Source organism: Pseudaeromonas paramecii (genome assembly GCF_039540575.1).
GTDB classification, from domain to species: domain Bacteria; phylum Pseudomonadota; class Gammaproteobacteria; order Enterobacterales; family Aeromonadaceae; genus Pseudaeromonas; species Pseudaeromonas paramecii.
Window position 1 is genome coordinate 1 of the sequence record NZ_BAABFC010000010.1, and the last position, 228,728, is coordinate 228,728.

Annotated in this window: 213 protein-coding genes and 2 riboswitches (1 of these 215 running past the window's edge); of the genes, 132 read left to right on the forward strand and 81 right to left on the reverse strand. The window is 61.5% G+C overall.

Translation table 11 applies throughout. The features are described from left to right. The 4 genes from ABD847_RS07230 to ABD847_RS07245 all read left to right on the forward strand — a co-directional run. On the forward strand, positions 1–1,561 hold a 1,561-nt coding region (locus ABD847_RS07230), incomplete at its 5' end, for a calcium-binding protein (RefSeq protein ID WP_345011483.1). Positions 1,562–1,609: 48 nt separating this feature from the next. Then, the gene (locus tag ABD847_RS07235; RefSeq protein WP_345011485.1) at positions 1,610–2,179 is read left to right on the forward strand and encodes a hypothetical protein; all 570 of its coding nucleotides are present in this window, start codon (positions 1,610–1,612) and stop codon (positions 2,177–2,179) included. A gap of 103 nt (positions 2,180–2,282) precedes the next feature. Continuing rightward, positions 2,283–2,789, forward strand: a complete 507-nt coding sequence (locus ABD847_RS07240) for a hypothetical protein (protein ID WP_345011487.1) — start codon at positions 2,283–2,285, stop codon at positions 2,787–2,789. Positions 2,790–2,858: 69 nt separating this feature from the next. Further along, positions 2,859–3,518 (forward strand): SIMPL domain-containing protein, encoded by a 660-nt coding sequence (locus ABD847_RS07245; RefSeq protein ID WP_345011895.1) that lies wholly within the window; start codon positions 2,859–2,861, stop codon positions 3,516–3,518. A gap of 59 nt (positions 3,519–3,577) precedes the next feature. On the opposite strand, the gene ABD847_RS07250 is transcribed toward ABD847_RS07245, so the two are convergent. Beyond that, positions 3,578–5,092 (reverse strand): DUF3369 domain-containing protein, encoded by a 1,515-nt coding sequence (locus ABD847_RS07250; RefSeq protein ID WP_345011489.1) that lies wholly within the window; start codon positions 5,090–5,092, stop codon positions 3,578–3,580. 237 nt (positions 5,093–5,329) lie between these two features. Here ABD847_RS07250 and lpcA point away from each other — a divergent pair, with 237 nt between their 5' ends. Together lpcA and ABD847_RS07260 are read left to right on the forward strand one after the other, a co-directional pair. Further along, a complete protein-coding gene (gene lpcA / locus ABD847_RS07255; RefSeq protein ID WP_345011491.1) occupies positions 5,330–5,911 on the forward strand; it encodes a D-sedoheptulose 7-phosphate isomerase in 582 nt (193 codons plus the stop codon). A gap of 10 nt (positions 5,912–5,921) precedes the next feature. Next, positions 5,922–6,725 carry a class II glutamine amidotransferase gene (locus ABD847_RS07260; protein ID WP_345011493.1) on the forward strand — a complete coding sequence of 268 codons (804 nt, stop codon included), beginning with the start codon at positions 5,922–5,924 and terminating at the stop codon, positions 6,723–6,725. A gap of 125 nt (positions 6,726–6,850) precedes the next feature. Here the strand turns inward: ABD847_RS07260 and purN are convergent, their stop codons facing one another. Together purN and purM are read right to left on the reverse strand one after the other, a co-directional pair. Continuing rightward, positions 6,851–7,528: a phosphoribosylglycinamide formyltransferase gene (gene purN, locus ABD847_RS07265; protein WP_345011494.1), complete on the reverse strand. Its 678-nt coding sequence runs from the start codon at positions 7,526–7,528 to the stop codon at positions 6,851–6,853. Beyond that, positions 7,525–8,562, reverse strand: coding sequence for a phosphoribosylformylglycinamidine cyclo-ligase (purM, locus tag ABD847_RS07270; RefSeq protein WP_345011495.1), 1,038 nt, complete (start codon positions 8,560–8,562; stop codon positions 7,525–7,527). Before purM ends, purN begins: the two co-directional genes overlap by 4 nt. A gap of 167 nt (positions 8,563–8,729) precedes the next feature. Between purM and upp the strand changes: the two genes are divergently transcribed. From upp to hda, 3 genes are all read left to right on the forward strand, one after another. Further along, positions 8,730–9,356 carry a uracil phosphoribosyltransferase gene (gene upp, locus ABD847_RS07275; RefSeq protein ID WP_345011496.1) on the forward strand — a complete coding sequence of 209 codons (627 nt, stop codon included), beginning with the start codon at positions 8,730–8,732 and terminating at the stop codon, positions 9,354–9,356. Between the two features lie 121 nt (positions 9,357–9,477). Further along, complete coding sequence (locus ABD847_RS07280; RefSeq protein WP_345011497.1) at positions 9,478–10,515, forward strand: DUF2066 domain-containing protein; 1,038 nt, start codon at positions 9,478–9,480, stop codon at positions 10,513–10,515. 9 nt (positions 10,516–10,524) lie between these two features. Beyond that, a complete protein-coding gene (gene hda, locus ABD847_RS07285; RefSeq protein ID WP_345011498.1) occupies positions 10,525–11,232 on the forward strand; it encodes a DnaA inactivator Hda in 708 nt (235 codons plus the stop codon). Positions 11,233–11,270: 38 nt separating this feature from the next. On the opposite strand, the gene arsC is transcribed toward hda, so the two are convergent. Beyond that, positions 11,271–11,618 carry an arsenate reductase (glutaredoxin) gene (gene arsC, locus ABD847_RS07290; protein WP_345011499.1) on the reverse strand — a complete coding sequence of 116 codons (348 nt, stop codon included), beginning with the start codon at positions 11,616–11,618 and terminating at the stop codon, positions 11,271–11,273. Positions 11,619–11,637: 19 nt separating this feature from the next. After that, positions 11,638–13,089, reverse strand: coding sequence for a beta-barrel assembly-enhancing protease (gene bepA / locus ABD847_RS07295; protein ID WP_425568426.1), 1,452 nt, complete (start codon positions 13,087–13,089; stop codon positions 11,638–11,640). A 253-nt stretch (positions 13,090–13,342) separates the two neighbouring features. Here bepA and ABD847_RS07300 point away from each other — a divergent pair, with 253 nt between their 5' ends. Further along, complete coding sequence (locus tag ABD847_RS07300) at positions 13,343–14,413, forward strand: AI-2E family transporter (protein ID WP_345011500.1); 1,071 nt, start codon at positions 13,343–13,345, stop codon at positions 14,411–14,413. Between the two features lie 19 nt (positions 14,414–14,432). Here the strand turns inward: ABD847_RS07300 and ABD847_RS07305 are convergent, their stop codons facing one another. From ABD847_RS07305 to ABD847_RS07320, 4 genes are read right to left on the reverse strand one after another with little or no spacing between them, the layout of a single operon-like run. After that, positions 14,433–15,275 carry a tetratricopeptide repeat protein gene (locus tag ABD847_RS07305; RefSeq protein WP_345011501.1) on the reverse strand — a complete coding sequence of 281 codons (843 nt, stop codon included), beginning with the start codon at positions 15,273–15,275 and terminating at the stop codon, positions 14,433–14,435. A 57-nt stretch (positions 15,276–15,332) separates the two neighbouring features. Further along, positions 15,333–16,010, reverse strand: a complete 678-nt coding sequence (locus tag ABD847_RS07310; RefSeq protein ID WP_345011899.1) for a 4'-phosphopantetheinyl transferase family protein — start codon at positions 16,008–16,010, stop codon at positions 15,333–15,335. Positions 16,011–16,018: 8 nt separating this feature from the next. After that, the gene (locus tag ABD847_RS07315; RefSeq protein WP_345011502.1) at positions 16,019–17,884 is read right to left on the reverse strand and encodes a DUF3413 domain-containing protein; all 1,866 of its coding nucleotides are present in this window, start codon (positions 17,882–17,884) and stop codon (positions 16,019–16,021) included. A 30-nt stretch (positions 17,885–17,914) separates the two neighbouring features. Further along, positions 17,915–18,139 carry a YejL family protein gene (locus tag ABD847_RS07320; RefSeq protein WP_345011503.1) on the reverse strand — a complete coding sequence of 75 codons (225 nt, stop codon included), beginning with the start codon at positions 18,137–18,139 and terminating at the stop codon, positions 17,915–17,917. 70 nt (positions 18,140–18,209) lie between these two features. Here ABD847_RS07320 and yejK point away from each other — a divergent pair, with 70 nt between their 5' ends. From yejK to ABD847_RS07350, 6 genes are all read left to right on the forward strand, one after another. Further along, the gene (gene yejK, locus ABD847_RS07325) at positions 18,210–19,223 is read left to right on the forward strand and encodes a nucleoid-associated protein YejK (RefSeq protein WP_345011504.1); all 1,014 of its coding nucleotides are present in this window, start codon (positions 18,210–18,212) and stop codon (positions 19,221–19,223) included. 312 nt (positions 19,224–19,535) lie between these two features. Further along, a complete protein-coding gene (gene malE, locus ABD847_RS07330) occupies positions 19,536–20,717 on the forward strand; it encodes a maltose/maltodextrin ABC transporter substrate-binding protein MalE (protein ID WP_345011505.1) in 1,182 nt (393 codons plus the stop codon). A gap of 64 nt (positions 20,718–20,781) precedes the next feature. Further along, complete coding sequence (malF, locus tag ABD847_RS07335) at positions 20,782–22,416, forward strand: maltose ABC transporter permease MalF (protein ID WP_345011507.1); 1,635 nt, start codon at positions 20,782–20,784, stop codon at positions 22,414–22,416. Positions 22,417–22,431: 15 nt separating this feature from the next. After that, positions 22,432–23,322, forward strand: coding sequence for a maltose ABC transporter permease MalG (gene malG / locus ABD847_RS07340; protein ID WP_345011509.1), 891 nt, complete (start codon positions 22,432–22,434; stop codon positions 23,320–23,322). Between the two features lie 64 nt (positions 23,323–23,386). Next, positions 23,387–24,523 (forward strand): ABC transporter ATP-binding protein, encoded by a 1,137-nt coding sequence (locus ABD847_RS07345; RefSeq protein ID WP_345011511.1) that lies wholly within the window; start codon positions 23,387–23,389, stop codon positions 24,521–24,523. 119 nt (positions 24,524–24,642) lie between these two features. After that, positions 24,643–25,545, forward strand: coding sequence for a hydrogen peroxide-inducible genes activator (locus tag ABD847_RS07350; RefSeq protein WP_345011513.1), 903 nt, complete (start codon positions 24,643–24,645; stop codon positions 25,543–25,545). Positions 25,546–25,770: 225 nt separating this feature from the next. Here the strand turns inward: ABD847_RS07350 and ABD847_RS07355 are convergent, their stop codons facing one another. Continuing rightward, positions 25,771–26,664 carry a S1 family peptidase gene (locus ABD847_RS07355; RefSeq protein ID WP_345011515.1) on the reverse strand — a complete coding sequence of 298 codons (894 nt, stop codon included), beginning with the start codon at positions 26,662–26,664 and terminating at the stop codon, positions 25,771–25,773. 114 nt (positions 26,665–26,778) lie between these two features. Here ABD847_RS07355 and queA point away from each other — a divergent pair, with 114 nt between their 5' ends. The 6 genes from queA (at position 26,779) to nlpI (ending at position 33,281) form a co-directional block, all read left to right on the forward strand. Further along, positions 26,779–27,834, forward strand: a complete 1,056-nt coding sequence (gene queA / locus ABD847_RS07360) for a tRNA preQ1(34) S-adenosylmethionine ribosyltransferase-isomerase QueA (protein WP_345011517.1) — start codon at positions 26,779–26,781, stop codon at positions 27,832–27,834. Between the two features lie 44 nt (positions 27,835–27,878). Next, entirely contained in the window at positions 27,879–29,003 is a 1,125-nt protein-coding gene (gene tgt, locus ABD847_RS07365) for a tRNA guanosine(34) transglycosylase Tgt (RefSeq protein ID WP_345011519.1), read from the forward strand. Positions 29,004–29,043: 40 nt separating this feature from the next. Then, positions 29,044–29,379 carry a preprotein translocase subunit YajC gene (yajC, locus tag ABD847_RS07370; RefSeq protein WP_345011521.1) on the forward strand — a complete coding sequence of 112 codons (336 nt, stop codon included), beginning with the start codon at positions 29,044–29,046 and terminating at the stop codon, positions 29,377–29,379. A 19-nt stretch (positions 29,380–29,398) separates the two neighbouring features. Further along, a complete protein-coding gene (secD, locus tag ABD847_RS07375) occupies positions 29,399–31,252 on the forward strand; it encodes a protein translocase subunit SecD (RefSeq protein WP_345011523.1) in 1,854 nt (617 codons plus the stop codon). Positions 31,253–31,261: 9 nt separating this feature from the next. Then, on the forward strand, positions 31,262–32,200 hold the full coding sequence (secF, locus tag ABD847_RS07380) for a protein translocase subunit SecF (RefSeq protein WP_345011525.1): 939 nt from the start codon (positions 31,262–31,264) through the stop codon (positions 32,198–32,200). A 157-nt stretch (positions 32,201–32,357) separates the two neighbouring features. Beyond that, positions 32,358–33,281 carry a lipoprotein NlpI gene (gene nlpI / locus ABD847_RS07385; protein ID WP_345011527.1) on the forward strand — a complete coding sequence of 308 codons (924 nt, stop codon included), beginning with the start codon at positions 32,358–32,360 and terminating at the stop codon, positions 33,279–33,281. A gap of 57 nt (positions 33,282–33,338) precedes the next feature. Here the strand turns inward: nlpI and ABD847_RS07390 are convergent, their stop codons facing one another. Further along, a complete protein-coding gene (locus ABD847_RS07390; RefSeq protein WP_345011529.1) occupies positions 33,339–34,214 on the reverse strand; it encodes a U32 family peptidase in 876 nt (291 codons plus the stop codon). 10 nt (positions 34,215–34,224) lie between these two features. Then, complete coding sequence (gene ubiU / locus ABD847_RS07395) at positions 34,225–35,220, reverse strand: ubiquinone anaerobic biosynthesis protein UbiU (protein WP_345011531.1); 996 nt, start codon at positions 35,218–35,220, stop codon at positions 34,225–34,227. Positions 35,221–35,394: 174 nt separating this feature from the next. Between ubiU and ubiT the strand changes: the two genes are divergently transcribed. Then, entirely contained in the window at positions 35,395–35,916 is a 522-nt protein-coding gene (gene ubiT, locus ABD847_RS07400) for a ubiquinone anaerobic biosynthesis accessory factor UbiT (RefSeq protein WP_425568431.1), read from the forward strand. A gap of 3 nt (positions 35,917–35,919) precedes the next feature. Here the strand turns inward: ubiT and ABD847_RS07405 are convergent, their stop codons facing one another. Continuing rightward, on the reverse strand, positions 35,920–36,291 hold the full coding sequence (locus ABD847_RS07405; RefSeq protein WP_345011533.1) for a hypothetical protein: 372 nt from the start codon (positions 36,289–36,291) through the stop codon (positions 35,920–35,922). A gap of 158 nt (positions 36,292–36,449) precedes the next feature. Here ABD847_RS07405 and trmJ point away from each other — a divergent pair, with 158 nt between their 5' ends. The 20 genes from trmJ to ABD847_RS07505 all read left to right on the forward strand — a co-directional run bounded on the left by trmJ (position 36,450) and on the right by ABD847_RS07505 (position 54,005). Then, positions 36,450–37,193: a tRNA (cytosine(32)/uridine(32)-2'-O)-methyltransferase TrmJ gene (trmJ, locus tag ABD847_RS07410; protein WP_345011534.1), complete on the forward strand. Its 744-nt coding sequence runs from the start codon at positions 36,450–36,452 to the stop codon at positions 37,191–37,193. 83 nt (positions 37,194–37,276) lie between these two features. Then, positions 37,277–37,762 (forward strand): Fe-S cluster assembly transcriptional regulator IscR, encoded by a 486-nt coding sequence (iscR, locus tag ABD847_RS07415; protein ID WP_345011535.1) that lies wholly within the window; start codon positions 37,277–37,279, stop codon positions 37,760–37,762. Positions 37,763–37,811: 49 nt separating this feature from the next. Continuing rightward, on the forward strand, positions 37,812–39,026 hold the full coding sequence (locus ABD847_RS07420) for an IscS subfamily cysteine desulfurase (protein WP_345011536.1): 1,215 nt from the start codon (positions 37,812–37,814) through the stop codon (positions 39,024–39,026). Positions 39,027–39,076: 50 nt separating this feature from the next. Continuing rightward, on the forward strand, positions 39,077–39,463 hold the full coding sequence (gene iscU / locus ABD847_RS07425; protein ID WP_345011538.1) for a Fe-S cluster assembly scaffold IscU: 387 nt from the start codon (positions 39,077–39,079) through the stop codon (positions 39,461–39,463). Positions 39,464–39,477: 14 nt separating this feature from the next. After that, the gene (gene iscA / locus ABD847_RS07430) at positions 39,478–39,801 is read left to right on the forward strand and encodes an iron-sulfur cluster assembly protein IscA (protein ID WP_345011540.1); all 324 of its coding nucleotides are present in this window, start codon (positions 39,478–39,480) and stop codon (positions 39,799–39,801) included. A 53-nt stretch (positions 39,802–39,854) separates the two neighbouring features. Further along, positions 39,855–40,373 (forward strand): co-chaperone HscB, encoded by a 519-nt coding sequence (gene hscB / locus ABD847_RS07435; RefSeq protein ID WP_345011542.1) that lies wholly within the window; start codon positions 39,855–39,857, stop codon positions 40,371–40,373. Between the two features lie 4 nt (positions 40,374–40,377). Next, positions 40,378–42,225: a Fe-S protein assembly chaperone HscA gene (gene hscA, locus ABD847_RS07440; protein WP_345011544.1), complete on the forward strand. Its 1,848-nt coding sequence runs from the start codon at positions 40,378–40,380 to the stop codon at positions 42,223–42,225. 1 nt (position 42,226) lies between these two features. After that, entirely contained in the window at positions 42,227–42,565 is a 339-nt protein-coding gene (fdx, locus tag ABD847_RS07445) for an ISC system 2Fe-2S type ferredoxin (protein WP_345011546.1), read from the forward strand. 30 nt (positions 42,566–42,595) lie between these two features. Further along, complete coding sequence (gene iscX / locus ABD847_RS07450) at positions 42,596–42,802, forward strand: Fe-S cluster assembly protein IscX (RefSeq protein ID WP_345011548.1); 207 nt, start codon at positions 42,596–42,598, stop codon at positions 42,800–42,802. A gap of 67 nt (positions 42,803–42,869) precedes the next feature. Then, positions 42,870–44,171, forward strand: coding sequence for an aminopeptidase PepB (pepB, locus tag ABD847_RS07455; RefSeq protein WP_345011550.1), 1,302 nt, complete (start codon positions 42,870–42,872; stop codon positions 44,169–44,171). A gap of 134 nt (positions 44,172–44,305) precedes the next feature. Beyond that, the gene (ndk, locus tag ABD847_RS07460; protein WP_345011552.1) at positions 44,306–44,737 is read left to right on the forward strand and encodes a nucleoside-diphosphate kinase; all 432 of its coding nucleotides are present in this window, start codon (positions 44,306–44,308) and stop codon (positions 44,735–44,737) included. 159 nt (positions 44,738–44,896) lie between these two features. Next, positions 44,897–46,015 carry a dual-specificity RNA methyltransferase RlmN gene (rlmN, locus tag ABD847_RS07465; RefSeq protein ID WP_345011554.1) on the forward strand — a complete coding sequence of 373 codons (1,119 nt, stop codon included), beginning with the start codon at positions 44,897–44,899 and terminating at the stop codon, positions 46,013–46,015. Between the two features lie 26 nt (positions 46,016–46,041). Further along, positions 46,042–46,821: a type IV pilus biogenesis/stability protein PilW gene (gene pilW / locus ABD847_RS07470; RefSeq protein WP_345011556.1), complete on the forward strand. Its 780-nt coding sequence runs from the start codon at positions 46,042–46,044 to the stop codon at positions 46,819–46,821. Continuing rightward, positions 46,811–47,752, forward strand: coding sequence for a RodZ domain-containing protein (locus ABD847_RS07475; protein WP_345011558.1), 942 nt, complete (start codon positions 46,811–46,813; stop codon positions 47,750–47,752). The genes pilW and ABD847_RS07475 overlap by 11 nt, the downstream gene beginning before the upstream one ends. Positions 47,753–47,756: 4 nt before the next feature. Beyond that, a complete protein-coding gene (ispG, locus tag ABD847_RS07480) occupies positions 47,757–48,875 on the forward strand; it encodes a flavodoxin-dependent (E)-4-hydroxy-3-methylbut-2-enyl-diphosphate synthase (protein ID WP_345011560.1) in 1,119 nt (372 codons plus the stop codon). Positions 48,876–48,975: 100 nt separating this feature from the next. After that, complete coding sequence (gene hisS, locus ABD847_RS07485) at positions 48,976–50,250, forward strand: histidine--tRNA ligase (protein WP_345011562.1); 1,275 nt, start codon at positions 48,976–48,978, stop codon at positions 50,248–50,250. A gap of 2 nt (positions 50,251–50,252) precedes the next feature. After that, positions 50,253–50,903: a YfgM family protein gene (locus ABD847_RS07490; RefSeq protein ID WP_345011564.1), complete on the forward strand. Its 651-nt coding sequence runs from the start codon at positions 50,253–50,255 to the stop codon at positions 50,901–50,903. Next, positions 50,884–52,080, forward strand: coding sequence for an outer membrane protein assembly factor BamB (gene bamB, locus ABD847_RS07495; RefSeq protein WP_345011566.1), 1,197 nt, complete (start codon positions 50,884–50,886; stop codon positions 52,078–52,080). The genes ABD847_RS07490 and bamB overlap by 20 nt, the downstream gene beginning before the upstream one ends. A 75-nt stretch (positions 52,081–52,155) precedes the next feature. Next, positions 52,156–53,658: a ribosome biogenesis GTPase Der gene (der, locus tag ABD847_RS07500; RefSeq protein WP_345011568.1), complete on the forward strand. Its 1,503-nt coding sequence runs from the start codon at positions 52,156–52,158 to the stop codon at positions 53,656–53,658. 116 nt (positions 53,659–53,774) lie between these two features. Then, positions 53,775–54,005, forward strand: coding sequence for a zinc ribbon domain-containing protein (locus ABD847_RS07505; protein ID WP_345011570.1), 231 nt, complete (start codon positions 53,775–53,777; stop codon positions 54,003–54,005). A 75-nt stretch (positions 54,006–54,080) separates the two neighbouring features. On the opposite strand, the gene ABD847_RS07510 is transcribed toward ABD847_RS07505, so the two are convergent. After that, the gene (locus ABD847_RS07510) at positions 54,081–54,218 is read right to left on the reverse strand and encodes a hypothetical protein (protein ID WP_345011572.1); all 138 of its coding nucleotides are present in this window, start codon (positions 54,216–54,218) and stop codon (positions 54,081–54,083) included. Between the two features lie 87 nt (positions 54,219–54,305). After that, positions 54,306–55,850 (reverse strand): membrane-bound lytic murein transglycosylase MltF, encoded by a 1,545-nt coding sequence (gene mltF / locus ABD847_RS07515; RefSeq protein WP_345011574.1) that lies wholly within the window; start codon positions 55,848–55,850, stop codon positions 54,306–54,308. A gap of 168 nt (positions 55,851–56,018) precedes the next feature. Here mltF and purL point away from each other — a divergent pair, with 168 nt between their 5' ends. Continuing rightward, entirely contained in the window at positions 56,019–59,909 is a 3,891-nt protein-coding gene (gene purL / locus ABD847_RS07520; protein WP_345011577.1) for a phosphoribosylformylglycinamidine synthase, read from the forward strand. Between the two features lie 59 nt (positions 59,910–59,968). Here the strand turns inward: purL and ABD847_RS07525 are convergent, their stop codons facing one another. Continuing rightward, on the reverse strand, positions 59,969–60,454 hold the full coding sequence (locus ABD847_RS07525) for an NlpC/P60 family protein (RefSeq protein ID WP_425568436.1): 486 nt from the start codon (positions 60,452–60,454) through the stop codon (positions 59,969–59,971). Positions 60,455–60,615: 161 nt separating this feature from the next. Between ABD847_RS07525 and cls the strand changes: the two genes are divergently transcribed. Both cls and ABD847_RS07535 read left to right on the forward strand, forming a co-directional pair. Continuing rightward, positions 60,616–62,091, forward strand: a complete 1,476-nt coding sequence (gene cls, locus ABD847_RS07530; RefSeq protein ID WP_345011580.1) for a cardiolipin synthase — start codon at positions 60,616–60,618, stop codon at positions 62,089–62,091. Between the two features lie 119 nt (positions 62,092–62,210). Beyond that, a complete protein-coding gene (locus tag ABD847_RS07535) occupies positions 62,211–63,503 on the forward strand; it encodes a DUF945 family protein (protein ID WP_345011582.1) in 1,293 nt (430 codons plus the stop codon). Positions 63,504–63,571: 68 nt separating this feature from the next. Here ABD847_RS07535 and ABD847_RS07540 read toward each other — a convergent pair whose 3' ends face one another. Beyond that, positions 63,572–64,294 (reverse strand): SIMPL domain-containing protein, encoded by a 723-nt coding sequence (locus ABD847_RS07540; RefSeq protein WP_345011584.1) that lies wholly within the window; start codon positions 64,292–64,294, stop codon positions 63,572–63,574. A gap of 123 nt (positions 64,295–64,417) precedes the next feature. Beyond that, on the reverse strand, positions 64,418–65,254 hold the full coding sequence (gene purU / locus ABD847_RS07545) for a formyltetrahydrofolate deformylase (protein WP_345011586.1): 837 nt from the start codon (positions 65,252–65,254) through the stop codon (positions 64,418–64,420). Positions 65,255–65,453: 199 nt separating this feature from the next. On the opposite strand from purU, the gene ABD847_RS07550 reads away from it, so the two are divergent. The 3 genes from ABD847_RS07550 (at position 65,454) to ABD847_RS07560 (ending at position 68,648) form a co-directional block, all read left to right on the forward strand. Next, the gene (locus ABD847_RS07550) at positions 65,454–66,389 is read left to right on the forward strand and encodes an ADP-ribosylglycohydrolase family protein (RefSeq protein WP_345011588.1); all 936 of its coding nucleotides are present in this window, start codon (positions 65,454–65,456) and stop codon (positions 66,387–66,389) included. Next, positions 66,370–67,188, forward strand: a complete 819-nt coding sequence (locus ABD847_RS07555; RefSeq protein WP_345011590.1) for an NAD(+)--dinitrogen-reductase ADP-D-ribosyltransferase — start codon at positions 66,370–66,372, stop codon at positions 67,186–67,188. The genes ABD847_RS07550 and ABD847_RS07555 overlap by 20 nt, the downstream gene beginning before the upstream one ends. Before the next feature lie 74 nt (positions 67,189–67,262). Next, on the forward strand, positions 67,263–68,648 hold the full coding sequence (locus tag ABD847_RS07560) for an esterase-like activity of phytase family protein (protein WP_345011592.1): 1,386 nt from the start codon (positions 67,263–67,265) through the stop codon (positions 68,646–68,648). A 69-nt stretch (positions 68,649–68,717) separates the two neighbouring features. Here ABD847_RS07560 and ABD847_RS07565 read toward each other — a convergent pair whose 3' ends face one another. Further along, complete coding sequence (locus tag ABD847_RS07565; RefSeq protein ID WP_345011594.1) at positions 68,718–69,875, reverse strand: iron-containing alcohol dehydrogenase; 1,158 nt, start codon at positions 69,873–69,875, stop codon at positions 68,718–68,720. Positions 69,876–70,045: 170 nt separating this feature from the next. Between ABD847_RS07565 and ABD847_RS07570 the strand changes: the two genes are divergently transcribed. Continuing rightward, a complete protein-coding gene (locus tag ABD847_RS07570) occupies positions 70,046–70,930 on the forward strand; it encodes an AraC family transcriptional regulator (RefSeq protein ID WP_345011595.1) in 885 nt (294 codons plus the stop codon). A gap of 27 nt (positions 70,931–70,957) precedes the next feature. Here the strand turns inward: ABD847_RS07570 and eutC are convergent, their stop codons facing one another. From eutC to eat, 3 genes are all read right to left on the reverse strand, one after another. After that, entirely contained in the window at positions 70,958–71,794 is an 837-nt protein-coding gene (eutC, locus tag ABD847_RS07575) for an ethanolamine ammonia-lyase subunit EutC (protein ID WP_345011597.1), read from the reverse strand. Between the two features lie 2 nt (positions 71,795–71,796). After that, entirely contained in the window at positions 71,797–73,209 is a 1,413-nt protein-coding gene (locus tag ABD847_RS07580) for an ethanolamine ammonia-lyase subunit EutB (RefSeq protein ID WP_345011599.1), read from the reverse strand. Between the two features lie 71 nt (positions 73,210–73,280). Beyond that, positions 73,281–74,672 (reverse strand): ethanolamine permease, encoded by a 1,392-nt coding sequence (gene eat, locus ABD847_RS07585; RefSeq protein ID WP_345011601.1) that lies wholly within the window; start codon positions 74,670–74,672, stop codon positions 73,281–73,283. A gap of 296 nt (positions 74,673–74,968) precedes the next feature. Here eat and ABD847_RS07590 point away from each other — a divergent pair, with 296 nt between their 5' ends. From ABD847_RS07590 to ABD847_RS07600, 3 genes are all read left to right on the forward strand, one after another. Continuing rightward, complete coding sequence (locus ABD847_RS07590) at positions 74,969–75,901, forward strand: helix-turn-helix domain-containing protein (RefSeq protein WP_345011603.1); 933 nt, start codon at positions 74,969–74,971, stop codon at positions 75,899–75,901. A 288-nt stretch (positions 75,902–76,189) separates the two neighbouring features. After that, positions 76,190–77,479 carry an alpha-amylase C-terminal beta-sheet domain-containing protein gene (locus ABD847_RS07595; protein ID WP_345011605.1) on the forward strand — a complete coding sequence of 430 codons (1,290 nt, stop codon included), beginning with the start codon at positions 76,190–76,192 and terminating at the stop codon, positions 77,477–77,479. Between the two features lie 383 nt (positions 77,480–77,862). Further along, positions 77,863–79,749, forward strand: a complete 1,887-nt coding sequence (locus ABD847_RS07600; protein WP_345011607.1) for an alpha-amylase C-terminal beta-sheet domain-containing protein — start codon at positions 77,863–77,865, stop codon at positions 79,747–79,749. 88 nt (positions 79,750–79,837) lie between these two features. Here ABD847_RS07600 and ABD847_RS07605 read toward each other — a convergent pair whose 3' ends face one another. Then, positions 79,838–81,838, reverse strand: a complete 2,001-nt coding sequence (locus ABD847_RS07605; protein ID WP_345011609.1) for a methyl-accepting chemotaxis protein — start codon at positions 81,836–81,838, stop codon at positions 79,838–79,840. Between the two features lie 95 nt (positions 81,839–81,933). After that, positions 81,934–82,143: a hypothetical protein gene (locus tag ABD847_RS07610; RefSeq protein ID WP_345011611.1), complete on the reverse strand. Its 210-nt coding sequence runs from the start codon at positions 82,141–82,143 to the stop codon at positions 81,934–81,936. A gap of 299 nt (positions 82,144–82,442) precedes the next feature. Between ABD847_RS07610 and nifH the strand changes: the two genes are divergently transcribed. The 9 genes from nifH to fdxB all read left to right on the forward strand — a co-directional run bounded on the left by nifH (position 82,443) and on the right by fdxB (position 91,297). Further along, positions 82,443–83,327 (forward strand): nitrogenase iron protein, encoded by an 885-nt coding sequence (gene nifH, locus ABD847_RS07615; RefSeq protein ID WP_345011613.1) that lies wholly within the window; start codon positions 82,443–82,445, stop codon positions 83,325–83,327. A gap of 75 nt (positions 83,328–83,402) precedes the next feature. Continuing rightward, positions 83,403–84,851 (forward strand): nitrogenase molybdenum-iron protein alpha chain, encoded by a 1,449-nt coding sequence (gene nifD, locus ABD847_RS07620; protein WP_345011615.1) that lies wholly within the window; start codon positions 83,403–83,405, stop codon positions 84,849–84,851. 66 nt (positions 84,852–84,917) lie between these two features. After that, the gene (gene nifK, locus ABD847_RS07625; protein ID WP_345011617.1) at positions 84,918–86,486 is read left to right on the forward strand and encodes a nitrogenase molybdenum-iron protein subunit beta; all 1,569 of its coding nucleotides are present in this window, start codon (positions 84,918–84,920) and stop codon (positions 86,484–86,486) included. Positions 86,487–86,558: 72 nt separating this feature from the next. After that, positions 86,559–86,774 (forward strand): putative nitrogen fixation protein NifT, encoded by a 216-nt coding sequence (nifT, locus tag ABD847_RS07630; protein ID WP_345011618.1) that lies wholly within the window; start codon positions 86,559–86,561, stop codon positions 86,772–86,774. Between the two features lie 74 nt (positions 86,775–86,848). Further along, entirely contained in the window at positions 86,849–87,529 is a 681-nt protein-coding gene (locus tag ABD847_RS07635) for a NifB/NifX family molybdenum-iron cluster-binding protein (protein ID WP_345011620.1), read from the forward strand. A gap of 222 nt (positions 87,530–87,751) precedes the next feature. Continuing rightward, positions 87,752–89,125 (forward strand): nitrogenase iron-molybdenum cofactor biosynthesis protein NifE, encoded by a 1,374-nt coding sequence (gene nifE, locus ABD847_RS07640; RefSeq protein ID WP_345011623.1) that lies wholly within the window; start codon positions 87,752–87,754, stop codon positions 89,123–89,125. Positions 89,126–89,139: 14 nt separating this feature from the next. Continuing rightward, positions 89,140–90,528: a nitrogenase iron-molybdenum cofactor biosynthesis protein NifN gene (nifN, locus tag ABD847_RS07645; RefSeq protein ID WP_345011625.1), complete on the forward strand. Its 1,389-nt coding sequence runs from the start codon at positions 89,140–89,142 to the stop codon at positions 90,526–90,528. Then, positions 90,525–90,971 (forward strand): NifB/NifX family molybdenum-iron cluster-binding protein, encoded by a 447-nt coding sequence (locus ABD847_RS07650; RefSeq protein WP_345011627.1) that lies wholly within the window; start codon positions 90,525–90,527, stop codon positions 90,969–90,971. The genes nifN and ABD847_RS07650 overlap by 4 nt, the downstream gene beginning before the upstream one ends. A 32-nt stretch (positions 90,972–91,003) precedes the next feature. Next, positions 91,004–91,297 carry a ferredoxin III, nif-specific gene (gene fdxB, locus ABD847_RS07655; RefSeq protein WP_345011629.1) on the forward strand — a complete coding sequence of 98 codons (294 nt, stop codon included), beginning with the start codon at positions 91,004–91,006 and terminating at the stop codon, positions 91,295–91,297. Between the two features lie 46 nt (positions 91,298–91,343). On the opposite strand, the gene ABD847_RS07660 is transcribed toward fdxB, so the two are convergent. Together ABD847_RS07660 and ABD847_RS07665 are read right to left on the reverse strand one after the other, a co-directional pair. Then, positions 91,344–92,006 (reverse strand): potassium channel family protein, encoded by a 663-nt coding sequence (locus ABD847_RS07660; RefSeq protein WP_345011631.1) that lies wholly within the window; start codon positions 92,004–92,006, stop codon positions 91,344–91,346. Next, entirely contained in the window at positions 92,003–93,454 is a 1,452-nt protein-coding gene (locus tag ABD847_RS07665; RefSeq protein WP_345011633.1) for a TrkH family potassium uptake protein, read from the reverse strand. The genes ABD847_RS07660 and ABD847_RS07665 overlap by 4 nt, the downstream gene beginning before the upstream one ends. A 376-nt stretch (positions 93,455–93,830) precedes the next feature. Between ABD847_RS07665 and ABD847_RS07670 the strand changes: the two genes are divergently transcribed. The 5 genes from ABD847_RS07670 (at position 93,831) to nifS (ending at position 98,788) form a co-directional block, all read left to right on the forward strand. Continuing rightward, complete coding sequence (locus ABD847_RS07670; RefSeq protein ID WP_345011635.1) at positions 93,831–94,610, forward strand: substrate-binding periplasmic protein; 780 nt, start codon at positions 93,831–93,833, stop codon at positions 94,608–94,610. Between the two features lie 117 nt (positions 94,611–94,727). After that, positions 94,728–96,170: an HDOD domain-containing protein gene (locus tag ABD847_RS07675; RefSeq protein WP_345011637.1), complete on the forward strand. Its 1,443-nt coding sequence runs from the start codon at positions 94,728–94,730 to the stop codon at positions 96,168–96,170. Between the two features lie 149 nt (positions 96,171–96,319). Beyond that, complete coding sequence (locus ABD847_RS07680) at positions 96,320–96,655, forward strand: HesB/IscA family protein (RefSeq protein WP_345011639.1); 336 nt, start codon at positions 96,320–96,322, stop codon at positions 96,653–96,655. 24 nt (positions 96,656–96,679) lie between these two features. Then, complete coding sequence (gene nifU, locus ABD847_RS07685; protein ID WP_345011641.1) at positions 96,680–97,567, forward strand: Fe-S cluster assembly protein NifU; 888 nt, start codon at positions 96,680–96,682, stop codon at positions 97,565–97,567. Positions 97,568–97,588: 21 nt separating this feature from the next. Next, on the forward strand, positions 97,589–98,788 hold the full coding sequence (nifS, locus tag ABD847_RS07690; protein ID WP_345011643.1) for a cysteine desulfurase NifS: 1,200 nt from the start codon (positions 97,589–97,591) through the stop codon (positions 98,786–98,788). Between the two features lie 65 nt (positions 98,789–98,853). On the opposite strand, the gene ABD847_RS07695 is transcribed toward nifS, so the two are convergent. Then, complete coding sequence (locus ABD847_RS07695) at positions 98,854–99,240, reverse strand: VOC family protein (RefSeq protein ID WP_345011645.1); 387 nt, start codon at positions 99,238–99,240, stop codon at positions 98,854–98,856. A gap of 9 nt (positions 99,241–99,249) precedes the next feature. Then, positions 99,250–99,408: a hypothetical protein gene (locus ABD847_RS07700; RefSeq protein ID WP_345011648.1), complete on the reverse strand. Its 159-nt coding sequence runs from the start codon at positions 99,406–99,408 to the stop codon at positions 99,250–99,252. 112 nt (positions 99,409–99,520) lie between these two features. On the opposite strand from ABD847_RS07700, the gene sgrR reads away from it, so the two are divergent. Continuing rightward, the gene (sgrR, locus tag ABD847_RS07705) at positions 99,521–101,206 is read left to right on the forward strand and encodes an HTH-type transcriptional regulator SgrR (protein WP_345011650.1); all 1,686 of its coding nucleotides are present in this window, start codon (positions 99,521–99,523) and stop codon (positions 101,204–101,206) included. Between the two features lie 11 nt (positions 101,207–101,217). Here the strand turns inward: sgrR and ABD847_RS07710 are convergent, their stop codons facing one another. Further along, entirely contained in the window at positions 101,218–102,075 is an 858-nt protein-coding gene (locus ABD847_RS07710) for a GGDEF domain-containing protein (RefSeq protein ID WP_345011652.1), read from the reverse strand. Between the two features lie 77 nt (positions 102,076–102,152). Then, positions 102,153–103,115, reverse strand: coding sequence for an AEC family transporter (locus ABD847_RS07715; protein ID WP_345011654.1), 963 nt, complete (start codon positions 103,113–103,115; stop codon positions 102,153–102,155). Between the two features lie 282 nt (positions 103,116–103,397). Between ABD847_RS07715 and nifV the strand changes: the two genes are divergently transcribed. The 4 genes from nifV to nifM are packed head-to-tail and all read left to right on the forward strand — an operon-like array spanning position 103,398 to position 106,187. Continuing rightward, positions 103,398–104,546 carry a homocitrate synthase gene (nifV, locus tag ABD847_RS07720; RefSeq protein ID WP_345011656.1) on the forward strand — a complete coding sequence of 383 codons (1,149 nt, stop codon included), beginning with the start codon at positions 103,398–103,400 and terminating at the stop codon, positions 104,544–104,546. Positions 104,547–104,563: 17 nt separating this feature from the next. Next, the gene (gene nifW, locus ABD847_RS07725; RefSeq protein ID WP_345011659.1) at positions 104,564–104,890 is read left to right on the forward strand and encodes a nitrogenase-stabilizing/protective protein NifW; all 327 of its coding nucleotides are present in this window, start codon (positions 104,564–104,566) and stop codon (positions 104,888–104,890) included. Next, complete coding sequence (locus ABD847_RS07730) at positions 104,887–105,333, forward strand: nitrogen fixation protein NifZ (RefSeq protein WP_345011661.1); 447 nt, start codon at positions 104,887–104,889, stop codon at positions 105,331–105,333. Before nifW ends, ABD847_RS07730 begins: the two co-directional genes overlap by 4 nt. After that, positions 105,330–106,187, forward strand: coding sequence for a nitrogen fixation protein NifM (gene nifM / locus ABD847_RS07735; protein ID WP_345011663.1), 858 nt, complete (start codon positions 105,330–105,332; stop codon positions 106,185–106,187). Before ABD847_RS07730 ends, nifM begins: the two co-directional genes overlap by 4 nt. A gap of 61 nt (positions 106,188–106,248) precedes the next feature. On the opposite strand, the gene ABD847_RS07740 is transcribed toward nifM, so the two are convergent. Both ABD847_RS07740 and ABD847_RS07745 read right to left on the reverse strand, forming a co-directional pair. Continuing rightward, positions 106,249–106,761 carry a YbjN domain-containing protein gene (locus tag ABD847_RS07740; protein ID WP_345011665.1) on the reverse strand — a complete coding sequence of 171 codons (513 nt, stop codon included), beginning with the start codon at positions 106,759–106,761 and terminating at the stop codon, positions 106,249–106,251. A 140-nt stretch (positions 106,762–106,901) separates the two neighbouring features. Then, positions 106,902–107,435: a flavodoxin gene (locus ABD847_RS07745; RefSeq protein ID WP_345011667.1), complete on the reverse strand. Its 534-nt coding sequence runs from the start codon at positions 107,433–107,435 to the stop codon at positions 106,902–106,904. Positions 107,436–107,795: 360 nt separating this feature from the next. Here ABD847_RS07745 and ABD847_RS07750 point away from each other — a divergent pair, with 360 nt between their 5' ends. The 5 genes from ABD847_RS07750 to ABD847_RS07770 all read left to right on the forward strand — a co-directional run bounded on the left by ABD847_RS07750 (position 107,796) and on the right by ABD847_RS07770 (position 113,801). Then, positions 107,796–108,779, forward strand: a complete 984-nt coding sequence (locus ABD847_RS07750; protein ID WP_425568437.1) for a BMP family lipoprotein — start codon at positions 107,796–107,798, stop codon at positions 108,777–108,779. 135 nt (positions 108,780–108,914) lie between these two features. After that, on the forward strand, positions 108,915–110,480 hold the full coding sequence (locus tag ABD847_RS07755) for an ABC transporter ATP-binding protein (RefSeq protein WP_345011669.1): 1,566 nt from the start codon (positions 108,915–108,917) through the stop codon (positions 110,478–110,480). Next, a complete protein-coding gene (locus ABD847_RS07760; RefSeq protein WP_345011670.1) occupies positions 110,477–111,580 on the forward strand; it encodes an ABC transporter permease in 1,104 nt (367 codons plus the stop codon). Before ABD847_RS07755 ends, ABD847_RS07760 begins: the two co-directional genes overlap by 4 nt. Beyond that, on the forward strand, positions 111,580–112,545 hold the full coding sequence (locus tag ABD847_RS07765) for an ABC transporter permease (protein ID WP_345011672.1): 966 nt from the start codon (positions 111,580–111,582) through the stop codon (positions 112,543–112,545). Before ABD847_RS07760 ends, ABD847_RS07765 begins: the two co-directional genes overlap by 1 nt. Before the next feature lie 212 nt (positions 112,546–112,757). Next, positions 112,758–113,801, forward strand: a complete 1,044-nt coding sequence (locus tag ABD847_RS07770) for a hypothetical protein (protein ID WP_345011674.1) — start codon at positions 112,758–112,760, stop codon at positions 113,799–113,801. A gap of 11 nt (positions 113,802–113,812) precedes the next feature. Here the strand turns inward: ABD847_RS07770 and ABD847_RS07775 are convergent, their stop codons facing one another. After that, positions 113,813–114,001: a YgaP family membrane protein gene (locus ABD847_RS07775; RefSeq protein ID WP_345011676.1), complete on the reverse strand. Its 189-nt coding sequence runs from the start codon at positions 113,999–114,001 to the stop codon at positions 113,813–113,815. 84 nt (positions 114,002–114,085) lie between these two features. Between ABD847_RS07775 and ABD847_RS07780 the strand changes: the two genes are divergently transcribed. Both ABD847_RS07780 and ABD847_RS07785 read left to right on the forward strand, forming a co-directional pair. Beyond that, positions 114,086–114,559 carry a YeeE/YedE family protein gene (locus ABD847_RS07780; RefSeq protein WP_345011678.1) on the forward strand — a complete coding sequence of 158 codons (474 nt, stop codon included), beginning with the start codon at positions 114,086–114,088 and terminating at the stop codon, positions 114,557–114,559. Between the two features lie 11 nt (positions 114,560–114,570). Further along, the gene (locus tag ABD847_RS07785; RefSeq protein ID WP_425568434.1) at positions 114,571–115,011 is read left to right on the forward strand and encodes a DUF6691 family protein; all 441 of its coding nucleotides are present in this window, start codon (positions 114,571–114,573) and stop codon (positions 115,009–115,011) included. A 182-nt stretch (positions 115,012–115,193) separates the two neighbouring features. Here the strand turns inward: ABD847_RS07785 and gltA are convergent, their stop codons facing one another. Then, complete coding sequence (gene gltA / locus ABD847_RS07790; protein ID WP_345011680.1) at positions 115,194–116,483, reverse strand: citrate synthase; 1,290 nt, start codon at positions 116,481–116,483, stop codon at positions 115,194–115,196. A 559-nt stretch (positions 116,484–117,042) separates the two neighbouring features. Here gltA and ABD847_RS07795 point away from each other — a divergent pair. The 4 genes from ABD847_RS07795 to sucD are packed head-to-tail and all read left to right on the forward strand — an operon-like array spanning position 117,043 to position 123,157. Next, on the forward strand, positions 117,043–119,847 hold the full coding sequence (locus ABD847_RS07795) for a 2-oxoglutarate dehydrogenase E1 component (RefSeq protein WP_345011682.1): 2,805 nt from the start codon (positions 117,043–117,045) through the stop codon (positions 119,845–119,847). Positions 119,848–119,866: 19 nt separating this feature from the next. After that, a complete protein-coding gene (gene odhB, locus ABD847_RS07800; RefSeq protein ID WP_345011684.1) occupies positions 119,867–121,066 on the forward strand; it encodes a 2-oxoglutarate dehydrogenase complex dihydrolipoyllysine-residue succinyltransferase in 1,200 nt (399 codons plus the stop codon). Positions 121,067–121,118: 52 nt separating this feature from the next. Beyond that, a complete protein-coding gene (sucC, locus tag ABD847_RS07805) occupies positions 121,119–122,288 on the forward strand; it encodes an ADP-forming succinate--CoA ligase subunit beta (RefSeq protein WP_345011687.1) in 1,170 nt (389 codons plus the stop codon). Beyond that, positions 122,285–123,157 (forward strand): succinate--CoA ligase subunit alpha, encoded by an 873-nt coding sequence (gene sucD, locus ABD847_RS07810; RefSeq protein ID WP_345011689.1) that lies wholly within the window; start codon positions 122,285–122,287, stop codon positions 123,155–123,157. Before sucC ends, sucD begins: the two co-directional genes overlap by 4 nt. Positions 123,158–123,210: 53 nt before the next feature. On the opposite strand, the gene bcp is transcribed toward sucD, so the two are convergent. After that, positions 123,211–123,684 carry a thioredoxin-dependent thiol peroxidase gene (gene bcp, locus ABD847_RS07815; RefSeq protein WP_345011691.1) on the reverse strand — a complete coding sequence of 158 codons (474 nt, stop codon included), beginning with the start codon at positions 123,682–123,684 and terminating at the stop codon, positions 123,211–123,213. Beyond that, positions 123,672–124,217, reverse strand: coding sequence for a glycine cleavage system transcriptional repressor (locus ABD847_RS07820; RefSeq protein WP_345011693.1), 546 nt, complete (start codon positions 124,215–124,217; stop codon positions 123,672–123,674). The genes bcp and ABD847_RS07820 overlap by 13 nt, the downstream gene beginning before the upstream one ends. Positions 124,218–124,357: 140 nt before the next feature. On the opposite strand from ABD847_RS07820, the gene dapA reads away from it, so the two are divergent. Genes dapA through purC form a run of 3 tightly spaced genes read left to right on the forward strand, consistent with a single transcriptional unit; the run spans position 124,358 to position 127,131 of the window. Continuing rightward, a complete protein-coding gene (dapA, locus tag ABD847_RS07825) occupies positions 124,358–125,245 on the forward strand; it encodes a 4-hydroxy-tetrahydrodipicolinate synthase (RefSeq protein WP_345011695.1) in 888 nt (295 codons plus the stop codon). Next, the gene (bamC, locus tag ABD847_RS07830) at positions 125,238–126,359 is read left to right on the forward strand and encodes an NlpB/DapX family lipoprotein (RefSeq protein ID WP_345011697.1); all 1,122 of its coding nucleotides are present in this window, start codon (positions 125,238–125,240) and stop codon (positions 126,357–126,359) included. The genes dapA and bamC overlap by 8 nt, the downstream gene beginning before the upstream one ends. 58 nt (positions 126,360–126,417) lie before the next feature. Next, on the forward strand, positions 126,418–127,131 hold the full coding sequence (gene purC, locus ABD847_RS07835; RefSeq protein WP_345011699.1) for a phosphoribosylaminoimidazolesuccinocarboxamide synthase: 714 nt from the start codon (positions 126,418–126,420) through the stop codon (positions 127,129–127,131). A gap of 81 nt (positions 127,132–127,212) precedes the next feature. Here the strand turns inward: purC and ABD847_RS07840 are convergent, their stop codons facing one another. The 8 genes from ABD847_RS07840 to ABD847_RS07875 all read right to left on the reverse strand — a co-directional run bounded on the left by ABD847_RS07840 (position 127,213) and on the right by ABD847_RS07875 (position 135,241). Further along, a complete protein-coding gene (locus tag ABD847_RS07840) occupies positions 127,213–130,344 on the reverse strand; it encodes an efflux RND transporter permease subunit (RefSeq protein WP_345011702.1) in 3,132 nt (1,043 codons plus the stop codon). Next, on the reverse strand, positions 130,345–131,817 hold the full coding sequence (locus tag ABD847_RS07845) for an efflux RND transporter periplasmic adaptor subunit (RefSeq protein WP_345011704.1): 1,473 nt from the start codon (positions 131,815–131,817) through the stop codon (positions 130,345–130,347). It lies immediately after the preceding gene. A gap of 9 nt (positions 131,818–131,826) precedes the next feature. Beyond that, positions 131,827–132,183, reverse strand: coding sequence for a copper-binding protein (locus ABD847_RS07850; protein ID WP_345011706.1), 357 nt, complete (start codon positions 132,181–132,183; stop codon positions 131,827–131,829). Between the two features lie 96 nt (positions 132,184–132,279). Beyond that, the gene (locus ABD847_RS07855) at positions 132,280–132,714 is read right to left on the reverse strand and encodes a hypothetical protein (RefSeq protein WP_345011708.1); all 435 of its coding nucleotides are present in this window, start codon (positions 132,712–132,714) and stop codon (positions 132,280–132,282) included. A 108-nt stretch (positions 132,715–132,822) separates the two neighbouring features. Then, the gene (locus ABD847_RS07860) at positions 132,823–133,053 is read right to left on the reverse strand and encodes a hypothetical protein (RefSeq protein ID WP_345011907.1); all 231 of its coding nucleotides are present in this window, start codon (positions 133,051–133,053) and stop codon (positions 132,823–132,825) included. Further along, positions 133,050–133,736 (reverse strand): M15 family metallopeptidase, encoded by a 687-nt coding sequence (locus tag ABD847_RS07865; RefSeq protein WP_345011710.1) that lies wholly within the window; start codon positions 133,734–133,736, stop codon positions 133,050–133,052. Before ABD847_RS07865 ends, ABD847_RS07860 begins: the two co-directional genes overlap by 4 nt. Then, the gene (gene dapE, locus ABD847_RS07870) at positions 133,736–134,872 is read right to left on the reverse strand and encodes a succinyl-diaminopimelate desuccinylase (RefSeq protein WP_345011712.1); all 1,137 of its coding nucleotides are present in this window, start codon (positions 134,870–134,872) and stop codon (positions 133,736–133,738) included. The genes ABD847_RS07865 and dapE overlap by 1 nt, the downstream gene beginning before the upstream one ends. A gap of 24 nt (positions 134,873–134,896) precedes the next feature. Beyond that, the gene (locus ABD847_RS07875; RefSeq protein WP_345011714.1) at positions 134,897–135,241 is read right to left on the reverse strand and encodes an ArsC family reductase; all 345 of its coding nucleotides are present in this window, start codon (positions 135,239–135,241) and stop codon (positions 134,897–134,899) included. 292 nt (positions 135,242–135,533) lie between these two features. Continuing rightward, positions 135,534–135,626, forward strand: a riboswitch (glycine riboswitch). Positions 135,627–135,724: 98 nt separating this feature from the next. Between ABD847_RS07875 and ABD847_RS07880 the strand changes: the two genes are divergently transcribed. Then, complete coding sequence (locus ABD847_RS07880; RefSeq protein WP_345011716.1) at positions 135,725–137,104, forward strand: alanine/glycine:cation symporter family protein; 1,380 nt, start codon at positions 135,725–135,727, stop codon at positions 137,102–137,104. A gap of 117 nt (positions 137,105–137,221) precedes the next feature. Here ABD847_RS07880 and ABD847_RS07885 read toward each other — a convergent pair whose 3' ends face one another. After that, positions 137,222–138,112 carry a D-hexose-6-phosphate mutarotase gene (locus ABD847_RS07885; protein WP_345011718.1) on the reverse strand — a complete coding sequence of 297 codons (891 nt, stop codon included), beginning with the start codon at positions 138,110–138,112 and terminating at the stop codon, positions 137,222–137,224. 67 nt (positions 138,113–138,179) lie between these two features. Further along, positions 138,180–139,181, reverse strand: a complete 1,002-nt coding sequence (gene gap, locus ABD847_RS07890; protein ID WP_345011720.1) for a type I glyceraldehyde-3-phosphate dehydrogenase — start codon at positions 139,179–139,181, stop codon at positions 138,180–138,182. Between the two features lie 419 nt (positions 139,182–139,600). Between gap and malQ the strand changes: the two genes are divergently transcribed. From malQ to msrB, 4 genes are all read left to right on the forward strand, one after another. Then, positions 139,601–141,796 (forward strand): 4-alpha-glucanotransferase, encoded by a 2,196-nt coding sequence (malQ, locus tag ABD847_RS07895; protein WP_345011722.1) that lies wholly within the window; start codon positions 139,601–139,603, stop codon positions 141,794–141,796. Between the two features lie 84 nt (positions 141,797–141,880). Beyond that, positions 141,881–144,061, forward strand: a complete 2,181-nt coding sequence (gene glgB / locus ABD847_RS07900; protein ID WP_345011724.1) for a 1,4-alpha-glucan branching protein GlgB — start codon at positions 141,881–141,883, stop codon at positions 144,059–144,061. A gap of 3 nt (positions 144,062–144,064) precedes the next feature. After that, positions 144,065–146,167 carry a glycogen debranching protein GlgX gene (glgX, locus tag ABD847_RS07905; RefSeq protein ID WP_345011726.1) on the forward strand — a complete coding sequence of 701 codons (2,103 nt, stop codon included), beginning with the start codon at positions 144,065–144,067 and terminating at the stop codon, positions 146,165–146,167. 64 nt (positions 146,168–146,231) lie between these two features. Beyond that, a complete protein-coding gene (gene msrB / locus ABD847_RS07910) occupies positions 146,232–146,636 on the forward strand; it encodes a peptide-methionine (R)-S-oxide reductase MsrB (RefSeq protein ID WP_345011728.1) in 405 nt (134 codons plus the stop codon). A gap of 95 nt (positions 146,637–146,731) precedes the next feature. On the opposite strand, the gene ABD847_RS07915 is transcribed toward msrB, so the two are convergent. From ABD847_RS07915 to ABD847_RS07930, 4 genes are all read right to left on the reverse strand, one after another. Next, the gene (locus ABD847_RS07915; protein ID WP_345011730.1) at positions 146,732–147,517 is read right to left on the reverse strand and encodes a DUF2989 domain-containing protein; all 786 of its coding nucleotides are present in this window, start codon (positions 147,515–147,517) and stop codon (positions 146,732–146,734) included. Positions 147,518–147,602: 85 nt separating this feature from the next. Continuing rightward, positions 147,603–148,616 carry an asparaginase gene (gene ansA / locus ABD847_RS07920; protein ID WP_345011732.1) on the reverse strand — a complete coding sequence of 338 codons (1,014 nt, stop codon included), beginning with the start codon at positions 148,614–148,616 and terminating at the stop codon, positions 147,603–147,605. A gap of 17 nt (positions 148,617–148,633) precedes the next feature. Further along, entirely contained in the window at positions 148,634–150,466 is a 1,833-nt protein-coding gene (sppA, locus tag ABD847_RS07925) for a signal peptide peptidase SppA (protein WP_345011734.1), read from the reverse strand. 79 nt (positions 150,467–150,545) lie between these two features. Continuing rightward, positions 150,546–150,695, reverse strand: coding sequence for a hypothetical protein (locus ABD847_RS07930; protein WP_345011736.1), 150 nt, complete (start codon positions 150,693–150,695; stop codon positions 150,546–150,548). Between the two features lie 83 nt (positions 150,696–150,778). Here ABD847_RS07930 and ABD847_RS07935 point away from each other — a divergent pair, with 83 nt between their 5' ends. Further along, positions 150,779–151,330, forward strand: coding sequence for an NAD(P)H nitroreductase (locus ABD847_RS07935; RefSeq protein WP_345011738.1), 552 nt, complete (start codon positions 150,779–150,781; stop codon positions 151,328–151,330). Positions 151,331–151,398: 68 nt separating this feature from the next. On the opposite strand, the gene asnS is transcribed toward ABD847_RS07935, so the two are convergent. After that, positions 151,399–152,799 carry an asparagine--tRNA ligase gene (asnS, locus tag ABD847_RS07940; protein WP_345011740.1) on the reverse strand — a complete coding sequence of 467 codons (1,401 nt, stop codon included), beginning with the start codon at positions 152,797–152,799 and terminating at the stop codon, positions 151,399–151,401. 173 nt (positions 152,800–152,972) lie between these two features. Between asnS and ABD847_RS07945 the strand changes: the two genes are divergently transcribed. Continuing rightward, complete coding sequence (locus tag ABD847_RS07945; RefSeq protein WP_345011742.1) at positions 152,973–153,344, forward strand: hypothetical protein; 372 nt, start codon at positions 152,973–152,975, stop codon at positions 153,342–153,344. Here the strand turns inward: ABD847_RS07945 and ABD847_RS07950 are convergent. Both ABD847_RS07950 and bioA read right to left on the reverse strand, forming a co-directional pair. Beyond that, positions 153,317–154,081 carry a HAMP domain-containing protein gene (locus ABD847_RS07950; protein ID WP_345011744.1) on the reverse strand — a complete coding sequence of 255 codons (765 nt, stop codon included), beginning with the start codon at positions 154,079–154,081 and terminating at the stop codon, positions 153,317–153,319. The two genes, ABD847_RS07945 and ABD847_RS07950, sit on opposite strands and share 28 nt — an antisense overlap. A 117-nt stretch (positions 154,082–154,198) precedes the next feature. Continuing rightward, a complete protein-coding gene (bioA, locus tag ABD847_RS07955; protein ID WP_345011746.1) occupies positions 154,199–155,467 on the reverse strand; it encodes an adenosylmethionine--8-amino-7-oxononanoate transaminase in 1,269 nt (422 codons plus the stop codon). Positions 155,468–155,564: 97 nt separating this feature from the next. On the opposite strand from bioA, the gene bioB reads away from it, so the two are divergent. From bioB to ABD847_RS07985, 6 genes are all read left to right on the forward strand, one after another. Continuing rightward, complete coding sequence (gene bioB / locus ABD847_RS07960; protein ID WP_345011748.1) at positions 155,565–156,641, forward strand: biotin synthase BioB; 1,077 nt, start codon at positions 155,565–155,567, stop codon at positions 156,639–156,641. Beyond that, positions 156,631–157,776 (forward strand): 8-amino-7-oxononanoate synthase, encoded by a 1,146-nt coding sequence (gene bioF / locus ABD847_RS07965; protein ID WP_345011750.1) that lies wholly within the window; start codon positions 156,631–156,633, stop codon positions 157,774–157,776. The genes bioB and bioF overlap by 11 nt, the downstream gene beginning before the upstream one ends. Then, positions 157,773–158,549, forward strand: a complete 777-nt coding sequence (gene bioC, locus ABD847_RS07970) for a malonyl-ACP O-methyltransferase BioC (RefSeq protein WP_345011752.1) — start codon at positions 157,773–157,775, stop codon at positions 158,547–158,549. Before bioF ends, bioC begins: the two co-directional genes overlap by 4 nt. Next, positions 158,546–159,229, forward strand: a complete 684-nt coding sequence (gene bioD / locus ABD847_RS07975; protein ID WP_345011754.1) for a dethiobiotin synthase — start codon at positions 158,546–158,548, stop codon at positions 159,227–159,229. Before bioC ends, bioD begins: the two co-directional genes overlap by 4 nt. A 132-nt stretch (positions 159,230–159,361) precedes the next feature. Beyond that, the gene (gene htpX / locus ABD847_RS07980) at positions 159,362–160,234 is read left to right on the forward strand and encodes a protease HtpX (RefSeq protein ID WP_345011756.1); all 873 of its coding nucleotides are present in this window, start codon (positions 159,362–159,364) and stop codon (positions 160,232–160,234) included. 99 nt (positions 160,235–160,333) lie between these two features. Continuing rightward, on the forward strand, positions 160,334–160,768 hold the full coding sequence (locus ABD847_RS07985) for a CBS domain-containing protein (RefSeq protein ID WP_345011758.1): 435 nt from the start codon (positions 160,334–160,336) through the stop codon (positions 160,766–160,768). Here ABD847_RS07985 and ABD847_RS07990 read toward each other — a convergent pair. Beyond that, positions 160,756–161,031: a peptidylprolyl isomerase gene (locus ABD847_RS07990; protein WP_345011760.1), complete on the reverse strand. Its 276-nt coding sequence runs from the start codon at positions 161,029–161,031 to the stop codon at positions 160,756–160,758. The two genes, ABD847_RS07985 and ABD847_RS07990, sit on opposite strands and share 13 nt — an antisense overlap. A 195-nt stretch (positions 161,032–161,226) precedes the next feature. Here ABD847_RS07990 and tamA point away from each other — a divergent pair, with 195 nt between their 5' ends. Then, positions 161,227–162,936 carry an autotransporter assembly complex protein TamA gene (gene tamA / locus ABD847_RS07995; protein WP_345011762.1) on the forward strand — a complete coding sequence of 570 codons (1,710 nt, stop codon included), beginning with the start codon at positions 161,227–161,229 and terminating at the stop codon, positions 162,934–162,936. Continuing rightward, positions 162,933–166,805 (forward strand): autotransporter assembly complex protein TamB, encoded by a 3,873-nt coding sequence (gene tamB, locus ABD847_RS08000; RefSeq protein ID WP_345011764.1) that lies wholly within the window; start codon positions 162,933–162,935, stop codon positions 166,803–166,805. The genes tamA and tamB overlap by 4 nt, the downstream gene beginning before the upstream one ends. On the opposite strand, the gene ABD847_RS08005 is transcribed toward tamB, so the two are convergent. Beyond that, entirely contained in the window at positions 166,787–169,753 is a 2,967-nt protein-coding gene (locus ABD847_RS08005; protein WP_345011766.1) for a putative bifunctional diguanylate cyclase/phosphodiesterase, read from the reverse strand. The genes tamB and ABD847_RS08005 overlap by 19 nt on opposite strands. Before the next feature lie 213 nt (positions 169,754–169,966). Between ABD847_RS08005 and ABD847_RS08010 the strand changes: the two genes are divergently transcribed. The 7 genes from ABD847_RS08010 (at position 169,967) to carB (ending at position 179,595) form a co-directional block, all read left to right on the forward strand. Further along, a complete protein-coding gene (locus tag ABD847_RS08010; protein ID WP_345011768.1) occupies positions 169,967–171,676 on the forward strand; it encodes an FAD-dependent oxidoreductase in 1,710 nt (569 codons plus the stop codon). 108 nt (positions 171,677–171,784) lie between these two features. Further along, positions 171,785–172,591 carry a M48 family metallopeptidase gene (locus ABD847_RS08015; RefSeq protein WP_345011770.1) on the forward strand — a complete coding sequence of 269 codons (807 nt, stop codon included), beginning with the start codon at positions 171,785–171,787 and terminating at the stop codon, positions 172,589–172,591. After that, positions 172,582–173,118 (forward strand): GNAT family N-acetyltransferase, encoded by a 537-nt coding sequence (locus ABD847_RS08020; RefSeq protein ID WP_345011772.1) that lies wholly within the window; start codon positions 172,582–172,584, stop codon positions 173,116–173,118. The genes ABD847_RS08015 and ABD847_RS08020 overlap by 10 nt, the downstream gene beginning before the upstream one ends. A 25-nt stretch (positions 173,119–173,143) precedes the next feature. Further along, complete coding sequence (bamJ, locus tag ABD847_RS08025; protein WP_345011774.1) at positions 173,144–173,758, forward strand: BamJ family beta-barrel-assembly machinery protein; 615 nt, start codon at positions 173,144–173,146, stop codon at positions 173,756–173,758. A 105-nt stretch (positions 173,759–173,863) separates the two neighbouring features. After that, positions 173,864–174,676: a 4-hydroxy-tetrahydrodipicolinate reductase gene (gene dapB, locus ABD847_RS08030; RefSeq protein ID WP_345011776.1), complete on the forward strand. Its 813-nt coding sequence runs from the start codon at positions 173,864–173,866 to the stop codon at positions 174,674–174,676. Positions 174,677–175,218: 542 nt separating this feature from the next. Then, on the forward strand, positions 175,219–176,349 hold the full coding sequence (gene carA, locus ABD847_RS08035) for a glutamine-hydrolyzing carbamoyl-phosphate synthase small subunit (protein WP_345011778.1): 1,131 nt from the start codon (positions 175,219–175,221) through the stop codon (positions 176,347–176,349). A gap of 18 nt (positions 176,350–176,367) precedes the next feature. Further along, on the forward strand, positions 176,368–179,595 hold the full coding sequence (gene carB / locus ABD847_RS08040; RefSeq protein WP_345011780.1) for a carbamoyl-phosphate synthase large subunit: 3,228 nt from the start codon (positions 176,368–176,370) through the stop codon (positions 179,593–179,595). A gap of 69 nt (positions 179,596–179,664) precedes the next feature. Here carB and ABD847_RS08045 read toward each other — a convergent pair whose 3' ends face one another. Further along, a complete protein-coding gene (locus ABD847_RS08045) occupies positions 179,665–180,117 on the reverse strand; it encodes an LEA/WHy family protein (RefSeq protein ID WP_345011783.1) in 453 nt (150 codons plus the stop codon). Between the two features lie 167 nt (positions 180,118–180,284). Between ABD847_RS08045 and putP the strand changes: the two genes are divergently transcribed. Beyond that, positions 180,285–181,802: a sodium/proline symporter PutP gene (putP, locus tag ABD847_RS08050; RefSeq protein ID WP_345011785.1), complete on the forward strand. Its 1,518-nt coding sequence runs from the start codon at positions 180,285–180,287 to the stop codon at positions 181,800–181,802. A gap of 75 nt (positions 181,803–181,877) precedes the next feature. Here the strand turns inward: putP and ABD847_RS08055 are convergent, their stop codons facing one another. From ABD847_RS08055 to argA, 3 genes are all read right to left on the reverse strand, one after another. Then, positions 181,878–182,198, reverse strand: coding sequence for a heavy metal-binding domain-containing protein (locus ABD847_RS08055; RefSeq protein ID WP_345011787.1), 321 nt, complete (start codon positions 182,196–182,198; stop codon positions 181,878–181,880). A gap of 114 nt (positions 182,199–182,312) precedes the next feature. After that, a complete protein-coding gene (gene lysC / locus ABD847_RS08060; protein WP_345011789.1) occupies positions 182,313–183,665 on the reverse strand; it encodes a lysine-sensitive aspartokinase 3 in 1,353 nt (450 codons plus the stop codon). Positions 183,666–183,752: 87 nt separating this feature from the next. Next, a riboswitch (Lysine riboswitch) is annotated at positions 183,753–183,927 on the reverse strand. A 296-nt stretch (positions 183,928–184,223) separates the two neighbouring features. After that, a complete protein-coding gene (gene argA, locus ABD847_RS08065; protein ID WP_345011791.1) occupies positions 184,224–185,552 on the reverse strand; it encodes an amino-acid N-acetyltransferase in 1,329 nt (442 codons plus the stop codon). 234 nt (positions 185,553–185,786) lie between these two features. On the opposite strand from argA, the gene ABD847_RS08070 reads away from it, so the two are divergent. The 3 genes from ABD847_RS08070 to ABD847_RS08080 are packed head-to-tail and all read left to right on the forward strand — an operon-like array spanning position 185,787 to position 189,367. Continuing rightward, complete coding sequence (locus tag ABD847_RS08070; RefSeq protein ID WP_345011793.1) at positions 185,787–186,452, forward strand: HAD family hydrolase; 666 nt, start codon at positions 185,787–185,789, stop codon at positions 186,450–186,452. Positions 186,453–186,499: 47 nt separating this feature from the next. Further along, positions 186,500–186,967 (forward strand): DUF4357 domain-containing protein, encoded by a 468-nt coding sequence (locus tag ABD847_RS08075; RefSeq protein WP_345011905.1) that lies wholly within the window; start codon positions 186,500–186,502, stop codon positions 186,965–186,967. A 24-nt stretch (positions 186,968–186,991) separates the two neighbouring features. Further along, complete coding sequence (locus ABD847_RS08080) at positions 186,992–189,367, forward strand: DNA polymerase II (protein ID WP_345011795.1); 2,376 nt, start codon at positions 186,992–186,994, stop codon at positions 189,365–189,367. 18 nt (positions 189,368–189,385) lie between these two features. On the opposite strand, the gene ABD847_RS08085 is transcribed toward ABD847_RS08080, so the two are convergent. Continuing rightward, entirely contained in the window at positions 189,386–189,709 is a 324-nt protein-coding gene (locus ABD847_RS08085) for a translation initiation factor (protein WP_345011797.1), read from the reverse strand. Positions 189,710–189,852: 143 nt separating this feature from the next. Between ABD847_RS08085 and ABD847_RS08090 the strand changes: the two genes are divergently transcribed. Genes ABD847_RS08090 through yfcE form a run of 4 tightly spaced genes read left to right on the forward strand, consistent with a single transcriptional unit; the run spans position 189,853 to position 193,192 of the window. Next, positions 189,853–190,080 (forward strand): FeoA family protein, encoded by a 228-nt coding sequence (locus tag ABD847_RS08090; protein WP_345011799.1) that lies wholly within the window; start codon positions 189,853–189,855, stop codon positions 190,078–190,080. Further along, the gene (feoB, locus tag ABD847_RS08095; RefSeq protein ID WP_345011801.1) at positions 190,077–192,347 is read left to right on the forward strand and encodes a Fe(2+) transporter permease subunit FeoB; all 2,271 of its coding nucleotides are present in this window, start codon (positions 190,077–190,079) and stop codon (positions 192,345–192,347) included. Before ABD847_RS08090 ends, feoB begins: the two co-directional genes overlap by 4 nt. Continuing rightward, positions 192,344–192,586 (forward strand): FeoC-like transcriptional regulator, encoded by a 243-nt coding sequence (locus ABD847_RS08100; protein WP_345011804.1) that lies wholly within the window; start codon positions 192,344–192,346, stop codon positions 192,584–192,586. Before feoB ends, ABD847_RS08100 begins: the two co-directional genes overlap by 4 nt. Before the next feature lie 54 nt (positions 192,587–192,640). After that, positions 192,641–193,192, forward strand: a complete 552-nt coding sequence (gene yfcE / locus ABD847_RS08105; protein ID WP_345011807.1) for a phosphodiesterase — start codon at positions 192,641–192,643, stop codon at positions 193,190–193,192. Here yfcE and hdfR read toward each other — a convergent pair. The 5 genes from hdfR to nagB form a co-directional block, all read right to left on the reverse strand. Then, positions 193,189–194,043 (reverse strand): HTH-type transcriptional regulator HdfR, encoded by an 855-nt coding sequence (hdfR, locus tag ABD847_RS08110; RefSeq protein WP_345011809.1) that lies wholly within the window; start codon positions 194,041–194,043, stop codon positions 193,189–193,191. The two genes, yfcE and hdfR, sit on opposite strands and share 4 nt — an antisense overlap. Then, a complete protein-coding gene (locus tag ABD847_RS08115) occupies positions 194,043–194,384 on the reverse strand; it encodes a MaoP family protein (RefSeq protein WP_345011811.1) in 342 nt (113 codons plus the stop codon). The genes hdfR and ABD847_RS08115 overlap by 1 nt, the downstream gene beginning before the upstream one ends. Positions 194,385–194,622: 238 nt before the next feature. Then, positions 194,623–195,846, reverse strand: a complete 1,224-nt coding sequence (locus ABD847_RS08120) for an ROK family protein (RefSeq protein WP_345011813.1) — start codon at positions 195,844–195,846, stop codon at positions 194,623–194,625. Next, the gene (gene nagA, locus ABD847_RS08125) at positions 195,843–196,994 is read right to left on the reverse strand and encodes an N-acetylglucosamine-6-phosphate deacetylase (protein WP_345011815.1); all 1,152 of its coding nucleotides are present in this window, start codon (positions 196,992–196,994) and stop codon (positions 195,843–195,845) included. The genes ABD847_RS08120 and nagA overlap by 4 nt, the downstream gene beginning before the upstream one ends. A gap of 26 nt (positions 196,995–197,020) precedes the next feature. Then, positions 197,021–197,821, reverse strand: a complete 801-nt coding sequence (gene nagB, locus ABD847_RS08130) for a glucosamine-6-phosphate deaminase (RefSeq protein ID WP_345011817.1) — start codon at positions 197,819–197,821, stop codon at positions 197,021–197,023. Between the two features lie 268 nt (positions 197,822–198,089). Between nagB and nagE the strand changes: the two genes are divergently transcribed. After that, positions 198,090–199,550, forward strand: a complete 1,461-nt coding sequence (gene nagE, locus ABD847_RS08135; protein ID WP_345011819.1) for an N-acetylglucosamine-specific PTS transporter subunit IIBC — start codon at positions 198,090–198,092, stop codon at positions 199,548–199,550. A 201-nt stretch (positions 199,551–199,751) separates the two neighbouring features. Beyond that, positions 199,752–201,413 (forward strand): glutamine--tRNA ligase, encoded by a 1,662-nt coding sequence (gene glnS / locus ABD847_RS08140; protein WP_345011821.1) that lies wholly within the window; start codon positions 199,752–199,754, stop codon positions 201,411–201,413. A gap of 86 nt (positions 201,414–201,499) precedes the next feature. Here the strand turns inward: glnS and fur are convergent, their stop codons facing one another. The 4 genes from fur to ABD847_RS08160 all read right to left on the reverse strand — a co-directional run bounded on the left by fur (position 201,500) and on the right by ABD847_RS08160 (position 204,040). Next, positions 201,500–201,940 carry a ferric iron uptake transcriptional regulator gene (gene fur / locus ABD847_RS08145; RefSeq protein WP_345011823.1) on the reverse strand — a complete coding sequence of 147 codons (441 nt, stop codon included), beginning with the start codon at positions 201,938–201,940 and terminating at the stop codon, positions 201,500–201,502. A gap of 285 nt (positions 201,941–202,225) precedes the next feature. Next, on the reverse strand, positions 202,226–202,750 hold the full coding sequence (fldA, locus tag ABD847_RS08150) for a flavodoxin FldA (protein ID WP_345011825.1): 525 nt from the start codon (positions 202,748–202,750) through the stop codon (positions 202,226–202,228). A gap of 44 nt (positions 202,751–202,794) precedes the next feature. After that, positions 202,795–203,091: a LexA regulated protein gene (ybfE, locus tag ABD847_RS08155; RefSeq protein ID WP_345011827.1), complete on the reverse strand. Its 297-nt coding sequence runs from the start codon at positions 203,089–203,091 to the stop codon at positions 202,795–202,797. Positions 203,092–203,263: 172 nt separating this feature from the next. Next, positions 203,264–204,040, reverse strand: a complete 777-nt coding sequence (locus ABD847_RS08160; RefSeq protein ID WP_345011829.1) for an alpha/beta fold hydrolase — start codon at positions 204,038–204,040, stop codon at positions 203,264–203,266. Positions 204,041–204,220: 180 nt separating this feature from the next. Between ABD847_RS08160 and seqA the strand changes: the two genes are divergently transcribed. From seqA to glgC, 4 genes are all read left to right on the forward strand, one after another. Continuing rightward, on the forward strand, positions 204,221–204,724 hold the full coding sequence (gene seqA, locus ABD847_RS08165; RefSeq protein WP_345011832.1) for a replication initiation negative regulator SeqA: 504 nt from the start codon (positions 204,221–204,223) through the stop codon (positions 204,722–204,724). Positions 204,725–204,756: 32 nt separating this feature from the next. Continuing rightward, entirely contained in the window at positions 204,757–206,406 is a 1,650-nt protein-coding gene (pgm, locus tag ABD847_RS08170) for a phosphoglucomutase (alpha-D-glucose-1,6-bisphosphate-dependent) (protein WP_345011834.1), read from the forward strand. Between the two features lie 425 nt (positions 206,407–206,831). After that, on the forward strand, positions 206,832–209,303 hold the full coding sequence (locus ABD847_RS08175; RefSeq protein WP_345011836.1) for a glycogen/starch/alpha-glucan phosphorylase: 2,472 nt from the start codon (positions 206,832–206,834) through the stop codon (positions 209,301–209,303). 268 nt (positions 209,304–209,571) lie between these two features. Then, the gene (gene glgC, locus ABD847_RS08180; protein WP_345011838.1) at positions 209,572–210,804 is read left to right on the forward strand and encodes a glucose-1-phosphate adenylyltransferase; all 1,233 of its coding nucleotides are present in this window, start codon (positions 209,572–209,574) and stop codon (positions 210,802–210,804) included. 16 nt (positions 210,805–210,820) lie between these two features. Here the strand turns inward: glgC and ABD847_RS08185 are convergent, their stop codons facing one another. Continuing rightward, the gene (locus tag ABD847_RS08185) at positions 210,821–211,015 is read right to left on the reverse strand and encodes a hypothetical protein (protein ID WP_345011840.1); all 195 of its coding nucleotides are present in this window, start codon (positions 211,013–211,015) and stop codon (positions 210,821–210,823) included. 140 nt (positions 211,016–211,155) lie between these two features. Between ABD847_RS08185 and ABD847_RS08190 the strand changes: the two genes are divergently transcribed. Continuing rightward, complete coding sequence (locus ABD847_RS08190; protein WP_345011844.1) at positions 211,156–211,464, forward strand: DUF2845 domain-containing protein; 309 nt, start codon at positions 211,156–211,158, stop codon at positions 211,462–211,464. A gap of 12 nt (positions 211,465–211,476) precedes the next feature. Here ABD847_RS08190 and ABD847_RS08195 read toward each other — a convergent pair whose 3' ends face one another. Further along, positions 211,477–211,686 (reverse strand): DUF1107 family protein, encoded by a 210-nt coding sequence (locus tag ABD847_RS08195; protein ID WP_345011846.1) that lies wholly within the window; start codon positions 211,684–211,686, stop codon positions 211,477–211,479. A 157-nt stretch (positions 211,687–211,843) separates the two neighbouring features. On the opposite strand from ABD847_RS08195, the gene ABD847_RS08200 reads away from it, so the two are divergent. Next, complete coding sequence (locus tag ABD847_RS08200; RefSeq protein ID WP_345011848.1) at positions 211,844–213,697, forward strand: Na/Pi cotransporter family protein; 1,854 nt, start codon at positions 211,844–211,846, stop codon at positions 213,695–213,697. Here ABD847_RS08200 and ABD847_RS08205 read toward each other — a convergent pair. Continuing rightward, positions 213,667–214,176, reverse strand: coding sequence for a GNAT family N-acetyltransferase (locus tag ABD847_RS08205; RefSeq protein ID WP_345011850.1), 510 nt, complete (start codon positions 214,174–214,176; stop codon positions 213,667–213,669). The genes ABD847_RS08200 and ABD847_RS08205 overlap by 31 nt on opposite strands. A 129-nt stretch (positions 214,177–214,305) precedes the next feature. Here ABD847_RS08205 and yfcD point away from each other — a divergent pair, with 129 nt between their 5' ends. From yfcD to ABD847_RS08220, 3 genes are all read left to right on the forward strand, one after another. Continuing rightward, positions 214,306–214,815, forward strand: coding sequence for an NUDIX hydrolase YfcD (gene yfcD, locus ABD847_RS08210; RefSeq protein ID WP_345011852.1), 510 nt, complete (start codon positions 214,306–214,308; stop codon positions 214,813–214,815). Then, complete coding sequence (locus ABD847_RS08215) at positions 214,812–215,588, forward strand: hypothetical protein (RefSeq protein ID WP_345011854.1); 777 nt, start codon at positions 214,812–214,814, stop codon at positions 215,586–215,588. Before yfcD ends, ABD847_RS08215 begins: the two co-directional genes overlap by 4 nt. A 101-nt stretch (positions 215,589–215,689) precedes the next feature. Continuing rightward, a complete protein-coding gene (locus tag ABD847_RS08220) occupies positions 215,690–216,523 on the forward strand; it encodes a pirin family protein (RefSeq protein ID WP_345011856.1) in 834 nt (277 codons plus the stop codon). A 7-nt stretch (positions 216,524–216,530) separates the two neighbouring features. Here the strand turns inward: ABD847_RS08220 and ABD847_RS08225 are convergent, their stop codons facing one another. Beyond that, on the reverse strand, positions 216,531–217,421 hold the full coding sequence (locus ABD847_RS08225) for a DMT family transporter (RefSeq protein WP_345011858.1): 891 nt from the start codon (positions 217,419–217,421) through the stop codon (positions 216,531–216,533). 101 nt (positions 217,422–217,522) lie between these two features. Here ABD847_RS08225 and ABD847_RS08230 point away from each other — a divergent pair, with 101 nt between their 5' ends. After that, entirely contained in the window at positions 217,523–218,368 is an 846-nt protein-coding gene (locus ABD847_RS08230; RefSeq protein WP_345011860.1) for an AraC family transcriptional regulator, read from the forward strand. Here the strand turns inward: ABD847_RS08230 and ABD847_RS08235 are convergent. Genes ABD847_RS08235 through ABD847_RS08245 form a run of 3 tightly spaced genes read right to left on the reverse strand, consistent with a single transcriptional unit; the run spans position 218,365 to position 219,846 of the window. Then, positions 218,365–218,859 (reverse strand): MarR family winged helix-turn-helix transcriptional regulator, encoded by a 495-nt coding sequence (locus ABD847_RS08235; RefSeq protein WP_345011862.1) that lies wholly within the window; start codon positions 218,857–218,859, stop codon positions 218,365–218,367. The two genes, ABD847_RS08230 and ABD847_RS08235, sit on opposite strands and share 4 nt — an antisense overlap. Positions 218,860–218,905: 46 nt before the next feature. Continuing rightward, complete coding sequence (locus tag ABD847_RS08240) at positions 218,906–219,391, reverse strand: glutathione peroxidase (RefSeq protein WP_345011864.1); 486 nt, start codon at positions 219,389–219,391, stop codon at positions 218,906–218,908. A gap of 38 nt (positions 219,392–219,429) precedes the next feature. Further along, the gene (locus tag ABD847_RS08245; RefSeq protein WP_345011865.1) at positions 219,430–219,846 is read right to left on the reverse strand and encodes an organic hydroperoxide resistance protein; all 417 of its coding nucleotides are present in this window, start codon (positions 219,844–219,846) and stop codon (positions 219,430–219,432) included. A 130-nt stretch (positions 219,847–219,976) separates the two neighbouring features. Between ABD847_RS08245 and ABD847_RS08250 the strand changes: the two genes are divergently transcribed. Continuing rightward, positions 219,977–220,492 (forward strand): DUF1543 domain-containing protein, encoded by a 516-nt coding sequence (locus tag ABD847_RS08250; RefSeq protein WP_345011867.1) that lies wholly within the window; start codon positions 219,977–219,979, stop codon positions 220,490–220,492. A 59-nt stretch (positions 220,493–220,551) separates the two neighbouring features. Here ABD847_RS08250 and ABD847_RS08255 read toward each other — a convergent pair whose 3' ends face one another. Together ABD847_RS08255 and ABD847_RS08260 are read right to left on the reverse strand one after the other, a co-directional pair. Next, the gene (locus ABD847_RS08255; RefSeq protein ID WP_345011869.1) at positions 220,552–221,952 is read right to left on the reverse strand and encodes an NAD(P)/FAD-dependent oxidoreductase; all 1,401 of its coding nucleotides are present in this window, start codon (positions 221,950–221,952) and stop codon (positions 220,552–220,554) included. Positions 221,953–221,967: 15 nt separating this feature from the next. Then, positions 221,968–223,068, reverse strand: coding sequence for an extracellular solute-binding protein (locus ABD847_RS08260; RefSeq protein ID WP_345011871.1), 1,101 nt, complete (start codon positions 223,066–223,068; stop codon positions 221,968–221,970). A gap of 676 nt (positions 223,069–223,744) precedes the next feature. On the opposite strand from ABD847_RS08260, the gene ABD847_RS08265 reads away from it, so the two are divergent. Together ABD847_RS08265 and ABD847_RS08270 are read left to right on the forward strand one after the other, a co-directional pair. After that, on the forward strand, positions 223,745–223,999 hold the full coding sequence (locus ABD847_RS08265; protein WP_345011873.1) for a hypothetical protein: 255 nt from the start codon (positions 223,745–223,747) through the stop codon (positions 223,997–223,999). A 110-nt stretch (positions 224,000–224,109) separates the two neighbouring features. Next, a complete protein-coding gene (locus tag ABD847_RS08270) occupies positions 224,110–225,279 on the forward strand; it encodes an amidohydrolase (protein ID WP_345011875.1) in 1,170 nt (389 codons plus the stop codon). 151 nt (positions 225,280–225,430) lie between these two features. Here ABD847_RS08270 and ABD847_RS08275 read toward each other — a convergent pair whose 3' ends face one another. Next, positions 225,431–226,534: a 5-(carboxyamino)imidazole ribonucleotide synthase gene (locus ABD847_RS08275; protein WP_345011877.1), complete on the reverse strand. Its 1,104-nt coding sequence runs from the start codon at positions 226,532–226,534 to the stop codon at positions 225,431–225,433. After that, complete coding sequence (purE, locus tag ABD847_RS08280; protein WP_345011879.1) at positions 226,531–227,025, reverse strand: 5-(carboxyamino)imidazole ribonucleotide mutase; 495 nt, start codon at positions 227,023–227,025, stop codon at positions 226,531–226,533. Before purE ends, ABD847_RS08275 begins: the two co-directional genes overlap by 4 nt. 218 nt (positions 227,026–227,243) lie before the next feature. On the opposite strand from purE, the gene ABD847_RS08285 reads away from it, so the two are divergent. Further along, complete coding sequence (locus tag ABD847_RS08285) at positions 227,244–228,158, forward strand: LysR family transcriptional regulator (protein ID WP_345011881.1); 915 nt, start codon at positions 227,244–227,246, stop codon at positions 228,156–228,158. Positions 228,159–228,637: 479 nt separating this feature from the next. On the opposite strand, the gene ABD847_RS08290 is transcribed toward ABD847_RS08285, so the two are convergent. Then, positions 228,638–228,728 carry the 3' portion of a dimethylarginine dimethylaminohydrolase family protein gene (locus tag ABD847_RS08290; RefSeq protein WP_345011883.1) on the reverse strand. It continues 818 nt past the right edge of the window, so only the last 91 of its 909 coding nucleotides appear in the window; its start codon lies off the right edge, out of view; its stop codon occupies positions 228,638–228,640.

The window sequence follows — 228,728 nt, forward strand, 5'->3', positions numbered from 1 at the left end:
CGCCCTGGGTGTGACGGTGGAAGACGCCGACGGCGACCAGGTCACCGACACGGTCACCCTGAACGTCGATGTGCAGGATGACATTCCGGTGTTTGATTCCGTCATGGATGCCGTACTGTCTAGTGCAACCACCATTGATTTTGATGGTCGGTATCAGGCTGCATTTGGCGCTGATGGTCTGGACTTCATTACGACCGCACTGGGCAGCTCAGGGATCTATGCCGGGGACACGGTCAGCTTTATTCACTCAACGACGGAGGTCGAAGGTGTAAGTCGGGTAGATGTGACAGATGTACAGAGTGAGGTGCTGTTTAGCTTCTATTACACCTCTGAGGTGAGCAAGGTCTCAGAAGGCGGTGATGGTAGCACAGTGATACATGCGTTCAGCGACCTGGACGATCCCAGTCACAGTCAATTTTTCAACCTGACGGTGAATGGGGATGGCACCTACAACTTTGACATGGTCTCCAATACGGTCATCTCCACGACCACGGCGTCCGGGGAGGACTTCAAGGCCTTCGGCCCGACCGGTGAAGTGTCCACCTTGGATGGTTCCATTACCATCTATGGTGGCGATGCGGACTCTAGTGAACAGGTGAATGCCTCCAACAATGGTATCGGTGTGAATACTCCGACCATTGAGTCTGGTGAATGGCTGCGCATGGACTTCACCAAGAGCCAGACCTATGTACGCTTCAGCTTGCAACAGTTTGGTGGTGGCGGAACGGCCTTGCTGATGTTGTCACTGGATGGGGTTGCCTTCGACTTCAATACCACGACGCAAATCGTGGATGGCTTAACCATCAGTAAGCCTGCTGGAGGAGAGTTGTTTGTTGAGGTGGAAGTGAATGCTCAGTTGGCTAATACCTGGAGCTTTGATGCTGTTTCACATACTTATACCGTCTATGTCGCTGACAGCTTCGATGATCTGCAGGTCGACCATGATGGGGGCTCGCTCAAGTTTAATGTCAATGATATCACCTATGACCAGAACATCAGTGTGGATGATCTCGCGTTGAACTTCGATATGGCCATCACTGATATGGATGGCGACACCTCTCGACTTGATGATCAACTGACGGTAGTCATGCTGGATCCCAGCGAAACATTGAGCGCTCAAACCGATGGTGTGGACGAGGATGCCGGTGTGGTGTTGGTCGGGAATGGTGAGGATGACATTCTGGTAGGGGGAACCGGCGATGACATCCTGATCGGTGGCCAGGGTAATGACAGCCTTACCGGCGGAGATGGCGCGGATATCTTCAAGTGGTTGGCCGAAGATGCCGATGGCTCAACGGACACGGTGACGGATTTCCATCTTGGCGAAGACAAGCTGGATCTGGCTGAGGTGCTGGATAGCAATGCTAATAGTGACAACCTCAATCAATATCTGGATGTCAGCACCGATGGGGTTGATACCGTCATCAAGGTGTATGGCCACGGCATACCGGATCCGACCCCCGATCCCTTGCCGGCACCTGATCTGGTGGTGGTGCTTGAGGGGGTTGCACCTGATGATCCGCTCAACGATCTGATCAGTCAGAATAGCATCATTGTCTAGTGGTCAAGGGAGGGGGATCCCCCCTCCCTAACCTGGGGGGAGCAACAGATGGCCTCGTTTAGCTGGATCCAGATTGATGCCGTACGCTATGACTGGGATGGTCAGCAGATCCGCTGCAATACGGAGGTAGGCTACGTCAGCCAGCTTCCTGGTGCGCGCCTGGAGGGCCTCGATATTGAGGCGGAGGGCCAAGTTCTCGGGCGGCTTGACGTCGATTTCGCCCAGGGCGAATGGCAGTTTGAGCCCACAGTACCAATGGATGAGGTGGCGGTGACCATCCTCTATGGTCAAGCAGGCGAGCCAGGTCAGCCTCTGCTGCTGCAAGAGGGGGCCCAACAGACCGCTGAAACCCTACAGGATTTGCTGATTGAGGAGAGTGGTCCCTTACTGCTGTGGCAGAGCTTGACTGCCGAAGATCAATCGTGCGTTTTGACTAATTCGTCCGAGGTCTTATTTGCCGAAGAGATGCTCAGTGATGAATCCCCCTACTTGCCTGAGTCTGATTTGTTTACCCATCAACAGCATATGGCACAAGACTTGGCCCTGTTGCTGGACACTCAGCCTGCGGTATCGGCGCCCTTGGGATTGGATGAGATCCCGCCCGGACTGGATTTTTAGCCAGGCAAGCTGACGGAAACCTGTCCCTGGTTATGGTTGTATTCATGCCTCCTGTATTAGACTGGTAGCGTTTATCCGTTCCTTTTCTTGGAGTGTCGGTTCCATGTTTCAGTGGCTCGAGATTGAAGGCATTCGCTACGAATGGGATGGCCAACAGCTGCAATGCCATGGGCCTGACGGGCTCTTGGCATTGTCATCTCCGGTGCTTAGCAATCTGGAGCTGGAAGATGATGAGGGGGGCTTGTTGGGGTATCTGTCCGTTGAGCCTGCGCTGGGGCAGGTATCCTTTGTCGCCGCGGCAACACCTGAGGTGCTGCTAGGACAGCAAATCTTGGTGGGAAGAGGGGATGTGGTGGAGTCCTTGTCTCTGGCGACCTTGTCTGTCCCTGCCTTGTCATCAGGCCATAACCCTAGTGTGGCTGCACCCTTCTCTCATGAGATCTTGAGCCTGGCCACTGTCCTGAATGACGTGGAAACCCTGGATGTGTTCTTCGGGGCCCCTAGCCAAGCCGCTCCATTACCCCATATTTCCCATGTGGCGAATTTGACTACTTGCTCCCTTCAGTCAGAATGCCTGCCGTTGTTTGGCGATGAACTTCAATATTTGTAACCTTTAGATAGTGAGGCAGTGATGAACAACTGGAGTCGATTATGTGCCGGTCTGAGCCTGTGCATTTGTATGGGGGCGGGGGCGGCCGAATTACAAGCTCCGGCAGGACCTCATTTGATCACCAATGGGGTGGCAGAGATCCGGGTTGAGCCGGATATGGCGACCTTGTCGTTTGCGGTGTCGTTGCGCGAGGCCTCCACCGTCAAGGTACGGGAGTCGGTGGATAGCCGGGTAGCCAGCCTGGTGAGTCAGTTGGAAAAGATTGGACTGCAAAAGGCTGATATTGACGCCAGTAATCTGCATATCGCGCCAGAATATGACTACCGGAATCAGGATGGTGGCAAGCTGTTGGGCTACCGAGGCATGCGCGAGGTCAATGTGCGCCTGTATCAGCTTGAGCGGATCAGCCTGGTAGTGGATGCGGCGCTGGCTGCGGGTATCAATACTGTCAGTCAGATCCAGTATGGTGTGAAGGATGACAGCCGGTATCGGCTGCAGGTGCGTGAACTGGCCATCGCCGATTCTCAGCAGAAGGCGTCGGATCTGGCCAAGGCCTATGCGGCCAAGTTAGGTAGCCTCTATGCGTTGTCATATCGTAATGATCAGCGTTCGGCACCGATTTATTTGCAAAAAATGGCTACCAATGCAGCGGCCGATGCCCAGGCCAGTTACCTGCCTGAGCCCGTGGTTTTTCGCGATGATATTGAGGTCATCTACAACCTAGATTAATAGGTGTGAGGTGACAAAAGGCCGCTTTTGCGGCCTTTTTATCTGGGTTAGAGGCGGACTCAGCTGCCTTGGAACTCGTCCTTGTACTGGTCGCGAATGGCGAGGAAATCATCGAGATTTTCAAGCATCAGGGTAACCAGGCTGGGATCAAAATGCCGCCCTCTTTCCTCTTCGATAAGCTGGAGAATTTTCTCCAACGGCCAAGCCTTCTTGTAGCAACGATCCGAACCCAAGGCGTCAAACACATCCACCAGTGCCGTGATGCGGCCCTCCAAGGGAATGTCTTCCCCCTTGAGGCCCTGGGGATAGCCGCTGCCATCCCATTTCTCATGGTGATTAAGGGCGATAAGCGCGCCAACCTGGAACATGGGGATGTCTGAGCCGCGCAGCATGTCATAACCTATTTGGGCATGTTGCTTCATGACACTCCACTCCTCGGGTTCTAGCTTGCCTGGCTTGTGCAAGATGGCGTCAGGAATGCCGATCTTACCAATGTCGTGCAGCGGGGAGGCGCGCTTGAGCATCTCGCTCTGCTCTTCAGACAGGCCCAGCAGACGGCCAAACAGCTCACAATAGAGGGCTACCCGCTTGACGTGCAGGCCAGACTCTCGGGAGCGGGTTTCGACAATTTCACCGATGCGATAGATGATCTCCCTTTGGTTATCCGCCAACAGCTCGTTCAGGCGAATATTTTCCAGGGCGATGATGATATTTTCGGTGAACAGGTTAAGCAGGTTGGTTTCCACCTCACTCAAGGGGCGAGTGCCCTCGATATGGAACAGGATGCAGTGGCGCGGATTCTTGCAGTAAATCACCAGCTCGTTGTCGTGATAGACGTTTTTGCGTAGCTCCAGCGCCTGCTGGATGATGCTGGAAGGGCTGCTTTCCTGAGCACCGTCCAGATCTGAGAGGATGGGGGCCAAGGCCTCGCTATCGCGGATTTCGTAAGCGGTTCGCTTGAGGCTGTATAGGCTGGTTTCTTCCAGTGCCAGCAGTGCATTGAGTTGTTGTAGGGCACCCTCTACGAAAGCGCGCAACGCCTGCTTTTCAAAGATGCCTTTAGAGGCTTCGATGACCTTCTCCAGCCCCTTGCGGTTGCGATCCAGGGCACAGATATCCCGATAGGAGCGAAGGCTGGCTCGGATCAGGGTGCGCAGCTTTTGGGAGGTCAGTTCTGTCTTGTCTTTGTAGTCATTGATGTCGTAGTTGGCGACCACATCATCTTCCGGTGCCTGACCTGGCTGCCCGGTTCGCAATACAATACGGACACGACGGTTTTCCAGGGTATCGCGCACATAGCGCACCACATCTAGACCCGACGAGTCGGTTTCCATCACCACGTCCAGTAGAATGAGCGCCACATCTGGCTCATTGCGCATGATGGCCTGCGCCTCTTCCCCTGAATAGGCATGAAGAAATTCGATGGGTTTATTGTCAAACTGAAATTGCGCCAGGGTGATCTTGGTAATGCGGTGCACCTCGGGTTCATCGTCCACCACCAGTACTTTCCAGCCGTCTTTGTGCTCGAGTTGCTGCTCGGTGTCGTCGTCGATGATCAGAATATCGTCATCCATACCCGTCATTCTCACATGCTTTTAACTAAAGAAGCCTTGAAACTAATAGTATCCAATCTGGCGTCGGCTGCAGGGACACAATCGTATTTATGTGCACTGAAACCAGTATCTGTCGCCCTTGTTTCTGCGGGGGCTGCCAAGGTAGATTGTGGCAGGCTCCGCTGGTTATTGCCTCGCAGGGCGCTGATTACACACAGCATAATCAAGCTAGCACATTGAATCGCTTAAGGACATCTCATGTATCAATCCCTGATCCACAACGAACTGGCCGAGGCCGCCCAGGTGCTGAACGCGTTTATGGCGCAGGCGGATAATTTGCAAAACATTGAGCAGGCGGCGCGGCTGATTGCCGAGTCGTTCAAGCAAGATGGCAAAATCCTCTCCTGCGGCAATGGCGGATCACACTGTGATGCCATGCATTTTGCCGAGGAGCTGACCGGCCGTTATCGGGAGAATCGCCCTGGCTACGCGGGTATCGCAATCTCGGATCCCAGTCATCTCTCCTGCGTGTCCAATGACTTTGGCTATGAGTTCGTGTTCTCCCGCTACGTCGAGGCCGTGGGCCGGGCCGGAGATGTGCTGCTGGGCATCTCCACCAGTGGTAACTCAGGCAATATCCTTCGGGCGATGGAGGCGGCCAAGGCCAAGGGCATGAAGACCATAGCCCTGACCGGGAAAGACGGTGGCAAGATGGCCGGGGTGGCGGACATAGAGATACGGGTGCCACATTTTGGTTATGCTGACCGGATCCAGGAGGTGCATATCAAGATCATTCATATCCTGATCCAATTGATTGAAAAAGAGATGGCCGCCAGCTGAGGACGACGTCATGTGTGAACTGCTGGGCATGAGCGCCAATGTGCCCACCGACATCTGTTTTAGTTTTACCGGCTTGATGCAACGGGGCGGCCGCACCGGCCCACACAGTGATGGCTGGGGTATTACCTTCTATGAGGGATTGGGTTGCCGTACCTTCAAGGATCCCATGCCCAGCGCCCAATCCCGCATTGCCCGCTTGGTGCAGGAATACCCTATCAAGAGTCAGGCGGTGGTCAGTCATATCCGTCAGGCCAATCGCGGAGGGGTATGTCTGGAAAATACCCATCCGTTTACCCGCGAGCTGTGGGGGCGCTACTGGACCTTTGCCCACAACGGTCAACTGACCGGTTTCGAGGCTCTGGATACCGGGCGCTTCGAGCCGGTGGGCAGCACCGACAGCGAGCGGGCATTTTGCTGGTTATTGGCTAAGATGGAGGCCAAGTATCCCAAGCGTCCGGCAGATCCCCTGGCGGCCTTTGCCGATATCGCCCAGTGGGCCGGCGAGCTGGCCGGCATGGGGGTATTCAACATGCTGCTGAGCGATGGTGAGTATGTCTGTTGTTTCTGTAGCACCTTATTGCACTGGATCACGCGGCGGGCGCCGTTTGGTCAGGCACAGTTGCTGGACGAGGATGTGGCCATCGATTTTCAGCAGGAGACCACTCCCAACGACGTGGTGACAGTGGTGGCGACTCAGCCCCTGACCCGGGATGAGGCCTGGCAGAAGATGGCGCGAGGCGAGTGTAACCTGTTCTTGTGGGGAGAGCGGGTGGAGCAGCGCATAATCGACTTGCCATCCGTGCCATTGTCATAGCGATAGACCTTGGGACGCAGGCGGATGGAGTGTGACTGAGTGTAAGGTTGCCGTGCTGCATTAAAAAAGGAGCCTTACGGCTCCTTTTGTTTTGCCTCCGCCTGGCTGCATCGGACATGCTCGGGTCATTCGGCCTGGAGGTAGTTCTGAATGACGACATCATCGTCATCACTGGCATAACCGGCGGCCGGCAGTGGTTGGTCATCCAACCAGGCGCGGCCGTCTTGCATCCGGAGACGCCCTCGGCAGAACCAGCTGACCACCAGGGGGTAGATGCAGTGCTCTTGTGTCTGCACCCGCAGGGCCAGGCTGGCGGCATCATCTTCGGCAAACACCGGCACCTTGGCCTGCAGTATCACTGGGCCGCCATCCAACTCTTCGGTGACAAAATGCACACTGGCACCATGTTGGGTGTCACCTGCCTCCAGCGCCCGCTGATGGGTATGCATGCCCTGATACTTGGGCAGCAAGGAGGGGTGAATGTTCAGCATGCGGCCGGCAAAGCGTTGCACGAACTCGGGAGTCAGTATGCGCATGAAGCCGGCCATCACGATGAGCTCAGCCCCCAACGCCGCTATGGCATCGCCCAGGGCGGTGTCATAAGCGGCGCGGTCAGCATAGTCCTTACCACTGATCACCCGGGTGGCGATGCCCGCCTCACTGGCGCGTTGCAGGCCATAGGCATCGTCCCGATTGCTGATCACGGCGGCAATCTCCCCCTGCAGACGCCCGGCTTGTTGGGCATGGATCAGCGCCTGCAGGTTGGAGCCGTTGCCTGAGATCAGGACAACCAGCTTCATCACAGGATGTCGACCTGGGCTTCGCCTTCGGCGGCGGTGGCGATCTCACCCAGCAGCCAGGCATCCAGTCCCTCTTGCTGCAGCAGGGCCAGGGCCTGTTCCACCTGGGCCTTGGGCAGGGCGATGACCATGCCGACGCCGCAGTTGAAGGTACGGTACATCTCGTAGGTGTCCACGTTGCCATGTTCCTGCAGCCAGGTGAAGACGGCGGGCCATTGCCAGCTGCTGCTTTGCACCACGGCCTTGGTGTTGGCTGGCAGCACGCGGGGGATGTTCTCCCAGAAACCGCCGCCGGTGATGTGGGACAGGGCGTGGATCTCACATTCCTTGATCAGCTTGAGCACCGGCTTGACGTAGATGCGGGTCGGTTCCAGCAGGGCATTGGCCAGGGTAGTGTCGCCCAGCGGTTGCTGCACATCGGCCTTGGACACTTCCAGGATCTTGCGGATCAGGGAGAAACCGTTGGAGTGCGGGCCGGAAGAGGCCAGGGCGATCAGGGCATCGCCAGCCTGCACCTTGCTGCCATCGATAATGTCGTCAGCTTCGACGACACCGACACAAAAACCTGCCATGTCATAATCGTCACCCTCGTACATGCCAGGCATTTCCGCAGTCTCACCGCCAATCAGGGCACAGCCGGACTGTTCGCAGCCCACACCGATGCCGGTGACCACTTCGGCGGCCGTGTCCACGTCCAGCTTGCCGGTGGCGTAGTAGTCGAGGAAGAACAGGGGCTCGGCGCCTTGCACGATCAGATCGTTCACACACATGGCCACCAGATCGATGCCGACGGTATCGTGCTTCTTCAGATCGATGGCCAGCCGCAGCTTGGTACCAACCCCATCGGTGCCGGAGACCAGCACGGGTTCACGATAGCCGGCGGGGATACGGCACAGCGCACCGAAACCGCCCAGGCCGCCAATGACTTCAGGACGACGGGTGCGCTTGGACACACCCTTGATACGTTCTACCAGTGCATTACCTGCATCAATATCAACGCCAGCATCCTTGTAGCTCAATGAAGTCTTGTCAGTCACAGGAGATCCTTGTCTAGAGAGGGGGGATAAAAAACGGGCATATTCTAGCAGCCCTTGCCGCTGGGATGAAAAGAAATCGTTTGCCCATTTTTCGGCAAAAGCCCTCTACAGAACGGCGATGAAGATGATAAAATTCTGCAGTTTTGCATGTTGCGGAGAAGAGAATCATGAAGGTCGTCGAAGTCAAACATCCCCTGGTCAAGCACAAATTGGGCCTGATGCGGGAGGCCGATGTCAGCACCAAACGCTTTCGCGAATTGGCAAAGGAAGTGGGGAGTTTGTTGACCTACGAGGCCACCGCTGACTTCGAGACCGAGAAGGTGACCATCGACGGTTGGAATGGCCCGGTGGAAGTGGATCAGATCAAGGGCAAGAAGGTCACGGTGGTGCCTATCCTGCGGGCTGGCCTTGGCATGATGGATGGCGTGCTGGAGCATATGCCCAGCGCCCGGGTCAGCGTGGTGGGGATCTACCGGGATGAGGAGACCCTCAAGCCGGTGCCCTATTTCGAGAAGATCGTCAGCAACATCGAGGAGCGTCTGGCTCTGGTGGTGGATCCCATGCTGGCCACCGGCGGTTCCATGATCGCCACCATCGACCTGCTGAAGAAGAAAGGTTGCCGCTCCATCAAGGTCATTGTCCTGGTGGCCGCTCCCGAGGGGATCGCCGCCCTGCAGGCCGCACATGATGACGTGGAACTCTATTGTGCCGCCATCGACTCGCACCTCAACAGCAAGGGCTACATAGTGCCGGGCTTGGGGGATGCGGGGGACAAGATCTTTGGCACCAAATAAGCCACGCTCTGATAAAAAGCCGGTTCGCCGGCTTTTTTTGAGCCTGGGATCCTGGCTGCCTTGCCGGGCTAGTCGCGAAAACGCTATGATTCGACAACAATTTTAAGCTGGAATGCCCGCCATGAACCGGATCTTAGTGCTGCTCCTGAGCCTGCTTTCCTTCACCGCCTTGGCCACTGATAGCCTCTATCGCGTAGCGGTTCCTGCCCAGGGCGTCCCGTTGCTGGATGCCCAGCACCAGGCCCTGGCTCAGGTGATCACCCGCATGAGTGGCTTACAGGATCCCTTGTCCAACCCCACCTTGTCGGCCGCCGTACAGGCGGGCCAGGCTGACGTGATCCAGGAGTACAGCTATCAGGAGGGGGCGGCGGGACGCGAGATGGCGGTGCTGTTCAAGCCCGAGGCGGTGAAGCAACTGCTGGCTCAGGCCAAGTTGCCGATATGGGAGTCGCCGCGCCCCAAGGTGCTGTTCTGGTTGGTGAGTGAGGATCGTCTGGTTCCCGACGAAGACAAGGCCGGCTGGTCTGACCGTTTTGCCCTGCAGGGCCAGCGCTGGGCGATCCCTGTCCGCTTTCCCCTAATGGATCTGGATGACATTGAGCTCGCCAAGCCCGAGCTGGTGACCCAAGGCCTGTTGGCGCCCCTGCTCAAGGCCAGTCAGCGCTATGAGGCCGATGCCCTGGTATTGGGGCGGCTGTATCAAAAAGACGATGCCTGGTGGCTGGATTGGACCCTGCATACCTCGGCCAATAAGGGCACGGCCCTGGGCAGTGGGCGGGCCAAAGGGGAGCCGGACGCCGTGGTGGCTCAGGTGATGCAGGGGCTGCTGGCCTACTTTGTGGATACCTATGGGCAGGGGGGCAGCGCCCCAGCGAGTGACGAACAGACCGCCCTGACACCAGGCAGTGGTAGTCAAATTCAGCTGGTGGTGGATGGGCTTAAGCAACTGTCTGACCTGCTGGCAGCACGCAGTGCCCTGGACGCCACTCAGGCGCTGCAGGGGCTCAATGTTGTCAGCATGGCCGGGGATAGCGTCATCTTCAGTGCCACCCTGGCCACGGATGACGGCAAACTGCGGAACGCCCTGCGCCTGGATCATCGCTTCACGCCGGTAACCGATGCCAATCAGCCGTTCCATTTCCAGTGGCAAGGGCAGTGAGGTGATTGGATGAGTGAACATCACCCCGCCCAGCTCTCCTTGGCGGTGCAGCTGCCGGACGATGAAACCTTCGCCAGCTTTTATCCTGGCGAGAATGCCCAGCTCATCACCACCCTGAAAAACGCCGCCATCGGCCAGGGGGCGCCCTTGCTGTTCTTCTGGGGGACGGGAGGCTCGGGACGCAGTCATCTGCTGCACGCCACCTGTGCCGAGGTCAATGCCACCGGCGAGGCGGCGCTGTACATTCCGCTGGAGCAGCATGAGCGTTTCGACCCCAGGATACTGGAAGAGATGGAGCAGCTGCCCCTGGTGTGTCTGGATAACCTGGATGCCATCGCCGGCCACCGGCTATGGGAGGAGTCACTGTTCGACTTCTTCAATCGCTGGAAGGAGAACAACCGCGGCTCGCTGATCGTCACTGCCGATACGGCACCGCGCAAGCTCGGGCTCTGTCTGCCGGATCTGGCCTCGCGGCTGGACTGGGGGCTGGCGTTTCAACTGCATGAACTGGATGACGAGGGCAAACTGGGGGCCTTGCAATTACGGGCCGCGTTGCGGGGATTCAAGTTGCCGGTGGATGCCGGTCGCTTCCTGCTCAATCGCCTCTCCCGTGACATGCGCACCCTGCTGCAAAGCCTGGATGAGCTGGACAAGGCCTCGTTGCACGCCAAGCGCAAACTGACCATTCCCTTCATCAAGGAAATCCTCGGCCTGTAACCCATGATGGCCCGGACGGGCCATCATGGGTGCTGACGTCAGAGGATCTCCAGCACCTGCTCCGGCGGCCGGCCGAGGCGAGCCTGTTCCCCCTTGACCACCAGGGGGCGCTCCAGCAGCGCCGGATGCGCCACCAGCTGGGCCAAGAGTTGCTCTTCGCTCACGCTCGGCTCCTGCAGCCCCAACTCCTTGAACAGCTCATCTTTGCTGCGCATCATCTGCCGGAATGAAGCAAAGCCCAGCTTCTGCTTGAGTACCCGTAGCTCGTCGGCGCTCGGCGGGGTGGTCAGGTAGGTGATTATCGTCGGCGTCAGTCCGCGGGCCTCCAGCAGGGCGAGGGTCTCTCGGCTCTTGGAGCAGCGGGGGTTGTGGTAGATGGTCAGCATGGGGCCTCCTGGATTGCTGTTAACGCTTTAGGGTGTCATCCAGTTGCTTGGCCGATTGCAACTGGGCGATGCGGGCATCAATGCGCGCCTGCATCATCTTGTCGGTGGTGGAGGCCCGCGCCGTGTTGAGATCATCTGTGGCCTTCTGATAGTCACTGCGCAGGGCAAAATACTCGGCCCGGGCGGTGAACAATTGGGCGCGGTTGCCGGTCTGCTGGGCGGCGTCCGCCAGCATGCGCCAGGCGAGATCATTTTCCGTATGGCTACGGGTGAAACGCTCCAGCAGCTGCTCTGCCTCCTTGGCCCGGCCTGCTTCCATGAAGGCGCTGGCCAGGTTGAACACCACTACTTCGTTGTCGGGCATATCGGCCAGCCGTTTCTGCAGCCGCTTGATGGCGCTGTCATACTGCTTGTTGGCCACATCCAGATCGGTCAGGGAGTCCAGAATGAAGAGATCATCTGGATAGTGCCGGCCAAGATCAGCCAACAAGCTAGCGGCGTCGCTGGGTTTCCCCTGGGTCAGGCGGATCAGGGCCTGACCATAACGGGCGGCCATCTGCTGCTGACTGCCTGGCTGGCTTAGCCGCTTGCCGTACTCATCATACAGGCCATTGAGATCCAGCTTGCTGTAGCGCACCTGGATCCGCGCCTTGGCAAAATAGAAGTCGATGTTATCCGCGGCGGTGCGTCTGGGATAGTTGCTGGCGCGATTGCGCGCTTCGGCGATACGGGTTTCCGGCAGGGGATGGGTCAACAGCATCTCGGGCACCTTGCTGTCGTAACGACTCTGGGCGGCCAATTTTTCAAAGAAGCTGCCCATGCCCTTGGGGTCAAATCCCGCGTTGTAGAGCAGTCCCATGCCGATGCGGTCGGCCTCGAATTCGTTGTCCCGGGTGTAGTTGATGGCACTTTGCATCTGGATCCCCAGGGTGGCCTGCATGGCAGCAATCCCGGCGGTGGGATTGATGATGGCCAGGGCGATGGAGCCGGCCAACCCGGCCAGGGTCAGGGGCGTTGAGCGGGTCTGAGCTTCCATGTAGCGGGCAATGTGGCGTTGCGTCACATGGGAGATTTCGTGGGCCAACACCCCGGCCAGCTCGCTCTCGTTGTCGGCATACAGAAATAGGCCTGTGTGCACCTTGACGCGCCCGCCAAGGAAGGCGGCGGCATTGATGCTGTTGTCTCGCACCAGAAAGAAGGTGAACGGGAAGCGGACATCGTTGGCCTGGCCGACCAGCCGCTGCCCGAGTCCGCTGAGGTACTCGTTGAGCACAGGATCATCCACCATGGGCAGACTGGCGCGGGCAAAGCGCATGAAGGCTTCGCCATAGAGCCGCTCCTGATCGATGGACAGGGCGCTAACCCCGGCCGTGCCTATGTCAGGCAACTGATCATCTGCCAGGATCTGACTCTGGGTCATGAGCAAACCGGCCAGCAGGACGGTTTGCAGTAGGCGACGGGAAATAGACAAGATGACTCCTGATAATCCGTGATGAGCGTGGGCAGCATACTCCGGCGCTTTACCTGACCTCAAGCCTTGTTTGGTGTGAGGCATGGCAAGAAAAACCTTATCTCTCTTGTAGATGCGCAGACGCCACCTGGCGGTGGGCTGTCCAGCAGCCGGCGACAAGGGTACACTCGTCGAGGTCGTCGGCTACCCTTGGGGGGTAGCCTTGAGTGAATCGTCGTTTGAGTCACCCGCCGAGGCGGACGTAGGGCCTTTTATGTTGAATATGCTGGTTGAGTGGTACAAGCGCAGCTTTGCCGATCCGGATGCCGTGACCCTGTTCTTGCTGCTGTTGGGCGGCTTTTTGCTCATTTATTTCTACGGGGACCTGCTGGCGCCGGGTCTGGCAGCCCTGGTGATCGCCTATCTGCTGGAGTGGCCGGTGGTGCGTCTGATGCGCTTGGGCTGCTCCCGCAGCCTGGCGGCCTCATTGATCTCTATCCTCTTCATTGGGCTCATGTTGTTGCTCTTGGTGGGGATACTGCCCACCATGTTTCGCCAAGGGATCAACCTGGCCAAGGAGGCACCCATCATGTTGGCCAATGCCACCGAGTACCTTAAGCGGTTGCCGGAGTCTTACCCGGATCTGGTGGATGTCACCCTGGTGGAGAGTCTGATCAGCACGCTGCAGGCCCGCCTGCTCAAGACCGGCGAGTTGTTAGTGTCCGCTTCCTTGAGCTCGCTGGTCAACGTGGCCATGGTGTTGGTCTATGCCATTCTGGTGCCCTTGCTGGTGTTCTTCATGCTGAAGGACAAACAACTGCTGTTAGCGACCGTGAGTCGTTTTCTCCCGCTCAATCGGGCGTTGATCACCCTGGTCTGGGGGGAGATGAATGAGCAGATCGTCAACTATATCCGGGGCAAGGTGATCCACATCTTGGTGGTGAGCCTAGTCAATTATGTGGTGTTTGCCCTGATGGGCATCAATTACGCCCTGCTGCTGGGGGTGGGGGTCGGGCTGTCGGTCTTGATCCCCTATGTGGGGGCCGTGGTCATTACCGTACCCGTGGTGGTGGTGGGCTTGTTCCAGTGGGGCTGGTCGGCCGACTTCGCCTACCTGATGCTGGCGTATCTGGTGGTGCAGGGACTGGATGCCAACTTACTGGTACCCCTGTTGTTTTCTGAAGCCATGAACCTGCACCCCATCGCCATCATACTGGCGGTGCTCATCTTCGGTGGCCTGTGGGGCTTCTGGGGGGTGTTTTTTGCCATTCCCTTGGCCACCTTGGTCAAGGCGGTCGTCAATGCCTGGCCGCGGCATGGCAATCTGCCGGCCCAGCAAGACTAGGCCGGCCAAGTGGAAACCTTTAGTACAACAGGGAGTAGAGCTTGCGCCGGTAGGCCGAGGCTTCCGGCGCGCCGTTCATGCTGGCCAGGATATCGAGAAATATCTTCTTGGCATCACCACCGTTGAGGTCCCGCTGCAGCAGCGGGAACAACATCTCCAGGGCGTCGACAGGGCGCCCGGCCTGGCTGTATTGCACGGCCAGTTCTTCCTTCAGGGTGCGGTTGTCCGGCTCCTGGGTCAGGCGTTGCTCCAGCGCCTGGATCTCCGGGCTGTCGGCTGCTTGCTCTGCCAACTCCAGGGCCGACACCAGTCGTTGATAATCCGAGTCCTGATCCACCATGGGGATCTGACTCAGCCAGTTGCGACACGGCTCCAGTTGCTTGGCGCCCAGGGTGGATTCTGCCAATGCCAACTTGATATCGCTGCGTTCCGGGGCCTGTTCGTTGGCCAGCAGCAGCAGCTTGAGTGCGGCAGAATACTGTTGCTGCGCCATCTGGCTGCGGGCTTCCTCAAGCCAGAGGTCGGCCTGACTGGGCAGAAAGGCCTGCAGCATCTGACGAATGGCCTCTTCGGGCTGTGGCCCCTGCAGCGCATCCACGGGACGGCCCTGTTGGAAGATCACCAGTGCTGGCAGCGCCTGCAAGCCAATTTGCATGGCCAGGCCCTGCAATTGCGGATTGGCCACGTCGACACGAGCCAGGGTGAGGTGCGGATTGGCCGGACCAATCAACTGCTCCAGCAATTGCCCCATAGGGCGGCAGTCGGGTAACTCATCGGCATAAAAGAAAACGGCGACAGGTTGATTGACCGAGGCCTCAACAAGGGCGGAACGAAAATTCTCTGGGGTGATATCAACGATCATGGATTTGCCAGTTAGTGTTGGTCAGTAGAGCCAATATGGCGGCAGCGGCGGCGGCTTTCAAGGGCTCAGCCATTGCGGGGTAAGGGGCGGTAGGGGGATGGCACCCTGGATTGCTAAGGCCAGATGCATATCACTCATCTGCCAGTTGGCCAGCTGATAGTCATGCTCATCCAGTTGGTTGAGTACCAGCTGCGGTGGATGGCGTTGGACGCTAAAGCGCGCCAGTCCGGCCTGCAGGCCGCCGCCATGAGCCTTTAAGACGGCTTCCTTGAGGCACCAGAGTTGGAGAAAGGCCGTGGTTTGTTCTTCCGGTGCCAGACTGGCCAGGTCGTCATATTCGCTTTGCGCAAAGAAGCGTTTGGCCAACAACCGCGCACGGGGTTGCTGGCGTGTCACCTCTATGTCCACGCCCAAGGGGCGGGCCGCGAATCCCAAAGCGAGCCAGTCACCGCTGTGGCTTAGATTGAAGTACTGTTCGCCATTGACCAACTCCGGACGACCGTGGGGACCAATGCATAATGTCAGTTTTGAGGGTGAACAATCTAGCCGAACAGCGAGACGTTGCCGGAGCAGGTAGCGACCCAAGGCATAGCTGCGTTGTCGGTCTGGATGGCTGAAGTCTGCACATTTCTTCCGTTCATCTGGTGACAGTGCCTCGAGCAGTTGCGCCAGGGGCACCGTCTGCCACTGGCTGATACGGCATAGGTAGAGGCTGACATCCGAACAGGTCGCCATGGCCAATGTTATGGCGCTGTGGTGAAACGCTTGAGCTGATTCATGACCCGCACCAACATGGCCATGTTGGGTTTGGCATCCGCTTGAGGGCGGTAGTTTGTCCGGTCGCGAATGCTGAAGTCGCCCTGGCGATTGAATTCGGTGATGGTGTGACTGTCATAGACCACATAGCGATGCGTATTCCCAAGCAAGGCCCAATCTGGCCGTTCCGCGCTTAAGAGGTCGGTGCCGATACTGTAATCCTGTGGGTCGGACACGACACCCAGTAATCGGCCCAGCAGGGTGGCGGCCAGATCCTGGTGCCGGGTGGGGTAGTCGAGGCGGTTGGCTGCCATACCCGGCCAAGCCAACACCAAGGGTACTTGCAGTTGCGCCGGCGCATAGCGTTGTCCTGCCCCCCAGAATGGGCCTTGGTTGTCACCCAGCTCGACGCCGTGATCCGAGGTGATGACCACAACGGTATTGTTGCTGAGTCCTTGGCTGGCTAGCCGATCAAATAACTCGCCTAATAACTGATCAACATAAAAGACAGCATTTTTGTAGCGATTGCGAAGACTAGCGGCCGCCTGTTCATTCTGAGGCCGCGACCAATTGGCCTGGGCCGATTCCGGTTGGTATGGGCCTTTAAATTCGGCAGGCAAGGCAAGGGTTTGTGGCGTCCCCATCTCAACATAGGAAAACCAGGGGCGAGGGCCTGTTTGTTGCGCCAGCCAGGTTTGCCATTGGTGTAGCGTTTGTGCATCGGTTTGGCTATGTGAAGGACTGCGCTCATCTGCATCAAGTCGCAATCCTGCAAACAGCGTGTGCTGGTAACCCGAGTGTGCCATGTCATGGCCGGCAAAGGCAGAAATCAGGTAATCCTGCCGTTGTAATTCGTCGAGCAGCGCGGGTGGAACCCGCTCATGAGCAAACAGAGGCTGATATTGACCAGGCAGGCCGTAAAACAGACTGAACAGGCTGCTGGCCGTGTCGTTATCACCGGCGAGGTGATTGGTGAATAACTGGTGCTGGCTGGCGTAACGGGCCAAGTTTGGCATATCAATGTTATTCAACAGGTCGGCACGAAGGTCCCGCACAACTACCAGCAACAGATTGTAATGGCTTTGTGGCATTGCCACTTCCAGGGGGGCCAGCGGATAACGAACCGACTGGTGATGATCTACGTCAGGTCTGTTCTTCTGAGCTTGCCGATAGGCGTCAAGATCAAGCCAACCATGCTTGGCCAGGAAAGATCGGGCCGTCATGGGGTAGGAGAGCGGGAAATTGGCTTTCTGCTCCGTGATCGGCGCATAGAGGTTAGCATCGGCCCAAATATGGGTTAAATGATTGAGCAGAAAGCAGATCACGAAGATACCAGCGAGGGACTTACCCAGGTTTTTGGGCCGCCGACGGAACTGCATCTTCCAGCCGTAATAAGACAGCAGTAATTCCACGCTGAAAAACAAGGGCACGCAGACAAACAGCAGACTCCAATTTAGCTCTGCTTTGGACTGAGCCTGCTGGAATAGTATCTCCCAGATCACTGGGTTGATATGGAACTTAAACTCTTTGTAAATTTGTGTATCAATCAGTAGCAGTGTCATTACACAGGTGGCAATGAATACGGCAGACAAGCGTAACCAGCGCTGATTCTGAATCAAAAAACTCAGCGGAAAGAGTGTCAGCAGAAAAATAAGAAAGCCAATGAAACCGAAGTGACCAACCCAGCTCACCAGCAAATAGGCAACACCAAGCGTCGTTTCGGGCCAGGGGTTGGCGAAGACATACCGTGATGCTAGCACCAGCGCCAGCAGTATATTGAAAAAGGTAAACCAATGACCCCAGCTAATCAGACGGGAGAGGCTATCACGGTTGATGTTACCTAGGCTAAGCATATGTATTCGTCGTTCTGCTGGCGGATAAACTTAGTGAGAGGTCGATTTCATTGAGGCGGTGAGTGCCGCAGCAAAACTAGCGGCCAGTGCGGGTGCCTGACTCGGTGGGACCTGTGTCTGAAGCAGATGGGTCGTCAGGTTGCCCAATGCCAGCAGGCTTAGATCGACAGGGCACTGGTGCTTGAGCAGAACCATTTGCAGCTCTTGCATGATGGTTTCGACTTGTTGGTTCTTGTATTTGGATACCATTGGCATGTTGTGACGCTCTCCTGTCTGCAAAGGGGTATATACTACGCCATCCCAAACACTAACACTATCTGTGACTATGAGCTTACGCATTGAACACGTCATATTGCATCATCTGCGTCTCGGTGCCGATGGCGCGCTGACCGCTGAGACCCGTGGTGAAGAGCTGCTACTGCGCGAGCAGGTGGTGCATCTGGTTGAGCAGCTGCATCAAACCTATCAACAAAAAAGTAATAAGTCCTATGCCGTGTTTGCGTCTATCCAGCAAGAGGGATCTAGTGACTTCAAGACCTTGTTGACTTCCTTTATTGAAAAGGATGCAGGTTTTATTTCTTTTTCTGTCGCCGCAACCAATATATTGCTTGATAAACTTGCAAAATACGACATTCCAGAAGAGGGGGTTGTTATATTTTGCAAATACAATGTGGTTGGCGTTGATTATATTCTTCTTGGTCTCTTGGGTCGGGAGTTAAGTATTACTCTTACTCCAACCCTGGATATTGAAGAAGTTAATCATTTTGATGTTAGCAAGATGCAGCTGATGGCACGAATCGATTTGACGGAGTACCAACTTTCTCCTGATTCAAATCGCTATTTATCCTTTATCAAAGGGCGGGCCGGTAGAAAGGTCGCAGACTTTTTTTTGGAGTTTTTGGGGGCAGAGGAAGGCCTTGATCAGGCCATGCAGAATCGTCTGCTAGTTAAGGCGCTTCATACCTTTTGCCAAGAGGAGGCGCTCGAACCCGAGGCTAGTCTGGAGTCAAAGGCGCGCGTGCAGGCTTACTGCAAGGAGCAGCTGCAGGCCGGTGATGATATCGAAATGAAGGCCGTGGCCGCTTGTCTGCCGGACGAGAAGGCAGACGACTTCTACGCCTTCGTTGAGACAGAGTTTGGCTTGGCAGACAGCTTTCCCCCGTCCCGTTCGGCCCTGCGAAGCTTAACCAAGTATGTAGGTTCTGGTGGTGGGGTTAACCTCAGCTTTGATGCCAAGCTTCTGGGGGAGCGGATCCACTATGATCCAACTACGGATACACTGACCTTGCAAGGGATCCCTCCCAACCTGCGAGACCAGCTGCAACAAGCCATGAAGTAAGACCAAAAGGTCGTCATCTAGACGACCTTTTTTTCAGACTTTATGTCGGTGAAAGTGTTTTCACGTCTGCCTTAATTTGCATTTTACCTTATCAACCTAAGCTTGCGTTACGAGAGCGTTATCAAATGATAACTAGGGGTTTCTTGAAAATGATTTCATGTCTATTTGCTCATTTCTTCACTGCTTGTCTTTGCAAAAATGCGAGATCCGTCATAGGAGCTCCAAGGGCCTTGCTCTAATATGCACTCCGCACACAGGCTTATTACGGCGTGTTCAGCGTGGGACTAACAACTAATCTGTAAGGAATGGCTAATGAAAAAGAAGATTCTTGCTTCATTTATCGGTCTGGCTACCCTGGGTATGGCTTTCTCCGCCACTGCAGCAATCGAAGAAGGTCAGCTGACCATCTGGATCAACGGTGACAAGGGCTACAACGGTCTGGCTGAAGTAGGTAAAAAATTCGAAGCTGCAACGGGGGTTAAGGTCACTGTTGCTCACCCTGATCAAGTAGAAGTTAAATTCCAGCAAACCGCGGCAACCGGCAACGGCCCAGACATCTTCATGTGGGCACATGACCGTTACGGTGAATGGGCCAAGGCCGGTCTGATCGTGCCGGTGACCCCGTCTGGTGCCGAAAAGGCCAAGTTTGAAGATCTGGCATGGGATGCCATGGCTGTGGATGGTAAGTATTATGGTTACCCCATTGCTGTTGAAGCCGTCAGCCTGATCTACAACAAGAAGCTGGTTGCTGAGCCGCCCAAGACTTTCGAAGAAGTGGCAGCTCTGGATGACAAGCTGAAGGGCGAAGGCAAGCGTGCCATCATGTGGGCCTATACCACTCCTTATTTCAGCTACCCCCTGGTGGCTGCCAACGGTGGTTATGCCTTCAAGAAGACCTCAACTGGTTATGACGTTAAGGATACTGGTGTGAACAACGCTGGTGCCAAGATGGGCGTACAGTTCATTGCTGACCTGATCAAGAACGGTCACATGGAGAAGGGCGTTGATTACGGTGTTATGGATGCCGCCTTCAATAAGGGCACCGTGGCCATGATCATCAACGGTCCCTGGTCTTGGGACAACATGCAAAAGAGTGGCATCGACTACGGCGTAGCCCCGCTGCCCACCCTGAACGGCAAGCCGGCTAAGGCTTTCGTAGGGGTTCTGGGTGCTACCATCAACGCCGCCAGCCCGAACAAGGATCTGGCCATCGAGTTCCTGGAAAACTACCTGCTGACCGATGAAGGCTTGAAGGCTGTTAACGATGATAAGGCAATTGGTGCTTCTGCGCTGAAGTCCTTCCAAGCCTCTTTGGAAAAGGATCCGCGTATCCAAGCTACCATGGCTAACGCTCGCAATGGTGAGCCCATGCCGAGCGTGCCTGAAATGGTTCGCTTCTGGTCCTCTTTTGAAACTGCTCTGAAGAACGTGACCACCAATCGTCAAACTGTCGACGAGGCTTTGGATACCGCTGCTCGCCGTATCGTTCAATAAATGATAGGGAGGCCCTTACGGGGGCCTCCCACCTTTTTTTTTGGCGTTTTGTAAGGTTTTTGGCATGGAACAAATCCAGTCTACAAGTTCAAGCTCTGACCGGAAATCCAGCGCTGCCTGGGTTAAATGGTTAGTCGCGACACTCATCGCGCTGCTAAACGGTTATGCCATCATCATGATGTATGCCGGTGGGGAGATAGCATTTGCCCTGCTGGACTTGGTCGTGGTGTCGGTCGGTCTTTACGTTTTCATGAGCAAGCGAACCTACGCTCATCGATACATATTCCCTGGTGTGGCAGGCATGGTGGTATTTATCATCTTCCCGCTGGCCTACACCATCAGCATTGCCTTTACCAACTACTCTGGTGCGAATCTGCTCTCCTTGGAGAATGCCCGAGCCTACCACCTGAAGAAAACCTACAAGGTTCAAGGTGGGGAGTACGACTTCACTCTGCTGGAGCGTGATGACAAGCGCTTTCAGTTGATGCTGGTTCAGGACGATCTGCGTTTCATCAGTGCCCCTGTACAACTGTGGACCAACAATGAGCTCAAAGCCGGTGGTCGTCAGGTTGCTACCAGTAATCAGATTAGCATGGTGCCCATGGACGCCGAGCCGGTGGCCAAGCCTGCTTCTATTCGTGGCATTGTGGATCGCAAGGTTTACCTGAGCAGTTTGTCATTGATGCTGCCGGATGGTAGCCAGCTGACCATGACAGGTCTGCGCAAGTTTGCAGCTCAGAAGCCGATGTTCAAACCGGTAGCCGGTTTCACGCTCAAGTCTGGCGAGTTCATGGACAAGCCGGACATGCTGCTGAACAACCAGACTGGTCAGATCATGATGCCCAATCCTGAAACGGGCTATTACCAGTACATCAATGATCAAGGCGACTTCGTCGGTGAAGGTTTGGCGCCTGGTTTTGTGGTCAACGTGGGCTGGAAGAACTTCATGCGCATTTTGACTGACCCGGGTATTCAAGGACCCTTTATCCAGATCTTCGTCTGGACAGTCATCTTTGCCGCCTGCTCCGTGGCGTTCACCCTGGCCATCGGCATGGTGCTGGCCTGTCTGGCACAATGGGAGTCGCTGGCTGGTCGTGGTTTCTATCGGGTGATGTTGATCCTGCCTTACGCGGTACCGGCGTTTATCTCCATTCTGGTGTTCAAGGGTTTGTTTAACCAGAACTTTGGTGAAATCAACATGTTCCTGTCCATGTTGGGCTTCGATAAGCCGGAGTGGACTGGGTCGCCTTTCTTGGCCAAGACCATGATCCTCATCGTCAACACCTGGCTAGGTTATCCGTACATGATGATCCTGTGCCTGGGGCTGCTCAAGGCCATTCCGGAAGATCTGTATGAAGCCTCCGCTATGGACGGCGCCGGTCCGGTGCAAAACTTCTTCAAGATCACCGTGCCTTTGCTGATGAAGCCCCTGACGCCGCTGCTCATTGCCTCGTTCGCGTTTAACTTCAACAACTTCGTGCTTATCCAACTGTTGACCAATGGTGAACCTGACATCATTGGTGCCACTACGCCGGCCGGTACCACCGACTTGTTGGTGAGTTACACCTACCGTATTGCCTTCCAGGGCTCTGGTGGTCAGGACTACGGTTTGGCTGGGGCAATTGCCACCGCCATCTTCTTGATTGTTGGTGCATTGGCACTGCTCAACATGAAGCTGTCCAAGGCTGAGAAAGATTAAGGAAGGAATGACGTAATGGCTATCGTTCAACCCAAATCAATCAAGTATCGCCTGCTGGCGACCCATCTGGTGATGTGGGCATTCATCGCCGTGATCGCCTTCCCGCTGGTGATGGTTATCGCCATCTCCTTCCGGACAGGTAACTTTGCGGTGGGTGACATCATTCCCACCAACCCAACCTTGGATCACTGGAAGCTTGCGCTGGGGATGTCCATTCAGAATGCGGATGGTTCTATTACCCCGCCACCCTTCCCGGTATTGCGCTGGTTGTGGAACTCCATCAAGGTCGCGGGTATCTCTGCTGGCCTGATCGTGGTGCTTTCTACTACCTGTGCTTATGCCTTTGCTCGTCTGCGTTTCCAGGGCAAAGATCTGATCCTCAAGGGCATGTTGATTTTCCAGATGTTCCCGGCTGTGCTGGCTCTGGTGGCCATCTATGCTCTGTTTGACAAAATCGGTGATTACATCCCTTGGCTTGGACTCAATACCCATGGTGGTTTGATTCTGGCGTACATGGGGGGGATCGCCCTACACGTTTGGACCATCAAGGGTTACTTTGAAACCATAGATCCTTCGCTGGAAGAAGCTGCCTCCATCGACGGCGCCACCCCGTGGCAGGCCTTCCGCCTGATACTGTTGCCTCTGTCAGTGCCCATTCTGGCTGTGGTCTTCATTCTGGCGTTCATTGCTGCCATCACTGAGGTGCCCATGGCCTCTATTCTGCTGTCAGATGTCAATAACCTGACGTTGGCAGTAGGGGCCCAGCAATATCTCTATCCGCAGAACTATCTCTGGGGTGACTTTGCTGCCGCCGCCGTCATGTCCGGTTTGCCCATCACCATAGTGTTCTTGCTGGCCCAGCGCTGGTTGGTTGGTGGCCTGACCGCTGGTGGTGTGAAAGGTTAATGGTTGGGGGCTTCGACCCCCCATATAAGTATTTTTGAATTCTTGATTTCCTGCGGAGTAACACATGGCTGATGTAATTCTGAAAAACGTTCGTAAAAATTACGACCCTGCGGTTCTGAAAGACACCCTGCGTAACATCGAACTGAACATTAAAGAAGGCGAGTTCATCGTTTTCGTTGGTCCGTCTGGTTGTGGTAAGTCTACCCTGCTGCGAATGATTGCCGGTCTGGAAGATATCACCAGCGGCGAGCTGAGCATCGGTGGCAAGTACATGAATGATGTACCGCCGGTGGAGCGCAACGTGGGTATGGTGTTCCAGTCCTACGCTCTGTATCCGCACATGAATGTCTACGAGAACATGGCGTTTGGCCTGAAGCTCAAGAAGATGGACAAGGAAACCATTCACAAGCGCGTGTCCCGCGCTGCTGAAATCCTGGGTCTGGTGCCTTTGCTGGAGCGTAAGCCCAAGGCGCTGTCCGGTGGTCAACGTCAGCGTGTGGCTATCGGTCGCTCCATCGTTCAGCAACCGTCCGTATTCTTGTTTGACGAGCCCTTGTCCAACCTGGATGCTGCGCTGCGGGTTAAGATGCGCATCGAGATCGCCAAGCTGCACAAGGAGCTCAACTCTACCATCATCTACGTTACCCACGACCAGGTAGAGGCCATGACCCTGGCTGACAAGATTGTGGTGCTGAGTCCGCTTAAGGAATCTGCTGAGTCCAACCTCGAGCAATATGGTTCCCCGCTGGATCTGTATCACAACCCGTCCAACAAGTTTGTTGCCGGTTTCATCGGTTCTCCGAAGATGAACTTCCTGGATGGCATCCTGGTCGAGATCGGCCTGGATAAGTGCAAGATCAAGCTTAACAGTGGCGATATTGTCACTGCCTGTGTAGACGCGCGTCGTGGCAAGGTGGGTGACAAGGTCGAGCTGGGTATCCGTCCTGAGCATTTGGTTCCGGTGGATCATCCGGATGCCGTGGGTCGTCTGTCTGGCCAGGTACAAGTGGCTGAACACCTGGGTGCCGAGTCTTTCGTTTATATGGAAGTCGATGGTAAGGACTTTACCGTCAAGGCAGCCAGTGAGATTCCGGTGGATACCGGCGATACGCTGGAAGTGGGTGTACCTGCTCAGGCTTGCTATCTGTTCGATAGCACTGAGCAAGCGTTCCCCCGCACTGCCAAGTACAACCGTACCTAATCGAGAGTATCCCCTTAAAAAACGCCGCAGTTTGCGGCGTTTTTTTTCGCCATTGAGCCGACTAAGCCTGCTAGAATCGCCACACTACCTATTTAATCTAGCTACTATCGGTTTTTTCAATGAGTCGTTGGCCCAATCTCAAGCAGTTGCATTATCTGGTGGCATTAGCCGAGTGCGAGAATTTCAACCGTGCCGCCAAGGCATGTTTTGTCAGCCAGTCCACCTTAAGCACCGGAATACAGAATCTGGAGGAGTTGCTAGGGGTACAGCTGATTGAACGGGACAACAAGTCATTCATCATGACGCCCATTGGGCTCGAGGTGGTGCAGCGGGCCAGGCAGTTGCTCTCCGAAACCAAGGATCTGTTGGAGATGACCGCCAGTCGTGGCGGCAGCCTGAGCGGCCCGCTGCGTCTAGGCTGTATCCCCACCATAGCGCCATTTTTATTGTCACCCCTGGTGACTCTATGTGGCGAAACCTATCCAGATCTGGATTTGCTGCTGCGTGAGGATACCTCGGATAATTTGCTCAAACTGTTGGAGGCCGGTGAGCTGGATCTACTGCTGCTGGCGTTGCCTTACGATTTAGGCAGTTTTCACAGTCGCGTGGTGGGGCAGGATCCCTTCCGTTTGGTGCTGCATGAGAAGTTGATTGATTCTTATGAGGCCAACCCTGCTCGCTATGCGGGGTTGCCAGATCATAGTTTGTTCTTGCTGGAGCGTGAGCATTGTCTTACCGACCACGCCTTGAGTGCTTGCCAGCTGGCGGATCAAGCCAAGATCAATCCGTTTGCTGCCACCAGCTTATATACCCTGGTGCAGATGGTGTCCCATCAACAAGGGGCAACCTTTTTGCCGGAGATGGCGTTGCGTGCCGGGATCTTGGAGCGAACAGAGCTGGTGGCGGTTGCGCCACAGGGTCAGATGCCACATCGGGATATCGGGCTGGTCTGGCGACCTAGCTCTTGCCGGGTTGAGGCGTTCGCCGGTCTAGGGCGATTGGTAACTAGTTGTTTGAGATAAAAAAATCCCGACGCTAGGTCGGGACTACAAGAAATGGCTATATAACTAACAGCTTGTTACAGCTAAGACTAACTAAGGGCTTGCGGTAAAGGCCAGCAGGGCGACACGGCGCTTCTGATGCCTAACAAGACTGTCGGCAATTTAAGATAAAAACGTGACGCACGCAACGTTTTTATGAAAGTAAATTACCCTGTCGGCCAAGCCTAGCGGACTGGCTCCCCCATATCATGAAAGTTTACCACTGCCCTTACCTCGCCTGCCGCGCATGGCTCCCAGGCACAGCAGCCCAATGGCAAGGAGGGGAAGTGATCCGCCACCTGAACTGTCATCCTGGTCGTCTGCTGGGTTCCCTGTCAGATAACCATCGATCCACGGCAGGTAACTGCCTACTGAGGTATAGGCTGCTGGAACGCCGTCAAGGGCGCAGATGTCGGTGCCATAGCTGGTAATGCCATACAGCTGCTCGTCATAAGTAAGCGGGCCACCGCTGTCGCCGTAACAGGTATCTTCCCCTGCATTACCGCCAGCGAGAAAGTGGTCTGCCTCGGTCAGACTGTTAAATCCGACAAATGGCAGTGCCACCTGCTGCAAGATATCGGATGTCGTGGTGCCTGTCGCCGAAGTCACGCCCCAGCCATAGGCGTTCAGCAGACTGCCGACGCTGAGACTTTCTGCCGCATTGGCAGAGGCCAGGGATATTGGAGCTTCCTCGACGGCGCTGGTGAGATGCAGCAGCGCAATATCGCCCGTGAAGTCGCCACTGTCTTCACCTTGCCAGGCAGGATGGAGAATGACCCTGTCCACTGAATGGTACTGGCTGGCACTGGAAAGGGTAGCTTCGCCGATGACGAGCCTCAGTAGACTGGTGTTGTTGGTGCTGGCATCCAAGCAGTGCGCCGCCGTGACAACCCATTGGGGTGCAATCAGGCTGCCGCCACAGAATTGATAATACAGATTGCCTGACTTGAGGGTCAGGGCGGTTATCCAACTGGGGGCGGTGCTGACAGGTGAGCCACCCACTATGGTCGGCAGCAGGGATTGCGATGAGGCTTGAACACTGCCACACAGCAGGGGTAACAGCAGCAGTGGTAACTGCAGGGAGACTATCTTGCCTTTCATTGTTTCGTTTCCTTGGCTGACTATGGCGAGATTATAGGTGTAAGTACTGCGATAAACTTGATCCCCCCCCACCGGCTCAATAGACTAGTGCCCGTTTTGCTATGAGTATCACCCATGCAAGTATCTGATTTTCATTTTGAGCTGCCGGATGAGCTGATTGCCCGCTATCCGATGGCTGAGCGTACCGGCAGTCGCCTGCTGGTGCTGGACGGCCCCACCGGCCAGCTGACCCATACCCGTTTTCCTGCCATTCTGGACTTAGTCAAACCGGGGGACCTGCTGGTGTTCAATAACACCCGGGTGATCCCTGCGCGCCTGCATGGCCAAAAAATCAGTGGTGGCAAAGTGGAGGTGCTGGTGGAACGGGTGTTGGACCAACACCGTATCCTGGCCCATGTGCGCGCCTCCAAGGCACCGAAGCCAGGCACAGCACTGCAATTTGATGATGGCGTGATGGCTGTCATGGTGGCCCGACATGATGCCTTGTTCGAGCTGGCCTTTGACGGTGAAGACGAGGTGTTGACGATTCTGGACCGGATTGGTCATATGCCGCTGCCACCCTATATCGATAGGCCCGATGAGCAGGCGGACAAGGAGCGTTACCAGACCGTTTATAACGCCAAACCGGGGGCTGTCGCGGCGCCCACCGCCGGGCTGCACTTTGATGAGCCACTGTTGGCAGCGCTCAAGGACAAGGGCGTGGATCTGGCCTTCGTCACCCTGCATGTGGGGGCGGGCACCTTCCAGCCGGTGCGGGTGGACAATGTGCTGGAGCATAAGATGCACAGCGAGTATGCCGAGGTCTCCCAGCAGGTGGTGGATCAGATCGCCAGCACCCGGGCCCGTGGTGGACGGGTGATCGCCGTGGGCACCACCTCGGTCCGCTCGTTGGAGAGTGCCGCCCAGGCCAGCCTAGCACAGGGCAAGTCGCTGCAACCCTTCTTTGGCGACACGGATATATTCATCTACCCCGGCTATCGCTTTGCCCTGGTGGATGCCATGGTCACCAATTTCCACCTGCCCGAATCCACCCTCATCATGCTGGTATCGGCCTTCGCCGGTTATGAGCAGGTGATGGCGGCCTATCAGGCGGCGGTGGCCGAGCGCTACCGTTTCTTTAGTTATGGCGATGCCATGTTTGTCACCCGTCGCGATGCCGCGAAGGGGTGAGGTTGTCTGAGCGTCAGACTGTTTCTCTGACCCAAGAGGTAAGCATGAAATTTGAATTGAAAAAGACCCAGGGCCGCGCTCGCCGTGGTGAGCTGGTGTTTGAACGCGGCACGGTGCAAACGCCGGCCTTCATGCCGGTGGGCACCTATGGCACCGTGAAGGGCATGACGCCTGAAGAGGTGAAGGCCACCGGCGCCGAGATACTGCTGGGCAATACCTTCCACCTCTGGCTGCGCCCGGGGCAGGAGGTGATGAAGAAGCACGGCGATCTCCATGACTTCATGAACTGGCATGGTCCCATCCTCACCGACTCCGGTGGTTTTCAGGTGTTTAGCCTGGGGGATATCCGCAAGATCACCGAAGAAGGGGTGCATTTTCGCAACCCGGTGAATGGTGAGCGCATCTTCTTGTCCCCCGAAGCCTCCATGGAGATCCAGTACGACCTGGGCTCGGATGTGGTGATGATCTTCGACGAGTGCACCCCCTATCCGGCCACCTGGGAGGTGGCGAAAAAGTCCATGGAGATGTCCCTGCGTTGGGCCAAGCGCTCCCGCGAGCGTTTCGACGGCCTGGGCAATGCCAATGCGCTGTTTGGTATCATTCAGGGCGGCGTGTATGAGGATCTGCGGGATATTTCCATGACCGGTCTCCTGGATATCGGTTTCGACGGCTACGCCGTCGGCGGTCTGGCGGTGGGAGAGCCGAAGGAGGACATGCATCGCATCCTGGAGCACGTCTGTCCACAGATCCCGGCGGATAAGCCTCGCTATCTGATGGGGGTGGGCAAGCCCGAGGATCTGGTGGAGGGGGTGCGTCGTGGCGTCGACATGTTCGATTGCGTGATGCCGACCCGCAATGCGCGCAACGGCCACTTGTTTACCACAGACGGTGTGGTCAAAATCCGCAACGCCAAGCACAGGGATGACACTGGGCCGCTCGATCCCCATTGTGACTGCTACACCTGTCAGCACTACAGTCGGGCCTATCTGCACCACCTGGATCGCTGCAACGAGATCCTGGGTGCGCGCCTCAACACCATCCACAACTTGCGTTATTACCAGCGCCTGATGCAGGGTTTGCGGGACGCAATTGATGCGGGTACATTAGACCACTTTGTGGCTGATTTTTATCAGCGTCAGGGCAAGCCAGTTCCCGAACTGGCCGACTGAAATCAGAACAATCACTACTTGCCATTAACGAGGAAACAGTATGGGTATTATCTCTAACGCTTATGCCAACGCCGGTGCCGCCCCTGCCGCCGGTGGTGGTCTGGAAATGATCATCATGCTGGCCGTGTTCGGCCTGATCTTCTACTTCATGATCTACCGTCCCCAGGCTAAGCGCGTCAAAGACCACAAGAACCTGATGTCCTCCCTGAACAAGGGCGATGAAGTGCTCACCAACGGCGGCCTGGTTGGCAAGATCGTCAAGGTCACTGCCGACAGCGACTACCTGGTGCTGGCTCTGAACGGTGATACCAACATCACCATCAAGAAAGACTTCGTCAGCGCCATCCTGCCCAAGGGCACCATCGAGTCCATGTAAATAGCCCAAGGAGGCTGCCGTGTTAAATCGGTATCCGCTGTGGAAGTACCTGATGGTGTGCCTGGTGCTCGCCGTCGCCTTCCTGTATGCAGCGCCCAATCTATACGGGGAAGACCCGGCTCTGCAGGTGTCTGGCTCCCGTGGTCATGAGGTAGAGCTGGCTACCCTGGATCAGGTGAAGAGTTCCCTTGAACAGGCGGGAATCCAGGTGAAATCTGCCGCTCTGGACAAGGGGCAGGTGCTGGTGCGCTTCAACAAAGCCGACGATCAGCTGCGGGCCAAGGATCTGGTGGCTGAGGCGCTGGGTGAGCAGTACATCGTCGCCCTGAACCTGGCCCCGGCCACACCCGAGTGGCTGACCCGTCTGGGTGCCGGTCCCATGAAGTTGGGCCTGGACTTGCGGGGTGGTGTGCACTTTCTGATGGAAGTGGACATGACCGAGGCCATCAACAAGTCCATGGATCAGACGGTGCAGGACTTCCGTACCCAGCTGCGCGAGGACAAGGTGCGCTACGCCGGTGTGCGCCGGGATGGCGACAAGGTGCTGGTGGCCTTCCGGGACGCCGATGCCCAGCAAAAAGGGCTGGCGATGTTGCGCAAGCAGCACTCAGATCTGCAGTTCGAGCAATATGATGCTCAAGAGCAATTCTGGCTCAAGGCCAGCATGAGCGAGGCCAAGCTCAAGGAGATCCGCGAGTACGCCCTGGAGCAGAACATCACCATCATCCGTAACCGGGTGAACGAGTTGGGGGTGGCCGAGCCCTTGGTTCAACGTCAGGGCACAGACCGCATCGTGGTGGAACTGCCGGGTATCCAGGATACCGCCCGGGCCAAGGAGATCCTTGGCGCCACGGCCACCCTGGAATTCCGTCTGGTGGATGATACGGCCGATCTGGCCAGCGCCATGCAAGGCCGGGTACCGGCCAACTCTCAGCTGTATCAGGATCGTAACGGTCGTCCCGTGGTCTTGCAGAAGCGGGTCATCTTGACCGGGAATCACATCATCGGCGCCCAGTCCGGCGTGGATGAGTACAGCCGGCCGCAGGTCAACATCAAGCTGGATGGTCAGGGGGGCAACAAGATGTCCACCTTCACCAAGGACAGCGTGGGCAAGGCCATGGCCACCGTCTTCATTGAGTACAAGCCGGTGGGTGAACCGGGTGCCGATGGCAAGCGCAAGTTCCGCAAGCAAGAAGAAGTGATCAACGTGGCGACCATACAGTCGCGTCTGGGCAGCAACTTCCGCATCACCGGCATCGATAACCCGCAGGAAGCCCATAACCTGGCGCTGCTGCTGCGGGCCGGTGCCCTGATCGCGCCCATCCAGATCGTTGAAGAGCGCACCATAGGCCCCAGCCTGGGTCAACAAAACATCGACAACGGCATGCAGGCCATGATGTTTGGTCTGGCGGTGGTGATGATCTTCATGGTCGTCTACTACCGCATGTTCGGCCTGGTGGCCAACCTGGCCTTGGCGCTCAACGTGGTGCTGATGGTGGGGGTCATGTCCATGATCCCGGGGGCGACCATGACGCTGCCGGGCATCGCCGGTATCGTGCTGACGGTGGGGATGGCGGTGGATGCCAACGTGCTGATCTACGAGCGGATCCGCGAGGAGCTGCGCAATGGCAGACCGGTACAGCAGGCGATTCATCTGGGATATGAGCGCGCCTTTGCCACCATAGCCGACTCCAACATCACCACCCTGATCACCGCCTTCATCCTGTTTGCGGTGGGAACCGGGCCTGTGCGTGGGTTTGCGCTGGTGCTGATGATCGGCATCCTCTGCTCCATGTTTACCGCCATCACAGGCACCCGTGCCGTGGTGAATCTGGCGTGGGGCGGCAAGCGTCTCACCAAGCTGTCCATCTAGGGGTAGGCCATGTTTGTATTGTTGAAACCGGGAATAACTATCCCCTTCATGCGCTTTGCCAAGCCGGCGACCTTGCTGTCGCTGTTGCTGGTGGGTCTGTCCGTCTTTGCTCTGGCCACCAAGGGGCTGAACTGGGGCTTGGACTTTACCGGCGGTACCGTGGTGGAGGTCAAGTTCAGCCAGGAGGCACAACTGCCTGCCATGCGCGAGGCCTTGAACCAGGCGCAACTGGAAGGTGCCGTGGTGCAACATTTCGGCTCCAACCGGGATGTGTTGATCCGCATGGCCCCCAAGGGGGAGGTCAGCCAGCAATCCATCGCCGATGGGGTACTCAAGGCGGCCAAGCAGCTGGATAACCAGGCTCAGCTGACCCGGGTTGAGTTTGTTGGCCCGGCGGTGGGGCAGGAATTGGCGGAGCAGGGGATGCTGGCCATCTTTGCTGCCTTGGCCTGTATCCTGATCTATGTGGCGGTTCGCTTCGAGTGGCGGATGGCTACCGGTGCCGTGCTCTCGTTGGCGCATGACGTCATCGTCACCCTGGGGATCTTCTCCTGGTGGCAGCTGGAGTTCGATCTGACGGTGCTGGCCGCCGTGCTGACTGTGGTGGGTTACTCTCTAAACGACACCATAGTGGTGTTCGACCGGGTGCGGGAAGATGCGCGCAAGTTGCGCAACATGACCATTCCCCAGATCCTGGACGTGGCCATGACCGAGACATTGGGCCGAACCCTGATCACTTCGGGTACCACTCTGTTCGTGGTTATCGCCCTGTTTGCTCAAGGGGGTCCCCTGATCCATGGTTTTGCCACCGCCTTGCTGATCGGTATTGGCTTTGGTACCTACTCCTCCATCTATGTGGCCAGTGCCTGGGCCATGTTCCTCAAGATGGACAGGGAGAATCTGATGCCTGTCGAGGTGGAAAAAGAAGGGGCGGATCTGGAGCCCTGAGCAAGAGCGCCGCGAGGCGCTCTTTTTTTCTGTCATGCAATTGTCAAGTAGAAAACTTTACCGAGTGTCAGCTTTTATCTGAGGGGCTGAGCATGACAAAGGGCACGACGGCACTTAACATAGCAGACTCAGACCAGCGGGTTTTTCGGAGCCATCTTTGCACTTTAGGGATCTGTCCTGGGCCGCTTTAAACGCCCTGTTTCTCATTACACTGGCCGGTTGCAGTAGCCAAGGCAAGCCTACCATCTCCCCCTCGCCAGCAACGGATACCGAGGTGGTGTTGGCAACCCCATTGCAGGTCTCTTATCAGAGTGAGCTGGCGTTGGCTCGACTTGGTCAATTGCTTTCCAGCAGTGAGCTGAACAATGAACAACGTGCCGAGTTGTTTTATGAGCGCGGCGTGGTGTTTGATCGGGTGGGGCTGCGCACCATGGCGCGCATCGACTTCACTCGCGCCCTGCGGGAGCGACCGGATTTTGCCGAGGCCTATAACTTTATCGGTGTCTACCTGACCGAACAACAGAGCTTCGATGAGGCCTATGATGCCTTCGACTCCGCCCTCGAGTTGATGCCCGATTATGACTATGCCTATCTCAACCGCGGCATTGCCCTCTATTACGGTGGTCGCACCAAGCTGGCGGTGAAGGATCTGGCGGAGTTTTACCGTCACAAGCCGGAAGACCCTTACCGGGTGCTCTGGCTGTACTTGGCCGAGAGTAAGCTGGATCCCAAGATGGCCTTCCAGGAGTTGCAGCGGCGCTACAATCAGCGTCACAGCGACGAATGGGGCTGGCGCATCGTTGCCGTGTTTGCCGGCAAGCAAGGTATCGATCAGTTCCTGCAGGGGGTGGAGCAAGAGTCGCGGGATAACCGCGAGTTGGCCGAACGCCTGTGCGAGGCCTACTTCTACTTTGCCAAGTTGAGTCAATTGCAGGGCAACGATGACAAGGCGGTCAACTACTTCAAACTCTCGTTAGCCAACAATGTCTATGACTTTATCGAGCATCGTTATGCCCGGCTGGAGCTGCAGTTGCTGGCCCCCCAAGGGGATGGCCGCGATGACGAGGATGATGCCGGCTGAGCAGGCCGAGATCGCGACATTGAGACTAAAAAGGCCCCTTTCGGGGCCTTTTCGCTGCTAGTCCACCAGGCTCATGCCGGCGATACGGCGCCAGTAACCGTTGCAGTCCTGTTGCTGTTGCAACGGCTGGGGGGCCTGTCCGCGCTCATTGGCACGAAAGCGCGTAAGCCAGTCCAGGGTGTCTGCCTGCGGGCTGAGCCGTACCACATCCACCAGGCCGGCCATCTCCGGCAGTTGATTGACTAGGTTATAGCAGTGACCTGACTGGGTCTGGATGCCGTTGAGCACAAACACCTGTTCACCCTCCTGGCTGCGGGTCGGCATCCCCAAGGGATAATCCAGACAGGCCTTGAGGCACTTGTCCTTGGGGCGGTTTACCGCTCGGGCGGTGAAGCAGCGGGCCGAATAGGCCAGCGGCAGGTGACCGTAAGCAAACACCTCCACCTCAAAGCGCTCCCGCAGCCCATGGGCCTGACACTCCGCCAGCACCTCGCCCAGCCACTGGCCGGAGAGCTCCACCGGCATGACCCAGCGCTGCATTCCGCGAGCCAGCAGCAGGCGAATGACCTCGGCGTTGTAGCAGTTGATGGCCGGCCCGCAGGTGAAGGGCAGCCTGCGCTCGGCCAACAGCTGCACCGTACCCAGATCGTTGGCCTCGATGCTGAAGTCACCGTTGTCCAGCCAGCTGGCCAGCTCATTGAGCTCGGAAGGGGCCTGGATCAGCGCCAGGGTGGACAGCACCACCTCCTTGCCGGCTTGCCGCAGGCCATGGGCGAGCTCGAGCCAGTCGCCCAGCTTGAGCTCTCGCCGCTTGCTGCAGACGGTTTCGCCCAGATAGATGATGTCCGCCGCACTGTGGCGGGCCGCGTCGTAAAAGGCTTGCGTGTCAGCCTTGTTCCAAAAATAGAGCAGTGGCCCCAGGGCATACTTCATCTGCGACTCCTTACTGCCATTGTCTGTGATAGGCGCCGAGGGTGGTCTGGCTGCCTTCGGAGACCGCCGCCAACTGGGCATCCCACTGGGGGGCCACCTGGTAGCTGGCGGGATCCCGACGGTAGCTGTCGATGGCGGCGCGCCACACCCGGGTGACCTGCTCCACATAGGCCGGGCTGCGCTGGCGGCCCTCGATCTTCACCGAGCAGACTCCCATGTCGAACAGCTCCGGCAACAGGGCCAGGGTATTAAGGCTGGTGGGTTCTTCCAGGGTGTGGAAGGTGTGATCGCCCACCTGGTAACGTCCCTTGCACAGGGTGGGATAGCCGGCGTTTTCCCCAGGCGCATAGCGATCGATCAGCACCTCGTTGAGGCGGGACTCCAGCCCTGCCGGGGTTTCCGCCCAGCGCACGAAGCGGGCCGGTGAACAGGCCCCCACCGTGTTGGGGCTCTCCCCGGTCAGGTAGGAGGAGAGGTAGCAGCGTCCCTCGGCCATGATGCACAGGCTGCCAAAGGCAAACACCTCCAGGGGGACTGTGCTCTCCTTGGCCAATTGACGCACCTGATGGATAGACAGCACCCGTGGCAGCACCACCCGCCGGATGTTGAAGGCCTGCTGGTAGAAGCGGATTGCCGCGGCATTGGTGGCGGAGGCCTGTACCGACAGGTGCAGCTCCATCTCGGGATAGCGCTCGCTGGCATATTCCAGCACTGCCAGGTCGGCGATGATGAGGGCATCGGCCCCCAGATCCGCGCCCTTGTCCACGGCGGCCTGCCAACGGCGGCTGGCACCCGGATGGGCGAAGGTGTTAATGGCGATGTGCAGCTTGCGGCCATGTTGGTGGACATACTCCACCCCGCGGGCCAGCTTCTTGTCGTCAAAGTTAAGACCGGCGAAGTGCCGGGCATTGGTATCGTCCTTCAATCCGATATAGACGGCATCGGCACCCTGGTCGATGGCCGTCTTCAAGGCAGGCAGATTGCCCGCCGGACAGAGTAGTTCCATATCTGGCTCGTTACTGAGGCTAACAACGGCAGGATTCTAGCCAGAGTGACGAGCCAGGGTTTTGACCTGGTGCAGTATCGGGGTGCGGCAACATAAAAAATTGATTTTCAACAGCATGACGAATGCCGGCCTGTGGTTAGATAGGCCGTTTTGACCCCTCAAAGGAGCCCAGTTGTGTTGTTAGCCGCCAAACGCATGTTGGTGAAACATGCACCGGATCTGTTGCGTCCGCCCCTGTCCTTGCTGCCCTTTGCCCTGCAGCAGCGTCTGTTGAATCTGGCCTTGCGCAAGGTGTGTGCCGAGGCCCTGGCCGATGGGGATTTCGACTTTTTGGCCGGCAAATACCTCAAGGTGGCGGTGACCGATCTGGGTTTGCACTGCTTCATCACCCTGGTCGATGGTCAGCTTCAGGTACTGGAGCAGGCGCCTGTGCAGGACGTCAGCTTCAGCGGCGGGCTCAACGATCTCATCCTGATCGCCGGGCGCAAGGAGGACCCCGATAGCCTGTTCTTTCAGCGACGCCTCAAAATCGAAGGGGACACCGAGCTGGGGCTGGAGGTGAAGAACCTGCTGGACAGCCTGGATTTGAGTCAGCTGCCCAGCCTGCTGCGGCGTGGCCTGGGAGAGCTGGCCGGCTTCATTCAGTCAGCCGATGAGCGTCTTGCCGGTGGTTCGGTCAGCTTGGCGCCGCAATAAGCCTCATCGGTAAGGCAGGCGGCAGCGGCGATGTCGGGCGCGCAGATACAGGCTCAACAAGGCCCAGGCGCCCAGCGTCAGGGAAAGCAGCTGCCACCATTGCTGTTGCGGAACGCGCCACAACAATAGCGCCAGCGCACCATAGGCAAAGGGCTTGAGTTCATACAGGCTGTCAGGCAGGAAGAGGTGCTTGTCGGGATAGATGGTGATATCGGTGCGCCGGTTGCCGGAGCGCATGCTCCAGACCAGGGCGGCCGCCAGATAGACCAGGCTGCCCGCCAGCAGTACCAGGGGCGAGTTGGCTTGTAGCAGCAACAGCAGGCCACATACCAGATAGATCTTGGGCAAGGACTCATACACAAAGGCAGGCAGCATGGCGGCACTCCTGTTTAGAGGTCTTCAACCCCATCATAGCGCCAGTCAATAAAGATGTGCAAAAAATACACATACGGCTTGCCCGTTGACGAAAAGGGGGCAAAGACAGACGGCTGTGGTAGGATTTGCCCCCGGATTTTTAGACAGGGTTTTGCAAGATGCTCGACAATCTGCGCGTCGTTCTGGTGAACACCTCCCATCCCGGCAACATAGGCTCCGCCGCCCGGGCCATGAAGACCATGGGCATCAGTCAGCTGGTGCTGGTGGATCCCCAGGAGCCGGTGGATGGCCGCGCGACCGCCATGGCGGCCGGTGCCGTGGATATTCTGGCCAATGTGAAGACGGTGCCGACCCTGGCAGAAGCCATTGCCGATTGTCAGCTGGTGATCGGCACCAGTGCCCGCTCCCGGACCCTGCAATGGCCCATGCTGGCGCCCAAAGAGGCGGCGGCCAAGCTGTTTGCCGAAGGGCAGGGGGCCCAGGTGGCCCTGGTGTTTGGCCGGGAGCGTACCGGCCTGACCAACGAGGAGCTGCAACAGTGCCAGTTTCATGTCTGCATTCCGGCCAATCCGGAATACAGCTCCCTGAACCTGGCCATGGCAGTGCAGACCCTCTGTTATGAGGTGCGGCAGGCCTGGCTGGCCGACCTGACCACCGAACCGCTGGTGGTGGAAGCTGAGCCGCTGGCTTATCCCTCGCAAGCCGAGCTGGAGGGCTTTTATCACCATCTGGAGCGGACCCTGACTCAGGTGGGGTTCTTGCGCGAGGATCACCCCGGCCAGGTGATGAATAAGTTGCGTCGTCTGTATAACCGGGCGCGCCCCGACAGCGTTGAGCTGAACATCTTGCGTGGCATCCTCACCGCGGCCCAGCGGGCCAGTGGGCATGAGAAAAATAGTTGAGTAAACACAGGGGTTAAATACTTGACTGAAATAGTCAGTCATGGAATAGTCATCCCAGGTTTAACAAACGGGTGACCATCGCCATGAGACTGACTTCCAAAGGACGTTACGCCGTCACTGCCATGCTGGATGTGGCCTTGCACACCGACCTGGGGCCCGTGCCGCTGGCCGATATTTCCGAACGGCAGGGCATCTCCCTGTCCTATCTGGAGCAGCTGTTCTCCCGCCTGCGCAAGCAGGGGCTGGTGTCCAGCGTGCGTGGTCCTGGCGGCGGTTACCGCCTGGGGATGCCCGCCGGTGAGATCTCCGTCGGCCAGGTGATAGCCGCGGTCAATGAATCTGTGGATGCCACCCGCTGTCATGGTCAACATGGCTGCCAGGGGGGAGTACAATGCCTGACGCACTCCCTGTGGCGGGATCTGAGCGATCGGATCAGCAACTTTCTTGACGACATCACCCTGGCCGAACTGGTGGCCCAGGCGGAGGTCAAGCAGGTGGCGCAACAGCAGGATAAACACAGTCACAAGGCCAGCATTCTCACCATGCCGCTGGATCGTGTGGCCCGCTAAGCCAGCTTGGCTTGCAAGCAGACAAGATACGCAGAATTTGGAGTAGACCATGAAGCTGCCGATTTATCTGGATTATTCAGCCACCTGCCCGGTGGATCCCCGGGTGGCAGAGAAGATGATGCAGTGCCTGACCCTGGACGGCACCTTTGGCAATCCGGCATCCCGCTCTCACCGTTTTGGCTGGCAAGCCGAAGAGCTGGTGGACGAGGCGCGTAACCACGTGGCCGATCTGATCGGTGCCGATCCGCGCGAGATCGTCTTCACCTCCGGTGCCACCGAGTCCGACAACCTGGCCATCAAGGGTATTGCTCACTTCTATGAGAAACAGGGCAAGCACATCATCACCAGCAAGACCGAACACAAGGCCGTGCTGGATCCGTGCCGTTATCTGGAGGGGCAGGGCTTCGAGGTGACCTATCTGGAGCCGCAGGCCGATGGCATCATCAGCCTGCAACAGGTGGAGGCGGCCCTGCGCCCCGACACCATCCTGGTGAGCCTGATGCATGTGAACAACGAGATCGGCGTGATCCAGGACATAGCCGCCATCGGTGAGTTGTGCCGGGCCAAGAAGGTATTCTTCCACGTGGATGCGGCCCAGAGCGCCGGCAAGCTGCCCATCGACGTCGAGGCCATGAAGGTGGATCTCCTGTCCCTGTCGGCCCACAAGATTTACGGCCCCAAGGGCATAGGTGCCCTGTACGTGCGTCGCAAGCCGCGGGTACGTCTGGAGGCTCAGATGCATGGTGGCGGTCATGAGCGTGGCATGCGCTCTGGCACCCTGCCGACCCATCAGATCGTGGGCATGGGGGAGGCCTTCCGCCTGGCCAAGCTAGAGATGGCCCAGGAGGCCGAACACGTGTTGGCCCTGCGGGATCGCCTGTGGAATGGCATCAAGGACATCGAAGAGGTGTATATCAACGGTTCCCTGGAGAAGCGGGTGCCGGGCAACCTCAACGTCAGCTTCAACTACGTGGAAGGGGAGTCCCTGATGATGGCCCTCAAGGATCTGGCGGTGTCGTCCGGTTCTGCCTGTACCTCGGCCAGTCTGGAACCTTCCTACGTGCTGCGTGCCCTGGGGCTCAACGATGAGCTGGCCCATAGCTCCATCCGCTTCAGCATCGGCCGCTTCACCACCGAAGAAGAGATAGATTACGCCGTCACCCTGATCAACGAGTCCATCGACCGGTTGCGGGAGATGTCGCCCCTGTGGGACATGTATAAAGACGGCATCGACCTGAGCAAGGTCGAGTGGGTACATCATTAAGCGCTGCACGGCATTATTCAGCACTGCACGGAATAGGTAGGAGGTGTGACATGTCATACAGTCAAAAAGTAATCGATCATTACGAGCATCCGCGCAACGTCGGTTCCTTCAGCAAGGATGATCCGGATGTGGCCACCGGCATGGTGGGGGCGCCGGCCTGCGGCGACGTGATGAAGCTGCAGATCAAGGTCAACGAAGCCGGTGTCATCGAGGATGCCAAGTTCAAGACGTATGGTTGTGGTTCTGCCATCGCCTCCAGCTCCCTGGTGACCGAGTGGGTCAAGGGCAAGACACTGGATGAGGCGGCGGCCATCAAGAACACCGCCATCGCCGAAGAGCTGGCGCTGCCGCCCGTCAAGATCCACTGCTCCATCCTGGCGGAGGATGCCATCAAGGCCGCCATCGCCGACTACAAGCAGAAGAAAGGTCTGGAATAAGAAGGAAGCAAGCCATGGCCATCACCCTGACCGAAGCGGCGGCAAACCGCGTGCAAACTTTTCTGGCCAACCGGGGCAAGGGCCTAGGTGTCCGGCTGGGCATCAAGACCTCCGGCTGCTCTGGCATGGCCTATGTGCTGGAGTTTGTTGACGAGAGCGACGCTGACGATCAAATTTTCGAGCAGCATGGCGTCAAGGTGGTGGTGGATAGCAAGAGCCTGCTTTATCTTGACGGCACCGAGTTGGACTTCGTCAAAGAAGGACTCAACGAGGGCTTTAAATTCCATAATCCCAACGTCAAGGACGAGTGCGGATGCGGTGAGAGCTTCACCGTCTAGGCCCGTCAGGCCGGCTCCCCAGCCGGCCGCTTGTTTTTGTGCTGGAGCGCCGGGTGAACTATTTCGAGATCTTCCATCTTCCCATCGCCTTTGAACTGGACTCGGTTGAACTGGCCAGTCGCTACCGTCAGCTGCAGCAGCAGTACCATCCGGACAAGTTTGCCGCCGCCAGTGAGGCGGATCGCAGTCGGGCCTTGCAGTGGGCCGCCGAGATCAATGCCGCCTTCAATACCCTCAAGGAACCCGTGGCGCGAGCCGAGTACCTGCTGAGCCTGCAGGGACTGGAGATCCGTGGCGAACAGCAAACCCTGCAGGATCTGGACTTTCTCGAACAGCAGTGGGCCTGGCGCGAGGCCCTGGAGGCCTTGCCTGCGGCAACGGCTCCCCTGCTGGCCTCCGCTAATCTGGCAGAGGAACTCTCCTTGACCCAGCGCCAGATGCAGACCGCCTTGAGCCAGACCCTGGCGGCGGGTGAGTGGCCTGCGGCGGCAGACTGGGTGCGCAAACTCAAATTCATGGCCAAGCTGCAGCTGGAGCTGGAGCGGCTGGAAGACTCTTTGTTGGACGATTAAACAGATGGCGTTATTACACATTGCAGAGCCCGGCCAGAGTGCCGCCCCCCATCAGCACAAGTGGGCCGTAGGCATCGATCTGGGCACCACCAATTCCCTGGTGGCCGTGGTGCGCAGCGGTCAGGCCGAGGCACTGGCGGATGCCGACGGCGAGGTGATCCTGCCCTCGGTGGTGCGATACGGCCAGGACGGTACCCTGGTGGGCTGGCAGGCCAAGCAGCAGGCCGCCCAGGATCCCCTCAACACTCTCTCCTCCATCAAGCGGCTGATGGGCAAGTCTCTGGCCGATGTGGATGGCAGCCGGCTGCCCTATCAGCTGGTCGAAGGGGAGGGGGGCCTGGTGCAGGTGCAGACAGCCGCGGGTGCCGTCAACCCGGTGCAGGTTTCCGCACAGATCCTGAAAAACCTGGCCCAGCGCGCCGAGCAGAGCCTGGGCGCCAGCCTGGATGGGGTGGTGGTGACGGTACCGGCCTACTTCAACGATGGTCAGCGCCAGGCCACCAAGGATGCCGCCCGATTGGCGGGCCTGCATGTGCTGCGCCTGCTGAACGAACCCACCGCCGCTGCCGTGGCCTACGGGCTGGACTCGGGGCAGGAGGGGCTCATCGCCGTCTACGATCTGGGCGGCGGCACCTTCGATATCTCCATCCTGCGGTTGCACCGGGGTGTGTTTGAGGTGCTGGCCACCGGTGGCGACTCTGCCCTGGGCGGCGATGACTTCGACCATGCCCTGGGCGACTGGCTGCTGGCCCAGCTGAACCTGGATCGGGCCCTGACGCCCCAGGAGCAGCGCCAGCTGCTGGACTTGGCCTGCGAGGCCAAGGAGCGGCTCACCGCCCAGGACAGCCTCACCCTCTCCTTCCTCGGTTGGCAGGGGGAGCTGAGCCGCAACCAGTTTGATGCCCTCATTCAGCCGCTCGTCAAGAAGACCCTGCTGGCCTGCCGCCGCGCCCTCAAGGATGCCGGTGTCAGTGCCGACGAGGTGCTGGAGGTGGTGATGGTGGGGGGCTCCACCCGGGTGCCATTGGTGCGGGAGCAGGTGGCGGCCTACTTTGGCCAGCCGCCGCTCACCAGCATAGACCCGGACAAGGTGGTGGCTCTGGGGGCCGCCATCCAGGCAGATGTGCTGGTGGGCAACAAGCCCGACAACCAGATGCTGCTGCTGGATGTGATCCCCCTGTCCCTGGGGCTGGAGACCATGGGGGGGCTTACCGAGAAGATCATCCCCCGCAACACCACCCTGCCGGTGGCCCGCGCCCAGGAGTTCACCACCTTCAAGGACGGCCAGACTGCCATGGCCATCCACGTGGTGCAGGGCGAGCGGGAGCTGGTGGCCGATTGCCGTTCCCTGGCTCGTTTCGAGTTGCGGGGTATTCCCCCCATGGCAGCCGGGGCGGCCCACATTCGGGTGACCTTCCAGGTGGATGCCGACGGCCTGCTGTCGGTGACCGCCATGGAAACTAGCACCCAGGTGCAGGCCCATATCGAGGTCAAACCCTCCTATGGTCTGCAGGAGAGTCAGATCGCCGACATGCTGCGGGCCTCCATCGCCCATGCCGAGGCGGATGTGCAGGCCCGCATGCTGGTGGAACAGCAGGTGGAGGCCGATCGGGTGATCGAGAGCGTCAGCCAGGCCCTGCTTGCCGATGGCGAGCGGCTGCTGGAGCGGGCCGATCGCGCCGTCATCGAGACGGCGCTGGGCCATCTGCGCCAAGCGCGCCAGGGAACGGAGCTGGATGCCATCGTCTCCGCCATCGCCGCGGTGGAGCACGCCACCGCTGAATTTGCCGCCCGCCGCATGGATGACTCCATTCGCCGCGCGCTGCAGGGACAACAAATCGACAAGGTGTAACATGCCGAAAATCATTGTATTGCCCCATGAAACCCTCTGCCCGGAGGGCGCCGTGCTGGAGGCCCAGAGCGGAGAGACCATACTGGATGTGGCGCTGCGCAATCATATCGAGATTGAGCATGCCTGTGAGAAGTCCTGCGCCTGTACCACCTGCCACTGCATCGTCCGGGAGGGGTTCGATTCCCTTGAGCCCAGTGATGAGCTGGAGGATGATATGCTGGACAAGGCCTGGGGGCTGGAGCCGCAATCCCGGCTGAGCTGTCAGGCCAAGGTGGCGGATGAGGATCTGGTGGTTGAGATCCCCAAATACACCATCAACCTGGCCTCGGAGCGTCACTGACGTCCCTGGCTGGACAGGAAAGGAGGTCACATGTCCCTCAAGTGGATAGACAGCCTGGAGATAGCCCTGGCCCTGGCCGAGCGGTTTCCCCAGCAGGATCCCCGTCAGGTACGTTTCACCGATCTGCACCAGTGGGTCTGTGAGCTACCGGAGTTTGACGATGATCCGGCCCATTCCAACGAAGCCATTCTGGAAGCCATCATCCTGGCCTGGCTCGGCGAGCTGGACGAGGAATAGTATCAACAGGCCACCTGCGGGTGGCCTGGTCTGTTTTTGTCTTGTTGCATCATAAGGATCCCTTCGCATGTCTGCTGTCATGAAGATTCTGTTGTCCCAACAGCCTGCCGACCCCCAATGGGGCGAGCAGGCCCTGCTGAGTTTTGTCTCCACCGGCGCCCTGATCCATCTGGGGGCCGACGCCGGGGAGTGGCTGCGTCAGATCCAGCGCGCCGGCCGTCGTCTGGATGGTCAGGGGATCAAGCAGGTTTGTCTGTCCGGCGAGGGCTGGGATCTGGAGCGGCGCTATGCCTTCTATCAGGGCTTCTACAATCCCCGCGGCAAGCAGAGCCTCTACCTGGGGGAGATGCCGGTGGCCGAGCAGGCGCAACTGGACGCCTTGCTGGAATGCACCCGCTGGGTGCGGGAGATCACCAACGGCACGCCGGAAGACATCTATCCCCAGAGCCTGAGCGAGCAGGCCGCCGAATTTATCCGCCGCCAGGCGCCCGAGGCGGTATCGACCCGCTTCATCGTCGGCGAGGAGCTGCGGGAGCTGGGCATGGTGGGGATCTACGGCGTGGGCCGTGGCAGCGATCGTCCGCCTGTGCTGCTGGAGCTGGACTACAACCCCAGTGGCGATGACAGCACGCCTGTGCTGGCTTGTCTGGTGGGCAAGGGCATCACCTTCGACTCCGGTGGTTACAGCCTCAAACCCTCTGATGTGATGCTGCCCATGAAGTCCGACATGGGCGGCGCCGCCATGGTCAGTGGCGCCCTGGCGTTGGCCATCCGTCAGGGGCTCAAGGCGCGCATCAAGCTGTTCCTGTGCTGTGCCGAGAACCTGGTGAGCGGTAACGCCTTCAAGCTGGGGGACATACTCACCTATCGCAACGGCGTGACGGTGGAGGTGCAGAACACCGACGCCGAGGGGCGCCTGGTGCTGGCCGATGGCTTGATCAATGCCAGCGAGACCGGCTGCCGCTATCTGCTGGATGCCGCGACCCTGACCGGTGCCGCCAAGGTGGCCCTGGGACGGGATTATCACGGCGTTTTCAGCCTCAAGGAGCAAGACGCCTTTGCCCTGTGCCAGCTGGCCCGCAGCCAGCAGGAGCAGTGCTGGCCGCTGCCGCTGGCCGCCTGGCACCTGCCCATGCTCAGCTCCTCCTTTGCCGAGCTGGGCAACATCGCCGGCGCCGAAGGCACACCGGGTGCCACCACGGCGGCGGCCTTCCTGTCTCGTTTTGTGGGCAAGGGGGTGGACCAGTGGCTGCATCTGGACTTGTCGGCCTCTTATCAGAAGAACGCCAACGACCTGTGGGCCCCCGGTGGCAAGGGCCACGGCGTGCGCACCATCGCCGCCTGGCTGCAGCAGGTGGCGCAATCTTGAGCCGCGCGGGTCAGGGCAGTGAGAGTTAGTTAAAAGATTTAACAAAAACGCCTGTTTGCCCGTGTCAGATGGGCGTGCATCCGTATAATCGGAAGCACGCCCTTGTTTTGACGGCGCTTAAGGAGTCCATGTCCATGACCATTGAACGTACCTTTTCCATCATCAAACCCGACGCTGTGGGGCGCAATCTCGTCGGCGACATCTATCATCGTTTCGAAAATGCCGGCCTGCAGATCATCGCCGCCAAGATGCTGCATCTGAGCCGTGAGCAGGCCGAAGGCTTCTATGCCGAACACCAGGGCAAGCCGTTTTATGATCCCTTGATCAAGTTCATGACCTCAGGGCCCATCATGGTTCAGGTGCTGGAAGGCGAGGATGCCATTCGCCGTCACCGGGAGGTGATCGGCGCCACGGATCCCGCCAAGGCACAGGCCGGTACCATTCGGGCCGACTATGCCAGCTCGGTGCAGCAAAACGCCGTGCACGGCTCCGATAGCACCACCTCGGCGGAGCGTGAAATTGCCTATTTTTTCACCACGGAAGAGATTTGCCCGCGCACCCGCTAACTCAATGACACGGCAGCAAAAAGTTGCATGCTATCCAACAGGGGAGCCCAGGCTCCCCTGTTGTTTTAGCCGTCACCCGCGGCCGGGCTCCCTAGCATAGCTGAAACAATATTTGTACAATGCCGCCCCCAAAGCTGGTAGTTCATCACAGAGGCCCCCATGAGCGAGTCAAAAATCAATCTGCTGGATCTGGATCGCAAGGCGATGCGCGCCTTCTTCACCGACATCGGTGAGAAGCCGTTTCGTGCCGATCAGGTCATGAAGTGGCTCTATCACTTCGGCTGTGATGATTTTGCCGCCATGACCGACATCAACAAGACGCTGCGGGAGAAGCTGCAGCAGCGCTGCGAGATCCGCGCGCCCGAGATCAGCCGGGAACAGCGCTCCGCGGACGGCACCATCAAGTGGGCCATGCTGGTGGGGGATCAGGAGGTGGAGACCGTCTACATCCCCGAGGAGGACAGGGCCACCCTGTGCGTCTCCTCCCAGGTGGGCTGCGCCCTGGAGTGTAAGTTCTGCTCCACCGCCCAACAGGGCTTCAACCGCAACCTCAAGGTGTCCGAGATCATCGGTCAGGTGTGGCGGGCGGCCAAGGTGCTGGGCTTCTCCAAGGAGACCGGCAAACGCCCCATCACCAACGTGGTGATGATGGGTATGGGCGAGCCCCTGCTCAATCTGGCCAACGTGGTGCCGGCCATGGAGCTGATGATGGATGACTTCGGCTTCGGACTGTCCAAGCGGCGGGTAACCCTCTCCACCTCCGGGGTGGTGCCGGCGCTGGACAAGCTGGGCGACATGATTGACGTGGCACTGGCCATCTCCTTGCACGCGCCCAACGACGCCTTGCGCTCCGAGATCATGCCCATCAACGACAAGTACAACATCGACGACTTCCTGTCGGCGGTGCGTCGCTACCTTGAGAAGTCCAATGCCAACCAGGGGCGGGTGACGGTGGAGTATGTGCTGCTGGATCACATCAACGACGACATGCAGCATGCCCACGAGCTGGCCAAGACTCTGAAGGACACGCCGAGCAAGATCAACCTGATCCCCTTTAATCCCTTCCCGGGCAACCCCTACGGCAAGCCCAGCAACAGCCGGATCGATCGTTTCGCCAAGGTGCTGATGGAGTATGGCTTTACCGTCATAGTGCGCAAAACCCGCGGCGACGACATAGATGCGGCCTGTGGTCAACTGGTAGGTGACGTGATCGACAGAACCAAGCGAACCATGAAAAAACGGATGCAAGACGAGGGTATTTCGGTCAAAATGCTTTGAAATCCAGTCCGTTATTGCTCAAAAGCATGAAAACTAACACCTTGTTGGCTTGGGCAGTGTTGGCGCTGCTGCCCGGCTGTGTAACCGAAACCACCTATATCGGCAACAACACATCCCGTGCCGCCCAATCCGTTGATGCGGTGGCCGCGGCCAAGACCCGGGTCGAGCTGGCGGTGGGCTACATGAAAAAAGGGGATCTGAGCCAGGCCAGATTTAATCTGGACAAGGCGCTTTCCCTGGATCCCCACAATGCCGATGCCTATCTGACCCTGGCGTATTACTACCAGAAGGTCGGCGATATCAAGTCCGCCGACGCGACCTACCGCAAACTGCTCTCCCTGCACAGTTCAGATGCCAACGCCATGAACAACTATGGCGTCTTCCTGTGTAAGCAAAAACGCTACGATGATGCCGAGCGCCAATTCCTCAAGGCGGTGACTCAGCCTGATTATGTGGACATGGACGATACCTATGAAAATGCCGGCTACTGCGCTAGCGTGGCGGGCAACAAGGATAAGGCCTTGCAGTATTACGATCAGGCGGTACGCTACAATCCCCGCAAGGGCCGGGCCTGGTTGGCCAAGACGAGCCTAGAGCTGGATGCCAATCGGCGTGAAGCTGCCGGAGTGTCGCTTAGCCGCTACGCCCAGTTGGGTTTGCCGGAAACGGCAGAAAGTTTGTGGCTACGCTTGCGTCTGGCGCAGGAGCTGGGAGAATTGGCCCAATTGCATAAGTTCGGCGGCGAGCTGGTACGTCGCTTTCCGGACTCCGCTCAAGCAAAAAGATACATAAACAATGACTACTGAATCCCACACCGTTCCGGCATCCGACGATCAGGATGCCCGTCCCAGCCCTGGTTTGATGTTGCGTTCCGCCCGTGAGCAGCGTCAGCTGTCTCAGGCTGAGGTAGCCGCCCGTCTCAACCTGCGGGTTTCGCTTATCCGGGATCTGGAGCTGGACCGCTTCGATCAGAAGACCGCCAGCACCTTTACCCGGGGCTACATCAAGTCCTATGCCAAGCTGCTGGGGATCCCTGATGAACCCATAGTGGCGGCTTATGAGGCCATGGCCGAGCGGACGCCCGAATATGGCCATCAGATGCACAGCTTCTCCCGCCGCACCAGCCGCGAGGCCAGCGAGAACCGTCTGCGCTATGCCTCCTGGCTGGCGTTTATTGTCCTGGCGGTGGGCATGTTCGCCTGGTGGTGGCATCAGCCGGCGGAAACCCCCAAGACCAGCAATCTGGATGACACCATGCGGATGCTGGACAGCTCCACCGAATCCCTGGCCCCGGCCGTCTCGGCGAGCCAGCCGGTGGTGAGCGCCGCTGTGGCCGCTGCTGCTGAGTCCATCAGCGGGGCGCAGGCGACCGTGAGCGCGGCCGTTTCCGCCGCACCGGCCGTATCGGCCGCTGCCGCCCTGACACCCGCCGCGAACGCCGTGTCAGCGGCTGCCGTGACGGCGGCGCAGAGTGCCCCTGCTACCCCTGAGGCCGGGCAACTGGCACTGACCTTCAAGGCCGATTGCTGGCTGCGCATCACGGATGCCAGCGGCAAGGTGCTGCTGGAAGGTCTGAAGAAGGCCGGAGTGCAGCAGACGCTCTCCGGCCAGGCCCCGTACCGTCTGGTGGTGGGGGCGCCGCAGGCCCTGAGTCTGAATTTCGCCGGCGAGCCGGTGGACATGACCCGCTTCAAGGCCGGCCAGGTGGCCCGTTTTACCCTGCCAAGCAAGAGTTGATTGTATGAGTGACGTGGTATCCCCAATCAAGCGCCGGATCAGCAAACAGATCATGGTGGGCAAGGTGGCCGTTGGGGGTGATGCCCCCATCTCGGTACAGAGCATGACCAACACCCGGACCACGGATGTGGCCGCCACCGTGGCCCAGATCCAGGCCATTGCCCGGGCCGGCGCCGACATAGTGCGGGTGTCCGTCCCCACCATGGATGCGGCCGAGGCGTTTGCTCAGATCCGTCAGCAGGTGAGCCTGCCCCTGGTGGCGGACATTCACTTTGACTATCGCATCGCCCTCAAGGTGGCCGAATACGGCGCCGATTGCCTGCGGATCAACCCCGGCAACATAGGCACCGAAGATCGCATCCGCGCCGTGGTGGATTGCGCCCGGGACAGGAACATCCCCATTCGCATCGGTGTGAACGGCGGCTCCCTGGAGCGGGAGCTGATGGACAAGTACGGTGAACCGACCCCCGAGGCACTGGTGGAGTCGGCCCTGCGTCATGTGGACATTTTGGATCGGCTCAACTTTGACCAGTTCAAGGTCAGCGTCAAGGCCTCCGATGTCTTCCTGGCGGTGGAGGCCTATCGTCAGCTGGCCCGCCAGATCGAGCAGCCCCTGCACCTGGGCATCACCGAAGCCGGAGGTTTTCGCGCCGGAGCGGTCAAGTCCGCCATCGGGCTGGGGATGCTGCTGGCCGATGGCATCGGCGACACCCTGCGCATCTCCCTGGCCGCCGATCCGGTGGAGGAGGTGAAGGTGGGCTTCGATATCCTCAAGTCCCTGCGTATCCGCTCCCGCGGCATCAACTTCATCGCCTGTCCCTCCTGCTCCCGGCAGGAGTTTGATGTCATCGGCACCGTCAATGCCCTGGAGCAGCGGCTCGAAGATATCGTCACCCCCATGGATGTTTCCATCATCGGCTGTGTGGTCAATGGTCCTGGTGAGGCCCTGGTGTCCAACCTGGGACTGGCCGGCGCCAGCAAGAAGAGCGCCCTGTACGAGGATGGACAGCGGGTGGATCGGCTGGACAACCTGGATCTGGTGGATGCCCTTGAGGCCCGGATCCGTGCCAAGGTGGCCCGACTGGATCAAGGCAATCGCATCGATGTGACGCCCACCGAATGACGGTGTCCCTTTCCCGCCCGGGCGTTTTACCTCGGGTGGGAAACTCCCTATAATGCGGGCACTTTTTCTCCCTGGTTTCTAACTGCATTCGAGTACCAACGTGGCCAAACAGATCCAAGCTATTCGCGGCATGAACGATTGCCTGCCGGAGCAGACTCCGGTCTGGCAACTGGTTGAATCTTCCCTGCGCAACCTGATGGCCTCTTATGGCTACAGCGAGATGCGCATGCCCATCGTCGAGATGACCCACCTGTTCAAGCGGGCCATCGGTGAGGTGACCGACGTGGTCGAGAAGGAGATGTACACCTTCGACGATCGCAATGGCGACAGCCTGACCCTGCGTCCCGAGGGCACCGCCGGTTGTGTGCGGGCCTGTATCGAACATGGTCTGGTCTACAACCAGGAACGTCGCGTCTGGTATATCGGCCCCATGTTCCGCCACGAGCGTCCCCAGAAGGGGCGTTATCGCCAGTTTCATCAGTTCGGGGTGGAGGTGTTTGGCCTCAACGGCCCGGATATCGACGCCGAGCTGATCCTGTTGACCGCCCGGCTGTGGCGTCAACTGGGCATCAGTGAGCACCTGACCCTGCAGCTCAACACCCTGGGTTCCAGCGACGAGCGGGCCGCCCACCGTACCGCCCTGGTGGCCTTCTTGGAGCAGCACAAGGAGCGGCTGGACGAGGATTGCCAGCGTCGCATGTACAGCAACCCACTGCGGGTGCTGGACAGCAAGAACGCCGATATCCAGGCGCTGCTGGCGGATGCACCGCGGCTGGCCGATTTCTTCGGCGAGCAGAGCCGTGCCCACTTTGACGGCCTGCGTCAGCTGCTGGATGCCGCCGGCATCGCCTACGAGGTGAACGAGCGTCTGGTGCGCGGCCTGGATTACTACAACTACACCGTCTTTGAGTGGGTCACCCAGAGCCTGGGTGCCCAGGGCACCGTCTGTGGCGGCGGTCGCTACGATGGTCTGGTGGAGCAGTTGGGTGGTCAGGCCACCCCGGCCGTCGGCTTTGCCATGGGGCTGGAGCGCCTGGTGCTGCTGCTGGAAACCCTGGAGAAGACCGACAATGCCAAGGCGCCGGTTGACGTCTACCTCTGTACCATGGGGGACGGACTGACGGCGGCGGGCTTTGCCCTGGCGGAGCAGCTGCGGGAAGCCGTGCCGGCCCTGCGGTTGATGACCCATTGCGGCGGTGGCAATTTCAAGAAGCAATTGAAACGGGCCGACAAGGTGGGTGCCGAGTTGGCGCTCATCCTCGGCGAAGAGGAGGTGGCCCAGGGCGTGGTCACCGTCAAGGATCTCAAGCAGGGTGAGCAACAGACCCTCAAGGTAGCCGAGCTGATCCAGCTGCTGGCAGGCAAAGGAGCATAATCTTGGAAATCTACAACTCAGAAGAACAACAGGTCGAGGCCATCAAGCAGTGGTGGACGGAGAACGGCAAGTCCATCATCGCTGGCACAGTGCTGGGTCTGTTGGGCCTGTTTAGCTGGCGCTACTACAACGATTATCGTCAAGGTCAGCAGGAAGCGGCTTCTGCCGAGTATGCCCAGCTGATGGAGCAGATGCAGGCCGGTGGCGAGTCTGCCATCAAGGCCGGCGAAGCCTTCGTTGCCGCCCATAAGGACACCTATGGCGATCTGGCGGCGCTGCAGCTGGCGTCTGCCGCCATTGCGCAAAACCAGCTGCCGCTGGCGGTCGAACAGCTTAAGCGGGTGGCCACCACCAGCGAGAACGCTGAACTCAAGCCCCTGGCTACCCTGCGTCTGGCGCGGGTGCTGGGTGCCCAGGGTGATTATGCGGCGGCGCTTAACCTGTTGGATGAGCTCAAAGAAACTGCTTACGCCGGCCTGGTGGCCGAGGTGCGTGGCGATCTCTTCTTGATGCAGGGCGAAAAGGACAAGGCCCGTACTGCCTATCAGGCCGCCCTGGCGGCAGCCGGCATCAACGGCAATGCTGCCGTGTCTGCCAAGCTGGATGACCTGGCGAACGCTGAGGACAGTGCCGATGCCAAGCCGCAAGCCTAAGTCCCTGTCCCGCTGGAGCCTGCCCCTGCTGGTCACCCTGACCCTGTCGGGCTGTTCCCTGTTTGGTGGCGAGGAAGATGTGGTAGTGATGGATCCTGTGCCCCAAGCGCAGACCCAATTTGCCGCCAAGACCCTGTGGAAGCGCTCCGTCGGTGATGGGGTGGGCAACTATTACTCCCAACTGGCGCCGGTGATTGCCGACGAGCGCCTGTTTGCCGCCGCCCGGGATGGCCAGGTGGTGGCGCTGGACAAGCAGGATGGCCAGGTACTGTGGAAACAGGACCTGTCGGATCTGCCGGTGAACGACAACCGTCGCAGCCCGCGTCTGTCCGGTGGCCTGACTGCGTCCTATGAACACCTGTTTGTCGGTTCCGAGAACGGCGTGCTCTATTGCCTGTCCCAGGAGACCGGGGAGCTGGTGTGGCAGACCGAGGTGGCCGGGGAAATTCTGGCGGCGCCGGCGGTAGACGATGGCAAGGTGGTGGTGAATACCTCGGCCGGTCGACTGTTTGCCCTGGATGCCGAGGACGGTCATCTGCTCTGGACGGCCAGTGACGATCTGCCCAAGCTGACGTTGCGTGGCGTCTCCCGCCCGGTGATCACCTCTGGCGGTGTGCTGTATGGCCGCGCCGATGGTCGCCTGAACGTCTTGCTGCTGGAGAACGGTCAATTGGCGCACCTGGCCAAGGTGGCCAATCCCAGCGGTTCCACCGAGCTGGACCGCATGGTGGATGTGGATGCGGCCCCGCTGGTGCTGGGTAACGAGCTGTTTGCCATTGCCTATAATGGTGAGCTGGTGGCGCAGAAGCTGATCAGCGGCGATGAGCTGTGGAAGCGGCGCTACGCCTCATACCAGGATCTGGCCTTCGGTCTCATCGATCTGGTGCTGACCGACAGCAAGGGCCATGTCTACTCGGTGGATCGCTCCAACGGTCGTGAACGCTGGGCAAATAATCAGCTCTCCTATCGCAATGTGACTGCCCCCGTGGTGTTTGGTGACTATGTGCTGGTGGGCGATGGCGAAGGCTATCTGTATTGGCTGAGCGATACGGACGGTCAGATAGTGGCGATGCAGCAATACGACAGCGATGGCCTCTATGTGCCGCCGCTGGTGGATGGGGACACCCTGTACCTGCAGACTCGCAGCGGCGATCTGGTTGCGCTGCAGCGACCCTAACTGCCGGTTACTGTTATGTTTTTTGGCTCCTGATCCTGTGATCAGGGGCCTTTGTATTTGATAAATGAGGTCATTATGACACCTGTTGTTGCCCTGGTGGGCCGTCCCAATGTGGGCAAGTCCACCCTGTTTAACCGCCTGACCCGCACCCGGGATGCCCTGGTGGCGGACTTCCCCGGCCTGACCCGGGACCGTAAATACGGCCAGGCCAAGCTGGGCAGAATGGAATTTATCGTGGTGGACACTGGCGGTATCGATGGCTCCGAGGAGGGCATAGAGCTGCACATGGCGGAGCAGTCCCTGCTGGCCATCGAGGAGGCCGACGTGGTGCTGTTCCTGGTGGATGCCCGTGCCGGTCTCACCAGTGCCGACATCGGCATCGCCAACCATTTGCGTCGTCAGAAGAAGAAGGTCTTCCTGGTGGCCAACAAGGTCGATGGTCTGGATGGCGATTCCGTGGTGGGCGAGTTCTACGCCCTGGCATTGGGTGAGGTGTACCAAATGGCCGCGGCCCATGGTCGTGGTGTGCATGGTCTGCTGGAACAGGCCCTGACCCCGTATCTGGAGGATCTGCAGGACGACGGTGACGACGCTGACGGCGAGTCTGACGAAGATGCCGAGTGGGACAGTGGCTGGGAGCCGGAGCCCACCGAGGCGGAACTGGCGGCCGCCGAGCAGGAGTCCATCGAGGATGCGGTGCCCTTTGCTGATCTGCCCATCAAGTTTGCCATCGTCGGCCGGCCCAACGTGGGTAAGTCCACCCTGACTAACCGCATGTTGGGCGAGGAGCGGGTCATCGTCTTCGACATGCCGGGCACCACCCGGGACTCCATCTATATCCCGCTGGAGCGTGATGGTCAGCAGTACATCGTCATCGACACCGCCGGGGTGCGTAAGCGCAAGAAGGTCTACGAGACGGTGGAGAAGTTCTCCGTCATCAAGACGCTGCAGGCCATCGAAGATGCCAACGTGGTGATCCTGGTAATCGATGCCCGTGATGGTCTGTCCGACCAGGATCTGAGTCTGCTGGGCTTCACCATCCAGACCGGTCGCTCCATCGTCATCGCGGTGAACAAGTGGGATGGCCTGGATCAGGATGTGAAGGACGACATCAAGGAGACGCTGGAGCGCCGTCTGGGCTTTGTCGACTTCGCCCGCATCCACTTCATCTCCGCCCTGCACGGCACGGGGGTTGGCCACCTGTTTGAGTCGATTCAGGAAGCCTACCAGTCCGCCACCCGACGGGTGAGCACCGCCATGGTGACCCGCATCATGCGCATGGCTACCGACGATCACCAGCCGCCGCTGGTGCGCGGTCGTCGGGTCAAGCTCAAGTATGCTCATGCCGGGGGCTACAACCCGCCGCGTATCATAGTGCACGGCAACCAGGTCAAGGATCTGCCTGACTCCTACAAGCGCTATCTCATCAACTACTTCCGTCGCGCCTTGAAGATCATGGGAACCCCGATTCATGTGGAGTTCCAGGAGGGGGATAACCCCTTCGAAGGCAAGAAGAACAAGTTGACCCAGAGTCAGATCCGCAAACGCCGTCGTCTGATGAAGTTCGTCAAGAAGTAAGCGCCGGACTGGCAGTTAAGGTCGAGGGGCCCGCAGGCCAAGAGCACATTGCGTGCATTGGGGGCCCATCACAAGCATGAGCGGGAGCCCTGGCTCCTGAGGATGGAGACAAGGACATGGCATATCTATTGAGTTGTCCGGCCTGCCAGGCCGAGGGGCTGGATCCCCGTCGCAGCGAGACCAGCTGCACCCAGTGCGGCAAGGCGTTTCGCCTGACCCCCCACTGCCCGGACTGTGATAGCGAGCTGGAACGGGTCCAGGCCTGTGGCGCGGTGGACTTCTTCTGTAACCGCTGCAATAACCTGGTATCCAAACGGGCGGCACGCTACGACATCCAGCCGCAATGAGGCGGGACACGCCATCAACCAAAAAGGAGCCTTAAGGCTCCTTTTTTGTGGTGGTGTGCAGAGAAACTCTGCGGTTTAGTAGCTCTGTGTCAGGAAGAAGGACAACCTGCGGGTGGCCAGCTTGCGTACGCGACGAATGGTGACCCGTCTGCGTTGCCCATACCAGGGCTCGGTACGTTTCCGACGCTGCAATACCCCTCTTTTTCTTCTCATAATGGTACCTCCTGAGGGTGGGCAGTCTGATCGACTGTCAGTTTCGATACTAACAGAAAATTCCGCTGAAAAAAGCCTGTTCAGCTGTCAGGAGGAGGAGGGGATAGGGTCCCGGCTCTGACCGGTAGCCGGGGGCGCTACCGGCTGGGGCTCTGGCGTCACTGGCGCTGTGCCATCGGTCGCCGTATCGGTCATCTCAGGCTGGCTGCGGGTCGCTATGTTTAGCCAGCTTTGGCGGAACTGACGCCGCTCCTCCTGCTGGCGCTCGGTGGCATCGTACATGCGCAGGCTCTGGTAGTAGCGGCGGATGTTGTTGACATAGAGCCGGGCTTCCCGGCCACGGGCATAGCCATAGCGGGTCTTGCTGTACCATTTGGCCTCGTGCAGCAACGGCAGGCTGTCTTTGACATCCCGCCAGGCGTCCGGGTTGCCGCCCCTGAGCTTGGTGAGGCGCCGGGCATCCAGCATGTGGCCATAACCCATGTTGTAGGCCACCAGGGCAAACCAGATCTTCTCATCCTTGGGGACCGAGTCCGGCACCTTGTCGATGAGCTGGCGCAGGTAGGCTGCGCCCCCCTTGATGCTCTGCTCCGGATCCTTGCGATCGGCGATGCCCAGCTCCTTGGCGGTATCCAGGGTCAGCATCATCAGACCCCGCACGCCTGTGTAGGAGCGGGCCTCCTCGTTCCAGTGGGACTCCTGATAGCTGATGGCCGCCAGCAGCCGCCAGTCGAGATCCTGGGCATAGGACTCAAAAAGTTGGCGGTACTTGGGCAGTATCTCCCGGACCCGCTGCAAGAAGGTATGGGTATCCACATAGTCAAAGGCCTGCACATGGCCGAAGTACTTCTCATCCAGCTTGGCCAGGGTGCCGTCCTGCTGCCGCTGGCCGAAGAAGTCGATGAGAGCGGCATACAGGGTATCGTCTTCCTGTCTTGAGAGGGCCCAGCCTACCGGGGTGGGGGGGGAGAGGGTCATGGCCTCGGCCAACTCGGGATAGAAGCGCTGGTTCTGGGCCAGCAGGGTGTCATCCACTATGGTGTAGGCAATCTTGCCCTCGGCCACCTCCCGCAGCAGGGCCTCACCGTCCCCCTCGTCCTCAACCCGCCAGGGCAGGCCATCAAACTGCTGACTCAGGCTCTGCAGCAGATCCGCATGGCTGGAGCCCTTGACCACGACGATGGGCTCCTTGATGTCGGCCAGGGAGCCGGGACGGGGCTTGCCATTGCGATAGACCAGCTTCTGCTGCACCAGGTAATAGGAGGGGGTAAAGCGCAGCCACTGCAGGCGCTTGGGGGTGACGGCCAGGGCGGCGGCAATGAAGTCCACCTTGCCGTGACTGAGCAGATCGAACAGTTGCTGGGTCTGGAAGGCGGGTACGATCTTGAGCCGTACTCCCAGGGAGTCGGCAAAGCGTTTGGCCAGTTCGTAGTCCAGGCCGGTGGGGGCACTGTCCAGCAGCCGGTAGGTGGTGCTGCTGTACAGGGTGCCGACCCGCAGTTCACCGCGTCGTTTTATTTCGTTGAGCTGGTTTTGCCCCGCTTGTGGGCTACAAGCGCTAAGAAGCAAAACACCAATCAACAAAATCAACAGGTTAACTCTTGTATGGAATAGGCTAACTCTACTGTGCAAGGGTTTTCCCGGTTATCGGTTGCTCGGAATTTATACCAAAGCCCCTGTTGGTTGTCACACCCTTATGCTGGCCAAACGTTTGTCTCTTGCGGTCGACATCACAAAGCCCCCTCCCTATAATACGCGCACTGCGTTTTCCCCCCTCCCAACCAAACGAGAATTGGCACCATGGAAATCTTACGAGGAGCGCCCGCGCTGTCTGAATTTCGCATCAGCAAGCTGCTGGCCAACTTTGCCGAACTGGGCTTGGACATCACCGACCTCTACGCGGAATATGTCCACTTTGCCGAGCTGAGCGCCCCCCTGGATGCGGCCCAACAAGACACCTTGGCGAAGTTGCTGACCTACGGTCCTACCATCGCCGAGCACGCGCCCAACGGTCATCTGTTCCTCGTTACTCCTCGCCCCGGCACCATCTCCCCCTGGTCTTCCAAAGCCACCGACATCGCCCATAACTGTGGTCTGAGCCAGGTGGTGCGACTGGAGCGGGGCATCGCCTATTACGTGGCGGCGGCGAGCCTGGATGCCGAGCAGCGCCGGCAGGTATCTGTCCTGCTGCATGACCGCATGATGGAGGTGGTGTTTGACAGCCTGCAGGCCGCCGAGGCCCTGTTTGCCCACCACGTGCCCAAGCCCCACACCAGTGTGGATGTGCTGGGTGGCGGCCGTGCCGCCCTGGCCGAGGCCAACGTGCAGCTGGGTCTGGCGCTGGCCGAGGACGAAATCGACTACCTGGTGGCCAGTTTCCAGAAGCTGGGTCGCAACCCCAACGACATCGAACTGTACATGTTCGCTCAGGCCAACTCCGAGCACTGCCGGCACAAGATCTTCAACGCCGACTGGACCATCGACGGGGTCAAGCAGGACAAGTCTCTGTTCAAGATGATCAAGAATACCTACGAGCAGCACAGTGACTATGTGCTGTCGGCCTACAAGGACAACGCCGCCGTCATGGTGGGTTCCGAAGCCGGTCGCTTCTTCCCCAGCCCGGAAACCGGCGAGTATCAGTACCATCAGGAGCCGATCCAGATCCTGATGAAGGTGGAAACCCACAACCACCCCACCGCCATCTCCCCCTTCCCGGGGGCGGCCACCGGCTCCGGCGGCGAGATCCGTGACGAAGGCGCCACCGGCCGCGGCTCCAAGCCCAAGGCCGGCCTGTGCGGCTTCTCCGTCTCCAACCTGCGGATCCCCGGTCATCAACAGCCGTGGGAAACCGACTTCGGCAAGCCCGGCCGCATCGTCACCGCCCTGGATATCATGATCGACGGCCCCTTGGGCGCCGCCGCCTTCAACAACGAGTTCGGTCGTCCCAACATCCTGGGCTACTTCCGTACCTATGAAGAGAAGGTCCCCAGCCACAACGGGGTGGAGATCCGCGGCTATCACAAGCCCATCATGCTGGCCGGTGGTCTGGGCAACATCCGTGACGAGCACGTGCAAAAGGGCGAGATCCCGGTGGGAGCCAAGCTCATTGTGCTGGGTGGCCCGGCCATGAACATAGGTCTGGGGGGCGGCGCGGCCTCCTCCATGACCTCAGGCCAGTCCGCCGAGGATCTGGACTTTGCCTCGGTGCAGCGGGACAACCCCGAGATGGAGCGCCGCTGCCAGGAGGTCATCGACCGCTGCTGGCAGATGGGGGAAGACAACCCCATCGTCTTCATCCACGACGTGGGGGCTGGTGGCCTGTCCAACGCCATGCCGGAGCTGGTGAACGACGGCGAGCGCGGTGGTCGCTTCGAGCTGCGCAAGGTGCCCAACGACGAGCCGGGCATGAGCCCGCTGGAGATCTGGTGTAACGAATCCCAGGAGCGCTACGTGCTGGCGGTGGCCGCCGATCAACTGGCCAAGTTTGAAGAGCTGTGCCGCCGTGAGCGCGCCCCCTATGCGGTGGTGGGCGAGGCCACCGAAGAGCGTCACCTGACTCTGTCTGACAGCCACTTCGGCAACCAGCCCATCGATCTGCCCCTGGAGGTGCTGCTGGGCAAGCCGCCCAAGATGCACCGTCAGGTCAGTCGCCTGCCGGCCCAGGGCCAGGCCCTGCAGCTGGACGGCGCCACCGTCAAGGAAGCGGCCGAGCGCATTCTGCGTCTGCCCACCGTGGCTGAGAAGACCTTCCTCATCACCATTGGCGACCGGACCGTGACCGGTCTCGTTGCCCGGGATCAGATGGTGGGTCCCTGGCAGGTGCCGGTGGCCGACTGCGCCGTCACCGCCGCCAGCTACGACACCTATGCCGGTGAAGCCATGTCCATGGGGGAACGCACCCCGGTGGCCCTGCTGGATCACGGCGCCTCCGCCCGCTTGGCGGTGGCCGAGGCCCTCACCAACCTGGCGCCGGCCCAGATCGGCGATCTGACCCGGGTCAAGCTCTCCGCCAACTGGATGGCCGCCGCCGGTCACCCTGGCGAAGATGCCGGCCTCTACGAGGCGGTGAAGGCGGTGGGCGAGGAGCTGTGCCCCGAGCTGGCCATCACGGTACCGGTGGGCAAGGACTCCATGTCCATGAAGACCCGCTGGGAGCAGGATGGACAGCAGCGGGAGGTGATCGCGCCCCTGTCCCTCATCATCACCGCCTTTGCCCGAGTAGAAGACGTGCGCAACACGGTCACGCCGCAGCTGCGCAGCGATCTGGGGGAGAGCGATCTCATCCTCATCGACCTGGGTAACGGCAAGAATCGTCTGGGCGGCTCCTGTCTGGCTCAGGTCTACAAGCAGCTGGGCGACGTGGCACCGGATGTGGACAGCCCCACCCAGCTCAAGGCCTTCTTCAATGCCGTGCAGGCCCTGGTGGCGGAGCGCAAGCTGCTGGCCTACCATGACCGCTCCGACGGCGGCCTGTTCACCACCTTGGCGGAGATGGCCTTCGCCGGCAAGACGGGCCTGACGGTGGCGCTGGATCAGCTGGGCCACGACGATCTGGCGGTGCTGTTTGCCGAAGAGCTGGGTGCCGTCATCCAGGTGCGCCGTGATGACAAGGAAGCCGTGCTGACCACCCTGGCCGGCCACGGCCTGGCCAGCTGCACCTATGTCATCGGCAGCCTGAACGATGACGATCAGCTGCGCTTTACCCGCAACGGGCAGAACGTGCTGTGCGAAAGCCGCGTGCACCTGCGTACCATCTGGGCCGAGACTACCCATCAGATGCAGGGGCTGCGGGACAACCCGGCCTGTGCCGACGCCGAGTTCAAGGCCAAGTTTGATGCCCAGGATCCCGGTCTGCATGCCAACCTCAGCTTCGACGTGCATCAGGATGTGGCTGCGCCCTATATCGCCAAGGGACTGCGTCCTCGGGTGGCCATCCTGCGCGAGCAGGGGGTCAACTCCCACAGCGAGATGGCGGCGGCGTTCGATCGAGCCGGCTTTGCCTGTCAGGACGTGCACATGAGCGACGTGCTGGGTGGTCGTATCCAGCTGGCGGACTTCCAGGGGCTGGCGGCCTGTGGCGGCTTCTCCTACGGGGACGTGCTGGGGGCCGGCGAAGGCTGGGCCAAGTCCATCCTGTTCAACCCGCGGGCCCGCGAGCAGTTCCAGGGCTTCTTCCATCGGCAGGACACCTTCGCCCTGGGGGTCTGTAACGGTTGCCAGATGATGTCGAACCTCAAGGATCTGATCCCCGGTGCCGAGCTGTGGCCGCGCTTCGTGCGCAACGAGTCCGAGCGCTTCGAGGCCCGCTTCAGCCTGGTAGAAGTGCAGGCGTCACCGTCGCTGTTCTTCGCCGGCATGGCCGGTTCCCGCATGCCCATCGCCGTGTCCCACGGTGAAGGCCGGGTGGAGGTGCGGGATGCCCAGCACCTGGCGGCCATCAATGCCAGCGGGACCGTGGCGGTGCGCTTCAGCGACCACTACGGTCAGGCCACCGAAGCCTACCCCTTCAACCCCAACGGCTCGCCCACCGGGGTAACGGGGCTGACCACCACAGACGGCCGAGTCACCATCATGATGCCGCACCCTGAGCGGGTGATGCGCACCGTGGCCAACTCCTGGCACCCGGACGAGTGGGGCGAGAGCAGCCCCTGGATGCGGATGTTCCGCAACGCCCGGGTCTGGTTGGGCTAAGCAGACAAGTTAGCGCAGAAGCAAAAAGCCGCCTGATGGGCGGCTTTTTTATGCAGCATTCAGGGCAGACGGCGGGCCTGCCAGTAGTGGCGCGACCAGTAGGGATTGTCCAGTTCGGAGATGATGACACCGCGGCTCGTCGAGGCGTGCAGGAACTGGCGATCCTTGAGGTAGATGCCCACGTGGCGGGTGCTGTAGCCGGTCTTGAAGAACAGCAGATCCCCGGGCTGCAGCGCCTGCTGACTCACCTGTCGCCCCTGAGTCGCCTGGCCCGAGGTATCCCGCGGCAGATCCAGGCCGAAGCGCTCGGCGAAGGTGAGCTGGACGAAGCCAGAGCAATCCACGCCGTGACGGCTCTGGCCGCCCACCCGGTAGGGCACGCCTTTCCAGTGGTGATACTGCTCGAACAGCTGGGCGCGGATCAGCAAGGGATCCGCCAGCAGATTGCTGTCGATGGCCGCTGGAGCCGTGTGGGAGGCCGGCGGCGGGCTTTGACAACCCGCCAGCAGCAAGAGGGTCAGGGCCAGGGGCAGGACAGGGCGCAGCACGGGGAACTCCCTCCAATGAAAGCTGAAACTGCTGCACAGGGTGGGGGATTTTACGGGTTCAGGCAAGTCTTCTCCCATCTTGGGTGGTGGATGTGCTCTGCCAGGCTGGTTTTGTGCCAGATGAGACGGTAACGTGTGGCAAAAAACAGGAGAGCGATGTGCAAGGGGACTGGGATCTACTCAAGCTGGCCTACGAGTTTCTCGGCTGGCTACTGTTTGCCGGCTACCTGGCCTTGATGGTGGGGATCTCGGTGCGGGTGGTGATGAAGCGTCGGCCCATCGGTGTCTCCCTGGCCTGGTTGTTTCTCATCTACATACTGCCGGGCTTGGGGATCGTCGGCTACCTGCTGTTTGGCGAAATTCGCCTGGGGCGCAAACGGGTAGAGCGGGCGAAGGCCATGTACAGCCCCTATGCCCGCTGGATCCGCGAGCTGGTGCGCCAGTTTGCTCAGCCCCAGGCCGAGCCCAGCCATCAGGCCCAGCCCTTGGTGGAGCTGGTGGAGGCGCGACTGGGCTCCCCCCTGCTCAAGGGCAACCGACTGGCCCTGCTGACCGAACCCAACGAGATCCTGTTTGCCCTGGCCCGTGATATTCAGGCCAGCCGGGTCTCCTGCTTCCTGGAGTTCTATATCTGGCAGCCGGGGGGCTGGGTGGATGAGGTGGCTGAGGCGCTCATCGGGGCGGCTGGCCGGGGTGTGGAGTGCCGGGTACTGCTGGACTCGGTGGGCAGCGCCGCCTTCTTCAAGACTGACTGGCCCAGCCGGCTCACGGAGTCTGGCGTCCATCTTGTTGAGGTGCTGCCGGTGGGGGCCTGGCGTATTCCCTTGCAGCGCCAGGATCTGCGCATGCACCGCAAGCTGGTGGTCATCGACGATCAGGTGGCCTATACGGGTTCCATGAACCTGGTGGATCCGCGCTTCTTCAAGCGCGGTGCCGGGGTGGGGCAGTGGATTGACATCATGGTGCGGCTGCAAGGGCCCGTGGTGCCGCTGTTCTGGTCACTGTTTGTGCAGGATTGGGAGATGGAGACCGGCGAGCGTCTGCTGGAGGCGCAGCAGCACAATCCCGAATACCTGAAGGACCCGGATCAGCAGGTGCAATTGGTGCCATCCGGCCCCTTCACCGGCGGCGACTGTATCCAGCAGATCCTGTTGCAATCCATCTATCAGGCCCGCCATACCCTGGTGTTCACCACCCCCTATTTTGTGCCGGACGATCCTCTGGTGGCCGCCTTGCAGGTGGCGGCGGAGCGCGGGGTGCGGGTGCAGCTGATCCTGCCGGCCAAGAACGATTCCCTGATGGTGACCTTTGCCAGTCAGGCCTTCTTCGAGGAGCTGCTGGCCTCCGGGGTGGAGATCTACCGCTTCCACGATGGGCTGCTGCACACCAAGAGCGTGCTGGTGGATGATGCCCTGGCCCTGGTGGGCACGGTGAACCTGGACAGGCGCAGCCTCTGGCTCAACTTCGAGGCCACCCTGCTGGTGGATGACCCCGGCTTTGCCGGTGAGCTGGCGCGGGTGCAGCAGGACTACCTGCGGCGGGCCCGCCCCATGAGCTGGCAACAGTGGCGCCAGCGCTCCCGCTGGCACAGATTGCGGGAAAACCTCTTCTACCTGCTCAGTCCACTGCTCTGACCGCGGCTTATCCGGGATAAGTTCAAAAAATCAAGTCGTTATCCTTGCCCCTATTCGGGGCAGGGATTACCGTGCTGCCAGCTGATTCTTGTCACCTCCCGCGTAAGGATACGGATCTCATGAACAGGAAACTCACCGTGGCCCTGCTGGTCGGCTTGGGCGGTCTGGCCTATGTGGCCGGTTGTGCCAACAGCAGCCGGCTGTTTGATGGCCAGCGGCAGCAGGCTCTGGCCCAGCTCAATCAGTTGCCCGGTGTCCACGCCCAGTGGCAGAGCCTGGATGATGGCTGGTTTCGCAGTCAGGGCCAGTTGCACCTGACCCTGGATCAGGCCTTCTTCGACCGCTACCTGGGAGAGCAGGCGCCTGTGCTGGAGGCGCCACTGGAGTTTAGCACCAGCCTGTTCCAGTCCTTCACCCCCTGGGGGGTCACCGGCCAGGGCAATCTGGATCAAAGCCGTGGCAGCCTGGGCCGCTGGCTCGAGGCCCATCATCAGGCCAGCCTGCCGCTGGCGCTCAACTGGCAGGCCGGGCTGTTTACCGCCGGACTCGATATCGAGCTCAGCCTGGAGAGCTGGCAGTTTGCCGATGCCGACGGCAAGTTGAGCTGGTCGCCGCTGCATCTGACCGCCCGGGGGCTAGGGGAGGACGCCATCAGCGTCGACCTCAGCTGGCAGGGTTTGACGGCCAGCGCCGCCAGCTTGCATTCCCAGGTAACGGTGCAACCGCTGAACCTGAACCTGGCGCTCCAGCGCCTGGGGCGGGCCTGGCATGCGCCCCACAGTGAGCTGACGCTCAAGGGCCTGCACCTGCTGCAGCCTGGACAGCAGCTGACGCTGGCGGGTTTGAGTCTCAGTAGTGAGGAGACGGAACAGGGGACCGGCCTGGATGGGCGGCTGGATCTGCACTATCAGGTGGGGATGGACAGCCTGCAGGTGCAGGAGGCCGATGGCAGCCACCGCCTGGACAAGTTACAGCTGGACCTGACGCTGGATGGGGTGGATCGCATGGGTTATGAGACGGTCCTCAACCAGCAGCAAAGCGGCGCGCCCCAGGAGCCGGAGTTGGCCTTGGCCAGCCTCAGCCTGATGGGGCAAAAAGGGCTCAAGATTGGTCTGACACCGCTGCAGGTGGTGATCGATCAGGCCCCGTTGAAGCTATCGGGTGAGCTAACCCTGCCGCCTTATGATGTGACGGCCCAGCCGAGCCCCTTGCTGCTGCTGCAACAGAGTCAAGGCGAGCTGCAGGTGGAGCTGGCGCCCCAGCTGGCCGAGCAGATCCCCCAGTTGGCGGCCAACCTGGATAAGCTGCTGCAGACTGGCTACCTCAGACGCAACGAGCTGGGTAACCTGCTGGTGGAGTTCAAGCTGGCTGACCACAGGGCCACCGCCAACGGCCTGCCGTTGCCGCTGTAAACGAACGTCACGCGGATAAACAAACGGCCCCCAAGTGGGGGCCGTTTTGTTATGGCAAGCCGAGGGCATTAATCCCCCAGGTAATACTCGATGGTGGAGACGATGCGCACCTTCTTGATGTAGGGGGTGTTGCTGTCCCTGTCCTCTATGCTGAACTGCCCCTGGCTGGCGTGCTTGATCTTGCCCAGTCGGCTTTGGGAGTCCTGGGCGAACTTGCCGGCCACCTCCCGGGCATTCTGGGTGGCCTCGGCAATCATCTCGGGCTTGAGCCGGTTGAGATCGGTAAACAGGAACTGGGTGCGGTTGTCGTAATCCTGGCCGGTGAGGGCGATGCCGGCTTGACCCAGCTGGCCTATCTGCCCCATGGCGGTGCGCACCTTGTCGATCTGACGGCTGTAGACGGTCACCGTCATGGCGCCGGTATAGCGGCCCTGATTGATGGTGGCTTCGTTGTAGCCCTGAGCCTGCCGATCCACCAGGCTGGGTTGGGAGACGGAGATCTCCTCGGCGGTAAAGCCCTGCTGCTGCAAGAAGTGCTGGATGCGGGCGCGCTTGTCATCCAGGGTGGCGTACAGGCTCGGCAGCTCGTTGCCCACCTCGGTGAAGCGGATGGGCCAGATGGCCACGTTGGCCGGCACTTCCCGTTCCGACAGTCCCTTGACCACCACGCTGCGATCCATGCCGCGGAATTTGAGCATGCCCTCGGCCAGCAGGGCCCCCAGGGCGATGAGGCCGATGCACAGCAAGCCCCCCAGAAACAGTGAACTCATGATATTGCGCTGGAATTGCATGCTCTCTCCTGTTGTATGGCGGACGGGTTGGGATTGGGTCAGTTGTGAGTCTATGCCGCCGGACGCGCAGCAGCCAGGCCTGAAAACACACGGGGCGGGGATTGCTCCCCGCCCCGTGGCGACTTATTTGAAGACCACCGTCTTGTTGCCGTGGACGAACACCCGTTCCTCCAGCACCTGCCGCAGGCCTCGGGTCAGCACCAGGCGCTCCACGTCGCGGCCGGCCTTGGCCATGTCCTCGGCGCTGAAGCTGTGATCCACCGGGATCACGTGCTGGTCGATGATGGGACCTTCGTCCAGGTCGTCGGTGACGAAGTGGGCGGTGGCGCCGATGATCTTCACGCCGCGCTCATAGGCCTGCTGATAGGGGCGGGCACCGATGAAGGCCGGCAGGAAGGAGTGGTGGATGTTGATGATGCGATAGGGATAGGCCGATACGAATTCTGGGGTCAGCACCCGCATGTACTTGGCCAGCACCACATAGTCCGGGGTGTAGCCGTCGATCACCGCCCGCATCTGTACCTCGTGTTCCTCACGGCTGAGGCCTTCGTGGCTGACATGGTGGAAGGGGATGCCGAACTTGGTGGCCAGATCCTCGAGCTTGTCGTAGTTACCCACCACGGCGGCGATTTCCACATCCAGGGCGCCTTCGTAGCTCTTCATCAGGATGTCGCCCAGGCAGTGGGCCTCCTTGGTCACCAGGATCACCACCCGCTTCTTGCCGGCGGCCACCAGACGGCGCTTGGCGCCCATTGGCAGGGTATCATCCAGATCTGCCAGCAGGGTCTCGTCGTTGAAGCGACCCTCCAGCTCGGTACGCATGAAGAAGCGGCCGTGGGCATGATCCACGAACTCGTCGTTCTTGATGATGTTGAGCTGGTGCTTGTAGCAGATGTAGGTGATCTTGGCGATGAGACCTTGTGCGTCCGGGCAATCGGTGAGCAGAATCTTGCGCTTCATCCTGTAGGTGTTCCTGGCTGACTCGTAATAAGTCGGACACTATGCCACAAATTTTCCGCTTTGCCAGGGCCGGGGCGGACAAAGCCACGGCGGGGTGGGCGGGCTTTGACCTAACGCAAAAGGATGAGCCCGGGCCTGGGGCAGCATAGGGCTCTGCGCTGAACGTGGCTTGGCTGCAGGCCTACAACAAGGAGGGCAGATGACACAGGATGTGGATCGCGCCAAGGGGTGTCTGGTGGGGCTCGCCATCGGCGATGCCATCGGCACCACACTGGAGTTTCGTCCGCGGGGCAGCTTCAGCCCGCTGCAGGACATGCACGGCGGCGGGCACTTCTGCCTGCCCAAGGGCCACTGGACCGACGACACCTCCATGGCCCTGTGCCTGGGGGAGAGCCTGCTGGCCTGTGACGGCTTCGATGCGGCGGATCAGATGCGCCGTTACTGCGACTGGCTGGACAACGGCTACCAGAGCAGCCTGGGAGTCTGCTTTGACGTGGGCATGACGGTGCAGTCGGCCCTGCGCCGCTTTCAAAAAAGCGGCAACCCCTACAGCGGCGCCCGCTCCCGCTGGAGCTCCGGCAACGGCTCCATCATGCGCCTGGCCCCCGTGGTCATCGCCTATCAGGCCGATCTGAGGGCCTGTCGCCACTATGCGGCCCTAAGCTCCCGCACCACCCACGCCTCGCCCCTGTGTCTGGACGCCTGCGGCCTGTTTGGCGAGCTGCTCTGGCGCCTGCTGCAGGGCCAGGACAAGGCCCAGGCGCTGCAAGCCTGCCAGTTGCCCACCGAGCCCGAATTGGCGACGCTGCAGGGCGGTAGCTTTATCGACAAGTCCTATGCGGCCTTGAAGGGCAGTGGCTTCGTGGTGGAGAGCCTGGAGGCGGCCCTGTGGTGCTTCTGGCACACCGACAGCTTTGCCGAGTGCGTGCTGGCGGCCGCCAACCTGGGGGATGACGCGGACACCACGGCGGCGGTGGCCGGCCAGCTGGCCGGCGCCCATTACGGCCATGGGGCCATTCGGGACGAATGGTGCCAGGCCCTGCACCGCCATCATGATATTGCGGCCCTGGCGGCGGCACTGCATGGGTTGGCGCCGCAGGATGTGGGGGCGCGGCTTGCTGATCTCCCTGCCTGAGCCCTACAGCCTGCCGGATGACTGGCTGGCCCTGCCGTTCAACCATTGCAACCTGCCAGCCCGCTACCTGGCCTGCCTGGCCTTCCAACTGGAGCCGGTGGCCCTGCAGCTGGACGGGGTGCACCTGCTGTATGCCGACTTGTTCGACCGGCTGGATGCCTGCCCGGATCGCCGTACGCGGCGCCGCTGCTTCATCGACTTCATGGCGGTGCGCTTTCACCTGCCGGCCGCCGACTTGCCCGAGGTGCCGGCCATGGGGCCCGTGCCGCGGCCGCGGCTGCACTATGGTCAGCTGCTGCTGGGCTGGCTGTTTGACTCGGATAACCAGCAAGGGGCCATCTGGCGGCAGTGGGTGGAGTCGCGCTTTGGCCTCTGTACCCGCTTCTACAAGGAGCCCATCACGGGGCCCGATGACCCGGCCTATGGCCGCTTCCTGCACACTGCCGGCTGGGCCGGGTACAACAGCAATGCCCTCTATGATCAGCTGGACCTGCTCTACAGCTTCTGCCAGTACCAGCTGGTGCGGGACTTTCCCCTGCGCCGCCGCCTGACCCTGTATCGCGGCGGCACCGAGCGGCCGACCCACAGCTTCGAGGGGCAGCCCGTCATGCTGCTCAACAACCTCTGCTCCTGCACCGACAACCCGGAGGAGGCCTTTCGCTTCGGCCCGCGGGTCTTTGCGCTGGAGGTGCCGCTGCCCAAGATCGTCTGCTATCAGCAGCTGTTGCCCAGCGTGCTGCAGGGGGAGGGGGAGTACATGGTGCTGGGGGGCTGTTATCCTGTGACCCCCTATGCCTGATTGTCATGAAGCCTTCATGCTATGGCTCTAGGCTGACTGGGTCTTTAATTTCCAATAATTCAAAGGATTGCCCCATGTCTAGCCGATTCAGATTGTCCCTGCTGGCTCTAGGCCTTGCCCTGTGCACCCCCTTGAGCCAGGCCGCGTCCGTCAGCCAGTCCCTGCAACTCTCCCTGCCCGATAGCCTCAAGGTGCCCTATAGCGGGGTGCAGGCACCGGCCTTTGCCGCCGGCCTGCCGCTGGGGGTGGGGTCCGGCCTCACCTTCGCCGGTGTGCAGGCTGACGGTAGCTGGCTGTTCTACAGCCTGACCGACCGCGGCCCCAACGCCGATGCGCCGGACTGGCGGCAGGGGAAGGACAAGCTCTCCGGCAAGATCTTCGTGGCACCGGGTTTCACCCCGCAGATCCTGCCCATCCGGGTCAAGGACGGCCAGGTCAGCGTCGGTGAGCCCATACTGCTGCACGATGACAAGGGCCCCATCCATGGCCTGCCGCTGCCGGTGGGCACGGTCGGCTCCACCCACGAGATGGCCCTGACCGATGATCTCAAGGCCATCGACTCGCCGGACAGCCGTGGGCTGGACAGCGAAGGGTTGGCCCTGGCGCCCGATGGCAGCTTCTGGCTGTGTGATGAGTACGGCCCCTTCATCCTCCATGCCGATGCCCAGGGCAAGATACTGAAAAAATGGGGTCCCGAGGCCCAGGCCGGTGAGCAGTCGGTGGCCGGCGGCCTGCCGGGCGTCATCGCCTGGCGTCAGGCCAACCGTGGCTTCGAGGGGCTGGCCCTGCTGCCCTCCGGCAAGGTGATAGCGGCGGTGCAGAGCACCCTGGATATCGATGGCAAGACCGCCAAGACGGCGCCCATTCTGCGGCTGGTGGAGCTGGATCCGGCCACCGGCCAGACCCGCATGCTGGCCTATCCGCTGGAGGAGGGTTTCTACAAGAAGGCCAAGGACGCCAAGATCGGCGATCTGGTGGCGGTGGACGAGCACACCCTGCTGGTGGTGGAACAGGGCAAGGACAAAGCCAAGAAGATGCACAACCGCCTCTACAAGCTGAGCCTGCAGGGCGCCACGGATCTCACCGGTGTCCAGGTGGACGGCAAGGCGCCGGAGTTTGCCAGCCTGGCGGCGGTAACGGCCGCCGGTGTGGTACCGGTGCAGAAGGAGCTGCTGCTGGATCTGCGGGATCTGGGCTGGCAGCCGGAGAAGGCCGAAGGCCTGACCCTGATCGATGCCCAGACCCTGGCGGTGAGCAATGACAACGACTTCGGCCTGGATGTCACCATACTGGATCCGGTGAAGGACGAGAAAGACCCCACCGAGTACCAGACTGACGGCACCGGCCAGCTGCTTATGGACGGCAAGCCGGTGACGAGCCGCCTGCTGACCCGCCCGCTGTCGGCCGCGGACGCGGCCTCCCATCTGTGGTTCATCAAGTTGGACAAGCCCTTGTACTGAGTGCCGGGGGCGGCCATCCAGCATAAAAAAACGCCACCCTAGGGTGGCGTTTTGCGCTCTGGTCTGCCCTTAGAGGGCCAGACGCAGTATGGCCTGCACATCCTCGGGGGTGATGTCGGCGTGTTCCCCCAGGGCCACGTGACCGTGGGCGGTCAGTTTGGCGGCCACCGGCTCAATCACCTCTTCCCCCAGGCCGTAGGCACTCAGGCGCGGCGGGTTGCCCATGGCGGCGAAGAAGGCCTCGGTCTGCTCGATGGCGGCCAGGGCCTTTTGCTCCTGACTGCCGTCACGCACGTCGAACACCCGCTCGGCATACTGGGCCAACTTGGCCTGCTTGGCGGCCAGCTTGTACTTCCACACCGCGGTCTGGACTATGGCCAGGGTCTGGGCGTGATCCAGGCCGTACAGGCCGGTCAGCTCGTGGCCGATCATGTGGGTGGCCCAGTCGGTGGGCACGCCGGTACTCAGGGTGCCGTTCAGCGCCATGGTGGCGCTCCACATCAGGTTGGCCCGCACGTCGTAATCCTGCGGGTTGGCCTGGGCCTTGGGACCTTCCTCGATCAGGGTGCGCAGCAGCCCCTCGGCGATGCGGTCCTGCACCTTGGCGTTCACCGGGTAGGTGCTGTACTGCTCCAGGGTGTGGACGAAGGCATCCACCACGCCGTTGGCGATCTGGCGGGGGGGCAGGCTGAAGGTGGTGACGGGATCCAGGATGGAGAAGCGCGGCTGCACAAAGGGTGAGAAGAAGAACAGCTTGTCCTGGGTTTCTGCCTTGGTGATGACGGCGCCGTTGTTCATCTCGGAGCCGGTGGCCGCCAGGGTCAGCACGGTCCCCAGAGGGACGGCATCGGTGATCTTGCTGCCGTAGGTCTGCAGTATCTCCCAGGCATCACCCTGGTAGCGTGCGGCCGCGGCGATAAACTTGCTGCCGTCGATGACGGAACCACCGCCCACCGCCAGGATGAAGTCGATGCCTTCGGCCTTCACGACCTCAACCGCCTTCATCAGGGTCTCGAAGTGGGGGTTGGCCTCAATGCCGCCAAACTCCAGGAAGTGCCGACCGGCCAGGGCGGCATGGACCTGATCCAGGACGCCGTTCTTCTTGATGCTGCCGCCGCCGTAGGTGATGAGGATGCGGGCATCACTGGGGATCTCGTTGGCCAGTTGGGCTATCTGGCCTTCGCCGAAGTGAATGCGGGTGGGGTTGAAGTAGGTGAAGTTGTTCATTGTCTCTCCTCGGTACGCTTGGGATGCGTGGGTGCCCAGGTGGGCCCTTGTCATGAATGACATAATAGTTGCCATGGCGCCGCCGGATAAGCGACATTAGTGGCAATTACTTGCCTATTTCTATCAATGTGCCGGTCAGCCCTTGGGCTGTTCCATTCTGGAGGATTGCCATGACCACATTGGCCGCGGCCATGGGCCGGTTTGCCGAACAGGCGGGCTTGCAGCAGCTGGAGGGAGTGGTGGAGACTCGGCTGCCCGGAGTCCGCTTCTTTCGTGCCAGCCGCAGCACCCCCCGTCAGCCCCTGACCTATCAGTCGGGCATTCTCATCATGGGTCAGGGCAACAAGATCATCCATCTGGGGGAGCAGCAGGTGGCCTACGGCCCCGGCAGCTATCTGGTGGTGGGGGTGCCGCTGCCCTTGGAGTGTGAGGCCCAGTGTAGTGCCGAGGTGCCTATCCTGGGCCTGTCGGTGGCGGTGGACTTGCAGCGGTTGCACGAGCAGGTGGCGCGGCTCTATCCGCCCCAGGCCCCCATGGCCCCTTGCCGGGCCATTGAGTGCGGCCTGTCCAGCGCCCGTCTGCCGACAGATCTGGACTCGGCCTGCCAGCGCCTGCTGACGGCCCTGGCCAGTCCCGTGGAGGCGGCGATTCTGGGACCTGGGCTGCTGGAGGAAATCCTGTTTCGGGTGCTCACCGGCGAGCAGGGCCATGTGCTGCTGGAGCTGGCGCGCCACGATGGCCACTATGCCCGCATCGCCCGGGTGCTGGGGCGCATCCATCGGGAGTACGCCGAGCCCCTGACGGTGGAAAGCCTGGCGGGTGAGGCCCATATGAGCGTCTCCACCTTCCACCGGGCCTTCCGCCAGGTGACGCGGGTGTCACCCCTGCAGTACATGAAGCAAATTCGCCTGAACCGGGCACGGGAGCTGATCCAGCGGGAGGGGCGGGGGATTGCCGAGGCGGCCGCCCTGGTGGGCTACAACAGCCCGTCCCAGTTCAGCCGCGAGTACAAGCGGCACTTTGCCTGCAATCCGCGAGGCGATCAGGCAGCCTAGGCGTTGCTTGGCCGCCCTGCCCCGAGGTCAGGCGGTGGGCGGCGCCAGCAAGAAGTTGCTGTTGCCCAGGGCCTCCTGCCCCTGGCTGGCGGTTTCGTCCTTCAAGTCCACCCCGGAGCAGTGCCGGCGGCGGCCTTCACTCAGCAGATAGTGCAGCCGGTAGGCGGCCTCCTCGTAGCTCATGCCCGCCGGACGCACGTTGGAGATGCAGTTGCGCCGCTCGTCGGTCAGCCCCACCTTGGGGGCCTGGGTGAAGTAGAGTCCCAGGCTGTCCGGCGAGCTCAAGCCCGGCCGTTCACCCACCAGGATCACCACGGCCCGGGCGCCCAGCCGCTGGGCCACCTCGTCCGCCACCGCCACCCGGCCCTGCGCCACCAGGCACAGGGGCGCCAGCTTCCAGGTTTCGCCACTGAGCTTGTCGTGCAGCGCCTGTAGAAACGGCAAGGCGTTCTGCTTGAGGGCCAGGGCCGACAGGCCATCCGCCAGCACCAGCGCCAGATCGTAGCCGCCCTCCTGGCGATAGGGGGTGAGGGTGTCGCGGCTGGCCTCATCCAGCCGGCGGCCCAGATCCGGTCGTTGCAGATACTGGTGCCGGTCGGCGGCGGCACTGTGCAGCCGCAGGCTGGCGCCAAAGCCGGCGGCCTGCAGCTCGGCCTGCAGGGCCGGGAAGTCCAGGGCCAGGTGTACCGCATCCCGGGCCTGGGCGTGGGCCAGCTGAAAGGCCAGCTGGGCCGAGGTGGGTTGGCTGACCCCGCTGCGCCCCAGGGCGATACGGGCATCGGTGAAGGCCCGCAGGGCCTGCCAGGGATTGGCGGTGATCTGGGTCTCTTCCTGCACATGGGTCAGTTGGGGGGATTGAGTCATCGTCAGCTCCTTACCGGCAGACGGCCCAGGGCCGGTTCGAAGGCGGCGGGCAGCCCCTCGGCCAGGGCGAAGGGCAGTCCCTGGGCCTGGGTGAAGATGCCCATGCGCTCCAGCCAGCTCTCGAACTCCGGCGAAGGCCTGAGCCCCAGCACCCGGCGGGCGTAGAGGGCGTCGTGGAACGAGGTGGTCTGGTAGTTGAGCATGATGTCGTCAGAGCCGGGGATGCCCATGACGAAGGTGCAGCCGGCGGCCCCCAGCAGGGTCAGCAGCACGTCCATGTCATCCTGATCCGCCTCGGCGTGGTTGGTGTAGCAGACGTCGCAGCCCATGGGCAGCCCCAGCAGCTTGGCGCAGAAGTGATCCTCGAGGCCCGCGCGGATGATCTGCTTGCCGTCATACAGGTACTCGGGGCCGATGAAGCCCACCACCGTATTCACCAGCAGGGGGGAGAAGGCCCGGGCCACGGCGTAGGCGCGGGCCTCGCAGGTCTGCTGATCCACGCCATGGTGGGCGTTGGCGGACAGGGCGCTGCCCTGGCCGGTTTCAAAATACATGACGTTGTCGCCGACCGTACCCCGCTTGAGGGACAGGGCGGCCTCCCGGGCCTCCGCCAGCATGGCCAGGTTGAAGCCGAAGCTGCTGTTGGTGGCCTCGCTGCCACCGATGGACTGGAACACCAGATCCACCGGGGCGCCGCGGTTGATGGCCTCCAGCGTGTTGGTGACATGGGTCAGCACGCAGGATTGGGTGGGGATGGCGTACTGGTCGATGATCTCCGCCAGCATGCTGACCAGGCGGATGACCTGGGGCAGGTTGTCGGTGGCCGGGTTGATGCCCAGCACAGCGTCGCCGCTGCCGTACAGCAGGCCGTCCAGGAGGCTGGCGGCGATGCCGGTGGCGTCATCCGTGGGGTGATTGGGCTGCAGCCGGGTGGAGAGGCGGCCCGGCAGACCTATGGTGTTGCGAAAGGCGGTGGTAACTCGGCACTTCTTGGCCACGGCGATCAGATCCTGATTGCGCATGATCTTGGAGACGGCGGCGGCCATCTCGGGGGTGATGCCGTTCTTCACCGCCGCCAGGGTCTCGGCGGTGACGGCATCGCTCAGCAGCCAGTTGCGAAAATCCCCCACCGTCAGGTGGGCGAGGGGAGCAAAGGCGCGCTTGTCGTGGCTGTCGAGGATGAGGCGGGTGATTTCGTCCTGCTCGTAGGGGATCAGGGCCTCCTGCAGGAAGGTGGCCAAGGGCAGCTCGGCCAGGGTCATCTGGGCAATCACCCGCTCCTCGGCGCTGTCGGCGGCGAGCCCCGCCAGCCGGTCGCCCGAACGCAGCGGCGTGGCTTTGGCCATCAGGGTCTTGAGGTCGGCAAACTGGTAGGTGCGGGCACCCAGGCGGTGGAAATAGGGGGATGTGGACATAGGCTCACCCAAAAACGCTAGTGGGGCAGAAAACGACAGGCCTGCCGCAGATGCGGCAGGCCTGGTATTGCTTAGCCTGCGGTGGCGGTGGCCACCAGCAGGGCCGCGTCACGGCGGTGACCGGTGAGGCGGAAGTAGATGTAGCCGGCCAGCATGAAGGCCACGAACAGCACGAAAATCATGAAGTTGTAGTAGATCATGGTCAGCATGCAGATGGTGGCGGCGATCAGGGCGAAGGCCGGGAAGTAGGGGTAGAAGGGGGCCTTGAAGGGCCGGGCCATCTTGGGTTCGCTGGCGCGCAGCTTGAACAGGCTCAGCATGCTCAGCATGTACATGGCGATGGCACCGAATACCGCCATGGTGACGATATTGGCGGTCAGAGGCAGACCACCGAAGGAGATCACCTCATCGGAGAAGATCGCCAGGATACCCACGGCGCCACCGGCCAGGATGGCACGGTAGGGGGTGCCGAACTTGGGATGGACCTTGGCCAGCCAGGTGGGCAGATAGGCTTCCCGGGACAGAGCATAGATCTGGCGGGAGTAGCCGATGATGATGCCGTGGAAGGAGGCCACCAGACCAAACAGGCCCAGCCATACCAGCATGTGCATCCAGCCGCTGTTCTCACCGACGACTTCCACCATGGCCTTGGGCAGGGGGTCGTTGATGTTGGACAGACGGGTCCAGTCGCCGCTGCCACCGGCAAACACCATGACGCCAATGGCCAGGGCCACCAGGGTCAGGATACCGGCGATGTAGGCGATGGGGATGGAGCGCTTGGGATCCTTGGCTTCTTCGGCGGCCATGGCGACGCCTTCGATGGCCAGGAAGAACCAGATGGCGAACGGAATGGCGGCGAAGATGCCGGGGATGGAACCCAGGCTGAAGCTGTCTTCACCCGACCAGCCACCGGCCACGAAGTGCTCGAGGGAGAAGGCCGGGGAGACCACGCCCATGAACACCAGCAGCTCGACGATGGCCAGTATGGTCACCAGCAGCTCGAAGGTGGCGGCGATGCGCACCCCAACTATGTTGAGGCCCATGAAGACGACGTAGGCCGCGACGGCCACCATCTTCTCATCCAGGGCCGGGAACTGCACCTTGAGGTAGGCACCGATGGCCAGGGCGATGGCCGGCGGGGCGAACACGAACTCCACCAGGGTGGCCGCACCGGCCAGATAACCGCCCAAGGGGCCGAAGGCGCGCTTGCTGTAGGCAAAGGGGCCGCCGGCCTGGGGGGTGGAGGTGGTCAGCTCGGTGAAGCTGAAGATGAAGGTGGTGTACATCAGGGCGACAAACAGGGCCGTGATGGTGAAGCCCAGGGTGCCGGCGCTGGCCCAGCCGTAGCTCCAGCCAAAGTATTCCCCTGAAATCACCAGACCCACGGCGATACCCCAGAGTTGCAGGGTGCCGAGCACCGGCTTGAGTTTGTTGTCGCTTGGCGACGAAGTGGCATGGTTCATGGATAGTCTCCGTTAAACAGTTCTGTTGGCATGTCCCTGCAACAGCTGTGCAAGTTACCCAGGGACAGTAACAAAGCCGCTTTGTGGGCCGTTATCTGAAATCGGCAAACATGATGCCAACCGATAAACTTCGTCGAATGTGCGGCAATAATCGGCAAACAGGCAGATAAAATTCGACAAATCTCAGAAACAACAGGGCATTTGAGAGGGACAGAGCCATGCCGTTCATCACGGGGTTTCAGGCCATGCCACAGCAGGGTGCAGGCGAGGGATTCAATCCGCACAGGTCGCACCATTTGCGTGCAATCAGCGCCGATGATGCCGATGAGCACGCCAACAACCTCACCGATTGGCAGCAGCAATATGACCAGGTTTCCGCCGGCGCGTTTCGCGGCACCCTGCTGGAGCGACACCAGGGCCAGCTGCAATTGTTCTGTGAAGCCACCAGTCAGGCGGTGCGTCAATCCTGCTGCGTGCCGGAGGGGTTTTTGTGGCTGGGACTGCCGGTGCAGGTGGCCCAGGCGATCCGCATCAATGGCCGGCAGGCGCCCCAGCACGCCTTCCTGACCCGTCCGGGGGGCGTGGAGTTTGAACTCATCACCCCGGCGTCCTATGCCATCTACGGCATAGTGGTACCCAAGGCCGCCTTGTTGCAGCTGGCCGGCCAGCTGGGCTGCCAGATTGACTGGGCGCTGCTGGGGCAGGAGCCCCTGTGGCAGGCCAGTCCCCAGGCCTATCAGCGCTGTTGCCAACTGCTGGCCCGCTGCCTGGATCCGGCAGCGGACAGCGCGCCGCCGGATGGCGCCGTGCTGAGCTTTGTGCTGGATCTGCTGGACAACGCGCAGCTGGAGCCCTTGGCGGCCCGCAGCCATGGGCGCCGTCTACAGCTGGTGTCGGCCGCCCGGGCGCGGGTGCTGGCGGATCCGCAGCAGGCCAGCATCGCCCAGCTTTGCCAGCAGCTCAATGTTAGCCGGCGCACCCTGCAATACTGCTTCGAGGCGGTGACCGGACAGAGCCCGTTGCATTACCTGCGCGCCCTGCGGCTCAATGCCGTGCGTCGCGCCCTGCTGCGGGGGGAGGGGTTAGTCACCGAGGTGGCTGCCGCCTGGGGATTTGACCATCCCAGTCAGTTCGCTAGTGACTACCGCCAGCTGTTTGGCTGCCTGCCCTCCCAGACGCGGGATGAGCATTGGGATCTGGTGTCTTCAAATGAGGCTAAATTGGTCTGAATTAGGGAAGGACTAGCTTGGTTAACTGAAGATAATAGTTGTAAGTTACTGTAAATAAAGAGTGTTTTAAATCACGCCCCGTCATCGGTGCCCTGCGTCACCTCTCATTTACCCTTCTGCCGCGTTGTCGTTTTGGTCGTCAAACCATGCAATGACGTTGCGGGCTCAAGCCCGCGATTGTCAGGCGTAGCCATCGACTATGGCCTGTTATTCTCCCGGCCCCGATGCAGACAATCATAACGACACCAACAACATCAAGTGATCGAGTGACAGAAGGAATGTCCCACCATGAAACTGCAATGCTTGGCTCTAAGTGTGCTGATGGCCACGGCGTTTAACGCCCAGGCCGATATCCCGGAAAACAATACCGATATTTTGCTGCAGGGGTTCCATTGGACTTCGGCCTCCTACGGCAACTGGTATACCCAGGTGGCGGCCAATGCCGATGAGATAGCCGATGCCGGTTTCGATATGATCTGGTTGCCGCCACCCACCCAGGCCAGTTCCGACGAAGGCTACCTGCCCGAGCAACTCAACGATCTCAACTCCAACTACGGCACCGAAACCGAGCTGGCCAGCCTGATCACCACCTTGCATAACAAGGGCATTGAGGTGCTGGCGGATGTGGTGATCAACCACAGAAACGGCACCGGCAGCTGGTGTGGCTTCGCCAACCCCAGCTGGAGCACCCAGGCCATCACCTCCGATGACGAGGCCTGGAGTGCCTCCGGCTCTGATTGCAGCGGCACGGCCGGTAATGCCGACTCCGGTGATGGCTATTCTGCCGCCCGGGATATCGACCACAGCCAGAGCTTCGTGCAAACCAGCATCGAAGACTGGATGAACAGCACCCTCAAGGGGGTGGGCTTTGACGGCTGGCGTTACGACTACGTCAAGGGCTACAGCGGCAGCTACGTCGGCATCTACAACAACGCCACCAGCCCCTCCTTCAGCGTGGGGGAATACTGGAGCACCCTGTGTTACTACAACAACAGCTGCTCGGACGGCAGCTATCCCAATGCCCACCGTCAGCTGCTGATGAACTGGATCGATGCCACTGGCGGCACCAGTGCCGTGTTCGACTTTACTACCAAGGGGCTGCTGAACCGGGCACTGGAAACCTATGACTACTCTGTGCTCAAGGACTCCGACGGCAAGCCCCAGGGCGCGATCGGCTGGTGGCCGTCTCACTCTGTAACCTTCGTGGACAACCACGATACCGGCCCCAGCGAGAGCTGCAGCAGCGGGCAGAACTACTGGCCCGTGCCCTGTGACAAGGTGATGCAGGCCTACGCCTATGTCCTGACCCACCCGGGAATACCATCCGTCTACTATGCCCACTACTTCAACTGGAATCTGGGGAGCCAGATCAAGGGGCTGATGGCCCTGCGCAAGGCCCAGGGGCTCAATTCCAACTCCACTGTGACCATAGACACCGCCAAGCAGGGGCTCTATGCCGCCTATATTGACGGCAAGGTGGCCATGAAGATGGGTAGTACCAGTTGGTCGCCAAGTGGCAGCAATTGGACCCTATATCAATCAGGCAACGATTGGGCCGTGTGGTATAAGGCGGGTTAAATTCGACGGCTTGCCTGGTGTGACGTCACGCCAGTTGGCCAATTCTGATGGGATCAGCCCTGGGATTGCCCAGGGCTGATTGTATAAGGGGGGGCAGGGGACAGACCCGACATTGACTTGGTAAAAGAATGTAAGCAAAGGGTGGCGGCATTCACACATGTAGGCCACTAGACCAACCTTCCTCACAGATCCTTACTTTTTTCGTTGAGCGACTGCGTCATCGGTCGTGTAATGCCACGGCGCGGCACTGACCGCGGTCTGCACTGCCCAGTGCGGGGCGCAGATCCAGATATGGATTATCTGCTCGACCCCAGCGGCGCATATAACAAGCAACACCGACGCAAACAACATCAAGTGATCGAGTGACAGAAGGAATGTCAACCATGAAACTGCAATGCCTAGCCCTTTCGGTGGTGGCGGCGCTGGCCTTTGAGGCCCAGGCCGCTGTTCCGGAAAACAATACTGACATCATGCTGCAGGGTTTCCAATGGACCTCTGCCTCAGCTGGCAACTGGTACAGCCAGTTGGAAGCCAACGCCGACGAGATAGCCGCAGCCGGCTTCGACATGGTCTGGTTGCCGCCACCCTCTCAGGCCGGCTCAAACGAAGGCTACCTGCCCGAGCAGCTCTATGATCTGAACTCCAAGTACGGTACCGAGACCGAACTGGCCTCCCTGATCTCGGCTTTGCACAACAATGGGGTCAAGGCGATAGCGGATATCGTCATCAACCACCGTAACGGTACCGGTAGCTGGTGTGGCTTTGCCAACCCTAACTGGAGCATGCAGGCCATCACCTCCGATGACGAAGCCTGGGGAGCCTCCGGCTCCAACTGTACCGGAACCCGAGGCAATGCCGACTCAGGTGGTGGCTATTCTGCCGCGCGGGATATCGACCATAGCCAGAGCTTTGTGCAGACCAGTATTGAAGACTGGATGAACACCACCCTCAAGGGCGTGGGTTTTGACGGCTGGCGTTACGACTACGTCAAGGGCTATAGCGGCAGCTATGTGGGTATCTACAACAATGCCACCAATCCCTACTTCAGCGTCGGTGAGTACTGGACTTCCCTGTGCTATAACGGCGAAGGCTGTGGTTCCGATGCCAACTATCCGGATGCCCACCGCCAGCTGCTGGTGAATTGGGTGAGCGCCACCGGCGGCACCAGCGCCGTGTTCGACTTCACCACCAAGGGGCTGCTCAACCGGGCGTTGGAAACCTATAACTACGCCATATTGAAGGACTCCAGTGGCAAGCCCCAGGGCGCCATTGGCTGGTGGCCGTCTCACTCCGTCACCTTCGTGGACAACCACGATACCGGCCCCAGTGGCGCCTGTGGTTCTGGTCAGAATCACTGGCCCGTGCCCTGTGACAAGGTGATGCAGGCTTATGCCTATATCATGACCCACCCGGGTGTGCCCTCCGTCTACTATACCCACTACTTCAACTGGGGCCTGGGCACTCAGATCAAGAGCCTGATGGCGCTGCGTAAGGCTCAGGGTTTGAACTCCAACTCTGTGGTCACCATCGACACCGCTACCCAAGGCCTGTATGCCGCCTACATCGACGGCAAGGTCGCCATGAAGATGGGCAGCACCAGCTGGTCACCCAGCGGTAGCAACTGGGTTCTCGCCCAATCCGGTACCGATTGGGCCATCTGGACCAAGGCGGCGGACGAAGACGACACCACCAGCGATTATCAGCGTACCGTGGTGCTGATCTACGGTCAGACCGCCTCCGGGGAAGACATGTTCGTGCGCGGTGGTATCGATCATACCTACGCGGCCAACAACCTGGGGCTGACCTGTACCTCCAGCAACTACAGCTGTGCCATTCCCATCACCCACAACAACCTGCGCAATGCCACCACGGCACCCTGGAAGGCCAACGATACCTACCTGGACTGGTACGGTACTGAGTCTTCCCAGAGCACCGCCGCCGAAGGCACGGCCATGGATTGGACCACGGATGTTTGGCCCTCCAGCTGGGGTACTGCCAAGACGGTGGCCGTTGATGGCTATGGTGTCGAGACGCTGAACACCTATGGCCAGCATTACTGGATGCTGGATGTGCAGATGGATTGCTCCAAGGCGGTGGACGGGGTCTGGTTTGAGTTCAAGACCTACATCAAGAACGGTGCCGGTTGGGAGGCCAATGTCAGCCAGTCCGGTACCCCCTACAGCAGCGGTAACCACTTTGCCAAGTGCGGCAAGGTGAACGTGTTCCAGCGTGGGGTCAGTGAACCTGTCAGCATTCATGACTTCCCCTAATGGGGGCAGTGGCCGGTTGACCAAGACGTCAACCTCATCTCAAAGGGGCGCCAATGGCGCCCCTTTCTTTTTCCTATTGGTTGACAGATCAGGCGGTTCCGTACTGAGAGCGCAGCTGAGGCGTGCACTCGGTGGCGGCGTCTTGGGTGTCCCTGTCGGACTCGTCGCGCAAACGAAAGTAGGCCACCTGGGCCATCAGTTGCTGAGCCTGCTCGCTCATCTGAGTGGCGGTGGCCGCCAGCTGTTCGCTGGCGGCGGCCCCCTGCTGGGCGGTGAGGCTGAGCTGGCTCATGGCGGCTTCGATCTGTTGGGTGCCCTCGGCCTGTTCCTGGCTGGCAGCCAGGATCTGCTGCAGCTGTTGGTCGGTTTGCTCGATGAGCGGCAGCATCTGCGCCAGAGCCTGGCCGGCCCCTTGGGCCTGCTGGGCACTGCCCTGGGTCAGGCCGCTTATCTCCTGGGCGGCCGTCTGACTGCGTTCGGCCAGCTGACGCACCTCGCCCGCTACCACGGCAAAACCACGCCCCTGGTTGCCGGCCCGGGCCGCCTCGATGGCGGCGTTCAACGCCAGCAAATTGGTCTGGTAGGCGATGTCGTCCACTATCTGCACCTTGCGGGCGATGAGCCCCATGTCAGTGACCGTTTGCTGTACCTGCTGACCGCTCTGGCGGGCCTGTAGGTTGACCTGCTTGGCCAGACGGGCGGTCTCCTCGGCCTGCTGGCGATTGCGATCTATGGTGGCATTCATCTGTTCCGCCGCGGCCGAGGTCTCTTCCACGGCGGCGGCCTGCTCGCTCACTCCCTGAGCCAGGGATTGGGCGGTGGCGCTGAGCTGCTCAGCCTGGCTCTGCAGGCTCAGGCTACTTTGCTGCACCTGCTGCAGGGTTTGGAACAGGCTTTGGCGCATCTGTCCCAACGCCTCCACCAGCTGACCTATCTCGTCACCGCTGCGGGGGAAAAACTGTACTCCCAGATTACCGGCGGCCAATTGCCGGGTGCCAGCCAGGGCCTCGTTCAGCGGGCGGCTGATCCAGCGGCGGCTGACCCACTGCATCAGACCAAACACCAGGGCCACCAGCACAGGGATCCCCCAATAGAGCAGCCGTATGATGGCCTGACTCTCCCGCGTGATCTCATCTTCATAGCTGCCAGCGGCGATGATCCATTGCCACTGGGGGTAGCGCTGGTAGACGGCGACCTTGTCCCGGGGCCGGGTTTCGCCCAGTGCCTGGTTCTGCCAGGGGTATTGGATGATGCCATCGCCGGTCTGCAACATCTGGCGGATGAAGTAGTGGCCGCTGGCGTCCTGACTGGCCGCGATGTTCTTGCCTGCCAGGCTCGGGTGTATCACCAGGGTACCGGCCTGCGGGCCCTCGCTGGCATCCAGCACATAGACGTAACCTGTGTCGCCTACCTTGATCTGGCGGATCTTCTCCTGCAACAGACTCAGCCCCTGGCTGAAGTCCAGTCCGACAAACAACACGGCGATCACAGCGCCGCTGTCGTCCAGCACCGGCTGATAGCTGTTGACGTAATCCCGTCCAAACAGCCGGGCCCGGCCAAGGTAGGGCTGGCCCGCCAGCAGGGCCGCGTGGGCCGGGTGTTTGTCCCCCAGCCAGCTGCCCACCACCCGTTGACCCTGTTGATCCCGCAACGAGGTACTGATACGGGCAAAGTCGTTCCCCTGGCGCACGAACAGGGTGGCCACGACGCCATTGTCGGCGTGTTGCTGGCTGAACTCATCCACCAGGCGGGTATCGCCGTTGAGCAGCCGGCTGCCGGCATACAGGGCCGGCAGGCTCAGCTCGCCAGCGGACAGATGTTGTTGCTCATCCAGGCGCAGCTCGTCCCCGAGCTGGCGGGCAAACTGCTGGCCCAGTTGTCGGGCTTGCTGCTCCAGGCTGAGCCGGTAGAAGTCCACCGTGGTGGCCACCAGTTGGGTCTGCTGTTGCAGATCCGCCAGGCTACGGGACTTGAGGGCCTGGCTGATGCGATGACCCAGCAACATGCAGGCCATCAGCAGACACAGGCCGATCACCGTCAGTTGCAGGGCGGCGAGCTTGGTGCCGAGGCGGAGGGATTGCAGCGACATGGTGGCTCCTTGCCGACGGGCCGCAGGCGGCGGCCCTTCTTGTGTCCGGTCATCACAAGCATAGACGCTGACACCAGACCCACCATGAGGGCCTATCAGCTGGCTTGCAGCACCAGGCAGCTCACCAGCAAGGCCAACAGCAGGCCCAGCTTGCTGCTGACCCAGATGAGGTGACGGTGCTTGTAGCGGGGCACCAGATCCGTGGTCTGCAGGGTGAGTATGGTGCCGAGCACCACGACGGCAAAGGTAATGAGGGCCGCCATCAACAGATGGGGCAGGCTATGCAGGGATACGAGGGGGAGCATGACGACTCCTTCAGCGGGTGGGCCTAACGGTTCGGCGCCCAGTCTAGTCCCCACAAAATAGTGAGAACTTGATCTCGATTAGCATCCGGGGCATTGGCCTGGGGTCAAACCATGCGACATAGGTCGCAAAACTTGTGTACTGATCCGCACAATTGGTTTGGCTTTGTGTCGTTTGCCGAGGTCGACAAAATGCGATGCCACTAGAAAATCCTTAATTAACAGATGTTTGCCTTTAGTTGGCACACTGGTACGTCACGTGCAGTAGTAAAGGCGTCAACTGTCATTTAAGGAGAAACGACATGGCTATTCGTCAATGTGCTATCTACGGTAAGGGCGGTATCGGTAAGTCTACCACCACCCAAAACCTGGTGTCTGCCCTGGCTGAAATGGGTAAGAAGGTAATGATCATCGGCTGTGACCCCAAGGCCGACTCTACCCGTCTGATCCTGCACGCAAAGGCCCAGAACACCATCATGGAAATGGCCGCTGAAGTCGGCTCCGTGGAAGATCTGGAACTCGAAGACGTGCTGCAGATCGGTTACGGCGGCGTGCGCTGTGCCGAGTCTGGTGGTCCGGAGCCAGGAGTAGGTTGTGCCGGTCGTGGTGTTATCACCGCCATCAACTTCCTGGAAGAAGAAGGCGCCTACGCCGACGATCTGGACTTCGTGTTCTATGACGTACTGGGTGACGTAGTGTGTGGCGGTTTCGCCATGCCCATCCGCGAAAACAAGGCTCAGGAAATCTACATCGTTTGCTCCGGCGAGATGATGGCCATGTACGCCGCCAACAACATCTCCAAGGGGATCGTGAAGTACGCCAAGTCCGGCTCCGTCCGCCTGGGTGGCCTGATCTGTAACTCCCGTAAGACCGACCGCGAAGACGAGCTGATCATCGCGCTGGCCGAGAAGCTGGGCACCCAGATGATCCACTTCGTACCCCGCGACAACATAGTACAACGCGCCGAAATCCGTCGTATGACCGTTATCGAATACGACCCCACCTGCCAACAGGCCGACGAGTACCGCGCCCTGGCCCGCAAGGTGGTGGACAACAAGCTGCTGGTTGTGCCGACCCCCGTCACCATGGACGAACTCGAAGCCCTGCTGATGGAATTCGGCATCATGGATGCCGAAGACGAGTCCATCGTCGGCAAGACTGCCGCCGAAGAGGCCATGGCCCAATAAGGACGCACCGGCCGGCTTCGCGCCGGCCAGGTGTTGGCTCATTGCATCAACTGCAATCGTTGCAAGGAATTCGCTATGACTGACAGAACGCGCGAACAGAACCTGGCCCTCATTCAAGAGGTGCTGGAGGTCTACCCGGAGAAGGCCAAAAAGGATCGTAAGAAGCACCTCACGGTGAACGACCCGACCCTGGAGAAGGCCAGCAAGTGCATCATCTCCAACCGTAAGTCCCTGCCGGGCGTCATGACCATCCGTGGTTGTGCCTACGCCGGTTCCAAGGGCGTGGTGTTCGGTCCCATCAAGGACATGATCCACCTGTCCCACGGTCCCGTTGGCTGCGGCGCTTACTCCCGTGCCGGCCGTCGTAACTACTACACCGGTGTGACCGGCGTGGACAGCTTCGGCACCATGAACTTCACCTCCGACTTCCAAGAGAAGGACATCGTATTCGGTGGCGACAAGAAGCTGCTGAAGATCGTCGAAGAGATGGAGATGCTGTTCCCCCTGTCCAAGGGCATCACGGTGCAGTCCGAATGTCCGGTGGGCCTGATCGGTGACGACATCGAAGCCGTCTCCAAGCAAGCGGCCAAGTCCACCAACAAGCCGGTGGTTCCGGTGCGTTGTGAAGGCTTCCGCGGCGTGTCCCAGTCCCTGGGTCACCACATCGCCAACGACGTGGTGCGTGACTGGATCCTGCCGAACCGTGACGAACAGGCCTTCGAGTCCACTCCCTACGACGTGGCCATCATTGGTGACTACAACATCGGTGGTGACGCCTGGACCTCTCGCATCCTGCTCGAAGAGATGGGGCTGCGCGTGGTGGCTCAGTGGTCCGGTGACGGCACCCTGGCCGAGATGGAAAACACCCCCAAGGTGAAGCTGAACCTGGTGCACTGCTACCGCTCCATGAACTACATCTCCCGTCACATGGAAGAGAAGTACGGCATACCTTGGATGGAATACAACTTCTTCGGCCCGACCAAGACCTCCGAGTCTCTGCGCAAGATTGCTGCCCAGTTCGACGAGTCTATCCAGCAGAAGGCTGAAGCCGTGATCGCCAAGTACGAAGCCCAGACCGCTGCGGTCATCGCCAAGTACAAGCCGCGCCTGGAAGGCAAGAAGGTGATGCTGTATGTGGGCGGCCTGCGTCCCCGTCACGTCATCGGTGCCTACGAGGATCTGGGCATGGAAATCGTCGGGACCGGCTATGAATTCGCCCACAACGACGACTACGACCGTACCCTGCCGGAAGTCAGCGACACCACCTTGCTGTTCGATGACGTGACCGGTTACGAGTTCGAAGAGTTCGTCAAGGCGGTCAAGCCCGATCTCATCGGCTCCGGCGTCAAGGAGAAGTACATCTTCCAGAAGATGGGCATCCCCTTCCGTCAGATGCACTCCTGGGACTACTCAGGCCCGTACCACGGCTACGACGGCTTCGCCATCTTCGCCCGTGACATGGACATGACCCTGAACAATCCCTGCTGGTCCCAGTTGACCGCGCCTTGGAAGAAGAGCGCCTGAGCGGCTTCAAGGAATCGATAGCTTTTGCCGTAGTCCACGGATAAGTGGCGCGGGAAGGAGAACGCTATGAGTCAAACTATTGAAAACATCAAACCCGGTTTTCCCCTGTTCGAGCAGGAAGAATACCAGACCCTGTGGGCCGACAAGAACCAGTTCGAAGAAGCCCATGATGCTGCCAAGGTGAAGGAAGTCTTTGAGTGGACCACCACCAAAGAGTACCAGGATCTGAACTTCTCCCGGGAAGCGCTGACCATTGACCCGGCCAAGGCCTGTCAACCCCTGGGTGCCGTGCTGTGCTCCCTGGGCTTTGAGAAGACCCTGCCCTATGTGCACGGTTCACAAGGTTGTGTTGCTTACTTCCGTACCTATTTCAACCGTCATTTCAAGGAGCCGGTGGCCTGTGTGTCCGACTCCATGACCGAAGACGCGGCCGTATTCGGCGGCCACGCCAACATGAACGACGGCCTGGAGAACGCCCTGGCGCTCTACAAGCCCGAGATCATCGCGGTCTCCACCACCTGTATGGCGGAAGTCATCGGCGACGACTTGCAAGCGTTCACCAACAACGCCAAGAAGGACGGCCATATCCCGCAGGATCTGCCGGTTCCCTACGCCCACACCCCCAGCTTCATCGGTAGCCACGTCACCGGTTGGGACAACATGTTCGAAGGGTTCTGCAACACCTTCACCAAGGACGAGAGCGCCAACTACCAGGTGGGTAGCAACGGCAAGCTGAACCTGGTGACCGGTTTTGAAACCTACCTGGGCAACTACCGTGTGCTCAAGCGCATGATGACCCAGATGGACGTGCCCGCCACCCTGCTGTCCGACCCGTCCGAAGTGCTGGACACCCCGGCTGACGGTGAATACCGCATGTACTGCGGCGGCACCACCCAGGCCGAGATGAAGGATGCGCCCAACGCCATCGACACCCTGCTGCTGCAACCCTGGCAACTGGTGAAGACCAAGAAGATGGTCAAGGAGAGCTGGGGTCAACCGGCTTCCGAGCTGAACATCCCCATGGGCCTGGAATGGACCGACGAGTTCCTGATGAAGGTCTCCGAGCTGACCGGCAAGCCCATCTCCGACGAGCTGGCCCTGGAGCGCGGTCGTCTGGTGGACATGATCACCGACTCCCACACCTGGCTGCACGGCAAGAAGTTCGGCCTGTACGGTGACCCGGACTTCGTCATGGGCCTGACCAAGTTCCTGCTGGAACTGGGCTGTGAACCGACCGTGATCCTGTGCAACAACGGCTCCAAGAAGTGGCAGAAGGCCATGAAGACCCTGCTGGCGGCGTCTCCCTACGGCCAGGCCTCCGAAGTCTACATCGGTTGCGACCTGTGGCACTTCCGTTCGCTGATGTTCACCAACAAGCCGGACTTCATGATCGGTAACAGCTACGGCAAGTTCATCCAGCGCGACACCCTGGCCAAGGGCAAGGCGTTCGAAGTGCCGCTCATTCGCCTGGGCTTCCCGATCTTCGACCGTCACCACCTGCACCGCATGACCACCTGGGGCTACGAAGGCGCCATGTACATGCTGACCACCCTGGTGAACGCGGTACTGGAGAAGCTGGACGTCGACACCATGGAAATGGGCAAGACCGACTATAGCTTCGACCTGGTTCGTTAATCAGGCCAAGGGCCGGGCGGGAAACCGTCCGGCCGTTTTTTGTTACGTGACGACAGTACAAGGAGAGGGCCTATGCCCAACATCATGTTTCGTGAGCACGACGGTGGCCTGTGGGGCTACATCGCCAAGCGGGATCTCGAGGCACGGGTCCAAGTGATCGAGTTTGACGGCGACGACCAGTGGGGCGGCCGGATCGAGCTTGAAGACGGCCAGGCCTTCTATCTGGATCCCCTGGACAAGAAGCCCAGCCTGCCTGCCACCCTGCGGCTGCGCAAGGCCGACGAATAGGCGGCGTTGGCCCGCGAGGGTGGGCCAGCCCCAATACCGTGCTGCCTCGGCGGCCCATACAGGAGAGAGCGCCCATGCACCCACATCTGGAAAGCCAGGTTTACTGGCGACTGATTGCCCTGGCACAAGAGGTGCCGGAGCTGCCGCAAACCAGCCTGTTTGACTGGCTGGCCGACGTGCTGGATGGCCCCTTGACCAGTGCCCAGCTGGCCAAGCTGAGCCTGGCGGTGTTGCAACGCAAGCTGCCGGCGGAGCTGGCGAGCCTGTCGGCGGAACGCTGGCAGACCCTGTTGCAGATCCTGCAAGGCGCGCTGCCCGCACACCTGGATCCCAAGCCGCAACCGGCGGCCCCCGGCAGCCTGCGCGCCGCCTTTGCCTCCAGCGATGGCCTGAGCGTCAACGGCCACTTCGGCAACTGTACCCTGTTTTTCATCTATCAGCTGGATGGCCAGAGCCAGACGCTGGTGGACATTCGCCGCTATCAACAGCAAGAGAGCATGGAAGCCAACGAGGCCCGTGCCAGCTTGCTGGATGGCTGTCATCTGCTGTTCTGCGAAGCCATCGGCGGCCCGGCGGCCGCCCGGGTGATCCGTCATGGCATTCACCCCATCAAGGTCAAGCAGGATCGCGACATCCAAAGCCAGCTCAGTCAGCTCAATGTGCTGATGTCCGGCACCCTGCCGCCTTGGCTGGCCAAGGTGCTGGGCCGCAAGTCGGACCTGAGCGTGCGCTATGCCGAGGATGACGGCCTGTAAGCATCCCCACGCCGGTCCCGCTTAGGCGAGCGGGGTCGGGGGATTTTCATTCGGGCCGGTCGGAGGTGGGCCGACCGGTCCGGGTGAAACCGGACACTCACTGTCGCCTGTGTGCTTTGTCGCAAAAACTACATCTAAAAACCCACTCTTTTCAATGTCTTGCAACTGGCTTGCCCCTTGCACATCCATCCATGAGTTCGACAACAGCCTTAAGGAGTCGAGATGAAGGGAAACGAAATTGCCGCCCTGCTGGATGAACCGGCCTGCGGCCACAATGGCAAGTCGAAATCCGGTTGCAGCGCCCCCAAGCCCGGTGCCACCGCCGGCGGTTGTGCCTTCGATGGCGCCCAGATCACCCTGTTGCCGGTGGCCGACGTGGCCCACCTGGTGCATGGCCCCATTGGTTGTACCGGCAGCTCCTGGGATAACCGCGGCAGCCACAGCTCGGGACCGACCCTCTACCGGCTGGGTTTCACCACGGATCTCAGCGAACAGGATGTGATCATGGGCCGCGGTGAGCGCCGCCTGTATCACGGCATCAAGCATATCGTCGAACGCCACCAGCCCGCCGCCGTCTTTATCTACAACACCTGTGTGCCGGCCATGGAAGGGGACGACATCGAGGCGGTGTGCCGTGCCGCCCAGGCCAAGGTGGGGGTGCCGGTGATCGCCGTGGACGCCGCCGGCTTCTTCGGCAGCAAGAACCTGGGCAACCGGCTGGCCGGCGAGGTGATGGTCAACAAGGTGGTGGGCACCGCCGAGCCGGCACCCTGGCCGGCCGATGCGGCCATTCCGGCCGAGCGGGGTCACAGCATCGGCCTCATCGGTGAGTTCAACATCGCCGGGGAGTTCTGGAATGTGCAGCCCCTGCTGGACGAGCTGGGTGTGCGGGTGCTTTGCACCCTGTCCGGCGATGCGCGCTTTGCCGAGATCCAGACACTGCATCGCAGCGAGCTGAATATGTTGGTCTGCTCCCGGGCCCTGATCAACGTGGCGCGCAAGCTGGAGGAGAACTACGACACCCCCTGGTTCGAGGGCAGCTTCTATGGCATTCGCGATGTCTCCACCTCGTTGCGCACCATCGCCTCCATGCTGCATGACCCGGATCTGCAGGCCCGCACCGAGGCCCTGATCCAGCGCGAGGAGGCGGCCGCCGAGGCCCAGCTGGCCAAGCTGCGGCCGCGCCTGGCGGGCAAGCGGGTGCTGCTGTACACCGGCGGGGTCAAGTCCTGGTCCGTGGTCTCCGCCTTGCAGGATCTGGGCATGACGGTGGTGGCCACCGGCACCCGCAAGTCCACCGAGGAAGACAAGGCCCGCATCCGCGCCCTGATGGGAGAGGATGCCCTGATGCTGGATGAGGGCAACCCCCGCACCCTGCTGGACGTGGCCTACCAGTACAAGGCGGATCTGATGATCGCCGGCGGGCGCAACATGTTCACCGCCTACAAGGCCAAGTTGCCGTTTCTCGACATCAATCAGGAGCGGGAACACGCCTTCGCCGGCTACAACGGCATGGTGGAGTTGGCCCGCCAGATCTGCCTGACCCTGGAGAGCCCCATCTGGTCTCAGGTCAAGCAACGGGCCCCGTGGCAATAAGGGAGGCAACACTCATGGCTACCATCATCAAGACCGGCAAACCGGTCGCCACCCAACCCATCAAGTCCGGCCAGGCCCTGGGGGCCATACTGGCGGCCCTGGGGCTGGATCGCACCATTCCCCTGATTCATGGGGCGCAGGGCTGCAGTGCCTTCGCCAAGATCTTCTTCATTCAGCACTTTCACGAGCCGATCCCGCTGCAGTCCACCGCCATGGATCCCATCACCACCGTCATGGGCTCGGATGACAACATAGTCCAGGCGCTGGACACCCTGTGCCAGAAGAACCAGCCCAAGCTCATCGTGCTGCTGAGCTCAGGGGTGGCCGAGGCCCAGGGCTGCGATCTGCGGCGGGCCCTCAAGCTGTTTCGCGCCGACTACCCGCGGCACGACAAGGTGGAGATAGTCACGGTCAACACCCCGGACTTCTACGGCTCGCTGGAGAACGGCTACAGCGCCCTGCTGGAGGCGCTGGTGGAGCAGCTCATCCCGCAGCAGCCGGTGCGCAACGTGCGCAAGAAGCGGGTCAACCTGCTGCTGAGCCACATGCTGAGCCCGGGGGACGTGGAGCTCATCCGCAGCTATGTGGAGGCCTTCGGCCTGCAACCCGTGCTGCTGCCGGATCTCTCTCGCTCCCTGGATGGCCACCTGGTGCGCAGCGACTACCTGTCGGTCTCCCAGGGCGGTACGGATCTCGCCCTGCTCAAGCAGATGGGTCAGAGTGCCCTGACCCTGGTGGTGGGCCCCTCCTTGCAGCGGGTGGGGCAGCTGCTGGAGAGCCGCACCGGTGTGCCCTGTCACTACTTCCCCCATCTGATGAACCTGCAACAGGTGGACTGTTTCATCGACCTGCTGCGCCGCCAGGCCGATCGCCTGGTACCGGAGTGGATCGAGCGCCAGCGCGGTCAGCTGCTGGACGCCATGATAGACACCCACACCTGGGTCAATGGCCGGCGCTTTGGCCTGGCGGCCGAGGCGGATCTGCTGGGGGCCTGGCTGGGCTTTGCCCAGATGGTGGGGCTGGCGCCCAGCTGCGTGGTGGCCCCGGTCAACCAGCCCATGCTGGCCAGCCTGCCGGTGGAGCAGGTGCTGGTGGGGGATCTGGAGGATCTGGCGGACAACCTGCAGGCTCAGGGGGCGGATCTGCTGCTGACCAATGCCCACGGTGCCGTGATTGCCGAGCGCCTGGGGCTGCCGCTGCTGCGCATCGGCTTTCCGGTGTTTGACGAGTTCGGCGCCTTCCGCCGGGTACGCCAGGGCTATGCCGGCATGCGCGACACCCTGTTCGAGCTGGGCAACCTGGGTCAGGCCGCCTGTCATCACAGACCGGCCTATCACTCCCCCTACAAGCAGCCGGTGGAGCAGATCCGCGGCCGTGCCCTGGCGGCGGAGGTGATCGGATGAACCATCTGACACGCCATCTGCGCCTCACCGATGAGGACGCCCCCAGCCTGCGGCTGGCCTTTGCCAGCGGCGACAAGAAGACGGTGGATCAGCACTTTGGCTCCTGCGAGCGGCTCATGGTCTACGGCGTGGCGCCGGATCGCTACGAGCTGTTGCAGGTGGCGGGCTTCAACGTGGCCCAGGGCCATGATCTGGACAAGCTGGAGACCCGCATGCGGGTGCTCGACGGCTGCTTTGCCGTCTACTGCGTGGCGGTGGGGGAGTCGGTGTTTCGCCAGCTGCTGGCCCGGGGCATTCGTGCCATCCGGGTGGAGCCGGGCACCCGGATCCCGGATCTCATCGCCCAGCTGCAGGCCCAATGGCCCACCACGGGCCAGCATCAGGCACGGGCCAGCAAGGATCCCAGCCGGTTTGCTGAGTTTGAGGACGGTGGCTGGGACTAACGGATTGTTAACCAAAACCCAAGGAGAGAGAAATGAGTGGCACCCTGATCACCGGGCTGACCCGTGGCGGCAGTAGCTGGACCCCCAAGTTCGTCACCGCGGTGGATCCCGAAAGCTGCATCGGTTGTGGCCGTTGCTACAAGGTTTGTTCTCGTGATGTCTTCAGCCTGGTGGACCGGGCGGATCTCATCGAGGACGAAGACGATGAAATGGACGACGTCATGATGGTGATGACGGTGGCCAATGCCGATGACTGCATCGGCTGCGAAGCCTGCTCCCGGGTCTGTCCCAAGGGTTGCCACAGCTACGCCGCCGCCAGCGTCTGATGCTATCTGCCAGAGCGCCCCGCCCCGTCGGGGCGCTCATTTTTTGTTACTCCGGTGGCAGGCCCTTGGGGGGCCAGCGGGCCTCCAGGGCAGGCAGATGGCGGCTGTGGGTCAGGATCACCAGCTCATCCCCCGGATACAGGCGGCTGTCGGCGTGAGTGTGCATGAATTCATTTCGACGATACAGGCAGATGACGCGCGCCTCCTCCGGTAACGCCAGTGCCGCCACCTGGTCTACCGCTTCCTCCGTCAGGATGCAGCTGAACAGCCGCGCCTCGCCCTTCAAGGCCGAGGCCAGCTCGACATCCGGGGCGCCGGCCACCAGATCCGCCAGGTGGCGGGCTATGGTGCGGGAGGGCAGTATGGTCTCCTTGAGGCCCAGTTCGTGGCAGATGGCCTCGAACTCTTCGGACTCGATGCGGGTGATCACCCGGGCAAAGCCCTGGGAGCGGCCCACCAGGCTGGCGATGAGATTGCGCTGGTCGTTGTTGGTCAGACAAAGCAGCAGATCCGAGTTAGCCGGATCGGCCTCCTTGAGGATCTCCGGTCGGGTGCCATCCCCATGCAACAGCCCGCAGTCCAGCTCATCGCCAATCTCCGCCAGCCGCTCCTTGTCCTGTTCGATCAACACCACCTCATGGCCCTGATGAATGAGCATGCGGGCGGTGGCCAGGCTGACGGCATTGGCACCGACAAAGACGATTCTCATGTGACCTCCTTGCGCCGGCCGAACCAGCTGCCGGGGTAGAGCAGCACCAACCAGGCCAGGATCTCCAGCCGTCCCATCAGCATGTCCAGCGCCAGTATGCCGCGCAGCAGGCCAGGCAATTCCGTCTGGCTCAATCCGACCGATAGCCCGACGGTGCCGCTGGCGGAGACCACCTCGAACAGGGCATCCAGCGGCGGGTAGCCCAGCAGGAGGAAGGGCAGCCAGGAGCAGAGCACCAGTGCGCCGAATAGCAGGATCAGCAGCAAGGCAGCCTGTATCTCCTCCTCCGACAGGCGCTGGCCGGCGAGGGTCGGCTCCAGCACCGCATGGCGGGAGAGGGCGCTGCGGATCAGGTGATGCCGTAGGGCCTGCCAGGCGATGAGCAGACGCAGCAGCTTGATGCCACCGGCGGTGGAGGCCATGCCGCCGCCCATCAGCATGGCCAGGATCAGCAGCGCCTTGCTGCCGTTGGACAGGCCGTCGGGGGCCAGGCTGCTGAAGCCGGCGGTGGTTTGGGCCGAGAGGGCCAGCAGGGGACCATGATGGGCGGCCTGTTGCCAGCTCAGTCCCATCTCCTGATGCAGGCGGTAGGTCAACAGCAGGGCCAGGCTGCCAATCAGTGCCAGCAGGCAGAACAGTTGTAGTCGATTGGCCTCCTGATGACCCTGGTTGCCATAGAGCGCCAAGGGGATGGCACCGGCCAGACAGCCCAGGCTGATGGCCCACTGAGCGGGCCACGCCAGCCCCATCAGACTGCCGTCTGTGGGGGCAAAACCGCCGGTGGAGACGGCGCTCAGGCCAAACAGCAGGCCGTCAAACGCGCTCACCCCGGCCAGCAGGTTGAGCAGCACAGCGCCACCGGTCAGCAGCAGGTAGATGAACAGGATCCGGCGGGCATGACCGCGGATGTTGCCCGGCAGGTTGTCCGACTCGATGTCGGCCACGGCCAAGCCCTTGGCCTGTATTCCGGGCGCAATGACCAAGGCCAGCGACAACACCACTATGCCCAGCCCGCCATACCACTGCATCCAGGCGCGGCTGAACAAGAAGGCCGCTGGCCGCGCCGCGTCTGCGGGCAGGCTGGTGAGTCCAGTGGTGGTGATGGCGGAGATGGCCTCGAACAGGGCGGCCGACCAGGAGAGTCCGGACTGCATCAGGGGCAGACACAGCAAGAGCGGCGTCAGCAAGAAGGTGAGGGCCACTATGATGAGGCCTTCGTTGACCTGCACCTCGGCAGGCACCGGCAGCTGGCGGGTGAGACGCCAGCCCAGCAACAACAACAGCTGGATCGGCAGGTAGGCCAGGGCGTGGCCGTAGTCGGTCAGCAGCAGCGCCACCAGGCTGGGCAGCAGGCAGAGGACGCCGAGGACCAGGCCCAGCTGCCCCAGGTATTTGGCCACCACACCGAGGCGAACGGCGTAGCGTAAACCGGTTGCCTGGCTTGTCACACCGCCTCCTGGCTCGGCCCATCTGAGTAAAGCATAGTGGCTCGGGGCGCCTTAGGCGGCCAGGCCCAGGGGGAGCGGGCGGCTTGTGTGGCGGCGGCTTGTCACATAGCGCACCAAATGCCGGGTTTTGTCGGAAAAGGCAGCAGGCACCGAGGTGTAAATTATTGATTAATATGAGTTTGGTTTCTGGTCTTAATCTTGTAATACCGTCATGGTCCTGTCTCTCTTGCGGCGGGGCCACCGGTACGGCAATGCCGGTTTCTTTGCTCGGATAATAACCTTGTCCCTGTTCCACGTTTTCCGGCCTGTTGGCCGGTTTTTTTTTGCCTGGCCATCCTGGGTCTACACTCATGAAAAACCTGGCAGGAGCGGCTATATGGGGGCGTTTTGGTACACAAACGGGTGGCTGAGTCTGCTGTGCCTGCTGGCGCTTTGGCTTGGCAGCGGCGAGGCCTGGGCCCAAGCGCGGCCTGTGGTTCGGCTGGGCTATGCCGACCATCCCTTTGAGCCCTATCTGCTGGGGGAGGGCAGCCAGCCTGGCAAGCCTCCCGGCAGCCTGGTGAGCCGGGTCCGCCGCAGTGCGACCCAGCTGGGGGTGGAGCTGCAGCTGGTACGCGAGCCCATCCCCCGTCTGCTGGTCAGTCTGGAGCGGGGTACCCTGGATGGTATCTTCCCCTTCTCCTATACGCCGGAGCGCATCGTCATTGGGGCCTATCCCCTGGATAAGCAGGGTGAGCTGCTCTCTTCGCAGCACCTGATGCGGCTGGGCTACTACCTGTATGGCGCTCACGATCTTAGTCTGCCGGCCAATGCCGATTCCTGGGCACAGCTGGCGCCATTTCGCCTGGGGGCGGTAAAGGACACGGCGGTGGGAGAACTGCTGGCCCAGCGTGGCCTGTCGGTCACCCTGACCCGCACCCCGGAGCGTAGCCTGGAGATGCTGCTGCGTGGCCGCCTGGATCTGTTTGTCGGCCCCCGCTACAGCACAGAGCTGGTGCTCGCCCGCCTGGATCCGGCCAAGCGGATCCGTCGCTTTGGCCAACCCTTGCTGGCGCGGGACTATTACCTGGTATTTCGTCAGGATTTCTACCGTCAACAGCCGGAGTTGTGCCAACTGTGGTGGCAACTGCTGGCGACACCGGAGGCTGACCAGTAGGACAAATTGGCACCAATTGCGTCAGCCTTCTGATTTTCGGGTGTTTTTTTTGCATCCCTGTCATAACTTACATATAGATCTCACGGAGCCCGGGATGGGCTGCTGGAGGAGTGAGGGATGGCAGTACGAGGAACCGAGGCCTGGGTAGAGCAGATCAGCGTGCGGGAGCTGCCGGCGCTGTGCGCCACGGTGCGCATGCTGGAGAAGCTGAGCAAGAACGACACCGCCTCCCTGGCCCAGTTGGGGCAGTCGGTGCTGCACGATCAGGGACTTACCTCCCGCCTGCTGCGGGTGGTGAACAGCGTCAGCTACAACCGGGGGCGTCAGCCCGTCACCACCGTCAGCCGGGCGGCGGTGATCCTGGGCTTCAATGCCCTGAAGCACATCTGCATCACCGCCAAGCTGCTGGACAGCATGTTGAAATCCCGCGACATCAGCAAGCCCGTGTACGAACGCCTAGTGCGGCTGATGGCCCGTTCATTTCACGCTGGCATGCTGGCGCGCATGATGCTTGAAGAGTACGACGAGGATACCCGTGAGGAGATCTACATCGCTACCCTGCTGCATCACCTGGGGGAGATTGCCTTCTGGAGCATGGGGGGGCCGGTGACGGAGCGGGTGGACGAGTGCCTGCGGGCTGGCGACGAGGCCCAGGCAGGCCAGATCATCCGGGAACAGTTGGGCACCAGCTTCGATGAGATCAGCTGCGGCCTGGCCCACTCCTGGAACATGGGCGAGGTGTTGGTGCGCTCCTTGAGCGACCCGCAGCAGCGCACCCCCGAGATGCAGGTCATCGGCCTGGCGGATGAGCTCAGCGCCAGCCTGCAAGACCCCCAGGCTGCCGGGGCCCAGCTGCCCCGCCAGCTGCAGGAGGTGAGTAAGCGCCTGCAGCTGGATCTGCCGGCCTTGAAGCGTCGGCTCAAGCAGTGTGCCGAGGAGACGGTGCGCCTGGCCATCTCCTACGGCGCCAGCTCGTTGACCCCCTATCTGGACACCAAGGCCGCCCAAGGGCAGGGGGCGAGCGAATACTTCGCGCCTTATCCCGAGCCGGACGAGAGCCTGCAGCTGAAGGTGCTGCGGGAGCTGACCTTCCTGGCGGCCGAGAAGGCGGACATCAACCTGCTGATCCATACCGCCATGGAAGGTATCTACCGGGGTATCGGCCTGGATCGGGTGGTGGTGCTGATGCTGACCCAGGACAAGCAGAAGCTGCTGCCGCGCTTCGTCTCCAGCCAGCATCCGGATCAGCTCAAGGCCCGCTTCGTGGTGCCGCTGTTCGGCCCGCCCCAGGTGTTCAATCACGTCTACCAGACCCGGGAGGCCATCTGGGTGGAGGGGGAGCGGGATCCCAAGTGGCAGGACAAGCTGACCATACAGCTGCGGCCCCTGCTGGGGCCCGGCGGTTTCTTCATCGCCCCCATAGTGCTGGACAACCACTGCCTGGGCATGATCTACGCCGATCGCGCCGACAGCGGCCGCGCCCTGCAGCGGGAGGAATTCTTCAGCTTCACCCACTTCGTGCAGCAGACCAGCCTCTGCCTGTCGGTCATCATGCGCTGAGTCTGTCACCTGTGCGACAAAGCCGACAATCGCCGCCGGCTTTGTCCGCCAATTCTGCGATTTTTTTTCCTAACCACATGTCTTAACAGTGTTTTTTAAGTGGCATCCCCTTTGCAGGTTCGTGATCGTCATCACGAAGGAGACTCGCCATGATCCAGATCGACCCCATAGCCCTGGCCCAGCTCAAGACCCTCCAGCTGCAACTGTCCCAGCCCTGTGCGGGCTTGCGGCTCATTGCCGAAGGTGACCCTTGTCTGGGTGTCAAGGTGCGCATGGGCTGGAGTGCCGTCCAGCAACCGGAAGATGTGATGGTGCAGCTCGACGGGCTGACCGTGCTGGCCGACCGGCATCACTGGCCCCTGCTCAAGGGCTGCCAGATCGAGCTGGGCGAGCGGCTGGGGGAACCCGGTCTGGCCATTCAGGTGATGCCCGGCGGATGCCAGTGCTCCAGCGCCCGCTGCGAGCCGGTTCGTCAGGCCAGTTAAGAACAGGGAAAGGGAGAAGGGCATATGTGGAATTATTCAGAGAAGGTAAAGGATCATTTCTTCAACCCGCGCAATGCCAAGGTGGTGGCCGATGCCAATGCCATCGGCGATGTGGGCTCCATCAGCTGCGGTGACGCCTTGCGCCTGATGCTCAAGGTCAACCCGGACAGCGAGGTGATCGAGGATGCCGGCTTCCAGACCTTTGGCTGCGGCAGCGCCATCGCCTCCTCCTCGGCGCTGACCGAGATGATCATCGGCCGTACCCTGGCGGAGGCCGGTGAGATCAGCAACCAGCAGATCGCCGACTTCCTGGACGGCCTGCCGCCGGAGAAGATGCACTGCTCCGTGATGGGCAAGGAGGCCCTGGAGGCCGCCATCGCCAACTTCCGCGGTGAGGTGTGGCGCGACGATCACGAGGAAGGGGCCCTGATCTGCAAGTGCTTTGCCGTGGATGAGGTGAAGATCATCAAGGCGGTGAAGGAAAACGGCCTCACCAGCCTGACCGAGGTCATCAACTACACCAAGGCCGGCGGCGGCTGCAGCGCCTGCCACGAGAAGATAGAGCAGGTGCTGGAGAAGGTGCTGGCCACCACCCCCTGTGCCGAGGCGCGCATCTCCTGTGACGGGGTGGAACGCAGCAGTATCGCCCCCATGGTGGACCTGGCCAAGAAGGACGAACGCTGGCAGGCGGTGGCCAAGGTGCTGGAGGGGCTGCGTCCCCACCTGCAGGCCGATGGCGGCGATGTCACCCTGATCAGCGTCTCCGACAAGCGGGTGGAAGTGGCGCTGTCCGGCAGCTGCATGGGGTGCATGATGACCGACATGACGCTCGCCTGGATCCAGCAGAAGCTGATGGAAGCCACCGGGGAATATCTGCAGGTGGTGAGCGCGGCTCAGGCCGAGCTGGCGTAAGCACAGAGCAAGGAGCAGCCCATGAAGACCATTTATCTGGACAACAACGCCACCACCAAGCTCGACCCCATGGTGCTGGATGCCATGATGCCGTATCTGACCGAGCACTATGGCAACCCGTCTTCCATCCACGGTTTCGGCGCGCCGGTGGCCAAGGCCATCGCCCGGGCCCGCCAGCAGGTGGCGGCCCTGCTGGGGGCCGAGCACGACAGCGAGATCATCTTCACCTCTTGCGCCACCGAGGCCAACTCCACCGCCCTGCTTTCCGCGGTGGAGGCATTGCCGGAGCGCAAGACCATCATCACCTCGGCGGTGGAGCACCCGGCCATCCTGGAGGTGTGCGAACACCTGGAGCGCAAGGGCTTTACCATCCACCGGCTGGCGGTGAACGGTCAGGGCCAGCTGGATTTGGCGCACTACGAGTCACTGCTCACCGATGACGTGGCGCTGGTGTCCGTGATGTGGGCCAACAACGAAACCGGCACCCAGTTTCCGGTGCTGAAGATGGCGTCCATGGCCCGGGCCCGCGGCATACTGTTTCACACCGATGGGGTGCAGGCGGTGGGCAAGCTGGCCATCAACCTGGCCAAGAGCGACATCGACTTGCTCTCCTTCTCCGGCCACAAGATCCACGGCCCCAAGGGGATTGGCGCCCTCTATGTGCGCCGTGGCACCCGCTTCCGGCCGCTGCTGCGCGGTGGTCACCAGGAGCGTGGCCGTCGGGCGGGCACCGAGAATGCCGCCGGCATCGTCGGCCTGGGCATGGCCTGTGAGCTGGCGGAGCTGCACCTGCCCATGATGGTCAAGCACACCGCCGAGCTGCGGGATCGCCTGCAGGAGGCCCTGCTGGCCGCCGTGCCCTGCTCCATGGTCACCGGCGATCCCGAGCACCGCACCCCCAACACCCTCAACATCGCCTTCGAGTACATCGAAGGGGAGGCGATCCTCTTGATGCTCAACCAGTTGGGCATCGCCGCCTCCAGCGGCAGCGCCTGTACCTCGGGCTCCTTGGAACCGTCTCACGTGATGCGCGCCATGGGCATTCCCTACACCGCCGCCCACGGCAGCGTGCGCTTCTCCCTGTCCCGCTACACCCGGGAGAAGGAGATAGAGTACGTGATCGAGAAGCTGCCGCCCGTCATTGAGCGGTTGCGCTCCCTGTCCCCCTACTGGGCCCAGAACAAGCCGCAGATGAGCGAGTTTGCCCCGGCCTACGGCTAGCGGGTTAGTCAGCAAAAAGGCGCCATACGGCGCCTTTTTTTTGTGGTCAGCTCCGGGCCTGCGGCTCAGGCACACAGCTCCAGCCGGTTGTGCTCTGGGTCCAGGATCACGCTCTCATAGTAGCCATCGCCGGTCTGCCGGGGTTGGCCGACGCAGACGCTGCCGGCGGCCACCAGCTCGGCGGTCAGGCTGTCCACCGCCGCCCGGCTGCCCAGGGTGAAGGCCAGGTGGGCCAGTCCCAGGCGCTGGCGTTCGGCGCTGGGGGGATCCGTGCTGACGTCGGCCCATTGCATCAGCTCCAGGCGGGCGCCGCCATCAAAGCTCAAAAAATAGGACTCAAAGCCCTTGGCGTTGCGGTACTTGGCATTGCTGCGGGCGCCCAGCCAGCGACAGTAGAAGGCGCGCATGGCCTCCAAATCGCTGCACCAGATGGCGGCATGTTCCAGTTGCATGGTGACTCCTTAGCGGTGGTGGCGGTACTGGGCCTCTGACATCAAGGGTAGCTGCCACTGCATCAGGGCCTGCAGCTGCTGCTCGCCGGTTTGGGGATCCAGCAGACCTCGCCGGGGCAGGGCTAACAGATAATGACAGTAAAAATGGGCCAAACGGATCGGGTTCATGATCTGCTCCTTATTTGCACATCGGTAGGCCTGGGGGCTTACCCTGCTGCTCAGTCTGGCTAAAATAGGGGAGATGAAAAATGGTCAACTTAACCAAAAAAGAGTTCCCCTTATGTCGTCACGTCTGCAACATCACTACCTACGGCTGCTGGCCCACTTCGGTCAGCAGCCCACCCAAACCCACCTGGATGCCCTGGCTGAACTGCTGTGCTGTACCCGCCGCCATGTGCGGGGCCTGCTGGAGCAGATGCGCGCATTGGGTTGGCTCAGCTGGCAGGGCGCAGCGGGTCGGGGACGCCGCTCCACCCTGCAGCTGCTGGCCAGCGAAGCCCAGCTGCGCCTGGTGCGTGCCGGGGCACTGCTGGAAGAGGGCGAGCTGGATAGCGCCGTTGCAGCGCTAGGCGCCGACGGTCAGCAGCTGGTGGCCTTGCTGCGCTCCCAATTGGGTCAGCACCGGATCCAGGATCGCCAGCTGCTGCGCATTCCCTATTACCGTCGGCTGGGTTTGCTGCATCCTCAGCGCCCCTGCCGGCGCAGCGAAAGCCATCTGCTGCGGCAGATCTTCAACGGCCTGACCCGCATAAATGAGGAAAATGGGGAACTGGAGCCGGACCTGGCGCACCACTGGCACAGCGAGGATGGGCGGCATTGGGTCTTTCATCTGCGGCCGGCGGTACGCTGGCACAACGGCCGTCTGCTGGCGGGGGCAGATCTGCTGGCCAGCCTGTCGGCCCTGCGCCAGCTGCCGCTGTTCTCCCATCTGCAGGCGGTCAGCTGGGCCAGTCCCCATCGATTGACCCTGGAGCTGGCGGAGGTGGACCATCGGCTGCCCTGGCTGCTGGCCCATCACAGCGCCCTGATACTGCCCAAGGAGGGGGTGGAGCCCAGACCCGGTCAACTGCCGGTGGGTACCGGGCCTTACCGGGTGAGTCGACAGGATGAGCGTTGCCTGCGGCTGAGTGCCTTCGACGACTACTTTGGTCTGCGGGCCCTGCTGGATGAGGTGGAGATCTGGCAGTTGCCGGAGCTCGATAGCCAGCAGCTGGCTGCCGCCTTGCCCAGCTGCAGTTTGACGGTGGAGCTGGGCATGAGTTCCTCGCCGGGCGCCGCCGCTGCCCAGGGCATTCGCGAGCTGGAGCAGGGGGGCTACTTCCTGCTGTGGGATCCCGACTCCCCCTTGGCCCACTCGCTCGCCCAGCGCCATGGACTATTGGGTTGCTGCAGTGCCAGCCAGATCCTGGCCCGGGTGCCGGCGGAGACGGCGCGCTACTGGAGCCCGGCCACCAGCCTGCTCAGCCACTGGTATCAGGTGGCGGAGGCACCTGTGCGGGACGCGTTGCCACCGGGCAGCCACTTGACCCTGTGCCATTATGCCGAGCAACCGGAATACCGGCTCATCGCCCAGGCCATGCAGAGCCTGCTGGCCGAGCAGGGCATCAGCCTGGAAACCCGGGTGGTGAGTCATGCGGACTGGTATCAGGGGCGGGTCAAGGCGGATCTGTGGTTGGGCTCGGTGAATCTGGGGGCCCCGCCGGAGTCCAGCCTGATGACCTGGCTGCTGTCCGTGCCCCTGCTGCGGCGGGTGCTGGCGGCCGGTGCCCCTGGCTTGCCCCAGTGGCTGTATCAGTGGCGGCGGGGGGAGAGCCCGGCGGAGGCCTGTCTGGCGGAGCTGATCGACGGGGGCTGGTTGCAACCTCTGTTTCACTCCTGGCTGCGGCTCAATCGTCCGGTGGGCACCCACGGCCTGCGCCTCAACAGCCAGGGCTGGTTTGACTTCAAATCGGTCTGGCTGAGCTAAGCGCGGGGGTGTCAGCCCAGTTGCACGGTTTGGTTGCTACGCCCCAGACGTTGGTCGGCGGGTTGCAGCGCCACATCGGCGCGTCCCTGCAGGGCGGAGATGGTCTCGCCTGCTTCCAGCTCCACCACCCCCACGCTGATGTCCAGCGGGCGGTCACCGGCGGCGGGGGCCTGCTGGGCCAGATGTTGCAGCAGCCGTTGGGCCGTGCGCTCGGCCTGCTCCAGGCCGGTATCCGGCAGCAGCAGGCAGAATTCACCACCGCCGAGCCGGCAGATGTGATCGATCTTGCGCAGGGTGCTGCGCAGGCAGTAGCCCAGTTGCTGGATCAGCCGATCCCCGGCCACGTGGCCAAACTGGCTATTGATATCCGACAGATTCCGTAACTTGATGAGCAGCAGGCTCAGCCCGCTGGCATGGCGCTGCTGCCGCAACCACTCATACTCGGCTCGCCGCTCGAAGCCATTGCGGTTGAGCAGGCCGGTGAGGGGATCGTTCTCGGTGGCGTGGTGCAGCTGCTCCAGCAGGGCCTGGCGACTCTTGTTCTCCTCCTCGCTCCAATGGCGCAGGGCCGCTTGCAGGCGGACCAGCTCGGCACAATTGGGAGCCATCAGAGCCAGAGGCTCGGGGGCCTGATGATCCTGGCGCCGCTGCTGTTGCTTGAGGGCCCGTTCTATCTGCCGCAGGCCCAGCTGCAGTTGCCGGGTCTGGCGCCATTGCCAGGGCAGCAGGAGCAGCAGGGGCAAGGGCGCCAAGGCTAGCCAGGCGGGGGCCCAGTGCCACAGGGCCAGGGCCAGCAGCAGGCTGGCCAGCAGCAGCAGACCGCTGGCCAACAGCAGCTGATGGATCAGGCTCAGGCGGCGAACAATCATGGTATCTCTTGCCTCGTGCAATGGCGGAACCCCTGCATTGTGCGTCAGGGGCCAGGGGCCCGTCTATCGGCAGGGCGTCAACCTATGAGCCCGGCCAAATTTAACAGGGTGACCCCGATACTGGTGGTGATGAGAGACCCTACCGTGGTCAGGGCTATGATGTTGGCCGCCAGGGCGCTGTCGCCGCCCATGGCCCGCACCATCATGTAGCTGGCGGCGGCGGTGGGCGGGGCGCTGATCAGAAACAGCATGCCCACTTCCTGCGGGCGAAAGCCCAGGGCCCAGCCGCCCAGGGTGATGAGAGCGGGGATCCATACCAGCCGGATCTGGGCGGCGTGCAGCGCCAGGCGCGCCGCCGAACGCAGGGCCTTGAGGTTCAAGGAGGCGCCGGTACACAGCAGGGCCAGGGGCAGGGTCATATCGGCAAAGTAGCTGCCAGTCTGCAACAACAAACCCGGCAGCTTGATGCCGGCCAGGGAGAAGGGCAGGGCCAGCACGATGGCGATGATGAGCGGATTGGTGGCGATGCCCTTGAGAATGGGGCGAAAGCCCGGCTGGCCATTGGGCTGCAGGCTGCGGGTCAGGGTGATCACCGCCAGTATGTTGTAGAGGATGGTTACCACCCCCACGTAGAGGGCCGCCGAGGCCAGCCCCTGGGCACCGTAGGCGTTGCTGACATAGGCCAGCCCCAGGATCCCCATGTTGGCCCGGTAGGCCCCCTGCACGAAGATGCCGCGCTTGGCCCGCTCGACTATGGTCAGGCCGGCCAGCCACTCCAGCAGCAGGAAGAACACCAGGGTGGCGGTGAGGCCGTAGAGGATCACGGCGGGGCTGGCCATCTGCTCGTAATCCGTCTTCAGGATGCTAATAAACAGCAAGGTGGGCAGGGCTACCTGGAACAGCAGCTTGCTGGCACCCTCCAAAAAGCCATCGTTGATGAGGTGCCAGCGCCGCAGCAGCACGCCGAGCAATAACACCAGGCAGATGGGGCCGGTGACGGAGAAGCTGACGGCGAGGCTGCCGAACAAAGTTTGATCCATGGCACAGTTTCCTTGAGGTGTCCGGCCATTCTAGCCGGGTCGCGGCCGGGGGCAAGCCCCGGACTGTCGTGTCCCCATCCCCTGGGCGGTTGATCCTTGGCCACGGTGCGTTGCCGGTGTGGCCCAGGGCTGCCCTGGCTCGTTCCCTGTCTGTGTCGCAACTGCCACAAAAGCCCAGCAAAGCGCGGTGGCTTTGCGACACGCTTGTTTTATCTTCCTGAATAATAAAAGTTTTATTTCTGGAATGCCTCTTGCTGGGATCTGGCCAGGAGGTACGCAGCCATGGTCCAAGCGAGCAAGGTCGTGATCAACGACACCACATTGCGAGATGGGGAACAAAGTGCCGGGGTGGCATTTTCCCGGGACGAGAAGCTGGCCATCGCCCTGGCGCTGGAGGCGGCCGGCGTACCCGAGCTGGAGGTGGGCATTCCCGCCATGGGCGAGGAGGAGTGCGATCGCATCGCCGCCTTGCGCCGGGTGGTGAGCCGTGCCCAGCTGATGGTCTGGTGCCGCCTGAGCCGGGAGGAGGTTCGCCTCGCCGCCGGGCTGGGGGTGGAGTGGGTGGACATCTCTGTGCCGGTGTCGGCCCAGATGCTCCATCACAAGCTGGGGGTGAGCGCCGAGGCCTTGCTGGCGGAGCTGGCCAGCCGGCTGGCGCAGGCCCGGCTGGCCGGGCTGCGGGTCTGCATCGGTTGCGAGGATGCCTCCCGCGCCGATCCTGGCCTGTTGGCCGGGGTGATCCGGGTGGCCCAGCAGGGGGGCGCCGAGCGGCTGCGTTACGCCGACACCCTGGGGATCCTGGATCCCTTCACCACCTTCGAACGGCTCAGTGCCCTGCGCCAGCAATGGCCGGGGCAGCTGGAGATCCATGCCCACGATGATCTGGGGCTGGCCACCGCCAACTCATTGGCGGCGGTACGCGCCGGCGCCAGCCACATCAACACCACTGTGCTGGGGTTGGGGGAGCGGGCCGGCAATGCGCCGCTTGAAGAGGTGGTGATGGCCCTCAGGCAGTGCCAGGGGATCGACTGCGGGGTGGCCAGTGAAGCCTTCAGCCCCCTGTGTCAACTGGTGGCTCGGGCGGCGGGACGGGCCATCCCGGGGCAGAAGGCCCTGGTGGGGGAGTGGGTCTTCACCCATGAGTCCGGCCTGCACGTGGACGGCCTGCTCAAGGATGCCCGCAACTACCAGGGGGTGGACCCGGCCTGGTTGGGGCGCCATCACACGCTGGTGCTGGGCAAGCATTCCGGCCAGCACGCGGTGCGCACCATCTTCGCCCAGCTGGGGCTGGCCCTCACCGGCGAACAGACGCCCTTGCTGCTGGCGGCCATCCGCCAGTTTGCCGAAGGCAGCAAGCGCAACCCTACGGAAACCGAATTACGTCATCTGCATCGACAGCTGTTTGGTCTGTCGATGGAACTGAGCGCCTAAGGCGATAAGGAGTCAACATGGATTGGTTTACCAGCCTGCCGGGCGTGGACGAGCTGGAGTCGGCAGAAGATTTTCTCGACTTCTTCAACGTGAGCTATGACCCGGAGCAGGTGCGCATCAACCGCCTGCACATCATGCACCAGTTCAACCAGAAGCTGCGGCGCAGCGATGCCCTGCAGTGTCACTGCGAGTCGGATCGCCACCTTCTGGCCCGCACCCTGCTGGAGGAGAGCTATCGCAACTTCCACCATCAGGAAGCCAAGACCCACTCCACCCTGCAGGTCTACCAGCGGCTGGCCCCCAGCTTCGTGCCCTTCAGCGCCTTGACGGAGGTAAGCCTATGAGACCCCTGTACGATTACGGTGATGAGGTGCGGGTGGTCCGCGCCGTGCACGACGACGGCACCTTTCCCGGCCGTAGCCGCGGCGATCTGCTGATCCGCCGGGGCAGCCTGGGGTGTGTGCGGGATATCGGCGTCATGCTGCAGGATCAGATCATCTATCAGGTGTTCTTCGTCGAGGCGGGGATCACAGTCGGCTGTCGGGAGCAGGAGCTGATCGGGGGCGAGGAACCCTGGGTGGAGAGTCGCTTCGAGTTTGGCGAGCCTGTGCTCAGCGGCAAGACCCTGATGAGCAATGGCAAGGTGCTGGTGGCCAGCGGCAGTGAGGGGCGGGTGATGGCGGTGCGTCGTGAGCTGACGCCGCTCTCCTACGAGGTGCTGTTTCACGACCGGCTGCTGCTGGTGCCGGAGAGTGCCCTGCTGGATCCCTTCGAGGTGGTGGCATGAGCTGGCAGGCCTATTCCCGCCTGAAATTGGCACTGGCGGAATTTGGCGAACCCAGTTGGGCTCTGGACGAAACCCAATTGGCCAGCTTGACACCCCGCCTGGAGCGGCAGTGGGCCCTGGAGGAGCGGGTGCTGGCCTATGCCCGTGGCCAGGGAATGGATCTGCCGGAGGTGGACCTGGTCTGTGCCCTGGACAGCGTGCGCCAGCAGTATCAGGACACCCAGGCCTGGCAGCAGGCCATGCAGCAGGTGGGACTGGATGAGGCCTCCCTGCGCCTGGCCCTGACCCGGGAGCTGCTGGTGGAGCGAGTGTTGGAGCAGGTGGCCGACGAGGTCTCGCCCCTGAGCCCGGAGCAGGCGCTGGCGTACTACCAGCAGCATCCCCAGCGCTTTGCCCAGCCGGAGCGGCGCAAGGTGCGTCACCTCTTGCTGGTGCTGGATGATGCTCAGCCCGGCTGCAGCAAGGCCGAGGTGATGCCCAAGATCCAGGCGCTGCGGGCCCAGATAGTGGCGTGTCCGGAGAGCTTTGGCGCCCTGGCCATGAAGCACTCAGAATGCCCCACCGCCCTGCATGAGGGACTCATCGGCGTGGTCAAGCCGGGGGATCTCTATCCGGAACTGGAGCGGACCCTCTACGCCCTGCCCAGCGGTGAGGTGAGTGGCGTGGTGCACAGTCCCATGGGGCTGCATCTGCTGCAATGCCTGGAAATCCTGCCGGCCAGCGATCTGAGCCAGGAGGAGGCCTTGCCCAGGATCATTGAGGCTCACCTCAAGCAGGCCCGGGCCCAGCGCCAGCGCCAGTGGCTCAAGCGGCTGGCCCAGGCCGAGGTCGTCTCGGCCAGTGAGGCGGTCTGAACGGCATTGAAAAAAAGACCGGCATTGTGCCGGTCTTTTTTATTGGATAACGACCAGCCGACTAGCTCTTGTCGTGTTCCTTGGCGAATTCGATGAAGGCGGGTACCGAGGTGTTGACGAAGATGGAGACCAGGGCCTTGACCATCTTCTCGTTCAGGCCACCGTTGGCGAACATGTCCGCCTCCAGCGCCAGATCCCCGTCATCATCCAGGTAGGCACGGGACAGGCGATGTTCCTTGTTCCACTTGTTGATGTCGTCAGTGGTGACCTTGACGCCCTGGGCGCCGAAATAGATTTGCAGATCGCCGTCCTTGTAGAGAAACAGGCTGAAGATGTGGCCGTCAGACTTGAACACCACCTTGTTGTCGCCCTTGGTGGTGACGGAGCTGTACCCTTCGGCCTTGATGATGCGCTCCAGATCGGCCAGAGAATAACGATCTACCAGCCCCTGACTGCTGCTTTGTTGCAGCACCTTGATGGCTTGATCGATTTCCGCCTGACTGGCGGCTTGGACGCTGAGGGCCGGTGCGGCCAGGCTCAGGGCCAGGCAGAGGGTCAGAATGGTCTTTTTCATTATTTGTCCTTAGATGTCGAGTTTTAATCCCACCATACCGCGTTCATATGGCGCTGCCATTCTAACTGGCGTGGCTCCAAATGGCTGTGATAAAGGCAATAAAAAGACGCCAATTGGCGTCTTTTTATTCGGTTTTACCATCAAAGCAATTGTGGCTTGATGGCGGCAACCCAGGTGGCGACCCGCTCGGCGGTCAGCTCGGGCTGATTGTCCTGATCCAGCACCAAGCCGACGAAGTCATCCCCATCCAGGGCGTTGGAGCTGTTGAATTCATAGCCGCTGCTGGGCCAACTGCCCACCACGCTGGCGCCGGCGTCGCTGACGATGTCAAACAGCTCGCCCAGGGCATCCACGAAGGCATCCGGATAGCCTTGTTGGTCCCCCAGACCAAACAGGGCCACCGTCTTGCCGGACAGGTCGGCACATTCGAGGTCCGGGACGAACTCGGCCCAGGACTCGGCCTGGCATTCGCAATCCAGACCCGGCAGTTGGCCGTCCCCCAGGGTCGGGGTGCCCAGGATCAGGGCGTCGTACTCAAGCAGGTCCTGAATGCTCGCCTTGTTGATGTTGACCGGGGCGGCCACGGCATCGCTGCCAAAGGCCTCATGAATCAGCTTGGCGACCTTGCGGGTTTTGCCGGTATCACTTCCAAAAAAGATGCCTACTTTGGCCATGGTGCCTCTCCTTGCAAATAACGGATTTTCCTCAAGGGATGCAGAATGGGTGCCGAACCGACAATTAAAGGTATCATCATGATTTTAAAGTGATTTATTTTTGCCCCCTCATCGTTGGCTTGTGGGGTTGCCGACAATTGGCAGGGATTTGTCGTATCCGGCAGGGAGCCGACGGGGGTTAAGTGACGCCAATGACCATAAAAACGCTTGCCCAATCCTTTTCCTGCCGTTGTAAAACGCTTGACCGGTCGGGCCAGTTTTCCGACCATTAGCCGGCTAGTGCCCGGAACCGGGTGCGGCTACGGAATCAATAACGATAGACAACGATAAAAGGGTATCAATGTGAAGACACTGTTCAAGATGGCCACTGTGGCCTCCTTTACGCTGGCCGCACTCTCGGTGCAGGCCGCCTCCGCTGGCCCGGCTGTGGTCTACGACTCCGCCGGCAAGTTCGACAAGTCCTTCAACGAAGCCGTGTTCCGCACCGGTGTGGAGGTCTACAACAAGGATAAGGGTGTTACCGTCAAGGAATTCGAGCCGCAAAACGAGGCTCAGCGTGAACAGGGTCTGCGCCGTCTGGCCAGCCGTGGCTACGGTCCTATCGTGGCGGTAGGTTTCAACTTCGCCTCTGCAGTGGAGAAGGTGGCCGGTGAGTTCCCCGATAGCCAGTTCACCATCATCGACATGGTAGTGGATAAGCCCAACGTTCAGTCCATCGTGTTCAAGGAGCATGAAGGCTCCTTCCTGGTGGGGGCGCTGGCTGCATTGAAATCCCAATCCGGCAAGGTGGGTTTCGTAGGCGGCATGGACATCCCGCTGATCCGCAAGTTTGAGTGTGGTTACGAGCAAGGCGCCAAGTACATCAATCCCAAGATTGAGGTGCTGCAAAACATGACCGGCTCCACGCCGGCCGCCTTCGCCGATCCGGCCAAGGGGGCCGAGCTGGCCAAGTCCCAGTTCTCTGCCGGTGTGGACGTCGTCTATGCCGCCGCCGGCGGCACCGGTATCGGTGTTTATCAGGCCGCCAAGGACGAAGGTAAGCTGGCCATCGGGGTTGACTCCAACCAGAACTACCTGCAGCCGGGTACCATGCTGACCTCCATGGTCAAGGGCGTGGGTCCTGCCGCCTACAAGACCTGGGATGATGCGGCCAAGGGCAGCTGGAAGCCCGGCATCCAGGTGATGGGGCTGGCCGAGGGCGGTGTGGATTGGGCGCTGGATCAATACAACCAGGCGCTGATCACCGACGAGATGAAGGCCAAGGTCGATGCCATCAAGGCCGACATCATCGCCGGCAAGATCCAGATCCACGATTACATGTCCGACAACAGCTGCCACTACTAAGCTGAGTTTGACGGTCGCCTGACCGGTTCAACCGACACACTATGAGGTCAGCCCGCCGCAAGGTGGGTTGGCCGTTTTGTGTTTGGGCCGCTTAGGTGATTGCATCGCCCTTCTTTGACTGTTAGGAAAATCATCGTGGAGCAAGTTGACGCTTACGCCATCGAGTTGCAGGGGATCGACAAGCGCTTCGGCGAAGTCCATGCCAACCGGCATATCGATCTGCAGGTTCGTCAGGGCAGCATACACGGCATCGTCGGTGAAAACGGCGCCGGCAAGTCCACCCTGATGAGTATCATTTATGGCTTCTACCAGGCCGATGCCGGCCAGATGCGGGTGTTCGGCCAGCCCTTCGCCCCGCATAACTCCCAGGCGGCCATCGCCGCCGGCATCGGCATGGTGCACCAGCACTTCATGCTGGTGAACAACTTCACCGTGCTGGAAAACGTGGTGCTGGGGGCCGAGGGCCACTGGTCCATGGGGGTGAGCCTGAGCCGCGCCCGTCAGGCGCTGGAGAGCCTGGCACGGGATTACGGGCTTGAGGTGCCGCTGGATGCCAAGATTGAGGATCTGCCGGTGGGGCTGCAACAGCGGGTGGAGATCCTGAAGGCCCTGTATCGCGGCGCCCGCATCCTGATCCTGGATGAACCCACAGGGGTATTGACGCCCCAGGAAGCGGATCACCTGTTTGCCATCCTGGGCAAGCTCAAGGAGCAGGGCACCACCGTCATTCTCATCACCCACAAGCTGCGGGAGATCCTGGCCATCACGGATCGGGTATCCGTCATGCGCCGTGGCGAGATGGTGGCCCATGTGGCCACCTGCGACACCGACAAGGAGCAGCTGGCGGAGTTGATGGTGGGCCGCAAGGTGCGCCTCAAGGTGGACAAGGCCGAGGCCAATCCGGGCGCGCCCCTGCTGCAGGTACAGGGGCTTGGCTATCAGGATGGTGCCGGGGTCCGGCGGGTCAAGTCGGTCAGCTTCCAGGTGCGCGCCGGGGAAGTGGTGGGCATCGCCGGGGTATCCGGCAATGGCCAATCCGAACTGCTCAGCCTGCTGGGTGGCATACTGGCCCCCTCCGAGGGACAGTTCCAGATCGGCGCCCACAGGGTGAGTGCCGAGGCGCCCGCCGATCCACGCCAGGTGCGGCATTACGGCCTGGGCCATGTGCCGGAAGACAGGCACAAGATGGGCCTCATCAACCGCTTTGAGGCTCAGGAGGCCTTCATCCTCGGTTATCACCAGCTGCCGGCCTACAACCAGGGGCTGCTGCAGGACAAGGCGGCCATCCTGGCCGACTGTCAGGCCAAGATGGGCAAGTGGGACGTGCGCCCGCCGCTGCCCAAGGCCAAGACCGCCAACTTCTCCGGCGGCAACCAGCAGAAGCTGGTGATTGCCCGGGAGGTGGAACAGAACCCGGATGTGCTGCTCATCGGTCAGCCGACCCGCGGCGTGGATATCGGTGCCATCGAATACATTCACCAGCAGGTGGTGGCCATGCGCGACAAGGGCAAGGCGGTGCTGCTGGTGTCGGTGGAGCTCGAAGAGATCTTGGCCCTGGCGGATCGCATCCTGGTGATGGTGGATGGAGCCATCGTCGGTGAGGTGGCCGCCCGGGAGGCCGATGAACGAACCCTGGGCCTGATGATGGCCAATATCATGCCCGAGCATCTGCAAGGGACCGGGCAGGAGAGTCAAGCATGAGTCAACAACGTATTCCCGCCTGGCTGACGGTGGGGTTGGTGCCGGCGATCAACATTCTGATGGCCTTTGCGGTGTCCGCCCTGCTGTTTGTCTACATCGACATCAACCCGCTGGAGGCGGCCCAGGTGATGTGGGAGGGGGCCTTTACCAATGCCGAAGGGCTGGGCTTCACCCTCTACTATGCCACCGGCTTCATCTTCACCGGACTCGCCGTCTCACTGGCCTTTCACGCCGGCCTGTTCAACATCGGCGGCGAGGGCCAGGCCTATATTGGCGGTCTGGGGCTCGGCCTCGTCTGCCTCTGGTTGGGGGAGCTATTGCCGTTTTGGGCCTTGTTGCCGTTAGGCGTGCTGGTCAGCGGCCTGTTCGGTGCGGCCTGGGCCTATGTGCCGGCTTACCTGCAGGCCAAACGGGGCAGCCACATCGTCATCACCACCATCATGTTCAACTTCATCGCCTCGGCCTTGATGGCCTACCTGCTGGTGAATGTGTTGAAGCCCGAAGGCACCATGGCCACCGAGAGCCGGATCTTCGCCGAGGCGGCCTGGCTGCCCAAGATCCACGAGCTGCTGGGTTACCTGGGGGTGCAGGTGGCGGCCAGCCCCCTCAACATCAGCCTGTTCTGGGCGCTGATCTGCTGCCTGCTGTTCTGGCTGTTTGTCTGGCATACCCGTTGGGGTTACGAGCTGAGATCCGTGGGGGCCAACCTGTCGGCCGCCGCCTATGCCGGCATTCCCTATCCCAAGGTGGTGATCTCCACCATGCTGCTGTCGGGCATGCTGGCGGGCTTCTTCGCCCTCAACGTACTGCAGGGTGAGCTGCACCAGATCAAGCTCAACTTTGTCGAAGGCTTCGGCTTCACCGGCATCGCCGTGGCCCTGATGGGGCGCAACCATCCCATCGGCGTCATCCTGGCCAGCGTGCTGTTCGGCTTCCTCTATCAGGGGGGGGCGGAGCTGAGCTTCGAGTACGGTATCGACCGCAATATCGTGGTGGTACTGCAGGGCCTCGTGATCCTGTTCTGTGGTGCCCTGGAACACCTGTTCCGGCCACGGCTGGAGTCTGTCTATCTGCGGCTGACCCGTAAGGAGGCCAACTGATGTACGAGACCATCATTTTGCTGCTGGATGCCACCATCCGCACCTCCACGCCGCTCATCTTTGCCGCCTTGGCGGGCCTGTTCAGCGAACGGGCCGGGGTGGTGAACATCGCCCTGGAGGGCAAGCTGCTGGCCGCGGCTTTTGCCAGTGCCGCCGTGGCGGCCGTCACCGGTTCGGCCTGGCTTGGCTTGTTGGCCGGGGTGGGTGTCGCCGTGCTGTTTGCGCTGTTGCACGGCTTTGCCACCATCACCCACAAGGGGGATCAGGTGGTCAGCGGCATGGCCATCAATGTGCTGGCGGCCGGTCTGACCGTGACCCTGGGTCGCCACTGGTTTCAGCAGGGCGGTCAGACCCCGGCGCTGTCCGGCGATGCCCGCTTTGCCCCCATTGCCTTCCCCTATGAACATGCCCTGCGGGATGTGCCCCTGGTGGGCGATCTCTACTCCGAGCTGATGAGCGGTCACTCCCTGCTGGAATACCTGGCGCTGGCCGCCGTGCCGCTGGCCTGGTGGGTGCTGTTCCGTACCCGCTTCGGCCTGCGGCTGCGGGCGGTGGGGGAGGCCCCGGCGGCGGTGGATACTGCCGGCATTTCCGTGGTGTGGCTGCGCTATCGGGCGCTGATCATCTGCGGTGTGCTGGCCGGCTTGGGGGGCACCTACCTGTCGGTGGCCCAGACGGCCCAGTTCATCCCCAACATGAGCGCCGGTAAGGGCTACATGGCGCTGGCCGCGTTGGTATTTGGCAAGTGGCGTCCCTGGACGGCCCTGGGGGCCTGCGTGCTGTTCGGCTTCCTGGATGCCGCCGCCATTCGTCTGCAGGGGCTGGAATTGTGGGGTTTCGCCATTCCGGTGCAGCTCATTGAGTCCTTACCCTATCTGTTGACCGTGTTTTTGCTGGCCGGCTTCATCGGCAAGGCCATTGCGCCCAAGGCGCTGGGCACGGCATACGTCAAGGAGCGTGAATAGCCCCCTGTCAGAGCTGACGGTGGGCGTCCGGGCTCGGCTGGCCTATGCTGGACAGGCTTTTCAACTCCTTCCCTATGGCGGCTTCGGCCGCCTTTTTTTATTTGCGCCACCGCAAAAAAAACAGTGCCGAGCGCGCACTGCCTGCAAGGCTTTGATACAACAAAGATTGTTAATTCTTGTAAGGGTGGCCCATGGCTGGGGCGACGAGGCAGATGGATCGCTGGCTGCAGGAGCATTATCAACTGGGTAGCCAGACCAGGGCACTGGAGCACTCCTTTGACAAGCTGCGGCAGTTGTTCAATGCCGATCTTTCCACCGTGGTGCTGACCCAGAGGGCATCCCCGGCACAATCACAGATCTGGACCCGCAGTTATAGCCAGGGGGATCTGGACTTCTATTTTCAGCATATGCAGGACGATGTCTTGCTGAACACCTATCTGGCCCGTGACCTGGTCGGGGAGGCGGTGATCGCCGATCGCCTGTTGCCGTTTGAACGGATAGACAACCCCGTGTTTCGCGACTGCCTGGTGCCCTATTTCAAGACGCGTTACGCCTTGTGTGTGCTGGCCCCTGTGAGCCAGGGGCAGGATCTGGTGATCACCCTGCACCGTCATTATGGTCATGCCCCGTTTAGCGAGCACGAGCGCTTGCTGTTGCAGCGTGTCACCGACCGTCTGCAGGGCTGGGTACTCTTCTATCAGCAGTTGGCACGACAGGCGCAACAACAAGCGCAGCTGACCGCCCTGCTGGATCACGAAATCGGCCCCAGGGGGCTGGTGGATGGCGGTGGTCGTCTGCTGTTTGCCAATGCCGCCTTGCGCCAGCGTCTGCCCCTGGCGGAGGTGGGTCTGTATGGCGAGCGACTGATCCTGCCGGGGGCGCTGCATGGCCAGTGGCTAACCTGTCTGGCAAGAGGAGAGGGGGGGGAGTTGGTGTTGCGCCGAGGGCAGCAGGAACCCTGCCTGTTTGTCTGGCAACCCCTGTCTGGCCCGCCGGGCGGCTTTGTCGTGCGCCTGCTGGAGCCTCACTGGGAACAAACTCGGCAAACGGATCATGTGGCGCTGCTCTATGGTCTCTCTCCCATGGAGCAGGAGGTCTTGATGTTGCTGTCCCGTGGACTCACAGGCCCCGAGGTGGCGAGGTTGCGCGGCGTCAGCAAAGAAACCCTGCGCAGCCAGCTCAAATCCTTGCTGCACAAAACCCGTTGTGGCAACCAGAACGAGTTGCTGAACCTGCTGTTCAATCTCTCTGTCTAGGCGTTGCCAAGTCAGTCATGACACCCCAGGCGCCTGAGGATCATGGCCGCCGGGCAGAAGCCGCTAAAGGCACTCTGGATCAGATTGAGCCCGACAAACACCGTCAGCCAGACAAAGGCTGGATGCACCCACCAGGTCAACACCACGGACAGCAGCACCATGCAGCCGGCCACCACCCGCACACCATTGTCTACCGTCATGAGCTTGCTCCTCATTAATTAGATATTGCTAATTTAGATTAAAAACATAAAATGGACCAATCAGATTTCATATAACCCTGGCGGGTGTGTCCACCAGCATGGTGGCAGCCCCCTACCAAGAGGCTTGAGAACATCATGACCATAGTGAATTTTACACCCTGGACGGCGGTGCTGGGGGGGAGCCTGCTGGGCTTTTCTGCCCTGGTGCTGCTGCTAGTCTCCGGCCGTATCGCCGGCATCAGCGGCATCCTGGCCGGATTCCTCGGCCCCAAGGCGGGTGATTGGTTGTGGCGGGCGCTGTTTATTGCCGGTCTGATGGTGGGCGCTGCGCTGGCCTTCACCCTGGGCTGGGTGACTGTGCCCAGTCTGACGGCACCCACCCCTGTGCTGCTGCTGGCGGGTTTGCTGGTGGGCATGGGGGCCAAGCTGGGCAATGGCTGCACCAGCGGCCACGGCATCTGTGGCATGGGGCGGCTCTCCCGTCGCTCCATCGCCGCCACCCTGACCTTCATGGCCACGGGTTTCATCACCGTCTTCGTTCTGCGTCATCTGCTGTGAGGATCACCGTCATGCGTTGGATTGCTTTGTTGTGCGGCAGCCTGTTTGGTCTGGGGCTGGCTCTCTCCGGTATGTTGGACCCGGCCAAGGTCCAGGGCTTTTTGGATATCAGTGGCCAATGGGATCCCAGCCTGGCCTTGGTGATGGGCTCGGCCCTGGCAGTCTTCATGCCGGGCTATTTCTGGTGGGTGAAGCCCCGTCGCCAGAGCCTGGACGGTTCGGCCTTTCACCTGAGTACCAAGCAACAGCTGGAACCCAGCTTGCTGCTGGGGGCGGGTCTGTTCGGCATAGGTTGGGGACTAGTGGGGGTCTGCCCCGGCCCGGCGGTGGCCATGTTGGTGACAGGACAGGCGAGTGTGTTTTGGTTTGTGGCGGCCCTGTTGATTGGCATCAAGCTGGTGTGTGTCTGGCAGGACTGGCAGCAGCGCCAGCTGATGGCCCAGGGCAGCTGAATCGTCCCCCGCTCTACAGGTCGAAAAGACCAGCGAAATGAAGGCGCCCATGGCGCCTTCACGTTTTTGTGCTGTCGGGAACCACAGCGGAGTAGTGTGGCGCCTGAGCAGACGCATAAAAAAGCCGCTCAGCCTTGTGGCTTGAGCGGCTTCTGACTTAGCCGGGCAGGGGCCTGGCTGGGTTACTTACGTTGCTCCAGCGGCAGCACGGTGCGGGTTGGCGTGCCCATGTACAGCTGGCGGGGGCGACCGATGCGGCTGGCCGGATCGGCCTGCATCTCCAGCCAGTGGGTAATCCAGCCGATGGTCCGCGCCAGGGCGAAGATCACGGTGAACATGGAGGTGGGGATGCCGATGGCCTTGAGGATGATGCCGGAGTAGAAGTCCACGTTGGGATAGAGCTTCTTGTCCACAAAGTAAGGGTCGGAAAGCGCGATGCGCTCCAGCTCCATGGCCACTTCCAGCAGCGGATCCTTGATGTCCAGCTCCTGCAGCACCTGGTGACAGGTGTTGCGCATGACGGTGGCTCTGGGGTCGTAATTCTTGTAGACCCGGTGACCAAAGCCCATCAGACGGAAGGGGTCATCCTTGTCTTTGGCGCGGGCCACGTAATGGGGTATGCGCTCCACCGAGCCGATCTCCTCAAGCATCTTCAGGCAGGCTTCGTTGGCGCCACCGTGGGCCGGGCCCCACAAGGAGGCGATACCGGCCGCGATACAGGCGAAGGGGTTGGCGCCGGAGGAACCGGCCAAGCGCACGCTGGAGGTGGAGGCATTCTGCTCGTGGTCGGCGTGCAGGATAAAGATGCGATCCATGGCCTTCTCCACCACTGGGTTCACCTTGTACTCCTCACAGGGGATGGCAAACATCATGTGCAGGAAGTTGCCGGCATAGCTCAGGTCGTTGCGCGGGTAGATGAACGGCTGACCGATGGAGTACTTGTACGACATGGCCGCCAGGGTGGGCATCTTGGAGATGAGCCGATAGGCGGCGATTTCCCGATGGCGCGGGTCGTTGATGTCCAAAGAGTCGTGGTAGAAGGCTGACAGGGCCCCGGCCACCCCGCACATCACCGCCATGGGGTGGGAGTCGCGGCGGAAGGCGCGGAACAGGGAGGTGATCTGTTCGTGCACCATGGTGTGACGGGTTACCCGCTTGCGGAAGGCATCATACTGTTCCTGATTGGGCAGATCACCCGTCAGCAGCAGATAACAGACTTGCAGGTAGTTGGCGTTCTGCGCCAGCTCGTCGATGGGATAGCCGCGATGCAGCAGTATGCCGGCATCGCCATCGATGAAGGTAATTTTCGACTCACAGGAGGCAGTGGAAAGAAAACCCGGGTCGTAGGTGAAGTAGCCGTGAGCGCCTAACGCTCGCACGTCGATGACCTCGTGTCCAAGAGTACCGGACAGAATGGGCAACTCAATGGGCTCTTGGCCTGGGATGTGCAGGGTGGCTATCTTATCAGCCATGGCAAGTCTCCTTTGCTCAATAATTGGTCGTGTCCGCTTCGCTCTTGCTGGTTGGGGAGCCAACCGGGGTCGGAGCGCGGCCAAATGTCTGACTATTTCAGCGGTTGGCACCTAGCTTGTCAATTTAACCCCGGGATCAAGCTGCCGGGTGGCTCACAGACTGAGATCTTGATTGAATAATTGATGTATTTGGAATGTTATGGGTTTGTAATGGGGATCCCCTGCTGCATATACTGCTAGCCAGGTTAGATAGTCCGCTGATTTCCATTCAAAATTTCGACTGGCTCACAATAATCGGCCAATTATGGCGGTTATCCCTGGTTGAGTTGGAATGCATCACTGCGGAGCCTGGATTTGCCATGACGGGCAAACGGGCATTCGCAGGCAGCGGCTCCTGAACCAGGGTGACGGCCTATTGATCCCCGGATGTCAATCGCGCAAGATCCGCTTCCCTCTGGCATTCGTAGGCTTGGGTTGATCACCCTTTTGATGCTTTTTCGGGGCCGGCAGGCCGGCTTGCGATAAAGTGGCAGGGCAGTATGAACCATAAGGCATCATCATGCATGACAGCGTCCTGAAAGATTGGTTGGATTCCACCCCACTGGCCGGCGCCAATGCCAGCTACCTCGAGCAGCTTTACGAAACCTACCTCCAGGATCCCGACGCCGTGGAGGCGTGTTGGCGAGACTATTTTGCTGACCTGCCTGCGCCGACTCGTCCCGAAGAGCCTCACTCGCCGATCAAGGAGCGATTCCGCCAACTGGCCCTGGCGGGGCATGCCCGTCGTGCCACCATGGAAGTCAAAACCGATGCGCGCCAGATCCAGGTGTTGCAACTCATCAACTCTTACCGCGTCGCCGGCCATGAATTGGCCGATCTGGACCCCCTCGGGCTGTGGCAGCAGACCCCTCGTCCGGAGCTGGGGCTGAGTTACTACCAGCTCACCGAGGCGGATCTGGATTGCACATTCCATGTGGGCACCTATCTGGGCTGTCCGCAGGAGGTGCCACTGCGTCAACTGTTGACCTCGTTGCAACGCACCTATTGCGGCTCCATCGGTGCCGAATACATGCACATGACTTCCCTGGAGGAGAAGCGTTGGATCCAGCAGCGTCTGGAGCCGACCGAAGGGCAGATTGAACTCTCTGCCCAGTGCCAGCGGCAGATCCTGGATGATTTGACTGGCGCCGAAGGGCTGGAGCGTTTCCTGGGGGCCAAGTTCCCCGGTGCCAAGCGCTTCTCTTTGGAAGGCGGTGACATGCTGATCCCCATGGTCAAGGAGCTGATCCGTCACGCCGGTGAAGAGGGCTGCAAGGAGGTGGTGATCGGCATGGCCCACCGCGGTCGCCTTAACATGCTGATCAACGTGTTGGGCAAGAAGTCCCAGGAGCTGTTTGACGAGTTTGCCGGCAAGCACGGCGAGTCCTGGGGCACCGGGGATGTGAAGTATCACCAGGGCTTTTCTGCTGACTTTGCCACCGCTGGCGGCAATGTGCATCTGGCGCTGGCCTTCAACCCCTCGCATCTGGAGATCGTCAATCCGGTGGTCATCGGCTCGGTGCGGGCGCGGATGGATAGATTGGGGGACAAGAGCGGCAAGTTGGTGCTGCCCATCACCATTCACGGTGATTCGGCCATCGCAGGGCAAGGGGTGGTGGCCGAAAGCCTCAACATGTCCCAGACCCGTGCCTTTGGCGTGGGCGGAGCGGTGCGCATCGTCATCAACAATCAGATAGGTTTTACCACTTCCAATCCCAAGGACACCCGCTCCAGCGCCTACTGCACCGATGTGGCCAAGATGGTTCAGGCACCCATCTTCCACGTCAATGGCGATGATCCCGAGGCGGTGATACGGGTGACCCGCTTGGCGCTGGACTTTCGCAATACCTTCCATCGGGATGTGTTCATCGACCTGGTCTGCTATCGGCGCAATGGCCACAACGAGGCGGACGAGCCTACCGCCACCCAGCCCATCATGTACCAGAAGATCAAGGTGCATCCCACCGCCCGCCAACGCTATGGCGAACGGCTGGTGGCTCGAGGGCTGCTGAGCGAAGACGAGCCAGAGCAGATGGTGCAGGCCTACCGGGATGCCTTGGAAAAGGGCGCCTGTGTGGTCAAGGAATGGCAACCCATGTCCCAGCAGTACCAGATGAACTGGACGCCGTTTCTGGGCCATGACTGGGACATCCAGTACGACTCCAGTTACCCGCTGGAAGCCTTGCAGCAGTTGGGGGAGTCCTTGACCCGGTATCCCGCCAACTTTCCGCTGCAGCGGCAGGTGGGCAAGATTTACGATGACCGCCTGGCCATGAGTCGGGGTGAGCGTCCGGTGGACTGGGGCTTTGCCGAGACCCTGGCCTATGCCACCCTGGTTAAGCAAGGCTTCCGGGTGCGGCTCACCGGGCAGGACTCGGGACGCGGCACCTTCTTTCACCGGCACGCCGTGCTGCACAACCAGGACGATGCCAGCCTCTACATCCCGCTGAGGCATGTGGATGACAAGCAGGCTCCCTTTGAGGTGTACGATTCGGTGCTCTCCGAGGAAGCCGTGTTGGCGTTCGAGTACGGCTATGCCACCGCCGCGCCGGCCGGCCTCACCATCTGGGAAGCCCAGTTCGGGGATTTTGCCAACGGCGCCCAGGTGGTCATCGATCAGTTTGTCTCCTCCGGCGAGCAGAAGTGGGGGCGGCTGTGCGGCCTGACCCTGTTCCTGCCCCACGGCTACGAGGGGCAGGGGCCCGAACACTCCTCGGCCCGGCCCGAACGCTATCTGCAGCTGTGCGCCCAGCACAACATGCAGATCTGCATGCCCACCACCCCGGCGCAGGTCTACCACATGCTGCGGCGGCAGATGATACGGCCCATGCGGCGGCCACTGATAGTGTTTACCCCCAAGTCCTTGCTGCGTCACCCGCAGGCGATCTCCACCCTGGATGAACTGGCCAACGGCCGTTTCCAGAATGTGATCGGCGAGCAGGAGACGCTGGACCCGGCCCAGGTGCGCCGCGTCGTGCTCTGCTCCGGCAAGGTCTATTACGACCTGCTGGAAGCCAGACGCAAGGCCGAGCAGAAACAGGTGGCGCTCATCCGCATCGAGCAGCTGTACCCCTTTCCTCATGCCGAGCTGGCAGAGGTGCTCAAGGAGTATCAGCAGGTGCGCGACTTCGTCTGGTGCCAGGAGGAGCCGCAAAACCAGGGCGCCTGGTATTGCAGCCAGCACCACTTCTGGGAAGCCATCCCCAGTGGCGCCAGGCTGCGCTATGTGGGGCGCCCGGCCTCGGCCTCCCCGGCGGTGGGCTATATCTCCTTGCACATGAAGCAGCAAAAGGCGTTGGTGGAAGACGCCTTGACCCTCGAATGATGGAATAAAGGACAAGATGATGACTGTAGAGATCAAGGTGCCTGACTTACCCGAATCCGTCGCGGATGCCACCGTCGGAGATTGGCACAAGGCGGTGGGCGAGACCATCAAGGCCGGTGAGCTGCTGGTGGATATCGAGACCGACAAGATAGTGCTGGAGGTGCCGGCCCCGGAAGATGGCGTGGTGGCCGAGATACTGGTAGAGCGTGGTGCCACCGTCCATGCCAAGGCGCTGCTTGGCCGGCTAACCCCCTTGCCGCAAGCCGGCAAGCTGACGCCCCATGCCGCAGCGCCACAGGAAGAGGCGCTGCATGATAAGTCGGATGTGCTGACGCCGTCGGTACGCCGGCTGCTGGCCGAGGAGGGGGTCAGTGCCGATGGGATTCAGGGCACAGGACCGGGCGGCCGCATCACCCGCGAGGATATTCAGCATCACCTGGAGGGGCAGCCGGAGCCGACGTCAGCCCCGCTGGCACCAGATGAGCCTGAGATGCCGGCGCCCCCGGTGGCCGGCGGCGTGCGGGACGAGCGACGGGTGCCCATGACCCGGTTGCGCAAGCGGATTGCCGAACGCCTGCTGGAGGCCAAGAATGCCACCGCCATGCTCACCACCTTCAACGAGGTGAACATGCAGCCCATCATGGCCCTGCGCAAACAGTATCAGGACAGATTCGAGAAGCGCCACGGCATCAAGCTGGGCTTCATGTCCTTCTTCGTCAAGGCGGTCACCGAGGCCCTCAAGCGCTATCCTGAGGTCAATGCCAGCCTGGACGGGGATGATATCGTCTACCACAACTACTTCGACATCAGCATCGCCGTCTCCACCGAGCGGGGGTTGGTGACCCCTGTGCTGCGGGATTGCGATCAACTGAGCCTGGCGGAAATCGAGAAGGCCATCAAGGCATTGGCGGACAAGGCGCGAGATGGTAAGTTGACGCTCGATGATCTCAACGGCGGCAATTTCACCATCACCAACGGTGGCGTCTTCGGCTCATTGATGTCCACACCCATCATCAATCCTCCTCAGAGTGCCATTCTGGGCATGCACAAGATCCAGGATCGTCCCATGGCGGTGGACGGGCAGGTGGTGATACTGCCCATGATGTATCTGGCCGTTTCCTATGACCACAGACTGATCGATGGTCGGGAATCGGTGGGTTTTCTGGTGACCATCAAGGAATTTCTCGAAGATCCGGCTCGCCTGCTGCTGGACATCTGAATTTAGCCGCCGCCCCGTTCCCGGGGCGGCAACACAACATGGATAGAGTGTCATGAATCTGCATGAATATCAGGCAAAACAACTGTTTGCCGAATACGGATTGCCCATCCCACCGGGTGTCGCCTGTAGTACCCCCCAAGAAGCTGTCGAAGCTGCCTCCAGTCTGGGCGGGGAGAAATGGGTCATCAAATGTCAGGTCCATGCCGGCGGTCGCGGCAAGGCCGGTGGCGTCAAGGTCGTCAGCAGCAAGGACGAGATCCGTGCCTTTGCCGAGCAGTGGCTGGGCAAACAGCTGGTGACCTATCAGACCGACGCCCAGGGTCAGCCGGTCAACAAGCTGTTGCTGGAGGCCTGCTCGCCCATCGCCAAGGAGCTGTACCTGGGCGCCGTGGTGGATCGCAGCACTCGCCGGGTGGTGTTCATGGCCTCCACCGAGGGGGGCATGGAGATCGAGAAGGTCGCCCATGAGACGCCGGAGCTGATCCACAAGGCGGTGCTGGATCCCTTGACCGGACCCCAGGCCTATCAGGCCAGGGAGCTGGGTTTCAAGCTGGGTCTCAATGGCGAGCAGATCAAGCAGTTCACCAAGATCTTCACCGGCCTGGGCAAGATGTTCGTGGATTACGACCTGTCGCTGCTGGAGATCAACCCGCTGGTCATCACTGGCGACGGCAAGCTCTTGTGCCTGGATGGCAAGATCAACATCGACTCCAACGCCCTGTTTCGCCAGCCCAAGCTGCGGGATCTGCAGGACATGAGTCAGGAAGATGCCCGGGAGGCGCACGCCGCCCAGTGGGAGCTGAACTATGTGGCGCTGGATGGCAACATCGGCTGCATGGTCAACGGCGCGGGTCTGGCCATGGGCACCATGGACATCATCAAGCTGCATGGCGGTGAGCCGGCCAACTTCTTGGATGTGGGGGGCGGTGCCACCAAGGAGCGGGTCACCGAAGCCTTCAAGATCATACTGTCGGATGACAAGGTCAAGGCGGTGCTGGTGAACATCTTCGGCGGCATAGTGCGCTGTGATCTCATCGCCGAAGGGGTGATTGGCGCCGTGTCCGAGGTGGGCGTCAAGGTGCCCGTGGTGGTGCGTCTGGAGGGCAACAATGCCGAACTGGGCCGGGAGCGGCTGGCCGCCAGCAGTCTCAACATCATCGCCGCCACCAGTCTGACGGACGCGGCAGTTCAGGTAGTCAAGGCAGCGGAGAGCCAGGCATGAGCATTCTGATCGACAAACAGACCAAGGTAATTTGCCAGGGCTTCACCGGTGCCCAGGGCACCTTCCACTCCGAGCAGGCCATCGCCTATGGCACCCAGATGGTAGGGGGGGTATCACCGGGTAAGGGCGGCTCCACCCACCTGGGGCTGCCGGTGTTCAATACCGTCCGCGAGGCGGTGGAGACCACGGGCGCCACTGCCACCGTCATCTATGTGCCGGCTCCGTTTTGTAAGGATGCCATTCTGGAAGCCATCGACGCCGGCATTGAGCTCATCGTCTGCATCACCGAAGGCATTCCCACCCTCGACATGCTGCAGGTCAAGTGCAAGCTGGAAGAAACCGGCGTGCGCATGATTGGCCCCAATTGCCCTGGTGTGATCACCCCGGGCGAGTGCAAGATCGGCATCATGCCGGGGCACATTCACCTGCCGGGCAAGGTGGGCATCGTCTCCCGCTCCGGTACCCTCACCTATGAGGCGGTGAAGCAGACCACGGACGCCGGCTTCGGCCAGTCCACCTGCGTCGGCATCGGCGGCGATCCCATCCCGGGTTCCAACTTCATCGATATCCTCAAGTTGTTCCAGGACGATCCCAAGACCGAGGCCATCGTGATGATCGGTGAAATCGGCGGCACCGCCGAAGAGGAGGCCGCTGCCTACATCAAGGCGAACGTGACCAAGCCGGTGGTCTCCTACATCGCCGGGGTGACGGCCCCGTCCGGCAAACGGATGGGCCATGCCGGCGCCATCATCGCCGGCGGCAAGGGCACGGCGGCGGAGAAGTATGCCGCGCTGGAGGAAGCCGGGGTCAAGACGGTCCGTTCCCTGGCGGACATCGGCCAGGCGTTGGCCGACGTGACGGGTTGGTAAGCCAGCCGTCTGTAGAAACAGCAAAGGCGCCTTAGGCGCCTTTGTTTTTTTGGCTAACCGGCCAGACTGGCGAGGTAATCCAGCACCACCTGATGGTGATCGCTGGTCTTGAATTTGTCGAACACCTTGATGAGGTTGCCGGTTTCGTCCACCAGGAAGCTGATGCGGTGAATGCCATCAAACTCCTTGCCCATGAATTTCTTGGGCCCCCAGACACCGTAGGCGTCCGCCACCTGATGATCCTCGTCACCCAGGAGGGTGAAGTTGAGCTCATCCCGGGCTTCGAATTTCTTCAGACGGGCCGGTGAGTCCGGGCTGATCCCAAGCACCACCAGATGGTGGGCCGCCAGCTCGGCCTGCACGTCCCGCAGGCTGCAGGCCTGGGTGGTACAGCCCGGGGTCATGGCCTTGGGGTAGAAGTAGATCAGCACCTTGCGACCCCGCAGGGCACTCAGCTGTACTTGATTGCCATTTTGATCCGGCAGTGTGAAGTCGGGGGCCGGGATGCCGGCACTCAGGATTGGCATGGACTTTCCTCCTGGTTAGGGGTAGGGGTGAAATGGGCCTGCAATGCGCCCAGGCTCTGGGCGAAGGCCTTGAACGCGTGAGCAGCCTGGATCAGATCGGACTGGGCGGGTAGGCGGATCACCACCCCGGCCCGCAGCAATTGCTGCTCGCTCAGGGTGACGCTTTGCAGCGCCTGGATATCCCAGCCCTGCTGGCGGATGAAATCGGTCAGCTGACTGATGAGGCCTGGCCTATCCGGCACCAGCAGCACGGCGGTGGCGCTGGGGCGATCCGGTGCCGGTGCGGCCTGCTGAGTGCGCTTGCTGAGGGTGATGAGCTCCAGCTTGTGCGCCTCATCGGGCAGGCTGGACTCCAGACGCGCCAGGGCATTCCAGTCGCCGGACAGCAGCAGGCTCAGGGTAAATTCCTGACCGAGGATGGCCAGCTGACTGTCGACGATATTGCAGCCGCACTGGCTGATGAAGGCGATGAGCGCATGGGCGACGGCGGGGCGATCCCGCCCCATGGCGGTGACGACGAGATGGTGGGGCATGGTGTGAGATCCGCCTCTTCTTGTCTGCCGGACTAGCTTGCCTGGGATGGTAGCACAGGGGGGGAGGGATGACAGCGCACGCCTTGTATTTGGCGGGGGCCAGCCGTACCATAGCGCCCTGAATTTTTGGAGTGCTTCCGATGTTAAGCGGTAGTCTGGTCGCCATCATTACCCCCATGAATTTGCATGGGGAGATCGATTTTCCCGCCTTGCGCCAACTGGTGGAATACCATGTGGCCAGTGGCAGCCACGGCCTGGTGGCCGTGGGCACCACAGGAGAGTCGCCCACCCTGGATGAGCAGGAGCATCTGGCGGTGGTGGAGACTGTGCTGGAGGCGGCCGATGGGCGGGTGCCGGTGATCGCCGGTTGCGGCGGCAACGACACCCGGCGGGCCATCGCCCTGTGCCGGCGACTCAAGGCTCTGGGGGTGACCCAGGGTCTGTCGGTCACCCCTTATTACAACAAGCCGACCCAGGAAGGGCTCTATCGCCACTTCGCCACTATTGGCGAGGCTAGTGGTCTGGCGCAAATTCTATATAATGTGCCCGGGCGTACCGGCTGTGATCTCCAGCCCGATACGGTGGCGCGCCTGTCGCACCAGTACGGTATCTGTGGCATCAAGGAAGCCACCGGGGACTTGCAACGACTGCCCCGGCTCAAGGCCGCCTGTGGCACCGGTTTTTCCCTGCTCAGTGGTGACGATGCCTCTGCCTGTGACTTCATGCTCCAGGGGGGGCATGGCGTCATCTCGGTCACTGCCAACGTGGCTGCCGCCCAGATGGCCAGGCTATGCCAGCTGGCACTGGCTGGCGAAGCCGAGCAGGCCTTGGCGTTGAATCAGGTGCTGATGCCCGTGCATCAAGCCCTGTTTGTTGAATCCAATCCGATCCCGGTGAAATGGGCCTGTGCCCGACTGGGATTGATTGCCGACTCCGGCCTGCGCCTGCCCCTGACGCCGTTAAGTGCGTCATGGCATGGCCAACTGGAGATGGCGCTGACCCAAGCGGAGTTACTCACGCGTGCTTGATAATAAAACCAAAGGGTGGCCGACCCGGCTGCTGCTAGGCATGGTCGGGGCAGGAATGCTGGCCGGCTGTGGCTCCATGGCTGAGCGCAAACAGGCCAACCGTGATTTTGATTACCGGGACGTCAAGCTGTCACCGGCCCCCTTCAAGGTTCCCCAGAATCTCACAGCCCCGGCCTTCGCCAACGATTACGTCATACCACCCCTCAAGGCCGAGGCGACCGCTGGCGCCGTGGGGCCGGAGGTGGATGTGCGTCCGCCGGCTCAGTTGCTCAATATAGTCCCGGGTAGCCGCGCCGAAACCGGCAAGCAGGACGTGACCATGTGGTATACGGCCCGGGCCGCGGATCAGAAGATTGAGTCCGAAATTTGGTCCATGCTGTTCAACTTCCTGGCTAGCCGCGGCGTGGCGGTGGCCAATTTGGATCTGCAAAATCGCGTGCTGGAGTCTGACTGGATCACCAGCAACTCCATGATCACGGCGTGGGACCCGGATGCTGATGAAGAGTTTCAACTGCGTCAGCGCTACCGCTTCACCATAGTCAACGATGCCAGCCGGCACCGTGCCGGGCTGAATGTTCAGCTGATCGCCCACGAGGCCTATGTGGATGGCGACCGGGATACCACGCCGCTGACGGATCTGGAGCGCCGCCGTTACTGCGTGCGCGCCCTGAACCAGGTCTCCTTGTACGTAGACAAACAGCTCAAGGCACGTCAGCAGCAGGTTGCACAGCAAGGGCTGGGGCTGCGCCTGGGCTTTGATGGCAACGGTCAGCCGGCCTGGATTGCCCAGTCCAACTTCGATACCACCTGGAAGCGGGTGCTGCAGGTACTGCCCCAATTGGGCTTTACCGTACAGAATACCCAGCAGGCCCTGGGGCTCATCGAGGTCAAATACAACGACCCCTCGGCCGATGAATGGAAGAAGAAAGGCCTGACCCCCTTCCAGCTGGACTCCGGCAAGTACCGGGTGCAGTTGGGCGAGATGGAGCCGAAGAAGACCGCCATCACATTGCTGGATGAGGACAAGAAGCTGGTCAACAGCAATGTCATCAGCCAGATCTACATCACCCTGTCTCAGGCCCTGGATCCCCAGGCTGCCCAAGGCGGAAAATGAATAAGGTAAGGGGCCTCTGTGCCCCTTTTTTACAGCCACTCACTGGAGTCATGTGAAAATGGAAAAGAAAGCTGAACTGTATCGCGGCAAGGCCAAGTCCGTATACACCACCGACGATCCCACCCGTCTCGTCCTGTTGTTCCGCAACGATACGTCCGCTTTTGATGGTGAGAAGGTGGAGCAACTGGATCGCAAGGGCATGGTGAACAACAAGTTCAACCATTTCATCATGACCAAGCTGGAAGAAGCCGGCGTGCCCACCCAGATGGATCGCCTGCTGTCCGACAACGAAGCCCTGGTGAAGAAGCTGGCCATGGTGCCGGTGGAGTGCGTGGTGCGTAACGTGGCCGCCGGCTCCATCTGCCGTCGTCTGGGTGTGCCGGAAGGCATGGATCTGACCCCGCCGACCTTCGAGTTCTTCCTGAAGAACGATGCCCTGCACGATCCCATGATCAACGAGTACCACATCCGCTCCTTTGGCTGGGCCACCGACGAGCAGGTTGCCCGCATGAAGGAGTTGACCTTCAAGGTCAACGACGTGCTGAAGAAGCTGTTCGATGATGCTGGCCTGATCCTGGTGGATTACAAGCTGGAGTTCGGCGTGTTCAACGGTGAAGTGCTGCTGGGCGACGAATTCTCGCCGGATGGCTGCCGTCTGTGGGACAAGGCAACCCGTCAGAAGCTGGACAAGGACCGTTTCCGTCAAGGCCTGGGTGGCGTGGTGGAAGCCTACGAAGAAGTGGCCCATCGTCTGGGCGTCAAGCTGGACTAAGCCACTGCCGCTTATCTGGTTCGCCAGACAAACGTTTAACGCCGCCCCGTCTTACCGGGGCGGCGTTTTTTATGCCGGCATTTACTGAAGGCGGTGCTGTCGCTGCTTCACCAGGCTGTAGAGTGCCGGTATCACCAACAGGGTCAACAGGGTGGAGGAGAGCATGCCCCCCACCATGGGGGCGGCGATGCGGCGCATCACCTCCGAGCCCGTGCCCGTGCCCCACATGATGGGCAGCAGCCCCGCCATTATGGTCACCACCGTCATCATCTTGGGCCGCACCCGTTCCACCGCCCCGCCCATGATGGCCCGGTAGAGATCGCCCATCAGCAAGGGGCGCCCGGCCTCCCTGGCCGCCTGCTGGCTGTGTTGCCAGGCTTGCTCCAGGTACACCAGCATCACCACCCCGGTCTCGGTGGCCACCCCGGCCAGGGCGATGAAGCCCACCGCCACCGCCACCGACCAGGCGTAATCCAGCCACCACAGCAACCAGATGCCGCCGATGAGGGCGAAGGGCACCGACAGCAGCACGATCAGGCTGTCGGTGAGGTTGCCGAAGTTGAGATAGAGCAGCAGGAAGATGAGGGCCAGGGTGAAGGGCACCACCAGCTTGAGCCGCTCGGCCGCCCGCTCCATGTACTCGAACTGACCGCTCCAGCTTAAGTGGTAGCCTGGCTGCAGCTGGATGCGCCCCTCCGCCATGGCCGCCGCCACTGCCTGCTGGGCCTGTCGCACCCAACCGCCCAGATCGCTGGCCGAGACATCCACGTAGACATAGGCTGCCAACTGGGCGTTTTCGGTGCGCAGGCTGGGGGGGCCTTGCTCCAGAGTCAGGCTCACCAGATCGCCGATGGGGATCAGCCCCTGATTGGGGGTGGGCACCAGCACGCTGCGGGCTATGGTCTGAGGATCGTCTCTCAGCTCCCTGGGGTAGCGCAGGGTGACGTCGTAGCGCTCCCGGCCTTCCACCGTGCTGGTAACGGCACTGGCCCCCAGGGCGGTGGCAATCACCGACTGCAGGGTGTCTATGCTCACCCCGGCCCGGGCCAGGGCGTCACGCTTGGGGGTCAGGGTCAGGTAGTAGCCGCCTGTGATGCGTTCGGCGTAGGCGCTGCGAGTCTCTGGCAAGCTCTTCACCACCTGCTCTATCTGGCCGGCCAGTTGGGCGATGCCGGCCAGATCCGGGCCGAACACCTTGATACCCACCGGGGTGCGGATGCCGGTGGAGAGCATGTCGATACGGGCGCGGATGGGCATGGTCCAGGAGTTGGCGATGCCGGGCAGGCGTACCGCCTCGTCCAGCTCGGCGACCAGCTTATCCAGGGTCATGCCCGGCCGCCACTGGGCCTCCGGCTTGAGGTTCACCACAGTCTCGAACATCTCCAGGGGGGCGGGATCCGTGGCGCTGTCGGCCCGTCCGGCCTTGCCCCAGACCGAGTCCACCTCGGGGAAGGACTTGATGATGCGGTTTTGCAGCTGCAGCAGTTCGGCGGCCTTGGTGACGCTCAACCCCGGCAGGGCACTGGGCATGAACAGCAGGGAGCCCTCGTTGAGCTTGGGCATGAACTCGCTGCCGATATGGCGGATGGGATACAGGCTCAGCCCCAGCAGCAGCACCGCCAGGGCTACCGTCAGCCCCCGGGCCCTGAGCACGCCGGCGATGAGGGGCCGGTAACCGGCGATCAGCAGGCGGTTCAGCGGATTGCGTGACTCCGCCACTATCTTGCCCCGCACCAAGAAGCGCATCAGCACAGGCACCAGGGTCAGGGAGAGCAGGGCGGCTGCGCCCATGGCGAAGGTCTTGGTGAAGGCCAGGGGATGGAACATGCGACCCTCCTGCGCTTCCAGGGCAAACACCGGCAGGAAGGAGAGGGTGATGATGAGCAGGGAGAAGAACAGTGCCGGCCCCACCTCCAGGCAGGCCTCCAGCAGCACCTGCAGGCGATTGGCGTCAGGCGGCGCCCGCTCCAGGTGCTTGTGGGCGTTTTCCACCATGACAATGCCGGCATCTATCATGGCCCCCACGGCGATGGCGATGCCCCCCAGGCTCATGATGTTGGCGTTGATCCCCAGCAGGTACATGGCGGCAAAGGCCGCCAGCACCCCCAGGGGCAGCACCAGTATGGCCACCAGGGCGCTGCGCACATGAAGCAGGAACAGCACACACACCAGGGCGACGATGGCACTCTCCTCCAGCAGGGTGTGCTGCAAGGTGGCGATGGCCTTATGGATGAGCTCGGAGCGATCATAGGTGGTGATGACGGATACCCCCTTGGGCAGGCTGGCCTGCAGGCTATTGAGCTTGGCCTTGACCCGGTCGATGACCCCCAGGGCGTTCTCGCCACTGCGCGCCACCACCACGCCGGAGACCACCTCGCCCTGGCCGTTGAGCTCGGTGAGGCCGCGGCGGGCATCGCCGGTCAATTCGATGCGCGCCAGATCGCCCACCCGGATCGGGGTACCGTTCACCTCCTTGATCACCAGCTCCCGCAGATCCCGTTCCCCCTTGAGGTAGCCCTTGCCCCGCAGCATGAACTCGGTCTCCGCCAGCTCGATGACCCGGCCACCCACCTCCTGGTTGTTGGCGCGGATCACCTGCATCACCTCTAGCGGCGAGATCTGATAGGCCTGCAGCTTGCGCGGGTCCAGCACCACCTGGTACTGACGGACGAAGCCGCCGACGCTGGCCACCTCCGCCACCCCTGCGGTGGCGGCCAGGGGATAGCGCAGCTGCCAGTCCTGCAGGCTGCGCAGCTCCGCCAGCGACTGTCCCTGGCCCTGCAGGGCATACTGGAAGACCCAGCCCACCCCGGTGGCATCGGGTCCCAGGCGGGGTGTCACCCCGCTGGGCAGCTTGCCCTGCAGGCCGTTGAGGTATTCCAGCACCCGGGAGCGGGCCCAGTAGAGATCCGTGCCGTCCTCGAAGATGACGTAGACAAAGGAGCTGCCGAAGAAGGAGTTACCCCGCACCACCCGTGCCTTGGGCACCGACAGCAGGGCCGAGGTGAGGGGGTAGGTCACCTGATCCTCCACCACCTGGGGCGCCTGGCCCGGGTAGTCGGTGTAGACGATGACCTGCACGTCGGAGAGATCCGGGATGGCGTCCAGCGGCGTACGCAGCAAGGCCAGGGTGCCGGCAGCCAGCAGCAGGCCGCTGATGAGCAGCACCAGCAGCGGGTTGTGGAAGGACCAGCGGATGAGTTGTCGCAGCATCTAGCCCTCCTTGGCCGGCGAAGCGGCCGGTTGCAGGCTGCCGAAGGCGGCCCTCAGGTTGCTCTCGCTATCCAGCAGGAAGTTGGCCCGGGTCACCACCTGCTCATTTGGCAGCAGCCCCTCCTTGATCACCACCCGGCGCTCACCCAGGGCGGTGACCGCCACGGATCCTGCCACCACGGCTCTGGGCTCGAAGCGGCCGTTGCCCTGGGCGATGAGCAGGCTCTGGCGGGTGCCCGAGTCGATGAGGGCTGACTCCGGTACGCTCAGCGGCGGCTCGCCGGGCAGCGGCAGCGTCAGGCTGGCGTTGGCCAGCATGCCGGGCTTGAAACGACCGTCCGGGTTGTCCAGCAGGATGCGCACACTGACGGTGCGGGTCTGGGGATTGAGGGTGGGGTAGATGAAGTCCAGCTTGCCCGGCAGCGACTCGCCGGGATAGGCATCCAGGCGGATCGCCACCGATTCGCCGGCCTTGAGACCGGCCAGATCCGTTTCGAACACCTCCACCAGTAGCCACAGCTGACGCAGATCCGCCAGCTCGAACAGGGGATCGCCGGCCTTGAAGTAGCTGCCCTGGATCACCTTCTTCTCCAGCACCACGCCGCTGATGGGGGACGGCAGCGGCAGGGTACGCCGCACCTGGCGGCTCTGCACCAGCCGTTGCAGGCTGGCTTCCGGCAAGTCCCAGTAGCGCAGCCGTTGCAGGGCGCCCTCTTCCAGACTCAGGCGGCGGCCGCCATCGGCCTGCAGGCTCAGCCCCAGCTTGTGCTGGCTGTCCCGGGCAATCAGGTACTCCTGCTGGGCGGCCACCAGCTCGGGGCTATAGGTCTCCAGCAGGGTTTGACCGGCGCGCACCTCCTGCCCCGTGCTGTTGACCGGCAGCTTCTCCACCCAGCCGGCGTACTTGGCGGTGACCGTCTGCTGACGGCGCTCGTCCAGGCTCAGGCGGCCAGTGGCGCGGATCTCCCGGTACAGGGGCTCCTGGCGCACCGGGCTGCTTAGCACTCCCAGCTGCTGGATGCGCTCCGGCGAGAGGGCTAAACCTCCGGTCTGCGCCTCATCGGCGTAAACCGGCAGATAATCCATGCCCATCTCGTCCTTCTTGGGCACGGGTGAGATGTCCGGCTGGCCCATGGGGTTGCGGTAATAGAGGATCTGCCTGTGGGCGACCGGCGTAGGGGCGGCTGACGCGGACGCGGGGGCCTCGTCGGCATAGACCGGCAGGTAGTCCATGCCCATCTCATCCTTCTTGGGTACCGGTGAGGTGTCCGGCTGGCCCATGGGATTGCGGTAGTAGAGGATCTGGCGCGTCGGCGTGGCCTGGGTTGGCTCGGCGCGGGCTGGAGCGGCCTGGGCCCAGGCTTGCCACAGCGTCAGACCTCCGGCGCCCAGCAGCAGGCCGCCGAGCAAACAGACCCATGGCAGGGCGGCCGGCCACCCCTTGAGGTGACCGGCTTGCGATACAGGTTTCATGACGACTCCTTAGGGCTTGGCCTGCCAGTCCAGCAGACGGGGGGAGTCGCCCTTCACCGGGCTGAAGTGACCCTGGATCTGCAGCCCGGGGGTCAGCCCCTTGGCCAGGCCGGTATCGGCCAGCACGAAGGGCATGGTCATGGCGGGCCAGCCCAGGGCCGGGATGGCCTCATGCTGCAGCATCACCTTGTCGCCATCCAGCGCGATGACCTTGGCTGTCACGGCATACTGAGCCGGCATGGTCATCTGACCGTTTGCCGTGGCCATCTGGCCGTCGGCCATGGCGTGATCCTGGTGCATGGTTTCTGCCTGTAGGGCGGGCAGGGTGAACAGCAGGCCAAGGGTCAGGTATTGAGTGAGTTTCATGGTGTCTTCCTTCATCAAAACGAGTTCGGTATGGCGTCTGCCAGGCAGCCGCCAGTTCGTGCTGAGGCACGGTGGGTTAGCCCAAGGGGCTGGTCGTTAGATGAAGGAGCGGGTGGGGGGCGGCGAGGGCACGCCGGGAATATGATCCAGGTAGCGACTCAGCGCCAGCAGCTGGGGCTCGTTGCGAGGGGGAGCAAGCTTGGGGCCAAGCAGTGTCAGATCCGGCAGGGCTGCCACTGGGGTCAGACAGCTGGGGCAATGCACCTTGCCGCTGTCTTGGGCCGCCATACCCATCTGCCCCTGGCAATGGCCCTGCGGGACGACTTGGGTGTGACAATCGGTATGCTCGGCCAGGTGGGCAGTGGTGGCACTTGCCTTACGGGATGCCGGGGTGTGGGCCGCGCTAGAGTGAGCGCTATGCACCATCGGCTGCATCAGTGGTGCTGGCAGCTGTGCAGGGGCCACCGCACTGGCGCTATACCAGGGCAGTCCCAACAACAGCAGACAAGTTAACAACCAAAGGCGCAACATGAACGGGCTAGTTCCCTATCCAAGACGAGTGCAGATCTGGCCTTGATACTAGGCCAAGCGGGGGGACCGATGCAAGACCCAGGACGAGCGGGGGCCTGGTGATGGTCATCACCTCTGCGGCGGCTGTTTATCGGCGGGGGATTCCGGCTTGTCTTTGGCGGGGCGCTTCTCATCCGGCTTGGCCGGGTACTCATCCTCGTCATCGTCGTAGGCCTGGGGGCGGACCTTGTCGAGGAACTTGGGCACTTGTTTTTCCAGCCGCTTCATGTCCTTGATGGCATTTAAGAAAATGCCGAGCAAGAACAGCAGGGGCAGGCCGATCCAAAGCCAGAGGTTCATGATGTCTCCTGGGTGGTGGTGGGGTGCAAGCCTTGCCAGATGGCGGGCAGGCAGGCCAGCACGGCAGCCTTGCCGGCGATGTTACTCGCCATGATGGCAGCCTGCAGGGCCGGATAATTCATCTGCTGCTCGAAACGGCGGGCCTCGGCCTCGAAGCTGATATGCCAGGGTTCGTCGGCCACCCCGCCCGGGTTGTCTGCCCGGCCATGCCGGTAGGGGCGTTCGAAGCCGAACTCGGACAGGCGGCAATCCAGCCAGGCGGTGAGGGGGGCGAAGTAGCCGTCCGGCGCATATTCGGCGCAGGTCAGCTGCAGCGTCTGGCCCGGGGGCAAGAGCGCCGGGGCATAGATATCCAGATCCGTGCCCCAGTGATGCCGGCTGGTGCCCGGCAGGGCACTCCAGCGCAGTATGGCCCACACCTTCTGTTCATCGCTGAACTCGCGCAGATCCAGCGGCCGCTCCTGTTCATCCAGTACAGGTCGGCGGCCTGCAAACTTGGCGTTCCAGATCTGGCACTGACGGTCAAAATCCCGGTAGGCCGAGGCGATGGCGATCTCCAGACCCTCGGCACGGGCGGCCTGTTGCAGCCGCTGCCAGGCCGCCGCCGTGGCAGGCCGAAGCTGCCGACCATCCGGCAGGGTCAGCAGCGCCGCACTGTCCAGTCCCAACCAGGCGCTGTCCATCAGGCCACCAGCAGGCGACGCAGTATGCCCTGGTACATCAATGCCAGGGAGTCCAGATCCGCCACCCTCACGCACTCGTTGAGTTTGTGGATGGTGGCGTTGACCGGTCCCAGCTCCAGCACCTGGGCGCCGGTGGGGGCGATGAAGCGCCCATCCGAGGTGCCGCCGCTGGTGGACAGCTCGGTGCGGATACCGGTGACCTCCTCGATGGCCTCCACGGTGGCATCCAGCAGGGCCCCCTGAGCGGTGAGGAAGGGATGACCGCTGAGGGTCCAGGTCAGCTCGTACTCCAGGCCGTGGCGCTCGAGGATCTCCTGCACCCGGGTCTTGATGGTCTCGTCGGTCAGCTCGGTGCTGAAGCGGAAATTGAACTGCACCTTCAGCTCGCCCGGGATCACGTTGGAGGCACCGGTGCCGCCGCTGATATTGGGGATCTGAAAGCTGGTGGGCGGAAAGAAGGCGTTGCCCTCATCCCAGCAGGTGCTGGCCAGCTCCGCCAGGGCGGGCGCCGCCTGATGGATGGGGTTGCGACCCAGATGGGGATAGGCCACGTGGCCCTGAATGCCCTTGATCAGCAGATCCCCCGTGATGGAGCCGCGACGGCCGTTTTTCACCACGTCACCGACCTGGGCTGTGGAGGAAGGCTCGCCCACCAGGCACCAGGTGATCTTCTCGTTGCGGGCCTCCAGGGTCTCCACCACCTTGGGGGTGCCATTGATGAAGGGACCTTCTTCGTCGCTGGTGATGAGAAAGGCGATGGAGCCCGGATGATCCGGCTGTTCGGTGACAAACCGCTCCACCGCCACCAGCATGGCGGCCAGAGATCCCTTCATGTCGGCGGCGCCACGCCCGAAGAGCATACCGTCTCGCACCTGGGGTTCAAACGGTGGAGTGTCCCATTTATCCAGCGGCCCCGGCGGAACCACATCGGTGTGGCCGGCAAAGCAGAACAGGGGGCCGTCGGTGCCTCGACGGGCCCACAGGTTGGTGGTGTCATGAAACACCATGGGTTCTATCACAAAGCCCAGGCGGGCCAGGTGTTCGGCCATCATCTGTTGGCAGCCGGCATCTTCCGGGGTGACCGAAGGCCGGGCGATAAGGTCGCAGGCCAGGGCCAGCACGGGTGAGTCAGTCATCTTGCATCCCTTCGTGGAGTGAAATCAGGCAAACAGCGAGTGATATTGGGCCTCGCTAAAACCCAGGGTGTATTGGCCATCCTTGAGCAGCAGGGGGCGCTTGATGATGGCCGGCTGGGCCAGCATCACCTCGAAGGCCCGCTGGGCATCCAGGGCCTGTTTGGTGGCCTCATCCAGCTGACGGTAGGTGGTGCCCCGCTTGTTGAACAGTGCCTCCCAGCCCAAGGCATCGACAAACTCCTGCAGCAACGCCGGGCTCAGGCCGTCCTTGCGGTAGTCGTGGTACTCGTAGGGGATCTGCTGCTCATCCAGCCAGCGCAGGGCTTTCTTCAGGGTGTCGCACTGGCGAATGCCGTAGATGCGGGTCATGGCGGCTCCTGTGTCCTTCTGCTATCGGGTTGCTGATTCTGTCATTCCCGGCCGGGGGAGGCAAGGCGCGCCCTAGTGTCGTCAGGACCGCAGTGCGACAGGCTAAGTGCGGGTAATTTGACCAATCAGCCTGTTTATTCCACTGGCATAGTCTGGAAATGCCAGTGTCTTGTGCGTTAGACTCTGCGCTTCACCTTCCAGCGTTCGGATGAAGGTAGCAGGAGAGTGACGGCTTGCCGTCCGCCGAAGAAGTAAATCTTTCAGGCGCCACCATCTGGTAAGGACTGCTACTGGACGAGCCTCTGGAGAGACCCGTTAAATCGGGCGCCGAAGGAGCAAAACCCCATGGGTTGAAACTCTCAGGCAAAAGGACAGAGGGGATGGAGTGTGGTGAGCCTTTCCCTCGGCCCTGCCCGAGTTGCGCCTCATTGCCTCTATGTCTCCTCGTGACGAATTAAACCCTGTTCGTAGCGGGAGGATTCCGTGACAACCCTGACTCAATGGCTGACCACTCTCGATGACCTGGTGTGGGGCCCCCCCTTGCTGGTACTGCTGATCGGTACCGGTCTCTATCTCACCCTGCGCCTGGGGCTGCTGCAGATCTTCAAGCTGCCGACTGCCTTGCGCCTGGTCTTCTTTCCGGGGCGGGAGCAAGACAAGCCTGGTGATGTCTCCAGCTTCGCCGCCTTGTGCACCGCCCTGTCCGCCACCATAGGCACGGGCAACATCGTCGGCGTGGCCACCGCCATTAAGCTTGGAGGTCCGGGGGCCCTGTTCTGGATGTGGATGGCGGCCTTCTTTGGCATGGCGACCAAGTATGCCGAGGGGCTCTTGGCTGTGAGGTTCCGGCAGGTGGATGCCAACGGCCAGATGTCCGGTGGCCCCATGTACTATCTGGAGAAGGGGCTGGGCAGCAAGTGGCTGGCCCGGGCCTTTGCCCTGTTCGGCATCGGCGTGGCGCTGTTTGGCATTGGGACCTTCCCCCAGGTCAATGCCATTGCCGATGCGGCCAGCCTGACCCTGGCGGCGCCGCGCTGGGTCAGTGCCCTGGTACTGACGGTGCTGGTGGCCCTGGTCACGCTGGGTGGGCTCAAGTCCATCGCCAAGGTGTCTACCGCGGTGGTGCCCTTCATGGCGCTGTTTTACATCCTCATCTGCCTGGGCGTCTTGGTGCTCAATCATGAGGGACTACCGGCGGCCATTGCTCTGGTGATCCAGGGGGCCTTTACCCCCACGGCGGCAACCGGCGGTTTTGCCGGGGCGGGCATCCTGCTGGCCATCCAGGCCGGGGTGGCTCGCGGCGTCTTCTCCAATGAATCAGGCCTGGGGTCTGCCCCCATCGCCGCGGCGGCGGCTAAGACCGAGTCCTGTGTCGAGCAGGGGCTGGTCTCCATGACGGGTACCTTCTTCGACACCATTGTCATCTGCACCATGACAGGCTTGGCGCTGGTGGTGACCGGTGCCTGGCAGGGGGAGGCAGCCGGTGCGGCCATGACCCACGCAGCCTTCACCACAGGGCTGGGGGGGCCGCTGGGACAGCATCTGGTGAACCTGGGCCTCTTGTTCTTTGCCTTCACCACCATACTGGGCTGGAACTATTACGGTGAGCGCTGCACCGAATACCTGTTCGGTGTCCGGGGCATACTGCCGTTTCGCTGGGTCTATATCCTGCTGGTGGCCTTGGGGGCCTTCTTGCACCTGGATCTCATCTGGTTGCTGGCGGATATCGTCAATGGCTTGATGGCCATTCCCAACTTGATTGGTCTGATTGGCCTGCGCCACATCATACTTCAGGAGACCCGGCAGTATTGGGCCGCCAGGAAGGCCGCGGCAGGATCGCAGGCCATGTGCTGCGGCTCCTGATCTAGGCTGTTTTGCGTGCGCTAAAATGCCAGTCACTGTGACTGGCATTTTCTTTTGCGCCTTCCTAAGTCCGGCCGTCAGGCTGGTTGTCGAGCATCCATTGGCTGGCTAGTGACCTTAAGGGGCGCGTCTTAGGGTGAAGCCCAGGCTGTGCTCTTCATCTGGTTCCACCTGGATGCCGTCGGGGGCAGTGATGGCACTCTCGACACAGATCATGGTTTGCCATCCCTGGTCATCAAAGTCGGCCATGGCGGCGGCACCGGCTTGCCAGGGGTTCCAGACCACCACGGAGTCTGCCTGGTGGTTGAGCAGTTGCAGCCGCGCAAGGCCGGTGTCCAGCTCAATCCGGCTATCGGGCTCGGTATAGATACGGTCCACTGGCTTATCCAGTACGAAGCTAGCTTCCTGTGTCGGACGCTTTTGCTGCAGTTGATCCAGGTAGGTATTTCCCAGGCCTTGGATCTGTACCGCTTCCGGGGCCTGGCTCTGAAAATAGGTGTGCAGGGCGCCGGAGTAGACAAAGGGTGATGCCCCTGTGTTGCGGGTGGTGAGCAGCATGGTGAGTTCAGATCCGATCTCCAGGGTCAACTCGAGCTCGAAAGCATGGGGCCAGAGGGCCTGGCTGGCCGCGTTATCACTCAGACACAGGTGAACGAAGGTACTCTCTGCGGTTTCGCTGATGCCATCCAGGGTCCAAAGCTGAGTTCTGGCAAAACCGTGTTGCGGCTTGCCCAGGCCAACTCGCTCGGGACTGGGTCCAAACCAGGGCCAGCACAGTGGCACACCGCCTCGAATGGGGCGTGAGCCGTCTAACAGGGCGGATTGGCTCAGCCATAGCAAGGGTGAGCCATGGTTGCTGTAATGAATGAGGTGGCCACCATACAGGGCGAGAATGGCTTGATAATCCGGGTGGTCAACGACGATGAAGCGCTGATCCGTTTCGTTGCGTGCCAATTTGGTATGGGTGGTCAGTGGTTGTAGGGCCGTCAGTTTTAGTTGTTCGATCATATTATTATCCTAATAAAAAAGGCGGCCTTGAGGGCCGCCTTTTGTTTACTGTCGCTTAGCGCTCCAATTACTTGGAGATGTGAGCGATCAGCTCCAGAACCTTGTTGGAGTAACCGATTTCGTTGTCGTACCAGGATACAACCTTAACGAAGGTGTCGGTCAGCTGGATACCAGCCTTGGCGTCGAACACGGAGGTGCAGGTTTCACCGACGAAGTCGTTGGAAACAACCTCATCAGTGGTGAAGCCCAGAACGCCCTTCATGGCACCTTCGGAAGCAGCCTTCATTGCAGCACAAATTTCTTCGTACTTGGCAGGCTTCTTCAGGTTAACGGTCAGGTCAACAACAGACACGTCCGGAGTCGGAACGCGGAAGGCCATACCGGTCAGCTTGCCCTTCAGTTCCGGGATAACCACGCCAACGGCCTTGGCAGCACCGGTAGAAGACGGGATGATGTTTTGAGCGGCGCCACGGCCACCGCGCCAGTCCTTAGCGGACGGACCGTCAACGGTCTTCTGGGTAGCAGTGGTAGCGTGAACGGTGGTCATCAGGCCAGACTCGATGCCCCAAGTGTCGTTCAGAACCTTGGCGATAGGAGCCAGACAGTTGGTGGTGCAAGAAGCGTTGGAGACGATGTCTTGACCAGCGTATTCGGTGTGGTTAACACCCATTACGAACATGGGGGTAGCGTCCTTGGACGGACCGGTCATGACAACCTTCTTGGCACCGGCGGTGATGTGCTTGCGAGCGGTAGCGTCGTCCAGGAACAGACCGGTACCTTCGGCAACAACGTCAACACCGATGGCATCCCACTTCAGGTTAGCCGGATCGCGTTCTGCGGTAACACGTACAGTCTTGCCGTTTACAACCAGGTTGCCGTCCTTAACTTCAACGGTGCCCTTGAAGCGGCCGTGGGTTGAATCGTACTTCAGCATGTAAGCCATGTATTCAACGTCGATCAGATCGTTGATGCCCACAACTTCGATGCCCAGATCAGCGCGCTCGAAAGAGGCGCGGAATACGAAACGACCGATACGGCCAAAACCGTTAATACCTACTTTGATAGTCATAGTTGTACCCAACGTTTGTTGTTCAACAGAAAAAATCCGTCCGTAAATTTACTAGAACTCAGGGGGGAGTCAACCTCCATCCCGCGCATTATTGCGATATGTCATAAAATATGCTGAAAGTTTTTTTCTTTTTCCATAACAAATTACACTGACCGCGGTCGGCGGCAGCCTGTCACAAAATGGCAACTTTCGGCACGTGTTGGTCATATGCTGACCAAGTCCCTGTTTTCGGCTTGTCGCGAGTGTCTTGACCGTCACATTCAGCGGCCCTTGGCTATGGGATAATCCCGCGCCGAGGCGTATCCTCTTATGTCGCTATATCCCGGGGACACGGGATAAGCGCTGGTTTGAAATAATAGAACAACACCGCTCTGCCCTAAAACCTAGAGATTGCTTTAAGTACAGCGGGAACGACAACTATGACAACTTTGATCGAACAGTTGGCCAGTGCGAAGGGTATTGCCAACGAATATGTAGATGCCTGGGGCAATCCAGCCCAGGTCACTTTGGACAGCAAGGCGGCCATGCTGGGCGCCATGGGCTATCGGGTTGATGACGAGGTGGCTCTGGCTGTCCAGTTGCAGGCCGAGCAAGCGGCTCACTGGCAACAACCTGTAGACCCGGTTTGTGTCATTCGCAGCCATGAGGTTTTGAGCGTAGAGATTCGTCTCCCCATCGAGCAGGTTAATGACGAGTTCACCTGGGTCGTCAAGACCGAAGAGGGCGTCGAGTTCAAGGGCAGCCTGGTTCCGGTAAACGGCGAGATGGTGGGCGTGGCGCACCTGGACGAGAAGGAGTATCAGGCTTATCGCGTCAAGCTGGATGCCGAGTTCCCTTTGGGCTATCACGAGCTGGTGCTGAAGAAGAAAGGCGCTCGTACCGTTGCTGGCCAGATGCGTGTCATCGTGGCTCCGCAAGCCTGCTTCAAACCCTCGGCCATCGCGAATGGTCAGAAGATCTGGGGGCCTAGCGTTCAACTCTATTGTGTTCGCAGTCGTCGTAACTGGGGTGTGGGTGATTTCAGCGATCTGGGTCTGCTGGTGGAGAAGATTGCCCAATGGGGTGGCCACTTTGTTGGTCTGAACCCGATCCACGCCCTGTATCCGGCCAACCCAGAAAGTGCGAGTCCCTATAGCCCCTCATCCCGTCGTTGGCTGAACGTCATCTACATTGATGTGGAAGCTACTCCCGAATTTGCGCAGAACGAGGCAGTGCGTGCCGAGGTGGCCTCTGCTGGCTTCCAGGCCAAGTTGCAGGAGCTGCGTGCCAAAGAGTGGGTGGACTATACCGGTGTCACCCAGCTGAAGCTGGAAGTGCTGCGTAAGCTGTTTGATGGCGCCAAACTGGCCAAGAACACCAACCGGGGCAAGGCCTTTGCCGCCTTTGTCGACAAGGGTGGCGACAGCCTCAAGCAGCAGGCCATCTACGATGCGCTGCAAGCCTACCTGTATGGTCAAGGGCAAAACGCCTGGGGTTGGCCCGCCTGGCCGGAAGAGTACCGCGAGTATCACAAGCCGGCCGTGGCTAATTGGGCGGCCGAGCATGATGCAGATGTGCGCTTCTACATGTATCTGCAGTTCCTGGCGGACGAGCAACTGGCCGTTGCCGATCAGCGCGCCAAGAATGCCGGTATGGTCATGGGCATTTATCGCGATCTGGCGGTGGGGGTGTCCGAGGGCTCTACCGAGATTTGGGCCAACAGCGAGCTGTATTGTCCCAAGGCCAGTGTCGGGGCGCCGCCGGATGTGTTGGGTCCGCTGGGGCAAAACTGGGGTCTGCCGCCGATGGATCCCAACAAGCTGTTGCAAGCCCAGTATCAGCCCATGATCGATCTGTTCCGCTCCAACATGCGTTCCTGTGGTTCCTTGCGGATCGACCACGCCATGGCGTTGTTGCGCCTGTGGTGGGTTCCGCCAGGAGCCTCTGCCGCCAAGGGTGCCTACATCTACTACAACGTGAATGACCTGCTGGGCATTCTGGCGTTGGAATCCGTGCGTAACCAGTGTCTCATCATAGGTGAAGACCTGGGGACTGTGCCGGATGGCATGGATGTACTGCTCAAGGAGAACGGTGTGCACTCATACCGTATCTTCTTCTTCGAGCGCTCCAAGACCGACGGTGGCTTCATCTCCCCGGCTCACTACCCCGAGCAGGCCATGGCGGCACTGACCACCCATGACATGCCAACCCTCAAGGGCTTCTGGCATTGTGATGATCTGACCCTGGGTCGGGAGCTGGGTCTGTATCCGGATGAACAGGTACTGCAAGGTTTGTTTGGTGACCGGCATGCCGCCAAGCAACGCATTCTGGACAGCCTGCATGGTCACGGGGTGATCCCGGGTTCTGTGGGGCATAATGTGGATTGGGTTGGCATGAATACCGAGTTGAATCACGGCATGCAGATTCATATGTGCCTTGGTAACTGTGCCCTGTTCAGCACCCAGTTGGAAGACTGGTTGGAGATGGACAAGCCGGTGAACGTACCGGGTACCACCACAGAGTACCCCAACTGGCGGCGCAAGCTGACTCGGGATCTGGAGGATATCTTCAGCGACCCGGCGCTGGCTCACCTGGCCCATCGGATGAGTGAAGCCCGTAACAAAGCCAGTCAGTGATTTGTGTTATTGATAATAAATAACTAACCACGAGACCGGCCTGGCGTGAGTCGGGCCGGTCTCGGCTTTTACAAGGGTAATGGCATGCTTGTTAAAGAATTGACCAAGGCCAGTTGTGGACGGCCATTTGAGCATCTGGGATGGGTGGCGGGTGCCACAGGCGAATTGCTGTTGCGGGTCTGGTTGCCGGATGCGGTGGCCGTAGAGGTACAGCCCTTCGACTCCGCCATGGCTTCTGTGCCCATGACCTGTGTCGATAAGGCTGGCCTGTTTGAGGCGAGCTTTTCGCAGCAGAGCTCGGCATTTCACTATCGCCTGGCGGTGCAGTACGCCAAGGCTGAACAGACGCTGATAGACCCTTATCAGTTCCGTGATGAGGCCTATGCGGGCCTGGCGGAGATGACCCATCAGGCTGCCAATCTTTATCGCACCCTGGGCGCGCAATTGGTGGAGTTACAGGTCGATGGCGTGATGGTGAGCGGCGTGCGTTTTGCCGTCTATGCCCCCAGTGCCAAGGCCGTCAGCCTGATCGGTGATTTTAACCATTGGGATGGTCGGCGCCATCCGATGCAGCGCAGTCTGTGTGGTCACTGGGTGCTGTTTGTGCCGGGCTTGCAGGCTGGGGACAAATACAAATATGAGCTCAAGGATCCGTTGGGCAACACCTTGCCTCACAAAGCGGATCCGGTGGGCTTCTATGCCGATCAGTACCCCTCCTTTGCCTCCGTGGTGTTCGATCATGGTCAGTACCAGTGGCAGGATGCGGCCTGGCAGGCCAGCCAGCTCAATGACAAGCTGGAGCAACCCATCTCCATCTATGAGCTGCATTTTGGCTCCTGGAAGCGGCACGATGACGGTACGCACTTGAGCTACCGCGAGATGGCCGAGAGCCTGATCCCCTACATCAAGGACATGGGCTACACCCATATCGAGCTGATGCCGGTCTCCGAGCATCCCTTCTCCGGTTCCTGGGGTTACCAGCCGGTGGGCATGTTTGCCGCCACCAGCCGCTTCGGCTCGCCGGATGACTTCAAGTATTTCGTCGATCAGTGCCACCTGGCGGGGATAGGCGTGATCCTGGACTGGGTGCCGGCGCACTTCCCGTCCGACTCCCATGGTCTGGCCCGTTTCGACGGTACGCCCTTGTACGAGTACGAGGATCCGCGCCGCGGCTGGCATCCGGATTGGAATTCCTACATCTACGACTTTGGCCGGGACAACGTGCGCCAGTTCCTGGTGGCCAGTGCCCTGTACTGGCTGGATCACTTCCACATTGATGGCCTGCGGGTGGATGCGGTGGCCTCCATGCTCTATTGGGATTACTCCCGTGAGGATGGCGAGTGGGTGCCGAACATCTACGGCGGCAATCACAACCTGGAAGCCATCAGCCTGCTGCGCTGGTTCAACGAGGAGGTGTACAAGCACTATCCCCACGCCATGACCATTGCCGAAGAGTCCACCGCCTTTGCCGGGGTCTCCCGGCCCACCTTCACCGGCGGCCTGGGGTTTGGTTTCAAGTGGAACATGGGCTGGATGCATGACACCCTCCAGTACATGAAAGAGGATCCCATCCACCGCAAGTACCATCACAACGAGATGACCTTCTCCATGGTGTATCACTATGACGAGAACTTCATTCTCTCCCTGTCCCACGACGAGGTGGTACACGGCAAGCATTCCATGCTGTACAAGATGCCGGGGGACGAGTGGCAGCAGGCGGCCAACTTGCGGGCCTACATGGGCTTCATGTACGCCCATCCCGGCAAGAAGCTCAACTTCATGGGCACCGAGTTTGCCCAGTCCTCCGAATGGAATCACGACGCCCAACTGAACTGGTGGCTGCTGGAGTTTGGCAAGCATGCCGGCCAGCGCGCCCTGATCCGGGACCTGAACCATCTCTATCGCCAGGAGCCGGCCTTGTATGAGGCGGACTATCAGCGAGGCGGCTTCACCTGGCTGGATCATGGCGACAGTGCCAACAGCATCTTCCCCATGTTGCGTCGCAACAAGGCGGGAGATGAGTTCATGCTGGTGGTGTGCAACATGACGCCGGTACCGCGGACGGATTACCGGCTGGGGGTCCCCCAAACCGGCCAGTACCAAGTGGTGCTCAACACCGACAGCGAGTACTACTGGGGCAGCAATGTGGACCTGGGAGGCCTGCAATTTACGGCTCAGGAAGACGCCATGCATGGACAACCCTGCAGCATAGTGCTTAATCTACCACCGTTGGCCACAGTGTTTATCAAACGGATTGGGGATTGATGCATGAACGAACCGTTCACGCTGAAACCAGGATCTGAGGCCCCACTAGGGGCCTCTCTTGATCCTAAGGGATGCAATTTCGCCGTCTGGGCGCCGGAGGCGTCGGCCGTGATCCTCTGCCTGTTCGATCAGGCAGAGCAGGAGCTGGCACGCTTCAGTCTCAAGGAGCGCAAGGGACCCTATTGGTTTGGCTATGTGGAAGGAGTCAAGGCGGGACAGGCTTATGGCTATCGCGTCAAGGGGCCGACGGCGGCACTGCCCGGTGGCCTGTTTGACGAGCACAAGCTGTTGCTGGATCCTTACGCCAAGGCCCTTTCTCGCCCCCTCGTCTGGGATGCCAAGGCCTATGAGGGGGACAGCGCCGCCATGATGAGCAAATCACTGGTGGTGGATGACGCCGCCTTCGACTGGCAGGGCAGCGCAAAACCCAGACACAGCGATTGTCAAACCATCCTCTATGAGGCCCACGTCAAGGGCTTTACCCAACTGCATCCCGAGGTGCCGGAGGCCTGGCGCGGCAAGTACCTGGGATTCTGTCATCCTGCGGTGATCCGGCATCTGCAAAAGCTGGGGATCACCACGGTGCAGTTGATGCCGGTGGCCAGCTTCATGAGCGAACCGCGGCTTAAGGATCTTGGGCTGACCAATTACTGGGGCTATAACCCCGTCTGCTTCATGGCGCCGGATCCCCGTTACGCCGTGATGGATGGGGTGCAGGAGTTCAAGACTCTGGTGCGCGAGCTGCACAAGGCCGGCATCGAGGTGATCCTGGATGTGGTGTACAACCACACCGCCGAAGGCGGATTTGGCGGACCGCTGCTCTGCTACAAGGGGTTCGACAATCGCAACTACTACATGTTCGAAAGTGGTGCCCATGGCCCGGATTACGAACGCCACGTCAATGTCACCGGTTGTGGCAACAGCTTCAATGTGGATCATCCCAACGTCCTGCGGCTGGTGATGGACAGCCTGCGCTATTGGGTTGAGCTGATGCAGGTGGATGGCTTTCGCTTCGATCTGGCGGTGACGGTGGCGCGGGAAGGCAACGAATTTGACCCCTGGGGCGCCTTCTTCAAGGCCGTGCTGCAAGACCCTGTGCTGAGCCAGGTCAAGCTGGTGGCCGAACCCTGGGACATAGGCCCGTTCGGTTATCGCCTTGGCCAGTTTCCCAGCAGCTGGAAGGAGACCAACGACCGCTACCGGGATACGGTGCGCTCCTTCTGGCGGGGCGATACCGGCCGCATGGCTGACTTTGCCACCCGGCTGCTGGGCTCGCGGGATATTTTTCCCAAGTCCTATCGGGCCATCCACTCCAGTGTGAATTTCATTACCTATCATGACGGCTTTACCCTGGAGGATCTGGTTGCCTACAACCAGCGGCACAATCATGCCAATGCCGAAGACAACCGGGATGGCCATGGGCATAACCTCTCGGCCAACTACGGGATTGAGGGGCCCACGGCGGATCGGCGGATCAGCCACATGCGCCAGCAGCAAAAACGTAATCTGCTGGCCACCTTGCTGCTCTCCCAAGGTACCCCCCATCTGCTGGCGGGGGATGAACTGGGCCGCACCCAGATGGGCAACAACAACGCCTACTGTCAGGACAACCGCATCAGCTGGCTCAGCTGGGAGTTGCGGGAGGAAGACGAGCGGCTGATGGAATTTGTCCGTCAGATGATTGCCTTGCGGCGGAGTTCGTCGGTTTTCTCTGGTCTCAAGCTGATAGACGACCACTATTTCGGACTGCAGACCGAATCACACCATGTAGACTGGTACCACCCTGACGGTCGTTTGCTCACGGATGCGGACTGGAACACGCCCATCTCCCAAGTGTTTGTCATGGATATTGGCGATCTGAAGGGGGATGGCGAGCGCTGGGTGGCGCTGTTTAATGCCAGCGGTTACGACATTCACTTCCGCCTGCCGCCGCCCTGGGATGGCATGCAGTGGGAGCAGGTGGTGGATACGGCGGCCAGCGACGGTCTGCCCTTCCTGCCGGATGACATTTTGCGGCAGGTGGCACTGGGGCGGGCGCACTCCATCAAGTTGTTGCGTCAGGCGAGGGTGGCCGTGTCCACTGGAACGGCGACAAGTCCACAGTAACTGCGGGTTTTATTTTGCGCCGACTTTCATTAGGCTTGTTACATATGTGTTACAAGGAGCCAGAATGAAAGAGCAGTCGAAGGCAGCATGGCAGGCGCAGCTGACGCCGGAGCAGTACCATGTTTGCTGGGAAAAGGGTACCGAGCGCCCGTTTAGTGGGGCTCTGCTGCACAACCGTGCCATGGGCATCTATCACTGTGCCTGTTGTGATGCCGCCTTGTTTGACTCGGATGCCAAGTTCGATGCCGGCTGTGGCTGGCCTAGCTTCGATAAGGAGCGGCCGGGAGCCCTGGTCCGGCATCTGGATCGCTCCCACGGCATGGTGCGTACCGAGATCTGCTGTGCCCAGTGCGGTGCCCATCTCGGCCATGTGTTTGATGATGGCCCCACCCTGACGGGGTTGAGGTATTGCGTCAACAGTGTGGCCATGAGCTTTGAGGCACAGAGCCTGGAGTCCACCCAGCCATGATGGCGATGTTAGCGTGACGGGAGGGGCAAGGCCTCTCTGGCGAAAGAAAACGGCTCCTACTAAAGGAGCCGTTTTTATCTGCCGATGACACCACTTCAGCGGCTGGGCTGATATTTGCCCTCATGCAGCTGCTCCACGATCTGTTCGGCCTGCTTCTCCAACGCCTCTTTTTGTTGCTCGGTGAGTTGGATGTAGGGGCTCTTACCACCGCCCTTGTTGCCCTGTAGCTGATTGGTAACCAGGGCCCACAGATAGGCCTGAGGATAGGCCTGTTGTTTCATGTACAGGCTGGTGAGGGCGGTGGGGATCATGATATCCACCTCTTCCTCCGCCTGGTACAGACTCAGCGCATGGTGGAGTATCTGGATGGACTTGGTGGTGTCGATGGTTCGGTAGTGATTGGCCAGCGCCAGTTGCAGCTCTGGCTCCTCTAGCTGGGGGCTACCTTGACGTTTCAGGAAGGCCTCCTTGGCTTCCTGGCTGCCATTGTTGGTCCAATGCCACAACAGCAGATGAGGCTCGTGACTGTTGCGGGTTTGGACATCCAAGGACTCCAGCTGCCGGCGAGCAGCCACCATGCCTTCCACCCGATTGTTCTTGCGCTCCTTGCGCTCGGAATACTCGATGAGCGTTGTTTTCTCGATGCACACCAGATAGGTTTCGAGGGACTTCATCAGATGATAAAGGCCAATATCCGAGTTATCTTGCAGATGGTAGTAGCGATTGCGAATCACGTTACTGCGTTCCAGGCGGCAATAGCCATCATCATTAAGATCGGCACATAGCTCCGGATTCTTCTCGCAGATGCTGGCTATTCTGTCCTCATTGCAGCCGCCCAGCAGACCGACCATACAGCCCATGGCTATCCATATCTGTCGCAAACTTCTCTCTCCTGCCGAATTGTGTCGTCGTGTTTAGTATTGCCGCTTGCGGGACGCTTCACCATGCGTCAGGGCAAAACCCGGATTAAAGGGTCAATTCGCCGCGCAAATCTTGCTGCATGGCCGCCCGGATCTGGGCCGGGCTCAAGGGCTGGCTCAGCAGGAAATGCAGCTTGGCCAGGGCGGCCTCCAGGGTCATGTCAAACCCCGAAATGACGCCGGCTTCGGCCAGGGCGTTGCCGGTGGCATAGCCTTCCATGTTGACCCGTCCCCGCAGGCACTGGCTCAGGTTGATGATGATGACTCCGCGACTGGCCGCGTCTTTGAGCAGTTGCAGCATGGCCGGCTGCTGGGGGGCATTGCCCACTCCGAAGGTGAGCAGGATCAGGGCCTTGACCGGCTGCTGCAGCACGTTGGCGATCACCTGGGCCGAGATGCCGGGGTACAGGGTGATGACGCCTATGGGCTGCGGCTCGATGGGATGCAGGATCAGGGGCCTGCCGTGAGGCTCCCCAGGTTTACCCGCCACCAGTTGGATATGAATACCGGCGGTGAGCAGCGGAGGATAGTCCGGCGAGTCGAAGGCCTGGAAACCATCGGCGTGCACCTTGGTGCTGCGGTTACCGCGAAACAGCTGGTTGTTGAAGAACAGGCTCACCTCATGGATGGGGTGATGGGCCGCCAGGTAGAGGGCGTTGAGCAGGTTCTGCTGACCGTCGGATCTCAGCTGGGCCAGGGGGATCTGGGAGCCTGTGATGATCACCGGCTTGCTCAAGTCCTCCAGCATGAAGGAGAGGGCCGAGGCGGTGTAGGACATGGTGTCCGTGCCGTGCAGCACCACGAAGCCATCGTAGTCGTCATAGTGATCCCGGATGTCTTCGGCGATCCGCTGCCAGTCCGCCGGCGTCATGTCCGAGGAGTCGATGAGTGGCTGGTATTCGTGAATATGGTAAGCCGGCATCTCCGGGCGGTGAAATTCCGGCATCCGTGCCAGACAATCTTCCATGAACCCGGGCTGGGGGATGTAGCCATGATCTGAGTGCTGCATCCCTATGGTGCCGCCGGTGTAGGCAATGTAAATCTGCTTCTTGTTGGTCATGGTTATCTATTGGTCTGTCAGTTGGCGGTACAAAACTCACACAGGGCGTACTGTCCCATGGGGTCGTTGAGCTGAGTCAGGGGCGCCAGGCTCTGCCACCACTGGCTCACTAGCGGCATCAGGCTCTGGGGCACCAGGGACTGAGCGGCCTCATCAAACAGCTGACGCAGCAGGCGCTCCTTGGAGGAGAGCGGCGCCTGGATGGGCTGCAACTCGTAGTGGCTCAGCTCGGCCAGCTCGGCCGCACTGGATACGGCGGCGTGCAGATCCCCGAGTTCGTCCACCAGGCCGTTGGCCTTGGCATCTACGCCACTCCACACCCGTCCCTGGGCAATCTGATCCACCTCATCCGGCGTCAGGCCCCGGCCCTCGGCCACCAGGTTGATGAAGCGCTGGTAGGTGTTTTCCACATTCATCTGTACCAGTTGTTGTATGTGTTCCGGCAGGGGCCGCAGGGGCGAGAGGCCGGATTGATCCGTGGTGCCCAGACCATCGGTATGGACGCCCAGCTTGGCCAGGGCCTGATCAAAGGTGGCAAACATGCCGAACACGCCGATGGAGCCGGTCAGTGTGCTGGGCTCGGCATAGATCTTGTCGGCATTGGCAGCTATCCAGTAGCCGCCGGAGGCGGCGGTGCTACCCATGGAGACCACCAGGGGTTTACCCGCCTGTTTGAGGGCCAGCAACTCGGTACGGATCTGATTGGCGGCAAAGGCGCTGCCGCCGGGACTGTCGATGCGCAGCACCAGGGCCTTGATATTCTTGTCCTTGGTGGCCTGACGAATGAGGCGGGAGAGGCTCTCGCCGCCAATGCTGCCGTCCGGCTGTTCTCCGTTCAGGATGGTACCGCTGGCGACGATGAGGCCAATCTTGGGCTGGCCTGTATCGGCAAAGCGCGCTGGCAAGGTACGCAGATAATCCCGCAGGCTGGTGTGCTTGAAGCCAGGCTCATCCTGGCTGGCGCCGGCCCACTGCGCCACCAGTTGCACCATCTCGGTGTGGCTGGCCAGTTGATCCACCAGTCCCTGATCCAGGGCGTATTGGGCGGCATTGCCCTGGGCCGCCCGGAAGCGGGCCAGCAGCTGCCCCTTGTCCGGTGAGATGGCATCCGGGCGTATCTTGCGGGCCTTGGCCACATCGGCCACGTATTGCTGCCACAGTTGGCTCAGCCAGCGGCCGTTGGCTTCGCGGGCCTCCGGCGACATGTCATCCCGGGTGTAGGGCTCGACGAAGGATTTGTAGCGGCCGGTGCGGAAGATGTAGGGGGTGATGTTGAACTTGGCCAGGGCTTCCTTGAAGTAGAGTTCGTAGCGCTCCATGCCCTGGATCAGCACGCCCCCGGAAGGATTGAGTAATACCGTATCGGCGTGGGCCGCCAGCAGATATTGGCTCTGGCTGTAGAAGTCGCCCATGGCCACCACCGGCTTGCCCCCCTGGCGGAAGTCATCCAGGGCGGCGGTGAGCTGCTGCAGTTTTTCCAGCGAACTGGGCTGCAGATCCGACAGCTGCAGTACCACCCCCTTGATGGCTTCATCTGTCTTGGCCTTGGCCAGGGCATAGCGGATATCCTCCAGCACCAGCTCCCGGGGGCGGGAGTCATTGCTCATCAGATCGCTGAGCCACTGATTGTCGGCGAAGGGCGAACTGGCCTGCTCGACGAGCTGTCCCGCCAGATCCAGCACCAGGGCACCTTCGGGCACGGGGGGGGTGGGCTTTTCTTGTTGCAATGCCAGTATGACCAGCACCAGCACCAGCACAAAGGCGAGGTTAATCAGCAGAATTCGGGTGAAATTGAGCAGGCGCCAGGCGGTGCGCAGCAGCCATTTTATCGGGCGAAACAGGAATGACATCAGCAGCTTCCTTCACGAAACGAGCCTTGGCCCGCCATTATGGTCGCTGGGGGAGGGAATTACCATGCTTGCTGGCGGCTCAGGGCTTGGTGGGCGGCTCTTTGAGCCAGTTGCGCAACAAGGCCAGCAGACGGCCCGGTTGCTGCTGCCACAGCTGGTGCAGCTCACGGCGCCAGCGTTGGGTTTCCAGACGCCGGGCGGTCGGCAGGGAAGGGGGCTTGGTTTTCATGGTGCACCTGTAGTCAAAGTGGCGCGGGCCGATTAAGGTAGAGACCCGTTAAGGGATAACCTGTTGAGTATAGAGGTGGACGAATGGAAGGCCTGAGCCTGTTGTTGGAACGTCACTCCTGTGGTCGTCTGGTGGCCCCCGCACCCCAGGGCCAAGCCTTGGAGAATATCTTGCAGGCGGCGCTGGCGGTGCCGGATCACGGTGGTCTGCATCCCTGGCAGTTCATCCTCTGTGAAGGCGATGGCCGGTTGCGGCTGGGCCAGATATTGGCCGAGGCGGCCCAGCGGCGGGGCGAGGGGATTGAGGCGATAGACAAGTTGCGCCAGGCACCCCTGCGGGCCCCGCTGGTGGTGGTGGTGGTCAGCCGGGCGATTGTCCATCCCAAGGTGCCGGTGCTGGAGCAGCAACTCTCCGCCGGTTGTGCGGCCATGGCCATGCAGATGGCGGCCCAGGCCCAAGGGTTTGGCGGCATCTGGCGCTCCGGCTGGGTGATGTTTGATCCAGATGTGCACCAGGCGCTGGGCCTGGCCGACGGTGAGCAGATAGTGGGGTTTGTCTACCTGGGAACGCCGGAGGTTGCTGTGACGGGCCCGCGGCGAGCACTGGATAGCGCCAAGTTTGTCCGCTATCTGTGACGAGTCCGGATTGCCGGGTAGAAACAACAACGCCGCCCGAGGGCGGCGTTGTGCATTCGAGGTGTTGATTAGAACTCGGCGGTGCGCGGGGTGCGGGGGAAGGGGATCACGTCCCGCACGTTGCCCATGCCGGTGACGTAGACCACCAGCCGCTCGAAGCCCAGGCCGAAGCCGGCATGAGGCACGGTACCGTAGCGACGCAGATCCCGATACCACCAGTAATCTTCCTTGTTCAGATCCATCTCGGCCAGACGGGCATCCAGCACTTCCAGGCGCTCCTCACGCTGGGAGCCGCCGATGATCTCGCCGATGCCGGGGGCCAGCACGTCCATGGCGGCCACCGTCTTGCCGTCATCGTTCAAGCGCATGTAGAAGGCCTTGATGTCCTTGGGATAGTTCTTCACCACCACGGGAGCCTGGAAGTGCTCTTCAGCCAGGTAGCGCTCGTGTTCGGAGGAGAGATCGATACCCCATTCCACCGGGAATTCGAATTCACGGCCACAGGCCTTGAGGATCTCGATGGCATCTGTGTAGTCCACCTGGGCAAAGTCGGAGCTGACAAATTTTTCCAGCCGGTTGAGTACGTCCTTATCCACCCGCTCGGCGAAGAATTCCAGATCGTCCCGGCGTTCGGCCAGTACGGCATTGAAGACGTACTTGAGCATGTCTTCGGCCAGCTTGGCGTTGGCGGCCAGATCGGCGAAGGCCACTTCCGGCTCTACCATCCAGAATTCCGCCAGGTGGCGACTGGTGTTGGAATTTTCGGCACGGAACGTCGGACCGAAGGTATAGACCTTGGACAGGGCGCAGGCGTAGGTTTCGGCGTTCAGCTGCCCGGAGACGGTGAGGAAGGCCTCCTTGCCGAAGAAGTCCTGGCTGTAGTCCACCTTGCCGGCCTCGGTGCGGGGCAGGTTTTCCAGATCCAGGGTGGAGACGCGGAACATCTCGCCGGCCCCTTCACAGTCGGAGGCGGTGATGAGGGGGGTGGCCACCCAGCAGAAACCCTGCTCGTGGAAGAAGCGGTGGATGGCTTGGGCCAGGCAGTTGCGCACCCGGGTCACGGCGCCCATCAGGTTGGTGCGGGCGCGCAGGTGGGCCTGTTCGCGCAGGTATTCGATGGTGTGGCGCTTGGCGGCCATGGGGTAGGTGTCCGGATCTTCGACCCAGCCGATCACAGTCACCTGGCTGGCTTGCAGCTCAAAGGACTGGCCCTTGCCCTGGGAGGCCACCACTTCGCCGGTGACAGCCACGGAGCAGCCGGTGGTCAACCGCAGCACATCCTGTTCGTAATTCTCCAGGTGATTGGGCACCACGGCCTGGATGGGATCGAAACAGGAACCGTCGTGCACAGCCAGGAAGGAGATACCGGCCTTGGAGTCTCGACGGGTGCGGATCCAGCCTTGAACGGTCAGGCTGGTGCCGACGGCGTACTTGCCTTTGAGTACGTCGGCTACGGATGCTTGGGTCATCTGAACACTCTCTTTAACATTGTCATCTTGGCCAGGGGCCTTCCCGGCCTTCGGATCGCAACATCTTACCCGGGTGCAGGCAGGACTCAAGCAAAAGATGGGCCGCCGCCTTGCCGGTTTTCCCCTGCCGAGGCGAGACTTGTAACAGAGAACGTCATCAAAGGGAGAGAGTGATGGAGGAGCCCCCTTACCGTGAGCGGCGGCATCAGCCGGATGGCTGGCTGCGGTTGCTGTGGTGGTGCAGTGGCCTGGGCTGGCTGATCTTGTTGCTGGTGCTGCTGCTCTATCACCTGGGTCGGCCGCAGACCAATTTTGGCCTGTGGCGCTACTGGCAATTGCCCATCCGGCATGATTGGCTGGAACCCTGGTTGGGAGCACTGCCCTGGGGATTGGCCGGCTGCGTCCTCTTGAGCCTGTTGACCCTGGGACTGGGCCGTCGGCGGGCACGCCGGCAGGAGGATGTGGTGCTCTGGTACGACATGCTGTTGCTCATCATCGGCCTGGTGGGGCTTGCCGGCTATGGCGCCTTGTTCTGGTGGCCCTGATCGGCCGCCAGACGCCGCATCAGGTGATCCACACTTTCCCCCAGTCGCCCAATCTCGTCATCCTGACGTATGTGTACCTCTTGCCAGATCCCCAGATCGGCGGCGCGATCCAAGGTCTGCCGAATGCGTGACAGTGGGGTGACTATCTGCCGGCGCAGTATGTAGATGGCCAGCAGCAAGCCGGCCCCGAACAGCAGACTCAGCAACAGGGCCAGGGTCAGCACGTGTTGCTCCATCTTGTCCAGCTGCGTGTCCAACGAGTATTCCAGCCGCAGGGCCCCCAGCACCTGCCCCTCGGCCAGCGGACAGGCGGTACCGCACAGGCTGGCTGTGGCCAGGATGGGGCGGGTCATCACCAGCAGCGTCTTGCCATGGCGCTTTACCACCTGAGTGCTGGCCTCACCCGCCAGCGCGGTTCTGTCCAGACTGTCCTGAGCCCGCTCCCGGGGTTGTGATTCACCAGGCAGCGCCGGGGCACGCAGCACCCGCAACAGTTCCACCTGGGGCGGGACGGGCAGACGGCGATGCAGCAGATCGCGCAACGCCGGATTGCCGGTGAGCAGGGCCGGATCCATACCGTGGAGGTAGTGATCAAGCTGGTAGCCCATCTGGATTTGGCTGAGCTCCAGCAACAGGCTGCGCTCCCGCCAGGATTGCAGTGTCGTGGTGCCCAGCAGGACGGAGGAGAATATCAGCAGCAGAACAAAGCAGATCTTGCCGGTGATAGAGATGTGCATTTGAATCCAACTCGGTGGGGCGAAGGGGCTATTTTATGCGCGATAGTCCGCCAAGGCCACTGTCTTGCGACAGGACTGTGGCCTTGGCGGGCAGGCTGGCCCGCGCTGGCGGACGGCCTACCGTGTATCCAGCGCCACGCCGATGGCCCGGGTGAGCAAGCTCAGTTCGTCGGGTTGGATGATAAAGGGCGGCATCAGGTAGATGAGCCGGCCAAAGGGGCGGATCCAGACCCCTTGCGCTACTAAGCAGGCCTGCAGGCGGGCCTGATCCTGCGGCGTCTTGGTTTCCACCACGCCAATGGCCCCCAGCACCCGCACGGCGGCCACCTGGGGATGGTCGGTGTAGGCGGTCAGCTCCCGTTTTAGCTGGGCCTCTATGCTGGCGACCCGTTCCTGCCAGGGGGAGGCCAGCAGCAGATCCAGCGAGGCATTGGCCACGGCGCAGGCCAGGGGGTTGGCCATGAAGGTGGGGCCATGCATCAGTACCCCGGCTTCGCCGTCACAGATCTGCTGCATCACCGCCTGGGTGGTCAGGGTGGCGGAGAGGGTCAGGTAGCCGCCGGTCAGCGCCTTGCCCAGACAGAGGATGTCGGGGCGGATGCCGGCCCACTCGCAAGCGAACAGCTTGCCGGTGCGGCCAAAGCCGGTGGCGATCTCGTCGGCGATGAGCAGTATGCCGTATTCATCGCACAGGGCGCGGGCCTGGCGCAGGTACTCGGGATGATAAAAGCGCATGCCGCCGGCCCCCTGGACGATAGGTTCCAGGATCAGGGCGGCGATCTCGCTGTGCTGCTGGGCCAGCAGCTGGGTCAGCGGCATCATGGCGGCCTGGTCCCAGGGAGCATCGAAGGCCACCGGCGGGGCGGGGACAAAGTAATGCTCGGCCACGAAGCCCCGGTAGAGCCGGTGCATGCTGCCCTCGGGATCCGTCACGCTCATGGCACCGAAGGTGTCGCCATGGTAGCCCTGGCGCAGGGCCACGAAGCGCCGCCGAGGGGTGCCGCGGCTTTGCCAGTACTGCAGCGCCATCTTGAGGGCCACCTCCACTGCCACCGAGCCCGAGTCCGCCAGAAACACCCGATCCAGCCCATCCGGGGTTAGCGCCACCAGCTTGCGGCACAGCTCAATGGCAGGCTCATGGGTGATGCCACCGAACATCACATGGGCCATCTTGCCCAGCTGGTCGGTGGCGGCGGCGTTGAGCTCCGGCACGTTGTAGCCATGCAGGCAGGCCCACCAGGAGGACATGCCGTCCACAAGGGGGCGCCCGTCTTCCAGATACAGATGTACGCCCTCTGCCCGGGCTATGCCATAGGTGGGCAGGGGGTGGGTCAGGGAGGTGTAGGGATGCCAGATATGTTGGCGGTCAAAGGTATAATCGAGCATAAAATAATCGAACGTAAATCATCTTATTGGCCTAATGATTGACAGGATACCGGCTGGCCTTAGACTGGCCAAGTTCAACATCACAAGAGTCCTCATCATGTCATCTGCCATCCGCCATAACTGGTGCCGGGAGGAAGTCCAGGCCCTGTTTGCCTTACCCTTCAACGATCTGCTGTTTAGTGCCCAACAGGTACACCGTCAGCATTTCGATGCCAACGAGGTGCAGGTCAGCACCCTGCTGTCCATCAAGACGGGGGCCTGCCCGGAAGACTGCAAGTACTGCCCCCAAAGTGCCCGCTATCAGACCGGGCTGGAGGCGGAGCGGCTGCTGGAGGTGGAAAAGGTGCTGGAGCGGGCGCGGGAGGCCAAGGCGGCCGGCTCGTCACGCTTCTGCATGGGCGCCGCCTGGCGCAACCCCAAAGACAGGGACATGCCCTACCTGCTGCGCATGGTGGAAGAGGTCAAGGCCATGGGGCTGGAGACCTGCATGACCCTTGGCATGCTCACCGCCGATCAGGCTCAGCGACTGGCCCAGGCCGGACTGGATTACTACAACCACAACCTGGACACCTCGCCGGAATTTTACGGCGACATCATCACCACCCGTACCTACCAGGATCGACTGGATACCCTGAGCCATGTCCGTGAGGCGGGCATGAAGGTCTGCTCCGGCGGCATCATAGGCCTGGGGGAGAGTGCCGAGGACAGGGCCGGCCTGCTGGTGGCGCTGGCCAACCTGACCCCGCAGCCCGAAAGCGTGCCCATCAACATGCTGGTGAAGGTCAAGGGCACGCCGCTGGAGTCGGCGGACGAGGTGGATCCCTTCGACTTCATCCGCATCATCGCCGTGGCGCGCATCATGATGCCGGCCTCCCATGTGCGGCTGTCCGCCGGGCGGGAGAAGATGAACGATCAGATGCAGGCCCTGTGTTTCCTGGCCGGCGCCAACTCCATCTTCTACGGCTGCAAACTGCTCACCACCCCCAATGCCGATGAGCATGGCGACAAGCAGCTGTTCCGTCGCCTGGGGATCCGTCCCGAGGCCGCCCGCGGCAAGCAGCAGCCGGATCTGATGCAGGAACAGGCGTTGCGTGAAGCCCTGGTGACTGAGGCCGACGAGCCCCTGTTCTACGACGCCACCCAACCCAAGAAAACAGCTCAGCATGCCCTTTGATCTGTCGTCCGTCCTGGCCGCCAGGGAGGCGGCGGGGCTCAAACGCCAACGGATCTGTCTGGACTCGGGACAGGGCCGCGAGATTTGGGTGGAAGGGCAGGCCTACCTCAATTTCTCCGGCAATGACTATCTGGGGGCGGCCAGCCAACCCGAGATACTTCAAGCCTGGCGGGCTGGACTGGAGCGCTGGGGGGCCGGCTCCGGTGCCTCGCCCCTGGTGACGGGTTACAGCCAGCCCCATGCCCGGCTGGAGGCCCAGCTGTGCGACTGGCTGGGGGTGGAGGCGGCATTGCTGTTCTCCACCGGCTTTGCCGCCAATCAGGCGGTGTTGAAGGCCCTGTTGGGCAAGGAGCACCTGCAGTGGCAGGACAGGCTCAACCACGCCTCCTTGCAGGAGGCGGGGGCGGCCAGCCCTGCTCCCATGAAGCGCTTTGCCCATAACGACATGGCTCACCTGGCGCGTCTGCTGGCGCCCAAGCGCGGGCTCATCATCAGCGAAGGCGTGTTTAGCATGGATGGGGATCAGGCGCCCCTGAGCGAACTGGTGGCCCTGAGTCAGGCCAGCGGCAATTGGCTGATGATTGACGATGCCCATGGCCTGGGGGTGTTGGGGGCGGCTGGCCGTGGCACCCTGGCGGCCCAGGGCATGCGGGCGAACCAGGTGCAAATCTTGATGGGCACCTTCGGCAAGGCGCTGGGCTGTGCCGGGGCTTTCGTGGCGGGTTCCCGGGAGCTGGTGGACTACCTGGCCAACTTCGCTCGGGAATACGTCTACAGCACCCATCTGCCGCCGGCCCAGGCGGAGGCCATCTCTGCGGCCATCGCCTGGGTGCAGCAGGCCGATGGGGCGCGGGAGCAACTGCAGGCGCACATAGCGCTGTTCCGCCAAGGTGCGGCCCAGTTGGGGCTGAGACTGGGAGACTCCCAGACCGCCATCCAGCCGCTGCTGGTGGGGGAGAGCGAGGCGGCCCTGATCTTGGCCCAGCGGCTTAGGCAACGGGGTGTCTGGGTTACCGCCATTCGACCGCCGACCGTGCCGGCGGGTCAGGCCAGGCTGCGGTTGACCCTGACCGCGGCCCACAGGCCCGAGGACATAGCGCGACTGTTGTCAGCCCTGGCGGAGGCCACCGCATGAACAGTGCACCTAGCGTCGACAAACAGGCTCTGGCCCGTCGTTTCGGCCGGGCGTCGAGCCGGTATGACCGCCATGCCGGTCTGCAACAGGCGGTGGGGCGCAATCTGCTGACGCTGATCCCGCTGCAGAGTGTGGGAACCGCCTTGGATTTGGGATGTGGTACGGGTTTTTTTTTGCCAAACCTGCAACAGTTATCTCAACATCTATTGGCATTGGATCTCTCCGACGCCATGTTGCAACAAGCGCGGCAGCGGGCGTCGGTTTCCTGCCTGTGCGGCGATGCCGAGGCCTTGCCGCTACAATCAGCCTCGGTGGATCTGATCTTCTCCAGTCTGGCCATGCAGTGGGCCAGTTCACCGGCACGGCTGCTGAGGGAGCTGTATCGGGTGCTGCGGCCCGGCGGGCATCTGGTTTTTACCACCCTGCTGTCCGGCTCCCTCCGGGAGCTGGCGTCAGCCTGGGCTCAGGTGGATGAGGCCGTACATGTGAATGCCTACCCGGAAAGCCAGGTGTGGCAAGCGGCCGCCCGGCAGGCCGGCTTTGTGCCGGAGCATTGGCAACCACGCCGGCATGTCATGGAGTTTGCCGACTTGCCGGCCTTGCTGCAGAGCCTTAAGGGGATTGGTGCCAACCAGGTCAATGGGGCTCACCGTGTTGGCCTCGGTGGTCGTGAGAGGTTGATGCATTTGGATCTATCGTATGAGAGGATGCGCAACGGCCGTGGCCTGCTGCCTCTTACCTATGAAGTTTGTTATGGAGTGTTGCGTCGATGACCAAAACCTTCTTCGTCACCGGAACCGATACGGATGTGGGGAAGACCATCAGTTGTATGGCTCTGCTCCAGGCGGCGACTCAGCGCGGCCTGCGGACCGTCGGTTACAAGCCAGTGGCATCGGGTTGTGAGCTGATGGAGGAGGGACTGTGTAACCGTGATGTGGTGATGTTGCAGCGTGCCGCCAGCATCAAGCTGCCTTATGATCAGGTGGTGGGTTACGCCTTCGAACCGGCGGTGGCACCGCATATCGCGGCAGAAGCCTCCGGGGTGCCGATCCGTTTTGATGTGCTCTCCGATGGCCTGCGTCAGCTGAAGCAGACCGATGCCGATATCCTGTTTGTGGAGGGGGCCGGGGGCTGGCGGCTGCCGGTGGGGCATGGCCACTTCCTGTCCGACTGGGTCAAGTTCGAAGACATGCCGGTGATCCTGGTGGTGGGGGCTCGCATGGGTTGTCTCAACCACGCCATGCTCACCTACGAGGCCATCCGTCACGATCACCTCAATCTGGCCGGCTGGTGTATCAACCAGATCCACCAGGGCATGAGCCATTATCAGGAGAACCTGGATACCCTGCAGGCCCTGCTGCCGGCGCCCTTCTTGGGGGAGATCCCTTATCTGGCCCGGCCACACGAGTCGGATCTGGGCCAGTATCTGGATATCAGCCCCCTGCTGGATTGACCTCCGATAGTTCGGGAAAATGGCGCCTTAGGGCGCTGTTTTTCTTACAAATGATTAGCATGGTATTAACTTGATATTCTGCCCGCCGCCCATATGATGAGGTTGACTGTAGCGAAACCATAAGGAGTTTCCATGAAACGTGTACTGTTGTTCCTTGCGACCAACCTGGCGGTGATCCTGGTGCTGAGCATAGTGCTGAACCTGCTGTCTGGCCTGCTCGGGATCAATGTACAAGGACAAGGCGGCCTGCTGTTGTTCGCCGCTGTATTTGGGTTTGGCGGATCCTTTATCTCCCTCTTGATGTCCAAATGGATGGCCAAGCGGGCCTATGGCGTGCAGGTCATCGACCAGCCGCGCAACGAGATGGAGCACTGGCTGGTGAGTACGGTGCAGCGGCAGGCCCAGCAGGCCGGCATCGGCATGCCGGAGGTGGGTATCTATGACGCGCCGGACATGAACGCCTTTGCCACCGGTGCCAAGCGCAACGAGGCCCTGGTGGCGGTGAGTTCCGGCCTGCTGTACAACATGAGCCGGGACGAAGCCGAGGCGGTGCTGGCCCATGAGGTCAGCCACGTGGCCAACGGTGACATGGTGACCCTCACCCTGATCCAGGGGGTGGTGAATACCTTCGTCATCTTCTTTGCCCGGGTGGTGGCCTCCGTCATCTCCAACTTCTTCCGCTCCAATGATGAGGAAGGCAATGGCCTGGGCACCTTCGCCTACATGGGCGTGGTGTTTGTGCTGGAGATGGTGTTTGGCATCATCGCCTCCATCATCGTCATGTGGTTCTCTCGTCAGCGGGAATTTCGTGCCGATGCGGGCTCTGCCAAGCTGGTGGGTCGCGACAAGATGATTGCCGCCCTGGAGCGACTGCGCCGCGGTCATGAGTCTCAGCTGGAGGGCAGCATGATGGCCTTCGGGATCAACGGCAAGCGCAGTATGAGCGAGCTGTTCATGAGCCATCCGCCGCTGGAGCAGCGCATCGCCGCCTTGCGGCAGCTCTAAGATGTGAAGTAGAAGAAGCCGCCCATCGGGCGGCTTTTTTACATCTGGGGTGGCTCCACTATGCTTGGAGCAAGGGTTGCTATGCCAACAGGAGGGCTTATGGAGTCCATTAGCGTCAAAGATTATATGAATCCACGGCCGGTGACGTTCGGACCCGAGATGGGCATAGAGCAGGCCATCAATCGGTTGCTGGAGAGTGGGCTCACTGGCGGACCTGTGGTGGATGCTCAGGGCAAGTTGGTGGGCTTCTTGTCCGAGCAGGATTGCCTGGCCCAGGGGTTGTCGGCCAGTTACCACTGTGAGCAGATGGCGCAGGTGAGCGAGTTGATGCGGCCAGAGGTGCTGACGGTGCGACCGGATACCAGCATCATAGAGCTGGCCCAGCAGATGACCCAGCAAAAACCCAAGATCTATCCTGTGATCGATGACGGCGGACGTCTCATCGGGACCATCACTCGTCGGGACGTGCTGCGGGCCATCCAGGCCAATCTGCGCAGCTGTTTTGTGCATGGCAAGGCGAATCAGCCCCGATAGAGCACCTTGATCAGGTGATAACCGAACTGGGTCTTGATGGGGCCCAGGACAGCAAGCAGTTCGCCGTGAAACACCGCCTTGTCGAACGGGGGCACCATCTGTCCTCGCTTGAACTCGCCCAGATCGCCGCCTCGTTTGCCGGACGGACACAGAGAGTGCCGTCTTGCCAACTCGGCAAAGGAGGCGCCTTTGGCCAGCTTCTGCTTGAGGGCATCCGCTTCCGCGCGGGTTTTGACCAGTATGTGCAGGGCGGCGGCTTTCATCGGCTTAATCTCCTTGTTGGGGCGCGCATTGTCGGCCAAGCTGCGCGTCACCGCAACGTTCTTTGCCATGCTTGCCAGGGCATGGCCTGGTTTCCTCCCTGGCCATTTGCTCTTATTATCAATACCATTTAGGTCCCATGTCGGCGTCGGGTCGACCATTGCCCTTCTGTTGTCAGGGCGTGTCATGGAGTCAGCATGTTTCGAATCGCCTGTCTGTGTTGCATCCTACTGCTGAGTCTCCCGGCCCTGGCACAGCCGCTGCATTTCAAGGTGTCCGGTCTCAAGGGCGAGGCCAAGGAGAATGTCGTCAATTATCTGGAGAGTCTGCCCACCATAGCGCCGGATCGGGTCAGCTATCGGATGCAGGCCATTCGCGAGACCGTGGTGAACGCCCTGCAGGCCTTAGGGTATTACCAGGCTGAGGTGACCCTGGTGGTGGATGAACAGGATCCGGGGCTACTGAGGGTCAAGGTAAAACCGGGCAAGCCAGTGACCATTCGTAACTGGGATCTTGAGCTCACCGGCGAGGCGACCCAGGATGAGAGCTTTGCCGAACTGACGCGCCAGTTTCCGTTAAAGAAGGGGGCCGTGTTTCATCATGGCCAGTACGAGAGCATCAAGGCGCAGCTCAAGGGGCGGGCCCTGACGCGGGGCTATCTGGACGCCAAACTGACCCAGGCCAAGGTCAAGGTCTATCCCAGGGAAAATGTGGCGGATGTCAGCCTGCATTTCGACTCAGGGTTGAGGTATCACTACGGGCAGATCCGCATCGAGGGAGTGGAGGGGACCAGTCGGCTTATCCAGCCGCTGCTGGCGTTCAAACAGGGCGATCCCTATCGCGCCGTGCAGTTGGCGGAGCTGAGCCAGACCCTGTCCCAGACCCGTTACTTCAAGCAGATCGATGTGCAGCCACAGATGGACAAGCTGACGGATCATCAGGTGCCCATTCTGATCCAGCTGTCTCCGCGCAGTGATAATCTGGTGGAGGTGGGGATTGGCGCCTCCACCGATGAAGGCCCGCGCTTGCAGCTGACCTGGGAAAAGCCCTGGATCAATCAATACGGTCACAGCCTCTATACCGAGATGAAGATCTCCGCGCCACAGCAGAACATCAATTTCAGCTATCGCATTCCGGGTCAAGATCCCCTCAACGACTACTACAGCCTGCAGACCAGCTACGAGGCGACGGATCAACAGGACACCAACTCCCACAACCTCACCGTGGGGGCGCACTACCAGACCAAGACCCATGGCTCCTGGGAGCGGGACTACTTCTTTGAGACGCAGTATGAAGACTACACCCAGGGTTCCAGCCACGGCTCCAGCCTGCTGTTCATGCCCGGCTTCACCGTCTCCCGCCTGCGCATGACGGGCGGCATGGATCCCGACTGGGGGGACAGGGTCATCTTCAAGAACCAGTACTCCAGCCACTATTGGGGATCGGACGGTGACTTTAGCTGGTTGTGGGGGCGCACCAAGTGGCTGCGTACCCCCTGGCCGGGGCATCGCCTCATCTGGCGGGCCGAGCAGGGTGCCATCCTGGGGGATACCATAGACACGGTTCCTGCCTCGCTGCGCTTCTTCACCGGGGGGGATCAGACGGTACGGGGCTTTAGCTATGAGAGCATCTCACCGGTGGACGATGAGGGATTGCTCACCGGGGCGCGTTACACCACGGCCGTCAGTGTTGAATATGCCTACCCGGTAGCAGAGAAATGGCGCCTGGCCAGCTTCGTGGATGTCGGGACGGCGACCAATGATTACACTGAGGCCTGGAAAATCGGTACCGGGCTGGGGATGCGCTGGCTCAGTCCGGTGGGGCCCATTCGACTGGATATTGGCTTCGGCGTGTCAGAAACCCACATCCCCTTTCACCTGCACTTCGGCTTGGGGCCTGAGCTATGAGTACTCTGCGCAACCTCATCCTGACCGGACTGGCGCTCCTGTGTCTGAGTGTCTTGCTGGTGAGCCTGTTGCTGTTTACCAGCGTGGGCAATCAGCTGATCTGGCGTCTGGCCACCGATCAGCTGCCTCAGCTCAAGGGACGGTTGGTGGCGGGGCAACTGGCCGAGGGGTGGCAGTTTGAGGATCTCAGCTGGCAGGATGAGGCGGTGCAATTTAGTGCCCAGCGCCTGAACCTGAGCTGGCGCCCCGGTGCCCTGCTGTTTGGCAGCCTGCAGGTGGATGCCTTGCGCGGTGAGGGGGTAAGCCTGACCCTGGCGCCGGCGGCCTCCGCATCCGCCGAGACGGTGACGGAGGAAACCAGCATTGGGCCACTGGTGTTGCCCTTCAACCTGCATCTGAACCAACTGGCACTGGATAAGCTGCACTTTGCCATGCCGCAACTGGCGGTGGAGCTGGATCATTTTGCCAGTTCGGCCAATTGGCTGGGCTCGCATCTGTATATCGGCACCAGCCAGCTACGGGGGCTGGCGGTGGATTGGGATATGCCGGCGCCCTCCGCCGCCCAGGGCACAGGCCTGGTCACTGCGGCGGTCGGCACCGCCATGGTGGGGGGGGCATCTGGGGCCTCCTCTGCCGCCGTGCCCACCGCAACCATCGGTGGGGAGCCATCCCTGGCCAAGCTGCCGAGCACAACCGCCAGTGCCGCCACTGTGACGGCCAAGGCCGGTCAATCCGCTGCCAAGACTACGACCAAACCGCAGCAGGCCGAGCGGATCGCCTTGCCGCCGGTGACCCTGCCGCTGGATATCTCCCTGGCCGGCTTGCGCCTGGAGCGGGTGCGTTACCGTCAACCTGGCGTCGATACCGATTGGTTGAGCGGTCAGCTGGCCGCACAGTTTATCGGCGACCAACTGACCATTCAGCAGCTTGACCTGCAGCATCCCCAGGGGACCGTGGCGCTCAAGGGAGCCCTGACCTTTGCCGACGACTACCCGCTGAGCTTGGCGCTGGGACTGCATACCGCCTATGGCCTGCCGGAGGGCATGCCCGCCAGAACCCTGGATCTGGATGCCAAGGGCTCCTTGGGAGACTTGGTGCTTACGGCCAGGCTGGACGGCAGCGAGGGGATCACGTTGGATGCCAAGCTGGATGCGCTGGACGCCCAACTGCCCTTCACACTGGCGCTCAACTGGGCGCAGCTGGCCTGGCCGCTCAGCGGCGCGGCGGATTATGTGGCCAGTGACGGCCGGCTCAAGGCCAAGGGCTCCCTCAAGCACTACGAGGCTAATCTCAGCAGCACCATCAAGGCGCTCAGCTATCCCCAGGGGCGCCTCAGCAGTCAGCTGCAGGGCAATCTGGATGGCCTAGAGTTGACCCGGCTGGCCTGGGACAGCGACCAGACCCAGGCCGCCATCAGTGGCAAGCTGGCCTGGCAAAAAGGGATCCACTGGCAGGGCGAGCTGAGTCTCAACAGCACCCGATTGCAGGCGTGGGTGCCCGATCTCCAGGGGCAGTTCGCCCTTGGATTGCACAGCGAGTTCAAGATGAGCGGCTCCCACTGGCAGTTGGGGCTACGCAAGCTGGCAGGGCAGGGCCGCATCAATGGCTATCCCGTGGCCGTGAGTGGCGATGTGTCGGGCAACGACCGCCTGCAGTGGCAGGTGCAGGAGCTGCGCCTCGCCAGCGGCGCCAACCGGTTAAGGGTCAATGGTCAACTGGAGAAACAGTGGGCCTTGAGTGGCGATCTGCAGGCGCCCGAGCTGGGCATACTGGGCAGCGGTTTTGAGGGCGCCCTGTCGGGACAGCTGGCATTAACCGGCAGTGCTCAGGCACCCAAGGTGGCCGTGAGTCTGCAGTCGGCCAGGCTGCGCTGGCCGGACGGCAGTCTGCGGGATCTGGATCTAAACGGTCAGCTGGAGCCGGCCCGCCAGTATGCGGGCCAGTTGGCGCTGAGCCTGGGGCGGCTGCATGTTGCTGGGGTGGGGCTCAAGGATCTGCAGCTTAACGTCGACGGTGATGCCAAGTCACACCGGCTCGAGCTGGACTTTGACGGCAAGACCCTGGCCGGATCGGTGCAGCTGCGCGGGGGGCTCAATGCCAAGGGCTGGCAGGGTGCCTTGAGCGAGGCCTGGTTTGATACCCAACTGGGGCGCTGGCAGTTGGCGGCGCCGCTCACCCTGGCCAGCCGTGCGCCCTGGCAGCGGGTGCAATTGGGTGAGCAGTGCTGGCTGAGTGATCCCGCCAGCCTGTGTCTGAGTGCCGCGGATCTTGCAGCCGACCAGGGCAAGTTGGCGCTGCGGTTGGACAAGTTCGCCACCGAGCGCCTGGCCGTGCTGCTGCCCGAGCGGCTGGGCTGGCGCAGCGAGCTGGGGGCCGAGGCACAGCTGGCCTGGCGCAATGGTGTGCCGAACTTGACCGCCACCGTGCAGACCGGGGCGGGGGAGATCATCAGCGATGGGGTGCCCTCTGCGTATCAGACCCTGCAATTGTCCGCGGGTCTGGATGCCAAGCAAGCCCGCCTCAAACTGGATTTTCTCTCCCAGGTGCTGGGTAAGGCCCTGGTGGATCTGCAGGTACGGGATCCCCAGGGTAAGCAGCAGCTGGGCGGTACCCTGTCCCTGGACAACCTGCGGCTCTATGGGCTGGCGCCCCTGGTGGATGCCCTGCACCGCAGCCGTGGGCGCATCGACGGCCAGGGCCGGCTGGAGGGCAGCCTGACCATGCCGCTGTTTTACGGTCAGCTGAGCCTGACCGAAGGCGAGCTGGACACCAACCTGGATATCGCCGCCGTGCGGGATCTGCAAGCCAAGATGGACATCCAGGGGGCGCGGGCGGATCTGTCGGGCAGCTTGAATCTGGGCAAGGGCAAGATGCAGTTGCAAGGGCTGATGGATTGGCAGGGCCCGCAGCCGCGGGGCTGGCTGACCCTGGATGGTAAACAGTTGGAGCTGGGACTGGCGGGTTACGGTCGAGGACGCCTGGATCATCAGATCCGTCTGGATTTTGCCGATGAGATCCACCTGACCGGCCAGCTGGCCCTGCCCTGGGCCCGGATCAAGGTCAAGTCATTGCCCGACTCTGTGGTGTCGGTGTCGCCGGACGTGGAGGTGGTGCGTGGCAAGACCAGTGATGAACCGCCCGCCTCGGCCATCCCCTTCTATCTGGATGTCACCACCCGCCTGGGGCCGGATGTCAAACTCAATGCCATGGGGTTGCAAACCCAGCTGGAGGGCCGGCTCAAGGCCAGCCAGCAGCCGGGCAAGAGCCTACAGCTCAACGGCGAGATCAACCTGGTCAATGGCCGCTATCGCGCCTATGGCCAGAATCTGGAGATCCGTAGCGGCAAGCTGATGTTCTCCGGCAACCCGGATCAGCCCCTGCTGGCGGTGGAGGCGGTGCGCTCGGAGGAGGCCATGGAGGATGAAGACGTCACGGTCGGCGTGCGTGTCAGCGGGCTGGCCACCGCGCCCAAGGTGACGCTCTTCTCCGATCCCGAGATGTCCCAGGCCGACAAACTCTCATATCTGTTGCGGGGGCGCAGCTCCACCGCCTCGGGGGGCTCGGGCAATGACATGATGACCGCCATGCTGCTGGGGGCCGGTATCGGTCAGGCTGGGGGCGTGGTCACCGGGGTGGCGGAGAGCCTGGGCTTCTCCGACGTGGCGCTGGATACCGCCGGCAGTGGTGACGATACCCAGGTGAACATCAGCGGCTATATCATGCCGGGTCTGCAGGTGCAGTATGGGGTAGGGGTCTTCACCTCGATCAGCGAGGTGAAGGTCAAGTTCGAGCTGATGCCCAAACTCTATATCCAGGCCTTGAGCGGCCTGAACCAGGCCCTGGATCTCTTCTACAAGTTCGAGTTCTGATCCGCCGCCTGCAGCTGACGGACAAACTCGGCGGCCGGCAGCGGACGGCTGCGCAGATAGCCCTGGAACTGGTGACAGCCCAGGGCATGTAGCACCGCCAGTTGCTCCGCCTCCTCGACGCCTTCGGCGGTGACCTTGAAGCCCATCACCTGCCCGAGTGTGATGATGCCGGATACCATGACCCTGTCCTTGTGATCGAACGCCAATCGGGTGATGAAGCTGCGGTCCAGCTTCACCTCATCCACCGGCAAGTCCTTGAGGTAGGCCAGGGAGGAGTAGCCGGTGCCAAAGTCATCGATGGACAGGCGGATGCCCATCTGCTTGATCTGAGCCATGCGCGACAGTGTCTCCGGCAGGTTTTCCAGCACCACCGACTCGGTGATCTCCAGCATCAGGCGATGGGGGGCCAGGGTGCTCTGGGCCAGTATGCTGGCCAGCCGGACCATGAAGTCGGGATGGTGGAACTGGCGGGCGCTGACATTCACCGACAGGGAGTTCAGCGGCAGTCCCTGAGCCTGCCACTTCACCCCTTGCTCGCAGGCATGGCGCAGCACCCAGAACCCCAGCTCGTAGATGAGACTGCTCTCCTCGGCCACCGGAATGAACTCCGCCGGCGAGATGAACTGGCCATCGTGCTGCCAGCGCAACAGGGCCTCGGCCCCCACCAGTTGGCCATCGGCCACCCGATACTGGGGCTGGTAATAGAGCTCGAAGGCCTCCCCCCGCAGGGCCTCGCGCAGCAGGCTGCTCAGGGCCAACCGTCGCCGCAGCGCCTCGGCCATGGCCTGATCGTAGAAGGCCAGACTGCCCCGGGCCCGCTGCTTGGCGCTGTGATTGGCGGCTTCGGCCTGTTGCAGCAGATCCAGGGGGGCCGGGGGATCGCTCGGCGGTATCAGGGTGGCGCCCAGGCTGCAACTGATGTGCAGCTGCAACTGGCTTAGGGCGAAGGGGGTCTGGCATTGAGCCAGCAAGCACCGGGCTTGCGCCTCCACCTCCGCCAGGGCGGCCTCCCGTGTCATGGCATCCAAGGGCAGCAGCAGGGCCAGCTGATCCGCCGACAGCCTGGCCCAACTGGCCCGGGTGGGAACCTGTTGCTGGATCCGCGTCACCAGGGCCTGCAGCAGGGCGTCTCCCACCGCCGGGCCCAGGGAGTCGTTGATGCTGCCGAATTGATCCACATCCAGAATGAGCAGGGCGCCCCAGGATGGCGCTGCCTCCGGCGTCAGGGCATGGGTCATCTGCTCCAGCAGGCCGCGGCGATTGAACAGCCCGGTCAGCTCGTCCCGGTAGGCGAGCCATTCGATCTGGCACTGGGCCGCCAGGCTCTCCTCTATGTCCTCGAAGGCGCACAGGTAGTGGCTCAATCGTCCGGCGCGATAGATGCCGGTGATCTGCAGCCGGATGGCAAAGCTGCTGCCATCGGCACGACGGGCCCGGCTCTGTCCCTCCCAGTGATCTGCCTGAGTCAGGGTCAGCCGGACGGCCTCATACAGTTGCTCCGTCTGCCCCTCGGCCTCCAGTTGCTGTATGTGCCAGCCCAGCACCTCGGCCTCGGTAAAACCGGTGAAGCGTGAGAAGGCGCGGTTGACCCGCTCGATGAGCCCCAGCCGGTTCACCAGCAGCATGCCCTGGGCCTGCTCGAAGGCGGCGCCCAGCAGGTGCAGGCGCTGGTTCAGCTGGTGCAGGCGCAGACTGTCTTGCAGTCGCGGTGCCAGACTGGCCAGCAGAGCCGATGCTTGCTGATGAACCTGACGCGGTTGGCTAAAGCCCAGGCAGACATGTCCCAGCGCCGCGCCGACCTCGTCGTGTAATGGATAACCATAATAGGCCTGAATAGGCGGTTGCCCCGCGGGCTGGCAGTGGCCATAGGGCAGCAGCGCCTCGCCCTCCAGCCAGAGCGGGCCTCGGCTCAGCAAGTCGGCGCAGGGGCGATCGCTCAAGGGAAAGTGGATGGCTGCGTGCAGTTGGCCTTGGGCGTAGTAGGCCAGGCTGACGGCCTCCGGCGCCTGGCTGGGGTGCAGGGCCGGCAGATGCTCACAGATCAGTACCCAGCTGGCATGGCAGGTTTCAGCCAGGTACTTGGCCACCGCCTCCAGCCAGGGCTGGCCAGTGAGGCTCATATCCAGCGGCATGGCGGAGGGGGAGTCTCCGGCTGGCGCTGCTTGTCCTTCGGGTAGGGGCGGATTGGCCGCCATCAGCTCACAGGTGCGGCTCAGCAGGTTGAAACTCAGGGCATCGAAGCTGGGTTGCAGCAGCCGGTATTCCAGAGTGATGAGGGCCGCCGGCGCCTCGTCAAGCTGCACCAGACCGTCGAGGCGTGCCAGTATGCCATCGTGTTGCAGATAGCGCTGGGCACTGAGGTTGGGTTGATGCTGCAGATCCGAATACCCCAACAGACGGCGCCGGCGCAGGGCCTTGAGATAGCGGGGCTCCAGCTTCTGGGGCGGCGGCATGGTATCGTCCCCCAGGCAGAGGAGCGGAGTCATGGTCTCGTCATCCAGTCGCCACAACAGCAGACGATCACAGCGGCTAAGCTGGTGCAAGGCCTGCAGCAGTTGAGACGCACGGGCCTGGCCCCGTGCCAGGTGTTGTCCCAGCTTGTCCAGCTCCAGCAGGGCCAGGTTGGCCAGCGTGGGCTGGCTGGACTGATGGGGCTCGGCCCAGATAAAGCAGTGTGGGGGCTCGCCGGGGGCCAGCTGCAGCTGCCAGCTGCCACCGGGCAAGTCCAGCAGCAGCTGGGTGGCGTCCCCGCCCTGACACAGGGTCAGCAAGAGATCGGCCCAGGGCGCCCCCAGTTGCGCCGGCCAGGGTTGCTGCGGCTCAGGGAGCAGGGCAGAGGGCACTGGGTGACCCGGCATCAGGGAGACCAGGCTGGCTTGCTGGTGATCCCACAGCAGCAGGCGGCTGGGCGAGCGGGGGCTGGCCGAGGCCGGGACGGGTAACAACATGGGGCAAGAGTCCCTGGTTGAGATTAGGTCTCAAGCATATCCAAAGCGTGGCCTGGGTGACAGTCTAAGCTGGGTGAGGCAGCTTACACTTTGTGGACCTGCTTGGTAGGTCCGGCAGTTAAGCATTGCATGCTAAATTAGAAATTGCTAAATTAATGCCCATGCAGGGTCTCAAGAAGACCCGATTTTTTCTTTTGTGATGAGGACGAGAGCATGACCAAGATTCTGATTGTCGGCGGTGTCGCCGGTGGGGCCTCTGCGGCAGCGCGGGCTCGCCGTCTGGATGAACAGGCCGAAATCATCATTTTCGAGCGTGGCGAGCACATCTCCTTCGCCAACTGTGGCCTGCCTTATCATATTGGCGGCGATATCCCCCAGCGGGAATCCCTGCTGCTGCAGACCCCGCAAAGCTTCAAGCGCCGCTTCAACGTGGAGGTGCGCACTTTCAACGAGGTGGTCAGCATCGACCGGGCCGCCAAGCGGGTGACGGTGCGCAACCTGCTCAGCGGTGAGCAGTACCAAGAAAGCTATGACAAGCTGCTGCTGAGCCCGGGGGCCGCACCCATTCGCCCGCCCATCCCGGGTCTGGAAAATCCCCACACCTTCAGCCTGCGTAACATTCCGGACATGGATCGCATCCTGGCGGCCTTGGACCGGGATCAGCCCAGTCATGCCACCGTGGTGGGCGGGGGCTTCATCGGCCTGGAGATGGTGGAGGCGCTGCATCAGCGCAACATCAAGGTGAGCCTGCTGGAGCTCTCCGAGCAGGTGATGGCGCCGGTGGACCGGGAGATGGCCAACATGCTGCACCAGTCTCTGGTACAGCATGGGGTGGATCTGAAGCTCAACACCGCCCTCACCGGCGTTTCCTTGCTGGATGCTGACCCGGCCGAGCCGGAGGCCACCGGCGAGTTCAACCGGGTGTCCGCCCATGGCGGTGGCCTGCGCCTGGCCCTGAGCACAGGACATAGCCTGGATACCGGCATGCTGATCCTGGCCATCGGCGTCAAGCCCGAGACCCTGCTGGCCAGTCAGGCCGGCCTGGAGCTGGGCACTCGCGGTGGCATCAAGGTGGATGAGGGGATGCGCACCTCGGATCCGGACATCTTTGCCGTGGGGGATGCGGTGGAGGAGCGGGAGTTTGTCACCGGCGAGCCGGCGCTCATCCCGCTGGCCGGGCCGGCCAACCGCCAGGGCCGCATCGCCGCCGACAACATGCTGGGGCGCAACGAGCGTTACGGCCGTACCCAGGGCACCGCTATCTGCAAGCTGTTTGATCTGGCGGTGGCCAGCACGGGCCTCAACGAGAAGAGCCTGCAACGCCTGGGGCTGCCTTACGAGAAGATTTATGTGCACCCGGGCAGCCATGCCGGTTACTACCCCGGTGCCTTCCCGGTGAGCCTCAAGCTGCTGTTCAGCCCGACGGACGGCAAGATCCTGGGGGCTCAGGCGGTGGGCAAGGACGGCGTCGACAAGCGCATCGACGTGCTGGCGGTGGCGCAACGGGCCGGGCTGACCGTCTACGATCTGCAGGAGCTGGAGCTGACCTACGCGCCGCCCTTCGGCTCGGCCAAGGATGTGGTGAACATGGCGGGCTTCGTGGCATCTAACGTGCTCAAGGGCGATCTGGCCATCTGCCATACCGAGGCGATCCTCAACCGTCGTACCGACCAGTTGGTGCTGGATGTGCGTAACCCGGGTGAGCTGGCGAGCAACGGCTCCATAGAAGGGGCCATCAACATTCCGCTGGACGAGTTGCGCGGACAACTGGCCAGCCTGCCCAGGGACAAGGAGATACTGGTGAGCTGCCAGGTGGGGCTGCGTGGCCATGTGGCCTACCGGCTGCTGGCCAACGAGGGTTTCAAGGTGAAGAACCTCACCGGCGGCTTCAAGACCTATCAGATGGTCACCGCCCGTTACTGATCTCCCCTCATCCAAGGCGCCCGCGTGGCGCCTTTCTTTTGTTTACCTCTCTTTGCAGATGACCACCTTGTGTTTTACGCTGTCGGCGACACAATCGCGAGGATGGTTATGAAGCACAAGGGATTTCGATTTGGTTTGGGACTCCTGCTGTTGAGCCTGGCCGCCTGTTCTACTTCCCCCACGGGGCGCCGGCAACTGCTGCTCTATTCCGACAACGATGTGGCCCAACTGGGCCTCACCTCCTTCGAGCAGCTCAAGAAGCAGACCAAGGTGTCGAAAAATGCCAAGCAGACAAAATTTGTCCAGTGTGTGGCCAAGGCGGTGACCGAGCAGATCCCGGCCCAGTACAGCAACCGTCCCGCCCAGTGGGAGGTGGTGCTGTTTGATGATCCCCAGATCAACGCCTTCGCCCTGCCTGGCGGACGCATCGGTGTCTATAGCGGTCTCTTGGGTATCGCCAAGGGGCAGGATCAGCTGGCGGCCGTCATCGGCCATGAGGTGTCCCACGTGCTGGCCAAGCACTCCAACGAGCGGCTCTCCCAGAGCCAGGTGGCCAACCTGGGCATGGTGGCGGCAGACATGGCCCTGGGCTCCTCCGGCTATCGTCAGCCGGCCATGGCCGCGCTGGGTGTCGGGGTGCAGGTGGGGGTGCTGCTGCCCTATGGCCGGGAGCAGGAGACCGAGGCGGATCTGCTGGGGCTGAGTCTGATGGCCAATGCCGGCTTCGATCCGCGGCAGGCGGTGACCCTGTGGCAGAACATGGCCCAGTCCCACAAGGGCAAACAGCAACCCGAGCTGCTCTCCACCCACCCCTCTGATGGCACCCGCATCCAGGCCATCCAGCAACTCTTGCCCAGGGTGATGCCACTGTATCAGGCCGCTCGCCAGGCCGGACGACAACCCAAATGCCAGTAAGCCTGTCGGTGCGCCCCGCTACCTTGGCAGATGTGGACGACATAGTGCAGATCCAGCAGGAGAGCTGGCAGCAGGCCTATCAGGGGCTGCTGCCCGAGGTGGTACTGACCCTGCGGCCGGCCCAGGAGCGGGCCCTCATCTGGCAGCAGCGCTTGAAGGCCCATCCCTGCATGACGCTGCTGGCCCAGGTGCAGGATGCGGTGGCGGGCTTTCTCTACTGGTTCCCGGAGAACAAACGGGTGGCCCAGCTCAAGTCCTTCTATCTGCACCCCTTCTATTGGCAGCAGGGCTTGGGTTCCGCCTTGCTGGGGCAGGCCATGGGCGACATGCAGTCCCTGGGACTGCGCCGCTGCGAGTTGTGGGTGCTGGCCAATAACCGGCCGGCGGAGCGTTTCTACCTTAAGCAGGGCTTTCAATACGACGGTCAGCGGCAGCGCCGGCAGATGGAAGGGGTTGATGTGGTGCAGCGTCACATGTATCGCCTGCTGGCCGCCAAGGGTAACGGTTCTCTCTCACCTCTGTTATGATGAGCCCCTTTTATCAGGAGGCCCCATGTCCCAATTTACTTCCATTGAACAGAAGGCCAGTTATGGCATCGGTCGTCAGATCGGTGATCAACTGGCTCAACAATCCTTCGACGGCCTGGATCTGGCTGCCCTGGCTCAGGGTATCGAGGACTCCATCGAAAATCGTGCCTACGCCGTAAGCCGCGAAGAGTTGGGCGAGGCCTTCCGCCAGCTGACCGACAAGCTCGAAGCCGCCGAGGCCGAGCGTTCCAAGGATCTGGTGGCCGCCGGGGAAGCCTTTCTGAAGGCCAATGCCGAGCGTCCTGAGGTGCAGATCACCGACTCCGGTCTGCAGTATGAAGTGCTGGTGGCCGGCGAGGGCAACAAGCCGGCGCGGGACGACAAGGTGCGGGTTCACTACCACGGCACCTTCACCGATGGCCGGGTGTTCGACAGCTCCATGGATCGTGGCCAACCCGCCGAGTTTCCGGTGGGCGGCGTGATCGCCGGTTGGGTGGAAGCCCTGCAGATGATGCCCCAAGGCTCCCGCTGGAAGCTCTACATCCCCCACGAGCTGGCCTACGGCGCCCGCGGTGCCGGCTCCATCCCGCCCTATTCCGCCCTGGTGTTCGAGGTGGAACTGCTGGATATCCTGGGCTAAGTCCCAGCCAAGAAGCCGACCGGGTGGTCGGCTTTTTTTTTGCCTTTTTATCGCCACCCAGGCTGGCTACACTACAAGGCCAGTTTTCAAGGAGCAAAGAGCAAGATGGATATGCCAATCCGTATCGCCCTGATGGGCTGTCAGGGCCGCATGGGCAAGGCCCTGCTGGAAGCCATTAGCAATGCACCAGGGGTGACCCTGGGAGCCGCCCTGGAGCGGCCGGGCGCGGCCGTCATCGGCCTGGACGTGGGGGAGCTCAACGGCCTGGGCGCCAATGGCGTCAAGATCGCCGATAGCCTGAGCCAGGTGGCGGACGATTTTGACATCATCATCGACTTCACCCGTCCCGAGGCCACCCTGGCCACCCTGGCGTTTGCCGTGGCCCATGGCAAACCCGTGGTCATCGGCACCACCGGCTTTAATGACGCCGGCAAGCAGCAGATCCGGGATGCCGCGGCCCAGGTGGGGGTGGTGTTTGCCTCCAACTACAGCGTGGGGGTCAACCTGGTGTTCAAGCTGCTGGAGCAGGCCGCCAAGGTGATGGGGGAGTACAGCGACATCGAGATCATCGAGGGGCACCACAGATTCAAGGTGGATGCGCCGTCCGGTACTGCCCTGTCCATGGGGGAGGTCATCGCCAAGACCCTAGGTCGGGATCTCAAGGAGTGTGCCGTCTATGGCCGTGAGGGCATCACGGGCGAGCGGGATCGCAAGACCATCGGCTTTGCCACCATCCGTGCCGGCGATCTGGTGGGGGAGCACACCGCCATGTTTGCCGATATTGGCGAGCGGGTGGAGATCACCCACAAAGCCTCCAGTCGTCTGACCTTTGCCAATGGCGCCGTGCGGGCCGCCGCCTGGTTGGCCAGCCAGCCGGCCAATCTGTATGACATGCAGGATGTTCTGGCTCTGAAGTGAAGAAACCGCCGAAAGGCGGTTTTTTTTGGCTTCTTCGCCGCCGCCCAGACGGGATTGGCGCTGTAAAACGTTGTCTACTTGGTCAGGATTTGTTGGTTGGCGGATTGAGTTGGCTTGTTTTTGTGAAAATACCAGGAAGATCATTTTTCTTGTAAATTCCTTGTATTTTAAGTGGAAACCCATGGTTTATTTTTGTTTTTTCTCGACGGTGTATCGATGATCCAGTTGGCTAAATTCAGTAAAAACAGTGCGATGGATTGTAATTGCTCAAAAATTTCGGTTTTGTAGTCAAAATTATCTATGGCTCTTATTTTATTTTGTTTTTTTTATTGATAAGTGGTGCAATTGGTTGCAATTGATATTCTATGCATAAATATGGAATATTTTTTCACTCGCACGGATCCTGTGGCTTGCCAGGTCGGGGATTTGGTGTAAAATACCGAGAATTTGCCCACAGGGTGGCACAGTGACCTGAAAAGGTCGGCTGTTACCGGTGGGCGTCGGCAGCAGAACCTGAACCAGATAGTGACTCGGAGGTCGTCTTGACTCATTCAGCCTTACTCGTGTTGGAAGATGGCACGGTATTCAAGGGCATTTCGATTGGCGCAGAAGGCTGTTCCGTCGGGGAGGTGGTGTTTAATACCTCGATGACGGGATACCAGGAGATCCTCACAGATCCCTCCTATTCCCGCCAGATCGTCACCCTCACTTACCCCCACATCGGCAACACAGGCACCAACAGCGAAGACGAAGAATCCACCGGCATCCACGCCCAGGGCCTCATCATTCGCGACCTTCCCCTCATCGCCTCCAACTTCCGCAGTCAAGAAACCCTCTCCGAATACCTCAAGCGCCACAAGGTGGTGGGCATCGCCGACATCGATACCCGCAAGCTGACCCGTCGTCTGCGGGAAACCGGTGCCCAGGCCGGCTGCATCATGACCGGTCGCAACCTGGATGAGGCCAAGGCGCTGGAGCTGGCCAAGGGCTTCCCGGGTCTGAAGGGCATGGATCTGGCCAAGGAAGTCACGGTCCAGAAAGCCTATCCCTGGACCGAGGGCAGCTGGCAACTGGGCGAGGGGCACGTTAGCCCGGCCGAACTGCCGTTCCACGTGGTGGCCTACGACTTTGGCGCCAAGCGCAACATTCTGCGCATGCTGGTGGATCGGGGCTGCCGCCTGACAGTGGTGCCGGCCAAGACCCCGGCGGCCGAGGTGCTGGCCATGAACCCGGACGGCATCTTCCTGTCCAACGGTCCCGGCGACCCTGAGCCCTGCGACTACGCCATTGCTGCCATCAAGGCATTCCTCGACACCGAGATCCCGGTGTTCGGCATCTGCCTGGGCCACCAGCTGCTGGGCCTGGCCTCCGGTGCCAAGACAGTCAAGATGAAGTTCGGCCACCACGGTGCCAACCACCCGGTGAAGGATCTGGATCGGGATGTGGTGATGATCACCAGTCAAAACCATGGTTTCGCGGTGGACGAGGCAACCTTGCCGAGCAACCTGCGGGCCACCCACGTGTCGCTGTTCGACGGCTCCTTGCAGGGGATCCACAGAACCGACAAGCCGGCGTTCAGCTTCCAGGGGCACCCGGAAGCAAGCCCGGGGCCGCACGATGCCGCGCCGCTGTTTGACCATTTCATCGAGCTTATCAAGACGTACCGCGCATAAAGAGTAGGGTAGAGAGTCATGCCAAAACGTACAGACATTCAAAGCATCCTGATCCTGGGCGCGGGCCCTATCGTCATCGGCCAGGCCTGTGAGTTTGACTACTCCGGCGCCCAGGCCTGTAAGGCCCTGCGGGAAGAGGGTTATCGGGTCATCCTGGTGAACTCCAACCCGGCCACCATCATGACCGATCCCGAGATGGCCGATGCTACCTACATCGAGCCCATCACCTGGGAAGTGGTGCGCGAGATCATCAAGAAGGAGCGGCCGGACGCTGTGCTGCCCACCATGGGTGGCCAGACTGCCCTCAACTGTGCCCTGGAGCTGGAGCGCCAAGGGGTGCTGGCCGAGTTCGGGGTGGAGATGATCGGTGCTACCGCCGACGCCATCGACAAGGCCGAAGATCGCCACCGTTTCGACCTGGCCATGCGCAGCATCGGCCTGGAATGCCCCCGTGCCGGCATCGCCCATAACATGGACGAAGCCTGGGACGTACAGAAGATGGTCGGCTTCCCCTGCATCATCCGTCCCTCCTTTACCATGGGCGGCTCCGGTGGCGGTATCGCCTACAACCCGGAAGAGTTCGTGGAGATCTGCGAGCGCGGTCTGGACTTGTCTCCCACCAAGGAGCTGCTGATCGACGAGTCGCTGATCGGCTGGAAAGAGTACGAGATGGAAGTGGTGCGGGACCGTCACGACAACTGCATCATCGTCTGCTCCATCGAAAACTTCGACCCCATGGGCATCCACACAGGTGACTCCATCACGGTCGCCCCGGCTCAGACCCTGACCGACAAGGAATACCAGCTGATGCGCAACGCCTCCATGGCTGTGCTGCGCGAGATCGGCGTGGAAACCGGCGGCTCCAACGTCCAGTTCGGCATCAACCCGAAGGACGGTCGCATGGTCATCATCGAGATGAACCCGCGGGTGTCCCGTTCCTCCGCCCTGGCCTCCAAGGCCACCGGCTTCCCCATCGCCAAGGTGGCGGCCAAGCTGGCGGTAGGCTACACCCTGGACGAGCTGATGAACGACATCACCGGCGGCAAGACCCCGGCGTCCTTCGAGCCCTCCATCGACTACGTGGTCACCAAGGTACCGCGCTTCAACTTCGAGAAGTTTGCCGGCTCCAACGACCGCCTCACCACCCAGATGAAGTCGGTGGGCGAGGTGATGGCCATCGGCCGCAACTTCCAGGAGTCCCTGCACAAGGCCCTGCGCGGTCTGGAAACCGGCAAGACCGGCTTCGACCCCATGGTGGATGCCAAGGATCCCGACAGCTTTGCCCGCATCAGCCAGGAGCTGCAAAACGCTGGCGCCGATCGGATTTGGTACATCGCCGATGCCTTCCGTGCCGGCCTGTCCGTCGAGGGGGTGTTCAAGCTGACCAAGATTGACCCCTGGTTCCTGGTGCAGATCGAAGAGATCGTCAAGCTCGAGGAGCTGGTCAAGGAAGGCGGCATGATCGGCCTGACGCCCGAGCTGCTGCGTCAGCTCAAGCGCAAGGGCTTCTCCGATGCCCGCCTGGGCAAGCTGCTGGGCGTGGCGGAAGGCGAGGTGCGCAAGCTGCGCCACAAGCACGAGATCCTGCCCGTGTACAAGCGGGTGGATACCTGCGCCGCCGAATTTGCCACCAACACCGCCTACATGTACTCCACCTATGACGAGGAGTGCGAGGCGGCGCCCACCACCAAAGACAAGATCATGGTGCTGGGTGGCGGTCCGAACCGCATCGGTCAGGGTATCGAGTTCGACTACTGCTGCGTGCACGCGGCCCTGGCGCTGCGTGAGGACGGTTACGAGACCATCATGGTCAACTGTAACCCGGAGACCGTCTCCACCGATTACGACACCTCGGATCGCCTCTACTTCGAGCCGGTGACCCTGGAAGACGTGCTGGAAATCGTGCGGGTCGAGCAGCCCAAGGGCGTCATCGTCCAGTACGGCGGCCAGACCCCGCTCAAGCTCTCCCGCGCCCTGGAAGCGGCCGGTGTGCCCGTCATCGGCACCAGCCCGGATGCCATCGACCGCGCCGAAGACCGTGAGCGCTTCCAGCAGGCCGTGGAACGCCTGGGGCTGAAGCAACCGGAAAACGGCACCGTCACCACCATCGAAATGGCGGTACAGACGGCGGCCCGCATCACCTACCCGCTGGTGGTTCGCCCCTCCTACGTGCTGGGTGGCCGGGCCATGGAAATCGTCTATGACGAGCAGGATCTGCGCCGCTACTTCAACGAGGCGGTGAGCGTTTCCAACGAGTCGCCCGTGCTGCTGGATCGTTTCCTGGACGACGCCACCGAGGTGGACGTTGACGCCGTGTGTGACGGCGAGCAGGTGGTGATCGGCGGCATCATGGAGCACATCGAGCAGTGTGGTATCCACTCCGGTGACTCCGGCTGCTCCCTGCCGCCCTACACCTTGTCTGCCGAGGTGCAGGATCGCATCCGCGATCAGGTGCGCAAGCTGGCCATGGAGCTGGGCGTCATCGGTCTGATGAACGTGCAGTTCGCCGTGAAGGACGACGAGATCTACCTCATTGAGGTGAACCCCCGTGCCGCCCGGACTGTGCCGTTTGTCTCCAAGGCCACCGGTGCGCCCCTGGCCAAGATCGCCGCCCGGGTGATGGCCGGTCAGTCCCTGGCCGCGCAAGGTTTCACCCAGGAGATCATCCCGCCCTTCTACTCCGTGAAGGAAGTGGTGCTGCCGTTCAACAAGTTCCCCGGTGTCGACCCGCTGCTCGGCCCCGAGATGCGCTCCACCGGTGAGGTGATGGGCGTGGGTGAGACCTTCGCTGAGGCCTATGCCAAGGCCCAGCTGGGTGCCAACAGCGCCATCCCCCGTGCCGGCCGCGTGCTCTTGTCCGTGCGCAACGGCGACAAGCAACGGGTGGTGGACTTGGCTTCAAAGCTGATCGAAGCGGGCTTCGAACTGGATGCCACCCACGGCACCGCGGTGATCCTGGGTGAAGCCAGCATCAACCCGCGCCTGGTGAACAAGGTGCACGAAGGCCGCCCCCACATCCTCGACCGGATCAAGAGTGGCGAGTACACCTACATAGTCAACACCGCCGAGGGGCGTCAGGCCATTGAGGACTCCAAGCAGCTGCGCCGCGGCGCCCTGCAGCACAAGGTGTCCTACACCACCACCCTGAACGCGGCCTTCGCCTGCTGCATGGCCATGCCGGTGGACGAGACCGAAACGGTCAGCTCGGTGCAGGAGCTGCACGCCCGGGTACTGGCCAGCCGCTAAGCTGGACGGCAAATGAAAAAGCCTCCCAATCGGGAGGCTTTTTTTTTCGGCCGAGCCGGGTTTCGCGGCTCATTGGCGCGTGCTGCCGCCGAGGCGCCCCTCTTTATTGAGGGTGATGTTTGGCAGCAGGGCCCCGGCATCCAGCACCAGATGCAGCTGGTAGCCCAGGCCATCCTTGGGCGGGGCACTGAGTAGCTGCTGGGCCAGGGCCAGGGCACCGAGCATATCGGGTCGGGCCAGCAGGGTGACATCGGCCTCACCGTAGGCGGGCAGTACAGGCAACTGGTTGGCGACACCGGAGAGCAGGGCATGCCCCTCCACCGACAGATCGTAGCTGGCACCACGCAAAGACAAGTCGCGGTCGTTGGGATTGCTCAGGTGCAGGCTGATGGCCAGTTGCGGCAGGCCGCTGGCATGGGGTTGCAGCACCACGGAATTGACCAGCACCTTGGGGGCCTGGATGGGATTGAGGCTGGCACAGGCGGACAGCAGCAGACAGCACAGCAGCAGTAAACGGGACACGAAAGACGCTCCATTGATGGGGATCAGACAGCGAGGGCCACTGTGACAGCCTGTACGGTCCTTGGCAAGCCTCTGCCGATGAGGCGGACAGACTCATCCCGTGGCTTGCTCCATCCGGCATTTCCCCGCACAATGTGCGTTTTTCCACGTCAAATGGCAGGACGCCCATGAGCACAACCAACCCAACCACGATCACCTTTGTGATCTACATACTGGCCATGATCGCCATCGGCTTCATGGCCTGGCGCTATACCCGCAATCTGTCCGATTACATTCTGGGCGGCCGCCGGCTGGGCAGCTTCGTCACCGCCATGAGCGCAGGGGCCTCCGACATGAGCGGCTGGCTGCTGCTGGGCTTGCCGGGTGCCATCTTCGTCTCCGGCATCAGTGAGAGCTGGATTGCCATTGGCCTCGTGATCGGGGCCTGGTTCAACTGGCTGCTGGTGGCCGGTCGCCTGCGGGTCTACACCGAGCTCTCCCGCAACGCCCTGACCCTGCCGGATTACTTCACCCACCGCTTCGAGGATCGCAGCCGGCTGCTGCGGGTGTTCTCCGCCATCATCATACTGCTGTTCTTCACCATCTATTGTGCCTCCGGCATGGTGGCCGGTGCCCGCCTGTTTGAGCAGACCTTCGGCTTTGACTACGGCACCGCCCTCTGGCTCGGCGCCTTGGCGACCCTGGCCTACGTGTTCATCGGTGGTTTCCTGGCGGTGAGCTGGACCGATACGGTGCAGGCCACCCTGATGATCTTCGCCCTCTTGCTGACCCCGGTCATCGTCATGCTCCATGTGGGCAGCTTTGGTGAGGCGGTGAGCGCGGTGGAGCAGATCAATCCGGCCATGACGGATCTGTTTAACGGCACCACCACCATCGGCATCATCTCCCTGATGGCCTGGGGCCTGGGCTACATGGGGCAGCCCCATATCCTGGCCCGCTTCATGGCGGCCAGCTCCCTGCAGACCATCCCCAAGGCCCGGCGCATCGCCATGACCTGGATGGTGCTGACCCTGGCGGGCGCCATCGGCGTCGGTTTCTTCGGCATCGCCTACTATGCCGCCAACCCGGCGCAGGCGGCGGGTGTGAAAGCCAACAGCGAGACGGTGTTCATCTCCCTGTCTCAGATCCTGTTCAACCCCTGGGTCGCCGGCATCCTGCTCTCCGCCATCCTGGCGGCGGTGATGAGCACCCTGTCCTGTCAGCTGCTGGTCTCCTCCTCCGCCCTGACCGAGGACTTCTACAAGGCCTTCTTGCGGCCTAACGCCTCCGACAAGGAGCTGGTGTGGTGCGGTCGCCTGATGGTGCTGCTGGTGGCCCTGGTGGCGCTGGCCATCGCCTCGGATCCCACCAGCCAGGTGCTGGGTCTGGTGGGCTACGCCTGGGCTGGCTTCGGCTCTGCCTTCGGCCCCGTGGTGCTCTTGTCCGTGCTGTGGCCGCGCATGACCCGCAACGGCGCCCTGGCTGGTATGCTGGTAGGTGCCCTGACGGTCATCATCTGGCGCAACGGCGGCTGGTTTGGTCTGTATGAAATGGTGCCAGGCTTCGGTCTGGCTACCCTGACCATCTGGCTGGTGAGCCTGCTGGACAAGGCGCCGTCTGTGGCCGTGACCCAGGGCTTCCGCCGCATGGAGCTGACCATGGCGGCCAACGGTGAACTAGATGGCGAAGCCGCCGAGCGGGCCTGATGACTCGCTATATCCTCATTTAACAAGAGGCCGGGCAATTGCCCGGCCTCTTTGTTTGCCGCTTTACGATGCCGCTTAGCGGATCACCACCGCCGTGCCGCTGATGCTGACCATCAGCATGCCACCGTTGGGTCCTACCACCTCATAGTCCAGATCGATGCCCACCACGGCGTTGGCGCCCAGTGCCGCGGCTCTCTGACTGAGTTCCTGCATGGCGATCTCCCGGGCCTTGCCCAGCTCTTTTTCGTAGGCGGCTGAGCGGCCGCCTATGATGTCGCGGATGCCGGCAAACAGATCCTTGAAGATATTGGCGCCCAGTATGGCCTCACCGACGACGATGCCGCGGTACTCGAGGATCTGTTTGCCTTCCAGGGTGGGGGTGGTGGAGAGGATCATGTCAGGTGACTCCGTGCTGAGGGTGAGGTGGCCAGCATAGCAGGGGCGCCACACGGGCACAAAAAAGGGCGCAGACAAGCTGCGCCCAACGGAGTAAAAGGACTTAAAGTGCGCTTAACCCAGCAGCTGCTGGTGCAGTCGCTGCACCACGCTGACGGCATCTGCCTCCCGCACCAGGAAGCAAAGATTGTGGGGGCTGGCCCCGTAGCAGATGAGGCGAATGTTGACGTCGTCCAGGGTGTCAAACACCCGGCTGCCGGCGCCATTCACCTCGCTCATGCGATTCCCGATCAGGGCCACTAGGGCCAGATCCTCTTCTACCTTCACCTTACACAAGGCACTCAGCTCGGCCAGCACAGCGTCACTGAGCATGCTCTTGCCGCTGGATTGACTGCCGGTGTGATCCAGGGTCAGGGAGACGCTCACCTCTGAGGTGGTGATGAGATCCACCGAGATGCGGTGCTTGGCCAGAATGCTGAACACCTCGGCCAGGAAACCGCAGGCCCCCAACATGCTGGGGCTTTGCAGGGTCAGCAATTGCTGGTTACGGCGCAGGGCCACGGCCCGAAACAGCGGTGTGCTGTCGGTCTTGCCGCGCACCCAGGTGCCACCGGCTTCGGGGGCCTTGCTGGAGCCGACAAACACCGGGATCCCTTTGCGCAGGGCCGGTTGCAGGGTGGCCGGGTGCAGCACCTTGGCGCCGAAGGTGGCCATCTCCGCCGCTTCGGCGAAGCTGATCTCGTCGATGGGCCGCGCCGAGCTGACCAGCCGGGGATCCGTGGTATAGATGCCGGGCACGTCGGTCCAGATTTCCAGCTCGCTGGCATTCAAGGCCTCGGCCAGCAGGGCGGCGCTGTAGTCACTGCCGCCACGACCCAGGGTGGTGGTCTGGCCTTCGGCATTGGCCCCGATAAAGCCCTGGGTGATGACGATGTGATCCGTCAGCAGCGGGGAGAGTTCCTGTTGGCAGAGGGTGCGCAGGGCTTCAATGGCCGGGGTGGCCTTGCCGAACAGGCTGTCGGTACGCATCACGCGGCGCACATCGAACCAGCTGGCCTTGTGCCCTTGCTGGGTGAGGAGCTCGGTAAACAGACGGGTGGACATCAGCTCACCCTGGGCCACCAGGCGATCCACCAGGGCCGCATCGGTTTCCTGCACCGCCTGTTCGGCCAGCTGGGCTACCTCGGCCAAAATGGTCTGGATCTGCTGGCAGGCCGCATCTGGCCGCCCCAAGGCATCCAGGATGGCGTCTTGAATATGGGTCAGTCGTGTCAGGTGGGCCTGGCGCTCTTCCTGGCTCAGGGTGCCCTGAGCCAGGGCGACCAAGAGGTTGGTGACGCCGGCACTGGCGCTGAGAGCGACCACTCGGGTCTGGGGATTCTGGGTCACGATCTTGGCACACAGTGCCATGGCATGGGCGTCCGCGACGCTGGTGCCGCCAAACTTGGCCACAGTAAGCTGACTCAACTCAAACTCCTTGTCTGCTGGCCATCGCCAGCGTTAGTCACGTCGAACAAGGGGAGTGCAGTCAGGCAAGAGGGGAGAGGTCAACATCTTGCCAGAAGCACTCCACCCGAAAACAGGTGGCAGCCCGAGGGATTCAGCCCACGCAGCCGACACAGTCTTGCCCCAACGGCGTACTGTGCCTCGGCGTTGCTCCCCCTGGCCGGCGATCATGGGAGTTGGCTCCTCCTGCCGGTTGCCTGGGCAACGCGCCTCTTCTGGTCCTGGTACCAAGTACCGGGGCGTAAAGGTTTACTTGCGGATCCCCTGACTGTCAACAGCCTTGGCGCAAAAATGCCTTCTGTTGCCAGTGGGAACCTTTTTTCTTGAGTGAAAACACTTTCAAAGTGTGATCTGGACTGGGATTTTTTGTTAACCAGTTGCAACACTGGCGTCAAAATGTGACGAGTGACACCTAATGAGCCAGATCCCGCTGCTATAGTCCACGGCGTGGAAACCAGAAATCTCCATTGCCAAAACGGGGCCGTAGTCTATTGCGGCCCCGCCTTTTTTTTGTCTAGATTACAACGACTTCATCAAAATCTTCGAGCGGCGCTGGTAGTTGTACAGCTTCTGCTTGGCCACCGGCAGATCCGCCACCTCGACAGGTTCGAAGCCACGCTCGCGGAACCAGTGAATGGAGCGAGTGGTCAGCACGAACAACTTCTGCAGCCGTTGCAGCCTGGCTTGCTCCTCGACCTTGGCCACCAGGCGATCGCCACGGTTGGAGTTGCGATAGTCAGGGTGGATCGCCACACAGGCCATCTCGCCCATGCCTTCCTCGGGGAAGGGATAGAGGGCGGCGCAGCCGATGACCATGCCGTCCCGCTCGATGATCTGGAACAGATCGATCTCCATCTCTAGTTGTTCCCGTGAGCGACGCACCAGAATGCCTTCCTCCTCCATGGGCCGGATCAGATCCAGGATGCCGCCAATGTCGTCTATGGTGGCACGCCGGGCCTGCTCGGCACTCTGCCGCACTATCTGGGTGCCGATACCGTCCCGGGTGAACAGTTCCTGCAGCAAGGAGCCGTCTTCGCGGTAGCTGACCAGGTGGCTGCGGGGAACGCCCGCCCGGCAAGACTTGATGGCGGCGCGCATGTAACGGGCGGTGCCTGAGCTATCTTCCCCCTGGGCCTCCAGTTGGGCCAGGCACTCCTCGGCCTGCTCGGGGAAGAGCTCGGAGACCACTTGTCCCGTGTGTCCTACCACCCCTTGGTTGGAGCAGAAGGCGATGAGCTTATCGGCCTTGAGATGGATGGCCACCTGGGCCGCCAGATCTTCGGCATTGACGCTGAAGCTCTCGCCGGTGACCGAGAAGCCGATGGGAGAGATCAGCACCACGGCGTTGTTGTTCAGCTGCCCCTCAATCCCCTGGGTATCGATGCGGCGCACCCGACCGCTGTGGCAGTAGTCGATGCCATCGTCCACCCCCAGCGGCTGGGCGGTGACAAAGTTACCGCTGACCACGTTGACCCGGGCGCCGGCCATGGGGGTATTCACCAGCCCCATGGACAGGCGGGACATGATCTCCAGCTGCAGACCGCCGCACACCTGCTTGATGATGCGGAAGCTGTCGCTGTCGGTGATGCGAATGCGCTTGTGAAAGCGGGAGCGGATCCCGGCTTGGGCCAGTTGGTTATCGATCTGCGGCCGGGCGCCAAACACCAGCACCAGCCGGATACCCAGGCTCTGCAACAGGGCGATGTCGGTGACGATACTGTTGAAGTTTTCATCGGCGATGGCTTCGCCGCCAATCATGATGACAAAGGTGGAGCCTCTGTGATGATTGACATAGGGAGTCGAGTGCCGAAACGCGCTCACCAATACTGCATCTCTTTCGCGAACCATGGCCGGTATTCCAACAGAAAAACTGGCGTTATGATGAGGAAAAATGCCAGGATGCGCAAGTATAAATAGTCACTAAAAGTGACTTTTTATGTTGATTGTGTTGGGGTGACATCCCGGCCGCTGCCGTGTATCGGCCAGGCATGGGGCTGGGTTTAGGCTTGAGCGGTGGCTCGACCTCTTCTTTAATAAAAGGGCAGCGGCAGGCCTGATGGCCACTGGAATAAGGAGTATGGCATGACGCAGATGGCAGTCTGTTTGGATTTTGATGGCACCCTGGTGGACTCTGAGCCCCTGCATTATGCCGCCTGGGCCGAGGAGTTGTCGGTATTTGGTGCGGCGCTGGATGAGGAGGAGTACCTGCGGCGCTTTGCCGGCATGGGCACCTTGAGTACGGCGGCCGTGTTGGCCCGGGAGTTTAAACTCGCCGTGTTGCCGGCAGAGTTGGCCGCGCGCAAAGGGGACCGCCTGATGACCCTGCTGGCCACCTCGCTGCCGCGCAAGGAGGCGGGGGCGGATGAACTGCTGGCCGGCCTGGCAGAGCTGGGAGCCAGTCTGGCGCTGGTGACCGGCGCTTACCGGCACGAGGTGCTGCCGGTACTCAAGGCCTTCGGCTGGCAGGAGTACTTTAAAGCGGTGATCACCCGGGATGATGTCACCCAGGCCAAACCCCATCCCGAGCCCTATCAGCGCGCCGTGCGGGCCCTGGGCCGTGAGCCTTACCAATGTTATGCCGTGGAGGACTCCGAGACCGGCATGCTCAGTGCGCTGCGGGCCGGGCTCATGACCCTGGTGGTGACGCGCCCCGGGGTCACTTTGCCACCACGACCCGAGCCTTATCACAGCTTTATGCGGCTTTCCTCACTGATGACTTGGTTCCTGGCTCGACAACAGGCAGACTAATCCGACGCGCCGGGGGCGCCATCAAACAAGGTGAGGATGCAGGGATGATGTTGAGCAAGCAGGTCAGTTTCATCGTGGATAATCGCGGCAATCGCCAGGCAGCTGTGGTGCCCATTGACATCTACGATGAGCTGATGGCGTTGCAAAAGGCCCTGCAGGAGAGCCGGCCCGGGGAGCGGGAACTGTACCATTTTCATGTCAAGGGGGCGGTGGCCAGCGGGTATCCGGTGGGGCAGCGTCATCAACCCGGTTTCATGCTGCTGGCTGGCTCCACCCTGGTGGCCGAGCAGGCGGACTCCCTCCGCGAGGCCGTGATTGAACTGCGCCTGAGTCTGCAAGCCAAGGGTCTGCTGGTGACGGAGGCGCCGGGCTATCGTTTGACCGAGGATTATCTGTTCAACAGTCCCAGCCTGGCCGCCAGCCTGGTGGCGGGCAACAACCGCAGTGGCCTGGATGCCTGGCGTAACGACGCTGGCTTCAGTCTTAAGGCGTCTGGCTTTGGTAAAAAAGAGTAGCCGGCGTCACCGCCTGCCCGCCCCATGACGCGACAACAGCCGGTGGATGAGACCGGCTTTTTGCTGACTCGTCAGGCCCTGGATCGCCAGGGCCGCTGCGAATTGCAATTCTGGGTAACCACCCAAGCCGGACCGGCCTTGCTGCGAGTGCCGGATCACGAACCCCTGTTTTTTCTCCCACAAGCCCAGCAGGCCCAGGCCGAAATCCTGCTGCAGGTTCATGGTCTGGCTGCACGCTTTCGCCCTTTGGCGCTGAAGAGCTTTGCCCAGCAGCCGGTGAGCGCCTGCTATTTGCCCAGTCTGAGCGTCGAACACCGTGCTCGTACCCTGTTGCGGCAGCATGGTCTTGCCTTGCTGGAGGCGGATGTCCGGCCGGTGGATCGTTACTTGATGGAGCGATTCATCACCGCCGGGGTCCGTTTCTGCGGTGAGGCCAGCGTCCATGCGGGATACCGGGAAGTCCGGGTCACTCAACTGGCACCGGCGGAACATGCTTGGCAGGGCCGCGCCCTGTCGCTGGACGTGGAGTGCGCGCCGGATGGCCGGCTGCTGTGCGTCGGCCTGTGCAACCAAGGCTGGCATACCGTCATCATGGTGGGGGCTCCACGTCCCTCACCGGCTGATGTGAAGATCGAATGGGTGGCCGACGAGCGCAGCCTGCTGCTGCACCTGGGGGCCTGCCTGCGTCAGCAGGATCCTGATTTGCTGCTTGGCTGGAATCTGGTGAATTTTGACTGTCGGCTCCTGCTGCGGCGGTTGGAGTTGCATGGGCTGGCGGCCGACTGGGGGCGGGCCGGCCAGCTGGCCCGGTTCTGGCCCTCGGCGGAGGGTAAGGATACCGGCACCCTGCTGTTGCCCGGGCGGGTGGCCGTCGATGGCATCGCCGCCCTCAAGTCTGCCGGCATGCACTTCGACAGCTACGCCCTGGAGGCGGTGGCCCGTCAGGTGCTGGGGGAGGGCAAGGATCTGCAGGGAACCGCCGAGCACCAGCGGGAGCAGGCCATAGTGCAGTGGCATCAGCAGGATCCGGTGCAACTGGCGTGCTATAACCTGCAGGATTGCCGGCTGGTTTGGGAGCTGTTTGACCGTCTGGCGCTGCTGCCGTTCTTGCAACGCCGCGCCCAGCTCTCCGGGCTGGCACTGGAGCGACCCGGCGGCTCGGTGGCGGCCTTTAGCCATCTGTATCTACCCAGGTTGCACCGGCGAGGCTATGTGGCGCCGGATCGTCCGCAGGGCCCCATCACTCCCTCGCCCGGCGGCTATGTGATGGACTCCGTGCCCGGCCTGTATCGACATGTGTTGGTGCTGGATTTCAAGAGTCTGTATCCCAGCCTCATCCGTACCTTCGCCATCGATCCCCTGGCGCTGGTGGAGGGCATGCTCCGACAGCAGGACACCATCCCCGGCTTTCTCGGTGCCCGGTTTGCCCCCGAGGTGGCCATTTTACCCGGCTTGCTGGCTCAGCTGTGGCAGGCGCGGGATCAGGCCAAGGCCCAGCAGGATGCCGTCCTCTCCCAGGCCATCAAGCTGTTGATGAACTCCTTTTATGGGGTGCTGGGGTCGCCGGGCTGCCGCTTCTTTGATGCGCGGCTGGCGTCCAGCATCACGCTGCGGGGGCAGTGGTTGATGCAGCAAAGCCGGCTCTGGCTGCAGGAGCAGGGTTATCAGGTGATTTACGGTGACACCGACTCTATCTTCGTCTGGTTGACGCCCGAGCAAGTCAGCGACCCGGTGGCGCAGGGGAAGGCGCTGGCCGCTGGCATCAACGACTACTGGCGGCAACGGCTCGTCGACGAGTTTGGCATCAGCTCCTGCCTGGAGTTGCAGTTTGAGCGCCACTATGCCCGCTTCTTCATGCCCACCATCCGTGGCCAGGAGCAGGGCAGCAAGAAGCGCTATGCCGGCTTGGTCAGCTCAGCGCAAGGGGATGAGCTGATCTTCAAGGGGTTGGAGAGCATTCGCAGTGACTGGACCGAGCTGGCCAAACAGTTTCAACAGGGACTCTATTGGCGGGTCTTCCACGATGAGGATGTGGCGGCCTTTGTGCAGCAGATGGTGCGTCAGACCCGGCAGGGGGAGTTGGATCACTGGCTTGTCTATCACAAGAAACTGCGGCGGCCCCTGGCGGCCTATCAGCTGAGTCAGCCGCCGCACGTCAAGGCGGCCATCAAGCTGGAGGCGGCCAGGCAGGCCGCCGGCCTGCCACCACTGTACAGCCGTCGGGGGGAGATCGCCTATTACCAGACCCTGGCGGGCCCGGAGCCGGTGGGCCATCGCCAGCATGCCATCGATTATCAGCATTACATCGACAAGCAGTTACGGCCGGTAGCGGAGGCGATCCTACCTTGGATTGGCGTAAGCTTCGAAGGCCTGGCCGGCGAGCAGCTCAGCCTGTTTTAGCCAGCCAGCGGGGTTTGCCTAGCCGCCGACCCAACGGGTGCTAAAGCCCGCCTTGGCCAGCTCGGCCTCAATGATCTCCCGCTTGTCCCCCTGAATTTCGATGATGCCATCCTTGAGGGCGCCACCGGTGCCGCATTTTTTCTTCAGCAGGCTGGCGATGGTCTTTTGCTGCTCTGCCGGTACCCCGTGGATGGTGATGACACCGGCGCCCTTGCGACCCTTGGTTTCCCGGCGCAGCCGCACCAGGCCATCGGCGGCAAATGGACTGGCCGAGGCGGCGGTCTGGGTGTTGAGGTGCTGGCCATCGGTGGAGTAGACCAGTCGAGAGTTGTTATCGGCCATCGTGGGGCTCCTGGGCATTCTATGTGCAAATTCTGTCGGTAAAAGGTAGAGATAGGTTGATCTGGATCACCCTTTTCTCTTTAGGGAAATCGTCTATAATGGCGATTACTGAGAACCATTATCAATGGTATTGAGGAGTCGCCATGCTGCTATCTGAACTGGAACCCGGTTGTGCCGTCCGCATCGGCAGCCTGGCGGGCGTCGAGCCTGCCGTGCGCCGCAAGCTGATGGTCATGGGGCTGCTGCCACACACCGAGGTTCGGTTGCTGCGTACCGCCCCCTTTGGCGATCCGCTGCAGGTGGCGGCTGATGGTATCACGCTTTCCCTGCAACGTGCCTTGGCCGGCCAGATTGAGGTGGAGTTGGTATGAAGTGGCATCTGGTAACCGTAGGTAACCCCAACAGTGGCAAGACCTCGCTGTTCAATGCCCTCACCGGCGCCAACCAGCATGTGGGCAATTGGAGCGGCGTGACGGTCGACAAGAAGACCGGCGCCTTTGAACAGGATGGCGATCAGTTCGACATCGTCGATCTGCCGGGCATCTATGCCCTGGAGGGCCGGGATGCCTCGGTGGATGAGCAGGTGGCGCTCAATTACGTGCTGACCCATAAGCCGGATCTGGTGGTCAACGTGGTGGATGCCAGCAACCTGGCGCGCTCCTTGTACCTGACCCTGCAGCTGCGGGAGCTGGGGCTGCCGCTGCTGGTGGTGCTCAACAAGTCCGATGTGGTGGCCAAGCGCCATCAGAGCATCGATGTCGAAGGCCTCAGTGCCGTGCTGGGCTGCCCCGTGGTGGCCCTGTCGGCCCACAACCGCAAGCAGACCCGTGGTCTCAAGGCCATGATGAGTGCCCTGATGGGCCAACCTCAGGCGCCGCTGGACAGCCTGCATTACGGCGACGAGCTGGAGCCGCTGATTGCCGAGCTGGCCGCCAGTCTGTCCCATCCCCATCTGGCGGCCCGCGGCTGTGCCTTGCGCCTGCTGGAGGAGGACGCCCGCCTGGCGGCCAACCTGCAGCTTGGCCAACCGGATCTGGTGACCAACCTGTGCAACCGGGCCAAGGCCCTGGTGGATCTGGATCTGCACCTGGCAGACGTGCGTTACGACTTCATTCATCAGCATTGCCAAGCCTGTCTCAAGCAACACGGCAAGTTGGGGGCCAGCGCCAGCGAGCGGCTGGATCGCTGGTTGCTCAATCGCTGGCTGGGGATCCCCATCTTCCTCGGTGTCATGTATCTGATGTTCATGTTCGCCATCAATGTGGGCAGCGCCTTCATCGACTTTTTCGATATCCTGGCCGGCGCCCTGTTTGTCGATGGCAGCCGCCATCTGCTGGAAGGGCTGGGCATGCCGGAGTGGCTGGTGGCGACTGTGTCTGACGGCTTCGGCAGTGGTATCCAGACGGTGGCCACCTTCATTCCCGTCATCGGCTTCCTGTTCCTGTTTCTCTCCATGCTGGAGGCGTCTGGCTATCTGGCCCGCGCCGCCTTCGTGGTGGATCGGTTGATGCGTTTTCTCGGGCTGCCGGGCAAGGCCTTCGTGCCCATGCTGATGGGGTTTGGCTGTACCGTGCCGGCGGTCATGTCGGCGCGCACCCTCAACACGGAGCGGGAGCGCCTCATCACCTCCGCCATGGCGCCCTTCATGTCCTGCGGGGCCCGCTTGCCGGTGTATGCCCTGTTTGCGGTGGCCTTCTTCCCCGACTCGGGGCAGAACGTGGTGTTTGCCCTCTACCTCATCGGCATCCTGGTGGCGGTGCTCACCGGTTTGCTGCTGCGCCGGACCCTGCTGCCGGGCAAGAGCGAGTCCATGCTGATGGAGATGCCGGACTACGAGCTGCCCCGGCTGGGCAACATGCTGATCAAGACCTGGCACAAGCTGCGTGGCTTCGTGCTGGGCGCCGGCAAGACGATCGTTCTGGTGGTGGCGGTACTGAACCTGTTCAACTCCCTCGGCACCGACGGCAGCTTTGGCCACCAGGATAGCGACAGCTCGGTGCTGAGCGTGGTGGCGAAGAAGGTGACGCCAGTGCTTTCACCGCTGGGGATACAGCCGGATAACTGGCAGGCCACCGTCGGCATCATCACCGGGATCTTCGCCAAAGAGGCGGTGGTGGGTACCCTGAACAACCTCTACCAGACCCCGGGAGAGGAAGCAGCGGCCGAGTTTGATCTGCTGGCCAGCCTGCAAGAGGCGCTGGCCACCATTCCGGCCAACCTGGCGGGCATCAATGCGACCGACCCCATGGGGATCGAGCTGGGTGAGACCAGCGATCTGACCACGGCGGCCGAGGAGCAGGCGGTGGACGTCTCCATCTTCGGCAACATGCAGACCCACTTTGCCGGTGCCACCGGGGCCTTCGCCTACCTGCTGTTCGTGCTGCTGTACATGCCCTGTGCCGCCGCCATGGGGGCTCTGGTGCGGGAGACAGGCCGTAGCTGGGCGCTGTTCACCGCCATGTGGTGTAACCTGTGCGCCTTCATGGTATCGACCCTCTACTATCAGCTCAGTCATCTGACGGTGCATCCGGTGCAGAGCCTCAGCTGGCTGCTGGCCTATGGCCTGGCCTTGGGGGGCATCGTCTGGCTGTTGCGCCGCCGCGGTGAACGCCTGTCCCGCAAGGTGGTGTTGCTATGATACTGCAGGAGGTGGGGCAGAGCCTGCAGACGGCGGGCCGCCTGAGTCAGAAGGAGCTGGCCCGGCGTCACCGGATCCCGGAGGGCATGCTCGAGGGCATCATGGGGGTGTGGATGCGCAAGGGGCGGGTGCGCAAATGCCAGACCGGCGGCTGTCATGGCGGTTGCTGTAGCCAGCAGGCCGAGGTGATATACGAATGGTTGCCCGAGGGCCAGATTGGCCTGGTGGTCTCCCCCTGATCCCCTAACGGGGTATACTGCGGGCTCCCTGTGCTGACATGGAGCCCGTTTTTTATGCGTCTTGCCCTGCTTTCCGACATTCATGGCGATCTGGTGGCCCTGGATCACGCCCTGCTGCAACTGGCCGCCTGGCAACCCGACTATTACCTGCTGCTGGGGGATCTGCTCAATCACGGCCCCCGCAATCCGGTGCCGGCCGGCTATGACCCCCAGGGGGTGGCGGCGCGGCTCAATGGGCTGCGGCAGCAGATCATCGCGGTACGCGGCAACTGCGACAGCGAAGTGGATCAGATGCTGCTGCAGTTTCCCGCCCTGGCATCCCATAACCAATTGCTGGTGGATGGCCACCGCTTCTTCATGACCCACGGTCACTGCCTGGCGGAGGAGAGCCTGCCGCTGACGGCGCGGGATCTGCTGCTCACCGGCCATACCCACAAGCTGCATTGGCAGAAGGATGGCCATGGTCCCATGCGCTTCAACCCCGGCTCCCTAGCCATGCCGCGGGAGGGGCAGCCCGCCAGCTACGGCCGCTACGAGGCGGATTGTCTGACCCTGGTGGAGCGAGAAAGCGGCGCCGTGCTGGCGCAGTACAGCCTGACGGACTAACGGCGAGCGCCGAAGATGAGCGGGGCGGCCAGCAGGTTGCCCAGCCGCTCCTCCTGATCAAAGCCATGGCGATAGGCCAGGTACAGGGGGCGGATCAGGGTGGGGGCGCCGTCCACCAGGTGCAGCTGCCCTTGCTTGAGGGCCGGGCTTGCCAGGTGGCGGGGTAAATAGGCGATGCCGCCGTGGGCCAACAGGTGTTGCAGGGCCTGGCTGACGGAGGCGGTGTGCAGGGTGGGGCTGCGTTGCAGCAACTCGCTAGGGATCCCCTGCTGAGTGCTCTGCTGACCGCACTCGAGCCAGATAAGGGGCTGGCTGGCGGCCTGTTCCAGATTGAGCTGCGGGGTGCGACTCACCAGGGTCAGCTGGTACTCGGCCAGGGGACGCACCGTCACCTCGTCTATCTTGCTGGGTTCGGCAAGGATGGCCAGATCCAGGGTCCGCTCCAGCAACTGACGACAGAGTTGTTCGCGGTTGGCGGTTTCCAGGCGCAAGGCCGGTTGGCTACCCTGGGCAAACCAGTGATCCAGCCAGGCCTGCAGGCCCATCTCCCAGCAAAACAGGGGGGCGCCGACCGCCAGCAGTTGCTGTTGGGCCTGATCCCGGGCCAGCTCCAACTTGGCGCGGCCCAGGGTCAGTAAGATGCTCTCGGCGTAGGGAATGAGATGTTGACCGGCGGCGGTCAGCTGGATGTTATTCCGATGGCGGGCAAACAGGGTGACCCCCAGTTGCTGCTCCAGCTGTCGGATCCGGAAACTGACCGCCGACTGGGTCAGATACAGGTTTTCTGCGGCACGACCAAAATGGCGAGTCTTGCTGACCTCGATAAAGGTACGCAGCAGATCTGTATCCATTACTCCAGGGACTCGTCCACAGTGTCGAAGCTGCCGCTGTCATCGCCACCGGAACCGGAGGCGGTGCACAGGCGATGTACCCGACGGGGTCCGATGACCTTCAGGTACTTCAACCACACCTTGGCGTAGAGGTGGCCGCTGGCATCCCCCTGTTGCACCCTCTCCAGAAAGCTGGTTTCTAGCTCATCCTGGGGCTGTGTCTTGCCTTGGTAGAGACTGAGCATGGCGTGGCCATGCCGTTCGAGCAGGTCGGCTTCAGCGACGGTGAATTCGCCACTGCGGCGGATACCCCGGGGAAAGTGTTGCAAGTCATTAAAGCGCTTATCAGTTTCGAAGCTCATGATGCTCGTATTCATTGTTGGTGGAACTGTCGCGGGCAAGTATGTTCAGGGGGCAACAGACTTAAAAATCGAGTTTTTTCATTTTACGATAAAAAAAATTAATCAAAAACGCGGGGCAACACAAAAGACTCACAATTGACCCTTCTTGATGGTCCTGTGCAGTAAAAACGACTGAAAAAAACACTAAAAAGGCCATTCCCTGGTAGGAATGGCCTGTGCGACCACGCTGGTAGGGCCATTATTCCGTTACCGAGGGGGTCATCAACCGTTGCAGCAGATCGCTTTCGTACAAGGCCCGCTTGATCAGGGCATAGCCACCAATGGTACCGGCATGCTGAAAACGGGCTAGCTCAATAGGCAAGTCTTGATGAAAACTCGGCAGGGATTGTTGGTCGATACAGCGTTGTAATACGGGCCAGAGAATGTCCCGACACTGCATTATCTCACCGGCGAGCAGCAGTTTTTGCGGATTGAACAGGTTGACCATGATGGCCAGGGTGCGTCCCAGCTGCTCAGCGGCGTGCTCCAGCACATGGCGTGCCAAGGGGTCGCCCGCCTGAGCCGCCTGGCAGAGCGCCTCTATGGTGAGGTTATCCGCCGCAAGCTGGCTGGGATGTCCTTGGGCCAACAATTGCGCCGTGCGACCCAGGATGGCGGGATTGGCCACTATGGTTTCCAGACAGCCGAAGTTGCCGCAATGACAGCGCTGGCCAAATGGCTCCACCTGTATGTGACCGATTTCCCCGACGTTGCTGTTCTTGCCCAAGAAGATTCGGCCGTTGCTGAGGATACCCGCGCCGGTTCCCTGGTGTACGCTCACCAGGATGGCATCGTGACAGCCCTGGGCGGCGCCTATCAGGTGCTCTGCCAGGGCATGGGCGCGGGTGTCGTTGCCCAGGTAGACCGGCAACCCTAAGCGTTCGGCCAGCCAGGGGCCCAGGGCCAGCTCCCGGAGCTGGTAGCGGGGCATGTAAAACACCATACCCTGCTGTGGGTCGATCAGACCCGGCATGGTCAGGCCGACCGCGATCAGCCGCTGCAGTCGTTGGCCATATTGCGCGATAAAGTCACCCAGGGTCTGCAGCAACTGGTCCATAACGGCCTGCTGCTCTGTGACTGAGACCGGCCACTGCTGGTTGGCCAGCTCCTCCCCCTTCAGGTTGTAGAGGCTTAGCTGCAGTCTGTCCCGTCCCAGTCGTCCGGCCACCAAGCCGAGCGTCTCATCCTGGCAGGCGAGGGCAATGGCCGGACGCCCGCCTGTGGGGGTGGACTCCTCCAACTCACGGATCAGACCGGCCTCCAGCAACTGACGGCTGAGCTTGGTGATGCTGGCCGGCGCCAGGGCGGAGAGTTCCGCCAGCCGAACCCGGGAGAGGGGACCCTGCTCATTGATGAGCCGGTAAACCAGGGCCGAGTTGACCTGCTTGACCTGCTCTACATTGGCGACCTGGGAGAGTGTCATGGTGTTTGCTCTTGGTAGTGGCCCTTGACCACGGTGGCACGCACGTGGAAGTCATCGTCAAACAGGGTCAGGTTGGCCAGCATGCCCACGGCAATGCTGCCGAGGCGATCCGCCACCCCCAAAGCCCGGGCGGGATACAGCGAGGCCATGCGCAGGGCTTCATCCAGCGGCAGGCCTACATGCCGTACCAGATTGGCCACGCCTTCCATCATGGTGAGGGCTGAACCGCCCAGGGTGCCATTGGCATCGATACACTTGCCGTCCCGATAGAACACCTGGGTGCCACAAAAGTCGAACTGTTCGAAGCCGGCGGGTGCTCCCGCCGGTGCCACCGCATCGGTCACCAGACACAGACGTTCGCCCATTACCTTGTGGGCCAGCCGGACATTTGCCCAGTGCACATGGTGACCATCCACGACTATGCCGGCATAGACACTCGGGTGATCGTAGATGGCGCCCACCACGCCGGGCTCCCGGCCGTTGAGGGTGGGGGTCATGGCATTGTACAGATGGGTGGCAAAGCCGATGCCCGCGGCAAAACCGGCCATGGTCTCTTGATAATTGGCGGCACTGTGGCCCAGGGCCACCAGTATGCCGGCCTCTGTCAGGCGTTGGATGTGTGCGGGACGGTTCTGCTCGGGGGCCAGGGTGACTTTACGCAGCCAGGGTGCTTGCTGGCAGAGAAAGTCTATCATGCTGTCGTCCGGATGACGCAGCTGCGCCAGCGGGTGTATGCCCTTGCGCTGAGGATTGGTGTAGGGACCTTCCAGGTGCATGCCTAGCACCAAGTCGGGTTGTGCCGTCATGAACGCCTGCACGGCCCCCAGGGCGGTTCGAATCGTCTCATCCGGTGCACTGATCAGGGTGGGCAGGAAGCTGGTGGTACCGCTGCGCAGGTTGGCCTCGTGCATGGTTTGCAGGGTGGCCTGATTCGGTGTGTTGTTAAACAAGACACCGCCACAACCGTTGAGCTGCAGATCGATGAAGCCGGCGGTGAGGTGGCCGCCGGCCAGCTCACGCCGGGGTAGGCTGGGATCCAGCTTGTCCAGCGGCAGCAGGCCGGCGATCCGGTCGTCCTCAATCAGCAGCGCATGGTCGCTAAGACTCTGGCTACCTGTATGTATCTGGGCATGGGTGAGTGCGTACATACTACTTCCTGTATTGCTCCTGGGGTTTAGAGGCGCTTGATGTTCTCGGCTTCCAACTCCTGAAAATATCGAACCGTCTTGACCTTGAGCTCCATGGTGCAGGCCTCATCGCAGACGATCAGGCTCTTGGGGTGCAGCTGCAGGGTGGAGATGGTCCACATATGGTTGACGCTGCCTTCCACCGCCGCCTGCAGGGCCAAGGCCTTGGCGTGACCGGTCACCAGTATCATGATCTCTTCGGCATCCATCAGGGTGCCAACCCCCACCGTCAGGGCCAGCTTGGGCACCTGCTGCATGTCACCGTCAAAGAAGCGGGCATTGGCCAGCCGGGTGTCTTCGGTAAGGGTCTTGATCCGCGTACGGGAGTTCAGCGAGGAGGCCGGTTCATTGAAGGCAATGTGACCATCGTTGCCGACGCCGCCCATAAAGAGGTGGATTTTGCCATAACGGCGGATTTTTTCCTCATACCCTTGGCATTCGGCCAGCAGATCCGGGGCATTGCCATCCAGCAGATGGATATTCTCGTCGCGCAAGTCCACATGGGAGAAGAAATTGTCATACATGAAGCGCCGGTAGCTCTGCGGGTGTTCTGCCGGCAGCCCTACGTACTCATCCATGTTGAAGGTCACCACGTTGGCAAAACTGACGTCACCTTGCTGATACAGCTGGATTAGCCGGCGATAGGTGCTCAGGGGGGTGCCGCCGGTGGGTAGGCCCAAGACGAAGGGCCGCTCCGGGGTCGGGGCAAAGGCCTTGATGCGATCCACTATGTAACGGGCGGACCAGAGGCCGACTTGGTCGGCTTGCTTGAGGGGGATGAGGCGCATGAGATTCTCCTGCTACGGTTGATATTTTACATGGTGAAATAATATCGCAAAAAATGCCAGTTCAATCTTGGTGTAATGGCGCCTCATTGTGATGAGAATCTAAATATAGGCGTTATTGCGCGCTGTAAACCGTGATTTTTATCACGCAGAAGCAATCTATATTTGCGAAGTGAAATAAGTGTGGTTACCTTGGATGACAGGAGCCAGATTGCAGGCTCTACAAGCCGGTTTCATACCGGGCAATCTGAATAACAGTGAGGATGTGGATGTGAATATTCTCGGATACATGCAAAAAGTCGGGCGAGCCCTGATGGTGCCGGTGGCCACCTTGCCGGCCGCGGCCATCCTGATGGGGGTGGGTTACTGGATAGACCCGGTGGCTTGGGGCGGCAACAGTGCGCTGGCGGCCTTTTTCATCAAATCCGGCGCCGCCATCATAGACAACATGTCCGTGCTGTTTGCGGTCGGGGTCGCTTATGGTCTGTCCCGGGACAAGGATGGTGCCGCGGCCTTGGCGGGGTTTGTGGGTTATCTGGTGCTGACCACCCTCTGTTCCCCGGGGGCTGTCAGTCAGATCCTGGGGCTGCCCCAGGATCAGGTGCCGGCGGCCTTTGGCAAGATTGGCAACCAGTTTGTCGGCATCCTGACCGGTATCATTGCCGCCGAATTGTATAACCGCTTCAGCGGCGTCGAGCTGCACAAGGCCCTGGCCTTCTTCAGTGGCCGTCGCCTGGTGCCCATACTGACCTCCTTCGCCATGATCCCCCTGGCGTTTGTCATGATGTACCTGTGGCCGATGATCTACGGCGGTCTCGTGCATTTTGGTGAAAGTATCCAGGGGCTGGGAGCGACGGGGGCCGGCATCTATGCCTTCTTCAATCGCTTGCTAATCCCCGTGGGACTGCACCATGCCCTCAATTCCGTATTCTGGTTCGATGTCGCGGGTATCAACGACATTCCCAACTTCCTGGGTGGCGCCCAATCGCTGGCGGCCGGCAAGGCCGTCGTGGGGATTACCGGCATGTATCAAGCTGGCTTCTTCCCCATCATGATGTTTGGCCTGCCCGGTGCGGCCCTGGCCATCTACCATACCTCCCGGCCGGAAAACCGTGAGAAGGTCGCCTCCATCATGCTGGCTGCGGCCTTCGCCTCCTTCTTCACCGGGGTGACTGAGCCGCTGGAGTTTGCCTTCATGTTTGTGGCGCCGCTGCTGTATGTGCTGCATGCCCTGCTCACCGGCTTGTCCGTCTACATAGCAGCGACCATGCACTGGATGGCCGGTTTTGGTTTCAGCGCCGGTCTGGTGGACATGGTGCTCTCTTCCCGTAATCCGTTGGCGCTCAACTGGTTCATGTTGCTGGTACAAGGTGCCGTCTTCTTTGGCCTCTACTATCTGGTGTTCCGCACCGTTATCGTGCGCTTCAATCTCAAGACGCCGGGGCGGGAACAGGCTGAGGCCCAGGTGGCTGTGGCTCCGGTACAGGATAAGGCGGGTCTGGCCGCTGGCTACCTGCAGGCCCTGGGGGGCAAGGGCAATCTGGAGGTGATCGATGCCTGTATCACCCGACTGCGCCTGACCCTGAAAGACCGCTCGCTGGCCGATGAGGCCGCCATTAAGGCCCTGGGGGCGGCAGGCGTCATCAAGCTGGGTGAGAAGAATCTGCAGGTGGTGCTGGGGCCGGAGGCCGAGATCATTGCCGCCCAGATGAAGACCCTGGCAGAAGCCTGAAAGAGACGCTTACAACAATCTGGGTGGTCGGTTCCTACTTTCGATTGGCTACCCCGAGTGCATCCTTAACCCGCCTTGTGCGGGTTTTTTTCACTGAGTCACACCGAGTCGGCTAGCGAATTGCACTTGAGCCAGCCGCTGTATTCATGGATCATACGCGGTTAACGCAGTTGAAGCTTCTATCGATCTTGAGGTGAGTAAATGACTCAGGCGGACAATCGCCCCACCAATTTCATCCGGCAAATCATCGACGAGGATCTGGCCAGTGGTAAGCATGACCACGTTCAGACCCGCTTTCCGCCGGAGCCAAACGGTTACTTGCACATTGGCCACGCCAAGTCCATCTGCCTGAATTTCGGCATCGCCCAGGATTACCAGGGCAGCTGCAACCTGCGTTTTGACGACACCAATCCGGCCAAGGAAGAGGTGGAGTATGTGGAGTCCATCCAGAAGGACGTCCAGTGGCTTGGCTTCCAATGGAATGGTGAGGTGCGTTACTCCTCGGACTATTTTGATCAGCTGCACGCCTACGCGGTGGAGTTGATCGAAAAGGGGCTCGCCTACGTGGATGAGTTGACGCCGGAACAGATCCGCGAATACCGCGGTACCCTGACCAGCCCGGGCAAGAACAGCCCGTATCGCGATCGCAGCGTGGCGGAGAACCTGGCGCTGTTCGACAAGATGAAGCAGGGTGGCTTTCAGGAAGGGCAGGCTTGCCTGCGGGCCAAGATTGACATGGCTTCCTCCTTCATCGTCATGCGGGATCCCGTGATCTATCGGGTGAAGTTCGCCGAGCACCACCAGACCGGCAACAAGTGGTGCATCTACCCCATGTACGACTTCACCCACTGCATCTCGGACGCCCTGGAAGGCATCACCCATTCCATCTGCACCCTGGAATTCCAGGATAACCGCCGTCTGTACGACTGGGTGCTGGATAACATCAGCATCGACTGTCATCCCCGTCAGTACGAGTTCAGCCGCCTGAACCTCGAATACAGCATCATGTCCAAGCGCAAGCTCAACCTGCTGGTGACCGAGAAGCTGGTGGATGGCTGGGATGATCCCCGCATGCCCACTATCTCCGGCCTGCGTCGCCGTGGTTATACCCCAGCGGCCATTCGGGAGTTCTGCCGTCGCATCGGTGTGACCAAGCAGGACAATACGGTGGAGATGAGCGCTCTGGAGTCCTGTATTCGCGAAGATCTCAACGAGAACGCCCCGCGGGCCATGGCGGTGTTGCGTCCGGTGCGCCTGGTGATTGAAAACTATCCGGTGGACCAAGAAGAGATCCTGAGCTCTCCCAACCATCCCAATAAGCCGGAGTTGGGAACCCACGAGCTGCCGTTCGCCCGCGAGATCCTCATCGACGAGGCGGATTTCCGTGAGGAGGCCAACAAGCAGTTCAAGCGTCTGGTGCTGGGCAAGGAAGTGCGTCTGCGCCATGCCTACGTGGTCAAGGCAGAGCGGGTGGAGAAGGATGCTGATGGCAATATCACCACCATCTATTGCACCTACGATGCCGAGACGCTGGGCAAGGATCCGGCCGATGGGCGCAAGGTGAAAGGCGTGATCCACTGGGTCAGCGCCAAGCACGCCGTGCCGGCCACAGTGCGTCTGTATGATCGTCTGTTCAGCGTGGCCAACCCGGGGGCGGCAGACGATTTTCTTGCGACCATCAACCCCCACTCCCTGACCCTGATCGAGGGTGCCATGCTGGAGCCAAGCCTCAAGCTGGCGCAACCGGAGCAAGCGTACCAGTTTGAGCGTGAAGGTTACTTCTGTGCCGACAACAAGCTCTCCAGCCCGGATCACCTGGTGTTCAACCTGACGGTAGCGTTGCGGGACACTTGGCAGGGCTGAGGCTCATCGCTCAGGTCGCCCGGTTAACCGGGCGACCAGTAAAAAAACCGCCGAAAGGCGGTTTTTTTATTGGGGTGCTGGCGCCACTACTTTTTGGCGTTGCGTTTGGCCACACACTCTGGGCTGTTGCAGTGGCCGTACAGGTAGAGGCTATGGTGGGTCAGTTCCAGACCGTGGGCCTGGGCGATGGCGTTTTGCCGCTGCTCTATGATGTCATCGTGAAACTCGATGACTCGGCCGCAGTCCAGGCAGACCAGGTGATCATGGTGATCCTGATGAGCCAGCTCGAACACTGACTTGCCGCCTTCAAAGTGATGACGGGTAACGATACCGGCGTCGTCAAACTGGTTCAGTACCCGGTAGACGGTGGCCAGGCCGATCTCTTCACCTTGCTCCAGCAGCAGCTTGTACAGGTCTTCCGCACTGATGTGCTGGCATTCCGGTAGCTGCAGATACTCCAGTATCTTGGTACGGGGGGAGGTGATCTTCAGACCGGCGTCTTTAAGCTGTTGGCTGTTGGTTGTCATGTCGGGTATCTTGCTCATAGGCCTCAATCAGGCCAAATATCTGTCATTGATGAGATTCATTATACGTTTCAATCTTGCCAAATTGGAACCGTAACGGCCAGATTGGTGACGGGCTTGTTAAATTGGCCGCAGGGTGGTGGCTTGTGATCGGATGATGACGGATGTAACCAGTCGCTAAGAACGCTGGGGCCAAGGCTCATTACCTGCGGGAGCTTCGGTCGTCAGCTGCCAGAGAAACGAAAAGGTCTGCCGTGGCAGACCTTTTCGTTGGCGCATGAACCTTGCTTATTGCAGCTCAGCCAGGCACATCTCGTCCACCAGCTGCTTACACCAGGCCTTGACGCGACCTTCGGTCAGCTCGGGTTGACGGTCTTCGTCAATGCCCAGACCAACGAAGTGCTGGTCGTCGACCAGGGCCTTGGAGGCCTCGAAGTGATAGCCTTCGGTGGGCCAGTTGCCCATGATGATGGCGCCGCGCGCCTCTACGATGTCACGCAGGGTGCCCATGGCATCCAGGAAGTACTCGGCATAGTCTTCCTGATCACCGCATCCGAAGATGGCAACCAGCTTGTTGGTGAAGTCTATCTCTTCGAGTTCGGGAAAGAAGTCATCCCAGTCGGCTTGTGCCTCACCGTAGTACCAGGTGGGGATGCCCAGGATCAACAGATCAAACTGGGCGATCTCTTCCTTGCTGCTCTTGGCGATATCCCGCACATCCACCAGCTGTTCTCCCAGCTCCTTCTGGATCATGCCGGCGACGGTTTCGGTATTGCCGGTATCGCTACCGAAGAAAAGACCTACGCTTGCCATAGTGGTTCATTACCCTTGGTGTTGAGGTGTGATTTAAGTATGAATTATTCCTGCACGCCGGCGGCGCTGCACGAATCAATATGCTGTTTGATCAACCACTGGATCAAATCGGCACGGCTGATCTGCTGTGCCTTGGCCAACTGGTTGAGGTGATCGAGCGTGCTGGCATCCAGCTTCAGCTCGACACGGCGAAAGCCTTTCTCCTTGTCCCGCTTGAGCTGATTACGTTTGTTGATCTTCAGCTGCAGGTCGCGGGGCAGGGGATTGGTCTTGGGCCGCCCTGGTCGCTTCTCATCGGCGAACAAATCCAGGGTGGTACGATCGGACTGCTGTTTTGCCATACCTATCTTTAACAACGATCGACATCGGATTCTGGGTGAAGACACTTCGCCATGGGGCACGGCGCCGGTGGGCGCTGGCTGGCAAGTCTCCCGGGGCAGGAACGGATCACTCCCATGGGCTCACAGCCCTCCCAGCAGAGCCGGCGAACTATAGCATAGGGGGTCGGGGCTGTTAACTGCTTGCCGACAGGAAATCCACAACCAGCTTGTTGAACAGCAGGGGTTTTTCGGCATGGGGCCAGTGGCCGGCCCCCAGTACCAGCTTGGCTTTGGCCTGTGGAAACAGGCGCTGTATGGTGTCTTGGTGCTTGGGTTGCAGGTAGGCAGACAACTCACCCTTGATAAACAGGCTGGGGCCTGAATAACGCCCTTCAACGGGCGGCCAGGCCAGTATCTGCGGGTAGTCGGTGCGCAACACCGGCAGGTTGAAGCGCCAGCCGGGCCTTGTTCCCGGCAGGAAAGACTTCAGCAAGAATTGGCGCACCGCAGGATCCGGCAGGTGCTGTGATAGACAGGCATCCGCCTCACTGCGGGTCAATGGCGCCTGGGCGGCCACGGCTTCCAGGCCCGCAAACACCGCATCGTGCTCGCCGGGCTGGTAGTCTGCCGGGGCCATGTCCACCACCACCAGTTTTTGCACCCGCTCGGGATGGTGTAGCGCAAATTGCATCGCCACCTTGCCACCCATGGAATGGCCCAGCAGCATGACGCGCGATAAGCCCTGTTCATCAAGCAATTCGAGGAGATCGGCCACCATGGCCGGGTAACTGTGTTCGGCTGAATGAGGGGAACGGCCGTGATTGCGCAGATCCAGCGTCAGCACTGCGAACCCGGCTTCACCGAGCGCCTTGGCCAGCTGGCCCAGATTGTCCAGACTGCCAAACAGGCCATGGATCAAGACCACCACCCGTGCGGGGTCGCCAGGGCAAAACTGGGTATGAAGCTGCATGGGGTACTCCTTGTTGGTCGGCAATATCATGCATTAATCGCTGTGAAAACAATACCATGCAAAATAAAGGGATATGACTGGCTTCATGAGGAGCCAGCTGGTCAGCCCAATGGTTGGGCTCTTGATGAGGACTATGTATAATCCGTCCATTTATCGTGTAACCCAATTGCAAGAAGTGCCATGAAGACCATAGAGGTTGATGAAGAGCTTTACCGTTACATTGCCAGTCAGACCCAGCACATAGGCGAAAGCGCCTCCGACATTTTGCGTCGCTTGCTGGGGGCGACCCCGCAATCCCTGACCTGTCAGGCCGACGAGGTGTCTGTTGAGCCGATGGCCGCCGCTGAGGCATCGCCGGCGAGCCTGCCCGATGCAGACACCCTGGCTGCAGAGGAAAGTTCCATCGGCCGCTTCATGTTGATCCTCACCGCCTTGTATCGCAGTCAGCCCGAGGCCTTTGCCCAAGCGGCCGAGCTCAAGGGGCGTAAGCGTCTTTATATCGCTCGCACGCCGGAGGAGCTGCAGGCGAACGGCACCACCACCAAGCCCAAGCCCATTCCCGATACGCCATTCTGGGTCATCAGCAATACCAATACCGCGCGCAAGCGGCACATCATCAGTCAAGTGATGACAGCGATGGCCTATCCTGCCGACCAGATCGAGCAGGTGTGTGACAAGGTTTAGTCTCAACTACACATTCAATTAGGAAATTTGATATGGCCCAGCATGAACACGCCGGCAAGCCGGCACGTTTGCAAGATCTCACCAATATCCCGCGTCTGATGTCGGCGTACTATCTGAACAAGCCGGACATGTCCAAGCCGGATCAGCGTGTGGCCTTCGGTACCTCGGGTCACCGTGGCAGCTCTTTGAAGAGCGCCTTTACCGAATCCCATATCCTGGCCGTCAGTCAGGCCATTGCCGAGTACCGCCAGGCTCAGGGCATCACGGGCCCGCTGTTTATCGGCATGGATACCCACGCCCTCTCCGAAGCGGCGCTGGCGTCGGCTGTGGAAGTGCTGGCGGCCAACGGGGTGGAGGTGCGTATCGAGAAGGGGCTGGGTTATACCCCGACACCCGTGGTCTCTCACGCTATCCTGCGTTACAACGGGGCCGGTCTGACCGACAAGGCGGACGGTATCGTCATCACCCCGTCTCACAACCCGCCGGATGACGGTGGCTTCAAGTACAACCCGCCCCATGGTGGCCCGGCCGAGGGTGAGATCACCAAGTGGGTGGAAGATCGTGCCAACGCGCTGCTGGAGCAGGGGCTGGCCGGTGTCAAGCGGGTGAGCTTCACCCAGGCGCGTGCCATGAGCAACGTGCAGGAGCACGATTTCATGACCCCCTACATCGAGGATTTGAAGAACGTCATCGATGTGGACGCCATCAAGCAAGCTGGCGTGAAGATCGGCGTGGATCCCCTGGGCGGCTCAGGCGTGGCCTACTGGGATGTGATTGCCAAGACCTATGGTCTGAACATCGAAGTGGTCAACCATGCGGTGGATCCCACTTTCTCCTTCATGACCCTGGATAAGGATGGCAAGGTGCGCATGGACTGTTCCAGCCCCTGGGCCATGGCCAGCCTGATTGGCCTCAAGGACAAGTTTGACGTGGCCGTGGCTAACGATCCGGATAACGATCGTCACGGTATCGTCTGCAAGGCCGGCCTGATGAACCCCAATCACTACCTGGCGGTGGCCATCCAGTACCTCTTCACCCACAGACCCCACTGGCCGGCTCAGGCTGCGGTGGGCAAGACGCTGGTCTCTTCCTCCATCATCGACCGCGTGGCCAAGAGCATCGGTCGTGAGCTCAAGGAAGTGCCGGTCGGCTTCAAGTGGTTCGTCGATGGCCTGTTCGATGGCAGCTTCGGCTTTGGTGGCGAAGAGAGCGCCGGTGCCTCCTTCCTGCGCAAGGATGGCAAGGTATGGACCACCGACAAGGACGGCATCCTGCTGTGCCTGCTGGCCGCCGAGATCATGGCGGTGACCGGCAAGGATCCCCAGACCCTCTACAACGAGATCACTGCCCAGTTTGGCGCGCCGCTCTATCGTCGTATCGATGCGCCGGCCAACACCGAACAAAAAGCCGTGCTCTCCAAGCTGGATCCGGCCCTGGTGGAAGCGGCCGAGCTGGCAGGTGAACCTATCCTGGCCAAGCTGACCGCGGCGCCGGGTAACGGCGCGGCCATCGGTGGCCTCAAGGTGGTGACCGAGAACGGCTGGTTTGCGGCGCGCCCCAGTGGCACCGAGTCCATCTACAAGATCTATATGGAAAGCTTTATCGGCGAAGCCCATCTGGATCGCATCCAGAAGGAAGCTCAGGAGATCGTCTCCGCTGCCCTGGCCAAAGCCGGCGTCTGAGCTGGTTAAGCAAAAAAACCGACCCTTGGGTCGGTTTTTTTTTGCCTGTGGCGTCGCGCCGGGCTAAGCGCAATGCGGGGCCTGTAACTGGCACGAAATTTGAAATCGCTTTCTTGCTGTGGTTGCGTCGCGCTTATTTTCAGATATTTTCATGGCAATTCAAGAAAAATATGCTATCAGATATATTTTAAACGAAAAATTACACATAAATATTTGATAAGTAACGGTAAATATCTTTTGTGTTGCCAGCTTGTTTTTGAAAATACTTTCATGAAAATAGGGGGGGATAACCAGGATGAAATGTGACTTAGATTAAATTTTGGGGTCACCCCATTGGGTAGTATTCTGCTGCCGGATTAATAGACCTTATAATTCCACCCGGTAGCCCCTGAGGCAAAACTCTCGAGTAACGAAGGAAATCGGTTATGGCGAAGAAAAAAGTTGAACAGCCAGGTTCGCTCGACAAAGACCAGCTGAAGCAAAACATCATTCACCACCTGCGTTCCACGCTGGGTACCAGCGAAGAGAAGGCAAGCCGCCAGTCTTGGTGGAAGGCCACCTGCGCAGCGGTCAACGAGCAGGTTTACGAGCGTCTGACGCAAACCCAGCAGACCCACCTCAAGCAAGACACCCGTGCCGTGCACTACCTGTCTGCCGAATTCCTGATGGGTCGCCTGACTGCCAACAACTTGCACAACCTGGGCCTGTACGAAACTTGCGGCGTTGCGCTGAAAGAACTGGGCATCGACATCGCCGATCTGTGCGAAGAAGAGCCGGACATGGCGCTGGGTAACGGCGGTCTGGGTCGTCTGGCTGCCTGCTTCATCGACTCACTGGCTACCCTGAACCTGCCGGCCATCGGTTACGGTCTGCACTACGAGCACGGCCTGTTCCGTCAAGAGATCCGCGACGGCCGCCAGATCGAGCGTCCGGACTCCTGGCGTGAATACGGCAACCCCTGGGAAATCTGCCGTCCCGAGTCCATTCAAGAGATCCCCTTGTACGGCTACGTCGAAACCGTGTTCGGCGAAGACGGCAAGATGAAGAAGGTGTGGCACGCCGGTCAGAAGATCAAAGGGGTACCATGGGATATCCCGGTAGTTGGCTACGAAGGCAAGACCGTTAACATCCTGCGTCTGTGGGAATCCCGCGCCTCTGAATTCTTCGATTGGGACGTGTTCAATGCCGGTGGTTACATCGACTCCCAGGCTGAAAAGGCCCAGGCAGAAACCATCTCCAAGGTGCTCTACCCGAACGACGAAAGCGAAGCGGGCAAGATCCTGCGTCTGGTGCAGCAGTACTTCTTCTGCGCCTGCTCCCTGAAGGACATCATGCGCCGCTACAAGCGTGCCCATGGCAGCGACTTCAGCCAATTTGCCGCGCAGATCGCCATTCAGCTGAACGACACCCACCCGACCATCGCCATCCCGGAACTGATGCGTATCCTGGTGGACGAAGAAGAGCTGGATTGGGATGCTGCCTGGGCCATTTGCTACAAGGTGTTCTCTTACACCAACCACACTCTGCTGCCGGAAGCCCTGGAAAAGTGGGCCCTGTACCTGTTCGAGCGTGTGCTGCCGCGTCACCTGGAAATCATCTACGAAATCAACCGTCGCTTCCTGGAAGATCTGGTTGAGCCCAAGTGGCCTGGCGATGACGCCATCAAGGCCAAGCTGTCCATCATCGAAGAAGGCAGCCAGCGCAAGGTGCGCATGGGTAACCTGTGTGTGATCGGTTCCCACAAGGTCAACGGCGTGGCCGAAATCCACTCCAAGCTGGTGAAGGAAGACTTGTTCCCCGAGTTCGCCGAACTGTGGCCGGAGAAGATGTGCAACGTCACCAACGGTGTGACCCCGCGTCGCTGGTTGCTGTCCTGTAACCCGGAACTGGCCAAGCTGTACACAGATACTGTCGGTGCCGAGTGGCCGCTGAAGCTGGACCTGATGCGTGGCGCCCTCAAGCATGCCGATGATGCCGCCTTCCAGAAGAAGTTCATGGACATCAAGCGTGCCAACAAGGAAAAGCTGGTCAAGGTGATCAAGGCCGAGACCGGGATCGATGTGAGTGCCGAGGCCATCTTCGACATCCAGATCAAGCGTCTGCACGAGTACAAGCGTCAACAGCTGAACCTGATCCACATCATGGCTCTGTATCGTCGTCTGCTGGCTAACCCGGACTACGACATGCATCCGCGTGTGTTCATCTTCGGCTCCAAGGCGGCGCCTGGTTACAAGCTGGCCAAGGACATCATCTATGCCATCAACAAGGTGGCAGAGCGGGTGAACAACGATGAGCGCATCAAGGGCAAGCTGAAGGTTGTCTTCATGCCTAACTACCGCGTGAGCCTGGCTGAGAAGCTGATCCCGGCAGCCGACGTATCCCAGCAGATCTCCACTGCCGGTTACGAAGCCTCTGGTACCGGCAACATGAAGCTGGCCATGAACGGAGCCATCACCCTGGGTACCCTGGACGGCGCGAACATCGAAATCGCCGAGGAAGCCGGTGCCGAGTACAACGCCATCTTCGGTCTGACCGTGGACGAGGTGAAGGCAGTGAAGGCCAAGGGTTACAACCCCTGGGATTACTACTACGCCAACCCGGAAATCAAGGCCGTGCTGGACTGGATGGACACCGACTTCTTCACCCCGGGTCGTCCGGGCGAGCTGTCCTCCATCAAGCGTGCTCTGCTGGACGGTGGTGACACCTACCTGGCTCTGGCCGACTTCGAGTCCTACTCCGAAGCCCAGAAGAAGGTGGATGCCATGTACCGCGACAAGCAGGTATGGGCCAAGGCCGTGATCGTGAACTCTGCCACCATGGGCAAGTTCAACTCCGACCGCTCCATCCAGGACTATGCCGATTACATCTGGTATCTGAAGTCCTGCAGCGTGGCGTAAGCCATCCTCAGCAAAAAGAGCGCCTATTGGCGCTCTTTTTTTTGCTCATTTTCGAGGCGATAGCAGTTTCTTACAGCTTGGCAATAAGACTGCCATGGGATATTGCTTAACTGATTGGTGAATCACTGTTTGCTCATCAAGCAAGAAAAGCACGGTACGCGGGCTTTTTCCCTTGTGGCATGATACCGTTTTCAAGGGCGAAGGATTCGCCGGGACAAGGCGCAGCCCTGGATCAGTTTTTTATTCAGAAAGCAGAAGGAACCATTGCATGTCTTATCAGCATCAAATCCATAAAAAAATCATTGGCATGGTGTTGGCTGGCGGAAAGGGGGAGCGACTGAGTCCGCTAACCCAGCGTCGCCCCAAACCCGCCGTCCCCTTTGCCGGTAAGTACAAGATCATTGACTTTGTGCTGAGCAATTTCTTCCACTCGGGCATCCGCAACGTCTACGTCCTGACCCAATACCGCTCCTATACCCTGAACAAGCACATCCGTGAATCCTGGAATCGCTGGGCCGGCAAGGATGAGTTCTTCGATGACATCTCGCCGGAAACCAACAGCGAGCGGGAGGCCTGGTTCAAGGGCACCGCCGATGCCATCTGCCACTACCTGCGGTTCCTAGAGGAGTCCGATGCAGACTTCGTGGCCATCTTCGGCGGCGATCACATCTACAAGATGGATATTCGTCAGATGATCGAGTTCCATGACGGTCAGCAGGCGGACATCACCATTGCCGCCCTGGAAGTGCCCCAGGCCGAAGCCAGCCGGTTTGGTGTCTTCTCGGTGGATACCAGCGATCGCATCACCTGCTTTGCCGAAAAGCCCAAGACGCCGCAGACCATTCCTGGGCGCACTACCTGTTACGCCTCCATGGGCAATTACATCTTCTCCCGGATCAAACTCATCGAGGTGCTCAAGGCTGGTCTGGACCGCTACGAAGATCTGGACTTCGGCAAGCACGTGATCCCCATGATGCTGGAGCAGGGTGACCGGGTGTTTGCCTATAACTTCACTCAGAACGAGGTGCCGCAGATGCAGGAGGCGGAGCGGGGCTACTGGAAGGATGTGGGGACGCTGGACTCGTATTTCGAGACCAACATGGATCTGATTGGGGTGACCCCGCAGCTCAATCTGTACAACTATCAGTGGCCCATTCTTACGCGTCCCAGCAACTACCCACCGGCCAAGACGGTGTTTGATGATGAGGGGCGGCGTGGCCAGAACCTGGACTCCTATGTGTGTGGTGGCTGTGTCACCAGCGGCAGCACGGTGCGGCGGTCTATCCTCGGCCCTCGTTGCCGCGTCAACAGTTACAGCCTGGTGGAGGACTGCATCCTGTTTGAAGGGGTGACAGTAGGGCGCAACGTCAAGATACGGCGGGCCATCATAGACGAGGGGGTGGTCATTCCCGACGGTGTGGAGATAGGTTATGACCACGATGCGGATCGGGCTCGGGGCTATCTGGTGACCGAGTCGGGCATCGTCGTGGTGTCGGAGTAACCCTTAGCGCAACGGCCTAATGCAGGCCGTAACGGTGGATCCCTTCCAACTGGTGGTGCAGCAGCTCAAGATCCGCGATCAGCAAGTGCCACCAGTGATTTCCCTGGATGATGAGGGCGTGCAGTTCGCCCTCGCTCTCTTCAAGCTGAAAGTGCCCACCTATGTGCTGACAGGTGCTTTGCAGCTGTTGTCGGACTGATTCCAGTTCCATCATCTATCCCCTTTATCCGGTCCGGATACCTGGTTATCGGCGGCCCCAAAAAAAGATGTAGCCAAAAGCAGATGCCGACTGGCGCGGTTTCATACTCAGGGATATATTTGGCTCCGTTCACCTCACTAGGAGTGTCAGTCGTGACAAAAATCAGATGGATCGTTGGGATGGGGTTGGCCGCCGCTAGCCTGGCCGCTCAGGCGGGTATCTTGCGTTGTGGCAATCAAGTGGTTCAGGAAGGGGAACCGGCGTCGGCCGTGGTGACTCGCTGTGGTAAGCCCGTCTTGGTGGAGGACATTACCCGTCGCCAGGAAAGCCAGAGTGGCGAGTTGACCCAGGTGAAGGAGGGAGAGCGCTGGACCCTGTCCATGGGCAAGGGGCAGTTTATGCAAATTGTCACCATCAAGGATGGCAAGATCACCCAGATCAACAACGGCCCTCGCGAGTGAGGGCCGTTTCATTTAGGGCCGAAATCTGTGCATGGCCCGCACTTCCTGATTGATGCGGGCTATGGTCCGCAGCGCCGTGGGCTCTAGGCCGCCCTCGTAGCAGACGAAGCCCTTGTCGAAGCGAAAGGGGCCGTCCATCTCGATGAAGAAGCTGCCCTGATAGTACGCCATCACATGGCGGGCTATCTGCCGTGGCAAACAGCTGCGAAAAATCTTGATCATCATGGACTCCGGCTTAGATGAGACGGCTGTGAAGATAAGGAGTCCGGGTGGCAGTCCCGTGGCACTTGTCTGAAAGATTGATGACACCCACAAAAGCCCTGCCTGGAACTGGGTATCCATGAGCTAATGTCAGTTCAACAGCGTTGGAGAGATGGTCATGGCGCATTGGCTAGCATTGGGCACAGAGGATTGGCAGGCAAGACAGACACGCTGGCTGGCGTTGCTGGCTCGCCAGCGGGGCTGGTTATTGGCGCTGTTGCTGTTGGGCGTGCTCTGGCTGCTGGGCAGTCATCCCAGCCTGCGGCAGGTGGCGGCGGGGATCGCCATCTTCCTGTTCGGCATGTTTTTTCTGGAGCAGGGCTTTGGCCAGATCGCCTCCGGTCAGCTGCGCCAGGGGCTCAGGCGCGTAACGGCCCGCCCCTGGCAGGCCTGGCTGCTAGGACTCAGTGCTACCGTCCTCACCCAGTCCAGCTCCTTGGTGTTGCTGCTGACGCTGTCGTTTATCTCCGCCGGCCTCATCAACCTGCTGGCCGGGATCAGCATTTTGGCCGGTGCCAGCCTGGGCACAACCACGGGGGGCTGGTTGATGGCCAGCCTGGGCATGACGCTGCAACTGGGCACCTATGGCCAGCCGCTCTTGGTGCTGGGCATGCTGCTCATATCACTGCCACGTTGGGGCGGTCGGCCCCTGGGCATGGCCCTGTCTGGCATGGGGTTCTTGCTGCTGGGGATCGAGGACATCAACCTGGGGTTTGCCCATCTGTCGGACTGGGTGGAGCTGAGTCGCTGGCAGCTGGTCAGTTGGCAGGGCGTCGCCCTGTACGCCCTGCTGGGCATCGGCATTACCGTCCTGATGCAATCCAGCCACGGGGCCCTGCTGCTGGTGCTGGCGGCGGTCAATGCCGGCCAGGTGAGTTATGACAATGCTCTGGCCCTCGTCATCGGCATCAACGTGGGGGCCTCCGGCCCCGTGCTGCTGGGCTCGGTGAATGCCTCCCTGGACGGCAAGCGCCTGGCGCTGCTGGATCTGCTGTTCAAGGGCACCACAGCCGTGCTGTGCCTGCTGCTGTTTGTGCCCGTGACACGCCTGAATGATCTGCTGGCCAGCCTGGTAGGCATGCCGGCTCAGGCCTACCCGCTGCGCCTGGCCCTGTTTCATACCCTGTTCAACCTGCTGGCCATCGGCTGGCTGCTGCCTTGCCGGGCCCAGGCGGCCCGCTTGATGGTGCGCCTGTGGCCTACGCCCCAGCTACCGGATGACAAGGTGCATGCCCGCTATCTGGATCCTGTGTCGGCGGCCCACCCGGTGGCGGCGGAACAGGCCTTGGGCAAGGAGGTGCGGCACCTGCTGAGCCAATATCAGGAGGTGTGTGCCCAGGCGCTGTTGGGGATTCCCGGCAAGGAGATGCTGGCGGCTGACAAGGCGCAGTATCTGCCTGTCTCGGGCCATGCCCTGGCCCCGGTGCAAGAGTTGTATCAAAAACGGGTCAAGCAGCTGTTTGGCGAGGTCCTCACCTTCGGTGCACTGTGCAAGGAGGGGCTGGCACCCCAGCAGCGGGAACAGGTGGAGGCCCTGCTGGGGGCGGCGCGCAACATCAGCGAGGCGGTGCGCCTGGCGCGCAGCCTGCAGGCCAACTGGCTGGCCGCCCTGGAGTCGGACAACCCAGTGCTGCAGCGGCAGTATCTGGTGATGCAGGAGCGGCTATGGCACACCAATCGGGAACTGAACCGGCTGTCTGAGGGGGATCCGGCGGGGCTCAATGCTGCCCTGGATCTGATAGAGGAAGGGATCGGGCTGGCGGCGCGCCGCGATAGAGAAGACATGGAACTGCTCATCCGCGGTCATCAGCTGGAGCCCCTGCAGGCCGCCACCCTGATGAACGACAGCCAGACCCTGCGCCGCCTGGTGCGTCAGCTGATCAAGGCCTGCCGGGTGGTTTATGCCCAGCCGGCCTTAGCGGGCAACAACGGCAATGGCGCTCAGCCGGCCTCCTCTGTGGTAAGCGGCTGAACCCGCTCCAGATAGAGGGCACCCGGGCCGTAGATGGCCTGATCCGGCACCTGGGCGCCGGGTTCGAAGCGGTGGCGACGCCAGAACGCGGCGGCGTCCTGTACCGCCACCAGTGCCATACGCGGCAGGCGACAGGCCCGGGCCTGGGTGCTGGCGCATTGCAAGAAGGCGGCGGCCACCCCCAGCCCCTGGGCCTGGGGCGCCACCACCACATCGTGCACGTACAGCAGGCTGGCCTCGGCCACCGGGGCGTATTCCTGATCCAGGCAGGGGGGAGGACCGGCGTGCCAGGGATGGGCCAGACAGTAACCCACCACCTGCTGCCGGCGGATGGCCACCCAGCAGCTTCTTGGTCCCAGGCGCTGCTTGCTGCGCAGCACTGCCTCTCGCTCCGGCGTCACGGCGTGATACGCCTGACGCTGCAACTGCATGATCTGGGGCCAGTCGCCCTCGTCTATCGCACGAATTTCAAATGGCACACACCACCTCCGTTGACGGGGGCATAGCATGCCGCAAAGTGTGCGCCTTGCCTAGTTGGATGCGCAGGGGCATTGTAGACAGCACCTTGTCCGTACCATCACGGGCAGCCTTAGACACAGGGAGTCAAGATGAGCGAAGAGTGGGTCGATTGGGTGAATGAGGCCAACGAGGTGATCGCCGCCGTGCCCCGCAGCCAGATGCGGCGGGAGCACCTGCGTCACCGGGCCAGCTACATAGTGATACTGGATGAGGCGGAGCGGATCTATGTGCAGCGGCGCACCCAGACCAAGGATTACTGCCCGGGCATGCTGGATGCCTGTTGCGGTGGCGTGGTGCAGGCCGGCGAGGCCTATCTGCCGTCGGCCTACCGCGAGCTGGAAGAAGAGATGGGGATCCGAGGGGTGACGCTGACCGAACATGGCACTCACCTGCTGGGGGACGAGTCGTGTCCCGTCTGGGGCGGGCTCTACAGCTGTCACTACCAGGGCCCGCTGCAGCTGCAGGCCGAGGAGGTGGAGTATGTGCTGACCATGACCCCGGCCCAGATACTGGCGCGGGCGGAGGAGTTCACCCCCGACTCCCTGCAGGCGTTGCAGATCTGGCTCAGACTCACCGACGTCACAGGAGTACCGGCATGATACGTCTACTGTGTCTGCTGGGCTGGCTCTATGGTGCCAGCCTGCTGGCCGCCCCTCTTACGCTTATTCCCCTGCAGCACCGGCTGCCGGAGCAGGTGATCCCCAGCCTGCGCCCCCTGCTGGGCCCGGATGAGAAGCTGCTGGCGGTGGGGGATCAGCTGGGGGTACTGGCCTCGCCCGAGACGCTTTCCCAGGTGCAGCAGCTGCTGGCACAGCTGGACCGGCCCCTGCATCGGCTGCAGATCAGCCTGCGCAGCAGCCAGCAGCAGAGCAGTCAGGACAGGGGCGTCAGGGTTGAGGGGGAGCTGGGCCTGGGCCAGGCACCCAGCCGCCTGCAGGCCCAGCTGCGTGACACTCAGCAGCAGGGACAGCGTCAGCTGATGCAGCAGGTGCAGACGGTGGAAGGGGGGCAGGCCCAGCTGTATGTCGGGCAAAGCTACCCCATGGCCATGAATACCTATTTGCAGGAGAACGGCCACTGGGTGGCCCAGCCTGGCTGGCAGTACGTGGATCTGGCCAGCGGCTTCATCGCCCAGGCCCAGCTGCGGGGCGAGCAGGTGCTGGTGACGGTGGCGCCCCAGCTGCAGCAGCGCAGCGGGCAGGGCATCGCCAGCACCCGGCTGCAGACCGAGCTGCAAGGCCCGCTGGGCCAGTGGCTGCCCCTGGGCAGCAGCCAAGAGCAGGGCCAGGCCCGGCAGCAGGGGCTGAGCACGGGTCAGCAGCAGGGGCAGCAGTCGGTGCAGCTGTGGCTGAAGGTGGAGCGGCTGGACTAGCCAACCATCCGACAAAATCGAACATAAAGCGCCAGATATTACGCTTTTGTTCGATCTGGTGACTGACTAAGCTGGCTGTGTCGTCACCACAGGAGGCCAACATGAGCCAACTTCGTACCCTGACCCGTCTGCTGACCGGTCAACCCACCCAGGACGGCGCCGGCGTCAAGCTGGTGCGCGTCATCGGCACCCAGCGCCTGCCGGATCTGGATCCCTTCTTGATGCTGGACGAGTTCAGCAGCGATGAGCCGCAGGACTATCTGGCCGGTTTTCCCGAGCACCCCCATCGTGGTTTTGAGACCGTCACCTACATGCTGGCTGGTCGCATGCGCCACCGGGACAACCAGGGCTTCGAAGGGGTGCTGGAGAGCGGTGATGTGCAGTGGATGACCGCGGGCTCGGGGCTTATCCATTCCGAGATGCCGGAGCAGGAGGGCGGGCTGATGCGCGGCTTCCAGCTGTGGATCAACCTGCCGCGGGCCGAGAAGATGAAACGGCCCCACTACCAGGATATCGCCGCGGCGCGCATCCCCGAGGTGAGCGGCGCCGACGGCAGTCGGGTGCGGGTGATTGCCGGTGAGTTTGCCGGGGCACGAGGGCCGGTGGAAGGGGTCAGCCTGGCACCCTTGTATCTGGATCTGAGCCTGCCGGCCGGTAGCCGTCTGACGGTGCCGGTCACCCTCGGGCAGACCGCCTTGCTGTTCGGGGTGGAGGGCCAGCTGGAGGTGGCCGACACAAGCCTGGCCAAGGGGCAGCTGGGGGTGTTGTCCGACGGCGATACGGTGCAGCTTGCCGGCGGCGAGCAGGGGGGCCGGGCCCTGCTGCTGGCGGCCCGACCACTCAAGGAGCCGGTGGCCCGCTATGGCCCCTTCGTCATGAACACCCAGCAGGAGATAGTGCAGGCCATCGAAGACTATCAGGCCGGCCGCTTCTAGCGGGCCCTCAGGCCGCCGCCGGTAACGGCGGCTGGCGCAGGGGCTGACGCCACAGCTGGCAGAGGATGACCCCCGCCAGGGTGAGGCCGCCCCCCACCAGGTGGAAGCCGGCCAGCCGCTCGCCCAGCAGCAGCACGGCGATGACGGCGGTAAACAGCGGCAGCAGGTTCATGTAGATGGCGGTACGGTTGGCTCCCAGCCGCCGTACCCCTTCCAACCAGCACCAGGAACCCAGCAGGGTGGCGGGAATGGCGGCGTAGAGGATGAGGGGCAGCTGCACCGCTGCCAGTTGCCACTGGCCAACCCGTAGAAAATCCGGCAGCAACCAGATCAGGGCCGCCGTCATCTGCAGGTAGACAAACTGCCAGCCGCTCAGGGGCAGGGCCCAGCGTTTGAACAGCACGCCGTACAGGGCGTAGCTGAACACCGCCAGCAGCATCAGCAGATCCCCCTGGCCAATGCCCTGGGCCAGCAGGTGGGCCGGATGGCCTTCCCCCAGCAACCAGACAAGCCCAAACAGACTGATCAGGGTGCCAAACAGGGCACCCAGGGTCGGGCCTTCCTTCAGCAGCCAGAGGCTCAGCAGCACCGTTATCAGCGGGATCAGGGCATTGTGGATCCCCATGTTCACCGCGCTGACCTGTTGGGCAGCGTAATACCCCAGGGTCTGGTTGAGCACCATACCCAGCAGGGCCAGCAGGCACAGCTTACCCAGATAGGGACGCAGGGCATGGCGCTGCTGCCACAATGGGCGGGCCAGCCAGGGGGTGAGCAGCAACCAGGCCAGCAGGCAGCGATAGAAGGCGATGGTGGCGGGCGCCAGGCTGGCGGCGGCCAGCTTGCTGACGATGGCGTTACCGCTCCACAACAGGACGGCGATCAGGGGAAACCCGGACATGGGTGGCTCCAAGGCAAGGATGGGAAGTCGCGGCGATTCTACGCTGGCGATTTTTCTGGATATAATGAAATCCCGCCAATCCATACCGTCTGGCCGCCATCATGCCCTCATCCCGTCCCCGACCTGCCCAGGTTGCCAAGCCCCAACGCCATACCCAGGCCTCCATCAGTGAGGCGCCGGAAACCTTGCGCTTTTGCGAGGCGCACCTGGCCGCCAGAACGGATGTGGAGGAGGAGTGGCATACCTGGGGCCAGCTGGCGTTTGTGCACAACGGCTTGATGGAGTTGGCCATCGAGGGCCAGAGCTTTATCGCGCCGCCGGGCTTTGGGGTCTGGATACCGCCGCGGGCCCGGCACCGCAGCTACAACCACCAGGCGCTGGAATTCGGCACCATCAATCTGTGCGCGGACTGGTGCACCAGCCTGCCGCTGGAGCCCTGCGTGCTGGATCTCTCCCCCCTGGTGCTGGCCCTCATCGCCCACTGTCACACCCGTCCCCTCAAGGCCCCCACCAATGACGAGGAGTTGCGGCTGGCCCGGGTGCTGGTGGATCAGCTGGCGGCCTGCCAGCGGCGGGAGCGCTACCTGCCCATGAGCGAAGATCGTCTGCTGGCCCCCGTGCTGCGGGCCTTGGAGCAGCAACCGGCGGATAACCGCTCCCTCAAGGCGTGGTCTCGTCAGGTGCACAGCACGGAGCGCACCCTGACCCGGCGCTGTCAGCGTGAGTTGGGCATGTCGTTCAGTGAATGGCGGCAGCGGCTTCGCTTCCTGCATGCGCTCTCCTTGCTGGAGGGCAGGATGAGCATCAAGGAGATCGCCCTGGAGCTGGGCTACAGCTCCTCGTCGGCCTTTATCAGCATGTTCCACTCCCTGGCCGGTACCACGCCGGAGCGCTACCGCAAGCGCAGCAGCGAGCCGGTTCCCGGCGAAGCCCTGCTGACCCGCTAGTCGCCGGCCCCGGCGTCCGGCAGCGGCGCGGTGCTGAGGCAGGCCATCAGCTTATCCAATTGAGCCTTGAGCTGGCGGGCGTCCTCCAGCGGATAACCTACGGCGTCAAACAGGGCCTGGGGTATGCAGGCAGCCGCCTGTTGCAGGGCCCGCCCACTGTCGGTCAGATGAATGTCCACCACCCGCTCGTCGCTGGCGCTGCGGCAGCGACGCACATAGTCCAGCTGTTCCAGCCGCTTGAGCAGGGGGGTGAGGGTGTTGCTGCCCAGGTTGGCCCGCAGCCCTATGTGGGAAACGGGGCAGGGGGCCTCCTCCCAGAGGATCATCAGCACTATGTATTGGGGATAGGTGATCCCCAGGGGCGCCAGCAGCGGCTGGTAGAGTCGGGTGACGAGCCGCGAGGCGGCGTACAGCGGAAAGCACAGCTGCTCCGCCAGGGTCAGGCCGGGCGTAGGCCCCCCTTTAGGCTCGGTTGTCATCGCGTCTTGCATGAATCTCCTCGTGTTGGCCAACGGCCTGTGTTGCGAGCCGGCGGCCTCATGGCTGTGCCAGGGCGCGGACTATGGCGGCCTCCATTTTAGCGGGGGTCGTGAAGGGGGCAAAGCGGCGTAGCGGTCGCCCCTGCCGGTCCAGCAGGAATTTGGTGAAGTTCCAGCGGATGGCCCGACCGAACCAGCCCGGCAGTTGGCCAGTCAGCCAGCCAAACAGCGGATGGGCCTCGGCGCCTGTTACCGCCAGTTTGGCAAACATGGGAAAGCTGACCCCGTAGTTGATCAGGCACTGGTCACGAATGGCGCCGGCATCCCCGGGCTCCTGCTGGCCGAACTGGTTGCAGGGAAAGCCCAGGATCACCAGACCCTGGTCTTTATAGCGGCGATAGAGTTCCTCCAGCCCGGCATACTGGGGGGTGAAGCCACAGCGGCTGGCGGTGTTGACCACCAGCACCACCTGACCGCGATAACGGGACAGGGGCACGGCCTCGCCCTGCAGGCTGGTGGCGCTAAATTGGTAAAGATCTGTCATGGCGGCTCCTCGGGCTATCGCGTTATTCCAACACCGGCTTATTCCAACACCAGGGTCACCGGCACATTGCCGCGAATGGCATTGGAGTAGGGGCAGACCCGATGGGCAGTTTCCAGCAACTGCTGGGCGGCGTCCCGGGCCAATCCCTCGAGTTTGGCACTCAATTGTACCGACAGACCAAACCCGCCTTCGGCCAGTTGGCCGATCCCCACCTGCACCGCCACCTGGCTGCCGGTCAGCGGCAGCTTTTGCTGCTGGGCCACATACTGCAGGGCGCTGTCAAAGCAGGCGGCATAGCCGCAGGCGAACAGCTGCTCGGGGTTGGCACCAGGGCCACCGGCACCGCCCAGGCCCTTGGGCAGGGCCAGCTGCAGGGTCAGGTTGCCTTCGTCCGTGCTGACTTGGCCGTGACGGCCCCCTTGGGCGGTGGCGCGGGTCTGATACAGTGTCTTCATGTTAAATCTCCAGTGAATTAATCGCGTGCGATTTAATTTAACAGGCCGAGCCGACCATGACAAGTGGGTCGGCGAGTTTGCTACACTGCCTACCTTGTTTATGTCAGGCGTCGTCAGTTAAGGAGTCGTCATGCCGCACTTGTATCAGTTTTATGTCGGGGGTCACGCCGGGCGGGCCAACCTGGAGGTGCATGATCTGCAGTTTGTGGTGGCCGAGTCGGTTGAGGCGGCCATTCCGCACCTGCGGGCTGCCTGGTTTGGCGATCCGGGCAAGCTGCACCTGGATGGTTATCGGCGGATCTCCTGGGTGGATGGCTATCGGGTGGCGTTGCGCCCGGCGCCGGCACCGGCGGGGCCGCGGCTCTACTTCGTCAATGTCGGAGGCTATCGGGCCGGCGAGCTGGCCGAGCTGCACGAGTTTGGTCTGTTTGTGGCAAACAGTGCCGCCGATGCCAAGGCCCAGGCCTTGCAGACCCTGTTGGTGGGAGCGGTGCAGCAGCACAAGGACAACCTCAAGGAGGTGGACAATCAGCTGCTGCTGGACCGGTTGCAGGGCTACCACGTGCATCTGGTACCCGGTGACGGCGAACCGGATCCCGTGGCCTGGCAGGGCTATCGACCCATAGGGGTTGGGTCTGGCGAATGAGGTAAAAACGAAAAAGGTGGTAACAAAGAAAACCGGCGCCCCTGGGCGCCGGTTTTTATTCAGGACTCGAAACCCAGACCACAGGCATCCATGGTGCGCAGGAAAAGGTTGCGCTTGCCCTGGTTGTGGTCGGCCTTGTCCAGGCACCACTGCATGATCTTCACCGAGGGGTAGGCCAAGGGCTCGGGCGGGAAGGGCGGTGGTGTCTCCCTGACCATCCGCAGCCGGGTACGCGCCGTGTCCAGACCGAACACCTTGTCCAGCAGCACGTTGCCGGCAAAGCGGCTGGCACCCACCCCCAGGCCGGTGAAGCCGGCCGCATGGGCCACCCGTCCCTCGTAGGCACTGCCGAAGAAGGCGCAGAAACGGGAGCAGACATCGATGGCGCCGCCCCAGCAGTGGCTGAACTTGAGCCCCGCCAGCTGCGGGAAGGTGGTGAAGAAGTGGCTGGCCAGCCGGGTGAAGGAGCTGTGGTGCCAGTCGTACTCCTCCCGCACCTGCCCGCCGAAGTAGTAGACCGCATCGTAGCCGCCAAACAGGATGCGGTTGTCACGGGTGATCCGGTAGTAGTGGAACTGGTTGGCGGGGTCCGCCAGCCCCTGGCGGTTCTGCCAGCCGATGGCGGCCAGCTGTTCCTCGCTTAAGGGCTCCGTCATCAGGGCATAGTCGTACACCGGCAAGGTGTGCAGCCGATAGCGCTTGAGCAGGGAGGGGAATACGTTGGTGGCCAGGATGGCCCGCTCCGTGGTCACCCGACCGTGGGGCGTCTTGAGTACCAGGCCTTCCGGGGTCTGCGCCATGCCCTCCACCGGGGTGGACTCGTGGATCTGCACCCCCAGGGAGGCGGCCGCCCTGGCCAGCCCCACCACCAGCTTGGCGGGGTTGAGCATGGCGGTGCCCTCCTTGTCCCAGTTGCCGGACAAGAAGGTGGGGGAGTTGACCTCGGCCTGCATCTGCTGCTGATCCAGATAGCCTTCACCTCTGAGCTCCGCGTCCTGATAGGGCTCCACTGCCACCACTATCTCACCGGTGCGCTCAAAGTCACAGTCGATCTGGTAGCGGGCCAGGGTGGCCTCCATCTCGTCGAGATTCTCCAGCCCCATGGCCTCCAGGGTGGCGTACTCCTCCGGCCAGCGGCGCTGGCCGTTCTTCTCGCCATGGGTCAGGCTTGCCTCGCAGAAACCGCCGTTGCGGCCGGAGGCGGCCCAGCCGACCTGGCGGGCCTCCAGCAGCATGACTGCCTGTTCGGGAAAACGCTCCTTGGCCAGCAGGGCAGTCCACAGCCCCACCAGGCCGCCACCGACGATCACCAATTCCGTCCGGCAGTCGCCGGGCAGACGGGGATAGACGGGGCGCTCACCGAGCGCCTCCAGCCAGTAGGGGGCATGACGGGTGTGCGCCAGAGATGCCCGAACGATCTCATCCTTGGGAAGTTGACGTTCAAAAACGGTTTGAAACATAACGCCTCGCTTGGCTTATTTTCCGGTCATTATCTTGGTCCACTCCCGGGTGATCACGCGGGTGATCTTCTGGGGCATGACCTGTTGGGCGAACATCTTGGGTTTGAGTTCGTCGCTGAAATAGACGTTGGGATTGTCCCGGATCGCCTCGTCCACCAGGCCGTTGGCGGCCAGGTTGGCGTTGGCGTAGGAGACGTAGTTGGTGATCTTGGCGATGACCTCGGGCCGCATCAGGTAGTTGATGAAGGCCAGGGCATATTCCGGGTGTTTGGCATCGCTGGGAATGGTCAGCATGTCATAGAAGACGTCACTGCCTTCCTTGGGCACCACATACTCCACATGCACGCCATTGCCGGCTTCTTCCGCCCGATCCGACGCCTGAATGATGTCGCCCGACCAGCCCACCGCCACGCAGATGTCGCCGTTGGCCAGGTCATTGATGTACTGGGACGAGTTGAAGTAGGTGATGTAGGGGCGCAGCTTGCTCATCATGGCGCTGGCGTCCTTGTAATCCTGGGCATTGGTGGAGTTGGGATCCCGGCCCATGTAGCGCAGGGCCACGGTGAACAGGTCGGTGGGTGAATTGAGGAAGGCCACGCCACACTGATGCAGCTTGGCCAGGTTGTCGGGGTTGAAGATGGCCTCCCAGGTATTCATCTGGAAGTCCGGGCCCATCACGGCGGCCACCTTGTCCACGTTGTAGCCGATGCCGGTGCTGCCTCCCAGGTAGGGCACGGCGTGGGCATTGTCCGGATCCTTCTCCTGCAGCATCTGCATGATGGCCGGATCCATGTTCTTGAGGTTGGGCAGCTTGGACTTGTCCAGGGGCATGAAGACCCCGGCCTGCAACTGCCGTCCCAGGTAATCGGAGCTGGGCACCACCAGGTCAAAGCCGGTATTACCCGCCAGCAGCTTGGCTTCCAGCACCTCGTTACTGTCGAACACATCGTAGATCACGCGGATGCCGGTCTCTTTTTCAAAGCCGGACACCGTGTCTTCGGCGATGTAATCGCTCCAGTTATAGACATGCAGCACCTTGTCGTCGGAGGCCAGGGTGGCCGAGCTGAACAACAGGCCAATCAGCCCAAATGCGGGCAAAGCGAGTCTCTTATCCATAGAGTTATCTCCTGGTTGGATAGGCAAATTTCGACTCATCCGAGTCGTTATGGTGAGCGATCCTGGATTGGGTCAAATGACCCGGGGATCAGGGGTGTCGGTCAGATCCTGGCCGGCGGGTGGAGCAGGTGAAAGGCGAGAACGAGGGCGCCCTGGGAGGAGAGTAACCGGTCCGAGCAGGGGGCGCAGGCCGGTACTGTGACAGCGTCTAGCTGTTGCGGCAGGGGACCACAGGTGATGAGGTCCCAAATGGAATGACATTGGCGACTAGATAACATAACCCTCCCGGGGTGGCTGACTCATGGTTTATCTAGCAATGGCTGTGCCACGTATGAGTAATTGCTCCTTTCTTTTAAAAAACAATAACATGCCTGATGTGTAGTCTGGTGACAAAGGTGACATTGCGCCATTTTGGTTGCTTGTGGTGCCTGTAGCACTAAAAGTGACCAGGCTCTTGGCCCCCAGCCAGGCCGCTCGGCTGTCGCAACCCTGACAGTCGGTCGGCTTTGTCACCCAGGTGCCCTCTTGCCCGGGGGACGTCAATCCAGCCACGGCCAGGCCGGCGGCTGCCCGGGTGCCGTGGGCTGGGTGGGCAGGCGCTGGCATAAAACTTGATGGCAGCCTTGTCTGCCCCGGGCTGCGTTGACCGGGTTAACCGAACGAAGGAGTTTTCAGCATGGATCAACAGACCCTCGAACAGATTGCCGCCGCGGTACAGGCGGCGGGCTTTAGTGCCGCCGGTCAGGCCCAGGTCAAGGCGGCCTTCGCCCCCCTGCGCCTCACCTACTGCCTGCTGGATGAGCTGGGGGCCAAGGAGCCGGTGTGGGAGTGTGACGACTTTGGCCTGTTCTTGGTGGGCAGCAGCGATCACTGCCTGGGGCTAACCCGGGATCTGGCCGAGGCCACCGCCGTGGTGGTGGCCGAAGCCTGAGGCTGACGCCCTGGGCTTGCCGGGAGCCCCGCGCCTGCGGCGATCCCTGTGCTTGCTGCGGGCCAGGGCGGCGGCCTAGACTGGCGCTTTGCCTTCTGCGAGACGTGCCCATGCCCAACTCGTTAGCGTCGCTGCTGCCCGGCCTTATCGCCTTTCGTCACCGGCTGCACGCCCAGCCGGAACTCTCCGGCGCCGAACAGGCCACCGCCGCCGCCCTGGCCAGGGCGCTGCAAACTTGCCGCCCCGACAGCCTGCTCACCGGCCTGGGGGGCCACGGCCTGCTGGCTAGTTTCCAGGGGGCCGAACCCGGCCTCACCGTGCTGCTGCGGGCGGACTTTGACGCCCTGCCCATCACCGAATGCCCGCAACACGATCACGGCTCCCAAACGCCGGGGGTGGCGCACCTGTGTGGTCATGACGGCCACAGTACCGTGCTGCTGGGGGTGGCCCAACTGCTGGCGGAGGCTCGTCCGGCGGCCGGGCGCATCTGCCTGCTGTTTCAGCCCGCCGAGGAGACGGGGCAGGGGGCGGCCGCCGTGCTGGCCGACCCGGCCTTTGCCTCGTGTCAGCCCGATTATGTCTATGCCTTTCACAACCTGCCGGGCTTCCCCCTGGGGCAGCTGGTGCTCAAGGAGGGCGCCTTCACCGCAGCGGTGCGCAGCCTGGCGCTGCGGCTCATCGGTCGGCCCTGCCATGCCGCCGAGCCCGAGCACGGCATCAACCCGGCACTGGCCATAGCCGAGCTGCTGCAGCGGGCCGATGCCCTCAACCTGCGGGATCCCGGCCACCCGGACTTTGCCCTGGTGACGCCGGTGCACGCCCGGCTGGGGGAGCTGGCCTACGGCACCAGTGCCGGGGAGGGGGAGCTGCACTTCACCCTGCGCAGCTGGCAGCAGGGGCGGATGGATACCCTGAGCGGCGCCTTGCTGGCGGCGGTGGCCGAGGTGGCCGAGCGCCACGGCCTGGCGGTGGAGTCTCGCTGGCTGGAGGAGTTTGCCGCCTGCCACAACGATCCGGCGGCGGCGAGCCTGCTGGCCCGGGTCGGCGCGGCGTTGGGCATGCCCGCCCAGGCGCCTAAGAGCCCCTTCAAGTGGGGGGAGGATTTTGGTCTCTTCACCCAGCGCTATCCTGGTGCCCTGTTCGGTCTGGGGGCCGGGATCAATCAGGCTGCCCTGCATCAGGCCGATTACGATTTTCCGGATGATCTGCTGGCACCGGCCATCCGACTGATGCACGGTCTGGCCCTGGCGGCCAGTGATCCGGCTAGAATCCGGCCCTGATCCCGGCCGTTGCCCTAATACCTGCCGTTGGCTGGGGAAAAAAGGGCGCCGGCGGCGGGCGCGGCGCCAAGACGACATGCAACAGGCTAGATGTAGAAAGTGCGATGGCCGGCGGCCACTCCCTGGTGGCTGGCCATCGCAAGGGGAAGGGTCAGGGGGCGGGCAGGGCGCCGGTTTCCTCCAGCCACTGCTGCAGTCGCTGGCGCTGGCGGGTCAGCTGCGCCTGATCCGGCTGGCGCAGGGTCAGGTGACCCACCTTGCGGCCGGGGCGCGGCGCCTTGCCGTACAGGTGCAGGTGGGTGCCGGCCTCCGCCAGGGCGGCGGGCTCCGCCGGCCAGCGGCCGATGAGGTTCAGCATGGCGGTGGGGGCAATGAGCGTCGTCTCCCCCAGCGGCCAGCCGCAGATGGCCCGCAGGTGATTGGCAAACTGGCTGGTCTGGGCCCCTTCCAGGGTCCAGTGACCCGAGTTGTGTACCCGGGGCGCCACCTCGTTGGCGATGAGCCGCCCTTCACAGACGAAGAACTCGATGGCCAGGGTGCCCACGTACTGCTCCGTCTCCAGCAGGGTCCTGGCATAACCTTCGGCCTCGGCCTGCAGCGGGTCGGCCGCCTGGGGCTCTGAGCAGACCAGGATGCCGTTGCGGTGCAGGTTCTGCGTCAAGGGGTAGCAGCGGATCTCCCCCCGGGTGTTGCGGCTGGCCACCAAGGAGACCTCCCGCTCGAAGGCCACCCCGGCTTCCAAGATGGCCGGGCGCCCCTCGGCCTGCTGCCAGATCTCGGCCAGATCGCTGGCCTCGTGCAGGCGCCACTGGCCCTTGCCGTCGTAGCCCTGCTGCCGCCACTTGAGAAAGGCCGGGCAGCCCAGCTCGGCCACCGCCGTCTGCAGCTCAGCCAGACTCTGCACGCATCTGTGGTCCGCCACCGGAATGCCGAGGCCCTGCAGCCACTGCTTCTCCAGCCAGCGATCCCCGCCCTTGGCCAACACCTGGGGGCTGGGGTAGACGGGCCGGCGGGCCGCCAGGGCGGCCAGCACCTCGGCGGGCACGGACTCGGACTCGAAGGTGATGACGTCGGCCCATTCCAGCAGATCGTCACGTTCCGGCAGGGCCTGCCAGGGGATCTGGTGCCAGGGGGCCAGTTCGGCGGCGCAGCTCTCGGCGGCCGGATCCACCAGCTGGCAGCGGATGCCCAAGGGCGCCGCGGCCAGCACCAGCATGCGGGCCAGCTGGCCGCCGCCCAGGATCAGCACCTTCATGCCGGCAGCCTCGGATCGTCCGCGTCCAGCACGGCGTCGGTCTGGGCCTGGCGGAAGGCGGCCAGGGCCTTGCGCACCTCGGGATACTGGTTGCCCAGCATGCTGGCGGCCAGCAGGCCGGCGTTGGCGGCACCGGCCTTGCCGATGGCCAGGGTGCCCACGGGAATGCCCTTGGGCATCTGGACGATAGAGAGCAGGGAGTCCATGCCATTCAAGGCCTGGGACTGGACCGGCACCCCCAGCACCGGCAGCACCGTCTTGGCGGCCACCATGCCCGGCAGGTGGGCGGCGCCACCGGCCCCGGCGATGATCACCTGCAGGCCGCGGGCCTCGGCGCCGGCGGCGTAGTCGAACAGCCGATCCGGGGTGCGGTGGGCGGAGACCACCTTGACCTCATGGGGGACGCCCAACTGCTCGAGCATCTCGGCCGCGGCGCTCATGGTGGCCCAATCGGACCGGGAACCCATAATGATACCTACCAGGGGTTGCATCGCTTTCTCTCCATTGCCCTCGGCCCGGAGGCCGGTAATTCGGTTCGGTTGCCTGGCATACGTTTGCCTCTGCCTGGCAACTGGGTCTGGCTGCCGGGTGGCAGACGGAAGGGGCTGGCCGCTCACCACTCCACCGGCAGGCGGGAGTCTACTCAGGCTGGAGCAGCAATAAAAATCGAATATAATTGACGCTATGTTCGTCATAGACTGATAAGAAGATGCTCAACTACCGACAGCTTTACTACTTCTGGCAGGTGGCCCGCCTGGGCGGCATCACCCGCGCCGCGGAGCAGCTGCACCTCACCCCCCAGACCCTGAGCGGCCAGATCGCTGAGCTGGAGCGCACCCTGGGCACGCCCCTGTTTCACCGGCAGGGCCGCCGGCTGGAGCTCTCTGCCGCCGGCGAGCTGGCCCTGCCCCACGCCGAGCAGATCTTCTTGCTGGGCAACGAGCTGGAGGCCCTGCTGCACCAGCCGGCCCGTCAGGGGGAGCTGACCCTCAAGGTGGGGCTCACCGATGCGGTGCCCAAGTCGGTGGCCTACCGCCTGATGGCGCCGGCCCTGGGGCTGGCCCAGCCGGTGCGCCTGGTCTGCCACGAGGAAAAACCCGAGAAGCTGTTTGCCGAGCTGGCGTTGCATCACCTGGATCTGGTGATCTCCGACCGGCCCCTGCCGGCCTCGGTGGGAGTCAAGGGCTACAGCCACCGCCTGGGGCAGTCGCCCCTCATCTGGGTGGGCACCCCCGCGCTGGCGGCCCGCTGCCGGGCCGATTACCCCAAGAGCCTGCAACAGCTGCCCCTGCTGCTGCCCGGCGCCAACGCCGCCCAGAGCGCCCCCCTGGCCCGCTGGCTCAGCGAGCAGAAGTTAACCCCCCGGGTGGTGGGGGAGTTTGATGATTCGGCGCTGATGAAGTCGTTCGGCGAGGCGGGGGCGGGGCTGTTCCCGGTGCCCGAGGTGGTGCTGGAGGAGGTGTGCCGCCACTACGGCGTGGAGCCGGCCGGCCGGCTGGATGCGGTGCCGGTGAGCTACTACGCCATCTCGTTGGAGCGGCGTCTCACCCACCCGGCGGTACTGGCGGTGACCGAACGGGCCGCCCAGATGCTGGCGGAAAACAAGGCCGGCCCTCAGGGCTGAGGGCCGGTAGGGAGTTGTTATCTATAAACCACCGTTTATGGAGGCGAGTTCAGCGGTTAGCCGCCAAGGCGCATATTCAGAATAAGCCCCCGTCGCTGCCTGCGGCATTTAACTCTCTAACAGGATCCCATCCCTTGTCGCTGGCCGAGGAGGGCGTGCAGGTCGGGCGCGAGGCAGGGATGCCGAGCGAGTTATCGCCGTGTTGGGAACACGTCGATAACGACCGAAAAGCCGGCACGCTGGACGAGGGAACCCGCAGGGCCAGCGGGCAGGGATTGCTGGGGATTGCCAAGCAGTAGGTAGGAAGCGCCCGATAGCGGATAAACGGCGGCACGGACAAAAATTAGCCTCAAACAACGTTCGTCGGTTTCTACCGCTGGGCCGATAGTCTGACGCATGAATGAGGCGGCCCCCTTCTAGGGGGCGAATCAAAGCCACCTGCATGGCAGGTGACTTTTTACCGGAGGATGTTAAGCGGCCTAGCGGGGCCGACGCTTCAACGGTTGGCACATGCAGTGTACGCCGCCGCCGCCCTTGGTGATCATGCCGATGTCCGGATCCAGCACCGTC

Coding starts and splice junctions, on each gene's coding strand:
- ABD847_RS08175 (WP_345011836.1), top strand. CDS start 206,832: ATGGCGAAGAAAAAAGTTGAACAGCCAGGTTCGCTCGACAAAGACCAG.
- tamA (WP_345011762.1), top strand. CDS start 161,227: ATGTTTCGAATCGCCTGTCTGTGTTGCATCCTACTGCTGAGTCTCCCG.
- nifW (WP_345011659.1), top strand. CDS start 104,564: ATGGATTGGTTTACCAGCCTGCCGGGCGTGGACGAGCTGGAGTCGGCA.
- tamB (WP_345011764.1), top strand. CDS start 162,933: ATGAGTACTCTGCGCAACCTCATCCTGACCGGACTGGCGCTCCTGTGT.
- ABD847_RS07715 (WP_345011654.1), bottom strand. CDS start 103,115: ATGGATCAAACTTTGTTCGGCAGCCTCGCCGTCAGCTTCTCCGTCACC.
- argA (WP_345011791.1), bottom strand. CDS start 185,552: ATGGTTCGCGAAAGAGATGCAGTATTGGTGAGCGCGTTTCGGCACTCG.
- ABD847_RS08120 (WP_345011813.1), bottom strand. CDS start 195,846: ATGACACTCTCCCAGGTCGCCAATGTAGAGCAGGTCAAGCAGGTCAAC.
- bcp (WP_345011691.1), bottom strand. CDS start 123,684: ATGCCAATCCTGAGTGCCGGCATCCCGGCCCCCGACTTCACACTGCCG.
- nifK (WP_345011617.1), top strand. CDS start 84,918: ATGAGTCAAACTATTGAAAACATCAAACCCGGTTTTCCCCTGTTCGAG.
- ABD847_RS07540 (WP_345011584.1), bottom strand. CDS start 64,294: ATGCAATTCCAGCGCAATATCATGAGTTCACTGTTTCTGGGGGGCTTG.
- ABD847_RS07345 (WP_345011511.1), top strand. CDS start 23,387: ATGGCTGATGTAATTCTGAAAAACGTTCGTAAAAATTACGACCCTGCG.
- iscX (WP_345011548.1), top strand. CDS start 42,596: ATGTCCCTCAAGTGGATAGACAGCCTGGAGATAGCCCTGGCCCTGGCC.
- bioC (WP_345011752.1), top strand. CDS start 157,773: ATGAACAGTGCACCTAGCGTCGACAAACAGGCTCTGGCCCGTCGTTTC.
- ABD847_RS07260 (WP_345011493.1), top strand. CDS start 5,922: ATGTGTGAACTGCTGGGCATGAGCGCCAATGTGCCCACCGACATCTGT.
- ABD847_RS07990 (WP_345011760.1), bottom strand. CDS start 161,031: ATGAAAGCCGCCGCCCTGCACATACTGGTCAAAACCCGCGCGGAAGCG.
- ABD847_RS07405 (WP_345011533.1), bottom strand. CDS start 36,291: ATGCTGCCTGCCTTTGTGTATGAGTCCTTGCCCAAGATCTATCTGGTA.
- nifU (WP_345011641.1), top strand. CDS start 96,680: ATGTGGAATTATTCAGAGAAGGTAAAGGATCATTTCTTCAACCCGCGC.
- malE (WP_345011505.1), top strand. CDS start 19,536: ATGAAAAAGAAGATTCTTGCTTCATTTATCGGTCTGGCTACCCTGGGT.
- ABD847_RS07730 (WP_345011661.1), top strand. CDS start 104,887: ATGAGACCCCTGTACGATTACGGTGATGAGGTGCGGGTGGTCCGCGCC.
- ABD847_RS07595 (WP_345011605.1), top strand. CDS start 76,190: ATGAAACTGCAATGCTTGGCTCTAAGTGTGCTGATGGCCACGGCGTTT.
- ABD847_RS08115 (WP_345011811.1), bottom strand. CDS start 194,384: ATGAGCTTCGAAACTGATAAGCGCTTTAATGACTTGCAACACTTTCCC.
- hdfR (WP_345011809.1), bottom strand. CDS start 194,043: ATGGATACAGATCTGCTGCGTACCTTTATCGAGGTCAGCAAGACTCGC.
- hscA (WP_345011544.1), top strand. CDS start 40,378: ATGGCGTTATTACACATTGCAGAGCCCGGCCAGAGTGCCGCCCCCCAT.
- ABD847_RS07840 (WP_345011702.1), bottom strand. CDS start 130,344: ATGCTGCGACAACTCATCCGCTGGTCCTTCCACAACCCGCTGCTGGTG.
- ABD847_RS07675 (WP_345011637.1), top strand. CDS start 94,728: ATGGCAGTACGAGGAACCGAGGCCTGGGTAGAGCAGATCAGCGTGCGG.
- ABD847_RS07350 (WP_345011513.1), top strand. CDS start 24,643: ATGAGTCGTTGGCCCAATCTCAAGCAGTTGCATTATCTGGTGGCATTA.
- ABD847_RS07795 (WP_345011682.1), top strand. CDS start 117,043: ATGCATGACAGCGTCCTGAAAGATTGGTTGGATTCCACCCCACTGGCC.
- ABD847_RS08270 (WP_345011875.1), top strand. CDS start 224,110: ATGCCCAACTCGTTAGCGTCGCTGCTGCCCGGCCTTATCGCCTTTCGT.
- ABD847_RS08220 (WP_345011856.1), top strand. CDS start 215,690: ATGAGCCAACTTCGTACCCTGACCCGTCTGCTGACCGGTCAACCCACC.
- ABD847_RS08260 (WP_345011871.1), bottom strand. CDS start 223,068: ATGGATAAGAGACTCGCTTTGCCCGCATTTGGGCTGATTGGCCTGTTG.
- ABD847_RS07550 (WP_345011588.1), top strand. CDS start 65,454: ATGACACAGGATGTGGATCGCGCCAAGGGGTGTCTGGTGGGGCTCGCC.
- iscR (WP_345011535.1), top strand. CDS start 37,277: ATGAGACTGACTTCCAAAGGACGTTACGCCGTCACTGCCATGCTGGAT.
- bioB (WP_345011748.1), top strand. CDS start 155,565: ATGTCATCTGCCATCCGCCATAACTGGTGCCGGGAGGAAGTCCAGGCC.
- yajC (WP_345011521.1), top strand. CDS start 29,044: ATGGGTATTATCTCTAACGCTTATGCCAACGCCGGTGCCGCCCCTGCC.
- pilW (WP_345011556.1), top strand. CDS start 46,042: ATGAAAACTAACACCTTGTTGGCTTGGGCAGTGTTGGCGCTGCTGCCC.
- ABD847_RS07850 (WP_345011706.1), bottom strand. CDS start 132,183: ATGAAACTCACTCAATACCTGACCCTTGGCCTGCTGTTCACCCTGCCC.
- hda (WP_345011498.1), top strand. CDS start 10,525: ATGAGTGAACATCACCCCGCCCAGCTCTCCTTGGCGGTGCAGCTGCCG.
- ABD847_RS07610 (WP_345011611.1), bottom strand. CDS start 82,143: ATGCTCCCCCTCGTATCCCTGCATAGCCTGCCCCATCTGTTGATGGCG.
- nagB (WP_345011817.1), bottom strand. CDS start 197,821: ATGCGCCTCATCCCCCTCAAGCAAGCCGACCAAGTCGGCCTCTGGTCC.
- ABD847_RS07745 (WP_345011667.1), bottom strand. CDS start 107,435: ATGGCCAAAGTAGGCATCTTTTTTGGAAGTGATACCGGCAAAACCCGC.
- nifN (WP_345011625.1), top strand. CDS start 89,140: ATGGCTACCATCATCAAGACCGGCAAACCGGTCGCCACCCAACCCATC.
- purL (WP_345011577.1), top strand. CDS start 56,019: ATGGAAATCTTACGAGGAGCGCCCGCGCTGTCTGAATTTCGCATCAGC.
- ABD847_RS07770 (WP_345011674.1), top strand. CDS start 112,758: ATGGATCGCTGGCTGCAGGAGCATTATCAACTGGGTAGCCAGACCAGG.
- bioA (WP_345011746.1), bottom strand. CDS start 155,467: ATGCTCGATTATACCTTTGACCGCCAACATATCTGGCATCCCTACACC.
- ABD847_RS07695 (WP_345011645.1), bottom strand. CDS start 99,240: ATGCAACTGGAACATGCCGCCATCTGGTGCAGCGATTTGGAGGCCATG.
- glgX (WP_345011726.1), top strand. CDS start 144,065: ATGAACGAACCGTTCACGCTGAAACCAGGATCTGAGGCCCCACTAGGG.
- ABD847_RS07300 (WP_345011500.1), top strand. CDS start 13,343: ATGTTGAATATGCTGGTTGAGTGGTACAAGCGCAGCTTTGCCGATCCG.
- ABD847_RS07855 (WP_345011708.1), bottom strand. CDS start 132,714: ATGTTGCGCCTTTGGTTGTTAACTTGTCTGCTGTTGTTGGGACTGCCC.
- malG (WP_345011509.1), top strand. CDS start 22,432: ATGGCTATCGTTCAACCCAAATCAATCAAGTATCGCCTGCTGGCGACC.
- ubiU (WP_345011531.1), bottom strand. CDS start 35,220: ATGGAACTACTCTGTCCGGCGGGCAATCTGCCTGCCTTGAAGACGGCC.
- ABD847_RS07280 (WP_345011497.1), top strand. CDS start 9,478: ATGAACCGGATCTTAGTGCTGCTCCTGAGCCTGCTTTCCTTCACCGCC.
- ABD847_RS08195 (WP_345011846.1), bottom strand. CDS start 211,686: ATGATCAAGATTTTTCGCAGCTGTTTGCCACGGCAGATAGCCCGCCAT.
- ABD847_RS07885 (WP_345011718.1), bottom strand. CDS start 138,112: ATGATCGAACAACTAAAACTGACGGCCCTACAACCACTGACCACCCAT.
- feoB (WP_345011801.1), top strand. CDS start 190,077: ATGAAGTGGCATCTGGTAACCGTAGGTAACCCCAACAGTGGCAAGACC.
- ABD847_RS07240 (WP_345011487.1), top strand. CDS start 2,283: ATGTTTCAGTGGCTCGAGATTGAAGGCATTCGCTACGAATGGGATGGC.
- ABD847_RS08100 (WP_345011804.1), top strand. CDS start 192,344: ATGATACTGCAGGAGGTGGGGCAGAGCCTGCAGACGGCGGGCCGCCTG.
- ABD847_RS08010 (WP_345011768.1), top strand. CDS start 169,967: ATGACCAAGATTCTGATTGTCGGCGGTGTCGCCGGTGGGGCCTCTGCG.
- trmJ (WP_345011534.1), top strand. CDS start 36,450: ATGCTCGACAATCTGCGCGTCGTTCTGGTGAACACCTCCCATCCCGGC.
- ispG (WP_345011560.1), top strand. CDS start 47,757: ATGAGTGACGTGGTATCCCCAATCAAGCGCCGGATCAGCAAACAGATC.
- asnS (WP_345011740.1), bottom strand. CDS start 152,799: ATGACCCAAGCATCCGTAGCCGACGTACTCAAAGGCAAGTACGCCGTC.
- ABD847_RS07605 (WP_345011609.1), bottom strand. CDS start 81,838: ATGTCGCTGCAATCCCTCCGCCTCGGCACCAAGCTCGCCGCCCTGCAA.
- ABD847_RS08015 (WP_345011770.1), top strand. CDS start 171,785: ATGAAGCACAAGGGATTTCGATTTGGTTTGGGACTCCTGCTGTTGAGC.
- dapA (WP_345011695.1), top strand. CDS start 124,358: ATGTTAAGCGGTAGTCTGGTCGCCATCATTACCCCCATGAATTTGCAT.
- nifD (WP_345011615.1), top strand. CDS start 83,403: ATGACTGACAGAACGCGCGAACAGAACCTGGCCCTCATTCAAGAGGTG.
- ABD847_RS08020 (WP_345011772.1), top strand. CDS start 172,582: ATGCCAGTAAGCCTGTCGGTGCGCCCCGCTACCTTGGCAGATGTGGAC.
- ABD847_RS08215 (WP_345011854.1), top strand. CDS start 214,812: ATGATACGTCTACTGTGTCTGCTGGGCTGGCTCTATGGTGCCAGCCTG.
- ABD847_RS08285 (WP_345011881.1), top strand. CDS start 227,244: ATGCTCAACTACCGACAGCTTTACTACTTCTGGCAGGTGGCCCGCCTG.
- ABD847_RS07635 (WP_345011620.1), top strand. CDS start 86,849: ATGCACCCACATCTGGAAAGCCAGGTTTACTGGCGACTGATTGCCCTG.
- nifM (WP_345011663.1), top strand. CDS start 105,330: ATGAGCTGGCAGGCCTATTCCCGCCTGAAATTGGCACTGGCGGAATTT.
- lpcA (WP_345011491.1), top strand. CDS start 5,330: ATGTATCAATCCCTGATCCACAACGAACTGGCCGAGGCCGCCCAGGTG.
- ABD847_RS07505 (WP_345011570.1), top strand. CDS start 53,775: ATGGCATATCTATTGAGTTGTCCGGCCTGCCAGGCCGAGGGGCTGGAT.
- eutC (WP_345011597.1), bottom strand. CDS start 71,794: ATGACTCAATCCCCCCAACTGACCCATGTGCAGGAAGAGACCCAGATC.
- ABD847_RS08085 (WP_345011797.1), bottom strand. CDS start 189,709: ATGGCCGATAACAACTCTCGACTGGTCTACTCCACCGATGGCCAGCAC.
- ABD847_RS07985 (WP_345011758.1), top strand. CDS start 160,334: ATGGAGTCCATTAGCGTCAAAGATTATATGAATCCACGGCCGGTGACG.
- fldA (WP_345011825.1), bottom strand. CDS start 202,750: ATGGCAAGCGTAGGTCTTTTCTTCGGTAGCGATACCGGCAATACCGAA.
- putP (WP_345011785.1), top strand. CDS start 180,285: ATGAGCACAACCAACCCAACCACGATCACCTTTGTGATCTACATACTG.
- ABD847_RS07820 (WP_345011693.1), bottom strand. CDS start 124,217: ATGCCCCACCATCTCGTCGTCACCGCCATGGGGCGGGATCGCCCCGCC.
- ABD847_RS08185 (WP_345011840.1), bottom strand. CDS start 211,015: ATGGAACTGGAATCAGTCCGACAACAGCTGCAAAGCACCTGTCAGCAC.
- ABD847_RS07580 (WP_345011599.1), bottom strand. CDS start 73,209: ATGTCCACATCCCCCTATTTCCACCGCCTGGGTGCCCGCACCTACCAG.
- ABD847_RS07420 (WP_345011536.1), top strand. CDS start 37,812: ATGAAGCTGCCGATTTATCTGGATTATTCAGCCACCTGCCCGGTGGAT.
- gltA (WP_345011680.1), bottom strand. CDS start 116,483: ATGGCTGATAAGATAGCCACCCTGCACATCCCAGGCCAAGAGCCCATT.
- ABD847_RS08080 (WP_345011795.1), top strand. CDS start 186,992: ATGACGCGACAACAGCCGGTGGATGAGACCGGCTTTTTGCTGACTCGT.
- ansA (WP_345011732.1), bottom strand. CDS start 148,616: ATGACCAACAAGAAGCAGATTTACATTGCCTACACCGGCGGCACCATA.
- ABD847_RS07785 (WP_425568434.1), top strand. CDS start 114,571: ATGCGTTGGATTGCTTTGTTGTGCGGCAGCCTGTTTGGTCTGGGGCTG.
- carB (WP_345011780.1), top strand. CDS start 176,368: ATGCCAAAACGTACAGACATTCAAAGCATCCTGATCCTGGGCGCGGGC.
- purC (WP_345011699.1), top strand. CDS start 126,418: ATGGAAAAGAAAGCTGAACTGTATCGCGGCAAGGCCAAGTCCGTATAC.
- ABD847_RS07945 (WP_345011742.1), top strand. CDS start 152,973: ATGGAGGAGCCCCCTTACCGTGAGCGGCGGCATCAGCCGGATGGCTGG.
- ABD847_RS08245 (WP_345011865.1), bottom strand. CDS start 219,846: ATGAAGACACTGTATCAGACCCGCGCCACCGCCCAAGGGGGCCGTCAC.
- dapB (WP_345011776.1), top strand. CDS start 173,864: ATGGATATGCCAATCCGTATCGCCCTGATGGGCTGTCAGGGCCGCATG.
- dapE (WP_345011712.1), bottom strand. CDS start 134,872: ATGACTGACTCACCCGTGCTGGCCCTGGCCTGCGACCTTATCGCCCGG.
- seqA (WP_345011832.1), top strand. CDS start 204,221: ATGAAGACCATAGAGGTTGATGAAGAGCTTTACCGTTACATTGCCAGT.
- ABD847_RS07600 (WP_345011607.1), top strand. CDS start 77,863: ATGAAACTGCAATGCCTAGCCCTTTCGGTGGTGGCGGCGCTGGCCTTT.
- ABD847_RS08265 (WP_345011873.1), top strand. CDS start 223,745: ATGGATCAACAGACCCTCGAACAGATTGCCGCCGCGGTACAGGCGGCG.
- bioF (WP_345011750.1), top strand. CDS start 156,631: ATGCCCTTTGATCTGTCGTCCGTCCTGGCCGCCAGGGAGGCGGCGGGG.
- fur (WP_345011823.1), bottom strand. CDS start 201,940: ATGACAACCAACAGCCAACAGCTTAAAGACGCCGGTCTGAAGATCACC.
- ABD847_RS08255 (WP_345011869.1), bottom strand. CDS start 221,952: ATGTTTCAAACCGTTTTTGAACGTCAACTTCCCAAGGATGAGATCGTT.
- msrB (WP_345011728.1), top strand. CDS start 146,232: ATGAAAGAGCAGTCGAAGGCAGCATGGCAGGCGCAGCTGACGCCGGAG.
- nifE (WP_345011623.1), top strand. CDS start 87,752: ATGAAGGGAAACGAAATTGCCGCCCTGCTGGATGAACCGGCCTGCGGC.
- nifS (WP_345011643.1), top strand. CDS start 97,589: ATGAAGACCATTTATCTGGACAACAACGCCACCACCAAGCTCGACCCC.
- glnS (WP_345011821.1), top strand. CDS start 199,752: ATGACTCAGGCGGACAATCGCCCCACCAATTTCATCCGGCAAATCATC.
- ABD847_RS08200 (WP_345011848.1), top strand. CDS start 211,844: ATGGCGCATTGGCTAGCATTGGGCACAGAGGATTGGCAGGCAAGACAG.
- ABD847_RS07250 (WP_345011489.1), bottom strand. CDS start 5,092: ATGGATGACGATATTCTGATCATCGACGACGACACCGAGCAGCAACTC.
- ABD847_RS07650 (WP_345011627.1), top strand. CDS start 90,525: ATGAACCATCTGACACGCCATCTGCGCCTCACCGATGAGGACGCCCCC.
- ABD847_RS08235 (WP_345011862.1), bottom strand. CDS start 218,859: ATGCAAGACGCGATGACAACCGAGCCTAAAGGGGGGCCTACGCCCGGC.
- bamJ (WP_345011774.1), top strand. CDS start 173,144: ATGTCCCAATTTACTTCCATTGAACAGAAGGCCAGTTATGGCATCGGT.
- glgB (WP_345011724.1), top strand. CDS start 141,881: ATGCTTGTTAAAGAATTGACCAAGGCCAGTTGTGGACGGCCATTTGAG.
- eat (WP_345011601.1), bottom strand. CDS start 74,672: ATGAACCATGCCACTTCGTCGCCAAGCGACAACAAACTCAAGCCGGTG.
- ABD847_RS07875 (WP_345011714.1), bottom strand. CDS start 135,241: ATGACCCGCATCTACGGCATTCGCCAGTGCGACACCCTGAAGAAAGCC.
- ABD847_RS07510 (WP_345011572.1), bottom strand. CDS start 54,218: ATGAGAAGAAAAAGAGGGGTATTGCAGCGTCGGAAACGTACCGAGCCC.
- tgt (WP_345011519.1), top strand. CDS start 27,879: ATGAAATTTGAATTGAAAAAGACCCAGGGCCGCGCTCGCCGTGGTGAG.
- pgm (WP_345011834.1), top strand. CDS start 204,757: ATGGCCCAGCATGAACACGCCGGCAAGCCGGCACGTTTGCAAGATCTC.
- yfcE (WP_345011807.1), top strand. CDS start 192,641: ATGCGTCTTGCCCTGCTTTCCGACATTCATGGCGATCTGGTGGCCCTG.
- ABD847_RS07475 (WP_345011558.1), top strand. CDS start 46,811: ATGACTACTGAATCCCACACCGTTCCGGCATCCGACGATCAGGATGCC.
- ABD847_RS07860 (WP_345011907.1), bottom strand. CDS start 133,053: ATGAACCTCTGGCTTTGGATCGGCCTGCCCCTGCTGTTCTTGCTCGGC.
- ABD847_RS07560 (WP_345011592.1), top strand. CDS start 67,263: ATGTCTAGCCGATTCAGATTGTCCCTGCTGGCTCTAGGCCTTGCCCTG.
- ABD847_RS07670 (WP_345011635.1), top strand. CDS start 93,831: ATGGGGGCGTTTTGGTACACAAACGGGTGGCTGAGTCTGCTGTGCCTG.
- pepB (WP_345011550.1), top strand. CDS start 42,870: ATGTCTGCTGTCATGAAGATTCTGTTGTCCCAACAGCCTGCCGACCCC.
- ABD847_RS07305 (WP_345011501.1), bottom strand. CDS start 15,275: ATGATCGTTGATATCACCCCAGAGAATTTTCGTTCCGCCCTTGTTGAG.
- ABD847_RS07245 (WP_345011895.1), top strand. CDS start 2,859: ATGGGGGCGGGGGCGGCCGAATTACAAGCTCCGGCAGGACCTCATTTG.
- ABD847_RS07950 (WP_345011744.1), bottom strand. CDS start 154,081: ATGCACATCTCTATCACCGGCAAGATCTGCTTTGTTCTGCTGCTGATA.
- odhB (WP_345011684.1), top strand. CDS start 119,867: ATGACTGTAGAGATCAAGGTGCCTGACTTACCCGAATCCGTCGCGGAT.
- ABD847_RS08005 (WP_345011766.1), bottom strand. CDS start 169,753: ATGTTGTTACCCGTCCCGGCCTCGGCCAGCCCCCGCTCGCCCAGCCGC.
- ABD847_RS08160 (WP_345011829.1), bottom strand. CDS start 204,040: ATGCAGCTTCATACCCAGTTTTGCCCTGGCGACCCCGCACGGGTGGTG.
- ABD847_RS08090 (WP_345011799.1), top strand. CDS start 189,853: ATGCTGCTATCTGAACTGGAACCCGGTTGTGCCGTCCGCATCGGCAGC.
- glgC (WP_345011838.1), top strand. CDS start 209,572: ATGTCTTATCAGCATCAAATCCATAAAAAAATCATTGGCATGGTGTTG.
- purU (WP_345011586.1), bottom strand. CDS start 65,254: ATGAAGCGCAAGATTCTGCTCACCGATTGCCCGGACGCACAAGGTCTC.
- ABD847_RS08250 (WP_345011867.1), top strand. CDS start 219,977: ATGCCGCACTTGTATCAGTTTTATGTCGGGGGTCACGCCGGGCGGGCC.
- sgrR (WP_345011650.1), top strand. CDS start 99,521: ATGTCGTCACGTCTGCAACATCACTACCTACGGCTGCTGGCCCACTTC.
- nagA (WP_345011815.1), bottom strand. CDS start 196,994: ATGTACGCACTCACCCATGCCCAGATACATACAGGTAGCCAGAGTCTT.
- ABD847_RS07865 (WP_345011710.1), bottom strand. CDS start 133,736: ATGGACAGCGCCTGGTTGGGACTGGACAGTGCGGCGCTGCTGACCCTG.
- ABD847_RS07320 (WP_345011503.1), bottom strand. CDS start 18,139: ATGCCAATGGTATCCAAATACAAGAACCAACAAGTCGAAACCATCATG.
- arsC (WP_345011499.1), bottom strand. CDS start 11,618: ATGCTGACCATCTACCACAACCCCCGCTGCTCCAAGAGCCGAGAGACC.
- gap (WP_345011720.1), bottom strand. CDS start 139,181: ATGACTATCAAAGTAGGTATTAACGGTTTTGGCCGTATCGGTCGTTTC.
- ABD847_RS07660 (WP_345011631.1), bottom strand. CDS start 92,006: ATGAGAATCGTCTTTGTCGGTGCCAATGCCGTCAGCCTGGCCACCGCC.
- sucC (WP_345011687.1), top strand. CDS start 121,119: ATGAATCTGCATGAATATCAGGCAAAACAACTGTTTGCCGAATACGGA.
- ABD847_RS07390 (WP_345011529.1), bottom strand. CDS start 34,214: ATGAAGTATGCCCTGGGGCCACTGCTCTATTTTTGGAACAAGGCTGAC.
- ABD847_RS08055 (WP_345011787.1), bottom strand. CDS start 182,198: ATGATCCTCTCCACCACCCCCACCCTGGAAGGCAAACAGATCCTCGAG.
- bioD (WP_345011754.1), top strand. CDS start 158,546: ATGACCAAAACCTTCTTCGTCACCGGAACCGATACGGATGTGGGGAAG.
- iscA (WP_345011540.1), top strand. CDS start 39,478: ATGGCCATCACCCTGACCGAAGCGGCGGCAAACCGCGTGCAAACTTTT.
- fdx (WP_345011546.1), top strand. CDS start 42,227: ATGCCGAAAATCATTGTATTGCCCCATGAAACCCTCTGCCCGGAGGGC.
- ABD847_RS07750 (WP_425568437.1), top strand. CDS start 107,796: ATGGCCACTGTGGCCTCCTTTACGCTGGCCGCACTCTCGGTGCAGGCC.
- der (WP_345011568.1), top strand. CDS start 52,156: ATGACACCTGTTGTTGCCCTGGTGGGCCGTCCCAATGTGGGCAAGTCC.
- ABD847_RS07355 (WP_345011515.1), bottom strand. CDS start 26,664: ATGAAAGGCAAGATAGTCTCCCTGCAGTTACCACTGCTGCTGTTACCC.
- ABD847_RS07680 (WP_345011639.1), top strand. CDS start 96,320: ATGATCCAGATCGACCCCATAGCCCTGGCCCAGCTCAAGACCCTCCAG.
- nifH (WP_345011613.1), top strand. CDS start 82,443: ATGGCTATTCGTCAATGTGCTATCTACGGTAAGGGCGGTATCGGTAAG.
- malQ (WP_345011722.1), top strand. CDS start 139,601: ATGACAACTTTGATCGAACAGTTGGCCAGTGCGAAGGGTATTGCCAAC.
- ABD847_RS07760 (WP_345011670.1), top strand. CDS start 110,477: ATGAGTCAACAACGTATTCCCGCCTGGCTGACGGTGGGGTTGGTGCCG.
- sucD (WP_345011689.1), top strand. CDS start 122,285: ATGAGCATTCTGATCGACAAACAGACCAAGGTAATTTGCCAGGGCTTC.
- nifT (WP_345011618.1), top strand. CDS start 86,559: ATGCCCAACATCATGTTTCGTGAGCACGACGGTGGCCTGTGGGGCTAC.
- purE (WP_345011879.1), bottom strand. CDS start 227,025: ATGCAACCCCTGGTAGGTATCATTATGGGTTCCCGGTCCGATTGGGCC.
- ybfE (WP_345011827.1), bottom strand. CDS start 203,091: ATGGCAAAACAGCAGTCCGATCGTACCACCCTGGATTTGTTCGCCGAT.
- ABD847_RS07765 (WP_345011672.1), top strand. CDS start 111,580: ATGTACGAGACCATCATTTTGCTGCTGGATGCCACCATCCGCACCTCC.
- ABD847_RS07235 (WP_345011485.1), top strand. CDS start 1,610: ATGGCCTCGTTTAGCTGGATCCAGATTGATGCCGTACGCTATGACTGG.
- ABD847_RS07565 (WP_345011594.1), bottom strand. CDS start 69,875: ATGAACAACTTCACCTACTTCAACCCCACCCGCATTCACTTCGGCGAA.
- ABD847_RS07570 (WP_345011595.1), top strand. CDS start 70,046: ATGACCACATTGGCCGCGGCCATGGGCCGGTTTGCCGAACAGGCGGGC.
- secF (WP_345011525.1), top strand. CDS start 31,262: ATGTTTGTATTGTTGAAACCGGGAATAACTATCCCCTTCATGCGCTTT.
- ABD847_RS07775 (WP_345011676.1), bottom strand. CDS start 114,001: ATGACGGTAGACAATGGTGTGCGGGTGGTGGCCGGCTGCATGGTGCTG.
- ABD847_RS07310 (WP_345011899.1), bottom strand. CDS start 16,010: ATGGCGACCTGTTCGGATGTCAGCCTCTACCTATGCCGTATCAGCCAG.
- sppA (WP_345011734.1), bottom strand. CDS start 150,466: ATGTCATTCCTGTTTCGCCCGATAAAATGGCTGCTGCGCACCGCCTGG.
- yfcD (WP_345011852.1), top strand. CDS start 214,306: ATGAGCGAAGAGTGGGTCGATTGGGTGAATGAGGCCAACGAGGTGATC.
- ndk (WP_345011552.1), top strand. CDS start 44,306: ATGACCATTGAACGTACCTTTTCCATCATCAAACCCGACGCTGTGGGG.
- ABD847_RS08240 (WP_345011864.1), bottom strand. CDS start 219,391: ATGACAGATCTTTACCAATTTAGCGCCACCAGCCTGCAGGGCGAGGCC.
- yejK (WP_345011504.1), top strand. CDS start 18,210: ATGAGCTTACGCATTGAACACGTCATATTGCATCATCTGCGTCTCGGT.
- ABD847_RS07740 (WP_345011665.1), bottom strand. CDS start 106,761: ATGAAAAAGACCATTCTGACCCTCTGCCTGGCCCTGAGCCTGGCCGCA.
- ABD847_RS07930 (WP_345011736.1), bottom strand. CDS start 150,695: ATGAAAACCAAGCCCCCTTCCCTGCCGACCGCCCGGCGTCTGGAAACC.
- nifV (WP_345011656.1), top strand. CDS start 103,398: ATGGTCCAAGCGAGCAAGGTCGTGATCAACGACACCACATTGCGAGAT.
- ABD847_RS07710 (WP_345011652.1), bottom strand. CDS start 102,075: ATGATTGTTCGCCGCCTGAGCCTGATCCATCAGCTGCTGTTGGCCAGC.
- bamB (WP_345011566.1), top strand. CDS start 50,884: ATGCCAAGCCGCAAGCCTAAGTCCCTGTCCCGCTGGAGCCTGCCCCTG.
- rlmN (WP_345011554.1), top strand. CDS start 44,897: ATGAGCGAGTCAAAAATCAATCTGCTGGATCTGGATCGCAAGGCGATG.
- ABD847_RS08275 (WP_345011877.1), bottom strand. CDS start 226,534: ATGAAGGTGCTGATCCTGGGCGGCGGCCAGCTGGCCCGCATGCTGGTG.
- upp (WP_345011496.1), top strand. CDS start 8,730: ATGAAGGTCGTCGAAGTCAAACATCCCCTGGTCAAGCACAAATTGGGC.
- ABD847_RS07845 (WP_345011704.1), bottom strand. CDS start 131,817: ATGAAACCTGTATCGCAAGCCGGTCACCTCAAGGGGTGGCCGGCCGCC.
- malF (WP_345011507.1), top strand. CDS start 20,782: ATGGAACAAATCCAGTCTACAAGTTCAAGCTCTGACCGGAAATCCAGC.
- ABD847_RS07315 (WP_345011502.1), bottom strand. CDS start 17,884: ATGCTTAGCCTAGGTAACATCAACCGTGATAGCCTCTCCCGTCTGATT.
- iscU (WP_345011538.1), top strand. CDS start 39,077: ATGTCATACAGTCAAAAAGTAATCGATCATTACGAGCATCCGCGCAAC.
- ABD847_RS08075 (WP_345011905.1), top strand. CDS start 186,500: ATGTTGAGCAAGCAGGTCAGTTTCATCGTGGATAATCGCGGCAATCGC.
- ABD847_RS08230 (WP_345011860.1), top strand. CDS start 217,523: ATGCCCTCATCCCGTCCCCGACCTGCCCAGGTTGCCAAGCCCCAACGC.
- ABD847_RS07935 (WP_345011738.1), top strand. CDS start 150,779: ATGGAAGGCCTGAGCCTGTTGTTGGAACGTCACTCCTGTGGTCGTCTG.
- fdxB (WP_345011629.1), top strand. CDS start 91,004: ATGAGTGGCACCCTGATCACCGGGCTGACCCGTGGCGGCAGTAGCTGG.
- ABD847_RS08225 (WP_345011858.1), bottom strand. CDS start 217,421: ATGTCCGGGTTTCCCCTGATCGCCGTCCTGTTGTGGAGCGGTAACGCC.
- queA (WP_345011517.1), top strand. CDS start 26,779: ATGCAAGTATCTGATTTTCATTTTGAGCTGCCGGATGAGCTGATTGCC.
- ABD847_RS07535 (WP_345011582.1), top strand. CDS start 62,211: ATGAACAGGAAACTCACCGTGGCCCTGCTGGTCGGCTTGGGCGGTCTG.
- ABD847_RS08070 (WP_345011793.1), top strand. CDS start 185,787: ATGACGCAGATGGCAGTCTGTTTGGATTTTGATGGCACCCTGGTGGAC.
- htpX (WP_345011756.1), top strand. CDS start 159,362: ATGAAACGTGTACTGTTGTTCCTTGCGACCAACCTGGCGGTGATCCTG.
- ABD847_RS07700 (WP_345011648.1), bottom strand. CDS start 99,408: ATGAACCCGATCCGTTTGGCCCATTTTTACTGTCATTATCTGTTAGCC.